The sequence below is a fragment of the Salinisphaera sp. T5B8 genome (assembly GCF_040361255.1).
GTDB lineage: Bacteria > Pseudomonadota > Gammaproteobacteria > Nevskiales > Salinisphaeraceae > Salinisphaera.
Genome location: NZ_APNG01000008.1, coordinates 1 through 174481, shown reverse-complemented (window position 1 = coordinate 174481; position 174481 = coordinate 1). Strand labels below are relative to the sequence as shown.

Annotated in this window: 157 protein-coding genes, 1 tRNA gene and 1 other RNA gene; 73 read left to right on the top strand and 86 right to left on the bottom strand. The window is 63.8% G+C overall.

Annotated features, from left to right (window positions below):
• Positions 1-34: 34 nt before the first annotated feature.
• From T5B8_RS09435 to T5B8_RS09375, 13 genes are all read right to left on the bottom strand, one after another.
• Positions 35-108, bottom strand: a tRNA-Gln gene (locus T5B8_RS09435).
• A 53-nt stretch (positions 109-161) separates the two neighbouring features.
• A complete protein-coding gene (gene rpsI, locus T5B8_RS09430) occupies positions 162-554 on the bottom strand; it encodes a 30S ribosomal protein S9 (RefSeq protein WP_293628550.1) in 393 nt (130 codons plus the stop codon).
• A 3-nt stretch (positions 555-557) separates the two neighbouring features.
• Positions 558-986, bottom strand: a complete 429-nt coding sequence (gene rplM / locus T5B8_RS09425; RefSeq protein ID WP_353178227.1) for a 50S ribosomal protein L13 — start codon at positions 984-986, stop codon at positions 558-560.
• A gap of 116 nt (positions 987-1102) precedes the next feature.
• Positions 1103-1690 carry a nitroreductase family protein gene (locus T5B8_RS09420; RefSeq protein ID WP_353178225.1) on the bottom strand — a complete coding sequence of 196 codons (588 nt, stop codon included), beginning with the start codon at positions 1688-1690 and terminating at the stop codon, positions 1103-1105.
• Between the two features lie 36 nt (positions 1691-1726).
• Positions 1727-2266, bottom strand: coding sequence for an LPS-assembly lipoprotein LptE (locus tag T5B8_RS09415; RefSeq protein ID WP_353178224.1), 540 nt, complete (start codon positions 2264-2266; stop codon positions 1727-1729).
• Between the two features lie 8 nt (positions 2267-2274).
• Positions 2275-4713, bottom strand: a complete 2439-nt coding sequence (gene leuS, locus T5B8_RS09410) for a leucine--tRNA ligase (protein WP_353178222.1) — start codon at positions 4711-4713, stop codon at positions 2275-2277.
• Positions 4714-4801: 88 nt separating this feature from the next.
• Positions 4802-6337, bottom strand: coding sequence for an apolipoprotein N-acyltransferase (lnt, locus tag T5B8_RS09405; RefSeq protein ID WP_353178220.1), 1536 nt, complete (start codon positions 6335-6337; stop codon positions 4802-4804).
• A gap of 3 nt (positions 6338-6340) precedes the next feature.
• Complete coding sequence (locus tag T5B8_RS09400; RefSeq protein ID WP_353178219.1) at positions 6341-7201, bottom strand: CorC family transporter; 861 nt, start codon at positions 7199-7201, stop codon at positions 6341-6343.
• Positions 7202-7275: 74 nt separating this feature from the next.
• A complete protein-coding gene (gene ybeY, locus T5B8_RS09395; protein WP_353158194.1) occupies positions 7276-7743 on the bottom strand; it encodes an rRNA maturation RNase YbeY in 468 nt (155 codons plus the stop codon).
• Positions 7744-7757: 14 nt separating this feature from the next.
• Complete coding sequence (locus tag T5B8_RS09390) at positions 7758-8741, bottom strand: PhoH family protein (protein ID WP_353178217.1); 984 nt, start codon at positions 8739-8741, stop codon at positions 7758-7760.
• 30 nt (positions 8742-8771) lie between these two features.
• Positions 8772-10154, bottom strand: a complete 1383-nt coding sequence (miaB, locus tag T5B8_RS09385) for a tRNA (N6-isopentenyl adenosine(37)-C2)-methylthiotransferase MiaB (protein ID WP_353178215.1) — start codon at positions 10152-10154, stop codon at positions 8772-8774.
• A 99-nt stretch (positions 10155-10253) separates the two neighbouring features.
• The gene (locus T5B8_RS09380) at positions 10254-11000 is read right to left on the bottom strand and encodes a helix-turn-helix domain-containing protein (protein ID WP_353178213.1); all 747 of its coding nucleotides are present in this window, start codon (positions 10998-11000) and stop codon (positions 10254-10256) included.
• A gap of 118 nt (positions 11001-11118) precedes the next feature.
• Positions 11119-11247, bottom strand: coding sequence for a hypothetical protein (locus T5B8_RS09375; RefSeq protein ID WP_353178211.1), 129 nt, complete (start codon positions 11245-11247; stop codon positions 11119-11121).
• Between T5B8_RS09375 and T5B8_RS09370 the strand changes: the two genes are divergently transcribed.
• The 8 genes from T5B8_RS09370 to T5B8_RS09335 all read left to right on the top strand — a co-directional run bounded on the left by T5B8_RS09370 (position 11246) and on the right by T5B8_RS09335 (position 20165).
• Positions 11246-11926 carry an OmpW/AlkL family protein gene (locus T5B8_RS09370; protein ID WP_353178210.1) on the top strand — a complete coding sequence of 227 codons (681 nt, stop codon included), beginning with the start codon at positions 11246-11248 and terminating at the stop codon, positions 11924-11926. The two genes, T5B8_RS09375 and T5B8_RS09370, sit on opposite strands and share 2 nt — an antisense overlap.
• A gap of 116 nt (positions 11927-12042) precedes the next feature.
• Positions 12043-13788 (top strand): thiol reductant ABC exporter subunit CydD, encoded by a 1746-nt coding sequence (gene cydD, locus T5B8_RS09365; RefSeq protein ID WP_353178209.1) that lies wholly within the window; start codon positions 12043-12045, stop codon positions 13786-13788.
• Positions 13785-15575 carry a thiol reductant ABC exporter subunit CydC gene (gene cydC / locus T5B8_RS09360; protein ID WP_353178208.1) on the top strand — a complete coding sequence of 597 codons (1791 nt, stop codon included), beginning with the start codon at positions 13785-13787 and terminating at the stop codon, positions 15573-15575. The genes cydD and cydC overlap by 4 nt, the downstream gene beginning before the upstream one ends.
• 149 nt (positions 15576-15724) lie before the next feature.
• Positions 15725-17314 carry a cytochrome ubiquinol oxidase subunit I gene (locus T5B8_RS09355; protein ID WP_353178206.1) on the top strand — a complete coding sequence of 530 codons (1590 nt, stop codon included), beginning with the start codon at positions 15725-15727 and terminating at the stop codon, positions 17312-17314.
• A 3-nt stretch (positions 17315-17317) separates the two neighbouring features.
• Positions 17318-18451, top strand: coding sequence for a cytochrome d ubiquinol oxidase subunit II (cydB, locus tag T5B8_RS09350; RefSeq protein WP_353178205.1), 1134 nt, complete (start codon positions 17318-17320; stop codon positions 18449-18451).
• Between the two features lie 12 nt (positions 18452-18463).
• Positions 18464-18649, top strand: a complete 186-nt coding sequence (locus T5B8_RS09345) for a hypothetical protein (protein WP_353178204.1) — start codon at positions 18464-18466, stop codon at positions 18647-18649.
• Between the two features lie 544 nt (positions 18650-19193).
• Entirely contained in the window at positions 19194-19676 is a 483-nt protein-coding gene (locus T5B8_RS09340; protein WP_353178202.1) for a universal stress protein, read from the top strand.
• Between the two features lie 45 nt (positions 19677-19721).
• Positions 19722-20165, top strand: coding sequence for a universal stress protein (locus T5B8_RS09335; RefSeq protein ID WP_353178201.1), 444 nt, complete (start codon positions 19722-19724; stop codon positions 20163-20165).
• A 137-nt stretch (positions 20166-20302) separates the two neighbouring features.
• Here T5B8_RS09335 and T5B8_RS09330 read toward each other — a convergent pair whose 3' ends face one another.
• From T5B8_RS09330 to T5B8_RS09310, 5 genes are all read right to left on the bottom strand, one after another.
• A complete protein-coding gene (locus tag T5B8_RS09330) occupies positions 20303-20896 on the bottom strand; it encodes a pyridoxine/pyridoxamine 5'-phosphate oxidase (protein WP_353178200.1) in 594 nt (197 codons plus the stop codon).
• Positions 20897-21049: 153 nt separating this feature from the next.
• A complete protein-coding gene (locus tag T5B8_RS09325) occupies positions 21050-21775 on the bottom strand; it encodes a Crp/Fnr family transcriptional regulator (protein ID WP_353178198.1) in 726 nt (241 codons plus the stop codon).
• A 325-nt stretch (positions 21776-22100) separates the two neighbouring features.
• On the bottom strand, positions 22101-22565 hold the full coding sequence (locus T5B8_RS09320; RefSeq protein ID WP_353178197.1) for a pyridoxamine 5'-phosphate oxidase family protein: 465 nt from the start codon (positions 22563-22565) through the stop codon (positions 22101-22103).
• Positions 22566-22713: 148 nt separating this feature from the next.
• Positions 22714-23259, bottom strand: coding sequence for a single-stranded DNA-binding protein (gene ssb, locus T5B8_RS09315; RefSeq protein ID WP_353178196.1), 546 nt, complete (start codon positions 23257-23259; stop codon positions 22714-22716).
• Between the two features lie 36 nt (positions 23260-23295).
• On the bottom strand, positions 23296-24660 hold the full coding sequence (locus T5B8_RS09310; RefSeq protein WP_353178195.1) for an MFS transporter: 1365 nt from the start codon (positions 24658-24660) through the stop codon (positions 23296-23298).
• Positions 24661-24948: 288 nt separating this feature from the next.
• Between T5B8_RS09310 and uvrA the strand changes: the two genes are divergently transcribed.
• A complete protein-coding gene (gene uvrA / locus T5B8_RS09305; protein ID WP_353178194.1) occupies positions 24949-27927 on the top strand; it encodes an excinuclease ABC subunit UvrA in 2979 nt (992 codons plus the stop codon).
• A 755-nt stretch (positions 27928-28682) separates the two neighbouring features.
• Here uvrA and pgeF read toward each other — a convergent pair.
• Positions 28683-29438: a peptidoglycan editing factor PgeF gene (pgeF, locus tag T5B8_RS09300; protein WP_353178192.1), complete on the bottom strand. Its 756-nt coding sequence runs from the start codon at positions 29436-29438 to the stop codon at positions 28683-28685.
• Complete coding sequence (rluD, locus tag T5B8_RS09295) at positions 29431-30408, bottom strand: 23S rRNA pseudouridine(1911/1915/1917) synthase RluD (protein ID WP_353178191.1); 978 nt, start codon at positions 30406-30408, stop codon at positions 29431-29433. The genes pgeF and rluD overlap by 8 nt, the downstream gene beginning before the upstream one ends.
• 116 nt (positions 30409-30524) lie before the next feature.
• Between rluD and T5B8_RS09290 the strand changes: the two genes are divergently transcribed.
• Positions 30525-31436 (top strand): outer membrane protein assembly factor BamD, encoded by a 912-nt coding sequence (locus T5B8_RS09290; protein WP_353178190.1) that lies wholly within the window; start codon positions 30525-30527, stop codon positions 31434-31436.
• A gap of 91 nt (positions 31437-31527) precedes the next feature.
• Here the strand turns inward: T5B8_RS09290 and T5B8_RS09285 are convergent, their stop codons facing one another.
• From T5B8_RS09285 to sucC, 3 genes are all read right to left on the bottom strand, one after another.
• Positions 31528-33153 (bottom strand): NAD+ synthase, encoded by a 1626-nt coding sequence (locus tag T5B8_RS09285; RefSeq protein WP_353178189.1) that lies wholly within the window; start codon positions 33151-33153, stop codon positions 31528-31530.
• 254 nt (positions 33154-33407) lie between these two features.
• Complete coding sequence (sucD, locus tag T5B8_RS09280) at positions 33408-34277, bottom strand: succinate--CoA ligase subunit alpha (protein ID WP_353178188.1); 870 nt, start codon at positions 34275-34277, stop codon at positions 33408-33410.
• Between the two features lie 54 nt (positions 34278-34331).
• On the bottom strand, positions 34332-35495 hold the full coding sequence (sucC, locus tag T5B8_RS09275; RefSeq protein ID WP_353178187.1) for an ADP-forming succinate--CoA ligase subunit beta: 1164 nt from the start codon (positions 35493-35495) through the stop codon (positions 34332-34334).
• Between the two features lie 172 nt (positions 35496-35667).
• Here sucC and T5B8_RS09270 point away from each other — a divergent pair, with 172 nt between their 5' ends.
• The 8 genes from T5B8_RS09270 (at position 35668) to T5B8_RS09235 (ending at position 43001) form a co-directional block, all read left to right on the top strand.
• On the top strand, positions 35668-35913 hold the full coding sequence (locus tag T5B8_RS09270; RefSeq protein ID WP_353178185.1) for a hypothetical protein: 246 nt from the start codon (positions 35668-35670) through the stop codon (positions 35911-35913).
• The gene (locus T5B8_RS09265) at positions 35913-37559 is read left to right on the top strand and encodes a sensor histidine kinase (RefSeq protein WP_353178184.1); all 1647 of its coding nucleotides are present in this window, start codon (positions 35913-35915) and stop codon (positions 37557-37559) included. The genes T5B8_RS09270 and T5B8_RS09265 overlap by 1 nt, the downstream gene beginning before the upstream one ends.
• Entirely contained in the window at positions 37546-38970 is a 1425-nt protein-coding gene (locus tag T5B8_RS09260) for a sigma-54-dependent transcriptional regulator (protein ID WP_353178182.1), read from the top strand. Before T5B8_RS09265 ends, T5B8_RS09260 begins: the two co-directional genes overlap by 14 nt.
• Before the next feature lie 75 nt (positions 38971-39045).
• Positions 39046-40272 (top strand): type II secretion system F family protein, encoded by a 1227-nt coding sequence (locus T5B8_RS09255; RefSeq protein ID WP_353178180.1) that lies wholly within the window; start codon positions 39046-39048, stop codon positions 40270-40272.
• Between the two features lie 70 nt (positions 40273-40342).
• Positions 40343-41224 (top strand): prepilin peptidase, encoded by an 882-nt coding sequence (locus T5B8_RS09250; protein ID WP_353178179.1) that lies wholly within the window; start codon positions 40343-40345, stop codon positions 41222-41224.
• A gap of 77 nt (positions 41225-41301) precedes the next feature.
• Positions 41302-41943, top strand: a complete 642-nt coding sequence (coaE, locus tag T5B8_RS09245; protein WP_353178178.1) for a dephospho-CoA kinase — start codon at positions 41302-41304, stop codon at positions 41941-41943.
• A gap of 84 nt (positions 41944-42027) precedes the next feature.
• Entirely contained in the window at positions 42028-42798 is a 771-nt protein-coding gene (gene zapD / locus T5B8_RS09240) for a cell division protein ZapD (RefSeq protein WP_353178176.1), read from the top strand.
• A complete protein-coding gene (locus T5B8_RS09235; protein ID WP_353178175.1) occupies positions 42798-43001 on the top strand; it encodes a DNA gyrase inhibitor YacG in 204 nt (67 codons plus the stop codon). Before zapD ends, T5B8_RS09235 begins: the two co-directional genes overlap by 1 nt.
• A gap of 29 nt (positions 43002-43030) precedes the next feature.
• Here the strand turns inward: T5B8_RS09235 and T5B8_RS09230 are convergent, their stop codons facing one another.
• The 3 genes from T5B8_RS09230 to secA are packed head-to-tail and all read right to left on the bottom strand — an operon-like array spanning position 43031 to position 48033.
• Positions 43031-44002, bottom strand: a complete 972-nt coding sequence (locus tag T5B8_RS09230; RefSeq protein ID WP_353178174.1) for a Nudix family hydrolase — start codon at positions 44000-44002, stop codon at positions 43031-43033.
• 5 nt (positions 44003-44007) lie between these two features.
• A complete protein-coding gene (argJ, locus tag T5B8_RS09225) occupies positions 44008-45222 on the bottom strand; it encodes a bifunctional glutamate N-acetyltransferase/amino-acid acetyltransferase ArgJ (RefSeq protein ID WP_353178172.1) in 1215 nt (404 codons plus the stop codon).
• A gap of 6 nt (positions 45223-45228) precedes the next feature.
• Positions 45229-48033 (bottom strand): preprotein translocase subunit SecA, encoded by a 2805-nt coding sequence (secA, locus tag T5B8_RS09220; protein ID WP_353178170.1) that lies wholly within the window; start codon positions 48031-48033, stop codon positions 45229-45231.
• 168 nt (positions 48034-48201) lie between these two features.
• On the opposite strand from secA, the gene T5B8_RS09215 reads away from it, so the two are divergent.
• Positions 48202-48663 (top strand): DUF721 domain-containing protein, encoded by a 462-nt coding sequence (locus T5B8_RS09215; protein WP_353178168.1) that lies wholly within the window; start codon positions 48202-48204, stop codon positions 48661-48663.
• Positions 48664-48682: 19 nt separating this feature from the next.
• Here the strand turns inward: T5B8_RS09215 and T5B8_RS09210 are convergent, their stop codons facing one another.
• Positions 48683-50407 (bottom strand): ABC transporter ATP-binding protein, encoded by a 1725-nt coding sequence (locus T5B8_RS09210; protein WP_353178166.1) that lies wholly within the window; start codon positions 50405-50407, stop codon positions 48683-48685.
• 124 nt (positions 50408-50531) lie between these two features.
• Between T5B8_RS09210 and T5B8_RS09205 the strand changes: the two genes are divergently transcribed.
• Positions 50532-51560, top strand: coding sequence for a glycosyltransferase family 2 protein (locus T5B8_RS09205; RefSeq protein ID WP_353178165.1), 1029 nt, complete (start codon positions 50532-50534; stop codon positions 51558-51560).
• Here T5B8_RS09205 and T5B8_RS09200 read toward each other — a convergent pair.
• The 12 genes from T5B8_RS09200 to T5B8_RS09145 all read right to left on the bottom strand — a co-directional run bounded on the left by T5B8_RS09200 (position 51557) and on the right by T5B8_RS09145 (position 65006).
• Positions 51557-52810, bottom strand: a complete 1254-nt coding sequence (locus T5B8_RS09200) for a glycosyltransferase (protein ID WP_353178163.1) — start codon at positions 52808-52810, stop codon at positions 51557-51559. The genes T5B8_RS09205 and T5B8_RS09200 overlap by 4 nt on opposite strands.
• 10 nt (positions 52811-52820) lie before the next feature.
• Positions 52821-53801: a sulfotransferase family protein gene (locus tag T5B8_RS09195; protein WP_353178161.1), complete on the bottom strand. Its 981-nt coding sequence runs from the start codon at positions 53799-53801 to the stop codon at positions 52821-52823.
• Positions 53794-54516, bottom strand: coding sequence for a 2OG-Fe(II) oxygenase (locus T5B8_RS09190; protein ID WP_353178159.1), 723 nt, complete (start codon positions 54514-54516; stop codon positions 53794-53796). Before T5B8_RS09190 ends, T5B8_RS09195 begins: the two co-directional genes overlap by 8 nt.
• A gap of 5 nt (positions 54517-54521) precedes the next feature.
• The gene (locus T5B8_RS09185) at positions 54522-55655 is read right to left on the bottom strand and encodes a mitochondrial fission ELM1 family protein (RefSeq protein WP_353178158.1); all 1134 of its coding nucleotides are present in this window, start codon (positions 55653-55655) and stop codon (positions 54522-54524) included.
• A gap of 1 nt (position 55656) precedes the next feature.
• Entirely contained in the window at positions 55657-58080 is a 2424-nt protein-coding gene (locus T5B8_RS09180; RefSeq protein ID WP_353178157.1) for an ELM1/GtrOC1 family putative glycosyltransferase, read from the bottom strand.
• A gap of 18 nt (positions 58081-58098) precedes the next feature.
• Positions 58099-59049, bottom strand: a complete 951-nt coding sequence (locus T5B8_RS09175; RefSeq protein WP_353178156.1) for a lysophospholipid acyltransferase family protein — start codon at positions 59047-59049, stop codon at positions 58099-58101.
• 77 nt (positions 59050-59126) lie between these two features.
• Entirely contained in the window at positions 59127-59900 is a 774-nt protein-coding gene (locus tag T5B8_RS09170) for an aspartyl/asparaginyl beta-hydroxylase domain-containing protein (RefSeq protein ID WP_353178154.1), read from the bottom strand.
• Between the two features lie 50 nt (positions 59901-59950).
• Positions 59951-60757 carry an SDR family NAD(P)-dependent oxidoreductase gene (locus tag T5B8_RS09165; protein ID WP_353178152.1) on the bottom strand — a complete coding sequence of 269 codons (807 nt, stop codon included), beginning with the start codon at positions 60755-60757 and terminating at the stop codon, positions 59951-59953.
• A 28-nt stretch (positions 60758-60785) separates the two neighbouring features.
• Positions 60786-61985, bottom strand: a complete 1200-nt coding sequence (gene spt / locus T5B8_RS09160; RefSeq protein ID WP_353178151.1) for a serine palmitoyltransferase — start codon at positions 61983-61985, stop codon at positions 60786-60788.
• Entirely contained in the window at positions 61982-62236 is a 255-nt protein-coding gene (locus T5B8_RS09155) for an acyl carrier protein (RefSeq protein WP_353178150.1), read from the bottom strand. The genes spt and T5B8_RS09155 overlap by 4 nt, the downstream gene beginning before the upstream one ends.
• Before the next feature lie 27 nt (positions 62237-62263).
• Entirely contained in the window at positions 62264-63223 is a 960-nt protein-coding gene (locus tag T5B8_RS09150) for an NAD-dependent epimerase/dehydratase family protein (protein WP_353178148.1), read from the bottom strand.
• A gap of 7 nt (positions 63224-63230) precedes the next feature.
• Complete coding sequence (locus T5B8_RS09145; protein WP_353178146.1) at positions 63231-65006, bottom strand: fatty acyl-AMP ligase; 1776 nt, start codon at positions 65004-65006, stop codon at positions 63231-63233.
• A gap of 524 nt (positions 65007-65530) precedes the next feature.
• Here T5B8_RS09145 and T5B8_RS09140 point away from each other — a divergent pair.
• From T5B8_RS09140 to T5B8_RS09105, 8 genes are all read left to right on the top strand, one after another.
• Positions 65531-66682: an N-acetyltransferase gene (locus tag T5B8_RS09140; RefSeq protein WP_353178144.1), complete on the top strand. Its 1152-nt coding sequence runs from the start codon at positions 65531-65533 to the stop codon at positions 66680-66682.
• Entirely contained in the window at positions 66679-67518 is an 840-nt protein-coding gene (locus T5B8_RS09135; RefSeq protein WP_353178142.1) for a nucleotidyltransferase family protein, read from the top strand. The genes T5B8_RS09140 and T5B8_RS09135 overlap by 4 nt, the downstream gene beginning before the upstream one ends.
• Before the next feature lie 60 nt (positions 67519-67578).
• On the top strand, positions 67579-68628 hold the full coding sequence (gene lptF, locus T5B8_RS09130) for an LPS export ABC transporter permease LptF (protein ID WP_353178140.1): 1050 nt from the start codon (positions 67579-67581) through the stop codon (positions 68626-68628).
• A complete protein-coding gene (gene lptG, locus T5B8_RS09125; protein WP_353178138.1) occupies positions 68628-69692 on the top strand; it encodes an LPS export ABC transporter permease LptG in 1065 nt (354 codons plus the stop codon). The genes lptF and lptG overlap by 1 nt, the downstream gene beginning before the upstream one ends.
• On the top strand, positions 69692-70828 hold the full coding sequence (locus T5B8_RS09120; RefSeq protein WP_353178137.1) for a diacylglycerol kinase family protein: 1137 nt from the start codon (positions 69692-69694) through the stop codon (positions 70826-70828). The genes lptG and T5B8_RS09120 overlap by 1 nt, the downstream gene beginning before the upstream one ends.
• 5 nt (positions 70829-70833) lie before the next feature.
• On the top strand, positions 70834-71766 hold the full coding sequence (locus T5B8_RS09115; RefSeq protein WP_353178136.1) for a hypothetical protein: 933 nt from the start codon (positions 70834-70836) through the stop codon (positions 71764-71766).
• 108 nt (positions 71767-71874) lie between these two features.
• Positions 71875-73158 carry a glycosyltransferase gene (locus T5B8_RS09110; RefSeq protein ID WP_353178134.1) on the top strand — a complete coding sequence of 428 codons (1284 nt, stop codon included), beginning with the start codon at positions 71875-71877 and terminating at the stop codon, positions 73156-73158.
• Positions 73155-74207, top strand: a complete 1053-nt coding sequence (locus T5B8_RS09105; protein ID WP_353178133.1) for a glycosyltransferase family 2 protein — start codon at positions 73155-73157, stop codon at positions 74205-74207. Before T5B8_RS09110 ends, T5B8_RS09105 begins: the two co-directional genes overlap by 4 nt.
• A 27-nt stretch (positions 74208-74234) precedes the next feature.
• On the opposite strand, the gene T5B8_RS09100 is transcribed toward T5B8_RS09105, so the two are convergent.
• Together T5B8_RS09100 and T5B8_RS09095 are read right to left on the bottom strand one after the other, a co-directional pair.
• The gene (locus T5B8_RS09100; protein ID WP_353178131.1) at positions 74235-75023 is read right to left on the bottom strand and encodes a polysaccharide deacetylase family protein; all 789 of its coding nucleotides are present in this window, start codon (positions 75021-75023) and stop codon (positions 74235-74237) included.
• A gap of 106 nt (positions 75024-75129) precedes the next feature.
• Entirely contained in the window at positions 75130-76008 is an 879-nt protein-coding gene (locus T5B8_RS09095) for a methyltransferase (protein ID WP_353178129.1), read from the bottom strand.
• 37 nt (positions 76009-76045) lie between these two features.
• Between T5B8_RS09095 and T5B8_RS09090 the strand changes: the two genes are divergently transcribed.
• Positions 76046-77152, top strand: coding sequence for a hypothetical protein (locus T5B8_RS09090; protein ID WP_353178128.1), 1107 nt, complete (start codon positions 76046-76048; stop codon positions 77150-77152).
• Positions 77153-77286: 134 nt separating this feature from the next.
• A complete protein-coding gene (locus T5B8_RS09085) occupies positions 77287-78540 on the top strand; it encodes a glycosyltransferase (RefSeq protein ID WP_353178126.1) in 1254 nt (417 codons plus the stop codon).
• 148 nt (positions 78541-78688) lie between these two features.
• Here T5B8_RS09085 and lpxC read toward each other — a convergent pair whose 3' ends face one another.
• From lpxC to rsmI, 18 genes are all read right to left on the bottom strand, one after another.
• Positions 78689-79606 (bottom strand): UDP-3-O-acyl-N-acetylglucosamine deacetylase, encoded by a 918-nt coding sequence (gene lpxC / locus T5B8_RS09080; protein WP_353178125.1) that lies wholly within the window; start codon positions 79604-79606, stop codon positions 78689-78691.
• A gap of 277 nt (positions 79607-79883) precedes the next feature.
• Complete coding sequence (gene ftsZ / locus T5B8_RS09075) at positions 79884-81029, bottom strand: cell division protein FtsZ (protein WP_353178123.1); 1146 nt, start codon at positions 81027-81029, stop codon at positions 79884-79886.
• Positions 81030-81130: 101 nt separating this feature from the next.
• Positions 81131-82366 (bottom strand): cell division protein FtsA, encoded by a 1236-nt coding sequence (gene ftsA, locus T5B8_RS09070; protein WP_006913126.1) that lies wholly within the window; start codon positions 82364-82366, stop codon positions 81131-81133.
• The gene (locus tag T5B8_RS09065) at positions 82350-83096 is read right to left on the bottom strand and encodes a cell division protein FtsQ/DivIB (protein ID WP_353178122.1); all 747 of its coding nucleotides are present in this window, start codon (positions 83094-83096) and stop codon (positions 82350-82352) included. Before T5B8_RS09065 ends, ftsA begins: the two co-directional genes overlap by 17 nt.
• Positions 83083-84048 carry a D-alanine--D-alanine ligase gene (locus T5B8_RS09060; RefSeq protein WP_353178120.1) on the bottom strand — a complete coding sequence of 322 codons (966 nt, stop codon included), beginning with the start codon at positions 84046-84048 and terminating at the stop codon, positions 83083-83085. Before T5B8_RS09060 ends, T5B8_RS09065 begins: the two co-directional genes overlap by 14 nt.
• Positions 84045-85499: a UDP-N-acetylmuramate--L-alanine ligase gene (murC, locus tag T5B8_RS09055; protein ID WP_353178118.1), complete on the bottom strand. Its 1455-nt coding sequence runs from the start codon at positions 85497-85499 to the stop codon at positions 84045-84047. Before murC ends, T5B8_RS09060 begins: the two co-directional genes overlap by 4 nt.
• Positions 85496-86599 carry an undecaprenyldiphospho-muramoylpentapeptide beta-N-acetylglucosaminyltransferase gene (murG, locus tag T5B8_RS09050; protein ID WP_353178117.1) on the bottom strand — a complete coding sequence of 368 codons (1104 nt, stop codon included), beginning with the start codon at positions 86597-86599 and terminating at the stop codon, positions 85496-85498. The genes murC and murG overlap by 4 nt, the downstream gene beginning before the upstream one ends.
• Positions 86596-87747 (bottom strand): putative lipid II flippase FtsW, encoded by a 1152-nt coding sequence (ftsW, locus tag T5B8_RS09045; protein ID WP_353178115.1) that lies wholly within the window; start codon positions 87745-87747, stop codon positions 86596-86598. Before ftsW ends, murG begins: the two co-directional genes overlap by 4 nt.
• Positions 87744-89084: a UDP-N-acetylmuramoyl-L-alanine--D-glutamate ligase gene (gene murD / locus T5B8_RS09040; protein ID WP_353178114.1), complete on the bottom strand. Its 1341-nt coding sequence runs from the start codon at positions 89082-89084 to the stop codon at positions 87744-87746. Before murD ends, ftsW begins: the two co-directional genes overlap by 4 nt.
• The gene (gene mraY, locus T5B8_RS09035; protein WP_353178112.1) at positions 89081-90163 is read right to left on the bottom strand and encodes a phospho-N-acetylmuramoyl-pentapeptide-transferase; all 1083 of its coding nucleotides are present in this window, start codon (positions 90161-90163) and stop codon (positions 89081-89083) included. The genes murD and mraY overlap by 4 nt, the downstream gene beginning before the upstream one ends.
• On the bottom strand, positions 90157-91539 hold the full coding sequence (locus T5B8_RS09030) for a UDP-N-acetylmuramoyl-tripeptide--D-alanyl-D-alanine ligase (RefSeq protein WP_353178111.1): 1383 nt from the start codon (positions 91537-91539) through the stop codon (positions 90157-90159). The genes mraY and T5B8_RS09030 overlap by 7 nt, the downstream gene beginning before the upstream one ends.
• Complete coding sequence (locus T5B8_RS09025) at positions 91536-93026, bottom strand: UDP-N-acetylmuramoyl-L-alanyl-D-glutamate--2,6-diaminopimelate ligase (RefSeq protein ID WP_353178109.1); 1491 nt, start codon at positions 93024-93026, stop codon at positions 91536-91538. Before T5B8_RS09025 ends, T5B8_RS09030 begins: the two co-directional genes overlap by 4 nt.
• On the bottom strand, positions 93023-94780 hold the full coding sequence (locus T5B8_RS09020; protein ID WP_353178107.1) for a peptidoglycan D,D-transpeptidase FtsI family protein: 1758 nt from the start codon (positions 94778-94780) through the stop codon (positions 93023-93025). Before T5B8_RS09020 ends, T5B8_RS09025 begins: the two co-directional genes overlap by 4 nt.
• Positions 94777-95046 carry a cell division protein FtsL gene (gene ftsL, locus T5B8_RS09015; RefSeq protein WP_353178106.1) on the bottom strand — a complete coding sequence of 90 codons (270 nt, stop codon included), beginning with the start codon at positions 95044-95046 and terminating at the stop codon, positions 94777-94779. Before ftsL ends, T5B8_RS09020 begins: the two co-directional genes overlap by 4 nt.
• A complete protein-coding gene (gene rsmH / locus T5B8_RS09010) occupies positions 95043-95993 on the bottom strand; it encodes a 16S rRNA (cytosine(1402)-N(4))-methyltransferase RsmH (RefSeq protein ID WP_353178104.1) in 951 nt (316 codons plus the stop codon). Before rsmH ends, ftsL begins: the two co-directional genes overlap by 4 nt.
• 52 nt (positions 95994-96045) lie before the next feature.
• On the bottom strand, positions 96046-96507 hold the full coding sequence (mraZ, locus tag T5B8_RS09005) for a division/cell wall cluster transcriptional repressor MraZ (RefSeq protein WP_353178103.1): 462 nt from the start codon (positions 96505-96507) through the stop codon (positions 96046-96048).
• Positions 96508-96890: 383 nt separating this feature from the next.
• An RNA gene (rnpB, locus tag T5B8_RS09000) (RNase P RNA component class A) lies at positions 96891-97242 on the bottom strand.
• Positions 97243-97281: 39 nt separating this feature from the next.
• The gene (gene rsmI, locus T5B8_RS08995) at positions 97282-98133 is read right to left on the bottom strand and encodes a 16S rRNA (cytidine(1402)-2'-O)-methyltransferase (RefSeq protein ID WP_353178101.1); all 852 of its coding nucleotides are present in this window, start codon (positions 98131-98133) and stop codon (positions 97282-97284) included.
• Positions 98134-98230: 97 nt separating this feature from the next.
• Between rsmI and T5B8_RS08990 the strand changes: the two genes are divergently transcribed.
• The 3 genes from T5B8_RS08990 to T5B8_RS08980 all read left to right on the top strand — a co-directional run bounded on the left by T5B8_RS08990 (position 98231) and on the right by T5B8_RS08980 (position 101176).
• Positions 98231-100141, top strand: a complete 1911-nt coding sequence (locus T5B8_RS08990; RefSeq protein WP_353178099.1) for a penicillin-binding protein activator — start codon at positions 98231-98233, stop codon at positions 100139-100141.
• 86 nt (positions 100142-100227) lie between these two features.
• Entirely contained in the window at positions 100228-100587 is a 360-nt protein-coding gene (locus T5B8_RS08985; RefSeq protein WP_353178098.1) for a YraN family protein, read from the top strand.
• Positions 100577-101176, top strand: a complete 600-nt coding sequence (locus T5B8_RS08980; protein ID WP_353178096.1) for a phosphoheptose isomerase — start codon at positions 100577-100579, stop codon at positions 101174-101176. The genes T5B8_RS08985 and T5B8_RS08980 overlap by 11 nt, the downstream gene beginning before the upstream one ends.
• A gap of 14 nt (positions 101177-101190) precedes the next feature.
• Here the strand turns inward: T5B8_RS08980 and T5B8_RS08975 are convergent, their stop codons facing one another.
• From T5B8_RS08975 to T5B8_RS08925, 11 genes are all read right to left on the bottom strand, one after another.
• Entirely contained in the window at positions 101191-101613 is a 423-nt protein-coding gene (locus T5B8_RS08975; protein ID WP_353178229.1) for a ClpXP protease specificity-enhancing factor, read from the bottom strand.
• Positions 101614-101747: 134 nt separating this feature from the next.
• A complete protein-coding gene (locus T5B8_RS08970) occupies positions 101748-102380 on the bottom strand; it encodes a glutathione S-transferase N-terminal domain-containing protein (protein WP_353178094.1) in 633 nt (210 codons plus the stop codon).
• Positions 102381-102404: 24 nt separating this feature from the next.
• Entirely contained in the window at positions 102405-103157 is a 753-nt protein-coding gene (locus T5B8_RS08965) for a cytochrome c1 (RefSeq protein WP_353178092.1), read from the bottom strand.
• Positions 103154-104368 carry a cytochrome b gene (locus T5B8_RS08960; protein ID WP_353178090.1) on the bottom strand — a complete coding sequence of 405 codons (1215 nt, stop codon included), beginning with the start codon at positions 104366-104368 and terminating at the stop codon, positions 103154-103156. Before T5B8_RS08960 ends, T5B8_RS08965 begins: the two co-directional genes overlap by 4 nt.
• Complete coding sequence (petA, locus tag T5B8_RS08955; RefSeq protein WP_353178088.1) at positions 104369-104968, bottom strand: ubiquinol-cytochrome c reductase iron-sulfur subunit; 600 nt, start codon at positions 104966-104968, stop codon at positions 104369-104371.
• A gap of 129 nt (positions 104969-105097) precedes the next feature.
• A complete protein-coding gene (gene hisD, locus T5B8_RS08950) occupies positions 105098-106399 on the bottom strand; it encodes a histidinol dehydrogenase (protein ID WP_353178228.1) in 1302 nt (433 codons plus the stop codon).
• The gene (gene hisG, locus T5B8_RS08945; protein ID WP_353178087.1) at positions 106399-107043 is read right to left on the bottom strand and encodes an ATP phosphoribosyltransferase; all 645 of its coding nucleotides are present in this window, start codon (positions 107041-107043) and stop codon (positions 106399-106401) included. The genes hisD and hisG overlap by 1 nt, the downstream gene beginning before the upstream one ends.
• Entirely contained in the window at positions 107040-108332 is a 1293-nt protein-coding gene (gene murA / locus T5B8_RS08940; protein ID WP_353178086.1) for a UDP-N-acetylglucosamine 1-carboxyvinyltransferase, read from the bottom strand. Before murA ends, hisG begins: the two co-directional genes overlap by 4 nt.
• 28 nt (positions 108333-108360) lie before the next feature.
• Positions 108361-108603: a BolA family protein gene (locus tag T5B8_RS08935; RefSeq protein WP_353178085.1), complete on the bottom strand. Its 243-nt coding sequence runs from the start codon at positions 108601-108603 to the stop codon at positions 108361-108363.
• A gap of 73 nt (positions 108604-108676) precedes the next feature.
• The gene (locus T5B8_RS08930; protein WP_353178083.1) at positions 108677-109432 is read right to left on the bottom strand and encodes an ABC transporter permease; all 756 of its coding nucleotides are present in this window, start codon (positions 109430-109432) and stop codon (positions 108677-108679) included.
• Positions 109429-110367 (bottom strand): ABC transporter ATP-binding protein, encoded by a 939-nt coding sequence (locus T5B8_RS08925; RefSeq protein ID WP_353178082.1) that lies wholly within the window; start codon positions 110365-110367, stop codon positions 109429-109431. Before T5B8_RS08925 ends, T5B8_RS08930 begins: the two co-directional genes overlap by 4 nt.
• Positions 110368-110516: 149 nt before the next feature.
• Here T5B8_RS08925 and T5B8_RS08920 point away from each other — a divergent pair, with 149 nt between their 5' ends.
• The 14 genes from T5B8_RS08920 (at position 110517) to mgtE (ending at position 122301) form a co-directional block, all read left to right on the top strand.
• Complete coding sequence (locus tag T5B8_RS08920) at positions 110517-111494, top strand: KpsF/GutQ family sugar-phosphate isomerase (protein ID WP_353178080.1); 978 nt, start codon at positions 110517-110519, stop codon at positions 111492-111494.
• Positions 111491-112000, top strand: a complete 510-nt coding sequence (locus T5B8_RS08915; RefSeq protein WP_353178078.1) for a KdsC family phosphatase — start codon at positions 111491-111493, stop codon at positions 111998-112000. Before T5B8_RS08920 ends, T5B8_RS08915 begins: the two co-directional genes overlap by 4 nt.
• Positions 112001-112012: 12 nt before the next feature.
• A complete protein-coding gene (lptC, locus tag T5B8_RS08910; RefSeq protein ID WP_353178077.1) occupies positions 112013-112567 on the top strand; it encodes an LPS export ABC transporter periplasmic protein LptC in 555 nt (184 codons plus the stop codon).
• Positions 112542-113069, top strand: coding sequence for a lipopolysaccharide transport periplasmic protein LptA (gene lptA / locus T5B8_RS08905; RefSeq protein WP_021031283.1), 528 nt, complete (start codon positions 112542-112544; stop codon positions 113067-113069). Before lptC ends, lptA begins: the two co-directional genes overlap by 26 nt.
• Positions 113066-113833, top strand: a complete 768-nt coding sequence (gene lptB, locus T5B8_RS08900; RefSeq protein WP_353178074.1) for an LPS export ABC transporter ATP-binding protein — start codon at positions 113066-113068, stop codon at positions 113831-113833. The genes lptA and lptB overlap by 4 nt, the downstream gene beginning before the upstream one ends.
• Entirely contained in the window at positions 113830-115284 is a 1455-nt protein-coding gene (locus T5B8_RS08895; protein WP_353178072.1) for an RNA polymerase factor sigma-54, read from the top strand. The genes lptB and T5B8_RS08895 overlap by 4 nt, the downstream gene beginning before the upstream one ends.
• Before the next feature lie 42 nt (positions 115285-115326).
• Positions 115327-115659 carry a ribosome hibernation-promoting factor, HPF/YfiA family gene (hpf, locus tag T5B8_RS08890; RefSeq protein ID WP_353178071.1) on the top strand — a complete coding sequence of 111 codons (333 nt, stop codon included), beginning with the start codon at positions 115327-115329 and terminating at the stop codon, positions 115657-115659.
• Positions 115660-115731: 72 nt separating this feature from the next.
• Complete coding sequence (locus T5B8_RS08885; RefSeq protein WP_353178070.1) at positions 115732-116196, top strand: PTS sugar transporter subunit IIA; 465 nt, start codon at positions 115732-115734, stop codon at positions 116194-116196.
• Positions 116197-116211: 15 nt separating this feature from the next.
• Complete coding sequence (gene hprK, locus T5B8_RS08880) at positions 116212-117210, top strand: HPr(Ser) kinase/phosphatase (protein WP_353178068.1); 999 nt, start codon at positions 116212-116214, stop codon at positions 117208-117210.
• A 112-nt stretch (positions 117211-117322) separates the two neighbouring features.
• Positions 117323-118183, top strand: coding sequence for an RNase adapter RapZ (gene rapZ, locus T5B8_RS08875; RefSeq protein ID WP_353178066.1), 861 nt, complete (start codon positions 117323-117325; stop codon positions 118181-118183).
• 24 nt (positions 118184-118207) lie between these two features.
• Entirely contained in the window at positions 118208-118606 is a 399-nt protein-coding gene (locus T5B8_RS08870; protein ID WP_353178064.1) for a PTS sugar transporter subunit IIA, read from the top strand.
• 43 nt (positions 118607-118649) lie between these two features.
• Entirely contained in the window at positions 118650-118919 is a 270-nt protein-coding gene (locus tag T5B8_RS08865) for an HPr family phosphocarrier protein (RefSeq protein ID WP_353178063.1), read from the top strand.
• Positions 118920-118956: 37 nt separating this feature from the next.
• Entirely contained in the window at positions 118957-120696 is a 1740-nt protein-coding gene (ptsP, locus tag T5B8_RS08860; RefSeq protein ID WP_353178061.1) for a phosphoenolpyruvate--protein phosphotransferase, read from the top strand.
• A gap of 240 nt (positions 120697-120936) precedes the next feature.
• Positions 120937-122301: a magnesium transporter gene (gene mgtE / locus T5B8_RS08855; protein ID WP_353178059.1), complete on the top strand. Its 1365-nt coding sequence runs from the start codon at positions 120937-120939 to the stop codon at positions 122299-122301.
• 397 nt (positions 122302-122698) lie between these two features.
• Here mgtE and pmbA read toward each other — a convergent pair whose 3' ends face one another.
• Positions 122699-124072, bottom strand: a complete 1374-nt coding sequence (pmbA, locus tag T5B8_RS08850; RefSeq protein WP_353178057.1) for a metalloprotease PmbA — start codon at positions 124070-124072, stop codon at positions 122699-122701.
• Between the two features lie 100 nt (positions 124073-124172).
• On the opposite strand from pmbA, the gene T5B8_RS08845 reads away from it, so the two are divergent.
• The 4 genes from T5B8_RS08845 to T5B8_RS08830 all read left to right on the top strand — a co-directional run bounded on the left by T5B8_RS08845 (position 124173) and on the right by T5B8_RS08830 (position 128247).
• Positions 124173-125669, top strand: a complete 1497-nt coding sequence (locus T5B8_RS08845; RefSeq protein ID WP_353178056.1) for a sensor histidine kinase — start codon at positions 124173-124175, stop codon at positions 125667-125669.
• Positions 125659-126324 (top strand): hypothetical protein, encoded by a 666-nt coding sequence (locus T5B8_RS08840; protein WP_353178055.1) that lies wholly within the window; start codon positions 125659-125661, stop codon positions 126322-126324. Before T5B8_RS08845 ends, T5B8_RS08840 begins: the two co-directional genes overlap by 11 nt.
• Positions 126325-127689, top strand: a complete 1365-nt coding sequence (locus T5B8_RS08835; RefSeq protein WP_353178053.1) for a sigma 54-interacting transcriptional regulator — start codon at positions 126325-126327, stop codon at positions 127687-127689. It begins immediately after the preceding gene.
• Between the two features lie 276 nt (positions 127690-127965).
• Positions 127966-128247, top strand: a complete 282-nt coding sequence (locus T5B8_RS08830) for an EF-hand domain-containing protein (RefSeq protein ID WP_353178052.1) — start codon at positions 127966-127968, stop codon at positions 128245-128247.
• Positions 128248-128663: 416 nt separating this feature from the next.
• Here the strand turns inward: T5B8_RS08830 and mpl are convergent, their stop codons facing one another.
• Together mpl and T5B8_RS08820 are read right to left on the bottom strand one after the other, a co-directional pair.
• Positions 128664-130016 (bottom strand): UDP-N-acetylmuramate:L-alanyl-gamma-D-glutamyl-meso-diaminopimelate ligase, encoded by a 1353-nt coding sequence (mpl, locus tag T5B8_RS08825; protein WP_353178050.1) that lies wholly within the window; start codon positions 130014-130016, stop codon positions 128664-128666.
• Positions 130017-130065: 49 nt separating this feature from the next.
• Complete coding sequence (locus T5B8_RS08820) at positions 130066-130596, bottom strand: hypothetical protein (RefSeq protein WP_353178049.1); 531 nt, start codon at positions 130594-130596, stop codon at positions 130066-130068.
• A 39-nt stretch (positions 130597-130635) separates the two neighbouring features.
• On the opposite strand from T5B8_RS08820, the gene rnd reads away from it, so the two are divergent.
• On the top strand, positions 130636-131775 hold the full coding sequence (gene rnd, locus T5B8_RS08815; protein ID WP_353178047.1) for a ribonuclease D: 1140 nt from the start codon (positions 130636-130638) through the stop codon (positions 131773-131775).
• A 37-nt stretch (positions 131776-131812) separates the two neighbouring features.
• Here the strand turns inward: rnd and T5B8_RS08810 are convergent, their stop codons facing one another.
• Positions 131813-132370, bottom strand: coding sequence for an adenylate kinase (locus T5B8_RS08810; protein WP_353178046.1), 558 nt, complete (start codon positions 132368-132370; stop codon positions 131813-131815).
• Between the two features lie 181 nt (positions 132371-132551).
• Between T5B8_RS08810 and T5B8_RS08805 the strand changes: the two genes are divergently transcribed.
• Complete coding sequence (locus tag T5B8_RS08805; protein ID WP_353178044.1) at positions 132552-133814, top strand: 6-phosphofructokinase; 1263 nt, start codon at positions 132552-132554, stop codon at positions 133812-133814.
• A gap of 75 nt (positions 133815-133889) precedes the next feature.
• Positions 133890-134423 (top strand): inorganic diphosphatase, encoded by a 534-nt coding sequence (ppa, locus tag T5B8_RS08800; RefSeq protein ID WP_353178042.1) that lies wholly within the window; start codon positions 133890-133892, stop codon positions 134421-134423.
• Between the two features lie 226 nt (positions 134424-134649).
• Here ppa and moaB read toward each other — a convergent pair whose 3' ends face one another.
• The gene (gene moaB / locus T5B8_RS08795; RefSeq protein WP_353178040.1) at positions 134650-135165 is read right to left on the bottom strand and encodes a molybdenum cofactor biosynthesis protein B; all 516 of its coding nucleotides are present in this window, start codon (positions 135163-135165) and stop codon (positions 134650-134652) included.
• A gap of 308 nt (positions 135166-135473) precedes the next feature.
• Here moaB and T5B8_RS08790 point away from each other — a divergent pair, with 308 nt between their 5' ends.
• Positions 135474-136346 carry an SDR family oxidoreductase gene (locus tag T5B8_RS08790; RefSeq protein WP_353178038.1) on the top strand — a complete coding sequence of 291 codons (873 nt, stop codon included), beginning with the start codon at positions 135474-135476 and terminating at the stop codon, positions 136344-136346.
• 16 nt (positions 136347-136362) lie between these two features.
• A complete protein-coding gene (locus tag T5B8_RS08785; protein WP_353178036.1) occupies positions 136363-137508 on the top strand; it encodes an acyl-CoA dehydrogenase family protein in 1146 nt (381 codons plus the stop codon).
• A gap of 6 nt (positions 137509-137514) precedes the next feature.
• On the opposite strand, the gene T5B8_RS08780 is transcribed toward T5B8_RS08785, so the two are convergent.
• On the bottom strand, positions 137515-138636 hold the full coding sequence (locus T5B8_RS08780; protein ID WP_353178034.1) for a CNNM domain-containing protein: 1122 nt from the start codon (positions 138634-138636) through the stop codon (positions 137515-137517).
• A 307-nt stretch (positions 138637-138943) separates the two neighbouring features.
• Here T5B8_RS08780 and T5B8_RS08775 point away from each other — a divergent pair, with 307 nt between their 5' ends.
• The 3 genes from T5B8_RS08775 (at position 138944) to sbcB (ending at position 143711) form a co-directional block, all read left to right on the top strand.
• Positions 138944-140254, top strand: coding sequence for a DEAD/DEAH box helicase (locus T5B8_RS08775; RefSeq protein ID WP_353178032.1), 1311 nt, complete (start codon positions 138944-138946; stop codon positions 140252-140254).
• A gap of 81 nt (positions 140255-140335) precedes the next feature.
• Complete coding sequence (locus tag T5B8_RS08770; protein WP_353178030.1) at positions 140336-142234, top strand: ATP-binding cassette domain-containing protein; 1899 nt, start codon at positions 140336-140338, stop codon at positions 142232-142234.
• Positions 142235-142271: 37 nt separating this feature from the next.
• Positions 142272-143711: an exodeoxyribonuclease I gene (sbcB, locus tag T5B8_RS08765; RefSeq protein ID WP_353178028.1), complete on the top strand. Its 1440-nt coding sequence runs from the start codon at positions 142272-142274 to the stop codon at positions 143709-143711.
• A gap of 31 nt (positions 143712-143742) precedes the next feature.
• On the opposite strand, the gene T5B8_RS08760 is transcribed toward sbcB, so the two are convergent.
• The 5 genes from T5B8_RS08760 to T5B8_RS08740 form a co-directional block, all read right to left on the bottom strand.
• Complete coding sequence (locus T5B8_RS08760; protein WP_353178026.1) at positions 143743-145539, bottom strand: putative bifunctional diguanylate cyclase/phosphodiesterase; 1797 nt, start codon at positions 145537-145539, stop codon at positions 143743-143745.
• A 172-nt stretch (positions 145540-145711) separates the two neighbouring features.
• Positions 145712-146467 carry an amino acid ABC transporter ATP-binding protein gene (locus T5B8_RS08755; RefSeq protein ID WP_353178024.1) on the bottom strand — a complete coding sequence of 252 codons (756 nt, stop codon included), beginning with the start codon at positions 146465-146467 and terminating at the stop codon, positions 145712-145714.
• A 1-nt stretch (position 146468) separates the two neighbouring features.
• Positions 146469-147290 carry an amino acid ABC transporter permease gene (locus T5B8_RS08750; RefSeq protein WP_353178022.1) on the bottom strand — a complete coding sequence of 274 codons (822 nt, stop codon included), beginning with the start codon at positions 147288-147290 and terminating at the stop codon, positions 146469-146471.
• Positions 147291-147299: 9 nt separating this feature from the next.
• Entirely contained in the window at positions 147300-148136 is an 837-nt protein-coding gene (locus T5B8_RS08745) for an ABC transporter substrate-binding protein (RefSeq protein ID WP_502950788.1), read from the bottom strand.
• A gap of 118 nt (positions 148137-148254) precedes the next feature.
• Positions 148255-149271, bottom strand: a complete 1017-nt coding sequence (locus T5B8_RS08740; RefSeq protein ID WP_353178018.1) for an AraC family transcriptional regulator — start codon at positions 149269-149271, stop codon at positions 148255-148257.
• 213 nt (positions 149272-149484) lie between these two features.
• On the opposite strand from T5B8_RS08740, the gene T5B8_RS08735 reads away from it, so the two are divergent.
• Entirely contained in the window at positions 149485-151449 is a 1965-nt protein-coding gene (locus T5B8_RS08735; RefSeq protein ID WP_353178016.1) for an alkyl/aryl-sulfatase, read from the top strand.
• Between the two features lie 26 nt (positions 151450-151475).
• Here the strand turns inward: T5B8_RS08735 and T5B8_RS08730 are convergent, their stop codons facing one another.
• Positions 151476-152591, bottom strand: a complete 1116-nt coding sequence (locus tag T5B8_RS08730; protein WP_353178014.1) for a DUF1615 domain-containing protein — start codon at positions 152589-152591, stop codon at positions 151476-151478.
• Positions 152592-152698: 107 nt separating this feature from the next.
• Between T5B8_RS08730 and T5B8_RS08725 the strand changes: the two genes are divergently transcribed.
• From T5B8_RS08725 to T5B8_RS08710, 4 genes are read left to right on the top strand one after another with little or no spacing between them, the layout of a single operon-like run.
• The gene (locus T5B8_RS08725; RefSeq protein ID WP_353178012.1) at positions 152699-153976 is read left to right on the top strand and encodes a metallophosphoesterase family protein; all 1278 of its coding nucleotides are present in this window, start codon (positions 152699-152701) and stop codon (positions 153974-153976) included.
• On the top strand, positions 153973-157476 hold the full coding sequence (locus T5B8_RS08720; RefSeq protein WP_353178010.1) for an ATP-binding protein: 3504 nt from the start codon (positions 153973-153975) through the stop codon (positions 157474-157476). Before T5B8_RS08725 ends, T5B8_RS08720 begins: the two co-directional genes overlap by 4 nt.
• The gene (locus tag T5B8_RS08715; protein ID WP_353178008.1) at positions 157466-158407 is read left to right on the top strand and encodes a S66 peptidase family protein; all 942 of its coding nucleotides are present in this window, start codon (positions 157466-157468) and stop codon (positions 158405-158407) included. Before T5B8_RS08720 ends, T5B8_RS08715 begins: the two co-directional genes overlap by 11 nt.
• Positions 158408-158462: 55 nt before the next feature.
• Complete coding sequence (locus tag T5B8_RS08710) at positions 158463-158813, top strand: TraR/DksA family transcriptional regulator (protein WP_353178006.1); 351 nt, start codon at positions 158463-158465, stop codon at positions 158811-158813.
• A 7-nt stretch (positions 158814-158820) separates the two neighbouring features.
• Here the strand turns inward: T5B8_RS08710 and T5B8_RS08705 are convergent, their stop codons facing one another.
• Complete coding sequence (locus tag T5B8_RS08705) at positions 158821-159813, bottom strand: LysR family transcriptional regulator (RefSeq protein WP_353178004.1); 993 nt, start codon at positions 159811-159813, stop codon at positions 158821-158823.
• Between the two features lie 194 nt (positions 159814-160007).
• Between T5B8_RS08705 and T5B8_RS08700 the strand changes: the two genes are divergently transcribed.
• The 7 genes from T5B8_RS08700 to T5B8_RS08670 all read left to right on the top strand — a co-directional run bounded on the left by T5B8_RS08700 (position 160008) and on the right by T5B8_RS08670 (position 167954).
• Positions 160008-161228 (top strand): Zn-dependent hydrolase, encoded by a 1221-nt coding sequence (locus T5B8_RS08700; RefSeq protein WP_353178002.1) that lies wholly within the window; start codon positions 160008-160010, stop codon positions 161226-161228.
• Positions 161229-161261: 33 nt separating this feature from the next.
• On the top strand, positions 161262-161408 hold the full coding sequence (locus T5B8_RS08695; RefSeq protein WP_353178000.1) for a hypothetical protein: 147 nt from the start codon (positions 161262-161264) through the stop codon (positions 161406-161408).
• A gap of 21 nt (positions 161409-161429) precedes the next feature.
• A complete protein-coding gene (locus T5B8_RS08690; RefSeq protein ID WP_353177999.1) occupies positions 161430-163028 on the top strand; it encodes a sodium:solute symporter family protein in 1599 nt (532 codons plus the stop codon).
• 458 nt (positions 163029-163486) lie between these two features.
• On the top strand, positions 163487-164365 hold the full coding sequence (locus T5B8_RS08685; RefSeq protein ID WP_353177997.1) for a hypothetical protein: 879 nt from the start codon (positions 163487-163489) through the stop codon (positions 164363-164365).
• 35 nt (positions 164366-164400) lie between these two features.
• Positions 164401-165840 (top strand): esterase-like activity of phytase family protein, encoded by a 1440-nt coding sequence (locus T5B8_RS08680; RefSeq protein WP_353177995.1) that lies wholly within the window; start codon positions 164401-164403, stop codon positions 165838-165840.
• Positions 165841-166200: 360 nt separating this feature from the next.
• The gene (locus T5B8_RS08675) at positions 166201-166860 is read left to right on the top strand and encodes a YceH family protein (RefSeq protein WP_353177993.1); all 660 of its coding nucleotides are present in this window, start codon (positions 166201-166203) and stop codon (positions 166858-166860) included.
• Positions 166861-167099: 239 nt separating this feature from the next.
• The gene (locus tag T5B8_RS08670; protein WP_353177992.1) at positions 167100-167954 is read left to right on the top strand and encodes a hypothetical protein; all 855 of its coding nucleotides are present in this window, start codon (positions 167100-167102) and stop codon (positions 167952-167954) included.
• Between the two features lie 125 nt (positions 167955-168079).
• Here the strand turns inward: T5B8_RS08670 and T5B8_RS08665 are convergent, their stop codons facing one another.
• The 3 genes from T5B8_RS08665 to T5B8_RS08655 all read right to left on the bottom strand — a co-directional run bounded on the left by T5B8_RS08665 (position 168080) and on the right by T5B8_RS08655 (position 172085).
• Complete coding sequence (locus tag T5B8_RS08665; protein ID WP_353177990.1) at positions 168080-168760, bottom strand: GntR family transcriptional regulator; 681 nt, start codon at positions 168758-168760, stop codon at positions 168080-168082.
• A gap of 86 nt (positions 168761-168846) precedes the next feature.
• Positions 168847-170163 carry a short-chain fatty acid transporter gene (locus T5B8_RS08660; protein ID WP_353177988.1) on the bottom strand — a complete coding sequence of 439 codons (1317 nt, stop codon included), beginning with the start codon at positions 170161-170163 and terminating at the stop codon, positions 168847-168849.
• A 95-nt stretch (positions 170164-170258) separates the two neighbouring features.
• The gene (locus T5B8_RS08655; protein WP_353177986.1) at positions 170259-172085 is read right to left on the bottom strand and encodes a CocE/NonD family hydrolase; all 1827 of its coding nucleotides are present in this window, start codon (positions 172083-172085) and stop codon (positions 170259-170261) included.
• A 376-nt stretch (positions 172086-172461) separates the two neighbouring features.
• On the opposite strand from T5B8_RS08655, the gene asd reads away from it, so the two are divergent.
• Positions 172462-173580: an aspartate-semialdehyde dehydrogenase gene (asd, locus tag T5B8_RS08650; protein WP_353177985.1), complete on the top strand. Its 1119-nt coding sequence runs from the start codon at positions 172462-172464 to the stop codon at positions 173578-173580.
• An 84-nt stretch (positions 173581-173664) separates the two neighbouring features.
• Complete coding sequence (locus T5B8_RS08645; RefSeq protein ID WP_353177983.1) at positions 173665-174459, top strand: hypothetical protein; 795 nt, start codon at positions 173665-173667, stop codon at positions 174457-174459.
• Positions 174460-174481 lie beyond the last annotated feature (22 nt).

Genomic DNA, 174481 nt, shown 5'->3' with positions numbered 1-174481 from the left:
AAAAAAAGCCCGCCAATAGGCGGGCTTTTGATGCTGGCTGGGGGAGAGGGATTCGAACCCCCGTTGACGGAGTCAGAGTCCGTAGTCCTACCACTAGACGATCCCCCAGCAAACTGGGCTGACCGCTCGCCGGGTAGGCGGCAAACGGTCGGCAATCGCCGCTAGCGCTTGGAGTACTGCGGCGATTTGCGAGCTTTGTGCAGGCCGATCTTCTTGCGCTCGACCTTGCGGGCGTCACGGGTCATGTAGCCCGCGGCGCGCAGCGGTGCACGCATCATTTCGTCATACTGTACCAGCGCCCGGGACAGGCCGTGGCGAATGGCGCCGGCCTGGCCGTTGGGGCCGCCACCGGCGACGGTCACGTTGATATCGAAACGATCGCTCGAATCGGTGGCTTCCAGCGCCTGACGCACGATCATGCGCGAAGTCGGACGGCCGAAGTATTCGTCCAGCGACTTCTTGTTAACCGTGATCTGGCCACTACCCGGCTTGATGAAAACGCGGGCGGTCGCGGTCTTGCGACGGCCGGTACCGTAGGCTTGTTCGGTTGCCATTGACTAAATCTCCAGCGTCTGCGGCTGCTGTGCGGTATGCGGATGCTCGGCGCCCGGATAGACGCGCAGCTTGCGGGCCATCTGACGGCCCAGCGGATTCTTCGGCAGCATGCCCTTGACGGCATGCTCGATCACGCGCTCGGGATGGGCGGCGAGCTGATCCTCGAGCGTGACGGACTTCATGTTGCCGACATAACCGGTGAACCGGTAATAGATCTTCTGCTGCGGCTTCTTGCCGGTCACCTTGATCTTGGAGGCGTTCACGACCACGATGTGATCGCCCACGTCCATATGCGGGGTGTATTCCGGCTTGTGCTTGCCGCGCAGGCGCGTGGCGACTTCCGAAGCCAGACGACCGAGCGTCTTGCCGTCGGCATCGACGACATACCAGTCACCGGGGACTTCGTCTTTCTTTGCAGAAAACGTCTTCATTGCACTGTATCCTGAACCAACGCGATTAGGCAGCCGGGGCGGCTGCGAAAGCGCGCAATTCTATCGGGGGTACGCGGGTTTTGCAACGCCCGTGGCGTGCCGATTTGCAACGCCGGTCAGGGCCGCTGTGTGAGTATCTCGTCGAGATCGCGGCGCTGACTGCGCGGGCGGCGTTTCGGATAGCCATACCATAGCAGACCCACGCAGTATTCGTGGGCGCTGTCGATCTCCAGGATCGGCGCCAGATCGGGGTGACGCGTGGCCTCGCCACTGATCCATTTGCTGCCCAGGCCCGCGCTATGCAGATACAGCGCGATATTCTGAATCGCGCAGGCACAGGCGGCATAGTCTTCGCGCGCGGTGACCGGGTCTTCATTAACAACACAGGTGATGGCCAGCCACCCGGGCACCGATTGCCAGCGCTCGCGCTTGGCCACCGCCACTTCGTCGCCCTTGCGCTCGGCGACCAGCCGTGTGTTGAGGTCGATGATGGCGTCGCGCGTTCTGGGCCCGAGCGTATAGAAACGCCATGGCTCGGTCAGATGATGATTGGGTGCCCAGCGCGCCAGTTCGACGGCCTCACGGATGATCGCCGGGTCCGGGATCTCGTCGGTGAATTGATCGACCGTGCGCCGCCCGCGGATGAAGGCAGCCGCGTCGGCGGGCGTGATCGGGCTGGGCTTGAGGATGCTGCGATCGGTCATGCGCGCGGTTTCGATTGCGACGGTTCGCGCGCCAGTCTAACGCGCGAGCTTTTCATTCGCGCTGGCGACGCGTAACAGAATCAGGTTGGCCAGTTCTTCGTGCATGCTGGTCAGCAGTTCGCTTTGTTCTTGTTCGGCGCCCAGACGTTCGGTGTTGTCGAAACTGTAGCTGCGGGTCACCGACAAGGTTTCGTTTTCCAGCTGGGTGGCGCCGTTGACCTCGTAATCGAAGGCGACTTCGGTGGTGAGTTCGTATTCGGCGACCTGACCATCGACGGGGCTGACCGAGACGATGCGCTGACGGTTGTCGATTTCGTCGATGGACAACCGCGCCGGCGCGCTGCTATCGCCCAGCACATGACGTTCACGCAGCCGTTGGCGCAGGGTTTCCACCAGCGGCGGATCACCGACCCGATAGTCGTCGCTGTAGCTGACGTACATGCGATCAATGCCATCGGGCAGCGGCGACGCCCCCATCAGATGAAAAGCACAGCCGGCGAGCATGGCGGTGAGCGCGATCAGCACGCCACCCAGGGCCACACGTCGGTCGAACAGGACAGCAGATATCGATTTCATGAGGCGATCTATACCACGAGATTAACGAGCTTGCCCGGCACGACGATGGTCTTCTTGATCGGCGCGCCGTCAATGAAGCGCACCACATTGGCCTCGGCCTGGGCAATCTCGGCCACGGCATCGCGATCGGCCGCAGCCGGCACGTCGATCTTGGCGCGCACCTTGCCGTTGACCTGGACCACCAGCGTGAGGGTATCGCGGGTGAGCGCGGACTCGTCGGCCTGCGGCCACGCGACATCCAGCAGCAGATCTTCGTGGCCCAGTGCGCGCCAGAGCGCATCGCAGACATGCGGGATGATCGGCGCAAGCATTTTCACCACCGCTTCCAGGGCTTCCTGGCGCACGGCCTGGTTCGACGGCTGGCCGCCATCGATCTTGCCCAGTGCGTTGCACAGTTCCATGACCGCGGCGATCGCGGTGTTGAACGTGGTGCGCCGGCCGATGTCGTCGCCCACCTTGCCAATGGTTTCGTGCAGCTTGCGGCGCAGCTCGCCGGCTTCGCCGTCCGCCTGCGTGGCCGGGGCGACGATGCCCGCCTCGACGTGTTCGGCAACCAGACGCCACAAGCGCTTGATGAAGCGATTGGCCCCTTCCACGCCCGCATCCGACCATTCCAGCGACTGGTCCGGCGGCGCGGCGAACATGGAGAACAGGCGCACCGTATCCGCGCCGTAGGTTTCGATGAGCGCCTGCGGATCGACCGTATTGCCCTTGGACTTGGACATCTTCGCCCCGTCCTTGAGCACCATGCCCTGGGTGAGCAGGCGCTTGAACGGCTCGCCGGCCTCGGTGAGGCCTTCGTCGCGCATCACCTTCTGGAAAAAGCGCGCATACAGCAGATGCAGAATGGCGTGCTCGATACCGCCGATGTATTGATCCACCGGCAGCCAGTAGTTGGCGCGATCGTCGAGCATCGACTCGGCATCCGGGCAGGCAAAACGCGCGAAATACCAGGACGATTCCATGAAGGTATCGAAGGTATCGGTTTCGCGGCGGGCCGGCTTGCCGCACTGCGGGCAATCCACGTTCACGAACTCGGGCATGTCCGGCAACGGCGAGCCCGTGCCCTCCGGGGTCACGTCTTCCGGCAACACCACCGGCAGGTCGGCTTCCGGCACCGGTACCGCGCCGCAATCATCGCAGTGGATGATCGGAATCGGCGCGCCCCAGTAGCGCTGACGGCTCAAACCCCAATCGCGCAGACGATATTGCGTCTTGCGGCGCGCGATACCGCGGCCTTCCAGGCGATCGGCGATATCGTTGAAGGCGGTGTCGAAATCCTTGCCGTCGTCGTCGCCGGAATTGATGAGCACGCCTTTTTCCACGCTCGCCTGCGAACTCACGTCGGGCGTATTGCCCTCGGCGGTGGCGATCACGGGGACGATGGGCAGATCGTAGGCGCTGGCGAACTCCCAGTCGCGCTGATCGTGGGCGGGTACGCTCATGACCGCGCCGGTGCCATAGCCCGTCAGGACGAAATTGGCGACAAAGATCGGCATGCGCTCGCCCGAGAGCGGATGACGCGCCTCGATGGGCAAGCGATAACCTTTCTTCTCGCGTGTTTCCAGGCTGGCTTCGGCAGTGCCGGCCTTGCGACATTCTTCACAGAAGGCGGCCAGTTCGGCGTCGTGCTCGGCAGCGGCCGCGACCAGCGGATGATCGGCGGCGACGGCCATATAGGTCGCGCCGTGCAGTGTATCCGGGCGTGTCGTATAAACCGTCAGCGGATCGTCGTAGCCCACGACTTCGAAATCGATTTCCAGACCGGTCGAACGCCCGATCCAGTTCGCCTGCATGGTCTTGACCGCCTCGGGCCAGCCCTCGAGCGCATCCAGATCGTCCAGCAGTTCGTCGGCATAGTCGGTGATGCGGGCAAACCACTGCGGGATGGCGCGTTGTTCGACGACCGCGCCCGAACGCCAGCCGCGCCCGTCCACCACCTGCTCGTTGGCGAGCACGGTCTGGTCGACCGGGTCCCAGTTGACGATCGATTCCTTGCGATAGACCAGCCCTTTTTCGAACAGCTTGGTGAACAGCCACTGCTCCCAGCGGTAGTAACTCGGATCGCAGGTGGCGATCTCGCGGGACCAGTCGTAGGCAAAACCCAGCTGTGCGAGTTGCTCGCGCATGGCGGCGATGTTCTCGCGGGTCCATTTCGCCGGCGGCACGCCGTTCTTGATCGCCGCGTTTTCGGCCGGCAGGCCGAAGGCATCCCAGCCCATCGGCTGGAGCACGTTCTTGCCGCACATGCGTTGATAACGCGAGATGACGTCGCCGATGGTGTAGTTGCGCACATGCCCCATATGCAGCTTGCCGCTGGGATACGGGAACATCGACAGGCAATAGAACTTCTCGCGGTCGTCGCGCTTGACTTCGAACGCGCGCGCGTCGCGCCAGCGGGCCTGGACATCGGCCTCGATTGCATCGAAACGGTAGGTGGAATCCATCGGCGGCTATCGATCGGGCAGTCGAAAACAGCCGGCAAGTGTACTGCCTCGCTGCGCGCTTCGCATCAGCCGCCGGCCGGGCGCTTGTTCAATCGCCTGTCTTGCGTGTCCGGCGCTGGCGACGTGCAAGCAGCCATGCCGCCAGCAACGACAGTGCGGTGACGGCAAAGCCCGCCCACCACAACGGCCGGTCGCCGATACGCATATAGGGCGTTTCGCCGCTACGCGGCTGGACCTGCGATTCGATCTGAGCGATCTGGAACTCGGGCGTGCGCTCGCGCAGGCGGCCGTCGTAGTCGATGATCGCGGAAATGCCGGTATTGGCTGCACGCAGCATGGGCCGCCCGGCTTCGAGCGCGCGCATGCGTGCGATTTCCAGATGCTGGGCCGCGGCGGTCGTGCCGGCAAACCAGGCGTCGTTGGTCACGTTTACCAGCATGCCGGCTTGCGGCAGCGCCTTGGCGATCTCGTAGCCGAAGGCATCCTCGAAACAGATCGACAGCCCCAGCTTCACGCCGTCGACTTCGATCAGGGCCTGATCATCGGCGCCGAAGCCGAAGTCGCTATAACGCATGTTGACGCCGTCGAGCAGCGTCTTGACGAATTCCGGGACCGGAAAGTATTCGCCAAACGGCACAAGATGGCGCTTGTAGTAACGCCCCTGCCCGGCGCCCAGCGCCAGCACGGCGTTGTAATACGGCGCGTCGCTGGCTTCATGGACCAGGATGCCGGCCAGCACGGTCTGATCGCGTTCACCCGCCAGCGTGGCGATATCGTCGAGATAGGCCTGCACCTGATTGGCCGGCGCGGGGATGGCCACTTCCGGCCAGACCACCAGGTCGGCGTCGGAGGCCTCGGTCATCGCCCGGTAACGTTCCAATGTGGTGCGAAAGACATCGCGATCCCACTTGACCGCCTGGGCGAAGTTGCCCTGAACGACATCCACGCTCACCGGCGCGCCGCTGGCCTGTGTCCATTCGGTGGTCGGCGGCGTGTACCACAGACCCAACGGCGCCAGACCGATGAGCACCACCGCCAGCGCCCGCGCGGGAATGGAGCCGGCGAACAACAGCACCACCGTGCCGGCGCTGGCCACCATCAGCGCGCCCAGGAAATACACACCGCCGATCGGGGCGAGCGCGGTCACCGGCGCATCGATGAGCGAGTACCCCAGCGACAGCCAGGGAAAGCCGGTCATCACCCAGCTGCGTACCAGCTCGGCGAGCAGCCAGGCACAAGGCACCACCAGCAGCGCCCAGAGCGTGCGCGGCAGCACGCGTGTCGCCCCGGCGAGTGCGCCCACCAGCGCCGGATACAGCGCCATGTAGACCGTGAGCAGGCACACCAGCGCGATCGCCATGGGCAGCGGCGCGCCGCCGTAGTAATAAGTGGACACAAAGGTCCAGTAGATGCCGGTGCCGAAATGGGCCAGCCCGAACACGAAACCGCGCCAGGCACCGCGACGCGCGCTCGCCGGCCACCACAGCGCAAGCAGGCCCACGAGTGCGAGCAGCGTGAGCCCGTAGTAGCCGAACGGGGCGAAACCCAGGGTTGCCAGCCCGCCGAACAGGGCGGGCAGCAGCACATCCAGGGCGGCGATACGCGCGATGCGTTTCGCAGCCATGCGCTACTCGGAGGCCTCCGGCAGGACCGTCATCTGAAACAGATGGATACGGCGCGAATCCGCGCGCTGCACATTGAACTGGAAGCGGTCGATGATGGTGGTTTCGCCGCGCTTGGGCATATGCCCGAATTCGTGCACGACCAGCCCGCCAATGGTGTCGAAATCCTCGTCCGAGAAGTCGGTCTCGAAATAGTCGTTGAATTCCTCGACCGGGGTAAGGCTGCGAATGAGAAAACGGTTGTGTTCCTGGCGCAGGATGTTCGCGCCTTCGGCCTGGTCGTATTCGTCGTCGATCTCGCCGACGATCTGTTCGAGCGCATCCTCGATGGTCACCAGCCCGGCCACGCCACCGTATTCGTCCACGACCACGGCCATGTGGTTGCGCGAGGCCTTGAACTCCTTGAGCAGCACGTTCACGCGCTTGGATTCGGGCACGTAAACCGCCGGGCGCAGCACCGCGCCCAGTTCGAACGCGTCGCTGTCCTGGCGATCCTCGGCGAGCTGGAGCATGTCCTTGGCCAGCAGAATACCGACGACCTCGTCGCGGGATTCGCCGATCACCGGAAAACGCGAATGGCCGGATTCGATGGCGATCGACAGGATATCGGCGGCGGCCGCATCGGACTCGACCACCACCATCTGCGAGCGCGGCACCATGATGTCGCGCACCTGCTGTTCGGACACCTTGAGCACGCCCTGCATCATCCACAGGGCATCGATATCGAGCAGTTCGTTTTCCTGTGCTTCGGTGAGCACTTCCACCAACTCGTCGCGATCGCGCGGTGGTCCGGCCAGGCTCATGCCGATCTGGCGCAGCCAGTTGCCGCTACTTCGACTCTGCTCGCTGTCGTCCTCGTCGCTCATCGTATGCGGCCGCAGCCGCGCCCTCCTCTCAAGCCCAGATGTCTGGCTCGGCCCTACGGCCTGCGGAATCGATTTCAGGCACTCACGGTGCGGTAAGGATCGTCGTGGCCGAGATCCGCCATCACCCTGCGCTCGAGCGCCTCCATGGTTTCGGCCTCATCGTCGCCGATATGGTCATAGCCGAGCAAGTGCAAAACGCCGTGCACGACCATATGACATAGATGCGCATCACGGCTTTTGTGCTGCTCGCCGGCCTCGCGCGCGATCACCGGCATGCAGATCGCCAGATCGCCGAGCACGGTCAGCCCCGGCAGTTCGGCGCCGGCCGGGAACGACAGCACATTGGTCGCATAGCGCTTGTCACGATAGTCGCCGTTGAGCTGGGCCGACTCGGCCTCGTCGATCAGACGTACGGCCAGTTCGTAGACGGGTTCGTCACTGCAACGCGCGCCTTCGAGGGCGGCGATTGCCGCGCGCTCGAGCATGTGCGGATCGGGCGCGTCGATGCCGGGCGCGCAGTCCAGCGCGAGTTCGATATTCATGCGGTTGCCGCCGACTAGCCGTGCTCGCCTGCTTCGCTTTCGCGATCGTAGGCCTGAACGATGCGCTGAACCAGCGGATGACGCACCACATCGCGCGCCGAGAACTTGGTCACGCTGATGCCTTCGATATCCTGCAGCAGCCGTACCGCATGGCGCAGGCCCGATTTCTTGGCCACCGGCAGATCCACCTGGGTCATGTCGCCCGTGACCACCGCAGTCGAGCCGAAGCCGATGCGGGTGAGAAACATCTTCATCTGCTCGACGGTGGTGTTCTGCGCCTCGTCGAGAATGATGAACGCCTCGTTGAGGGTACGCCCGCGCATATAGGCCAGCGGAGCGATTTCGATGACGTTACGCTCGATGAGCCGCCCCACCCGGTCGAAACCGAGCATTTCGTAGAGCGCGTCGTAGAGCGGGCGCAGATAGGGATCGATCTTCTGGGCCAGATCGCCCGGCAGAAAGCCGAGCCGCTCGCCCGCTTCCACGGCCGGTCGCACCAGCAGCAGGCGGCGCACGCGTTCGGATTCGAGCGCATCCACGGCTGCAGCCACCGCCAGATAGGTCTTGCCGGTACCCGCCGGGCCGATACCGAAGTTGAGATCGTTGTCCGCCAGATTGGCGAGATAACGGCGCTGGCTGGGCCCGCGCCCGCGCACCAGGCCGAGACGGGTCTTGATCACGACATCCCGCGGCTCGGCGCTGGCGCCGTTGCCGCCGCCGTGGAGTTCGCGCTCGGCCGTACGGGCCACGATATGCACGCGATCGGGGCCGATCTCGCCGGCTGCGGTCGCGCTGTAGAGCTCGTTGAGCGCGTCGATCGCCGCCGTGGCCGCGCCCTCGTCGCCCTCGACCTGAAATAGATGACCGCGGTTATGCACCTGCACGTCGAGCGTGCGCTCGATCAGGCGCAGATGCTGGTCCTGCGGGCCACACAGATAAGCCAGCCGTGTCGTATCCGGCGGGGTCAGTTCGAGGCTCTTGCGGATAGGTTCGTTCAAAATGATTCGTGTGGTTGGCGGCGGGGCCGATCAGCCGGCCGCGGCCGCGAGATCGGGCAGGGGTACATCGGCATCGCGCGTGACCACCCGCCCGCGCAGCGAATTGTCGAGTGCTTCGGTGATTTCGATCTCGACGAAGTGCCCGACCATGCGCGGGTGGCCGTCGAAGTTGACCCAGCGGTTGGAATCGGTACGCCCGGCCATCTGGCCGCCACCGCGTTTGGATTCGCGCTCGACCAGCACGCGCTGGGTGGTGCCGATCATGTTCTGCATGTATTCGCGGTTGAATTCGGCGATTCGTGCCTGCAACCGCGCCAGGCGTTGTTTCTTGACCTCGCGCGGCGTGTCGTCGGCCATATCGGCCGCCGGCGTGCCGGGACGCTTGCTGTAGACGAAGGAAAACGCGGCATCGAAGCGCATGTCCTCGACCAGCTGCATCGTCTGCTCGAACTCGGCCTCGCCCTCCCCTGGATGGCCGACGATGATATCGGTCGACAGGCTGATATCCGGACGCACGGCGCGCAGCTTGGCAATACGTTCGCGAAAATGATCGGCCGTATAGCCGCGTTTCATATCCGCGAGCACGCGGTCCGAGCCCGACTGCACCGGTAGATGCAGATAGTTGGCCAGCTTGGGCACCCGCGCATAGGCCTCGATCAGCGCATCCGAGAATTCCAGCGGATGGCTGGTGGTATAGCGAATCCGCTCGATGCCCTCGATCTCGGCCACGAACTCGACCAGCATGGCCAGATCGCAGATCGAGCCATCTTCCATCGGCCCGCGATAGCCGTTGACGTTCTGGCCCAGCAGCGTGATTTCCTTGACGCCCTGGTCGGCCAGCTCCGCGACTTCCAGAATCACATCGTCGAAGGGCCGCGAGATTTCCTCACCGCGTGTATAGGGCACCACGCAGAAGCTGCAGTATTTCGAGCAGCCTTCCATGATCGACACGAACGCCGTCGCGCCCTCGGCTTTTGCCGGCGGCATGTGATCGAACTTGTCGATTTCCGGAAAGGCGATATCGACGATGCCGGCGCCGTTATCCTGTACGGCATCCAGCATTTCCGGCAGCCGGTGCAACGTCTGCGGGCCGAAGACCATATCCACGAACGGTGCTCGCTCGCGAATCGCATGGCCTTCCTGGGAGGCCACACAGCCGCCCACGCCGATCACGATATCGGGGCGTTCGGCCTTGAGCTCACGCCAGCGCCCGAGCTGCGAAAACACCTTCTCGGCCGCTTTCTCGCGAATCGAGCAGGTGTTGAGCAGGATGATGTCGGCTTCTTCCGGCGTATTGACGCGCTCGGCATTGCGCTGCTTGCGCAGCACCTCGACCATCTTGGCCGAGTCGTATTCGTTCATCTGGCAGCCCCAGGTCTGAACGAAGACTTTGGGTTGGGTCGCGCTGTTCATGGCCCGTCCGGCCCGTCGTGGGGCGAATTCAAGCAAGCCATACAGTGTAAACGATCCGGCAAGGTGCTTGCCTGCGCGCAGGCGTCTGCCTGGCCGGTGTCACGACTGATCGGCCACCCAGGCGCCACGGCTGGAGCGTTCGCGCAGGGCATCGCGATCGAGAATATCCACTTTATTCTGCGACACCTTAATTACACCCGCGCGTTGCAGCCGCGTGAGTACGCGGCTGACGGTTTCCAGGCGCATCGACAGAAAATTGGCCAGATCCGCGCGTTTCATGTTCAACGGCACCGGCGTGGGCGGCATGCCACGCAATGCACGCCGACGGCTCAGACCCAGCAGCAGACTGCTGATACGGCCCTCGCTGTCCTTGCGGCCCAGGGTAAGCATCATACGCCCGTCTTCGGAAAGCACCTGGCTCATCAAGCGCACCAGACGCTGGCGCAGACTCGGCAATTCGTCGACGAGCACATCCAGCTGATCGACCGGGATCCGGCAGAAATGGCTCGTTTCCAGCGCCACCGCGCTGCAATGGTGCTGCTGATCGGCAAAGCCGTCGAAACCGAGAATATCGCCCGGGTAGTAGAAGCCCAGGATCTGTTCGAAGCCTTCTTCGTCGATGCGTACCGTCTTGGCCGAACCGTCGCGTACCGCATAAATATGGGTCAGGCCGTCACCCTGGGCAAACAACTCCGTTTCCGCGGGCACGGCTTCGCCGGAGTCCACCAGACGTTCGAGTTTTTGCAGATCGTGACTATCGAGATGATCTGGCAAACACAGGTAGCGTAACGAGCAATGGCTGCAGGTTTCGCTCAACTGCTGCATTTGCTGGGAGAGTGCCGGCATGGACAATTGCCCTGGGTTGGCGATACGAAATAAACACGTGTGTCAGCGCAAGCTTAGCCAAATAACAGACAACTTTCAGACTTCTTGCATGGCGGACAACCACATTGCGCATTAACCGTTAGCGCACAACCTTTTGCGCGACCGGCGAAGACGGTGTGGCCATATTGACCTGGATCAATACACCAATATGACAATCCAGCCAATCTTTGCTCCAGACACTTCCAAAATAGAACAGGAGCCCTGCCATGACGTCCCTTCCGCGCGCCGTAATCGCCCCCGCGGCCCTCGCACTGACCTCGGTCTTCGTCACGGGCGTCGCCCAGGCCGAAGCCGGCGATTGGATCGTGCGGGGCGGCGTGACCTACGTCGCACCCAACGATGATACCTCAAGCCGTAACGGCCAGCTCGCGCCCGCGCTGCAGGGTACCGATGTCAACGTGAGTTCCGAGCCGCAATTCGGGCTGACGATCGCCTACCTGATCAGCGACAATCTGGCGGTCGAACTGCTGGGCGCCTCGCCGTTCAAGCATGACCTCACCCTGAGCGGCGGCGCACTCGACGGCACCCCGCTGGGCGATATCAAGCACCTGCCGCCGACGGTCAGCCTGCAGTACCGCTTCAACAACGAATCGGCGTTCACCCCCTATGTGGGTCTGGGCCTGAACTATACGTTCTTCTTCTCGGAAGACGTATCGGATGAAGCCCAGGCGATCGGCGTCGAGAAGATCGAGCTCGACGACTCCTTCGGACCGGCTGCCCAGGTTGGCGTGGACTACGCGCTCACCGACAACTGGCTGATCAATGCCGATGTGCGCTATCTGCAGATCGACACCACGGCCAAGGTGAGCACCGCCACCGGCACCACCCATGTGGATGTGGATATCGATCCCTGGGTGTACACGCTGGCGCTGGGCTACCAGTTCTAGTGTCGACACGGTAACGGGCGCCCGGCCACGGGCGCCCGATTGCCGGGGCCATAGCTTCGCTACCTGCCCCGGCTTATGTCGAACATCCACCCGCCACTCTGCCCGCTTCATACCCCATGCCCGACCGGCCAACGCCCACGGCCTGGCTCAAGCGTGAAAGCGATGCGGTACGTCGCCCGGTGACCCGTGCGATCGCCATCGAAAGCGCTGGAGGTGGCCTGCTCATCGGCCAGGCGATCGTACTCGCACATATCGCCAACGCCGTCATCTTCGGCCAGGCGGCGCTCAGCGCCCTAGCCGGCTGGCTTGGCGGCTTATTCGCGCTCATCGCAGCGCGGGCCGTACTGGCCTATCTTGCCGAACGCGCGCGTTTTGATGCCGCGACCACGATCAAGACCGATATACGCAAACGCCTGCTGCTCGCAATCGAACAGCTCGGGGTGACCTGGCAACGCCGCAACGCCAGTGGCGATGTGGTGGAAACACTCACCGACGGCGTGGAAAAACTCGAAGCCTATTACGGGCGCTATCTGTCGCAGACCGCGCTCGCCGTGCTGCTGCCGCTGGCCATTCTGGCGGTCATCGCCCCCATCGACTGGCTGTCGGCGCTGATCCTGCTGATCTGCGGGCCGTTGATCCCGGTGTTCATGATCTTCATCGGCAAGGGCGCGGAAAAACTCAACCAGCACCAATGGCGCCGGCTCGGGTTGCTGTCCGCGCACTTTCTGGATGCGCTGCAGGGCCTGACCACGCTGCGTATCTTCAATCTGGGCGCACGCGAGGCCCGGCTGATCGAGCGTCTGTCCGACGATTATCGCCAGAGCACGATGGCCGTGCTGCGTGTGGCCTTTCTGTCCTCGCTGGTGCTGGAGTTTTTGGCGACGGTGAGTATCGCGCTGGTGGCCGTGCTCATCGGTTTTCGCCTGATGTGGGGCGAAATCGGCTTCGAAGCCGGATTCCTGGTACTGCTGCTCGCCCCGGAGTTCTATCTGCCGTTGCGCAATATGGGCAGCGTCTATCACGCACGCATGGAAGCCATTGGCGCAGCCGAGCGCATGGTCGAGATGCTCGCCACACCGGCGCCGGACTGGCCGGGTACCCGCCGTGATATCGCCCGCGACAGGCCGCCGCGGGTGACATTAAGCGGCCTTGGCTATCGCTACCCCGACAGCGACACGCCCGCGCTGGCGGATATCGATCTGGATATCGCCCCCGGCGAAACCGTGGCCGTCGTCGGCGCGACCGGGGCGGGCAAGAGCACCCTCGCGCTGGCCCTGCTGGGGCTGATCAAGGCCGAGCACGGCGATCTGCGTATCGACGGCGTATCGCTCGACGACATCGCCATCGAGGCCTGGCGCGAACGCCTGGCCTGGGTGCCGCAACGCCCACGACTGTTCAACGCCAGTGTGCGCGCCAACCTGCAACTCGGCGCGGCCGATGTCGATGATGCCCACCTCTGGGACGCCCTCGAACGCGCCCAGGCCCGTGATTTCGTGGCGGCCCTGCCCCAGGGACTGGATACCCCGATTGGCGAACGCGGTATGCGACTGTCCGGCGGCCAGGCGCAGCGCCTGGCCATCGCCCGGGCTTTCGTACGCGATGCGCGCTTTGTGGTGGTCGACGAAATCAGTGCGCATCTGGATGCCGACAACGAACAGCGACTGGTCGCAGCGCTGAAAACGCTGGCGCACGAGCGCAGCATGCTGTTGATTGCACATCGGCTGGCCAGCGTCGCCCATGCCGACCGGATCGTGGTGATGGACGCCGGGCGTATTGTCGAACAGGGCACGCACGACGCGCTGTTGGCCGCGCAGGGTCTGTATGCCCGCCTGGTCGCGCATGACGAGGCGATGGCGGCATGAAAGCGCTGCTCGACGATTTTCGCTGGTGGGCTTGGCAGGCACGCCCCTATGCGGGCCGCTTCGCCTTGGGTATCGCGATATCGATCGCGACCGTGGGCGCCAATATGGCGCTGCTGGCCGTAGCCGGCTGGTTTATCGCGAGCATGGCCGCGGCCGGGCTGGCGGGCGCGAGCATGAATTATTTCACCCCGGCGGCGGTGATCCGCGGGCTGGCGATCGTACGCACTGGCGGGCGTTATCTCGAACGCCTAGTGACCCACGATGCCACCCTGCGCCTGCTTACAGGCCTGCGGCTGTGGTTCTATCGCCAGATCGAGCCACTATCCACGCTCGATCTGCACAACGGCGATCTGCTGGCGCGCCTGCGCTCGGATATCGATACGCTCGACCATATCTATCTGCGCCTGGTGGTGCCCGTGGTCGTGGGCGTCGTCTGCCTGAGCGCGGCGGTGGTGGTATTTGCCTGGTACAGCCCCGCGCTGGCGCTGGTCAATCTCACGCTGCTGCTCACGGCCGGCGCGATCGTGCCAACACTGGTGTATCGCCTGGGCCGGGCACCGGGCCAGGCCGCCGTTGAAACCGGCGCGCGCCTCAAGGCCGCGGCCGTGGACTGGGTCGAGGGTCTGGGCGAGCTCACCGTATTCGGCGCGGTCGAAACACGCCGGGCGGCAATCGCTGAGCTGTCCGACGAGTGGATCACCCAGCAACGTCGGTTGTCGAAACTCAGCGGCCTATCCAATGCCGGCGTACTGCTGCTGACCAATCTCGCCCTGGTGGGCAGCGCCGTGGTACTGATCCCGCTGATCCGCACGAACGCACTGCACGGCGTGGACTTCGCGCCGCTGTTGTTGCTGGTAATCGGCTGTTTCGAGGCGGTCGCACTCATGCCTGGCGCATGGCAGGCACTGGGCCAGGCGCGTGCAGCCACGGCCCGCCTGCGTGCCTTCGAACACCGCGCGCCGGTGATTAACGAGCCGGCACGTCCCGCCCCGGCCCCCACGCGCGATACGATCCGGCTGGTCGATGTCGGCGTACGTTATACGCCCGACGGCCCCTGGGCGCTGCAGCAGGTTACGTTATCGATCGCGCCGGGCGAGCATATCGCGATCGTCGGGCCCAGCGGCGCAGGCAAATCCACGCTGGTGAACCTGTTGCTGCGGCTGACCCCCAAAAGCCGAGGCGAAATCTGTTGGGACGCACGCGCGCTATCGGCCTATCGGGCCGCGGATCTGCGCGCGCGGATCGCGCTCGTACCGCAGCAGGTGTATCTGTTTCATACCAGCGTGCGCGAGAACCTGCTCGTCGGCCGCCCCGAGGCCAGTGCCGACGACATGATCGCGGCTGCGCGTACCGCTGGCGTCCACGACGAGATCGTCGCCCTGCCCGAAGGCTACGACACGCTCGTGGGCGAGGAAGGCCAGCGTCTATCCGGCGGCCAGGTAAGGCGTATCGGCATCGCCCGCGCGCTGTTGCGCGATGCGCCCATCATGATCCTCGACGAACCATTCGAAGGCCTGGATCGGGCCACCTCGGCCCGCCTGTGGGCACGTCTGCAACGCCAGCTGGCCGATCGCACGCTGATTCTGATTTCGCACGACCTGGCGCGGGTACGCACGTTCGAGCGCATTCTCGTATTCGAAAACGGCCGCCTGGTGGCCGACGGCGACCACGCCCGACTCAGTCAGGCGTGCGAGAGCTATCGCCGGCTGCATAGTGCCTATTTCAAGCGCGAGCCGGCCGCCGTGCCTGCCCACGGCCCGACCCCGGCACAACGTCGGCGCGCCTGATCACCTGCGGCCCATGCGCGGTCTGCATACCTGCGCACACCGTTTGACATAAATCAACGGCCGGACGCCGCACTTGGTCTAGCGTGATTTTGTGTCGTTGTGAGGTGTGGCGCCGCGTTTGGCACAGGCGCCAGACAGCGAGGCCGATCATGCAGGAACTCGAAACCGTCATCGCGTTGTCCCGAACCCAGTTTGCGGCAACCGCGCTTTATCATTACTTGTTCGTACCGCTCACGCTGGGGCTGTCGGTACTGCTGGCGACGATGGAAACCATCTACGTCATCAGCGGCCGCGAGATCTACCGACGCATGACCCAGTTCTGGGCCAAGCTGTTCGCGATCAACTTCGCGCTCGGCGTGGCGACCGGGCTGACCATGGAGTTCGAATTCGGCACCAATTGGTCGACCTATTCGCACTTCGTGGGCGATATCTTCGGCGCGCCCCTGGCCATCGAAGGCCTGATGGCCTTCTTTCTCGAATCCACCTTCGTGGGGCTGATGCTGTTCGGCTGGGACAAGCTCTCGCGCGGCAAGCATCTGCTGGTGACCTATATGGTCGCCCTGGGCTCGAACCTCTCTGCCCTGTGGATTCTGGTCGCCAACGCCTACATGCAGCATCCGGTGGGCTCGGAGTTCAACCCCGAAACCATGCGCATGGAGCTGGACAGCTTCACTGCCCTGCTGTTCAGCAGCGATGCGCAGGCCAAGTTCGTGCATACCAGTATCGCCGGTTTTCTGACCGCTTCCATCTTCGTGATCGGCATCAGCGCCTACTACATGCTGCGCAATCGCCATCGCGCGATCGCGATCCGCTCGTTTCGCGTGGCTGCCCTGTTCGGCGTGTTTGCCAGCATCGGCGTGATCTGCCTGGGCGACGCGCTGGGCTTTGTCAGCGGCGAAGGCCAGCCCAACAAGCTGGTGGCCATGGAAGGCCTGTGGGAAACCGCCGAAGCCCCGGCCGGTTTCAACGTCGTCGCCTGGCCGGATCAGCAGGCCATGGAGAACCGCTTCGAGCTGCAGATCCCCTATGTGCTCACGCCGCTGGTCACGCATAGCTTCGATGGCAGCATCGCCGGCGCCGATGATCTGGTGCGTCAGGCCGAAGTGCGTATCCGCGACGGCATTCCGGCGCTGCGCGCGCTGGAAACGCTCAGCGACAACCCGAAAGACCCCGACGCGCTGCGCCAGTTTCGTACCCACGGTGACAACCTGGGCTACGCACTGCTGCTCAAGCGCTATGCGCCCGATGTTTCGCAGGCCACGCCCGAACAGATCAACCGCGCCGCGCGCGACACCATTCCGCCGGTCGCGCCCGTGTTCTGGTCGTTCCGGATCATGGTCGCCGCGGCATTCGGCATGCTCGCCTTCCTGATTCTGGCCACCATCTATTCGCTGCGCGGCCAGATTGCCGACAAGCGCTGGTTCCTGAAGATCGCGCCCTGGATGATCCCGGTGCCATTCATCGCCAACGAAGCCGGCTGGGTGGTCGCCGAACTCGGTCGCCAGCCCTGGACGGTCTATGGTCAGCTACCGACCTGGGTATCGGCATCCACCCATTCCGTGGGCTACATGATCTTTTCGCTGACCGGTTTCGTGGCGATCTACACCCTGTTCATCGTCGTCGAGATGTATCTGATGGTGAAGTTCATCAAGCAGGGCCCGGACGACTCCCCGACGCACCGGCCGTCGTCGCCCGCGCTCGCCACGCCCGGCCATACATCGCAGTGGAGCGAGGCCTGAGTCATGGAAACCTATATCGTTCTCAAACTGGTGTGGTGGGCGCTGCTCGGCGTGTTGCTGATTGGCCTGGCGGTCATGGTCGGCATGGACATGGGCGTGGGCGCAGGACTGCGCTATTTCGGCCGCACCGACAACGAACGTCGCGCCACGATCAACATGATCGCGCCGCACTGGGACGGCAACCAGGTGTGGTTCATCCTCGGCGGCGGCGCAGTGTTCGCCGCCTGGCCGACGATCTATGCCACCGCCTTTTCCGGGCTCTATGTGGTCATGCTGGTCTTGCTGTGGAGCATGATCGTGCGCCCGCTGGGCTTCGAGTATCGCAGCAAGCTGACCTCGCAGCGCTGGCGCAACGTCTGGGATACGACGCTATTCATTTCCGGAGCGGTGCCGATGATCGTGTTCGGCGCGGCCATGGGCAACATGCTGCGCGGCGTACCGTTCAATTTCGAGTGGAACATGGTGTCGCACTACACCGGTAGTTTCATCGCGCTGTTCAACCCCTTTGCCGTGCTCTGCGGGTTGATGTCGCTGGCGCTGGCGCTCTACCAGGGCAGCGCCATGGTCATGAATCGCGGTACGGGCGTCATACGCGATCGTGCGGCCAATCTGCTGACCATGACGGGCCTGGCCGCCCTGGCGCTGTTCACCATCTGTGGTATCTGGGTGGCTTTCATGCCGGGCTATGTGATTACCGCAGGCGCGGACCCGGGCGGAGCGGCCATACCGCTGCGCAAGAGCGTGGAAACCGCAGCCGGCGCCTGGCTGAACAACTTTTCGGCCTATCCCGTGCTGTGGCTGATTCCAGGACTGGTGTATGCGGGCGTGCTCGCCGGCATCGTATGCGCCCGCCGCGGCCTTTCGCATGTGGCCTGGTGGCTGGGCGCGCTCGCCTGGGCCGGCACGATCGGCACCGTGGGCACGGCGATGTTCCCGTTTCTCATGCCCTCGTCGAGCCAACCGGCCCACAGCCTGACCGTATGGGATGCCTCCTCGAGCGCGACCACGCTGGCGTGGATGGTGGTATTCACGGTGATATTCATACCGATCGTGGCGATCTACACCAGCTGGGCATTCTGGGTGATGCGCGGCAAGGTCACCCCGGAGACGATCGAACACGACGAGCACGCGTATTAGCGGAGCGAAACGATGAAAAACATTCTGCTTTTCGTATTCTGGTTCGCTGTCGGCCTGATCGCACTGTTTCTGGCCATCGTGCTCGGCGACTCCGGCGCCTGGTATCTCGCCTGGGTGTTGGGCACGGTCATGATGATCCTGATTGCCGCCGCCGGCACCGTGGTGCTCGAAGTCGACGACGAACCGCACGAGCACTGAGTTCACGCCACGCATGCGTCGCGGCCGGTGTCGAGTGCTCATCGACACCGGCCCGGGCCACATCGCCGCTCGCCCAATGGAACGCCGTTGGCGGTGCTCAAGCAGCGGGTTGCCCGCCAATGAACGCGAAGACACGCGAATAAGACGAACGCCAGATCGCGCGAAGGCTGGGCGATCCGCTGTTAACGCCGCACGCTCAACTGTTTGCGTAATCAATAGCGACCTTGCATTCGCGTTGATCGGCGTGCATTCGCGGACGGTTTTTCCTTATTTGAAGGTATCAACGGCAGATATCGCCATTTGTGTGGCCAAAGGCGTCGTGCTTATTCGCCACTGACGAACGCTTTCGACCGCCCCGCCAGCATGATCGTCCTTATTTTTCGAGCTGTTCGTTGCTCAGAATATGGCCTGTGAACAACACCTTGCGATCGCCGACACGGGCCTGTCGTGAATTGTGCGGGCATATACGCCAGTTGATTCAGATCAAGCCTGTCGACGAGCGCCCAAGCGATACTGCAATCACCGACAAAAAGAGGAGATTGTTATGTCTCAGACCCTTCTAGTACCGCTGGACCTGAATCAGGACGCTGTATTCGACAGCGTGTTCGAGAACGTCAATAAGGTGGCTGCCAATACCGGCGCGACCATCGTTCTGTTGAGCGTGATTCCGCAGATCGATGCCGGGGACTTTCCCTATGTCGGCACCGACTACGTCAGAAAACTCGGCGAAACGGCCCATGCCCAGCTCGAGCGTATCGGCCGGCAGTATCTCGGCAGTGACGACAATTGGCAGGTCGACGTTCGCGTGGGCCCGGTCGCGCGCACGATCGTACGGCGGGCCGATCACTTCGGGGCCGATCTGATCATCATGGCCTCGCACAACCCGAAATTCTGGGATGTGCTGCTCGGTAGTATCGCCAGCCAGGTGGTCAAGCATGCCCAGCATTCGGTGCTGGTCGTACGCCAGAAACGCGACGCCCACGCTGCCGACATCCACGACGAAAGCCGTGATGCCCTGGACGACTGATAAAACGTCGTCCTTTGGTCCAGGCTGGCTCAGGCGGATGCCGACATGAAAAAGTGCGTGCTTGTTCCGATCGATCTGTCGCATGAGGCCAATTTCGACCTGATCTTTTCGGCCACCACCACCCTCGCTCGTCGCCACGATGCGACCTTGCATGTGTTGACCGTGGTGCCCACCGAGATCTCGGTCTGGCCTTATGTGCCGCAGAGTTTCGCGGGCGAAGCCCAGAAACTGGCGGAGTCGCAGCTCAAGGAACTGGCCCGGCTGGAATACGCCGACGATATCCGCTGGACCAGCGAGGCCGTGATCGGCCCTATCGCCGCGACCATCGTTCAGCGCGCCGAGGATGTGCGCGCTGGGCTGATTGCGATCGCATCGCACGACCCGAGAATGCGCGATCTGCTACTCGGTGGCACGGCCGATCGCGTATTACGACGTACGCGCTGTAGCGTGCTCGTGCTGCGACACGGCGAAGGCTGGGAATGGTGCTGACGCGCCTGCGTCAGCGCCTCGCCCGATTGAGCGGCACAACAGCACTTTAGACCGAATAATATTTCGCAAACCAACGGATATACGGGCCGGATACACCGGCCCGTTCTTTTATCGAAAGCGCCTGCGCCGGGCGAGCCTCATGGCTCCTGAACGGTGGATTGCCAACCACCGTCGGGCGCGCGCTCGAACAGCCGGCGCGAATGCAGGCGATGCCAGCCGGCCGCCCAGAATTCCAGCCGTGTGGGCAACAGCCGGTAGGCGACCCAATGCTCCGGGCGCGGTACACGCTCGAAATCGTAGGTCTCGCGTTCGTGCTCGCGCCGCTCGCGAAAGGCCTCGGGATCGCCGAAGACCGCATGCTGCTCGGAGCTGCGCGCGGTCAGCTGGCTCTCGCGCGAACGCTGGGCCCACAAACGGTCGGCGGCGTGCGCGTCAAGCACTTCGACCACGCCTTCAATGGTGATCTGCTGTTGCAGGCCGTGCCAGAAAAAGCACAGCGCGACATAGGGGTGCCACTGCAGATGCTGGCCCTTGCCGGTATGCGCATTGACGAAAAACACCAGCGCATCTTCATCGATCTGGACATTGATCGTACGCACGCTGGGCTTGGCGAATGCGGGATCGACCGTTGCAAGCGTGGCCGTTTGCGGGTCCGGTTCGCCGCGCTCGCGTGCCGCGGCCAGCCAGTCGAACAGACCGCGGATCGGATCGGAAATATCAGGTGCATTCATACGCTGTCCCTCGTATGGCGCCGCGGCCGTCGTTGCCACGCCTTGGGTCGCTGCGCCTGGCTAGCACGGGCTGACCCGTGCCGGTGTGATCGAAGCGATCGTTTTATCCGAGACTAGCGCGTTCGCCAGCGCGAAAATTGATCCGGATCAAAATCAGGACGCCTGTGCCGATTTTGTGCGCAAGGCATGGCGCAGGAGCTTCGGGTTGGGCACCTCGATGGTACGCCCGCCACACAGCACGATCGTGCCGTTTTCGGCGAGCTGGCGCAGCGTGCGCGAAAAGGTCTCGGCCCGAATCGCCAGGCGTCCGGCGATCGCGCTCTTCGAGGTCGGCAGGCTCAGCCGTACCGGGCCGTCTGCAGGCTCGGGGATCAGTTCCAGCAGATAGTTCACCACGCGATAGCGGCTATCGCGCAGGGTCAGCGACTCCACCTCGTCGAGCAGGCGCTCGATACGCGCGGTGAGCTTGCACATCACCGACATGCAGGTCTGAAAGGAATACTGCAATTCGGCCAGATATTCGGTCCGGTTAATCGCCACGATGCGGCTTTTTTCCAGCGCCTGCGCACTCACCGGATAACGCGGGGTGGACATGAACAGCACGCCCTCGCCAAAACTCTCGCCACTGCCGACCAGACCCATGATCTTTTCGTCACCGTCGATCGACAGCCGATAAAGTTTGACCCGGCCGGCCAGCACAAGGAAAAAGGTGTCGGCAATATCACCGCGATGAAACAGCGTCTGGCCAGCGGCAAAGGGCTGGATCGTCATGCCGCGGACCAGGCGAGAGCGCTGGGCATCGCTCATGCCGTCGACAAAGTACTGATGCTTGAGTGCTTCGCGTATTTCTCGTGCGCTGGCACCGTCGTTAGCGGCCATCGTCGCCTCTTCGCACACCGCGCATCGCGCGGGCGCCAGCGCAGCGCGCGGTGATTAGATCGAAACTGCGTGCCCGGCCAATGAAACACGAGCGCCCGAAACGAAACTGGCTCATCGCGATACCGCGGCCCTCGGCATGACGCGCCGGCGCGCAACACGCGCGGCTAAACGCCGGAACCACAGGTGGTAGTGGCACGCTGCGCGCGCCTTGGCGAAAAAAGGATTCATACCCCGATGATCGCCTGCGCCGATCGGACAGGCCTTGATCTGGGTCAATGTGTTACGTGGGACAGCCGACGATATTTCGGCCTATGCCGTGCCGGCGTCAGCCCATCAAATCACTCGCGTCACGGTCGCGCCACATCTGCGACGAGGCGATCCAGCTGGAATCGGGTGGGATACGCCGCCCGGTGATCTGGTAGATCGACAAACGCAGAAGGTATTCGCGTGTGCCGCCGGGCAGCGGCTGTGGCAACGATGCACGAATCTCGCCCTCGGGCACGATATCCAACGCACCACGCACCATCACACTCCAGGCCGAACGCCGTTGCGTATCGTGGCCATCGACCTGAAAGGTCGCCGGCTCACGCGCAAGCGCCGCGTCATGCTTGGCGCCGGGTCCGCTGCAAATGAGAATGCGCTCGTCATCTACCAGATAGTTGACCGGCAGCACCTGCGGGCTGGGATCGCTGTTGAAGGCGAGACGGCCGATCGAATGGGTACGCAGCAGTTGTAGACAGCTACGGGCATCGAGCACGCTAAGGCGCCCGGATGGAAGATCCTGGGACATGGCGGTGTTCCATCGGTGGTTCTAGCGAACCACCAGTCTGGAACAGCGCCGACGCGCGGGCTTTGATCTGCATCATATCGCTGCCGAGCGCCGGGCTTGCCAGCGCGCGCCTGCAAAAGGCTGCGGCGCTGCTATGCGTCTCGTCCGCCTAGAACGGAATATCGTCGTCCAGATCGTCGTCGAAGCCGGGATCGCCGCCGGCCGGCTCACGCTGCGGCGGCTGATAGGACGACTGGCCACCTCGGCCGCCCCCCTGACCGCCGCCATAGCCACCACCACCGCCCTGCTGCTGGGGCGCGCGCTGCTGGCCGCCGCCACCACCGCCGAATGGCGCGCTGGAGCCGCCACTGCCGCCCTTGGTGTCGAGCATCTGCATCTCGTTACCAACGATCTCGGTGGTATAGACGTCCTGGCCTTCCTTGTTCTGCCACTTGCGGGTCTGAATCCGGCCCTCGACGTAAATCTTGGAGCCCTTGCGCAGATACTCGCCGGCCACTTCGGCCAGCCGCGCGAAGAACACCACGCGATGCCATTCGGTGCGTTCCTGCATCTCGCCGCTGGACTTGTCGCGCCAGGTATCGGAGGTGGCGAGATTGACGTTGGTCACCGCGGTGCCGCCGGCGGTATAGCGCGTTTCCGGGTCGGCGCCGAGATTGCCGATCAGAATCGCCTTGTTGATGCCTCTACTTGCCATTGCAACACTCCATCGAGTTGGGTCGGTAGCCGCGCACTAAGCCTGTGCGGGCTGCCGCGAAAATGCGTCGAGATCGACATCGTCTGCCTGTGCGCTGTCGACTTTTATATAGGCCACGCCTTCGTCGAGCGCAACCGCGGCTTCCACCACGCCGGGCTGGGCCAGCAGCTCGGCTTCAAGCGCGCGTGCCTGGGCGGCATCGTTGACCGCGACGCTGATCATGCGCGTGCGGGTAAAACGCGGCGCTTTCATGGTAACCGCCACCGCAAACCATAGCACCGCCACGATCGCAGAGAAGATGAATACCCCGGCCGGCCCTTCCAGCCCGTAGGCCCAGCCGCCGATCGTGCCGCCTACGAAAATACCGAAAAACTGCGAGCTGGAATACACGCCCATGGCGGTACCCTTGGCGTCTGCTGGCGCGGCCTTGGAAATCAGCGAGGGCAGACTGGCTTCCATGGTATTGAAGGCCGCAAAGAACAGCGTCAGCACCACGACCAGTTCGACCAGGCTGGTATGCCAGGCCAGCAACGCCACCTGGCTCAGACCCAGCGTCACCACGGCGCCGACGAACACGGCCTTCATCTGGCGCTTGGCCTCGGCGATGATGATCATCGGCACCATAATCATGACCGATACGGCCAGCACCGGCAGATAGACCATCCAGAGTTCGTTTTCGCCTACGCCCACCACATCGCGTAACAACACGGGCACGGCGATGAAGCTCGCCGTGAGCATGGCGTGCAGCGCGAAGATGCCGAAATCCAGACGCAGCAGCTGGCCGTCGGTGAGCACCCGCTTGAACATCGCCGGCACCGCCCCCGTATCGCGATGCGATTGCAGCACCCTTGGCTGCGGGGTAACACGATAGAGCACGCCGATGCCGGCCAGGGCCATGACGGCCGTAGTCCAGAAGATGCCGGATACGCCGATCACGGCATTAAGCAACGGTCCGAGCACCAGAGCGAGCGCGAACGACAGTCCGATGGTCATGCCGATGACCGCCATCGTCTTGGTGCGCTGTTCTTCCCGGGTCAGATCCGCGCCGAGGGCAAGAATCACGGAACCGACCGCGCCCGCACCCTGCAGGATTCGCCCGGCGATCACGCCATAAATACTGCCCGAAAGCGCGGCCACCACGCTGCCCAGGGCGAAGATGAGCAGACCGATACAGATCATGCGCTTGCGCCCGAAGCGATCGGAGAGCATGCCGAAGGGAATCTGCAACAGCGCCTGCGTCAGGCCGTAAGCCCCCAGCGCGAGGCCCACCGTGAACGGCGTCGAGCCGTCCAGATGCTTGGCATAGAAGGTGAACACGGGGTAAATCATGAACAGGCCGAGCATGCGCAGGGAGAAGATGCCTGCCAGGGAAAAGGCCGCCCGGGTTTCGAATCTGGTCATGAAGCAACTCTTGCCAGGGTTGGATGCAATACCGGCGGCCGTACGGCGGCATGCCTGCCGTGGGTGCGTCGCTTGCCGGTGCAGCCGGTGGTCAGGCGGCATCTTCGAGCCATGCGAGCACGCGATCAGGGGCACGAACGCTCGGCTGCCGAGCCGTCGATTGGCGCTGCCAATCAGGCGGCGCATTCTAGCATAGGGCCGGCCGCAGGCCGTGTGTAACGTGGTTTTGAGGCGTGCTTGCGGCGCTGCGTATACTGGTCGGCTATTCCTTCTCATCGCGCCCGCTTCATGGACAGTATCCGCATCCGCGGTGCCCGTACGCACAATCTCCAGAACGTCGATCTCGATCTGCCGCGCAACAAGCTGATCGTGATTACCGGCCTATCCGGTTCCGGCAAATCGTCGCTGGCCTTCGACACCGTCTATGCCGAAGGCCAGCGCCGCTATGTCGAGTCGCTATCGGCCTATGCACGTCAGTTTCTGTCGATGATGGAAAAGCCGGACCTCGATTCGATCGAGGGCCTGTCGCCGGCCATTTCCATCGAACAGAAATCGACCTCGCATAACCCGCGCTCCACGGTGGGTACGGTCACCGAGATCCATGACTATCTGCGCCTGCTGTTCGCGCGCGCGGGTACGCCCTATTGCCCGGATCACGACGAACCGCTGACCGCCCAGAGCGTGTCGCAGATGGTCGACCAGACGCTGGAAAAGGAGGCCGAATCGGCCTGGATGCTGCTCGCGCCGGTGATTCGTTCGCGTAAGGGCGAGCATCGCGACGTCTTCGAGCAGATGCGTGGTCAGGGCTTCGTGCGTATGCGGGTAGACGGCGAGATCGTCGAAATCGACGAAGTCCCGGAACTCAACCCCAAGGTGAAGCACGATATCGAAGTGGTCGTGGACCGCTTCAAGATCCGCGACGGCATTCAGCAGCGCCTGGCCGAATCCTTCGAGACCGCCCTGCGCCTATCCGAAGGCATTGCCTGGATTCTGCCCTGGCGCGGCGACGGCGAGCCGGAGGTGTTTTCCTCGCAGTTCGCCTGCCCGGTCTGTGGCTATTCCATTAACGACATGGAACCGCGGCTGTTTTCCTTCAACTCGCCGCATGGCGCCTGCAGCGCCTGCGACGGGCTCGGCTCGCTGGCGGTGTTCGATGTCGACCGCGTAATTACCGACGACTCGCTGAGCCTGGCCGGCGGCGCGGTTCGTGGCTGGGACCGGCGCAACCCCTATTTCTTCGGCCTGATTCAGTCGCTGGCCGAGAAATACGGCTTCGACGTGGACACGCCCTGGCACGATCTACCGGAGAAAGCCCGCAAGATCATCCTGCACGGCTCCGGCCGGGAGAAGATCGAGTTTCGCTATGTGAATGCCCGCGGGCGCACGCGCGTACGCAAGCATGCCTTCGAGGGCGTGCTCGACAACATGCAACGCCGCTATGCAGAAACCGACTCGATGGCAGTCCGCGAGGAACTGGCCAAGTATCTATCCGACAAGGCCTGCCCGACCTGTGGCGGTGCGCGCCTGAACCAGGCCGCACGGCATGTCCGCGTGGCCGATCGCACCCTGCCCGAAATCAATGCCGCCAGTATTGCCGGCGCCTACGAAATCGCCGAAGCGCTGGATATTCCCGGCCACCGCGCCGAGATCGCCGAGCCGATCCTCAAGGAAATCAAGGCACGGCTGAAGTTCCTGCTCGACGTCGGCCTGAATTATCTGACCCTGTCGCGCAGCGCGGAAACACTTTCCGGCGGCGAGGCCCAGCGTATTCGTCTGGCCAGCCAGATCGGCGCGGGGCTGGTGGGCGTGATGTATGTGCTCGACGAGCCCTCCATCGGCCTGCATCAGCGTGACAACCGGCGCCTGCTCAACACGCTCGAACGCCTGCGCGATCTGGGCAATACCGTGATCGTGGTCGAACACGACGAAGATGCGATCCGCGAAGCCGAATATGTGGTCGACATGGGCCCGGGCGCGGGCGATCACGGCGGCCATATCATCGCCGAAGGCAGCGCCGAACAGATCGCCAACCACGAAGACTCGCTGACCGGCCAGTATCTGTCCGGCCGGCTGACGATCCCGATTCCGGAAAACCGGATTGCCTTCGATAAAGAACGCGTGATCAAGATCAACGGCGCGCGCGGCAACAACCTCAAGAACGTCTCGGTCGAGCTGTCCATGGGCCAGCTGACCTGTATCACCGGCGTGTCCGGCTCGGGCAAGTCGACGCTGATCAACGAAACCCTGTTCCCGGCCGCTGCGCGCCAGGTCAACCGGGCGGTGGCTCGGGCCGCACCCATGACCTCGATCGAGGGCCTCGAACATCTCGACAAGGTCATTGATATCAGTCAGGCCCCGATCGGGCGTACGCCGCGTTCCAATCCGGCCACCTATACCGGCCTGTTCGGCACCATTCGCGAGCTGTTCGCGAATACGCCGGAAGCCCGGGCGCGCGGCTATCAGCCGGGGCGGTTCTCCTTCAACGTCAAGGGCGGGCGCTGCGAGGCCTGTCAGGGCGACGGCGTGATCAAGGTGGAAATGCATTTTCTGCCGGATATCTACGTAACCTGCGATACCTGCAAGGGCGCGCGCTACAACCGCGAAACCCTGCAGGTGCACTACAAGGGCAAGACCATTTCCGACGTGCTGGAAATGCGCGTCGAAGCCGCGCTCGAGTTCTTCGCCCCGGTGCCGAGCCTGAAACGCAAGCTGGAAACGCTCATGGACGTGGGCCTGAGCTACGTGAAGCTCGGCCAGAACGCGACCACCCTTTCCGGCGGCGAGGCCCAGCGCATCAAGCTCGCCCGCGAGCTGTCCAAGCGCGATACCGGGCGCACGCTCTATCTGCTGGACGAGCCCACCACGGGCCTGCACTTCCACGACATCAACCAGCTGCTGAAGGTGCTGTTACGCCTGCGCGATGCCGGCAACGCGGTGATCGTGATCGAGCACAACCTGGACGTGATCAAGTCTGCCGACTGGCTCGTCGATCTGGGCCCGGAGGGCGGCGAAGGCGGCGGCGAGATCATCGCCACTGGCACGCCCGAAGACGTGGCCGCCATCGAAGCCTCGCATACCGGACGTTTCCTCAAACCCATGCTGGGCGATAGCGCGCCCGGCACCGGGCACAACACCTCGGGCGACGAGCGCGATCTGGCGCTGCCGCCGAAGAAGGAAAAGAAGACGGCTGCCAAGAAGGCGTCCGGCTCGGGCGAGAAGAAGATCACCGCCAGCCGCAAGAAGCCGCGTTCGAAGACGAGTAGCTGAGGCGAATTAAGCCGGGTTTGAAGCGGTAGCGGCCGGGTTCTTGGGCATTAGTGGTTGCGTGCCGCCGGCCCTAGGTTGGCTTCGTTCTTTGAAGTTATCCGCAGATTACACCGATTACGCAGATTGGGCGGGCAGCGTCTGTGGCTTTACGAACTGCGGGGCGCCATCGGGTGGGTCGGCTCCGTTCCTTCGAAGGCAATCCGCAGATCTACACAGATCAGCGCAGATCGCGGTTTGGCGCTTGCGTTGGTAGGCGGTTCGGGCGCGTTCGCCGATGGTGGCTTCGTTCTTTGAAAGTATCCACAGATTTTGCGGATTACGCAGATTGGGCGGGCGGCGTCTTTGGATTTATGAGCTGCTGGGCGCCATCTGGTGGGTCGGCTTCGTTCTTTCGAAGACAGTCCGCAGATTCGCGCAGATCGACGCAGATGGCGGTTTGGCGCTTGCGTGGGTATGGGTTTCGGGCGCGTTTCGCCGATGGTGGCTTCGTTCTTTGAACGACATCCGCAGATTCAGGCAGATCAACGCAGGTGGGCGGGCAGCTTTTTGGGGCGTACTCGCTTGGGTGGCGCAGCCGGGTGACTTGGCTGCGTTCCTTCAAAGGCGATCCGCAGATCTACACAGATCGACGCAGATGGCGGTTTGGCGCTTGCGTTGGTAGGCGGTTTGGGCGCGTTCGCCGGTGTTGGCTTGGTTTGTTGAAGAAGAATAGGCCGCGTTGGATGGCTCCGTCGGCTTGAACCTGGCCAAAGCCGCTAGTTCGGCTCGCGGGCGTGCCAGATGAGCGAGGCCATGCGACCGGTGCCGGCGCCGTTGCGGCGATAGGAATAGAAACGGGCGGCGTCGTCGATCGTGCACAGGCCGCCGCCGTAGACGGCGTGCACCCCGGCACGCTGCAGCCGGGCGCGGGCCAGCGCATAGATATCGGCGAGATATTTGCCCGGCGTGTCGCGGGCAACGAACGCCGCTGCATCGCTCGGCGCGCGGTCGCAGAACGCTGCACGCACGTCCTCGCCCACTTCGAAGTTATGGGCGCCGATCGACGGGCCCAGCCAGGCCATGAGATCGGCCGGGGGCGCGGCCAGCGCATCGATCGTGGCTTCGAGCACGCCTTCTGCCAGCCCGCGCCAGCCGGCATGGGCTGCGCCCCAGCAGCTGCCCGCGATGTCGCAGAACAGCACCGGCAGGCAATCCGCGGTCATCACCGCGCAGACGGCATCGCGATGGCGGGCGATGCTGGCATCGGCCTCACCCGCGATATCGTGGCCGGCATCGACGACCCGCGTGCCGTGGACCTGGTAAAGCCAGGCAGGCTCATTCGGCAGATTGAGGGATTCGCGCGCCCGTTCGCGGTTGGTCGCCACCGCGGCCGGCTCATCGCCGGCCCGATCGCCGAGATTGAGGCTGTCGAACGGCGGCAGGCTCACGCCGCCGCTACGTAGCGTGGTGCCGGCCTTGATATGGGCCGGCGCCGGCCAGTCGGCAGCCAGGAAGCCGATCGGCTCAGCCATGATCATGCGCTCTGGCGTCGTCGGCCAGCGCGGCGAGCAGCTGTTCGAAATCGGCCGGTCGTGGCGCGCTCCAGCTCATGTATTCGCCGGTCACGGGATGATTGAGCCCGAGCCGGCGTGCATGCAGCGCCTGACGCCTGAAGCCGCGCAACGCGGCAGCGAATGCGTCGCTGGAATCGCGCGGCAGCGCCAGGCGGCGGCCATAGGTGGCATCGCCCAGCAGCGGAAAACGGATATGGGCCAGATGCACACGAATCTGATGGGTGCGCCCGGTTGCCAGCCGACAGCGCACATGGGTATGCGCGCGATAGCGGTCGATGATGCGGTAGTGCGTGATCGCCTCACGGCCGGTGTCGCGTACGGCCATACGCTTGCGATCGACCGGGTGGCGATCGATGGGCGCATCCACATGGCCGCCTGCGGTCATCACGCCAACCGTCACCGCCTCGTATTCGCGCTTGACCGTGCGTTCGGCCAGATCGGCGACCAGCTTCGCATGGGCGGCAAAGGTCTTGGCGACGACGAGGATGCCGGAGGTGTCCTTGTCCAGCCGATGCACGATGCCGGCCCGCGGCAGCGCGGCCATCGATTCGTCGTGATGAATCAAGGCGTTCTGCAGGGTGCCGTCCGGGTTGCCCGCCCCCGGGTGCATGACCAGCCCCGCGGGCTTGTCGAGCACGATGATGGCCTCGTCCTCGTGGATGATGTTCAAGCCGATCGGCTCGGCGACCACGCGCGCATCGTCCGGCTCGCTGGGCACGATCAGGGCGACATGCTCGCCGCCGGCGACCTTGGTCTTGGCCGGCGGGGTTTCGCCGTCAACGGTCAGCGCGCCGTCGGCCAGCCAGTTCTGCAGGCGCGAACGCGAATAGTCGGGCAGCATGGCCGCCAGCGCGCGATCCAGGCGCGCACCGGCGAACTCTTCGGGAATCGGCGCTTCAAAATCGGGGGTGCGGCCAGTTGCCGACATGGCGTTTTCTCTTGGTTTGCACAAACAAAGCGTGACATGGCGTATCGCGCGGCCGTATAGGTATACTCCGCGTTCGTTTTTGATCTGTCGACGTGCGGCGCACGTCCGGGACTGGCATGCGGAAATTCTTTCTCGCGCTTTGTATTTTGATGGTTGTTGCAATGGCCGGTTGCGGCGGCGACAAGGGCATCAACGAAACCGGCTACAGCGACGAACCGCTGGTCGACCGCGAGGGCAACAAGCTCGATTCGGCCGATGCCGAGCGCCTGTATGAATCCGCACGCGAATTTCTGGTCGACAACGACCCGGACCGCGCGCTCAGATTATACGCCGAAGTCCAGGCACGCTTTCCGTTTTCGCCCTATGCGGCCCAGTCGGAACTGGAATCGGTCGCGGCCCACTACAAGGCCCAGGAATACGATGCCGCCGTGTCGGCCGCGGATCGCTTCATCAAACAGCGCCCGCGTAATGCGCATATCGATTACATCTATTACCTGCGCGGGCTTTCGAACTACGATCGTAACGACCCGGGCCTGCTCGGCGGCGATCCGGACAAGCGCGATACCCGCTTTCTCGAACAGGCATTCACCGACTTCAACCTGCTGGTGGAAAACTACCCGCAGAGCGTCTATCGCAAGGACGCGCAGCTGCACATGATCGAAATCCGCAATCGACTGGCGGAATTCGAAATCAACGTGGCCGAGTACTATCTGCGCCGGCGCGCCTATGTTGCCGCAAGCCGTCGTGCCGATAGCGTAATCCAGCGCTATCACGGCTCGGACTCCGTGCCCCGTGCGCTGGAAATCATGGAAGAAAGTTACGCAAAGCTAGGCCTGTCCGACCTGGCTGAAGATGCGCGCGCGATTCTGCAAGCCTCCTACCCGAACTACGTGCTGCATCGCGACGAGTTCTATCGCCAGCGTGCCGGCGAGACGCCGCGCTACGCGCTACCCGCGATGGACTCGCCCGCCAGCGAAGGCGAAGTGATCGACAGCGACGCCGATAGCGACGCGACGCAGGCTCAGTAGCATCGTATGCGATCGGCGGCGTTCAAGCCGCCGCCGTGATACTTAGGGTACGCACGAGGCCCCTAAGCGTTTTAACGCAAAACCCGGCTGTCTATAGATCGCCATAGACGGCGGTAATAGGATAGCGCCGGTCACGACCGAAGGCTCGACGAGTAACCTTCGGCCCCGGCGCGGCCTGGCGGCGCTTGTATTCGTTGCGGCGGATCAGCCCGGCGACCTGACGCACATCCGCTTCGTCGAAGCCACGCGCACAAATTCCTTCGATGGATTCACCATCTTCGACATAGGCTTCGATGATCGGGTCCAGCATGTCGTATTCGGGCAGCGTATCGGTATCGGCCTGATCGGCACGCAGTTCCGCCGAGGGCGGGCGTGTGATCACGCGCTCGGGAATCGCGTCGCTGCGCGTGTTGCGAAATATCGCAAGCCGGTAGACCCAGGTCTTGTAGACATCCTTGAGCGGCGCAAAGCCACCACACATATCGCCATACAAGGTGGCATAGCCGACCGCCATTTCCGACTTGTTGCCGGTGGCCAGCACCACATGGCCGAACTTGTTGGACAGCGACATCAACAACGCACCGCGAATCCGCGATTGCAGGTTCTCTTCGGCGGTATCGGGCTCGCGGTCGCCGAACAGCGGTGCCAACGTATCCAGCAGCGCGGTAAAGCCTTTTTCGATGGGCAGTTCGTCGTAGTGCACGCCCATGCGCTCGGCCTGATCGGCGGCGTCGACATTGCTGATATCGGCGGTATAGCGCGAGGGCATGGAGACCGCCCAGACACGCTCGCCACCCAGCGCATCGGCCGCAATCGCCATGGCCAGGGCCGAGTCGATCCCACCCGAGGCGCCGATCAATGCACCGGGAAAACCGTTGCGGTCGACATAATCGCGGGTCGCACGCACCAGGGCATCGTAAATCAGGGCCTCGTCGGGTTCGTCGGCCACCACATCGCCGCGATCCGGGCTGTCGTGACCGCCGAGGGTATCCACACAGAACACGCCGGACTCGAATGCCGGGGCGCGCAACGTCAAGCGACCGCTGCGATCCACGGCACAGGAGCGCCCGTCGAAGACCAGTTCGTCCTGCCCGCCGACGCAGTTTACATAGCAGATCGCCAGATCATTGGCCTGGGCGCGTTCCGTGAGCAGGCCTTCGCGCTGTTTCTGTTTTTCGGCGTGAAACGGCGAAGCGTTGAGGTTGACCAATACCTCGGCGCCCGCGGCCTTGGCCTGGGCCGCCGGGCCCTGTTCCCAGATATCCTCGCAGATGGTCACCCCGACCCGATGCGTGCCGAGCTCGAAAACACAGGCGCTCTCGCCCGGCCGGTAGTGGCGGCGCTCGTCGAATACGCCGTAGTTGGGCAGGCACTGCTTACGATAGTGGGCAATGCGTTCGCCGTCGCGGATCACCGCGGCCGCGTTATAGATCACCTCGCCGGCATATTCGGGGTAGCCCACCACTGCGGTGATGCCGGTCAGACGCTCGGTAAGCATGGCCAGTGCGGATTCGATTGCATCCGGCAGACCACGCCGCAGCAGCAGATCGTCGGGCGGATAGCCCAGCAGCGACATTTCCGGAAACGCCACGATATCGGCGCCATCGCGATCGCGCGCGGTGGCCGCGGCATCGAGCATCTGGCGCGCATTGCCGTCGATATCGCCAACCCAGACATTGAGCTGGGCCAGCGCGATACGTAGCGAAGATTCGCCCATGACGTGTTCCATTCCCCGGCGTACCGCGGCATTCACAGCCGCGACACGATATGCATGACAGGCGCCAAGGATACGCCAGCTGTTACCGCTTGTGGCTGCTGGCAGCACGTGCAGGCGCGTACGCTATTCGCCGGCGCGCGCGACGGGCCGTATTCGTGACGCGTTTGTTTTCTCGAATTGCTTGCAGCGACGACAAAAAAAACCGGCGCCACAAGCGTGACGCCGGTTCGATGGTGCAAAGACCGCGGTCCGTTCTAACCGAGGATTTCTTCCATCTTGCTGCCGATTTCGGCGGTCGAACGCACGGTGGCCACACCGGCGGCTTCCAGCGCTTCGAACTTGTCGTCGGCCGTGCCCTTGCCGCCGGAGATGATGGCACCGGCATGGCCCATGCGCTTGCCGGGGGGCGCGGTCACGCCGGCGATATAGGCCACGACCGGCTTCTTCATGTTGTTCTTGATGAACTCGGCGGCCTCTTCCTCGGCGGTACCGCCGATTTCGCCGACCATCACGACGCCTTCGGTCTGGTCGTCGTTTTCGAACATTTCGAGCACGTCGATGAAGTCCAGGCCGTGGATCGGATCGCCGCCGATGCCCACGCAGGTGGACTGGCCGAGGCCGATGTTGGTGGTCTGGAAGACCGCTTCGTAGGTCAGCGTACCCGAGCGCGAGACGATGCCGATCTTGCCCTTCTTGTGGATATGCGCGGGCATGATGCCGATCTTGCATTCGCCGGGGGTGATCACACCGGGGCAGTTCGGGCCGATCAGCACGGAGTTGGACTCGTCCAGCACCGAGCGCACCTTGAGCATGTCCATGACCGGAATATGCTCGGTGATGCAGATGATGGTTTCGATGCCGGCAGCTTCGGCTTCGAGAATCGCGTCGGCCGCGAACGGCGCCGGCACGTAGATCATGGTGGCGTTGGCGCCGGTTTCGGCGACCGCGTCCGCACAGGTGTTGAACACCGGCAGATCGAGATGGGTTTCGCCGCCGCGGCCGGGCGTCACACCACCGACGATGTTGGTGCCGTAGGCGATGCACTGTTCGGAATGAAAGGTGCCCTGCGAGCCGGTGAAGCCCTGGACAATGAGTTTGGTGTCGTTATTGACGAGAATGCTCATGATTTGATCCTGGTCTAAAGCGTGTTCGTGGGAAGATCGATCGAAGGCCGGGTTTTAACCCTTGGCCTCGGCGACGACCTTCTTGGCCGCGTCGGTCAGATCCTGAGCGGCGATGAGATCGAAGTCGCTCTCTTCGAGCAGCTTGCGGCCCTCTTCGGCGTTAGTGCCTTCCAGGCGCACGACCACCGGCACGCTGATGCCGACATCCTTGGCCGCGGTGATGATGCCTTCGGCGATCAGATCGCAGCGCACGATACCGCCGAAGATGTTGACCAGAATCGCCTTGACGCCTTCACCGGCGGTGATCAGCTTGAATGCTTCGGTCACGCGCTCGGTGGTGGCGCCGCCGCCCACGTCCAGGAAGTTGGCCGGCTCGCCGCCGTGCAGCTTGACCAGATCCATGGTGCCCATGGCCAGGCCGGCACCGTTGACCATGCAGCCGATGTTGCCGTCGAGCTGGATGTAGTTCAGATCGTGCTCGGCGGCCTGGGCTTCGCGCTCGTTCTCCTGCGTGAGATCGCGCATATCCGCGAACTCCTTGTGCCGGAACAGCGCGTTGTCGTCGAAGTTGAGCTTGCCGTCGAGCGCCACCAGACCGCCCTGTTTGGTGGTGACCAGCGGGTTGATCTCGACCAGCGAGGCGTCGCACTCGACGAACATTTCATACAGGCCTTTCATGACCTTCACGAATTCGCCGACCTGCTTTTTGTCCAGGCCCAGAAAGAAGCCCAGCTGGCGGCCCTGGTAGGCCTGAAAGCCCGCGGCCGGGTGAATCGCGACCTGGGTGATCTTTTCGGGGGTGGATTCGGCGACTTCCTCGATATCCATGCCGCCTTCGGGCGAGGCGATGAAGGTCACGCGGCGCGTGGCACGATCGACGAGTACCGACAGATACAGCTCGGACTCGATATCGGCCGGCTTTTCGACATAGACCGAATTGATCGGCAGGCCGACATCGCCGGTCTGCTTGGTCTTGAGCTCGCCGCCGATCATGTCGCCTGCGGCCTGCTTGACCTCGTCCGTGCTGGAACAGATCTTCACGCCGCCGGCCTTGCCGCGGCCGCCAGCATGCACCTGGGCCTTGACCACCCATTTGTCGCCGCCGAGCGATTTCGCCGCCTCGACTGCCTCGTCGGCAGAACGCGCGACCTTGCCTTCGCCGGCAGGTACGCCATAGCGCGCAAAGATTTCCTTGGCCTGATATTCGTGAACGTTCATGGCATCGCCTTTTTGCAGAATCAATTCGTCGAGATGCCGCGCATTGTCGCTCTTGAGTGTGCATGCGACAACTTTGCATGCATGCGAGCCACCCCGACCTCGGCGACATCGGCACGCGTGCCGTATGATGAGACCTTCGTCACGCGCGGCTTTTTTCGATCGATTTCATGCCATGGCACGTCTGCTCGGACTCCTTCTACTCGTCGGTCTCGGCTGGCTGATCGTCAGACAGCTGCTCGGCGCGCGTCGACCGTCACGCGATACGTCGGCCACGCCGCGCTTTGAAAAAACGGTGCGCTGCAGCCGCTGCGGAGTGCATTTGCCCTTGGCCCTGTCCACCCGGGATGCCAACGGCGCGCCGATCTGTAACGACAGCGACTGCGACAAGCGCGCCTTTCGAAACGACCCCGACCACTGATGCGCACGCGCGCCCGGGGCGGTCTGATCCGCCACGCCGAGGACTGGCGGGCGATTACCTCGCTCAATATCTATCGCAGCCTGATCAGCTTCGGACTCGTGGGGTTACTGCTATTCGGTGCCGCCGAAGGCATGTTCGATGTCGCGCTGCCGGATACGTTTCGTATTACCTCGCTGCTGTATCTGGCCCAGTGCGCGCTCGGCTTGATGGCCGCGTTGTCGCGCAAGCCTGCCCTGCGCGTTCAGGTGGTCGTGGCCTGCGCGGTGGATATCGCCGCATTCACGGCGCTAACACTGGCCAGTACCGGCGTGTCGGGTGGCCTGGGCATGTTGCTGATCACGCCGATCGCCGCGGCCGGCATGCTGCTTCCGGCCCGGCTGGCAGCGCTGTTCGCGGCCTGTGCCGCAATCGGCATCATCGGTCAGGAAACCTGGCGCGCACTCGAACTGCCCGGTCAGGGCGCCGAATTCATCCAGGCGGGCATCCTCGGCGCGGTATTCTTCATCACCGCCGGCGTGGCCCACTGGCTGGCGCGGCGCGTACGCACCAGTGAGGCCCTGGCCGCGGAGCGCGCCAGTGAGGTGCGCGATCTGGCCACGCTCAATCGCCACATCATCCAGCAGATGGATATCGGCGCCGTGGTCGTGGATAGCCAGCGGCGTGTCCAGCTGATCAACGATGCTGCCATTCGCATGCTGGAACTCGAACACCGTTCGCATACCGACCGCGCGCTACGCCGGCTGTCGCTGGCACTGGATCGCGCGCTGTCGCAGTGGTCGGAACAGAACCCGGCGGCCAGCGAAATCATCCGCGCCGGTTCGCATGCGCTGCTGCCGACCTTCTCGACACTGGGTGACAACGACCAGGCCGGCACGCTGATCTTTCTGGAGGATGCGCTACGCCAGAGCGAGCAGGCCCAGCAACTCAAGCTGATTTCGATCGGGCGACTGTCTGCGAGCATCGCCCACGAAATCCGCAATCCGCTGGGCGCGATCAGCCATGCCGGGCAGCTGCTGGCCGAATCGGATGCCCTGGGCGCCGACGATCAACGCATGCTGGCCATCATCCATCGGCATACCCGGCGTATCGACGGCATCATCAACAGCGTGCTCGGGCTATCGCGACGTTCGCAGACCTCGCGGCGTACGCTTGCGCTGGCGAACTGGCTCGATGATGCGATCGACGACTACCTGACCTACAACGACGACTCGCCCGATTTCGATGTCGATACACTCGACCCCCAGCTGCAGGTCGAATTCGACCCCGATCATCTGCGTCAGGTGCTGTTCAACCTCTGGGACAATGCACAGTCGTACGCACGTCGCGACGGCGTGGTTCTGACCATTCATCTGAGCGGCCAGCGTAATCGCAGCAACCGCTTCTGCCTGGACATCCGTGATAATGGCCCGGGTATCGACACGGCGATTTTCAATCAGATCATGGAACCGTTCTTTACCACCACCCGCGAGGGCACCGGTCTGGGCCTGCATATCGCCGCCGAACTGTGCGAAGCCAACGGCGCCCAGCTTTTGCCGGTTGCACATTCCGCCGGGGCCTGCTTTCGTATTGTCTTTGCCCACGTGCGCGCGCCCGCTAGCCCGGCACGCTCTGCCTCCATGCCAGACAACCTTCATGACTTCGACTGATACCGCGCCCTATGCCCTGATCGTCGACGACGAAGCCGATATTCGCGAACTCGTCGAGATCACGCTGGCACGCATGTCGATCAACACGCTCGCGGTGGCCAACCTGAGCGATGCCAAACAAGCCTTCGACGAAGAACGCTTCGATCTGTGCCTGACCGACATGCGCCTGCCCGACGGCGATGGGCTGGAACTGGTGCGCTTTATCAGCGAACACGTCCCGCACTGCCCGGTTGCGGTGATTACCGCCTATGGCAGCGCTGACAGCGCGGTGGCCAGCCTCAAGGCCGGCGCCTTCGATTTCGTATCCAAACCAATCGATGTCGCTGGCCTGCGCGCGCTGGTGGCCCAGGCGCTCAAACTGGCGGGTCTGGACAACGACGCGCCGCCACATCCCTCGCTCGATGCCTCGCCGCGGCTGATCGGCAATACGCCGTCCATGCAACAGCTGCGCGAAACCATCGCCAAGCTCGCCCGCAGCCAGGCACCGGTCTATATCACCGGCGAATCCGGTACCGGCAAGGAGCTGGTCGCGCGCATGATCCATGCCGAAGGCCCGCGCATGGGCAGCGCGTTCGTGCCTGTCAATTGCGGGGCGATCCCCTCGGAACTGATGGAATCCGAGTTTTTCGGCTATGTGCGCGGCGCGTTCACCGGCGCCATGCGCGATACCCCCGGGCTGTTCGCCCGCGCCGATGGGGGCACGTTGTTTCTCGACGAGGTCGCCGATTTGCCGCTGACCATGCAGGTCAAGCTGCTGCGCGCAATTCAGGAGCGTGCGATCCGCCCGGTGGGCGCCAACGACGAAACCGCGGTCGATGTGCGCGTGATCTGTGCCACCCATCGCGATCTGGCCGCGGAAGTCGCGCGCGGGCGCTTTCGCGAGGATCTGTACTATCGCTTGAACGTCATCGAGGTGCATGTGCCACCGCTGCGCGAACGGCGCGCCGATATCGCGGCGCTGACCACACGCATTCTCGAGGCGCTGTCCCGCAAACTGCGCCTGCGCCATGCGCCCACACTCGCGCCCGACGCATTGCGCGCGCTCGAACAGTACGCCTTTCCGGGCAATATCCGCGAACTCGAAAATATTCTGGAACGCGCGGTGACCCTTAGCGAACACGCGGTCATCGAGCGTCAGTACCTGCGCCTGAACTCGCCGCTGCTGGAAAGCAGCGCGCGCGCGGAGGCCATGCCGGTAACCGCGCCTGCTGCGGCCGAAACCGCCACCGCGCAGGCGGTACCGGTGCTGGATACCAGTGTCGATCTGGAAACCCAGCTCGAGGCACTCGAGCGCGAGCGTATCCAGCAGGCCCTGGAAACGTGCCACTACAACAAGACCAAGGCGGCCAAGCATCTGGGCATCACCTTTCGCGCGCTGCGCTATCGATTGGCCAAGCTCGGGATGAATTAATCGCGAGCGCCGCCGATAACGCTCTATGCGGCGGGCAGGCCGCGTCGACCGACATTGGGCAGCACGAAAAACACCATGGCAAGCACGATGAGCGAGAACCAGACCTTCTTCTGGATCGGTACCGATCGCAGCGGCGCGCGTATCAAGGGTCAGACAGATGGCCCCAACGAAGCCATGGTCAAGGTCGCGCTGCGCAAGCAGGGCATCAACCCCATCCGGGCACGCAAGCAGACCACCATCTTCGGCCTGGGCGGCAAGCGCAAGAAAAAGATCAAGGCCGGCGATATCGCGATCTTCGCCCGCCAGATGGCGACCATGCTCTCTGCCGGCGTGCCGCTGGTGCAGTCGCTGGATATTATCGCCAAGGGCGCGGACAACCCGTCGCTGGGCGAACTGGTCGACGCGATTCGCGACGATATCGAAGACGGCCTGCCGCTGGCCCAGGCGCTGGCGCGCCACCCGAAATACTTCGACGATCTGTTCGTGAATCTGGTCGATGCGGGCGAGAAATCCGGCACCCTGGAATCGCTGCTCGACAAGATCGCGACCTACAAGGAAAAGACCGAGGCCATCAAGGCCAAGGTGCGCAAGGCCCTGTTCTACCCCAGCGCGGTGATCGTGGTCGCGATCGTCGTCATGGGTATTCTGCTGTACTTCGTGGTGCCGCAGTTCCAGTCGCTGTTCCAGGGCTTCGGCGCCGATCTGCCCGCATTCACGCTGCTGGTCATCAGCCTGTCCGAGGCGATCCAGGCCTGGTGGTGGTTGATCCTGGGCATTATCGCTGCCTCGTTCTATGGCTTTTTCCAGGCCCGATTACGATCGCGATCATTCAGGCGCATGAACGACCGCCTGGCGCTCAAGCTGCCCGTGATCGGCGATATCCTGTACAAAGCCGCCGTCGCCCGCTTCGCGCGTACCCTATCGACCATGTTCGCGGCCGGCGTACCGCTGGTCGAAGCGCTGGATTCGGTAGCCCGCGCCTCCGGCAATATCGTGTTCGAGGAAGCGATCCTGCAAATGCGCGATCAGGTCTCCTCCGGCGTGCAGTTGCAGCTGGCCATGACCAACACCGGCCTGTTTCCGAGCATGGCTTTGCAAATGGTCGCCATCGGCGAGGAGTCGGGTTCGCTCGACGCAATGTGTTCGCGTGTGGCCGATTTCTATGAGGCCGAGGTCGACAACCAGGTGGATGCGTTGTCATCGTTGCTCGAACCCATGATCATGGCGATCATCGGCGTACTGGTCGGCGGTCTGGTGATCGCCATGTACCTGCCCATCTTCAAGCTCGGCTCGGTCGTGTGATGGTCGTCGATAAAAGGCCCAACCACCCCATGCACCATCGCGCCGGCGACACGGACTCCGATTGACGTCGATGCAGACACTCTTCGCCCAGCAGCCGGTCTTTTGCTATATCGCCGTGGCGCTGTTCGGGCTCATCGTGGGCAGCTTTCTCAACGTCGTCATTCTGCGGCTGCCGCGCATGATGCAAGCCGAATGGCGTGCCAGTGCTGCGGAAATTCTCAATCAACCGGTCGCGGTCAGCGCGAGCAGCCGGGTCACGCTATCGCAGCCGCGTTCGACCTGCGGGCATTGCCAGGCGCCGATCAAGCCGTGGCACAACATCCCGGTCGTCAGTTTCCTGTTGCTACGCGGTCAGTGCGCAAACTGCGCCCATCCGATCTCGTTGCAATATCCGGCGGTCGAGATCACCAGCGCGGTGCTGGCGGTCATCGTGGTCGCGGTGTTCGGCATGACGCCATTCACGGGCTTCGCACTCATATTCACCTGGACACTGATCGCCTCAGCCATGATCGACTGGCAGACCCAGTTCCTGCCCGACGCGCTGCTGCTGCCCTTGCTCTGGCTGGGTCTGCTCATCAGCCTCGGTTACGAGCACAACTTCAGCCTGGTCGATCCGGGCACCGCCATCATCGGCGCCGCCAGCGGTTATCTCGTGCTATGGCTGGTCTTTCACCTGTTTCGTCTGGTGACCGGCAAGCACGGCATGGGCTATGGCGATTTCAAGCTACTGGCGGTGATCGGCGCCTGGCTGGGCTGGCAGGCCCTGCCCATTGTGCTGCTCATGTCGTCACTGGCCGGGGCCGTGGTCGGCGGCGCGCTCATGCTCACGGGCTTTCTGGAGCGTGGCAAGCCGATGCCGTTTGGCCCCTGGCTGGCGCTGGCCGGCTGGCTGACACTGGTTGCAGGCGATACAATCGGCGGCGCGTATTCATCGCTTGCCGGTTTGCGCTAGTGGCAGACACCCCTATTTGCTTTGGTGATCGCGCCGCTGGTGATGCATCGTGTTCCGGCTGCAAAGGACAATAGCAAATGCCGAGTAGTCTCGTCGTCGGCCTTACCGGCGGCATCGCCAGCGGTAAGTCGTTGGTTTCCAGTGCATTCGAACGTCTTGGCGTGACCGTGATCGACGCCGACGTGGTCGCCCGCGACGTGGTCGAACCCGGCCAGCCGGCCCTCGAAGAGATTGTCGAGCGCTTCGGCGCCGACATCGTCGACGACCAGGGCCGGCTGCGCCGCCGCGCACTGCGCGAGATCGTGTTCGCCGACGATGCACAGCGCAGCGAACTCGAGCGCATCACCCATCCACGCATTCGTGAAGAGCTCGCGCGCCGACGCGATGCGGCCCAGTCCGACTACTGTCTGCTCGTGGTGCCGCTGCTGGCCAAATCCAGCATGCGCGATCTGGTCGATCGCGTGCTCGTGGTCGACGCACCGGAAGTCGTGCAGATGGACCGGCTGATGTCGCGCGACGATATCAACGAGGATCTTGCCCGGCGCATGATCGCCGCCCAGGACAGCCGCGCCGAGCGCCTGGCGCTGGCCGACGACGTGCTCATCAATACCGGCCCACGCAAGGATATCGCCGATCTCGCCGCGGCCCTGCACGCCGGTTATCTGCGTCTTGCCCAGGGTGAGGTGGCCGATCTGCCGCCGCTGCATCTGCCCGGTTGAATATGGTCTTGGCATGCAGCGCACTTTGATTGCGCTGTGCACACGCATAGACTGATCGCCTGATTCATCCACCGAGGGTTGTCTGTGGCAGACCACGGCGCGTTCTGTTACGAGCAGCCGCTCAACGAACGCATACGCACTTTTCTGCGTCTGGAACATCTGATCGCGCGTCTGCGCCATCATGAAGTCGACGAAAGCCCCCTGGGCCGACGAGCCACGCTCGACGCACTGATCGATATCCTCAACGTGATGTCGCGTTACGACACCCGTGCCGAGGTGAGCAAGGAACTGGGCAGTCGCTATGCGGCATTCGAAAAACTCGCCGACCGCGATGATGTCGATGATCGTGCCCTGCGTCAGGTACTCGACGAACTCGATACGCTGGGCCGGGCGATGCAAACCATGCCGCCCCAGTTTGCCTCCTATCAGCTGCGCGACAACGAGTTGCTTAACAGCCTGAACAATCGCAGCGCGATTCCCGGCGGTGACTGCGGCTTCGATCTGCCGGCCTACCAGCACTGGCTGGCGCAAGGCAGCGCGGCCCAGAGCCGCGATCTGAAAGCCTGGACCGGCTATCTCCAGCCGTTCGAGCAATCCATCAATATGCTGCTGCGGTTGCTGCGCGACAGCACCGAACCGGGGCTGCATACCGCCAAGAAAGGGGTACTGGTCCACAATATGGACCCGAGCACGCAGCTCATCCGGGTATTGCTCGACGATGGTCGCGTGTTTCCCGAAATCAGCGCCGGGCGCCACCGCGCGACCATTCGCTTCGTCGAAATTCAGGACAAGAAGCTGCGCGTGCGCCAGTACCCGTCCAATGTCGAATTCCGTATGGCCTGTTGCCGTTTCTAATGACCCAGACGATCGAATGCCCGCAATGCGGCAAACCCGCCCGTATTAGCGGCGATAATCCCTACCGCCCGTTCTGCTCGCGTCGCTGCAAGCTCATCGACCTCGGCGACTGGCTCGACGAAAGCAACCGTATTCCCGACCCCAGCGGCTCGGCAGGCCCGATGCCGACCGACGGCTCGGACGACTCAGGCCTGCCCCACTGATCGATGACGCGCGCCCGACATGGGCGAAATCAGCCAACGTCCGGCCAGAAGGCACGTATGGCCGCCACGCCCTGCGCATTATGCTGGCGCGCGTTCTGCAGATCGGCTTCGCCCAGGCCCCCCAGGGCATACACGGGCAGCCCGTAATCGGCGCGGGCTGCGTGCCAGCCATCCCATCCCAGCGCTTTGGCGCCGGGATGCGTGGGTGTCGCAGCCACCGGCGAGAGCACGGCAAAATCGGCACCGCGTTCCACCGCCATGGCCAGATCCTTGCCGGTATGGGCCGAGACGGCCAGTCGCTGACCCGACGCCAGCGCGGGCCGGCCGGCCTCGATCAGGCGTGCCAGCGGCCAGTGCAGACCATCGGCCCCGACCGCCCGACAAAGCGACAGGGAACGATCGACAAGCACCGCAACACCCTGTGCATGGGCGGCCTCGATCACCTTTGCGGCCAAGGCCTGGTATGCGGCATCGTCCAGGCCCTGATCGCGCAGGCGCAGCAGCGGCATGTCCGGCCGGGCAATCAACGCCTCGAAACGCGCCCACCACTGCTGTGAATCGGCTGCGCTGAGCGCCGGGGTAATCGCATATCGTGCCGGCAGATCGAGCGCGCAGAGAATCACGTCGGTGGCCGGCAACAACCGGTAGTCGGCCAACGCGCCGCGTTCGGCCCAGGCCAGTTCCTGGCCTTCGAGGCCGCTCGGCTCGCCCTGCCACTGATCGATACGCCAGACATGCAGGCGTACCGGCCGCTCGCCCTTGTGATGGGTAAAACGAATCAGCGGCGCATCGAGCCGGCAGTCGTGTACGCCGATTTCCTCGGCCAGTTCGCGGGCCAGGCAGTCGGCCATGGGCTCGTCGCCTTCGCGCTTGCCGCCGGGGAATTCCCACAGGCCTTCGCCGGGTGTTCCGGCGCGGCGACGCGCGATCAACAACCGGCCGGTGTTGTCGACCAGTATCCCGACCGCAATATCCAGCGGCGCCTGCTCAGTCGCGCTCATCGTGTTCAACTACGGTATTCGGCGTTGATTCGCACGTATTCGTAGGACAGATCGGACGTCCAGATACGTGCATGGGCGTTGCCACGGCCCAGGTCGATGGCGATGGTGTATTCGCTTTTGGCCATTACCGCGGCCGCGTCGGCTTCTGCATAGTCGTCGCGCGGCTCGCCATCGGCGACGATCGCGACATCATCGAGCGCAATCGCTACTCGATCGATCCCGAAGTCGGCAACGGGCGCGCGACCCACTGCCGCCAGGATACGCCCCCAGTTGGGGTCGCCGGCAAAGCAGGCGGTCTTGACCAGCGGCGAATGGGCGACCGTGAATGCGACTTCGCGCGCCTCGTTCGCGTCGCGCGCGCCGGTGACATCCAATGTGATGAAGCGGGTCGCCCCCTCGCCGTCGCGCACAATGGCCTGCGCAAGCTCGCGGGCCAGATCGGTGAGCGCTTCCATGAAGGCAGGCCAGCCCGCGCTGTCGCGCGCAACCCGCGCCCCGGCGCCGGTGGCGCAGGCGATACAGGCATCGTTGGTGGAGGTGTCGCCATCGACGGAAATGGCATTGAAAGAAGCGGTCATCGCCTCACGCAGGGCGTGGTCGAGCGTGTCGCGATCGATCGCAGCGTCGGTGGCGATGAACGACAGCATGGTCGCCATATCCGGACGAATCATGCCCGAGCCCTTGGCGATGCCCGTGAGCGTTACCGTCGCGCCATCGCCGATATCGACATGGCGCGATGCGCCCTTGGCGACGGTATCGGTGGTCATGATGGCCTGGGCGGCATCCAGCCAGTGATCGGTATCCAAACGTCCGCCCAGCGCGTCGATGCATGCCTGCATACGCGCAAGCGGCAGATGCTGGCCGATCACGCCGGTGGAAAACGGCAATACCTGTTCGGGGTCGATCGACAGCGCGGCCGCGGTGCGCTCGCAGCAGGCGAGCGCATCGGCTTCACCGCGCCGGCCGGTACCGGCATTGGCGTTGCCACTGTTGACCAGCAGTGCACGAACGCGACCGATCGCCAGATGCCGCTGGGCCACGCGCACCGGCGCGGCCGCGAAGGCGTTTTGCGTGAATACGCCGGCAACCGTGGCGGTATCGGCGAGTTTGAGCACGGCCATATCGTTGCGACCGGGCTTTTTGATCGCCGCCTCGCCCACGGCCCATTCGGCGCCGGCCACCGGCGTCAAACGCCCCGGCGCACTCAGATTGACGGCCATATCGGTTCAGTCTCGTCCGTGACAGTGCTTGAATTTCTTGCCCGAACCACAGGGACAGGGTTCGTTGCGTCCGATCTTGCGTTCGTTACGCACGAAGGTTTCGGGACGCTGATCGCCATCACCCGGCTCGCGCGCGGGCGGGGCATCGGAGCCCGGCAGGTTGGCGCGCGCGGCCTGTTCGGCCGGATCCGGGGTTTCGCCGCCCGGCTGTTGCTGGGCGGCGGCTGCGGCGGCCACGGCCTGATCAGCCGCGCTGGACGCCTCCGCATGCTGGAAGTCGAGGTTTTCCATCTGCTTGCGGCGTTCTTCGCGCGCTTCTTCGGTGGCTTCCGCACGCACACGACCACGCGCGAGCACGGTCACCGTTTCGTGCTTGAGGCGCGTGAGCATGTCGTTGAACATCTCGAAGGCTTCGCGCTTGTACTCGTTCTTCGGGTCCTTCTGGGCATAACCGCGCAGGTGGATGCCCTTGCGCAGATAGTCCATCGAGGCCAGATGCTCGCGCCAGAGCGAATCGAGCACCTGCAACAGCACCGCTTTTTCGATCTGAGCCAGAACGTCGGCGCCGGCTTCTTCGCGCTTTTGCTCGTAGGCCTGTTTCAACTGACTGGCGATGCGTTCGCGCAGGCCTTCTTCGTCGAGCGTCTTTTCTTCGTCCAGCCACTGCTGGATGGGCAGCTCCTGGCCGAAGTCGCGCTGTATCGCCTCGACCAGCCCGTCGATATCCCACTGTTCTTCCAGGCTTTGCGGCGGAATATGCTGGCTGATGACGTCGTTGACGACCTCGTCCCAGATATTTTCGACGATGTCGCCGACGTCTTCGGCGTCCATGATCTCGTTGCGCTGCTCGTAGACGACCTGGCGCTGGTCGTTGGCGACGTTATCGTATTCGAGCAGCTGCTTGCGGATATCGAAATGGTGCGACTCGACCTTGCGCTGGGCGTTCTCGATCGCGCGGGTCACCCATTTGTGCTCGATCGCCTCACCGTGTTCGAGGCCGAGATTCTGCAGCATCGAACGCAGCCGCGGCGGCGTGAAGATACGCATCAGGCTATCTTCCAGCGACAGGTAGAAGCGCGAGGCGCCGGGGTCGCCCTGGCGCCCGGAACGACCGCGCAGCTGGTTGTCGACGCGCCGCGATTCATGCCGCTCGGAGCCGATCACGTATAGCCCGCCGGCCTCCAGCACCGCGTCGTGGGTCTTCTGCCATTCGTCCTTGATGCGCTGACGGCCAAGCTCGTCGCCCTCCTCCAGCGCTTCCAGAGCCTCGTCGATGTTGCCGCCGAGCACGATGTCGGTGCCGCGACCGGCCATGTTGGTGGCGATGGTCACCGCACCCGGCCGGCCGGCCTGGGCGATGATCTCGGCCTCGCGCTCGTGCTGCTTGGCGTTGAGCACCTCGTGGCGGATGCCGCGCTTGCGCAGCAGCCGCGACAGCAGCTCGGACGCCTCGATGGAAGCGGTGCCGATGAGCACCGGCTGGCCGGAATCGCTGGCGGCCTTGGCCTCGTCGGCGATGGCCTCGAACTTCTCGGCCGCGGTCATGTAGATCTGGTCGGGCAGATCCTTGCGCTGCAGCGGCCGGTTGGTGGGGATCACCACCACCTCCAGGCCGTAGATGGACTGGAATTCGTAGGCCTCGGTATCGGCCGTGCCGGTCATGCCGGCGAGCTTGTCGTAGAGGCGGAAGAAATTCTGGAAGGTGATCGACGCGAGCGTCTGGTTCTCCTTCTGGATCTTGACGCCTTCCTTGGCCTCGATCGCCTGGTGCAGACCGTCCGACCAGCGCCGGCCGGGCATGGTGCGGCCGGTGAACTCGTCGACGATCACGATCTGGCCGTCGGCAATGATGTAGTCGACATCGCGCTGGTAAAGCACATGCGCGCGAAGCGCAGCGTTCATATGATGCATGAGCGCGACATTGTTGGCGTCGTAGAGGCTTTCCTCTTCGTCGAGAAGCCCGGCTTCGCGCATCAGCCGCTCGACCTTCTGATGGCCGTCCTCGGTGAGAAAGACCTGCTTGTTCTTCTCTTCCGGCGAGTAGTCGCCCGGGCCTTCCTCTTCTTCCTGCTCCTCGAGATGCTTGACCAGTCGATCGACCCGCAACGAGGTGTCCGGGTCGTCGTCGGTGGGCCCGGAGATGATCAGCGGGGTACGCGCCTCGTCGATGAGGATCGAGTCGACCTCGTCGATGATCGCGTAGTGCAAGGGGCGCTGAACGCGATCGGCCGGCGAGAACGCCATGTTGTCGCGCAGGTAGTCGAAGCCGAACTCGTTGTTGGTGCCGTAGGTGATGTCGCAGGCGTACGCCGCGCGCTTGCCCTGCGGATCCTGGCCAGAGAAGATCACGCCGACCGTCAGGCCCAGAAAGCGATACAGGCGGCCCATCCATTCCGCGTCGCGGCTGGCCAGGTAATCGTTCACCGTAATGATATGTACGCCACGCTCGGGCAGGGCGTTGAGATAGGTGGTGAGGGTCGCGACCAGGGTCTTGCCCTCGCCGGTCTTCATCTCGGCGATCTTGCCCTGATGCAGAACCAGACCACCGACCAGCTGCACGTCGAAGTGGCGCATGCCGAGCACGCGCTTGCTCGCCTCGCGCACCACGGCGAAAGCCTCGGCGGTGAGATCGTCGAGCCTGGCGCCCTCTTCGAGCCGACGACGGAATTCCTCGGTCTTGGCTTGAAGCTGCTCGTCGCCGAGTGACTCGAACTCGGCCTCCAACGCGCTCACGTCGCTGGCGATGCGATGCAGGCGCTTGACGACCCGCTGGTTGCGGCTACCGAGAATCTTGGTCAGGAATTTGCTCATGGTCCCTCGTCGTCTGGCTCGTCGTCGTCGCCGTCGAGCCGTCGCGCGGCTCCAAAAGAAAAGCATGATACCGCAGGCCGGATATGGGTTTCAGGAACCTCTGCAGTGACGCCTGTCAGCCCGGCTGATACGCTCGGCGCTATTAGTCCGTCGGCCGAGACCCCGACCATGGGGACGACGCCCCGCTCAATCCAGTCCCTGCTGCATACAGCGACGCCGGATATTGCCGATCTGATCGGTCGAGCGCGTTTTCTCGAGCGTATGCGCGCGGCGATCCTGGAAATCCTGCCGGACGCCGCCGGCCCGCACCTGCGCGTTGCCGCCTACGACCACTACCGCCTGCGCCTGCATGTGACAAACGGCGGCTGGGCCACGCGGCTGCGTTACATGCAGCCGGCAATTATTCAGGCGCTGGCCCAGCGTATGCGTGTGCACGTGGATGACCTTCAGATCCGCGTACGTCCCGATAATCCCGATCGCCAGGCAGCGACGGCGCGACCGCGTCCGATCAGTGCCGCCAACCGTGCCCATATCACACAGATCGCTGCTTATGTGACCGATGCATCGCTGGCCGATGCCCTGGCCCGCCTGGCACGCAGCGGCACCGTGCAGGAGCAGGATCCGGCTTGAAATACGCTGCCGGCGGCAATCAGCCGACTTCGGTCGCCGCCTCGTCGGCGTGCAGGCGCCAGGCCTGGCCACCCTCGATACGATAGACCCGATCCGCGAGTTCCATGAGCGTGGGCCGGTGTGAGATAGAAAGAATGGTGTAGTCGCTGCCCAGCCCGCGCAGGGTTTCGCTGACTGCTTTCTCGGTTTCGGGGTCGAGCGCGCTGGTCGCCTCGTCGAGAATCAGCAGCCGCGGCCGGTGCGCGAGCGCGCGCGCAATGACGATGCGCTGTCGTTGGCCGCCGGAAAACCGGCTGCCGTGCTCGCCGACCACGGTATGCACGCCGTCTTCGAGGCTCGCAACGAAATCGAGCGCGCCGGCTTTTTCCAGCGCCCAGTGCGCGTCCTGTTCGCTGATATCGGCGTTGCCGATAATCACGTTGTTCAGGATCGTATCGTGCAACAGCACCGTATCCTGAGGCACATAGCCGATCATGCCGCGCCAACCGCGGATATCCAGTTCGTTGATCGAAATACCGTCGATGCGCACGTCGCCGCTGCTGGCCCGCAACAGCCCGATGATCAGGTCTACGGCGGTGGTTTTGCCCGCACCCGACGGGCCGATGAGGGCAGTGACCCGGCCGGCCGGTATTTCCAGGTCGAAACGATCGAGCACCGCCTGGCTGTTGTAGCGAAACGTCAGATTATCCAGCCGGATACCCGACTTGAGCGTGGGTTCGCGCGTGCCGAACGGCTGCTCACGCGCCTCACGCGCCTCATCTATGGCCGCTTGCATCGACCAGTAGAAGGCCTCGCTGGCGGCCAGTTTCTGGTATTCCTGCTGCAGTTTGCTCAATCGCGTAAGCGTACGCGCTAGAACCACGGTCAGCACCATGATCTCGGCCAGCGCCAATTGCCAGACCAGCAGCGATACCGCCACACCGGCGACCAGCACCAGCCCGATGAACAGCTCCTGCATCGCCTTGAGCACTTCGCGCGACAGAACCTGAGTTCGCAATGCGCGGTTGAGCTGGCGCGTCTGGCGCTCCAGCAGGCTGTCCATCTGGTTCTCGCGCGCCATCGACTTAAGCGGTTTAAGCGACGACAGCGAGTCGGTCAGCAGCGCCATCAAGGACTTGAACAATGCTTTCTGCTGGCCGCCAGCCTCGCGTGAAATCGACACCATGACCTTGAGCAGAGCGAAGATCACGGCGCCGATGGCCACTGCCATCACGGCGGCAAACCAGTTGATCAGCAATGCGATGACGAAGAAAACGATCGACTGGGACAGCAGCGCAGACAGATTGGCCATGCTCTGGAACGCCGCCGCGCTGTTGGTGGCCTCGGTGGAAATCGCATTGGCGAGGCTACCGGTGCGCTGACGCAGGAAATACTCCCAGCGCGAACCGGACAATGCCCGCAGTAACGCCAGCCGTATATCGGTGGCAATACTGGCCACCGTATAGCCGACTTGGCGATAGGCCAGCAGCGTGAGCGCGGCCTTGGCGACCAAGCCGAAGACCACAAGCCCGATCATGGTGGCGATATTCGGATCGATCGACAGGCCGTGCAGCGCCTGGGTGAGAAAGTCGGCGCTCTCGGCGTCGACCATGCCGCCTGCCGTACCCTGGCCGGTTGCCAGGCCGAGCATCGGAAGCAGCGTCGAGATGCTCAGCCCCTCGGCAACACTGGCCACGATCAGGCAGGCCCAGACGATCAGGCACTGGGCAGGGTACTGTTTGAAGAACGCTCGGATCAGTTGCACGGGCTCGGCCAGTCGATTAAAACTTGTATTATACAAGCGTTAGCAAAGCGCGCGACGGCGGTGACGCGGTGGCCCCGCTCGGCGCGTCGACCGGTATCCTAGCGTTTTTGTATTCACGCTGCCCATGCCCAAGATCACGGTTCTGATTCCGGTCTACAACCGCGCCCACTATATTGACGCCGCTATCGACAGCGTGCTCGCCCAGACCTGCGGCGACTACGAACTTCTGGTGGTCGACGACGGGTCGACCGACGACAGCGTGGCGCGCGTGCGCCGCTACGACGATCCACGCATCCGCGTGATCGCCAACGAGTGCAATCGCGGCATCGCCGCCGCCCGCAATCGCGGTATCGACGCGGCCCGCGGCGAGTACCTGGCGTTTCTGGACAGCGACGATTTCGCGCTGCCTCAGCGGCTGGATCGCCAGGCGCGGTTTCTGGATACCCATGCCGATCATGCCGGCGTGGGCGGATTCATCGAGTGGATCGACGCCGCCGGCAAGCCCACCGGCAAGATCAAGCGCAAGGCCGTCGATCCCGATCAAGTGGCTGCCGAACGTCTGTTCCGCGCCGGCCTGGAGAACTCCACCGCGATGACGCGCACCGCCGTACTGCGCGCATTCGATCACCGGGAAGATTTTGCGCTCGGCTCCGACTATGATCTATGGGCGCGGATCGCTGCCGAATACAGGCTCTCGACGCTGCCGGAAGTGTTGGTTTATCGTCGCGAGCACGACGACCGCGCCAGCCACGACCACGTCGACCAAAGCAAGGGCTGGCGCCTGCAGATCTTCGCCGCACAGCTCGACGCCCTGGGCATGGACTACGCGCCTGAAGATCTGGAACGTCATTATCTGCTGCGGCGCATGCACAAAACCGGTTTTACACCAGACGCCGCGTACGTGGACTGGAGCGAGCGTTGGCTGCTGGCACTGCAGACCGCCAATCGGCGCGCCGGTCTCTACCCCGAGCCGGATTTCACTGCCGTCCTGGCCGGCTTCTGGCTTAAAACCTGCTGGAACGCGGCATCAGCCAACGGCCAACGGCCGTGGCGCCGTTTCTGGCGCTCGCCGCTGCGCAGCGCGGTGCCGGGCGCGATTCGCCAGGCCATTCGGCCACAGCTTGCGACGATGCCCGTGTTGAATCGGCTCTAGAATCTATCGCCCTGTTTGCGTTTATTTGCGGACCGGGATTTATCGAGGCACAGCGTCCGATACTGCCGCAGGCTTTCATCCAGCGAGAAAGCCTCGGCGCGCGCCTTCTGGCGATCGCGGTCGGCCGGCGCCGCCAACGCGGCGCTAATAGCCGAGGCAAGGCCCGCTTCGTCTTCACAGGCCACCAGCGCGCCGTAGCGCCCGCCGTCCAATATCTCACGCGGCCCACTCGGGCAGTCGGTGGCGACCACGGTCGCGCCGCAGGCGAGCGCCTCGATCAGCACCGTCGGCAGACCTTCATAGTCCGACGACAACACGAACACCGCCGCCTGCGCCATGAATGCATAGGGATTATCGGCAAAGCCGGGCATGGCGACATCGCCGGCCACGCCCTGCTCACGGGCCAGCGCTTGAAGCGCGCGCCGGTCGCGGCCTTCGCCAAGAATCAGCAGGCGCGCCTGCGATGTCTGGCGCACTCGGGCAAACGCCCGAATCAGCCGGTCGAAGCGTTTTGCGCTCGTCAAGCGCCCGGCAGCCAGAATGACCGGCGGCTGGCCGGGCGTAAACCAGGCATGGTTGGGGGCGCTGGCCGCCTGCTCTGCGATCGCCGGCGACACAACCGGATTGTAGATCGTCCGGATCGCCGATCGCGACAGGCCGGTCACTGTGGCCAGATCGTCGGCCACGCCGTGCGAAACCGCGACGACGTGATCGGCCTGGCGATAGGCCGGGCCGAGCAGCGCCGGCAGATAGCGCCAGCGCCATTTGCGGTGTACGCGCTGGATGGTTTGCGACAGCGTATTGCGCTCGGTCACTACGATGCGCGTATCCACGCCAGCCCGGTTGCGCGCCCAGATCGCGACCAGATTCGGATACGACATCCCGGCAATGAGTGTCTGCGGCCGACGGGTCTTCAGATAGTCGGCCAGCGCGGCCACGTGACGCAGGTTGCGCGAAGACTTGATCGGCAACAGCACGGGACGCAATAGCGCGGCCAGCGGCACGCGGGCATTGCGGGCCACTGTCCAGCGGCTGTTCAGTACGCCGCTCGGCTGCAACCAATGCACCGTCACGCCGGCCGGCACGGCATTTTCATAATCGCCGCCGGCGCGGGTCAGCACCAGATCGACCGCATAGCCCTCGGCTACGAACGCGCCGGCCAGACGCAGAAAATTCTTCTCCACGCCGCCGCCGGCCAGCGCCGGCAGGAAGAACGCGATTGGTGCAGAATTTAGCGGCTGCGTCGCCAAGGCTGCACGCTCAGCGATTGCGCAAATCCCGCCAGATCTGACGCACGACCGGCACGGGACTGGTTGGATTCCATTGTGCGTGCGCGAGGCGTTTATTCATGTAGTCGAATTCGCCAAGGAGCGGACCGAGCGCGTTGACCGCGTCCTGGATTGGCTGCCATTCGGCCCAGAACCCGGGATCGTCAATTCTCATTTCGTCGGCCGCGACGCGGTCGAGTAGGCCATAACCTTCGGCGACCCAACGGTTCACAGCCGGGTCCGTTCTCAGGTCATCGCGGGAAAACCGGCTGCGCGGCATATCCGGTCGGACGAAATCCTTGGCGTAGGTGTCGATACCGGCCTGCACCGTCGCATCGAGCGGCAGCGACAGATCGCGTGCAATACGCTCCAGTTGGGCGCGCGGCTCGGCCATCAGACGGTCGAAATCGACGATCGACAGCGGCATACCACGCACGCGATGGAAATACGGCACGACGTTGACCAGCCACTCCATATCAGACCAGACCTGACGCCCGCGCTGCGGGTTCAGGCGTGCCCGTGAGCGCGCCACGGACAGCGGATTGCGCAGCGGCATGACGTAGCGCACGTCCAGATCGAGTGCGTCGAATACGCCGTCCCAAAACGGCAGCGTGCGCAGTGTGCGGCCATATTTGTAGCCCCAAAGCGGCGACTTACCGAAGCGCTCGCCGATGATGTGTATCGCGTCGCGCTGGACTTTTTTGACCGCCGGTTGCGTCCAGACGTCCTCGTCGAGCAGGCGCACGCTGTGGCCACGAATGCCCAGCGCGCGCTTGAGACGCTTGCTGATAACGAGAATGTCCTCGTCCTCGTAGAAGCCGGTCGGATTTTTGCCACCGGGCGCGCGCAGCTTGTCGCCGAGATCGATACCGAGCGCGCCCAGCCCGCGTGTCAGCGCACTGGTGCCGCTGCGCCCCGCCCCAAGTACGACAACCGCGGTGGATCGATTGTTACTTTCCGGCGCCTCAGACATCACGCGCACCCTCGCGCATGAGAATCGCCTTGGTTCGGCGCAGCGTTGCGCGCAGGCGGTCGTTGATCACTACGATAAAAACCTTGCGGTAGTGCCCTTCCGGGCAGGTGATTTCACGCACGCCGTGCCAGGAGCGCTCTTGGCGCTGGAACAGCAGGCTGTAATTGCCCATGCTCTCGCCCGCATAGGCACGGTCGAAATCCTCGAAATCGGGCGCGGACTTGCGCGAAAAACGGCCGCCATCGTCGAGAATCAAGGTGTCGCCACCCCAGCTGGGATCCCAATTGTCGGGGTTGCTGAAATAGAAGATATGCGAGCCAAGCTTGCGTGTGGCATCACAGTGCGGCGATACCGACGCCCCGGTCGGCGCGTAGTGCCAGTGCAGATTAAACTGGAAACGGCCGCGCCCGAACAGGCGTTTAATGAAAGCCCGGTAGCGTTTGCCCATGAGCTCGGCGGCGAATTCATGCCAGGCATCGTCGATATCCAGCCCCTCGCGGTATTCCAACGCATAGCGGTCGTGGGCCTTCTGGCCGTGCGAACGCTGGATACCGAACATCGGCGTCATCTGCTCGGTACTCGGCAGGGTCGCGGTCAGACGCTCGTAGCCGGCCTGGGTCAACAACCCCATCGGATTTAGCCAAGGGTAGGGGTGAGCCTGCTGAAAGGTTTTCGTGTCGATCGCTTCGAGCTTGTCAAAATCAAGATATTCCATGACGTTTAAGCACTATCCTTGAAATGGGCCGACGAATGGGTCGATCGATGATGGGATACCGACGGCGCAAGCGGAAACGAATTATCGCCCATGAGCGCTCGAATATGCGCGACCGTGCGGCCGAGATCGTCCGGCACCTTCGCGCCCCCCTGCCCGTCGATCAGGCCGAATTCGGCGAGCCGGGCATGAAAGGCGGCGAAATCACGCCGCGGCTTGATCGCGCCCGAATAGATAAGCGCGCGCTCCGCGCGCCGTATCACCGGTCGCTGGCGCAGCCGTCCCAGAGCGAACAACGGCTTACGCGGCGCCCACGTAAACAGTTCCACAGGACGTCCAGTGGCACAGGCTTCGGCCGGCAACGAAGCGCTGTCGGCGGTAACCAGAAAACGATCCGCCAGCGCCAGGAAACCGTCGTAGGGATTATCGCCGCCGCCGCGCTGCCAGGCATAGAAATACGCCGGCTCGCGCACGGTATCGCGCAGAACGCGGGTGGCTTGATCCGGCGTACGCGGGCTCGTCGTCACCAGCAGGCTACCGCCCATTTCGGCCGCCAGGGCGTTGGCGCGCTCAGCCAGTCGTCGCGCGGTATCGGCGTCGAGCCGATAGCTCGAACTATCGCCTCCCACGAGCACCGCGATCCACGGCCGCGGCCAATGTGCAAATTGCGGTCGCCAACGCTCGGCGGCGCGTGTGAGACGCGCGGCGTCGAGCGTATTCAACGGCAGCGTATTGCGCAGCACGTTGGGCGCATCCGGAACACGAAACTGCGGTAGCGTCACGATCAGATCGAAATGATGCAGCGGCGCCTGGGTGTGCAAAAGATGCACGAGCCGCGTGCGCCCGCCCGACTGGCGCTTAATCCAGCGTGCCAGCGGTGCCGCACGACGCGACGCGGCAATGACCAGATCCGGCCACGGCGGCCCGATAGCGTCCGAGCGCTGCCGGTCGAGCGTACGGTCGGTCGCGCCGAGCAGTGGGTTGGGCAGATGATTCCACCGGTTATAGCGCATCTGCTTGGCTTGATACGGCCAGCCCAGCGCGTCCGCGAGCCGGCACATCTGGGCGTTCCCGCCGGCGCCCTCGCCCAGCAGCACCCAGACCTTGGGCGCGACGCGGGTATCGGCTTTCGAATCAGCCACGTCAGACGCCGGTACCGGCAGCGCCGGCGCCGGGCGCCAGGCGCTGGCGGATATCAGCCGCCAAGCGTTTCAACTCGTCGTGTTCGCGCGGAGTCCAGATCTCGAGCCGGCCCTCGAAGCGGCGGGCGAGCCCCTCCTGCTCGAGTTGCGCATGCAATGCGGCCATATCGCGACGCGGCAGCAGAATCCGCTGTTCGACCAGGCGCGCGCTGAGATACTGCAATCCCTGTTGCGGCCGGCGCGAACCGCGGGCGTTGGTGCGGTCGGTCTGCGACTGGCGATACACCCAGTCGGCGACGCGCTGGCGCGGCGAGCGTTTGCGCTCGGCCAGCGGCACGATATAGACCGGCTTGCCGGTCGCCACCGCTTCCGCCAGCATCGATTCGCTCTCACCGGTAACGATCAGAATATCCGCGTGGGCGAGATAACCCAGATACGGGTTGTCGGCGTCGGCGCGCTGTTGCCAGGGCTCGATCCGCGTATTGGTGCCCGCACGTAAGGTCAGCGCCCGGGTCACATCGGCGCCGGTGCGTCGGCTGGTGATGACCGCGAGCGTGCCGCCTGTGGTCAACGCGGCTTGCTGAATACGATCCAGCATCGCCGCGGCGGTGGCCGTATCCAGCTCGTGCTGGGCGCTGGTGCCGCCGACCAGCCACGCGATACGCGGCGAAGCGGCGTTGTCACCGAACACATGCGGCCAGCGCCGGCCGGCCTCGGCGATCCGCTCGGCGCTAACCTTGCTGGGCGGCAGCGTCGTTTCCAGGTGCTGCGGATGGGGCGTGAGATCGAAATGACGGCAGGCAATGGCCAGATCCTCGCTTTCGCCCACCGGCCCGCCGCGCCGGCCCATCAGCACCAGGCGCGTGTTGCCCCGATTGCGAGCGCGTATCCAACGCGCGACCCGCCCCGGCAGCCAGCCGGAGGCGATGATCAAGTCTGGCCACGGCGGTCGGATACCGGCCGGCAGTTTGTCGGCGGCAATCGGCAGCTGCGCGCGCAGCGCTTTGACCAGCCAGCGCGCGGGCGCGTTATCGATCTCGCGGGTCTCGAACTCCCAACCGAGCGCATCCGCCAGACCCAGCGCCTGGCTGCGATGGCCGGTCTTGTAGTGCTGCAACACCCAGGTTTTAGGCGGCACATCGAGCAATGCGCCGCCGGACCAGCGCCAGTGGCGAGCGCCGGCCAAACGCCGCGAGCGGCGCACCACAAGCCGCCAGTGCTTACTCGGAAAACGCGCGCCGGCCGCACTCATCTGAGCGTGCCACCAGTACGGGTCTGCCGGACACAGACGCGGCCCGTCGTCGTCAAGTGTAACGCTCAATATCAGCGCACGTTTCGACCGATTAAACAACCGGTCCAGCAGCCAGGGCATATCCAGGTCGGGCAGGCATTCGAGGCCGTTCGCGGCGACCACATCGGCGCTATCGACAGTCAACTCGCGGCCGCGCTCGACAGCAGGCGTGACACAGTCGATGGTCGTGCGGTCTATTTTCGCCTGTGCGGCGAGTGCAACGATCGCCGCCGGATCGGCAAAGCCGCAGCAGACAAGCGATTGTGCGCTTGCGGCGTCGAGCAGCCGCAGTAGATCGTCGCCGGCGATCGGGTGGGCTTGCGTGCCGGCAGCGGCGCGGGCTGCGGCCACGAAGTCGGGCGTGGGATGGGCCGCGTCGAACAGCTGGAAGCCGGCCGCGTCGGCCTCGGCCTCGAGATTCAGCCACAGATCGCCGGCCACGTTGGCCCGATAGACAAAGTCGCGCGGCGTCGGCCGCCAGGGCTGGGTATGGATCGTGGTGTAGTGCACCAGATAAGATCTGGCCGGCGTGTATTCCTCGTCGCGCGCGTTCCAGTCGGCGTCCAGTTCGCCCCAGAGCCCGTCGACGGCGCGCATACGCGCTTCGAGTTCCCGGTTTTTGGTCGAACGCGCGCTCTGCCAGTTCCATAATTCGCTCATGCGCGCGCAGTCGATAAGCATGACCGAGGTATCGCGGTCGTTGATCGATAACACGCCGTGCGCGTTCATCGGCGTATCGAACAACAGCGCCGGATCCTCGAGATAGATCTGATCGGCGTCGTTGTAGATCGCACGGCCGGTACGCCCGGCGAGTTCGGGAATAGCAAACCGATAGTTGGTGAACCCGGTCAGCCAAAGCCGGCGTTCGAACCCGGCAAAGTCTTTCATCAAGTGGATCTCGTAGCGCCGCGCCGGATCGCGAACGCGCTCAATCGACCAGACAAAGGCGCGTTCGGCACGGAACTGCGCCGATTCCGTACCCAGATAGATACGCACCGGCGGCTTGTCGCTGGGTGTGACGCCCGCCTTGGGCGCCAGCGTGATCGGGATCGTCGTGACCTGCGCGGCACTCGGGCGGCGCGTATCGTCGCCGGCGAGGAACGAAGCCAGTATACGCTGCGATCGAAGCGCCATAGCTAGCCTTCCCCCAGTCTAATCATGGCCAAAACACTCGTCACGATAGGCGCTCAGTCGCTTGTAGACGTCTTTGGGCCAGCGCCGCTTGAGGCACAGCCACTGGCCCGGCGTGGCGCTGATCCAGCGCTCGAAGTGACCGGCGAGCTGGACAATCATGTCGCGGGCCTGTGCCGCACGGCTTGCATCGCTATCGCGCGGGCGGATCGGCGGATACACGGTGATCCGATAGCGCGCGCCGGGCAGCCGTTCGGCGCGCACCGGCACCATATCGCACTCGTAGCGCAATGCGAGCCGCGCCGGCGCGGTATTGGTCGGGGCATCTTCGCCGAAAAACGGCAGCATGTCGCCGGCATCCATGCGTGTGTCGGCCGTCAGACCGATTGACTGGCCTTTGTCCAGCGCCCGCATCAAGGCCTTGATCCCGCCGTCTCGCGAAACCAACGGACCGCCGAACGCGCGGCGCAGCGATGCGAACTTGCGATCCACATAAGGATTGTCTTCCGGGGCATAGATAACTGGAACGGTTACGCCATAATAAGGACCGACAAGCGGTGTGAGCTGCCAAGCGCTCAAATGCGCGGTCACGAACACGGTGCGTCTTTCGGGCGATGGCGTCACGGCGCCGGGCGCAAGGGTGAACTCGATGCGCTTGTCCCGATCGCGCCAGATTCGGGCCAGCGATACCAGCTCGGCGACGGCCACGCCAAGGTGACGAAAAGACGCGCGCATCAGCCGATCGAGCTCTGCCGAGCTGGCCTGCGGTGCAACTACCATGAAGTTCTTGCGCACTTTGGCTGCACGCGCCGAAAAAGGCCCGACAAACGCAAACAGGCCACCGGCAACACGCGCCGAGACGCGCAGCGGAAGGCAGCGCAGCGTGTTGATGAGGGTCGCGATGAACGCGTATTCGACCCACCATATGAGCCGTTTCGGCCAGTACCGCGGTAAAAAATAGGAACGCGCCATGCCGTCAGCGCGGTAACGCAAAGCCGCCGCTGGACGGCGCAGCAACGGATCGCTCGGTGGCGTCGTAGCGCATCACACTACCGGCCGCCAGCGGCGATCGTTTCCCTGTAGCGCTGTTCCCAGGCGCGCTGGTTGCGCATCGCATCCTTGAAATAGGCGGTGTGTCGCAGCACCGAGATCATCGCGCGCGACACCATGCGACCAGGCCATCCCATCGGCCGTTCGATATCGAACAGCAGCACGGCGCGTTCCTGGTCGGTTTCGTTCCAGACTTCGTGCGGATAGGTGTCGTCGAAGAAGAACATCTCGCCTTCTGCCCAGCGCAGCGGTACGTCGTCGACCTCGATCAGGCAGCGCTCGGCGCTTGTCGGCACGCGCAGGCCGAGATGGCAGCGCACCAGCCCCTTGGTGACACCGCGATGACGCGGGATATGCTTGCCGGGAGCGAGTATCGAGAAGAACGCGTTGGAGATGTTCGGAATCCCATCGAGAGCGGCCGCCGTGGTCGGACACATCTCGCAGCCGAAATCCATGCGCGTGCCGAAGCCATACAGCATGAAGGTCTTCCAGCGCGCATCGCTGGAAATACGCGCCTGATCAGGGCTGATGTCCTGAAAGCTCGGCAATGCGGCGCGGTGTTCTAGCAGAGTTTCCAGTTCGTCACGGATCTGTGGCCACTGCGCGCGCAGGTCTTCGGCCCAGGGGAACAGATCGTTTGCCAGTACCGGCGCGTCTGGAATGCGCGACTGTTTCGACAGAAACTCCATCAGCGTGCCGCGAAACAGCTTCTTGCCGAAGCGCTTGACCATCTTGCGGCGCCGTTCGCTGGCGCTTTTCGTATCGGTTGCCATGGGGCTCTCTTTGTGTGAGACGTCGATAAGACGCGATCACTAAACGATTATTATAAGCGTGTTCGCGGCGGTTGCGCAGCCGCGGGGCGCCTGCGCCCACGACCGGCCAGCAGCCTGGCGTCGAGGCCAAAGGGTAGCAGCCGCGTCAGGCCGATAGCGACCGCCAGCGACAGCGGAAATACAAGCTGGCGGCGGCGCGCGAGTATGGCTTTTTCCATACGCGCCGTGGCGTATTCCAGATCGACACGAAACGGCTTGGATCGACGCCTGCCGGTTTTTCCCCGGCCCGGTTTGGGCTCGTGTTTGCGCACGAAACCCGGCATCAGCAGTGTGACCGCAACACCGCGCCCACGCAGGTCGATACGCAGGCTGTCCATGAGATTGGCCAGGCCGCCCTTGGCAGCCGAATAAGCCGCGGCGCTCGGCAGACCACGCCGGCCGGCCAGACTGCCGGTCGCCACCAAGTGCCCGTCGCCACGCGCCAGCATGCCGGGCAATACCGCGGCCACGCTGTTGGCCACGCCAATCAGGTTGAGCTGGATCACGGCCTCGAACGCGGCGCTGTCAAAGCCATCGACAAAGGTCGGCTCGCCGCCGCCGGCGTTGGCGACCAGGCGCGTCACCGGCCCGAGCTCGGCCTCGGCGCTGGCGAGCGCGCGCGCCAGCGCATCGCGGTCGGTCACATCGCACGGCAATGCCAACGCCTGCCCGCCGGCCTGTTCGATCTCGATGACCAGACTATCCAGCAGTTCGCCGCGGCGCGCGACCAGGGCCATCGCCTCCCCGCGCGCTGCCAGGCGCCGGGCCAGGCTGCGCCCGATGCCAGTGGAGGCGCCGGTCAACAGCGTTACGCCCACGCCAAGCCACCGCGTTCAGGCCCGATCATCAGCCGACCGCGGCCGCTGTGGCCTCGCCGCCGAGTGCCGCGAAAACCGCAATCATGTGATCGATCTGTGCGTCGCTGTGTGCCGCGCTCAGGCTACAACGCACCAGGCACCAGCCGTTGGGCGTCGCGGGCGGCAGCATTAGGTTCACGTAGATGCCGTTGTCCAGCAATCCCTGCCAGAACGTCAGCGCCTGTTCAGGGGTATCGAACATGGCGGCGACCACCGGCCCCGGCGCGCTGCCCAGCCGCAGACCGGCCGCGGTCAAGCCGGCGTGCAGCCGGTGCGCGTTATGCCACAGCCGGTCGCGCAGTGCGGGCGTGGCGCGCAGTCTGGCCAGGGCCGCGCGCGTGGAGGCGATCACCGACGGCACCGGCGAGGCGGTGAAGATATAGGGCCGGCTGGCGTAGCGGACCATGTCCAGTTGGTCGTGTCGGCTGGCACAGAAGCCGCCGGCCGCGCCCAGGCTCTTGCTGAAGGTGCCGACCACGAAATCCACCCGGTCGAGCACGCCTTCCTGTTCGGCCACGCCGCTGCCGGTCGCACCGCAGACACCCAGCGAATGCGCTTCGTCGAGATAAACCAGCGCGCCGTGGGCGTGGGCCACGTCACAGATCGCGGCGACCGGCGCCTGATCGCCGAGCATGCTGTAAATACCCTCGATCACCACCAGCGTATCGACCGCGCGCTCGCCCAGCCGGCGCAGGCGCTTGTCCAGATCGGCCGGATCGCTGTGACGAAAGCGCAGCGTCTGCGCACCGCCGAGTTTGACACCGTCGTAGATGCTGGCATGGCAGTCGGCATCGAGCATGACCACATCGCGCGGGCCGGCCAGGGCCGCCAGCATGCCCAGATTCGCCTGATAGCCGGTCGAGAAAACGATCGCCTGCGATACGCCGTAGAAGTCGGCCAGTTCGGCCTCCAGCGCGAGATGGCCGGCATAGGAGCCGTTGGCCATGCGCGAGCCGGTAGTGCCGGTGCCTTGCCGATGCAGGGCATCGGCTCCGGCCTGGACACAATCGGGGTCAAACGTCAGACCCAGGTAATTGTTGCTGCCGGCCAGAATCGTGCGCTTGCCGCGAACCACCGCTTCGGTGGCCGAGATGATGTCGTCGATAGGTATACCGAGCGGATCCACCCCGGTGGCCGCAATCTGGCGGCGAACTTTCGCGACCGGCTCGAACTTGTCGAATATGCTCACGCCGTAACCTGTTGCAGCGCCTTGACCAGATCGTCGACGGTCTGCACTTCCGGCAGCATATTCAAGGGAATGGCTATATCGAGCCGGTCTTCCAGATCCATCACCATTTCCATGGTCCGCATCGAATCCAGGCCCAGATCGTCTACGAGCTGGCTGTCGGGTTCGATCACCTGCTGCGCGGACAATTGCTCGGCGAGCAGCGTATGCAGCTCGCGATAAATATGGTCGTAGGTCGGGTCGTCAGTCGGCATCGACTTGCCTCGTGGTTTCCATTGCGCTCAGCTCTCGCGCCGTGCTGCGGCGCCCCAGCCGCAGGTGCGTTGCAGACCGCTGTCCAGTCCGATGCGCGGCGCCCAGTCCAATACGCGCTGCAACGGGGTATTGTTGCAGACCCAGTCGGCGTGGCGCAGTTCGGCCAGCTTGCCGGGCGTAAGCATGGGCGCATAGCCCATCCATTGGCTCATACGTCGGTTAATGCGGGCGACCCCCGCAAGCGCGGTTGTCGGCAACCGCACACGCCGAATACGCCGTTGCAGCAGGCGCTCGGCGGTGGCGACCACCTGCTCCCAGCTATAGCCGCCGGGCTCGCCGTCGCTTATCTCATAGACCCCGCCGACGTGTTCGGATGCAGCCAGCCACGCCACGATGGCCGCTGCCAGATCGTCGACATAGAGTAGCGATACGCGCGCATCCAATGGGCCGGGCAGGGGCGCAATGCCGCGCGCGAAGGCATCGAACAACGGTTTGAGTTCACGATCGCCGGGGCCGTAGACGGCCGGCGGGCGCAGCACCAGCGTTGCAGCACTGGCGCTCGTTTTAGCCAGCACGGTCGTTTTAGCCAGCACGGTTTCCATGGCGCGTTTGCTACGGGCATAATCGGACAGCTCCGGCTCGCGCGCCGCCAGCGAAGACAGGGCAACCAGCGGCAGCGGCCGATCAGTCATCGCGGCAAGCAGATTTTTGGTACCGACAACGTTGGTGGCGGCAAAGTCCTCGTAAACGGCGCCACGCACTGTGCCGGCGCAGTGCACGACCGCATCTGCGTCGGCAACGAGCTCGACGAGCGCTTCCGGCTGCGTCAGCGACCCCAGGATTGTCTGAACACCGTCCTGTTCCAGCCGCCGGGCAGCATCACGACTGCGGGTCAATGCCCTGACCTGCCAGCCCATTTCTGCCAACGCCGCCACCAGCGTCGAGCCGATGAAGCCCGACGCACCGGTGACGGCGACGCACCGCACCGATTTGTCAGCCGGCCTGACGATCGCTGTCTCGAACGTCTTCACCGCTATCCGCAGAGCGCTGACGTGCCTGCGCCTTATCCTGCAGACGGGCGATGTAATCCAGACGCGCGCCAGCCCGGGACAGTTTGCCGGAGGACGTGCGCGGCAGGGTATGCGGCGCGACCGCCTCGACCAGGCACTCGACCCCGAATTCGCGCCGGATCAGACCTTCCAGGCGCTTGATCAGGGCGTTGCGGGCATCGGCTTCGCGGGCGCGGCACTGTACGACCACCACGGCGGCGTCGGTGCCGTGCGCGGACGGCGCGGCGAAGGCGAGCGCATCGCCGGGACGTAGTTCAGGCTGCTGTTCGGCCAGCCACTCCAGATCTTGCGGCCAGATGTTGCGGCCGTTGACGATGATCAGATCCTTGGCGCGACCGGTGATGACGATCCGTCGGCCGATCCGATAACCCAGATCGCCGGTATCCAGCCAGCCGTCGGCGGACAACGTATTGCGGGTTTGCTCGGGATCGCCGAAATAACCCGACATGACGCTCGGCCCGCGCACCCGCACGGCGCCGACGCGCCGGTCGCCCAGCGGCTGACCATCATCGGCGACAATCTCGAAATCGTATTCAGGCAATATCTCGCCGCAGTCGACGAAGGTGTTGGTGCGCCCGGCGTCCGCAGCGGCGGGCTCGGCGATCTGATCGGTGGCCAGTTTCTCGGCGTCGACCGTATCGACTTCCAGTCCCGCACCCAGCGTCGCGAAGCTGATGGCCAGGGAACACTCGGCCATGCCGTAACAGGCCAGAAACGCGCGCTTGTCGAATCCGGCGGGCGCCAGCGTTTCGGCGAAACGATTAAGCGACTCGGGCCGTATCGTTTCCGCGCCGGCGCCGGCAATGCGCCAACTACGCAGGTCGAAATCGGCCGCGCCGTTGCGAATTCGGCGCGCGCACAGTTCGTAGCCGAACGACGGACTGAAGGCGATGGTGCCGCGGTTGCGGCTGATCAGACGCAGCCACTGGCGCGGCCGCATGGCGAAATCACGCGTGGCCAGATAATCGACGGAGCGCTGCGAGGTCAGTGCAGCGAGCATGAACCCAACCAGCCCCATGTCGTGATACATCGGCAGCCATGACACCAGGCGGTCATCAGCACGCATCTGCACGCCGAGGCCAAGAATGCTGGTGAGGTTCTGCATGACCTGGGCCTGAGTGATCACGACGCCGCGCGGAAACCGCGTGCTGCCCGAGGTGTACTGCAGGTAGGCGGTGGCCGTAGGCGCCGGCCGTGCGGGTAGCACGGCGGCGGGCTCGAGTTCATCCAAGCGCTCGAAACTGCCGACATGGCGCAACGAAGAGCCGTCCGCGGCGCTCTCGAGGAACGACATGAAGTCCTCGGGCGCCAGCGCGGCCGTCGCATCGCAGCCGTCGAGCAGCCCACGCAGCAGGCGGATATAGGCGTCACGGCTGCCAAGGCCGACGGTGACCGGCAGCGGCACCGGCACGAGGCCGACATACTGACAGGCAAAAAAACAGTCCATGAAGCCGGGCACCGTATCCGCCACCAGAGCCACGCGATCGCCCGGCGCAAGCCCGAGGCCGATCAGGCGCGCGGCGACCGACAGAGCGCGTCCACGCAATTCGGCGTACGGCAGCGTAGCCGCAAGTTGTCCGCGCCCGTCGTAGAAATTGAAGCCGGTTTTCCCGTCGGCCGCGTAATCCAGCGCCGCGCACAGCGTCGGGAAATCGGCATGGCGCATCGATAGGCGATGCTGGGTCGGGGTTGGCTTCATTGTCGGTTTTCCTGCTTGATTACGTGCCCGCCTCTACCTGCCGTACGTTATGCGCATCATACGGCGGTATGGCGCCACCGGCAGAACGACCGCAACATCTCGTCTACGGCGCCGCCACTCGGGCGATACGAAGCGGCGCGGCAAGCGGCAAGCGGCAAGCAGCCGCAAGCCGCTCAGTTCAGATACACCAGCAGACGTGCCGTTCATCGTTCCGCATCGATATGACACTATCTTACAGGTATGAACGTTGTTTTCGTGTTAGCGCCGACGTGACGGTCGGCTGATGCAGGCCAGTACGGCGTCGATAAAGCAAGCGTCCGGCCTTTGGGTCGATGCGATGAAAAACGACTCGAGCGGTTTTCAGCGAACGTCTGATTAAGATGTTTTCTGGTTTAACAAACCTTTATTATAGCGCGCTCTATCCACACGTCACATTCAGCTCACACCGGGCAAGCTGCCCTGTTTCATCAGGCAACGCGGACGGTATTCGCCATCCGTAGCGACAACCAGGAGTTTACCGGGGCATGGCGATATCGACACAACCTGCCGAACAAATCCGTATCACGCCGGTCGCGGGCCGCCGCGCCACGACCCGATTCATCGATCTGCCGGCCGAGGTACTCGGCGATGATCCGGCATGGCGCACACCGCTACGCATCGAGCGTCGGATGCAGCTTTCCCCAAAACAGAATCCGGCCTTCGAGCATCTCGAATTCCGGGCATGGCTGGCCTGGCAGGGCGAACGCTGCGTTGGCCGTATCAGCGCCCAGATCGACCGCCTGCGCAAACCGATCCATGGCGACGACGTCGGCTATTTCGGGATGCTGGATGCGCCCGACGACGACAACGTGTTCGCGGCCCTGCTGACCACCGCCGAACAATGGCTGCGCGAGCGCGGCGTGAACACCGTCCACGGCCCGTTCAATCTAACCATCAACGAGGAATGCGGCCTGCTGGTCGATGGTTTCGAAACCCCGCCGGCGATGATGATGGGGCACGCTAAGCCTTACTACGCACGACAACTGGAGCGGCTGGGTTTTTCCAAGGCGATCGATCTCTATGCCTACTGGGTGGCGCTGGATTTTGAGCACCCGCGTGCCATGCGGCGTCTGCTCGAACGCTATGCGCAGCGAATTACCGTGCGACCGATCGACAACAAGACGTTCGTTGCCGAACTCGACGTTATCCGCGATCTGTTCAACGACGCCTGGGCCAACAACTGGGGTTTCGTTCCACTCACCCAGGAAGAATTCCGCGATATGGGCAAGACGCTGAAGCTTCTGCTGCCCAATGAACTGGTCCAGATTGCCGAGGTAGACGGCGAACCGGCCGCCTTCATCGTGGGCCTGCCCAATCTCAATGAAGCCGCGCGCGATCTGAACGGCCGCCTGTTGCCCGTCGGCCTGTTCAAGCTGCTGTGGCGCCTGAAAGTGGGATTTCCGAAAACCGCGCGCGTACCGCTAATGGGCGTACGTCAGCGCTATCAAGGCGGACCGCTCGGCGCGGCTCTGGCGTATTCGGTAATCGGTGCCATGCAAACCGCGCTGTACGCTCGCGGCGCGCGCGGCTGCGAACTGTCCTGGATTCTCGAGACCAACAAAGGCATGCGCGACATGATCGAATCCATCGGTGGCGATCGCTACAAGACCTACCGTATCTACGAAAAATCGCTGTGATCGAAAGCGCGGACGGCGGCGATCGGCCGGTACCGCACACCGCGGTCGTGCTCGCCGGCGATCGTGGCCCCAGCGATCCGGTCGCTGTCGCTACCGGCGCCCCCTGCAAAGCACTTGCCCCGGTCGGCGGACAGGCCTTGCTGGCGCGCGTGATCGAAATCCTGCGTGGGGTAGCGCGCATCGACGCGATCGTCGTGGTCGGCCCAGCCCGCACCATCGTCGATAGCGTGCCCACCCTGAAGGCGCTCCTGGCCGCAGCGGACGTGACTTGGGTTGCGCCGGCGGACTCACCGAGCGCCAGTGCCGCGCGCGGCCTGGACACGCTGGCACCCGGCAAGCCGGCGCTGTTGACCACCGCCGATCATGCCCTGCTCACGGCCGCAATGATCGAGCCACTGCTGGACACGAGTGGCTGCGATCTGTCGGTCGGACTGGTCGACTATGCGCGCGTGCGCCGCGCCTACCCGGCCAGCCGGCGCACCGCGATCCGCCTGGGCCGCGACGACGGCTACTGCGGTTGCAATTTGTTCGCGGTGCATACATCGGCGGCACGCAAACTGATCGCGGACTGGCAACGCGTCGAAAAACAGCGCAAGCATCCGGCACGGGTCGTGGCGAGCATGCTCGGCTGGACGGGCGTGCTGCGCTACGCGTTGCATCGGCTCGATCTGGAGGACGCCTTCGCCCGGCTTTCCCGGCGCGCGGGCATGCAGGTCTGTCCGGTGCCACTCAGCGAACCCGAGGCCGGAATTGATGTCGACTCCCTATCCGATCTGCAGCTCGTGGAATCGATCCTGACCGATCGCAAGCGCACACGCGACGCGAGCTTACCCTGATCTTCAACGCAGTCCCGCTATGGTCATGACCCGCTTGAATCGATCTGCCTTGCGGCATCGATGATTTCCGATCGCTACCTGCTGCGTGCGATATTCTGGCCGTGCCTGGCAATAACCACGGGGCTGGCGGCAATCTTCGCGAGCTACAGCGCCACGCGTTATCTGGCCGAGGCCGCCGAAAGCCAGCAGGCACTGGGCAGTCTTGCGCAGATGATCGGCCTGCGGGTGTTGGTGTCACTCGAGGTTTTGCTGCCGCTCGGGCTTTATCTCGGCATCATCTTCGGCCTCGGGCGGCTCTACGCCGACAACGAAATGACCGCCTGGCAGGCCGGCGGGCTTGGTTTCGGCCGCATGCTACGGCCGTTGCTGGCGTTCACGCTGGTCATCGCGGTGCTGGTCGGCGCGCTGTCGTCGTTCGGCCGACCCTGGGCCTATGCACAGCTCTATCGCCTGGAAGCGGCCGCCGTGCAACAGCTGGATCTCTCGCTAGTGACGCCGCGCCGTTTTTTCACCGGCGGCGATGTCGTGATATACGCCCGCGCCAAATCCGACGACGGCCAACGCCTCGACGGCGTATTCGCGCGTTTCAACGACGACGACCAACGCGTGATGATCCGGGCCGCGCATTTACGCCGGACGACTGACGAGACCGGTGCGCCGACGCTGCAATTCGCCGACGGTCATCTCTATCGACTGGGCGGCCTGGGTCAGAGCGACGGCGTGTTGTCGTTCAAGCACCTGCAATGGCATCTACAGCTACCGCGGCGCGTGGTCGGTTATAAGCGCAAGGCCGCGTCCAGTCAGCGGTTGCTGACGGCGACCGACCCGGACGATATCGCTGAGCGTCAGTGGCGTTTCTCACGGCCGCTTGCGACGGTCTTTCTGGCCCTGCTGGCGATCGTGTTTGCTCGCGCCGCGCCGCGCCGCAGTCGTGCGGCAAGCACCGTCGCCGCGGCCGTGAGCTTCGCGCTCTACTACGGCGTGGCCAGCATCGCACGCAGCTGGGTCGAACAAGGCATGGTGTCGATCGTGCCCGGGGTCTATTGGGTGGATGCGCTGGTCGGCCTGCTGGCCTGCGGTCTGCTGTTCACGCGCCGATCGAGCTATTGATGCGCATCTACGAGCGCTATATATATGCCGAGCTGCTGCGCGCCTGGGTTGTGGTCAACCTGGTGCTGCTGGGGCTGTTCGGCTTTTTCGAACTCGCGGGACAACTCGATGACGTGGGCAAAGGCCGCTATACCATTGCCAAAGCCCTCGGGTTCACGGTCGAACAGCTACCACAACATCTGGCCGAACTGACGCCGTTTGCAGCGCTGTTAACCGTGGTGATCGCGCTCGGCCTCATGGCCAGTCGCCATGAGCTGGTCATCCTGCGCGGCGTCGGCCTGTCGCCGGTCCGTATTGCGGGCTGCGTACTCAAAGCCGGCGTCGCGCTGCTGATACTCGTGCTGGCAGTGCAGTCGTTCGTCGCTCCGCCGCTGATGCAGCACGCCCAGCGCATGCGCACCGCTGCTGTCGCCGGCGACAGCGTGGCCGGCGATGCCAGCTACTGGCTGCGCACGCGCGACGGCGTGGTGCATATCGCACGTCTGGAAAACGGCCATCAGCCGGTGGACATCGAGATTCTCGAATTTGGTCCCGAACAAACGCTGACCCGCTATGTGCGCGCCGAAAAAGCCGATATCCAGCCGTCGGGGGTCTGGAAGCTGGGCGGCGTGACCGTCAAGCATCCCGCCGATCTGAACAACGCCGGCGCGCGACGCGCCGAACTGGATTGGACGCCGTCGCTCTATGATCGCCAGCTGGCCCTGCTCGATCGTGCGCCGGCCAGCCTGGCGCCGCTGTCGCTGTACCGCTATGTCGCGTATCTCGACGCCCACAATCAGGATGCCCAGCGCTACCGCGTCGCGCTCTGGCAGAAACTGGCGCTGCCACTGACGACCTTCGCCATGCTGCTGCTGGCCATGCCGCTCGTGTTGTTCAATCCGCGCGGCGCCAACCTGGGCCTGCGCGTGGCGCTGGCCACCGGCATCGGCTTGGGCGCATTTGCCCTGCTTCAGGCGATCGGAAATCTTGCCTTCGTGTTCGGACTGCCGGCACCGCTGTGCATGCTCACGCCCGGACTGGCGCTTTGCGGGATCGCGTTGCTCTGGCTTCGGCGCGTAGGGTAATGCATCAACCCCCGCGAAAACTCGCATGCGCTACCATCGGGCCATCGTTTCGACCCGCCACGGCAGACCATGATCAGACAGCGTCGCTGCAACGGCCGCAGGCAGTACACGATTGCGTGGGATCGCAACGGAATGTACCCGTGACGGGTGTACGACCGACCCCCGCCGTATCGGCAGACCAGCGACCGCTCAAGCTGGGTATTCTTTACAACGCGCACAGCGGCCGTCATAACAAGCGCTGGGCGCAGCCGGACCTCGGCGCCGACGTACCCGCGGTAGCGGCTAAGAGCGACGAAGAAATTCGTGCCGGCCTGGTCGTGCTGGCCGAACAGGACGTCCAGCTGCTGGCGGTGGCCGGCGGCGACGGCACGGTTCAGAGCGTGCTCTCCCACGTGATGCTGGGCGGGATTTTCGCGCGCCGACCGCTGCTCGCGCTGGTCCCCACCGGCAGCACCAATATGACCGCCAACGATGTCGGCAACGTATCGGTCAAACGCGACGGTTGGCAACGCTTACAAGCCTGGGCGCATAGGCCCACGGACATCGACCGGCGCGTCGTCGAGCGCGACGTTCTTAGAATCGATCCCGGCGGCGCTGCCCCGGCTTTCTGCGGCATGTTCTTCGGCGCCGGGGCAATCTACAACGCGGTCGAGCATACCCAGCGCCACCTGCACCACTACGGCCTGCGCGGCGACGTCGGCCCCGGTGTCGCATTCGGCCGCTTCGTCAAGGCCGTCGCGATCGGCGACCGGCGCTTGTTATCCCCGGTTGACGTCGCGCTCTGCGACGACATGAGCGAACCGTTCGACGAAGCCAGCATCCTGCTGCTCGCCAGCACGCTGAAGACGCTGGTTCTGGGCCTGCGTCCTTTCTGGGGCGAGGAAGACGCGCCGCTGGCCTGGACCGCAATCACCGAGGGCGCGCAGGGATTTTTGCGCCGTATACCGTCGGTCTGCCGCGGTCGGCGACGCCGCTGGATGACACCCAACCACGGCTATCGCAGCCACAATACGCGGCATCTGGAGCTGCGCTTCGACGGCGGCTATATCGTCGACGGCGAGTTCTTCACCGCGCGCGTCGCCGACGGACCCGTGGTGCTGAGTTCGGCCGGCAAGGCCGGGTTCGTCAATCTTTAGACACTATGCGCGAGAGACTGTCGGCCATCGCCGGGCCCTGCACCAGCGCCCAGACGACGCAACTCGAGCCACTAATCCAGGCCATTCGCGATCGCTTTGGCGCGTCCCTGCTCGCCGTCGTCTACTACGGGGCCTGTCTACGCGACGGCGACCCCTATGCCGGCCTGATCGATTTCTATGTCGTGCTGGACCGCTGCGGGCCACCCGGCCAAAGCCACGTCGGCGCGTTTTTCAATCGGGTTATTCCACCCAACGTCTACTACCTCGAACGCGCGGCGTCCGCCGGCATGCTGCGCTGTAAATATGCCGTGCTCGGCGTGACCCAACTCGAGGCGGGCGCAGCGCGCGGATTTCAGTCGTCCATCTGGGGCCGGTTCGCACAGCCGGTTGCGTTGGTGTATGCGCGCAGCGCAAACGACGGCCAAAGAGTTCGAGCCGCCTGCGGCGAGGCTGTCGTCACGCTGTTGCGTAAAGCCCTGCCGGCCATCGGCGAAACAGGCTCGGCAGCGCACACGTTCGCGGCCGCGCTCGCGTTGAGCTATGCCGGCGAACTACGCGTCGAACGCGCGGCGCGCAGCGCTGATTTCGTTGGCGCCAACGCAGACGAATACGCGCGCCGGCTGGGCCGCGCCGCCGCTCTGCTACCTTTTGCCGCAACCATCGACAACGACGGCACCGTGGTGTGTTCGGTGCCGGCTTGGCGGCGCAGAGTCGCGGCGATCAGCTGGCCGCTGCGGCGAATCGCGGGCAAACTACTATCAGTGCTGCGTCTCGCCAAAGCCTGCTTCACTTTTACCGACGCGGTCGACTATGCCGCGTTCAAGATCGAGAGACACACCGGCGTAGCGATCGACGTAACCGATCGTCTACGCCGCCATCCCCTCATATTCGGCTGGCTGGCACTGTGGCGGGTTTACAAACAGCGCATCCTGCGCTGACACAGTGGCATCATCGTTAACCCGGGATCGACCGAACAGACAGAGTTCGGCTTGCGACGCGGCGGTCCGCCAAACGGCGGACACGATCGAGATCAACACAGTATCCCGATGAATGAAACTACCGATAACACCCTAACGCCTTCTGTCCGAGTGGCCTTTGTACTGCCGGCAATGGCCAGCGGCGGCATGGAGCAGGTCACGCTGACGCTGCTAGAGGCGATGTCCATGCGTGGCTATGACGCCGATCTGGTGCTCGAGCGCAGGCAGGGCGGCTATCTGGATCGGGTGCCGGCCGGGGTGGACGTGATCGAGCTGACGCGCTCGAGCAAGTGGCGCGCTTATACACGACTGATCGGCGCCTGCCCGCGCGAAGGCATCGGCCAGTTGCTGCGCATGCTCTGGCCCGGCCGCCAATATCTACCGATACGGCGGCTGGCATCGCTGGTCGATTATCTGCGCGCGGCGCGCCCCGCGGTGCTGATTGCGGCCCACGGGCGCATGCCGCTGCTGGCGATCTGGGCGCGCGAGATCGCAGCTACCGATACGCGCGTAATTGTTGTGGAACACAGCACGCTATCGCGCTGGCTGGAGATATTTCGCGACCGGCCCGACATGCACCGCCGCTGGCAGTATCGGCGCGACCTGGCACAGCGACTATATCCACGCGCCGACGCCATCGCCGGCGTATCGAACGGCGTCGCCGACGACCTGGCACGCACTGCGCATATCGACCGCACGCGGATCACCACGCTCTACAACCCGATCGTCTCGCCGCGGCTGATCGCGTCGTCCGAGACGCCTGTCAATCACGAGTGGTTCGCCGCTGGCGAACCGCCGGTGATCCTCGCGGTCGGGCGTCTGGTGCGCGAAAAGAACTTCGCCGACCTGATTGAAGCCTTCGCGCTGCTGCGCGCGCGCCAGCAGGCGCGGCTGATGATTCTGGGCGAAGGCCCGGAACGCGCCGCACTTGAAGCCCGGATCGACGCCCTTGGCCTGGGCGCCGACATCGCGCTGCCGGGCTGGGCCGACAATCCCTATGCCTATATGCGCCGCAGCGCGATTTTCGTATTGTGTTCGTTGTTCGAAGGTCTGGGGCTCGTGCTGATCGAAGCCATGGCCTGTGGCTGTCCGGTCGTATCGACCGATTCGCCAAGCGGACCGCGCGAGATTCTGGAAGACGGTCGCTATGGGCCGCTGGTGGCAATGCATGATCCCGGGGCATTGGCTAAGGCCATGGCGGCGACGCTGGATACGCCGCCGGACCCGGTCGCCTTGCGTGCGCGCGCCGACGATTTCTCCGTCGAGCGCGGCGTGGCTGCCTATCAACAACTCATCGCACAGCTAACGGCCACGGCTGCATCTGTCGACCGGCCACCGGAAACCTCGGCATGAGCGCCGGCCGGTCGCCACGGGTCACTGTTTTCATCCCGGCGTACAACGCGCAATCCTATATCGCACAGGCCGCTGACAGCGTGCTCGCGCAGTCCTTCACGGATTTCGAACTGCTGCTGATTGATGATGCCTCGACCGACGACACGCCCGCGATCATGGACGCTTACCGGCGCGATCCGCGCGTGCGAGTAATCCACCACCTTGAAAACATGCAGCGGCCGCGTACCCGCAGCGAAGGCGTGGCACAAGCGCGTGGCGAGTACATCGCACTGCTCGATGCAGACGATCGCTTTATGCCCGATCGTTTGGCCAAACAGGTCGCATATCTGGATACACACCGCCAAATTGATGCGGTCGGCAGCTGGTGGCATCGGATCGATGCCCACGGCCGGACGCTGGCGCCGAAGAAGCGGCGGCGCTATCTTTCACCCGACGCGATCGAGGCCTGGCTGCTGTTTCGCTGCGTGATTCACAACCCGACCGTGATGGCACGCCGGGCGGTGCTGGCCGCGTATCCCTACGATCCTGCGTTTCCGATTGCGGAGGACTACGACGTCTGGGCGCGGATGCTCGGCCACCATCGTTTCGCCATCATGCCGGCGCCGCTGACCTGCTACCGTGAGCACGCTGCCCAGGCATCCACAGCACAGGCCAAGGCCAGCCTGTATTACCGCCAGCGGGTGCAGGCACGACAACTCGAGTCGCTTGGCATCGCATTCAACGATCAAGACCTGCGCTATCACAGCCTGCTGTATACCGGACGCGCGTTGTTTCGCGCGGAAACCGGACACGACATGGACCGCGACTATGTGCGCTGGGCCGGGCAATGGCTTGAGCGCCTGGTGGCCGCCAACGCGAAACAGCGTCGCTATCCGCGACCGGCGTTGTCCCGTCTCACCGCCCGGCTCTGGTGGTTTGCATGCCGCAAGGCGACCAAGCAGGGCGGCGCAGCGGTATGGCGCGATTTCGCTGCCTCGCCGTTGTCTCGCCGGCTGCCGCGGGCTTGGCTGTACGACTTGAGCGACGCCGCCCAACGGCGACAAGCATAGATGCGGTCGACGCACGCACAGGCGTTTTTAAGCCGCTCGCGCTTCGCGCCGCATATGTTTGTGCATCCGCCGCGTAGCCGTGGTCAAGTCGCAGCGTGGGAGATCCAACCGGCGATAAAACGGCACCTTGCTGCGCCAGTTGGGCTGTTCGGTGAGATACGCGCGCCGATACCCCGCCGCAGCCGTCGCCCGACGCACCCGATGGTCGGTATCGCCATACGGATAAGCCAGTGCCGTGACGCGAGCGTCGATCCATTCCTCGAGTTGAGCCCGGCCGTCGACGAGTTCCGTATCCAGTTCGGCATCGGTCGTATAGCGCAGGTCCGGATGGCTGACCGTGTGTGCGCCGATGGTAATCAACGGGTGCGCGGCCAGTTCCCGAAGCTGATCGAGCGTGAGGTAGGCTGCCGTCAATTCTTGGGCGGTCGTCCCGCAGGCGCGCATGAGTTCGCGCAGGTGCCCTGCGCGGGTCGCCAGATCCATGTGCTTTAACTTGGCACATAGGGCTGCGAATAGCGCTTCGGGTGAGCTATTGGCGATACACAGGCGCGCCAGAGTTGTCGCGGCGGCATCGCCTGTTATCGCCGCCTGCGCGGCCACGCGCTCCGCCGGCGGATGCGTTTTCGCGACGAAGCCGGTCGTGACGAAAACGGTCGCGGGCTTTGCGTGTTTTTCGAGGATCGGCAGCGCCGTGAATAGATTGTCGGCGTAGCCGTCGTCAAAAGTCAGGGCGCACTGCGGACCCATACGTGCGAGGAACGCATCAAGATTGGCCGGGGCCACAGAGGTCACGCGCTCAGCGCTGATTGGCGGCATCGACGCTGGGTCGACGATCGCGTGTCCATAATAGATCATCTGTTTCGCAGCGCTGTTTTTTGCCATTGAAATGCCGCCTTACGCGTCAACCGAACCCAGCCGCAATCTATTTTTGCCAGATACGGGTATGCAATACCGCCTTGAACCTATCGACACGACTATCCAGCATGTAGTCGTTGGAATGGTGGACCAGTTCGCAGCCGTGCTTTTGCATAACTTTATCGATGGGCGGGTAGAAGAAATTGGAGTTGGCCACGAGATATTTGTAGGAGCGGCCGGTCGACAGTTTTTCTAGGCGTTTCACCAATTTCAACAGCTTCTTTTCTCGGCTCTTCTTCTTCTGGTCACGAAACAGGTAGTTGACGCTGTTGAAAAAACAGGTACACAAACGCTCGCTGTCCAGCTTGGGCAGCCGCTCGCGCAGCAGATCATATTCGTTGGTGTCGACATCCATCGCATAATAATAATCAAACAGGCGCGCACCGAAACGTTTTTCCGCCGCATGGCGTGCCGTGTCGAAATCGATGCCGATCGATTTAATATGCGGATAACAAGCCTTAACCGCCTTCGTGAACGTGCCAACGCCTGAGCCGTAGTCGACGATCCAGTCGATCGCATTCCAGTCGATATACGGATCGCAGTAAACAAGGAAATCGACATAGGCGGCGTAATTGATCTCCGAGCCCAGGTCCCAGGGATCATCGACCAGCGTATACAGCAAGCGACATTCGTCGCGGCTGATATCGCGATTGTTATGGTACGCGTCTAAGATGTCGGCATTCGGTCTGACATTCATACAGGAACCTAGCTTAGCCGTGCCACACACGCCGATGGCCGGCCGCTTTATTCGAGCCCGCGACACACGCAGAAGGCAGGCCACGGTGGGTTTGTATTTTCGATAGCGAATTGTAAGCCTTCGCATCCAGCGTTGTGCGATATCTTGCCCACCGTTGCATGTCGATGGATCGCGCAGCGAGGCGCACACACGCTATCGGCGCGGTTCTCGCCAAGGAAATTAGGTCATGTTTTTCGTTCGTGACTCGTCGAAGACTTCGCTCGGTTCCGGCGGCTATCTGCGATCACTTCAGATAGCCGAGATTGTGGCGCAGGCGTCTCATTCACTGGTCGATTTCTCTCAATGCGCGCTGACTCCGACGACTCGATCGGGTCGTTTTGAACGCTGGCAGATCATGCGTCGACTCAGTGCTCGGGCCGATGTGGGCGACAGCGGCGATCGATCGCGCAACAAGAAAACCGCGATGGGATACAAACTCATCGGTGAGCTCATGGACTCGGTGGCGCGCGTCGATGCCTTCATATGGGAGCGTACGCAGCGCCACGGCGGCCTGGCCGCGGCGCGCGAGCGTGGGATTCCCACCGTCGCGGTCGGGCACAACCTGGAGTCGCTGGTGCCGACCGAAACGCTTTTGTATTCCGATGGCGGCTTACACGACCGGTTCGCCGCCGAATGCGGCCAACTTGCGCTAGCGGATCACCGGGTCGTGATCTCAAGCCGTGACCAGTGGCTTCTCGCATTGTTCGGAGTCGAATCAATCGTGCTGCCCTACCATCCGCCGCAGCACCGCCTGCACGCGCTGCGCCAGGTCCGGGCCCGCCGCCAGCAGCCGGGCCGCCACAAGCGCGTGCTGATCATGGGCAATGCGATGTATCCGCCCACGTACGAGGGCATGCGCCATCTGTTGCAGGTGCTGATCGGCGGGGGGCTGACCGGCGGCGCGACCAGCGTCGACGTCATGGGCTTTGGCGCCGAACGGCTGGCGGCCGACTGTACCGGCGACGGCATCGTCTTCCACGGTGCGGTAAGCGACGTCCACATGTTCAACCTGATGACGACGGCCACGGCCGCGATTGTTTATCAGAAGACCGGCACCGGTGCGCTTACGCGAATTCCCGATTTCCTCGCCGCCGGCCTGCCGGTACTGGCCAATCCATGCGCTGCACGCGCGCATGAACACCTCGAAGGTGTTCATCTTTTCCACGACGACGCTGACTTGGTGGGTGTGGTCGAGTCGCTTGATACCCAGGCGTTGCCGGCTGAGCCGGCATTTCCCGAACGAGCCGCGCAACGTTTCATCGCGTGCCTCGAACAAGGCGGTTGCAGGAATTAGTCGATTGTCGCCGCGGCCTGTTGTGATTTATCCGCGATACCATTCGGTCGCATGCCGGGCTAACAAATACCGGCGCATCGAAGCATGATGAATACTGCACCATAGCCATGGGTCATCGATTGGGCGCTGCGGAGTTGGACACTACGACAGGGATAGGACCGGATGACGGCGCCGACGCGCGCATGCATATCGCGGTCTATATACCGACGCTGGCCGGCGGCGGTGCGGAGCAGTCCATGCTAAGACTCGCCGAGACGCTCGCTGAACGCGGGCATCTGGTCGATTTACTTGTCAATCGGCGCGCGGGCGCGCATGCCGACCGTTTACCCAACGGCGTGCGACTAGTGGAACTTGCGCGCCACGGCAAGCTGCGTGGCCGTCTGGACGCGCTACGGGCGTATCCGGGCGACACGGCCGCGCTGCTGCGCCCGGTGCTGCTGGCGCGCACGCCGGTGATGACATTGCGCTATCTGCCGGGGCTCGCTTCGTATCTGTCGCGCGCGCAGCCCGCGGTACTCGTGTCGGCCCTGTTCTATGCCAACCTGCTCGCGATATGGGCGCGCCGGCTGGCACGCGTGGATACCCGCCTGATCGTGACCGAGCATAACAACTTGTCGCGCCGAATCGCGCAGGGGCGAACCCGCAGCGCCGAGCGTGCTCGCTGGCGTTATCTGCCGGAACTGCTGGGCCGCGTCTATCCGCGCGCCGACGCAATAGTGGCCGTATCCAACGGTGTTGCCGATGACTTGGCCGAGATCACGCAACTCGATCGGGCAGCAGTGCATACCATTCATAATCCGGTCGTGTTCCCGGAGCTCCCCGAGCGGGCTCGAGAACCCGACGACCATCCCTGGTTTACCGCCGGTGCGCCGCCGGTCGTATTGGCCGCGGGGCGTCTCGAAGCCCAGAAGAATTTTGCGCTGCTGCTCGACGCGGTCGCCGTAGTCCGACGGCAGCGCCCGTTGCGACTGATGATTCTGGGCGAAGGCAGTCAGCGCGATGCGCTCAGCGCACAGGCCGAGCGCCTGGGCATTGCCGCCGATATCGAACTACGCGGCTGGGTGGGCAATCCGTATGCCGCCATGAGCCGGGCTGCAGCGTTCGTTCTGTCGTCGAACTGGGAAGGCCTCGGCAATGTGCTGATCGAGGCCATGGCCTGCGGCTGTCCGGTCGTCGCAACCGACTGCCCGTCGGGGCCGCGCGAGATTCTAAACCACGGAGAACATGGCCGGCTGGTACCGATGAACGACGTAACTGCGCTAGCGGACGCGCTAAATGCAACGCTGGATGCGCCGGTACAAGCGGATCGATTACGCGACCGCGCGGAGGCGTTTTCGACCGCAAAGAGCGCAGACCGTTATCTCGCACTCATCGACCAAATTGCCTGACCGTTAAGACGGCGACGAAACGCCGCGGCCGGTCATCGCGAACCCTTTATCGACTCGGACTCATGCCTAGCTGGCACGGCTTAGCAAGCCGGTGACGCCTGCCATCGACAGCTATCGCGCCGGATTCGTCTCGCCGCTTAAAACTTATTCACGCCGCGATAACAGGGCGGGCGTTTATATATGAGATAGGCGACTCCTCGATGTCGTCGTAAGTAATCTCTTCCCAGGCTTTCTCGTCCGATAGCAAGGCGCGCAGCAATTTATTGTTGAGCGCGTGGCCGGACTTGTAGCCCGAATAGCTGCCGATCAGGCCATGACCGAGCAGATAGAGATCCCCTATGGCGTCGAGAATCTTGTGGCGCACGAATTCGTTGTCGTAGCGCAGCCCATCGGCGTTGAGCACACGGTAGTCGTCGAGCACGACCGCGTTGTCCATGCTGCCGCCGCGGGCGAGATTATTAGAACGCAAAAATTCGATATCGCGCATGAACCCGAAGGTGCGTGCACGGCTGACCTCTTTCACGAACGAGGTCGTGGAGAAATCGACTGTCGCTGACTGGGTATCGGAATCGAAAGCCGGATGATCGAAGTCGATACAGAAGCTGACCTTGAAACCGTCGAACGGATCGAAGCGGGCCCACTTATCGTCTTCCGTGACCTGTACCGAGCGCTTGATACGAATGAACTTCTTGGGTGCATCCAGCTCCTGAATGCCCGCCGACTGAATCAGGAATACAAACGGCCCGGCGCTGCCATCCATGATCGGCAGTTCATCCGAGGACAGTTCCACAATGGCGTTGTCGATGCCCAGTCCCGCCATGGCCGAAAGCAGATGCTCGACCGTCTGTACGCGAACGCCGTCGTTCACTAGCGTGGTCGCCAGCGTGGTATCGCCGACCTTGAAGGCGTCGCCGCGAAACTCCTTCATGGGAGAACAGTCGGTGCGACGAAACACGATGCCGCGATCCGCTTCTGCCGGACGAAGCGTCATGTAGACCTTCTGACCGGTGTGCAGGCCAACGCCGGTCGCCCGGATGGGATTCTTCAAGGTGCGTTGTCTAAGCATCGAGTTCTTGTCCTTGTGGCGGTTCAGTCATGCTCGGCGCGCCATGTCATAAAGCCGTCACCTAACGGTTCGATACTTTATTCACAGTGGCTTAATTTCGCCTTAACTCGCCGCGTCCTGATCCTGCTTGCGCCCGAAACTCGAAAACGCCCGGTCGCAAAGCCGCTTAGATTAACATAGGGATGCCGGTTGGCAGCGCACGGCTACCGCCAACCGGCACACGTTCGGCTGCCGCCGGCCCGAAGGCCGGCATGGCAGACGCCCTGCACCCATGCCTTTAGTCGGCCTGGTTACGCAGGAAAGCCGGCACGTCGAAGTAATCCATATCGACCGCGGCGTTCTCACGTGAAGACTGCTGCGGACGATTGCGGATCACGGTCGGACGATCCAGATCTTCGTAGCGCATCTGGCCACCCGCGTCGCGCTTGACCGCACGGATGGTTTCGCGCTCTTCGGCCTGCTGGCCAAGACCCGTGGCCACCACGGTCACGCAGATTTCGTCACCCATGCTCGGATCTTCGGCCATACCGACGATGACTTCGGCGTTGTCCGCGCCCATATCGGCGATGACTTCGTTGACGATCTGGAACTCGTGGATACCCAGATTCTCGTCGCCGGAGACGTTCACCAGCAGACCCTGGGCACCGTGCAGGCTCAGATCATCCAGCAGCGGCGAAGCCAGTGCGGCTTCCGCGGCTTCGCGGGCACGATCGTCGCCGACGGCCGTTGCGCGACCCATCATGGCCATGCCTTGTACCGACATCACACGACGCACGTCGGCAAAGTCGACGTTGATGACGCCCGGACGGGTGATCAGGTCAGAGATGCCCTGCACCGCGTTATGCAGCACGTTGTTGGCCGCCTGGAAGGCGTTCTTCAGCGTGGTGGCCTTGCCGAGTGCGGTCAGCAGCTTTTCGTTCGGGATCACGATCAGCGAGTCGACGTAACGACCCAGTTCCTCGATACCCTGCTTGGCAATCTCCATGCGACGACCGCGCTCGAACGGGAACGGCTTGGTCACAACAGCCAGGGTAAGAATACCCATTTCGCGGGCGATCTCGGCCACGACCGGTGCCGCGCCGGTACCGGTGCCGCCGCCCATGCCGGCGGTGATGAACAGCATGTCCGCGCCTTCGATGGATTCACGAATACGATCGCGATCCTCTTCGGCGGCCTGACGGCCGATGGCCGGGTCTGCACCAGCGCCCAGGCCGCGGGTGACGTTCATGCCGAGCTGTACGAGCACATCGGCATCGCACCGTTCCAGATGCTGGGCATCGGTGTTGGCACAGATGAAATCAACGCCTTCGATGCCGCCGTTGACCATCTGGTTGATGGTGTTACCGCCGCCACCGCCGACGCCGATGACCTTGATGATGGCCTTGTCGGTCTTTTGATCTGCAAATTCAAATACTTCTGGCATGATGCACCTCTATCTTGGTTGCCGTGCTTTTTCCTTGCGGAAAAACCTTTTGTATCGGGGCCGGCGACTGCCGGCTCATCCGACGTTGATCGAACGTGTCTTTAGAAATTCCCCTGGAACCAGGCCTTCATCCGCTCCCAGACCTGCGCAAACGAATTATCGTTATTGGAAACGTCGATTCCCGGCCGGGGCTGGGAACGATTACCGAACTCGAGCAGACCCACGCCAGTGGCATGGATCGGATTCTTGACCACATCGGAGAGCCCCTGCACGCGTTGCGGCGTGCCCAGACGGACCGACATATGAAAGACCTCTTCGGCCAGGTCGGTCAGCCCTTCCATCTTCGATGACCCGCCGGTAATCACCACGCCGCCGGCCAGCAGATCCTCGAAGCCGGAACGCACCAGCTCCTTGTGGATGAGCATGAACAGCTCTTCGTAGCGCGGCTTGATGACCTCGGCGAGCGTATAACGCGACAGCCGCCGCGGCGGGCGCTCGCCCACGCTGGGCACCTCGATCGCGTCGTCGTCCTCGATGAGCTCCGGCAAGGCACAGCCGTAACGGATCTTGATGCCTTCCGCATGCTGGGTCGGCGTACGCAGGGCCACGGCGATATCGTTGGTCACCTGGTCGCCGGCGATCGGAATCACCGCCGTATGGCGAATGGAGCCATTCACGAACACCGCGATATCCGATGTACCGCCGCCGATATCCACCAGGGCCACGCCCAGATCCTTTTCGTCGTCGGAGAGCACCGCATAGCTCGAGGCCAGCTGTTCCAGCGACAGCTTGGAGACTTCCAGGCCGCAGCGAGCCACGCATTTCTGGATATTCTGGGCCGAGGTCACGGCACCGGTGACGATATGGACCTTGGCTTCCAGGCGTACGCCGGACATGCCGACCGGCTCCTGAATGCCTTCGTTGTCGTCGACAGCAAATTCCTGCGGCAGCACGTGCAGAATCTTCTGATCGGCCGGGATCGCCACCGCACAGGCGGCATCGATGACGCGCTCGATATCCGATTCGGTGACTTCCTTGTTACGCACCGCCACGATGCCGTGCGAATTCAGCGAACGCACATGGGCACCGGAAATACCGCAATGCACGGACTGAATCCGGCAACCCGCCATCAGCTCGGCTTCCTCGACCGCGCGGCGAATGGAGTCGGTGGTCGATTCGATATTGACCACCATCCCCTTTTTCATGCCGCGCGAGGGCGCACTGCCCAGACCAATGATCTCGAGCTTGCCCTCGTTCACCTCGGCGACGATACAGGCGACCTTGGAGGTCCCGATATCGAGGCCGACGACGAGATTCTGGTCAGGCCGCTTGCTCATCACCTTTCTCCTGATTGCCGGTCGCGGCACGCGTGCCGCCGACTGCAAAACCGTCGCTATAGCGCAAATCGACATAGCCGGCCTCGGCCAGTCGGCTGCGCGCTTGTTCATCGCCCAGCGCATAGCGCACGAAGCGCTGTACACGGGCATCGATATCGTCACGCCCCAGACGCAGTTCCAGGGCATCGGCCAGCTGCGCGCTCCACGAGCCGCGCGCGTCGAGCGTGAGACTTGCCAGCTCGACATCATGCGCGGCCAGCGTCCTGGCCAGCTTGCGATATCGGTTGTAGACCTTCAGACCCGCGGTATCGGGCCCATCGAGTTGCACCAGCCCCGTCGGGCGCGTCTGTGCCGAGGGTGTGAAAACCTGACCGTCCTTGGCAAGCACGCCCTGCTCGCCCCACAGGGCAACCGGCTCATGCTCACTCACGCGCACGACCACGCCATCCGGCCAGTGTCGCGAAACCTTGACTTCGCGCAACCAGGCCAGATTACCGAGTTTCGCCTGCAGCCCTTCCAGATCCACCTCGAAGAACGAGGCATCCAGATACGGGGCAGCAATTTCGGCGATCCGATCGTCGCTGACATGCACGGCATCGCCGCTAATATACAGGTGTCGAGTGGCTTCGCCTTCGGGTTTTATCCCTTGCCAGGTACAGGCCGCCACCCCCAGCAGCAGCCCAGCGCCCAGCAGGGCGTCCCGCCAGCGCTTGGGTTCACGCCAGTTCATTGTCTTTCTCCTGATTGGGCGTCGTGAGCGTGGCTGCGAGAATGCGCCACACCAGTTCGTCGAAATCCATTCCCGCCGCGCGCGCGGCCATCGGCACGAGCGAATGCGAGGTCATGCCGGGAATGGCGTTGAGTTCCAGAAACCACGGCTGGCCGGCGGCATCGAGCATGAAATCCACACGGCCCCAGCCACGCGCGCCGGTAATTTCGAATGCGCGTAGCGCCAGGCGCTGCAGTTCTGCCTCGCGGCCCTGTTCGAGATCGCAGGGGCAGTGATAGAGCGTGTCGTTGGCGACGTATTTGGCTTCGTAGTCGTAAAAGCCACTCGAGGGCTCGATATTGATCAGCGGCAACGCCCGCCCGTCGAGAATCGAAGCCGTATATTCGGGTCCGTCCACGAACTGTTCAGCCATGACCTCGCGGTCGTACTTCGCCGCCGCCGCGCGGGCTGCGTCCAGATCCTCGATGCGCTCGACCTTGCTGATGCCGATGGTCGAGCCTTCATGCACGGGCTTGACGATCAGCGGCAGCCCGAGCGCTTCGACCACGGCCTTGGAATCCGTGCGCGCATCCAGCAGGCGATGGGCGGGCGTGGGAATACCCTGAGCGGCCCACAGTGCCTTGGTCCGCACCTTGTCCATGGACAACGCGCTGGCCAGCACACCGCTGCCGGTATAAGGCAGACCCTGGAGTTCCAGCGCGCCCTGAACCACGCCGTCTTCGCCGCCGCGCCCGTGGAGGGCCAGCCAGACGCGATCGAAGCCTTCCTCGGCCAGGCCCAGTACGCGGCGCTGGTCGACATCGATAATCGTGACATCGACACCACGCCGTTGCAGGGCCGCACCGACGGCCGCGCCCGAATCCAGCGATACCGCGCGCTCGGCCGACCAGCCGCCCATCAATACGGCGACACGGCCGAACGCGCTTGCATCGGTAATACGCGAATTGCTCATGTCGTTGTTTCCTTGAAAGTACGTGCCATCTGCTGGGCCACGGCGCCGATGTCGCCAGCACCGAGGGTGAGCAGGACATCGCCCTCGCGTACCACGCCGCCCAGCACGTCGCTGAGCTGATGCACGTCGTCGACGAATACCGGGTCGACCTTGCCGCGTGCACGCACGCCACGTGCCAGCGCGCGACCGTCGGCACCGGCGATCGGATGCTCGCCCGCGGCATAGACTTCGCAGAGCACGAGCACGTCCAGTTCCGCCAGCACCTGGCAGAAGTCGTCGAACAGATCGCGGGTCCGCGAGAAACGATGCGGCTGGAATACCACCACCAGCCGGCGATCGGCCCAGGCATTACGGGCCGCGCTGATAATGCTCACCAGTTCGCGCGGGTGATGGCCATAGTCGTCGACCAGCAGCACCCGCTGGCCGGCAAGCACGATCTCGCCATGCACTTCACAGCGCCGACCGATGCCCGCGAACTGCGACAGCGCCTGGCCAATCGCGGCCATGTCCACGCCCAGCTCATGAGCCACGGCCGCCGCTGCCAGCGCATTGAGCACGTTGTGCTTGCCGGGCAGATTGAGATGAACATCGTGACCCGGCTCACCGGCACGGCGCAGCGTAAACCGCGTACCCGTGCCGTCGAACGCCAGGTTTTCGGCCATGATGTCGGCGTCGTGGTCGATACCGTAGGTCACGATCGGCCGGCCGACATCGGCCAGAATCGAGCGCACCACCGGATCGTCGGCACACAGCACGGCCAGCCCGTAGAACGGCAGGTGGTGCAGGAATTCCACGAAGGTTTCGGTCAGGCGTGAGAACTCGCCGCCATAGGTTTCCAGGTGATCGGCATCGATATTGGTGACGATCGCCATCATCGGGGTCAGAAACAGAAAGCTGGCATCCGATTCGTCGGCCTCGGCGACCAGATACGGCCCCTCGCCCAGGCGCGCGTTGCTGTTCGCGCCCAGCACCTTGCCGCCGACGATGAAGGTCGGATCCAGCCCGCCGCCGGCCAGCAGCGCCGCGACCAGGCTGGTGGTGGTGGTCTTGCCGTGCGTGCCGGCCACGGCGATGCCATAGCGGAAACGCATCAGCTCGGCGAGCATTTCCGCGCGCCGCACCACCGGCACGAGCCGTTCATGCGCGGTGGCGACTTCCGGATTGTCCTCGGCCACCGCGGTGGATACGACCACCACGTCCGCGCTTTCGACATTCTCGGCCGCATGGCCGATGAATATCTTTGCGCCCTGCGCCGCCAGCGCCTGGGTGGTGACGCCGTCCTTGATATCGCTGCCGGTCACGGCGTAGCCGAGGTTGAGCAGCACGCTGGCAATACCGGCCATGCCGACGCCGCCGATGCCGACCATATGCACCGTGCGCACGCGCCGCATCGGCCGCTCGGCCAGCGGCTGGAAGTCGCCGTTGCTGCTACGTCCGTCGGGGGCAATCATGCGGCCTCCATGGTGTCGAAGCAGGCGGCGACGATATCGTCGGTGGAATGCGGCCAAGCCACGCGCCGCGCCGCTTCGGCGCGATCGCGCAGGGCGTTGCGATCGGCACACAGGCGCTCGATTTCCTCGGCAAGGCGCTCGACACTCAATTCGGACTGATCGACGAGCGTGGCCGCGCCGGCATCGACCAGATACTGGCCGTTGGCGCGCTGGTGATCGTCCACCGCGTAGGGATAGGGCACCAGCAATGCCGCCACGCCGGCCGCCGCCAGTTCGGCCACGGTCAGTGCGCCGCTGCGACAGATCACCACGTCGGCCCAGGCATAGGCTGCGGCCATGTCGTCGATGAACGCGCTCACGTCGGCCTCGACACCGGCCTGAGCATAGGCCGCCTCGGCCTGCTCGAGCGTACGTCCGGCCTGGTGGCGTACCTGCGGGCGTTTGTCGGCCTCGATACGCGCCAGTGCCGCCGGCACGCGCTCGTTGATCGCCAGTGCGCCGCCGCTGCCGCCGAGTACGAGCAGACGAATCGGGCCCTGGCGATCCGCAAACCGCTCATCGGGTGTCGGCAGATCGAGAATTTCTGCGCGTACCGGATTGCCCACGCTACGGGCCTTGTCGCCGGCAAATGTATTCGGAAACGCCTGCAAAACGGTGGTCGCCATGCGCGCCAGCAGGCGATTGGTCAGGCCGGCCGCGGCATTCTGTTCGTGGATGAGCAACGGCCGGCCGGTCAGGCGCGCAGCCAGACCACCGGGGCCTGCGGCAAAACCGCCCATGCCCACCACCAGCTGCGGGGCCACGCGTCGTACCACGCCCAGGGCCTGCAGGCAGGCACGGGCCAGACGCAGCGGCGCGGCCAACCACGACAGCATGCCCTTGCCGCGCAGACCGGCCACGTCGATCGTATGCAGGGTCAGGTCGTTAGCCGGCACCAGCCGTGCTTCGATGCCCGCGGCCGTGCCCAGCCAGCTCACCTGTACGCCGCGCGCAATCAGCGCCTTGGCCACGGCCAGCGCCGGGAACACATGGCCACCGGTACCGCCGGCCATGATCAGCACGTGTGGCGTGTTCAGCGTGTGGCTCGCGGACGCGCTCATCGGGCGCCTCCTTTTTCCGGGACACGGGTTTCCATGTCGACCCGGATCAGCAGCGCACAGAGCACGCACATCATGACAAGACTGGAACCGCCATAGCTCATCAGCGGCAGCGTCAGACCCTTGGTCGGCAGCAGCCCCATGTTCACGGCGATATTGAGAAACGCCTGCAACACCAGCCAGCTGGACATGCCGTAGGCGACGAAGCCGGCAAACAGCTGATCCGCCACGATCGCGCGGCGCGCAATGACGAAGCCGCGCCAGACCACGGTGGCGAACAGCCCGATAAGCACCACCGTGCCGATCAGGCCGAACTCCTCGGCATAGATGGCAAAGAGGAAATCGGTATGGGTTTCCGGCAGATACAGCAGCTTCTGAACCGAATTGCCCAGCCCCACGCCGGCGATCTCGCCGCGCCCGATCGCGATCAGCGACTGGGTGAGCTGAAAACCGCTGGCATAGGGATGCGCCCAGGGGTCGGAAAAGCTCAGCAGACGCGCGAGGCGGTACGGCGACGACAGCACCAGCCCCACCACCGCGGTGCCGGCCAGGCTGCCGAGCACGAGCAGATAGGTCAGGCGCGCGCCGGCCAGAAAGAGCACGATGGCGGCGACCGCGACCATCACGGCAGCAGCACCGAAGTCCGGCTCGATGAGCAACAGAAAACTCGCCAGCGCCATGAAGAACATGGGCCGGAACAACCCGCCCCAGCTGGTGGCGAGTTCGGTCTGGCGGCGGGCAGCATAGCCGGCCACGTACAGAATCAGGCAGAAGCGCGCCGGCTCGGAGGCCTGCATGGCCACCGGGCCAAGGTCGATCCAGCGCCGCGCCCCGTTGACCGCATGGCCGATACCGGGAATGAGCACGATCAACAACAACAGCAGGCCGATCCCCAGCAATGTGAAGGTATTGGCCTGCCACACACGCATCGGCACGTGCAGCACGATAAAGCCGGCCACCAGACCGATCAGCGCGAACACGGCCTGACGGTAGAAAAAGTACATCGGGTCGTCGGTCAGGCGATCGGCGACCGCGACCGAGGCCGAGCCGACCATGACCAGACCGATACCGCCGATCAGCGCGAGCGCGACCAGCAACGCGGTGTCCGGACGTACCCGCGGCAGTTGGATGGTCTGCAACGCGCGGATCATGCCGCCAACTCCTGTACGGCAGCGACGAAGCACTCGCCGCGGTGCATGTAATTGTCGAATTGATCGAAGCTGGCACAGCCCGGCGAGAACAGCACGGTGTCGCCGCGCTCGGCCTGATTCGCGGCCGCGCGTACGGCCTGTTGCAGCGTATCGACCCGCTCGACGGGGACATAGGCGTCGACCGCGGCCGCGATCGTGTCGCGATCCTGGCCATACACGATCACCACCCGGGCCTTGTCGCCGGCGAGTGGGCCGAGCTCAGCGAAGTCCGCGCCCTTGGCCTGGCCACCGGCGAGCAGCAGCACCGGCGTATCCATGCCGGCCAGCGAGGCCATCATGGCGCCGGGATTGGTGCCCTTGGAATCGTTGATCCAGCGCACGCCGTCGATTTCGGCAACGGTTTCGCAGCGATGCGGCAAGCCGGCAAAGCGCGTCAGGCCACGGCGAATCACCGCCTGGTCGATGCCGGCGGCCTCGGCCAATGCCCACACCGCGAGCGCGTTGAGCTGGTTATGACGCCCGGCCAGGCGTAGTTCGTCGCAGGCCAGCCACGGCTGATCGCCGCGTGCGAGATAGCGTGCATCGGCCGTATCGAGCAGGCGATAGTTCGCCTGCGCTGCCACGCCGAAGCGCAACACACGGGCCGAGCCGGTTTGCATGGCCGCCACGCGGGCATCGTCCGCATTGATCACGGCCACTTCGGCCGCGGCGAAAATACGCGCCTTGAGGTCGGCGTAGTGCTCGAGCGAGCCATGCCGGTCGATATGATCGGCGCTGATGTTGAGCACGGTTGCCGCGCGCGCGGCCAGCCGGTGCGTGAGCTCGAGTTGAAAACTCGACAGCTCCAGCACATAGAGTTCGATCTCGTCGGCGAGCAGATCCAGCGCCGGCGTACCGAAATTGCCGCCGATGGCGTAATTCAGACCCGCGGCCTGCGCGATCTCGCCCATCCAGGCGGTGACCGTGGATTTTCCGTTGGAACCGGTAATCGCGACCACCGGTGCATCGACGACCTGGGCGAACCATTCGATATCGCCCACCACGTCCAGACCGCGCTCGCGCGCGGCGACGATCAGCGGCTCGCGCAGATCCACACCCGGCGACACCACGATATGGGTCATGCCTTCGAGCAGCATGGGATCGAGTTCGCCCACGATCAGGCTCGCCTTGGGGCAATGTTCGAATAGCGCCGGCGCGCCCGGTGGCTCGTCGCGGCTGTCCACCACCCGCACGCGCGCGCCACAGGCGCTGGCAAAGCGTGCGGCCGATACGCCCGACACACCGCAGCCAACCACCAGCACGGCGGCGTTGGCGAGTTGTTCGCGCAGGCCACTCATCGGATTTTCAACGTGGACAAACCAATCAGGACCAGCACCAGCGTGACGATCCAGAATCGCACGATGATCTTGGGCTCGGGCCAGCCCTTGAGTTCGAAATGATGGTGCAGCGGCGCCATGCGAAACATGCGCTTGCCGGTGAGTTTGAAGGTCGCCACCTGCAGAATCACCGACACGGTTTCGGCGACGAAAATGCCGCCCATGACCACCAACACCAGCTCCTGGCGCACGGCCACGGCCACCACGCCCAGTGCGGCGCCCAGCGCGAGCGCGCCAACATCGCCCATGAACACCTGGGCCGGATAGGCGTTGAACCACAGAAAGCCCAGCCCCGCACCGCCGATCGCGGTACAGAAGATCGACAGCTCACCCACGCCCTCGATATAGGCAAAGCCCAGATAGTCGGCAAACTGCACGTTGCCGGCCACATAGGCGAAGATCGCCAGCGCCGAGGCCACCAGTACGCAGGGCATGATCGCCAGCCCGTCGAGGCCATCGGTGAGGTTGACCGCGTTGCTCGAGCCCACGATCACCAGATAGCTCCACAGGATATAACCCGCGCCCAGCGGCACCGACACATGCTTGAGCATGGGAATGAGCACGCTGGTTTCGGCCGCACTGGTCGCGCCCAGATACAGCCACAGTCCGGCGGCAAGGCCAACCAGACTCTGGGCGCCATATTTCGCTTTTGCCGACAGACCCTTGCTGTTGCCGAACTTGAGCTTGCGGTAGTCGTCGACGAAACCGATCGCACCGAACGCGGCGGTCACCAGCATCACCAGCCACACCCAGCGGTTGCCCAGATCGCCCCACAGCAGGGTCGCCACCAGCACGGCGGCGATGATCAGGGTGCCGCCCATGGTGGGCGTGCCGGCCTTGACCAGATGGCTTTGCGGGCCGTCGTCGCGCACGTGCTGACCGATCTGATGAAAGGTCAGCTTGCGAATCATGATCGGGCCGAACACGAACGAAAACACCATCGCCGTGAGCACGCCCAGAATCGCGCGCAGCGTAATGAACTGGAAAACACGAAAACCGCTGTGCAGCGGTTCGAGCCATTCGGCAAGGAACGTCAGCATGACACCCCCGCCCTGGCATTGTCTTCGACAGCCAGCGCATCGACCACACGATCCATGCGTGCGCTGCGCGAGCCCTTGATCAGCAAGGTCGTATCGCGCTGGCGTACCGACAACGCGGTTTCCAGCGCCGCGATCAGCTCGCCGTGGTTGGCAAACCACTGCGCGCCCGGACCAAAGGCTTCGGCCGTCAGCCGGCTGAGTTCGCCGGTCACCCAGAGCCGTTCGATGCCCGATTCGCGCGCTGCCCGGCCGGCATCGCGATGCGCCTGTTCGGCCTGCTCGCCCAGTTCGGCCATATCACCGAGCGCGGCCCAGCGCGTACCGCGCTGCTGGGCCAGCCAGCCCAGCGCGGCTGCCAGCGAATTGGGGTTGGCGTTGTAGCTGTCGTCGATCAGACGCGCGCCGTGGCGCCCGGCAATGATCGTCATTCGCCCGCCCACGCCGACCATCGCCGCCAGCGAGCGCGCGATCAGATCGGCGTCGAGATCGATCGCGCTGGCCACGGCCGCGGCCGCCAGCGCATTGCTGATGTTATGCGCCCCAGCCAGCGGCAGCACGACATCGGCCGCGCCGGTGGGCGTATGCAGGGTAAAACGGCTGCTGTCGGCTTCGAGTTCGATATCGCTGGCGAATACGTCGGCCTCCGCACGGGCATGGCGCGCAAATACGACCCGCGCGCGATCACCGGCGAGTTCGTGCCAGAGCGGTGCGAAATCGTCATCGCCGTTGATCACGGCAATACCGTCGGCCGCCAGGCTCGAGAACATTTCGCCCTTGGCCCGGGCCACGCCCTCGCGGCTGCCAAAGCCTTCGATATGGGCCAGGCCGGCATTGTTCACCAGCCCGACGTGCGGGCGGGCAAGCTCGGACAGCATGGCGATATCGCCTGCGTGCGAGGCGCCCATTTCGATGACGGCACGGTTGATGCTGTCGTTGAGCCGCATGAGCGTAATCGGCACGCCCAGCTGATTGTTCAGATTGCCTTCGGTGGCGAGCACCGACCCGGCCTCACCCAGAATCGCGGCCAGCATCTGCTTGACCGTCGTCTTGCCGTTGCTGCCGGTCACGCCAATCACCGTGCCGCTAAAGGCCTGACGCGCAGCTGCGCCGGCCTGCTGCAACGCCTTCTCGACATCGGCGACCTGCAACTGCGGCAACGGCGAATCGACCTCGCGGGCAACCACCGCGCCGGCGGCGCCGAGGCTTGCCGCCCGGGCAACGAAATCGTGCCCGTCGACGCGCGTGCCCGGGAGGGCGAAGAACAGCGCATTACGCTCGAGCCGGCGCGTATCGATACTCGCGCCGACGTACTCGGCGTCGTGACCGTGCAGGGTCGCGCCCAGTGTCTGTGCTAGTTCGGACAGGCGGCCGTTCATAGCGCCTCCAGCACGGTGCGCGCGACCACGCGGTCGTCGAACGGACGTCGTGTATCGCCGGTCTGCTGAGTGGTTTCATGGCCCTTGCCGGCAATGAGCACGACATCGCCAGGCTCTGCAGCCTGGATCGCTGCGGCAATCGCGGCCGCGCGGTCGTGCTCGATGGTGACCGGCGCATCGGCATGCATGCCGGCACGGATGGCGTTCGCGATCACAGCCGGGGCTTCGCTGCGCGGGTTGTCGTCGGTAATCCAGATGCGATCAGCCGCTTCGGCCGCCGCGCCCATGAGCGGGCGCTTGCCGGTGTCGCGATCGCCGCCACAGCCGAATACGCACAACACGCGGGCCTGCGCATGCGCGCGCACCGCGGCAATCGCCTGGGTCAGCGCGCCCGGCGTATGGGCAAAATCGACCACCACCATCGGCTGGTCATCGCGCCAATCCACGCGCTGCATGCGCCCGGGCACCGTCGTCAGGCGTGCAAGTACCGCCGTGGCACGCGCGAACGCCACGCCACGAGCCAGCAGCACGGCCAGTACCGCGGCCAGGTTCATGGCATTGAAACGCCCGACCAGCATGCTTTCGACATGTGCCCGACCCCAGCTGGTATCCAGTGTCAGCGCGAGACCGTCGATACGGGTTTCGACCGACGCGATACGCACATAGCGCTCGGCCAGAGCGGCCATATCGCCATGCCCATAGACGACCGGCATGACGGCGTCGGCCAGCGTGGCCAGCCATTGCCGGCCATAGGCGTCGTCCCCGTTGAGTACCGCGACATCGAGGCCGTCGAAGGCGAACAGCCGCTGCTTGGCAGCCGCATAGGATTCGACATCGCCGTGATAATCCAGATGATCGCGCCCGAGCTGGGTGAGCACGGCCACGTCGAAGTCCACGCCATCCACGCGATACTGATCCAGCGCATGCGAGGACACTTCGAAGGCCACCGCGTTGGCATCGGCCGCGGCCAGACGCGCCAGCCAGTCCTGGACGCCGACCGGATCGGGCGTGGTGTGGGTCGCTTCGGTCAAGTCGTTGGCAAAACCGAGGCCGAGGGTGCCGATATAGCCACAACGCTCGCCCAGCGCCTCGATGGCCTGCGACAACAGCCAGGCACAGGAGGTCTTGCCATCGGTGCCGGTAATACCGGCCACGAACAACTGCTGCGACGGCTCGCCATAAAAGCGCCCGGCAATACGGCTGGCCTGCCGCGCCAGCCCGTCGACACGGACATTGGCGATATCCAGCGCCGGCGCACGCCCGCGATCCCAAACGACGGCCGCAGCACCCGCCGCGATCGCGTCATCGACATAATCCAGCCCGTGACTGCGCGTGCCCTGATAGGCCAGAAACACGCCATCGCGCGCGACCTGGCGGCTATCGATCGCCACGCTGTCGATATCCACGTCCGGCACGTCGTTGGCCAGTCCGGCAAGCAGACTGGCCAAGGGCTGACGCGGCGGCTGTACAGGCGCAAGCGTACTCATGTGCCTGCCCCCTTGCCGCGGCGATCGGCCGAGGCCGTCAACACGCTGGGATTGTCCGGCGGCACGCGCAACAAACGCAGCGCATCGCGCATGACCGCAGAAAACACGGGCGCGGCGACCGCCCCGCCGTAGTAGGCATCCTTCTTGGGCTCGTCGAGCATGACCAGCGTCACCAGCGCGGGTTTTTCGGCCGGCGCCATGCCCACGAACAGCGCCTGATGGCGATCGGCGTTATAGCCCCCGCTGCCGGCCTTGCGGGCGGTGCCGGTCTTGCCGGCCACCCGGTAACCGGGGATCGCGGCCCGCGTCGCGGTGCCGGCCGGCGTGATCACACCTTCCAGCAGGTGGCGCATGGTGCGCGCCGTTTCGGGCTTGAGTACACGCTTGGGCGGCGCATGCATATCCGCGCCGTCGCCTTCGATCAGGCGCAGGCTGCGCAGCATGCCGTCATCGGCAATCGCGCCGTAGGCACGGATGAGCTGGAACGCGGTCACGGCCAGGCCATAGCCATAAGAAGCAGTCGCCGTCTCGACGTTATTCCACTCGTAGAAGTCCTTGAGCACGCCAAAGCGCTCGCCCGGGAAACCGCTGCCGGTGATATCACCGAAGCCGAAATCGTTATAGGCACGCCACACGCCTTCGGCGCCCATTTTCAGGCCGACATGGGCGGCGCCGACGTTGCTGGATTTCTGCAGGATCTTGGCGAAGTCGACATCGCCGTAGTTGCGGAAATCCTTGACCGTCAACCGGCCGACCATGAACCAGCCCTTGGTATGGATCACGTCATCGGTATCGAACAGGCCGCTATCCAGCGCCTTGGCCAGCAGCAGCGGCTTGACCGTGGAACCCGGCTCCATGACATCGGTCGCCGCGCGGGCGCGTACACCGGAGGGGTCGATGGAATCGCGATCATTCGGGTTGAAACTCGGATACGAGGCCACCGCGCGCAATTCGCCCGTGGTCGGATCGAGCATGACCACCATGCCGCCCTTGGCATTGTTCTTGATGACCGCGGCCTTGATATGGCGATACGCCAGATACTGCATGCGCGAGTCGATGGTCAGACGCAGTTCGCGGCCGGCCTGCGGCGGCTGGAACTCGGCCAGATCCTCCACCACGCGGCCGACGCGATCCTTGACCACGCGGCGGCTGCCCGGCTCGCCGTGCAGATACTCGTCGCGATTGAGTTCGAGGCCTTCCTGGCCACGACCATCGATATTGGTCATGCCCACGATCTGGGCCGCCGCTTCGCCGGCCGGGTAATAGCGTTTGTATTCGCGCTGCAGGAACACGCCCGGCGCATCGACCGCCATCACGGCCCGCGCATCCGTGGGCGCGAGCTGGCGGCGCAGATACAGAAACTGCCGGCTCTTGTAGCTTTCCAGACGGCTACGCAGCTCGGACACCGGCATGTTCAGTTCACGCGCGAGCGGAGCGATCTTGTCCGGCGCTTCTAGCACCGCACCGGGCACCGCCCAGACCGATTCGGTGGGCGCGGACAGCGCCAACGGTTCGCCGTTGCGATCCTTGATCTCGCCACGCCCGGCCGGCACCGACACGGTGCGCAGATGGCGCTTGTCGCCTTCCTTGGTCAGAAATGCCTGGTCGAGCACCTGCAAATCGAACGCACGGCCGGCCAGCACCACGGCAAAAACGGCGAACAACGATAGTACGAACCAGCCACGCCAGCGCGGCGGCGCGGGCGGCGTATTGCGTTTCGCGCGCTGACCGCGCGGCTGATCATGCCGGCTCATCGCTTGGACTCCAGCACGACATACTGGCGCGGCTGCACCATGCCCAGATCACGACGGGCAACCTGGGCGACGCGGTCGGGATTGGCCCAGGCGCTTTCCTCGAGCTGCAGCTGTGCCCATTCGGTGGACAGCTTGTCGCGCTCGACACGTTCGACCTGGAGCTCGTGGGCCATTTCGCGGGTCTTGTGCTTGGCCTGGACGACCGCGACCGCGCTTACCAGAATGGCCAGCGACAAGGCGCCAATCGTGAGTGCCTGCCGGCTCATGACGACACCTTCGGGGCGTGGGTGCGCTCGGCGATACGCAGAATGGCGCTTCGGGCGCGGGCATTCGTCGCCAGCTCCTGCGCATCGGCACGTACGGGCTTGCCGATTTCGTGCAGCGCCGGTTCATGCGCCGGCGCCATGGGTACGGGCGGCGGCGCGGGACGCGCCTGGGCGCGAATGAATCGCTTGACGCGCCGATCCTCGAGCGAATGAAAACTGATCACGGCTAGACGCCCACCCGGCGCGAGCACATCGAAGGCGGCATCGAGGCCGCGCTCGAGCGCGCCGAGTTCGTCGTTGACATGCATACGAAAGGCCTGAAACGTGCGCGTGGCCGGATGCACCCGTTTGCCGGCCGCCACACGCGCCGGAATGGCACTGGCCACGATTGCCGCCAGACGGGCCGTATCAGCAATCGGTGCGTGCGCGCGAGCATCCAGAATCGCAGCCGCGATGCGTCCCGCCATCGGCTCTTCGCCATAGCGCTTGATCACGGATGCGATCTCGCCGTGGCTGGCGGTATGCAGCCAGTCGGAGAGCGGCCGACCGGCGTCGGGGTTCATGCGCATATCGAGCGGTCCCGCATGCCGGAACGAAAAACCACGCTCGGCGACATCGAACTGGGGTGAGGACACACCCAGATCGAAGAGCACACCGTCGATATGGCCGGCCAGCCCCAGCGCCTGTACACGTTCGCCCAGTTCCGCGAAGGAGGCACGTACGAAGGTAAAGCGCGGGTCGCGCTCGGCGAGCGCCCGGGCATGGCGCTCGGCGTCCGGGTCCTGGTCGAAGGCAATCAGCCGGCCGGCCTCGCCCAGCTGGGCGAGCACAGCACCACTATGGCCGCCGCGCCCGAAGGTGGCATCCACATACACGCCATCCGCGCGCAGGCCGAGGCCCGCCAATGCGGCGTCGAGCAGTACCGGTTGATGTTCGGCCTGCGACATGTGGGCAGCGATCCTCATGGCTTTTATGAACGGCGATGTTTGATGAAGGGGGTCACAGGCTCAGGTCCATCAGCACATCAGGCAGCTCGCCACTGGCGGCGTCCTGTGCCAACTGGGCAGCGATATCGGCCGAACGCGCCTGATAGGTGGCTTCGTCCCACAGCTCGAAGAGATTGCCCATGCCCGAAAGCACGGCCTTGGATTCCAATTGCGCATAGGCGCGCAGATTCGACGGCAGCAACAGGCGGCCCTGCTTGTCCATGTCGACATCGCGCGCGTTGCCAATCAGAAAACGCTGGATATTTCTCACCTTCGGATCGAGCCCGCCTTTCGCCAGCAGCTTGTTCTCAAATGTCTGAAATTCGGACAACGGGTAGATCAGCAGGCAGCCATCCCAATGCTGGGTCACGACAAGCCGGCCCGCGCAGTCGTCGACCAACGACTGGCGATACGACGCCGGGATCGCAATACGACCCTTGGCATCGATAGTGACCGGATGCGACCCCTTGAACACGCTGCGGCCTCATTATCGCCGTTGAACCACTTTGCCCCACTTCCTACCCCTCGGCGCCACTATAGGCAGCGCCGCTTTCGGGTGTCAAGCAAACAGCGGATGGCAAAAAAACCCAGCAAAACAGTGCTTTCTGACGCCTTCCCAGCCCGATTTGGGACGAAAATCGCGGTTCTTATTTTGTTTTGTTTTTTAGGGTTTTAGCGGTTCTAGCTCGACGATTTTATGAGCCGACAGGGCCCGCCGGCCCTTGTAATGCCATAAAAATTGACGAACGGGGGATAGGTGGCGTGCGCAAACCGGCGCGCGATTTGCGCAGGTGGGGCGTGAGCCCATGCTTGGCGCAAACCGTCGACTGGCAGACATCGTCGGATATCAGAAAAGAGGTTCGGAGCCGGCCGATAAGCCGGGTTCTGTCGTACGCAATCATTCATCTGGGACATGCGTCGCCACATGCCTCTTGCGACCTACCCGAGGACTGTGCGGGCCGCACGTCGTCCTCCTATTTGGTCTTGCTCCGGATGGGGTTTACCGTGCCGCGAACCGTTACCGGACGCGCGGTGCGCTCTTACCGCACCGTTTCACCCTTACCTGGCTCGCGAACGAGCCATCGGCGGTCTGCTTTCTGTTGCACTTTCCGTAGGCTCACGCCTCCCAGGCGTTACCTGGCATCCTGCCCTGTGGAGCCCGGACTTTCCTCCGTGCCCATGTGGGCACCGCGATTGCGTGGCCGGCTCCGAGGGCGAATTCTAGCACCCGTGGCTACGCTGCGGTGCATCAATCGGCAGCCGTAAGCGCCAGTGCCCGGGCATAAATGTCGTTGGTGGCCGCGCCGGTCAGGCGCGCGGCCGCCTTGGCCGCCTGCTTGGTGCCGGTGAGTGCCAACAATTCGCCGAGCAGATCGTCGAGTGCGATCTCGGCGCCATCCCGCCGTTGGAGAGGTCCGCCTTCGATCACCAGCACGAATTCACCGCGCCGGCGATTGTCGTCCTCGGCCAGCCACTGCCCCAGCGCCTCGGCATCGAGCACGACGCTTTGCTCGTGCAGCTTGCTCAGTTCACGGCACAGACCGATACGGCGCGTGGCACCGAATACCGCGGCGATATCGAGTACACAGCGCTCGATACGATGGCTGGACTCGTAGCATATGAGCGTCCGGGTTTCGTCGGCGAGCTCGCCGAGCCGTGCCTGGCGTGCCGTGGCCTTGGCCGGCAGGAAGCCTTCGAACACGAAACGATCGCTGGGCAGCCCGGCCACCGACAGTGCGGCGATCGCGGCACAGGCGCCGGGCACGGCCAGCACCGGATAACCGGCCGCGCGTACCGCACCCACCAGCGTATAGCCGGGGTCGCTGATCAGCGGCGTGCCAGCATCGCTGATCAGCGCGACCGACTCGCCTGCGGCCAGGCTTTCGAGAATACGCTCGACGCGCGCGTGTTCATTGTGTTCGTGCAGCGACACCATCGGCGTATCAATACCCAGATGGCGGGTCAGACGCGCGCTATGGCGCGTATCCTCGGCAGCGATCAAGGCCACATCGGCCAGCGTACGGCGGGCGCGATCACTGAAATCGCCCAGGTTGCCGATCGGTGTGGCCACGATCCAGAGCGCGGCAGGCATCGATTGCATGGTCGTTTCACGACGTAGAGGGATGGCGCTGATATTATGCCGGTCATACTCGCGCGCCTGGGGGGATCTGGCGCGCACACCCGGGAGTTCCAACATTATGACGATCTATAAAAAGCCATCGCTGGGCGTACTGGCCCTGTTGCTGTTTGCCCTGACGATGGCCGGTTGCGCACAGCAACTGCGCGATGCCCAGAGCCGCGACAGCGCCGCGCCGGCGACCAGCCCCGAACAGGCGATCGCGCAGGGCGACTATGCTCGTGCGGCCCAGCTGTATGCCCAGGCCTCGGCCAGCGAATCCAACCCGGATCGCTCGCGCCAGTTGCGCTTCGAAGCCGGCCTGGCGGCCGCCCAGGCGGGCGATGCGCAGATGGCCAAGCAGATCCTGTCGAGCTTTCCGCCGTCCACACTCAACGACCTCGAACGCGCCCGCTACGAACTGGCCCGGCGCGAAGTCAATCTGGTGGGTACGCCGCCCGCGTCCGCGCTCGAACAGTTGCCGCCCCCGAGTAGCGGCACCCCGCCGGCGGTCGCCGAACGGGTCTGGGAAAAACGCGCCCAGCTCTACTTCCAACAGAACGACCTGATCGCCGGTATCAACGCGCTGGTGCAACGTGGCGTGTGGCTGGTCGACGACCGCATGCTGCGCGGTAACGACGACGCGATCTACAGCAAGTCGCTGGATGCCATCGCCGCCGGCCAGGGGCCGCAAAGCCCGGCCGCGCAAAACGCCGACAAGACCACCGTCGGCTGGCTGGCGCTGGCCGAGATCGGCCAGCGGCGCTGGAACAGCCGCAACGAACGTGACCGCGCGCTGGCAGCCTGGGAGGAACGCTTCCCGCAGCATCCGGCCACCCGCGCCGTACTACGCGAGCGCTTCGATTACCGGCCGCGCACGTCGCCGGTCGAGCGTAACCGCCCCGGCCAGCGTTTCGGCCAGGCTCCGCGCCCGCAAAGCGACACCGTCGCCCTGGCCCTGCCCCTGACCGGTCAGTTCGCCAATGCTGCCGAGGCCATTCGCGACGGTTTCCTGTTCGCCTACGAACACGACAGCAGCGCGCCGTCACGTCCGATCATCTACGACACCAACACGATGAGCGCCGACGAGCTGTTGCGTCGTGCACAAAGTGATCGCGTAGGAATCCTCGTGGGCCCGCTGGACAAGCCGAAGGTCGCCGAAATGGCACGGCTGAACAGCCCCATCCCGACCATTGGCCTGAACTACAGCGACACGCCCAACACCCGTGCCGGCTTCTACCAGTTCGCGCTCGCGCCCGAAGACGAGGCCCGCGAGGTCGCGCGCCAAACAGCCGACAAGGGCCGCCGCCGTGCGCTGGCACTGGTGCCCAGCGGCGACTGGGGCCGTCGTGTATTCACCGCGTTTCGTGAAGCATTCGAAAGCCGTGGCGGCCAGATCGTCGATCAGGCCACCTATGAGCCCAGCGAGCCTGACCACCGCGACCCCATCCAGCGCCTGCTGCAGAGTTCTCGCAGCGGCGGCGGCGCCGATTTCATCTTCGTGGCCGGCCAGCCGGACCAGGCGCGCCTGATCCGCAGCCAGCTGCGCTTCTACCGCGCCCGCAGGCTGCCCATGGTCACCACCTCGCATGCCTATACCGGCACCCCCGATCCCGGCAACGATATCGATCTCAATGGGGTGGAATTCGTCGATATGCCCTGGGTCGTCGGCGAAGGCGATTTTCTGGACACGCGTCGCGGCGAAGCCGAACAGGCGTACGGCGCCACCGCCAAGCACTACAAGCGGCTGTTCGCGATGGGCATGGATGCCTGGAAGCTAACCGATCGCATCGCGGAACAGGGCCTGCAGCCAAACGATCTGTTCGAGGGCATGAGCGGCGTGCTCAAGGTCAATCCCGACGGCACGATCCGACGCTATCTCGCCTGGGCGGTATTCCGCGACGGCGAACCGCAGCTCATGGCCATGCCGTCCATCAACGATGCACGTAACGACCAGGCGACCTCCAACAGCCAGGATCCGTGGGCGCGCTAGCGCAATCGACCGGGTCGGCTGCGCGCGCATCGTCGCAGCGCGCCGTCGGCCTGTGGCCGAACCCGCCGCGAGGCTAGCCAAGCACTGTGCCTGGCAACACCCTGGACACCGGCCACGAGGCCGAGGACCGTGTCGACCGGGCCGCGCGCAAGCGCGGCTGGAAGCGTATCGCACGCAACTACAACGTACGCGGCGGCGAACTCGATCTGGTCTACGACGCCAAGGGCATGCTGGTGATCGTGGAAGTGCGCTATCGCGCACGTAGCGATTATGGCGGCGCCGCGGGCAGCGTCACCCGCAGCAAGCAACAGCGTATCGTGCGTGCCGCCCGCCATTTTCTGGTGCAATATCCGCGCTATGCGCAGGCCACCATCCGTTTCGATGTGGTCGGCGTGAATGCGAACAATGAACTCGACTGGATAGAGAACGCTTTCTATGCCGAATAATACCGACACGCGCGTTCAGCTGATCACGCAACTGTTTGCCGACAATGCGCAGGCCAACATGGCCACGCTCGCCGCCACGGACCAGCAGATCGTCAGCGCCGCCGATATGCTGATCGACTGCCTGAACGACGGGCACAAGGTGCTGTCCTGTGGCAACGGCGGTTCGGCCGGCGACGCCCAGCATTTCTCCTCGGAACTGATCAACCGGTTCGAACGCGAACGCCGTGCCCTGCCGGCCATCGCCCTGACCACGGAAAGCTCCACGCTGACCGCAATCGCCAACGACTACGCCTATAACCGGCTGTTTTCGCGCCAGGTGGAAGCGCTTGGCCAGCCCGGCGACATACTGCTGGCGATCAGCACCAGCGGCAATTCCGCCAACGTATGTGAAGCGATCGATACCGCCCATGCCCAGGGCCTGAACGTGCTTGCACTCACCGGTCGCGACGGCGGACGCATGGCGGCAATGCTGGACGAAGACGACTGCGAATTACGCGCCGCCGCCGACAGCACGGCACGCATACAGGAAATGCACCTGTTGTTCATTCACTGTCTGTGCCGGCTGATCGAGGACGATCTACTCGGCTGAGCCCCGCGGGGTGGCTACTTCACCACCTTGAGATGCGGGTGCTTGTTCTTGCTTTCGCCCGCGTCGTCATCCGAGCCGGTATCGCGACCGCCACCCGGGCCGCCATCCGGCGGCGTGGGCGTGCTCTCGACATCGCCGAAGAGCATGCCTTCGCCGTTTTCACGCGCGTATAACGCCAGCACCGCACCCGGCGGCACACTGACGTTATAACTCTGGCCGGAAAACCGAGCCGAGAAGCTGATCAACTCATTCTCCAGTGACAGACCGCGCACCGCGCCGGGGCTGATATTGACCGTAATCTTGCCCTCCTCGGTCACGAACTGGCGCGGCACATCGACACCATCGGCATCGGCGGCAACCAGCAGATGCGGGGTCAGATCGTTATCGAGCACCCAATCGTAGAGCGCTCGAATCAGATACGGCCGTCGGGACGTCAGTTCGGCCATCAACACAACCTCAACTCAATTTCTAAACGAATAGCCTGATTCGAAGGTGGGGCAGATCGGGCGTCTACGCAAGTGGCGTATTCGCATACGCCGGCTCGGTCGACCCGGCTCGCCAATTTCCGCGGTCAGCGAGCGGCCGGAAGTGTGCCCATTTCCGCCTCGAGCGCGGACAGGCTTTGCGCAAAGGCAGGCCTTGCGAACAGGCGCTCGGCATAACGCGTCAGCGTCTTGGCATGACGTTGCGGCACACGCACGCCGTAGTAGTCCAGGCGCCATAGAATGGGCGCCAGGGTACAGTCGACCAGGGAATACTCCTCGCCGACATATTCGCGCGGCGAGAAATCGGCTGCCAGCGTCGTGAGCAACTCGGTCATGCGCTCGCGTGCCTTGCGCGCTACTGCCGGCGTGCTGTCCAGATCGGCACAAAGTTCGTACAGATCGGACTCCATACGAAAGATGGCAAGCCGATATTGCGCCCGCAGAACCGGGTCGACCGGCATCAGCGGCGGATGCGGATAGCGCTCGTCGATATACTCGAGAATGATACGCGGGTCGTAGACCACCAGCTCGCGGTCGACCAGCGTCGGCACCGTGTTATACGGATTGAGCTCGAGCAGATCCTCGCTCTCTTCATCCTCGCGCAGCTCGACCACGTTGTAGCTGTCGACGCCCTTTTCGGCCATCACCAGCCGCACCCGATGGCTGTGGACACAGCCCGGGCGCGAGTACAGCGTGATCGTGGCGCTACGAGCGGCCATGCTCAGCAGCGCCCACGCGACGTATCAATGCACATCGCGCCAGAACTCACGCTTGAGCATATAGGCCAGTGCCGTGAACAGCAGCAGGAACACGATCACCTTGAAGCCGAGCGAGTAACGCACCAGCTTGGCCGGCTCACCAACATAGACCAGAAAGTTGGTCAGATCGCCCACCGCGGCCTTGTATTCGGCCGGGTCGAGCTGGCCTTCCTGGACCAGTTCGAATTCGGGCGCACCGTGGCCTTCGCCGTGCGATTCGCCTTCGCCGCCTTCAGCCGACTCGTCGTGCTTGAGTGCCTGATACCCCTGCAAGGGGGCCAGCACCGCCGGCATGGCCGTATTGCTCATCACCACGTTATTCACGCCGGTCGGACGCGAGTCGTCGAGGTAGAAGCTCAGCAGAAAGCTGTAGATCCAGTCGGCGCCACGCTCACGGGCGGTCAACGACAGATCCGGCGGCGCCTTGCCGAACCATTCGGCCGCGCTTTCGGCATCCATGGTGCCCTGGATGGTGTCGTGGATCTTGCCCCGGGTCATCATGAGGTTGTTTTCCATGACGTCCTCGGGGATATCCAGATCGTCGGCAATACGCTGGTAGCGCATGTATTGCAGCGAATGACAGCCCGAGCAGTAGTTCATGAACATCTTGGCGCCACGCTGCAGCGAAGCCTGGTTGCCCAGATTGGTTTCATGATGGAAAGGCACGGATTCGCCGCCTGCCGCCAATGCGGCCAGCGGCATCATCAGAAACAGCGCAATGAAAAACCGACGCATCATCCCGTCACCCTTTCCGGAACCGGCTTGGTCCTGTCGATGATGCTGTAGAGCGGCATCAGCAGGAAGAACGCGAAATAGACAATCGTGGCGATCCGCGCGATCAACGTCAGCGTCGGGTTCGGCGCCTGGGTGCCGATATAGCCCAGCACGATGAACGACACCACGAATGCAGCCAGCATCGCCTTGAAGATCAGACCCTTGTAGCGGATCGATTTCACCTTGCTGCGATCCAGCCACGGCAGCACGAACATGATCAACACCGCGCCGAACATGGTGATCACGCCACCGAGCTTATCGGGCACGGCACGCAACATCGCGTAGAACGGAGTGAAGTACCACACCGGCGCAATATGTTCCGGCGTAACCGACGGATTGGCTTCGGTGAAGTTCGGCGGCTCGAGGAAGAACCCGCCGAATTCCGGCGCGAAGAAGATTACGCCCGAGAACAGGATCAGGAACACGCCCACACCGAACAGATCCTTCACCGTGTAGTACGGGTGGAAGGGAATGCCATCCACCGGATGGCCGTCGGCGTTCTTGTTGGCCTTGATCTCGATACCGTCGGGGTTGTTCGAACCCACATGATGCAGCGCCATGATATGCGCGATCACGAGGCCAACCAGCACGAACGGCAGCGCCACGACGTGCAGGGCAAAGAAGCGGTTGAGCGTGGCGTCGCCGATCACGAAGTCGCCGCGAATCCAGGTCGTGAGCTGTTCGCCCACCACCGGAATCGCCGAGAACAGCGAGATGATCACCTGCGCGCCCCAATAGGACATGTTGCCCCACGGCAGCACGTAACCCATGAAGGCTTCGGCCATGAGCGCCAGAAAGATCAGGCAGCCGAAAATCCACAGCAGTTCACGCGGCTTGCGGTACGAGCCGTACAGCAGGGCACGGAACATGTGCAGATAGACGACGATAAAGAAGAACGATGCACCCGTGGAATGCATGTAGCGGATCAGCCAGCCCCACTCCACATCGCGCATGATGTAGGCAACCGAGCCGAAGGCAGCGGCAGCGGACGGCTTGTAGAACATCGCCAGCCAGATGCCGGTGATCAGCTGGTTGGCCAGCACCAGCATGGCCAGCGAGCCGAAGTAGTACCAGACGTTGAAGTTCTTCGGAGCGTAGTACTGGCCGATGTGTTCGTTCCACAGCTGGGTCGCCGGGAACCGGGCATCGACCCAGTTCATGAACTTGCTTGCCATTTACGCAGCCTCCTCGCCGCCCTGGTTCGGATCCTCGCCTACCACTATAAGGCTGTCGCTCTCATAGCGATGCGGCGGCACGACCATATTGAGTGGCGCCGGTTGGGCCGCATATACACGGCCCGAGATATCGTACTTCGAGCCATGACAGGGGCAGAAGAAGCCACTGTAGTCGAGCTGACCGCCGCTGGCCTCGGGCCGATATTTCGGCGAGCACCCCAGATGCGTACAGATGCCGACCATCACCAGAACCGCCGGCTTGATCGAGCGGTGCGGGTTGCGGCAGTACTCGGGCTGCTGGTCCATCTTGGATTCCGGGTCTGCCAGTTCCGGCGCGACTTCATCCAGGGTTTCCAGCATGTCGGGCGTGCGACGCACCACCCAGACCGGCTTGCCTCGCCAGGTCACGCTGACCATGGCGCCCTCTTCCAATGCAGCGATGTTGACCTCCACCGGAGCGCCAGCCGCCTTGGCGCGCGCACTCGGCAGCCAGGACTTGACAAACGGTGTGGCCACAAAGGCCGCGCCCACGCCACCGACGGCTGCGGTGGCGGTGGTCAAAAATCGGCGTTTGCCGACGTCGACCCCCTCTTTGCTCATGCGTAAAACCTCTTCGAGCAGGGCAGAAATGCCGGTTCGATTTTTCTGATGGGTGCGTGATCCGCAGCGTAGCAGGACGCCGCAAGGAGTCTGAAAAGTATAGCACAGCGCGACGTAATCACAGCTGACTCAGTCCTGTGGATTGCCGGCACGTACCCGCGCCGAGGCGGCGTGGGCATACAGACCTTCACCGAGTGCCAGCTCTTCAGCGACCGGAGCCAAGGCGGCCGCGCCTGCCGGACTGGCCTGGATGATCGACAGCCGCTTCTGGAAATCGTAAACGCCAAGCGCCGACGAAAAACGCGCCGTGCGCCCGGTGGGCAATACGTGATTGGGCCCAGCGCAGTAGTCGCCAAACGCCTCGGGCGTGCGATGGCCCATGAAGATCGCGCCCGCGTGCTGGATGCCGTCCAGCAACGCATCCGGATCGGCGACAGCCAACTCCAGATGTTCCGGGGCAATACGATTGGACAGCGCAAGCGCCTCGGCCATATCGGCGACCGCGATCAATGCGCCGTGATTGGCCAGCGATGCACGAATGATGTCGCAACGCGGCTGGTCTTCGAGCAGACGTTCGACCGCGGCTTCGACCGCAGTCAGAAACGAGGCATCCGGGCTGATCAGCAACGCGCGCGAATCCTCGCCATGTTCGGCCTGGGCGAATAGATCGAGTGCGGCCCAGTCCGGGTCACCGCTGCCATCGGCGAGAATCAGCACCTCGGACGGCCCGGCGACGGACTCGATCCCCACCCGGCCGAATACCTGACGCTTGGCTTCCGCCACATAGGCATTGCCCGGGCCCACGATCTTGTCGACCCCGGGCACGCTTTCGGTGCCATAGGCCAGCGCAGCAACCGCCTGGGCGCCGCCGATGGTAAAGAAGCGATCGACGCCGGCGAGCGCGGCCGCGGCCAGCACCCAGTCGTTGACCTCGCCGCCCGGTGCGGGCGAGACCATCACGATTTCCGACACGCCGGCCACCTGCGCCGGCAAGGCGTTCATCAACACACTCGACGGATAGGCTGCCTTGCCGCCCGGCGCATAGATGCCGGCACGTTCGATTGCACGCACGACCTGGCCCAGCCGATTGCCGTATTCGTCCTCGTACGCCTGGGCCGTAATCTTCTGCGACTCGGCATAGCGCCGAATACGATCGGCCGCGCTTTCCAGCGCAGCACGCGGCTTGGCCGGCATCGCCTCGAGGGCGGCGGCCAGACGCGCGGGCGCAATTTCCAGCGCGCCCATGTCGCTGGCCGGATGGCGATCGAGTTCGCGGGTGTATTCGACGACTGCCGCATCGCCGCGTGCGCGCACATCGCCAATGATGGCGGCCACGCGACTATCGATTTCGGCCTGGGCCGGCGTATCGCTATCGATCAACGCTTCGAATTGCGATTCGAAGTCGGCCGAAGCACTGTCCAGACGCCGCATCACGCCGGACCTCCGGCCTTCGGATCGAACAGTTCGATCAGTTCACCGATCTCGGCATGCTTCATCTTCTGGGCCGCCTTGTTGACGACCAGCCGCGCGCTGATGTCCTCGATCACCTCGAACGGCTCCAGGCCGTTGGCGCGCAGCGTGTTACCCGTATCCACCAGGTCCACGATCACATCCGCCAGTCCTACCAGCGGTGCCAGCTCCATCGAGCCGTAGAGCTTGATGATCTCGACCTGCCGGCCGAGCCGCGAGAAATAAGCCCGCGTGGTTTCGACGTATTTGGTGGCCACTCGCAGCGGGCGATGGCCGGCTGCATCCATTGCGCCCGGCAGGCCAGCGGTCATGAGTTTGCAGCGCGCGATACCCAGATCCAGCGGCTCGTAGAGATCGGCGCCCCCGTGTTCGATGAGCACGTCCTTGCCGGAAATGCCGATATCGGCCGCGCCGTAGGCCACGAAGGTCGGCACGTCCGAGGCGCGAATCACGAGCAGCCGCAGGCCGGGCCGGTTGGTCTCGAACACCAGCTTGCGCGATTTGTCCGGATCGACCTCCGGCTCGATACCCGCAGCGGCCAGCAGCGGCAGCGTGGCTTCGAGAATGCGCCCCTTGGAAAGCGCGAGCGTGATCTGGCGGCTCATGCGCTCACCTCACGCGCGGTCACCGGCGCGCGATCGGGCAGACGCTGAATATGCCCGCCCAGCTGCGCCATCTTTTCCTCGATACATTCATAGCCGCGATCGATGTGATAGATCCGCCGCACGTCGGTCGAACCATCGGCGACCAAGCCGGCAATCACCAGCGAAGCCGAGGCGCGCAGATCGGTCGCCATCACCGGCGCGCCGGTCAGGCGCTGGATACCGGTCACGATCACGGTATTGCCTTCCTGGCGAATCTTCGCACCCATGCGCTGCAGCTCGGATACGTGCATGAAACGATTTTCGAACACCGTTTCCGTGACCGTACCCACCCCGTCCGCGAGCGCGTTGAGCACACAGAACTGCGCCTGCATATCGGTGGGAAACCCGGGATACGGCGCCGTGCGCAGATTGACCGACCGTGCCTGCTTGCCACGCATGTCGACTTCGATCCAGTCGTTGCCGGTGGCGATATGCGCGCCCGCCTCGGCAAGCTTGTCGGTGATCGCATCGACCAGACTCGGATCGGTATGGGTGACCTTGACCCGACCCCGGCTGGCCGCACCGGCCACCAGAAAGGTGCCGGTTTCGATTCGATCGGGCAGCACGCGATGACGCGCGCCGTGGAGCTTCTTCTTGCCGCGGATGGTAATCGTGGACGTGCCGGCGCCTTCGATCTCCGCGCCCATGGCGATCAGACAGCGGGCCAGATCCACCACTTCCGGCTCACGGGCGGCATTTTCGAGAATCGTGACGCCGTCAGCCAGCGTGGCCGCCATCATCAGGTTTTCGGTACCGGTGACGGTGACCGTATCCATGGCGATACGTGCCCCCTTGAGCCGGCTGCAGCGCGCTTTCACATAGCCGGCCTCGACCCTTATTTCCGCGCCCATGGCCTCTAGGCCGCGCAGATGAATATCCACCGGGCGGGCGCCGATCGCACAGCCGCCGGGCAACGACACTTCGGCCTCGCCGTGGCGTGCCAGCAACGGGCCCAGCACCAGAATCGAGGCGCGCATGGTCTTGACCAGATCATAAGGCGCGACACAGCGGGTGATCGTGGAGGCATCGGCCTCGACCACCATGTAGTCACCAATGGTCACCGACACGCCCATATGCGCGAGCAGTACGTTGGTGGTGGTCACATCTTCCAGATGCGGCACGTTTTCCACCAGCAACGGCTCGTCGATGAGCAATGCCGCGGTCATGATCGGCAGGGTGGCGTTTTTAGCCCCCGAGGCACGCACGCTGCCGTTCAACGGCGGCCCGCCCTCGATGCGCAGTAGATCCATCGCGCGTAATCCTAAAAAGTCGGTGTTATCAGGACGCGGCGGCGAATTCGTCGGGCGTCCAGGTCTTCATGGTCAGGGCATGGATTTCGTTGCCCATGAGTTCGCCAAGCGCGGCGTACACCATCATCTGGCGCTTGACCGGCGGCTTGCCTTCGAAACTTTCGCTCACGATCCGGCCGGCGAAATGCACGCCGTCGTCGCTCACGATCTTCACATCGGCGTCGGGCAAGGCGGATACGATAAGTTCGCGTACGGCTTCCGGGCTATACATGATTCGGGTTCGTTGGAAAAAACGCAGCGCGAAATGCTAGCACGAGCGACCCGCTGGCGGCCGCTTTTCCACGCTAGCCGCGGATCTTGTAACCCTTGGCCAGCATGGTCACACAGATCGACGACACGAATACGAAAAACGCTGCCGCGACCACCACGCTGCGCAACGGATCGCTGTCACCGACCCCGAAAAAGCCCTGCCGGAATCCATCGATCATGTAGAAGAACGGATTGAAGTGCGAGGCCTTCTGCCAGAACTCGGGCAGCGAATGAATCGAGTAGAACACGCCGGACAGAAACGACAGCGGCATGATGAAGAAATTCTGAAACGCGGCCAGATGGTCGAACTTGTTCGCGAGAATACCGGCGATCAGACCCATCACGGCCAGCGTACCCCCGCCGAACACCAGCATGGTGGCCACCAGCAACGGATTCGATACCGGCACGCTCACGAACAGCTGGGTGACCAGATACAACACCACCGCCACCAGTGTCGCGCGCACCAGCGAGGCGCCGATATAGGCCAGATAGATCTCGAAGGCCGACAGCGGCGTCATCAGCAAAAACACCAGATTGCCGTTGATCTTGGACTGGGTCAGGCTCGACGAGGTGTTGGCGAAGGAGTTCTGGATGATGCTCATCATCATCAGCCCCGGCACCAGAAACGCCGACGCCGGCACGCCCTGGATTTCCTGGCCCTGAAGCACCTGGCCGAACACCACCATGTAGAGCAGTGCCGTGACCACCGGCGCGCCCACGGTCTGCAGAATAACACTGTAGAAGCGGCGGACTTCCTTGGAAAAAAGCGTGAAACAGCCCTGCCAGTTCATGCGGCGTCCTCGTCGTGGTCGTGCGAGTGGTCGGTCAGCTCGACGAAGATGTTCTCCAGCGACGGCTCACGGGTGCGTACATCCTGTATGCGATAGCCCGCATCGCGGATCGCTTCCATGACATCGGCAATGAAATCCTTGCCCTGCTCGAGTTTGAGTTCGAGCGTATCGTCGTGGCGATCCTCGATGAGCCGCTCGACACTGGCCGGCAGCGCGCCGCCCTGACCGGACAGCTGGAGCGACAAAAATCGATACGGATGCCGGTCGAGCAAGGCGCGCTTGTCCTCGAGCACCGACAACCGGCCCTGGTCGAGAATCGCGATGCGGTCGCACAGCTCCTCGGCCTCTTCCAGATAGTGCGTGGTCAACACGATGGTATGACCGGCATCGTTGAGCTCGCGGGTGAAATGCCAGAGCGTGCGCCGCAGTTCCACATCCACGCCCGCGGTGGGCTCGTCGAGAATCACCACGCCCGGCTTATGCACCAGCGCCTGGGCGATGAGCACCCGCCGCTTCATGCCGCCGGAGAGCGCGCGCATGGATACCTCGGCCTTGTTGGTCAGGTCCAGGCGCTCGAGCAGCTCATCGATCCAGGGCCAGTAATCCTTGCCGCAGCCAAAATAACCGGCCTGGATACGCAACATCTCGCGCACCGGAAAGAACGGGTCGTAGACCAGCTCCTGCGGCACCACGCCCAGCGCGCGCCGAGACTGGCGGAAATCGCGCCGCACATCGTGGCCAAGTACGGCCACATTGCCGGACGTCGCATGGGTCAATCCGGCGATGATGCTGATCAGGGTGGACTTGCCGGCGCCGTTGGGGCCCAGCAGGCCGAAATATTCGCCCGGACGGATATCGAAAGACACACCCTTGAGCGCATGCGTGCTCGGGTAGCGCTTTTCGACATTCTGTATGGAGATAGCGGGTTCGGTCATCGCAGCCGCGCAAGTCGAGCAAAAGGGCGCGCATTATACGGGGCGCATGCAAACCTGCATACGCCAACGACCGCAACCCGAACCGCCGCGCTGCGAAAGCCTGAACGAACAATATCTTGGCGATTCGCAGCTACGCTAGAATAGTGGCCATGAACACACAGGACATTCTCCACTCGGCGCGCCGCGTGATCGATATCGAGGCCGCGGCCGCAGCCGCACTGGCTTCGCGTATCGATGCCTCGTTTGCCGCCGCCGCCGAAACGCTGCTGGGTTGCCGTGGCCGTGTGGTGGTGACCGGCATGGGCAAATCGGGCCATATCGGCGGCAAGATCGCGGCCACCCTGGCCTCCACCGGCACGCCCGCATTCTTTGTACATCCGGGCGAGGCCAGCCACGGCGATCTGGGCATGATCACCGCCGAGGACGTCGTGATCGCCCTGTCCTATTCCGGCGAGACGGGCGAGATTCTGACCATTCTGCCGCTGATCAAGCGTCTCGACCTACCGCTGATCGCCATGACGGGCAATGCCCAGTCCACATTGGCGCGCCGGGCCGATGTCCATCTGGACGTGGCGGTGGAAATCGAAGCGTGCCCGCTCGAACTTGCGCCCACCTCGTCGACCACCGCGACGCTGGTCATGGGCGATGCGCTGGCCATCGCCCTGCTTGAAGCACGCCACTTCACCGCCGAGGATTTCGCCCGCTCGCACCCCGGCGGCGCGCTCGGGCGACGCTTGCTGCTGACGGTGGCCGATATCATGCATACCGGCGAACAGCTGCCGCTCGTGCCCGAAAGCGCGCTGCTGCGCGAAGCGCTGCTGGAAATGAGCGCCAAGGGGCTGGGCATGACCGGCGTGGTCAATGACCACGGCAAACTGGCCGGCGTATTTACCGATGGCGATCTGCGTCGCACACTGGATCAGGACATCGACATCAAACATGCCGGCATTGCCGAACACATGACCCGTTCGCCCAAGACCGTGACCGCCGACATGCTCGCCGCCGAGGCGGTACGCATGCTGCAGACGCACCGGATCGGCGGCGGTGCATTACTGGTGGTAGATGCCGATAATCGCCCCCAGGGGGCGCTCAACATGCAGGACTTCCTGCGAGCCGGAGTGATATGAAACCCGAGGCCAGCGAAATACAACAGCGTGCTGCCGACATTCGTGTCGCGGTATTCGATGTCGACGGTGTGATGACCGACGGCAAGCTCTATCTCTACGACCACGGCGAAGAGATCAAGAGCATGCACGTACGTGACGGCCTGGGCATCCAGCGCCTGCAGGCCGCCGGCGTGGCCGTGGCCGCGATCAGTGGCCGCCCATCGCCGGCGGTCGCCGCGCGCCTGCATGCCCTGGGCGTGGACTACATCTATCTCGACAGCCACGACAAGCAGCTGGATTTCGAAGCCTTGCTGGCCGAACTCGAACTCACGCCGGATCAGGCCGCGGTCATGGGCGACGACCTGCCCGACCTGGGCCTCATGCGCCAGGCCCGCCTGGCCATGGCGGTGGCCAACGCGGTCGATGAAGTCATCGAAACCGCCCACTGGGTGAGTCGTTTCGAGGGCGGCCAGGGCGCGGTTCGCGAAGCCTGCGAACTGATCATCGCCGCCCATAACGCCCACTAGCCATACGCGCCCATGCTACGCATCGTCGCCATCCTGCTCGCCGTCTCAGCCGTTTTGCTGGGGCTGCGCGTGGTCGGGCTCGACCGCGCCAGTACCGACACCGATAAGCCGCGCTTGTCCACGCCGGACAACAGCGACTACTACATGAGCGATGCCGTGGTGCGTCAGATGGATGAGCAGGGAAAGCTTGCCTATCGCATGACCGTGGGCCAGAGCCTGCACTTCCCGGACGACTCGGCTCGGCTCACGGATATTGACGTACACTACCTTGCAGGCACGAAAACGTATTGGGACGTCACCGCGAAACATGGGCGCATACCGCCCGGCGAACGCGATATCTATCTCTATGACGGGGTAACCGGCCGCCATCCCAAGGTCGACGGCGACGAGGTCAAGATCGTCACCGACAACGCCTGGGTGCGCCCCGATCGTGATCGTATCGACACCCAGGCGCATGTAACCGCCACCCAGCCCGGCCAGCGGGTCGAAGGCGACGGCATGGTGGTCAACCTGAAAACGGACAAGTTGAGACTGCTCGAAAATGTACAAGTCACCTACACGCCATAGCCGTATCGCTCGCGCCCTGGCCGTGCTCGCACTTGTGCTGGCGCCGGCCGCGGCGTTCGCGCAGCAGCCGCTGCCGATTCATATCGAATCCAACAACGCGGATCTGTCCCAGCAGCGCGGCACCAGCACCTACACCGGCAATGTCGTGCTCACCCGGGGCGGGCTCACGCTGACCGGCAACAAGCTCGTGATCACACGCATTAACGATCGCGGCAATATCAAGGCCGTTCTCGACGGCAGCCCGGCCAAGTTCGACAAGCAGCCGGACCGCGAAGGCGATGACGTGGTCACCGGCCACGCCAGCCAGATCGAGTACGCCAACAACGATTCCACCATCGTATTGCGCGGCAATGCGGTCGTGCGGCGCGGCGGCGACGAGATCAACGGCCAGGTGATTCGCCACAATCTGGATACCGAGCGCACCCAGGCCGAACGCGGCAGTTCCAACAACGAACGCGTACGCATCACCATTCAGCCCGAGTCCGGGAAAGACCAGCCGTGAGCCGAACCGCAGCCCAAAGCCCCGCCCCGGCGGCGAACGGCCAGCGGCTGGTCGCCGAAAACCTGAGCAAGCGCTACAAGGGGCGCGCGGTGGTCGAAAACGTCAGCCTGTCGCTGGCGCCCGGCGAGGTCGTCGGTCTGCTCGGGCCCAACGGCGCGGGCAAAACGACCTCTTTCTATATGATCGTGGGGCTGATTACGCCCGATTCCGGCCAGATCATGCTGGGCGAAGGCAATCTCATCGGTCTGCCCATGCATGCGCGGGCCAAGCTGGGTATCGGCTATCTGCCGCAGGAGGCCTCGGTCTTTCGCAAGCTCTCGGTGGCCGACAATATCCGCGCGATTCTGCAACTGCGCCGGGGCCTGAAAAAAGCCGATATCGATCGCGAACTCGCGGCCCTGCTCGATGAACTCTCGATCGGCCATATCGCCGACTCCAAGGGCATCAATCTGTCCGGCGGCGAGCGCCGGCGGGTGGAAATCGCGCGGGCACTGGCTGCGCAGCCGCAGTACATGCTTCTCGACGAGCCATTCGCCGGTATCGACCCGATTTCCATCGGCGATATCCGCAGCATCATCACGCATCTGAAAAACCGCGGCATCGGCGTGTTGATCACCGATCACAACGTGCGTGAAACGCTTTCGATCTGCGAGCGCGCCTATATCCTGAGTGACGGCGCGGTGATCGCCGACGGCCCCGGCGAGGCGATTCTGGCCGATCGCAAGGTGCGCGAGGTCTATCTGGGTGAGGATTTCCGACTATGAAACAGTCGCTGAACCTCAATCTGTCGCAAAGCCTGACGATGACGCCTGCGCTGCAGCAGGCGATCCGCATGCTGCAGCTGTCCACGCTCGATCTCAAGACCGAGATCCAGGAAGCGCTGGAAACCAATGTCATGCTCGAGGCCGACGACGGCCACGACGAAATCGACGCCCGCGAGGCCACACGCGCGGAAGCCGCTGAAACCCAGCGCAGCGCCAGCGACACCAGCGCCGATATCCCCGAAAACCTGCCTGTGGACGCCGACTGGAACGATATCTATTCCGGTAGCGCAGCACCCGCGCCGGCGCCCACCAGCGACGACGAAGACTACTGGGACTATCGCCAGGCCAACCTCACCAGCACGCCCGATCTGCACGCCCATCTGACCTGGCAGGCGGACATGCATCGCTTTAGCGACGTACAGCGTGCGATTGCCGATCATCTGATCGATGCCATCAACGAACGCGGCCTGCTCGACGACTGGCAGGAACTCGCACCGCGGCTGGCCCGGGATTTCGAAACCGACGAAGCCGCGATCGAAGCTGTGCTGACCGAGATTCACCGCTTCGACCCGCCCGGCGTGGCTGCGCGCAACCTCGCCGAATGCCTGAGCATTCAACTGCATCAGATGCCCGACGACACGCCCGCGCGCGATATCGCGCTGCGCATCGTGGATAACGAACCACTGGAATGCCTGGCATCGCGCGACCGCGGCGCGCTGGCGCGCCGGCTGGGCATCGAAACCGAGGATCTGGACCGCGCGATCGCGCTGATCCAGACCCTGCAGCCACAGCCCGGCGAAGCGTTTAGCGACCACGAATCAAATTACGTGGTCCCGGAGGTATTCGTCACCCGCCAGTCGTCACGCTGGCAGGTATCGTTGAATGCCGAGATCGCGCCGCGTCTGCGCATCAACAGCCAGTACCTGGCCCTGATCAAGCGCGCCGACAAGAGCGCCGACCAGACCACGCTCAAGTCGCATTTGCAGGAGGCCCGCTTCTTTCTCAACAGCCTGAAAAGCCGTAACGACACCCTGCTTCAGGTCGCACAAACGATTGTTGAAGCACAACGCGCTTTTCTGGAATATGGTGAAGAGGCGATGAAACCCCTGGTGCTGCGCGATGTGGCCGAACAACTCGATATCCACGAATCCACGGTTTCACGCGCGACCGCCAATAAATACATGCAGACCCCGCGCGGCATTTTCGAACTCAAGTATTTCTTTTCCAGCCACGTATCCACCACCGACGGCGGTAGCGCCTCGGCCACGGCGATCCAGGCCATGATCAAGCGCATGGTCGCCGAAGAACGTCCCGGCAAACCGCTGTCCGACAGCAAGCTCGCCGAACTGTTGCTGGAAAACGGAATCCAGGTCGCCCGCCGTACGGTGGCCAAATATCGTGAGGCCCTGTCGATCGCGCCGTCGCACGAACGACGCCGGCAGGCCAGCTGAACTGCTTCACATGTGCTTTCCCAAGCCGACAAGGAGTACCTGATGAACCTGAACATCTCCGGGCATCACATCGACATGACCGAAGCGCTGCATAACTATGTTGCGTCCAAGATGGAACGCATCGAGCGGCATTTCGATGACGTAATCGATGCCGAAGTCGTACTCGAGGTCGAAAAGGTCCGACACAAGGCCGAAGTGACCATGCAGGTTCGCGGTGCCACGCTGCATGCCGAATGTACCCAGGACGACATGTACGCCGCCATCGACGGCATGGTCGACAAGCTTGATCGGCAAACGCTCAAGCACAAGGAAAAGGAAAAGAATCATCACAACCGGCAGGCCCGCCACGCGAATCTGGACCTGAACGCCGGTTAGACCGCGTCCGGCCATTGGCGCTGTGCCAATGGCCGGATCGCCGTACGCATTTTGTATCGTTAAAGGAAGTTTATGAACATCGCCGATATCGTCGCGCCCGAGCGCGTACGCCTTGCCGACGACGTGCAAAGCAAAAAGCGCGCGCTCGAGCAGTTGGCCGAGATCCTGACCCAGGGCACCCCGTACCTGACCGCCAGTGAAATCTTCAACGGCCTGATCTCCCGCGAAAAACTCGGCAGCACCGGTATTGGTGACGGGGTCGCGATTCCGCATGCCCGCATGAAGGGCATCGACGATTGCATCGGCGCCTTCATGCGTCTGCCCCAGCCGGTGAATTTCGAGTCCAACGACGAACAGCCAGTGGATCTGGTCTTCGGCCTGCTGGTGCCGGAAAAATCCACCGAGGAACACCTCAAGCTGCTGCGCCGCCTGGCCGAACTGTTTTCCGAAAACCAGACGCTGGCCGATCTGCGTGATGCCGGCGACGACGACACCCTTTACAAGACGCTGATCGCTCGCGATACCAGCGAGGCCTGATCGGGGCCGCAACCGGTGGCACGACCCGGCGACGATCTGTTCGATGACGAATCGCTCGCGACTCGACGGGTCGCGGTCGAAACCGTTTTCGCGCGTCTGAAGTCGTCCCTCGGTTTGCACTGGCCTGGCGAAATTGGCGGCCAGGCCACGCTCGGCGCCACCCGTATCGATGGCCGACGTATTCCCATGGTCGGCTATCTCAATTTCATCCATCCGCCCCAGGTGCAGGTCATCGGCGAGCCCGAGACCGCCTATCTCGACAGCATCGACAACGCACAGCTGACCCATGTGCTCGAACGGGTGACCTCGGGCGCGACCAAGCTCGTGGTGGTCGCCGATGGCCGCTCGCTGATCGCGCCGCTGCGCGAAGCGTTCGAGCATGCCGGGATCGCGGTATTTGAAACCGCGGCCAGCGGCCATCGTGCAGCCTACCGCCTGCGCCATTTTCTGGGCGAAGCACTGGCACGCCAGATCACCGTACACGGCGTGTTCCTCGAGGTGCTTTCGATCGGGCTTTTGCTCACCGGCGATCCGGGTGTGGGCAAGAGCGAACTCGCCCTGGAGCTGATCAACCGCGGCCATCGACTGGTCGCCGACGATGCGCCCGAATTCGCGCTGCTCGGCCCGGACGATCTCAACGGCGGCTGCCCACCGGTATTGCAGGATTTTCTGGAAGTACGCGGGCTGGGTATTCTCAATATCCGCGCCATGTTCGGCGAGGCCGCGATCAAGCGCCGCAAACAGCTCGGCCTGATTATCCGGCTGGTGCGCCCCGAGTCGGGCACGCTGGATGCGCCCGACCGGCTGACCGGTACACGCACACAGCGGCGCATACTCGATGTCGATATTCCGGAAATCACTCTGCCGGTCGCCGTGGGCCATAATCTGGCGGTGCTGGTCGAAGCCGCCTGTCGCGATCATCTGCTGCGTATGCAGGGTCATTACAGCGACGAACAGTTCGCCACCCGTCAGAGTCAGGCCATGGCCGCCAGTGCGGCTGCGTACGAATCATGAAGCACATACGCGCATCGGCACGCAGGCATAGCCGGTATTCGCACCGCGCTTGCAGCTTGGTCACAATAACGCGCAAGCACGCGCCATGCGCATTCAATTCTGAAGGTGAATCATGCGACTGATCGTCGTCAGCGGTCTGGCCGGTTCGGGCAAATCGGTCGCGCTGCACATGCTCGAAGACCTGGGCTATTACTGTATCGACAACCTGCCGCTCGGCCTGCTCAGCGAGGTATCGGCCGATACCCTCAATCGCCAGGGGCTGGAGGATTTCGATCGCCTGGCCCTGGGCATTGATGCACGTTCGCGGCGCGACGAGATCGCCCGCTTCCAGGAGCGTATCCGTTCGCTGCGCGATGCCGGTATCGCTATCGAGGTGATCTATCTGCACGCGGATACCGATACGATCCTGCGGCGCTACTCGGAAACCCGGCGCAAGCATCCGCTGACCGACGATCACACGTCGTTGATCGATGCCGTACAGACCGACCGCGAACTGCTCGCGCCGATCGCCGAAAGTGCGGATGTATCGATCGATACCAGCCACACCAATATCCATCAGCTGCGCGATATCATTCGCAATCGCGTTGAAGGCGGGGCCAGCGGCGAGCTATCGATTCTGCTGCAGTCGTTCGGCTTCAAGTACGGCCTGCCCCAGGCGGTGGATTTCGTGTTCGACGTACGCTGTCTGCCGAACCCGCACTGGGTGCCCGAACTGCGCGAGCTGACCGGCCAGGACGCGCCGGTGGCCGAACATCTGGAAGCCCAGCCACAAACGCGCGCGATGCTCGACGATATTCACGGCTTCATCAGCCGCTGGCTGCCCGAATTCGCGCGCGAAAACCGGGCCTATGTCACGATTGCAGTCGGCTGCACGGGCGGCAAGCATCGTTCGGTCTATATCATCGAACAGCTGGCGCGCCGCCTGCGCGAAACCTATGCCCAGACGCTGGTAAGACACAATGAACTGCACTAGCCCCCTCGTAGCGGAGATGGCCTCGTGATTGGCGTATTGCTGATTACCCATGGCCGTCTCGGCGCCCACTTCGTGGATACGGTCACCGGCATGATCGGCGACCTGTCGCGCCCCACCGAAGTACTCGAAGTGCATCGCCACGACGATCCGGACGAACGCAGCGAAGCCGCGCATGCCGCACTGGCGCGCCTGGACGAAGGCGACGGCGTGTTGATCATCACCGACGCGTTCGGCTCCACGCCCAGCAATATCGCCACGCGTGCGGCCGGTGAATACGGCGCGCGCGTGGTCGCCGGCATCAACCTGTCAATGCTGGTACGCGTTTACAATTACCCGCAACTCGCGCTCGACGATCTGGCCGCTTCCGCGATCGAGGCCGGCCGGGCCGGCGTCATGGCCTGCCCGGTACCGTCCGAGCTCTGATTAGCTTTTTTCGTTTTCCTTTATCGACACGACGACCCTCGTTATGCCCACCCGTGAACTCGCCATCGTCAACAAGCTCGGTCTGCATGCGCGGGCTGCCAGCAAGTTTGTCACCGTCGCGTCCCAGTACGACGCCGATATCCGGGTAGCCAAGGATGGGCGCGAAGTATCGGGCAAGTCGATCATGGGCGTGATGATGCTCGCTGCCGCCCGCGGCTCGCGTATCGAGGTCACCGCCGAGGGCGACGACGCCGAGGCCGCGCTCGACGCCCTCGACGAACTGGTGCGCGATCGCTTCGGCGAAGGCCAGTAGCCGTGCGCGCGCTGCACTCAGACAACCCGACACGACTATGAGCCTGTGGCTGGCCGCCATCGGCGTATCGCGTGGCGTGGCCATCGGCGCCGTGCATCGCGTGCATGGCACCGATCTGGATATTCCCGAATATTCGATCTCGCCCGACCATGTCGAAGCCGAGATCGCGCGTTTTCAGAGCGCGCTCGAGGACGCACGCGACCAGCTCGCCGACATCCGCGAACAGATTCCGGCGAATGCGCCCTCCGAAATCGGCGCCTTCATCGAAACCCATCTGCTGATGATGCAGGACAGCGCCCTGACCGACACGGTCTGCTCGCTCATTCGCGAGCACCGCTGTAACGCCGAGGCCGCGCTCAAGATGCAGGCCGAACACCTGACCGCGGTGTTCGACCAAATGGACGACAGCTACCTGCGTACGCGTCGCGACGATGTCGCCCACGTGACCGCGCGCATCCAGCGTATTCTGCTCAAGCAGGAACGCACCATCGAAACGCGCGAGGCCGACGACGCGCCGCCGCCGGTCATCGTGGCCGACGAGCTCACGCCCGCCGACATCATCCTGCTGCACCAGCAGGGCGTGGCGGCCTTCGTGACCGAGCACGGCGGGCCGTTGTCGCATTCGGCGATTCTTGCCCGCAGTCTGCGTATTCCCGCCATCGTGGGCATGCACAACGCCCGACGCCTGCTGGTCGACGACGAAATCGTGGTGGTCGACGGCGAGGCCGGCCATGTACTCGCCGGCCCGGACGAGGCCGCGCTCGAGTTCTATCGCCATCGGCAAAAACGCGATGCGCGCTATCGGCGTATGCTCGGCATGCTGCGCGACGAGCCGGCGATCTCCACCGACGGCGTGCGCGTGCGCATGCTCGCCAACGTGGAACTGCCCGACGACAGCGCCGATGCCGCCGAAGTGGGCGCGGAAGGCGTGGGCCTGTATCGCACCGAATTCCTGTACATGAACCGCGACGAAACGCCCGGCGAAGAAGAACAGCTGGCCGCCTTTCGACGCGTGCTGCGCTCGGTGGATGGCCCGGTCACCATTCGTACGCTGGATCTGGGCGCGGACAAGACCATCGGCCGCAATGTCGGCAAGACCTCGAGCAATCCGGCGCTCGGCCTGCGTGCGATCCGCCTGTGTCTGAAGGAAACCGACCTGTTTCGTACCCAGCTGCGCGCACTGCTGCGGGCCTCGGCCGAGGGCGATCTACGCATCATGCTGCCGATGGTGTCCAATATTCAGGAGATGCGCCAGACGCGCCACCTGATCGACGAGCTCAAGAACGAGCTACGCCGTGATGGCCTGGATTTCGATGCCCAGCTGCAGGTGGGCGCGATGATCGAAGTGCCGGCCGCGGCCCTGGCCGCGCCGCTGCTGGCCCAGTATTGCGACTTCTTTTCGCTGGGCACGAACGATCTCATCCAGTACACCCTGGCCATGGATCGTATCGACGACGAAATCAACTACCTCTACGATCCGCTGCACCCGGCAGTGCTGCAGCTCATTCGTATGACCATCGAAGCCGGCGACGCCGCCGGTATCAGCGTATCCATGTGCGGTGAAATGGCTTCCGACAAGCGCTATACCGCCTTGTTGCTCGGCCTGGGCCTGACCGAGTTTTCCATGCATCCGGCCAGCGTGCTCGAGGTCAAGCGCACGATCATGAATGCCGATGTCGACGCCTTGAAAAACCGGACACGCGAAATCCTCTCCCTGACCGATTCGCAGGCCTATCGCGAGGCCCTGGAAGCGCTTAGCCAGCAACTGGCCGGCTGATACGCCCGAATCGAATCGCCACAGCCGGGACGACACGGTTCGCGTCGCCCGCGGCTGATACGTCGCGTCGCTGCAACACGGCTGCACTATCCTGATCGGTTGCAGGTCTGACCCATGGCCTGCGGTCTGCACTGTCGCGATTGCGTCGGCGATCGCTGTCAGGGCATAAAAAGCGCAGGAAAATCCGTATTTTTCTGCTATTTTCTAACAAGCCACTCACTGTTTCGGATATGCGCTGCGATGAGCGACGCCAAGACCACTGAAGACCAGATGGAATCCCGGCTCGCGCATATCAACGAGGCGCTGGAATCCGGGCGCATGCGTCGGCTCAAACCGATGCTGCACTCGCTCTCGCCGGCCGAAATCGGCTTGCTGCTGGAATCCATCCCGCGCACCAAGCGTGAGCTGGTCTGGCGTCTGGTGCCCGAAGACGATCACGGCGAAACGCTGCTGCACGTCAACGACGAGGTGCGTGCCGAGCTCATCGATGCCCTCGACGACGAGGTTCTGCTCGCGGCCACCGAAGGCATGCCGATCGACGACCTCGCCGACCTGATCGAGGATCTACCCGAACAGGTCACCCGTGAAGTCCTGCACACGATGGACCTGGACAACCGCGAACGTCTGGAAGCGGTGCTGTCCTATCCGTCGGACTCGGCCGGCGGCCTGATGAACAACGACACCATCACGGTACGCCCGGACGTGTCGCTGGATGTCGTGCGCCGCTATCTGCAACAGCGCGGCACCCTGCCCGACGATACCGAATCGCTGTTCGTGATCTCGCGCTATGGCCGTTATCTGGGCATGCTCACGCTCGCCAAACTGCTCACGCTCGACCCGGAGCGCGACGTCTCCGAGGTCATGAACACCGATATCGAAGCCTTGCCGGTGGACATGTCGGCCGCCCAGGTCGCCAAGCGCTTTCAGGATCTCGACCTGATCTCGGCACCGGTGATCGACGAAAACGAAAAACTGGTCGGCCGGATCACCATCGACGACGTGGTCGACGTGATCCGCGACGAAGCCGAGCACTCGATCATGAGCATGGCCGGCCTCGACGAAGAAGAAGACGTATTCGCACCGATCGCGCGTAGTGCGCGCCGACGGGCCACCTGGCTGGGCGCGAATCTGCTCACCGCCTTTCTCGCCGCGCAGGTCGTGGGCCTGTTCGAAGCCACGCTATCGCAAGTGGTCGCCCTGGCCGTGCTCATGCCGATCGTGGCCAGCATGGGCGGAATCGGCGGCTCACAGACACTCACCCTGATGATTCGCGGCCTGTCGCTCGGTCAGATCGGTTTCGGCAACGCGCGCACCCTGCTGATGAAGGAACTCGCCGTGGCCGTGATCAACGGCGTGCTGTGGGGGGCGGTTGTCGGCGTCATCGCCCAGGTCTGGTTCGGCAACCCCACGCTCGGCGTGATCATCGCGGTGGCACTGATCATCAACCAGATTGGCGCTGCCATCGCCGGCGTCGCCATTCCGCTGGCCATGAAGAAAATGGGCATCGACCCGGCCCTGGCGGGCTCTGTCGTGCTCACGACCATTACCGACGTCATCGGCTTCGGCGCCTTTCTCGGCCTCGGCACGCTGTTTCTGTTGCGCTAACCGGGCCCGCCTCGTAGCTCGAATGAGCGCGTCGTGAGTTAAACGTGTGCAGCGTAATCTCGTAATGAGCGCAGCGCCTGCTGAAGATCCGACCTTAGTGATTCAAGCCGCCAACCGGCGATTGCGTATTGGCGTGTGTTCTTCGGCCAAAAGAAAACGTCCGCAAATGCACGCCAAGCGCGTAAATGATGGGTGACCATTCGAGCACCCCGAACGACGTGCAGGTTGGCTTAGCGAAGCGTAATCCACAAAACGACGTTGCCTCGGCAAGCGATTCGCCCTGAATGCTCGGCGACGCTTGCCCGCCGGCTCGCGATCCGCAGCCCGCGCCAACCCACGTGACTGCCTTATTTGCGCGTCTTCGCGCTAATGTGCGGAGTATTTGCGCAAGACAGAATCACTGCCCGGCAATGGTCATAGACCCAATCAGCACCGACGGCGTACGCAAGGCCGCGCCGAGATCCACATCGCTGCCGAGTGCTGCGATATCGCGATACATATCCGCCAGATTGCCGGCGATGGTGGCGTTTTCGACCGGATAGGCGATCTCGCCATTCTCGACCCAGAAGCCGGCCGCGCCACGCGAATAATCGCCATTGACGAGATTCACGCCCTGGCCCATGAGTTCGGTGACCACGAGTCCACGCCCCATGCCGGCCACGAGCGCGTCGAAATCTTCGCTGCCCGGGGCGACGTCCAGATTGAACACACCGCCTGCGTTGCCGGTACTCGTGAGCCCCAGTCGGCGGGCCGTGTAGGCGGACAGTACATAGCCGCGCAGTACGCCATCTTCGACCAGAGTGCGCTCGGTGGTGGCCACGCCATCGCCATCGAAAGCGGCACTGGCGAGCCCGCGCGGGCGGTGCGGGTGCTGGCTGAGGGTGAGTGTCGGCACCGCAATCGATTGATCGATCTTGTCCTTGAGAAAACTGGCGTTGCGATAAAGCGCGCCGCCGCTGATCGCGCCGATCAGATGCCCCCACAGCCCGCGCGCAACCCGTGGCGTGAACAGCACCGACGCGGTCGTGGTCGGCGGTGTTTTTGCGTGCAGGCGCGATACCGCGCGCTCGGCGGCAAGCCGACCGACCGCCGTCAGGGTTTGTAGATCCTCGGCACGGCGGGCCTGGGAAAAGGCGACTTCGCGTTGCATGCCACGCTCGGATTTAGCCAGCGGCTGGACACTCAAGGCATGCCGGCTCGCGCGTTCACCCGCCACGAACCCATGGCTGTTGCCGTATACGCTGATGCCATCCTGGCTGGCCACGGTTGCGCCTTCGGTCTGGGCGATACGCGGGTCGTAATCGAGCGCGGCCGCCTCGAGCTCGAGCGCCATATCCAGTGCCCGCCCGGCATCCAGCGACCACGGGTGATAGAGCGACAGCTCGGGGCGCGTGCGGGCCATGAGTTCGGCATCGGCAAGCCCGGCATAGTCATCCGGCTCGGTAAAACGCGCGATGGTGAGCGCCTGATCGAGCGCGGCGCGCAGCCCATCGCTGCTCAGATCGGTGGTCGAGGCACTGCCACTGCGCTGGCCGCGATAGACGGTCAGGCTCGCGGCCCGATCGCCTTCGTGTTCGACGGATTCGCGCTCGCGCGCCCGTGCGGTCACCGACAGTGCACGCGAGGCCGACAGCGAGACTTCAGCCTGATCGGCGCCACCGTGTGCCGCCTGCTCAAGCAGTTCGCGCGTACGCGTTTCCAGCCAGGTCAAAGACGGCAGGCCGTTGTCGGTGCGCTCGGCGGGGCGAGCATCGGCAGAGGTCGCGACCATGCAAAAGGCCTCTCAAGAAGAACACGGGGCAAGCCGCCAACCCTAGCGCCGCAAAGCCCGAATACGCAACGTCGGCGCCAGTCAGGCTATGCTGTACGGCATGTCGCGCCCTGCTGCTGCCGCTATCGAACATTCGCGCAAGGCCCACGGCCGTCGCCGGCTGGTCTTTCGCCCACGCTCGATCACCGGACTGTTGCTGACCAGTTTCGGGCTGGTCGCGTTGCCGTTGATCGTGGCCATCGTCTTCGGTGTGCTTTATGTCGATCGCTTGACCGATCAGAGCGAGCGCCTGGTGCTCCAGGGCGTGGAGGTGACCCGCTACAGCAAACGCCTGAGCACACTGCTGGTGGGCATGGAGCGGAGCGCGCGCCAATACGGTGTGTTGCAAAGCGACGAATTGATCACGCGTTTCGAGCGCCAGAGCCGCGACTTCGATGCCATGCTCGATGCGCTCGGCGCCCTCGAGCTCGATACCCTGTCGGGCTGGAACCTCGACACCCTGCGCGCCCAGGCACGCGAACTGGCCGAACGCCTGCGCACGCGCCCGGCCCAGGTTCAGAGCCTGATCGAGGAAATCAGCGCCATGCAGCGCGAAACCGATCTGATCACCCAGCAAGGCAATCTGTTCATCGATCGCGAGCTGGCCCGTTTGCAGGCGACCGCGGCCGATGCCCGCTTTTTCCTGCTGCTGTGCGTATTCGCGCTGATTCCCGGCGCACTTGCGCTCACCGCTTTCTTCGTGGTGGTGATCGCACGCCCGCTACGTCAGATCTCCGGCGCGGTCACCCGCCTTGGCGATGGCGATTTCTCACAGCAGATCAAGGTGTTCGCACCCACGGCCGAACTCGATGCGCTGGGCGCGCGCCTGGACTGGATGCGCCGCCGTCTCGCCACCCTGGAAAACGAAAAACAGCAGTTCATCCGGCATATGTCGCATGAACTCAAAACGCCGCTCGCCAGTATTCGCGAAGGCGCCGAACTGTTGCGCGATGGCACCGTCGGAAAGCTCAACGACGCGCAGGCCGACGTGGCCGAAATCCTGCAGCAGAACAGCCTTGAACTGGCCAAGCTCATCGATAACCTGCTGGACTTTGCCGCCTGGCAGCAACAACACGCTAAACTTGAGTACGAGCGCTTCGATCTGAACGCGCTTTTCGAGGCGATCGTAGCCCGCCAGCGGCTCACGATCGAGGGCAAGGAACTATCCGTGGTCACGCCGGGCGAAACCATGGACGTCACGGCCGACCGGGACCGTATGCAGCTTATTGTCGACAATCTACTCGCCAACGCGGTGAAATTCGCGCCGCCGGGCTCGACCGTGACCCTGGCCGCCGAGCGTATGGTTTCAGCCACCACGATCTCGGTCAGTGATCAGGGCCCGGGCGTGCCCGCGCACGAGCGCGACGCAATCTTCGATGCCTTTTATCAGGGCACGGACAGCGAGTCACATGCCAAGGGCGCACTCCGGGGCACCGGTATCGGCTTGTCGGTGGTACGTGAATGCGTGCATGCGCATGGCGGGCGTATCGATGTGACCGACGCCCCGGGCGGCGGTGCACGGTTTCATGTCGAAATCCCGGATCGCCATGCGGTGTGATATGCGTGTGGTATGGGTCGCGCTCGCCGTTGCCGGCGCATCGCTACTGGCGGGTGGCTGCAGCACCGATCGGCGGCCGCCGGATCTGGGCGAACGCGTCGAGACATCGCCGGCAATGCCATTGGCGGCCGAGCGAGACCCGGTACTCGATTTGCTCGACTATGCCGCACAGCTGCGCCAGGCCACGCCCGAAGCCCGCGCCGAGGCGGTGGCCGTCGCGCGAGCGCAGGTCGCCAGCCGACCCGATGCCCAGAGCTATGCGCATTTGGCCCTTGCATTCGGCACGGCCGGCCAGCGTCGTTACACCCCGGACGAAGCCGCGCGCTATGCCCAGCGCGCACTCACCGCCGACGATGCCCAGTGGAGCCCGGCGGCCTGTCAGTACCTGCAGGATCTTGCGCGCCTGTATGCCGAAGGCGCGCGCAACGGCGCTGTCAGCAGCACCGACACCGTGGCCGAACCGGCGCCGGCCATCGCCGAACCGGTGATACCCGAGTCCGCGACCCGGAGCGCGCGCGCCCAGCCGCCTGCCGGACAGCCGAACGCCCGCGAGCGTGCCCATATCCGTGAACTCGAACGCGAGCTCGACGAGGCACGCCGCAAATTGCGCGAACTGGCCGATATAGAAAACCGGCTCGGCGACCCGGGCACGTAAATGGCACGCGGCGGCAAGATACTGCTGGTCGATGACGACCCCAGCCTGCGGCGCCTGCTCGCCCTGCGTCTGGAAGGCGCGGGCCACACGGTCGAGACCGCCGATAGCGGTCGGGCCGCCCTTCGCCTGCTCGAAAATTACGGCGCGGACTGTGTAATCACCGATCTGCGTATGGATGGCATGGACGGCATGGCGCTGCTCGACCGGCTCAGCCATGCCCACCCCACGCTGCCGGTCATTCTGCTGACCGCCCACGGCACGATTCCCGAGGCGGTCGCGGCCACGCAGGGCGGCGCACTCGATTTTCTGTCCAAACCGGTCGACAAGGACGTACTCCTGGCCCGTGTCGACCAGGCGCTTGAACAGACCGGTGTGGCCAGCGAAGACTGGCAGCAGGTCTGGCGCGCACGCATCGTCACCCGCTCGCCGTTGATGCATCGCCTGCTCGATGAAGCCAAGCTGGTCGCCGCCAGCGACACCAGCGTGCTCATCACCGGCGAATCCGGCACCGGCAAGGAAGTCCTCGCCCGCGCGCTGCACGATGCCAGCCCCCGCGCGAAGGCGCCGTTCGTGGCGATCAACTGCGGGGCCATGCCCGAGCAATTGCTCGAATCGGAACTGTTTGGCCACGAAAAAGGCGCATTCACCGATGCCAAGCAGGCCCAGCAGGGGCTGTTTCGCAGCGCCGAGGGCGGTACGGTCTTCCTCGACGAGATCGGCGACATGCCGATCACGCTGCAGGTCAAACTGCTGCGCGTGCTGCAGGAGCGTGAAGTCCGACCGGTGGGCGCTTCGCGTTCACTACCGGTCAACGTGCGCGTGGTGTCGGCCACCCACCGCGACCTCGATCATGCCATCGAACAACACAGTTTCCGCGAAGATCTCTACTATCGCCTGGCCGTGGTCACCCTTGCCCTGCCGCCGCTGCGTGAGCGACCGGAAGACGTCGCGCCGCTGGCCCGCCATTTTCTGGAAGCGATCGCGGCGCGCAGTGGCCGGCGCACCCGCGTGTACTCGCCGGATGCGATGGAATTGCTCTGCCGCCATCACTGGCCCGGCAATATCCGCCAGCTCTCCAACGTGGTCGAACAGAATGTCGCCCTCACCCGCGGCCACGTGATTTCCGCACAGGCGGTGGAAAAGGCCCTGGCCGGCCATAGCGGTCGCGCCGATGCAGCTGCCTCCTGGCAGCCGCTCGCCGAGGCCCGCGATGCCTTCGTACGCGATTATCTGGTTCAGCTGCTACGCATCACCGAGGGCAATGTCGCCCGCAGCGCACGCCTGGCCAAGCGCAATCGCACCGAGTTCTACAAGCTGCTCAACCGGCACGAGATCGACCCCAACGATTACAAGCGCTCGCGCTGATCGTTGCCGTTAGGCGACATCGAAAACCAGCCGATCGCGGCTAACTGTTGCCAATCTGCGACATTTAAAACCAAGCAAATTCCGCAAGTTATCAGTATTCGTTGCATGCTGTCGCCATACGGCAACAGTCTTTGTGCCGGTATGCCCCGCCCACGGCGACAACAGGCCTCTCGGCACGGAAAATACTACTTAAATTATTGTATCGTAAGTATTTTTTATAGTTGGCACGGCGGTTGCTCTAGGCTTAGTCAGGAACGCATTGAAGTTTAGTGATTCATGAAGAAACGCTACGCAGTCATTGCCGGTATCGCTATCGCCATTCCGTTGTCGACGGCTTTGTCCACAACCCGCGCGAATGCGGCAGAAACAGCCTCGGCGGCCTGGGCGACCATGGATGCCGATGCCGACGGTTCGCTTTCGCCGGAAGAAGTGGCCGCGACTCCGTGGGAGGCGAAGTTCGATGCCATGGATGAAAACGGCGACGGTGAAGTCGACAAGGACGAGTTCCAGCAATACATGAAGGATATGCAGTCTTCGCAGGACGGCGAAGACGCTTAATTCAGGTAAGGAGTTCAAGCAACACGAATTTCGGCAGCATGGCTGCCACACAGTTTTCGCCTGGTCGGGCTGGCGTCTCCCCGGTCCCCCCCCTCGTGCCTCGGCGTGGTTCGGCTCGGCTCAGGCGAAATTAAATCCATACGCACAACCACGGTGTGCGTATGACAGGTTTTCGCCTGGTCGGGCCGGCGTCTCCCCGGTCCCCCCTCGTGCCTCGGCGTAGTACGGCCCGGCCAACGCGAAATTTTCAACGGCGTATCGCAAAAGGCGATCGCCACCGTTTTCGCCAGGGTCGGGTCGGCGTCTCCCGGTCCCCCCTCGTGCCTCGACGTGGTACGGCCCGGCCTCGGCGAAATTTTCTCGCTAGATAAAAAAACCGCTTCATGAAGCGGTTTTTTTATGTCTGCTATTGCGGCTCAGGTCTGCGCCAATGCGCTGAGCAACCTGCCGTGGATACCGCCGAAACCGCCATTGCTCATCACCACGACACAATCGCCCGGCATCGCCGTCGCGGCCACTGCGGCGACCAGCGCGTCCAGATCGCCACAACGCGTCACCCGATCGCCCAGCGGCGCGAACACGGTGGCGGCGTCCCAGTCCAGATCGGCCTCGTAGACGAACACATGGTCGGCATCGGCAAAGCTGGCCGCCAAGGTATCGGCATGAACCCCACGGCGCATCGTATTCGAACGGGGCTCGAACACCGCCAGCACCCGGCCCTGCGCGCCAGCACGCAGGCCTGCCAGCGTGGTCCGGATGGCGGTCGGATGATGGGCGAAGTCGTCGAACAGCTTGATACCGCGCGGCGTACCGCGGAGTTCCATACGACGCTTGACGCCCCTGAAACAGGCCAGCGCGGCGATGGCCTGTTCCGGTACCACACCCACATGACGGGCAGCCGCGATCGCGGCCAGCGCGTTGGCGGCGTTGTGCGCGCCGGTCATGTGCCAATTGAGTTCGCCGACCGCCTCGCCCTGGTAACGAATCGCCAGATGGCTGGCATCGGCGCTGAGCGCCTGACTCTGCCAATCGCCCGTGGGCCCGGCAAAACCCACCGTCGGCGTCCAGCAGCCGCGTGCGAGCACGTCGTCGAGCGCGACATCGGCCGCGTTATGCACGATCTGGCCCGTGCCCGGTACCGTACGCACGAGGTGATGGAACTGGCGCTTGATGGCTTCGAGGTTGTCGAAGATATCGGCGTGATCGAACTCGAGGTTGTTGAGCACGAGCGTACGCGGACGGTAGTGCACGAACTTCGAGCGCTTGTCGAAGAAGGCGGTATCGTATTCGTCGGCCTCGACCACGAAGAAATCGCTTTCGCCCATCGCCGCCGACTGGCCCAGATCCGCCGCGATACCACCGATCAGATACCCCGGCGCCATACCGGCATATTCGAGGATATGCGCGAGCATGCTCGCCGTGGTGGTCTTGCCGTGGGTGCCGGCCACGGCCAGCACCCAGCGCGAGCGCAGCACGTTCTCGGCCAGCCACTGTGGCCCGGAAATATAGTCGAGCCCGGCATCGAGCGTATATTCGACCGCCGGGTTACCCCGGCTCATGGCATTGCCCACGATCACCTGATCGGGCGCCGGCTTGAGATGGTCCGGCTCGTAGCCTTCCATGACATCGATACCGGCCTCGGCCAGCTGGGTGCTCATGGGCGGATACAGGCCGGCATCGGAACCGGTCACCGTATGCCCGGCCGCACGCGCGAGCAGCGCCACACCGGCCATGAACGTGCCACCGATGCCGAGAATATGGACATGCATGTGAAAACCCTTGTACGGCAAGCCTGCGCTGATCGCGCTTGAGCGCGCGTCAACCGAGTACGGAAAACACCAGCAACAGCAAGATTTCGAAAGTGATGGTCGCGCCCACGCCCAGCCAGAGCCCGCCATCGAGCGCGTGCCGATAGACATGGCTGTAGATCGCCAGGCCCCAGAAGCCCATGGCGACATAGGACAGGGTCACGAACGTCGGCGGCATGGGTACGGCCTGCGCGTCGCTGGCCTCGCCGAGCGCGTGCAGATAAGGCGCCATCGCGTGGGTGGGCGCGAGCATGATCAACGTCAGCGTCGCCCCTGATGCGAACAGGGCCGTCGCGGTCTGGTTGAAGCGGTTGGGCAACTGTCGGATACGCAGCACCGTACGCACATACAAGGCGAGCAGGACCGTGGCCAGCCCGGCCTGGAGCGCAGCCGCGGGTGCAGGCATGAGCAGGCCGACTTGCAGAAACAGCAAGATACAATAGGCCGCAGCACAACCGATGAGCGTGTTCGCATCCCCCGGCATATCCTGGGGGCCACGCCGCAGCAGCATTAGTTCGATTACCCGCCGCGCAAAAACCATGGACACCGCATCCTTATGAAGCTTGTCAGAGCACACGGCATGATACCGAAGCCGCCCCAGTCCGTCGTCACGATCACCGACGACGCAGCGCTGGCCGAGTTCGCAGCACGCATGCGCGAGCGCGACTGGATCGCCGTGGACACCGAATTCCTGCGCGAAAGCACCTACTACCCCAAGCTGTGTCTGGTACAGATTGCCGATGCCGACGAAATCGGCCTGATCGACGTAATCGCGCTCGACGACCTCGAACCATTGGCCGAACTGCTGGCCGACACGCGCGTGCTCAAGGTGTTCCATTCGGCCGAACAGGATCTGGAAGTGCTGTACCAGCGTTTCGGCACCATGCCGGCGCCGCTGTTCGATACACAGGTGGCCGCCCCGCTGGTCGGCCTCGACGACCAGATGGGCTATGCGCGCCTGATCGACGCCCTGCTGGATATCGACCTGCCCAAGGCGCATACGCGCACCGACTGGAGCAAACGCCCGCTGCCGCCCGGCGCGCTCGATTACGCTGCCGACGATGTGCGCTATCTCGCCGTGGCCTATCACGTGATCGGCAACCGGCTGCTCGAACAGGAACGCGAGGCCTGGCTGGCCGAGGATTTCGAGCGCATGGTCGACGCCCGGCGTTTCGACGTGGATACCGCGGCCGCCTGGCGCCGTATCAAGAGCTGGCATCGGCTCAAGCCGGCCCAACAGCAGGCGCTGGGCGCGATCGCCGACTGGCGCGAACGCGAGGCCATGGCCTGCGACCGGCCACGGCGCTGGATTCTGGCCGACGATGCGGTCATCGAACTGGCCAAACGGCGACCGCCGGATCGCGACGCCATGAAACAGATTCGCGCCCTGCCCGCCAAAACCGTCGACCGTCACGGCACAGCGCTACTGGATTGCCTACAGCGCGCGGCCGAGCGCCCGGCCGAGCCGCTCGCCGCGCCGCCAACGCCACCCAGCGACGAAGAAAAACGACGCATCAAGATCGGTATGGACGTCCTGGCCGAACGGGCACAAAGCCACGCTATCGCCGCGTCGGCGCTGGCCAGTCGCAAGGAAATCGCGGCCATGGTCGCCGGCGCACGCGATCTGCGGCTGCTGTCGGGCTGGCGCGCGGGCGTGGCCGGCGAGGCCGTGCTCGCAGCCATAAAAAACGCCGAAGCCGCAGCCGGCTCCGGCGCCTGAAAACGCGAATCGACGCCCGCTGTGCGGGCGGATTTATCTAACCGGCGGGCAACGCCGCCTTGATACGGGCATAGATGTCGTCGATCTCGCCCACGCCGGCCACGGCGGTAAGCAGGCCCTTGTCTTCGTAGAACTTGACCAGCGGCTGGGTCTGCTCCTGATACACCTTGAGACGATTGCGAATCGTCTCTTCGTTGTCGTCGGCACGGCCGCGGGCCATCAGGCGCTGCACGATTTCTTCGTTGTCGACCTTGATATGCACCACGCCCTGAAGCGGACGATTCATTTCGTCGAGCAGCTCATCCAGCGCCTTGGCCTGATCGAGGCTGCGCGGAAAGCCGTCGAGAATGAAACCGTTTTCGGTATCGTCCTCGGCCAGACGTTCGCGAATCATGCCCACGACGATATCGTCGGAGACCAGCTCACCGGCATCCATCGCCGATTTGGCTTTCTTGCCGAGTTCGGTTTCGTTGGCTACCGCGCTGCGCAGCAGATCGCCGGTGGAAATCTGCGGTACGCCGAATTCGGCGACCAGCTTTTCACTCTGCGTTCCCTTGCCCGAACCCGGGGCACCCAGCAGCACGATTTTCAGCATGATTTCTCCGCGAACGGCTTGGCGTTGTCATAACCAGAAGGTAGAGCGTTTTGCGCACACAACCCGAGCGTGCGCACGAACGAACGGTCGACGTTAATGATTCGCCTGGGGCAAGTCAATTTTCGGCGGCGCCAACTCTCAAGTATGCTTTGCGGCGCATCTGATCAGCCAGGATGAACCCATGACCCGAAAGAATGCCTTCTATGCGCAAAGCGGTGGGGTGACCGCCGTCATCAACGCCTCGGCCGCCGGCGTAATCGAAGCCGCGCGCGAACACAGCGACAAGATCGGCACCGTGTATGCCGGGCGCGACGGTATCGTCGGTGCGCTCACCGAAGATCTCATCGACACCTCGGCCGAATCCGCCGGCGCGATCGCTGCACTCAAGCACACGCCGGCCGGCGCTTTCGGGTCGGCGCGCTACAAGCTCAAGGGCCTCGACGACAATCGCGCCCAGTACGAGCGCCTGATCGAGGTCTTCAAGGCCCACGATATCGGCTATTTCTTCTACAACGGCGGCGGCGATTCGGCCGATACCTGTCTCAAGATCAGCCAACTGTCGGAAAAGATGGGCTACCCCATCCAGGCGATCCATGTGCCCAAGACCATGGACAACGACCTGCCGCATACCGACTGCTCGCCCGGCTTCGGCAGCGTGGCCAAGTACACCGCCGTGTCCATTCGCGAGGCCGGTTTCGATCTGGCTAGCATGTGCAAGACCTCCACAAAGGTGTTCATTCTGGAGGTCATGGGTCGGCATGCCGGCTGGACCGCGGCCGCGGGTGGGCTGGCCAGCGAGGCCGAAGGCCAGGACCCGCACATCCTGCTGTTCCCGGAAATCGCCTTCGACGAAGAGAAATTCCTGGCCAAGGTCGACGACACGGTCAAGCGCCACGGCTATTGCACCATCGTGGCCTCCGAGGGCGTACGCAATGCCGACGGCGAGTTCCTCTCCGATGCCGGCAGCACCGATGCCTTCGGCCACAAGCAGCTTGGCGGCATGGCGCCGACCCTGGCCGAACTGATCAAGAACAAGCTCGGCTACAAGTATCACTACGCGATCGCCGACTATCTCATGCGCGCGGCACGCCATATCGCCTCCCAGACCGACGTGGAACAGGCTTATGCCGTGGGCCGTGCGGCAGTCGAATATGCCGTGGCCGGCAAGTCGGGGATCATGGTCTCGATCGTGCGCGAATCCGACGAGCCCTATCGCTGGACCATCGGCGAGGCGCCGCTGGATGAAGTCGCCAATGTCGAAAAGATGATGCCGCGCGAATTCATCAGCGAGGACGGCTTTCATATCACCGAAGCCGCCCGGCGCTATCTCAAGCCGTTGATCGCAGGCGAATCCTACCCGCCCTATGCCGATGGGCTGCCGCAGTACGCACGCCTGAAGAACGTCGCGGTGGAAAAGAAGCTCAGCGAGAGGTTCGAGATCTGAAACCACTCAGCGTCAAGTCATCGGTTACAATCGGTCGCCACAAATTCGATTATTCACCTTCGAAAGGGGTCTGCAATGGGCTTTGAAGCCATTACACCGGGCAAGAAAGCACCGGACGAAGTCAACGTCGTCATCGAGATCGTGGAAGGCTCGAGCTCGGTGAAGTACGAAGTCGACAAGGACACCAACTGTCTCATGGTCGACCGCTTCATGAACGTCGCCATGCACTACCCGGCCAACTACGGTTTCGTGCCGCAGACGCTGTACGACGACGGCGACCCGGTGGACGTGCTCGTGCTCACCCCCGAGCCGATCGTACCCGGCTGCGTGATCAAGGCGCGTCCGGTGGCCGTACTCGGCACCGAGGACGAATCCGGCCTGGATGCCAAGATCCTGTGCGTGCCCACCGACAAGATCGCCACCGACTACTACAAGGACATCAAGGATCTGTCCGACGTCGACGAGCGCCTGAAGAACAAGATCCAGCACTTCTTCGAGCATTACAAGGATCACGAAGAAGGCAAGTGGGTGAAGATCACCGGCTGGGAAGGCGCCGAAAAAGCCAAGGCCGAAATCAACAAGTCGATCGAGGCCTACAACAAGGGCTGATCGACCTGCGGCCGCTGTCAGTCCCGATGCCTGAAGGGATCGACAGGCTGCACAGACCGAAAAAGCCCCGACCGGTTCGCCGGCGGGGCTTTTTCGTATGCGCGGTTTGCGCGCTACGCGGCGGCGCACACAAGCTTCGCCTTATTTGCGCGCCTTCGCGTTCATTTGCGGACAACCTGCCCATCGAACGCGGCCAACCGAGCTCCATACATAACAAGGGGCCCGGCTAGCGCTCGGTCAGGCGTGGCAGCAGCTCCTGCAGATTGCAGGGCCGGGTACGGGCATCGATTTGATCCGCGATGAGCTTGTCCCAGCCGTCGGCACAGGCGCCGGACGAACCGGGCAGGCAGAACACGAACGTCGCCTTGGACACCCCTGCGATCGCACGCGACTGCAAAGTCGAGGTACCGATGCTCTCGTAGGAGAGCATGCGAAACATCTCGCCGAAACCGTCGATACGTCGGTCGAACAGTACCTCGACCGCCTGCGGCGTGACATCGCGCCCGGTCAGACCGGTGCCACCGGTGGTAATCACCACATCCGGCTTTTCGTCGGCGATCCAGCGCGCGACGCGCGCGCGAATTTCATGGATATCGTCGCTACAGATGGCTTTTTCATGCAGCTGATGGCCCGCGGCTTGTAGCCGGTCGACGAGCAGGCGGCCGGACTTGTCGCTGGCCTCGGTGCGGGTATCCGATACCGTCAGAACGGCAATGTGCAGGGCAATGAATCGATCACGCATGGCATGGGATGGGGCGGCGGGCCTGAATGCCGCTCAAGATGCCATAAACCAGACCGCTCGCGTTGGCCACGCGGCCGCATATTTATTACGCCGGGATAAATACAGATGCGTGTTCGGGTTGAAAGCGGGCATGTAAAACCATGCTCACCGCGGCCAGCGCCTGCGAAGCCGGATTAATAAAACGGTGCGTGTATGCGGGATTACTGAAATGATGCCGTCACGCGATGGCACAATCCAAGACTTGGCGCCAGTCGGGATAAAAGAGCAATACAAAGCCGGCATTCAAGCCGGTGCGCGCAGGAGAACACATGGCTTATTCGTCTGTCTTTCGGTCCGATCTGTTCGCGAATCGGCACATCATCATCACCGGCGGCGGCAGCGGCATCGGCCGCTGCACGGCCCACGAACTCGCGGCGCTCGGCGCGCGGGTCGCCCTGGTCGGGCGTACCGAATCCAAGCTACACAGCGTGGCCGTAGAGATCGCCGATGCGGGCGGCGCGCCCGCCAGCACCCATGTCTGCGATATTCGCGACGAAGAAAGCGTTGCCGCCACCATTACCGCCATCCTGGCCGAACACGGGCGCATCGACGGCCTGGTGAACAACGCCGGCGGGCAGTTTCATGCCCCGCTCAAGCATATCTCGCAAAAAGGCTTCGACACCGTGGTGCGCAACAACCTCACCGGCGGTTTTCTCATGGCCCGGGAGTGCTTCACGCAGTGGATGGAAGATCACGGCGGCGCCATCGTCAACATCATCGCCGATATGTGGTCGTCCATGCCGGGCATGGGCCATTCGGGGGCCGCGCGCGCCGGCATGCTCAGCCTGACCGAAACCGCAGCAGTGGAATGGCAGTATGCGGGCGTGCGCGTGAATGCCGTGGCGCCGGGCTGGATCGCCTCGTCCGGCATGGATACCTACCCCGACGAAATCAAACCCATGCTGCGTGCGCTGCCGCAGTTCGTACCGCTCAAGCGCTGGGGCACGGAATCGGAAGTCTCGGCAGCGATCGTGTTTCTGTTGTCGGAGGCGGCTGGCTTCATCACCGGCAGCTGCCTGCGCGTGGATGGCGGCGCGCCGAATGCACGCAGCCACTGGCCCATGCCCGATCATGACAAGGCCGGCGCCTACAACGGCTTTCATCTGGCCCAAACGCCGCGCCTGTTGCGCGATGGCGACTGAACAAGGCGCCGCCGCTATGCACAGCACCCATCCGGGCTATACCGAAGCCCACGCACTTTATCGCGACACCCTGCGCCGCTGGGTCGCCGACGAGATTACGCCCTTCGTGGATGACTGGGACGAAGCCGGCGGCTTTCCCCGAGAACTCTATAATCGCGCGGCCGAAATCGGCCTGCTCGGGCTGGGTTTTCCGCCCGAATACGGTGGCATCGAGGCAGACCGATTCTTCGTGATCATCGGCGCACAGGAACTCGCCCGGGCGGGCGCCGGCGGCCTGTCGGCCAGCCTGCTCAGCCATACCATCGGCGCCCCGCCGATCGTCAACGGGGCGAACGAGGCGCTCAAACGCGCGGTGCTGCCCGACATCCTGATGGGCCGCAAGATCAGCGCGCTGGCGATCACCGAGCCCGGCGGCGGTTCCGATGTGGCAAACCTCAGGACCACGGCCGTACGCGACGGCGACGACTATATCCTCAACGGCTCGAAGACGTTCATCACTTCCGGCATGCGCGCGGATTACGTCACCGTGGCAGTGCGTACCGGTGGGCCGGGCCGGGCGGGCATATCGCTCATTCTCGTGCCCACCGACACGCCGGGCTTTTCGCGCACACCGCTGGATCGCAAGATGGGCTGGTGGTGTTCCGATACCGCGACCCTCTATTTCGACGACTGCCGCGTGCCGGCGACCCACCTGCTCGGCACCGAGAACGACGGCTTTCGTCTGATCATGGCCAACTTCAACAGCGAACGGCTATGGCTGGCCGCTGGCTGTAACGGTTTTGCCCAGGTCTGTTTCGATCAAGCGAGCGCCTACGCGCGCGAACGGCAAACCTTCGGTACTGCGCTGATCAACCATCAGGTAATCCGCCACAAGCTCGCCGACATGGCCCAGCGTATTCGTGCGACCCAGGCCTATCTGGAACAGATCGCCTGGCAGATCGACCACGGTGAGAACCCGATCGCCGATGTGTGTCTGCTCAAGAACCAGGCCACCCAGACCATGGAGTTCTGTGCGCGTGAAGGCGTACAGATATTCGGCGGCGCCGGCTATCTGCGCGGCGCCAAGGTCGAGCGCATCTACCGCGAAGTACGGGTCAACGCGATCGGCGGCGGGGCCGAAGAAATCATGCGGGATCTCGCCGTGCGCCAGATGGGTCTGTAAACCCCGTCAGACCGGCGAGCCGGCCGAGGATTCGTGACGGGCCGCAGCACGCCGACGTGCAGCGGCTTCATCCTCGTCGAGGTCCTCCTCGATCAGGCCCAGCTTACGGGCACGGCGTTTCCATTGTTCGCGGGCCATGACGCGCATGTCCTCGACCGCATCGCCCTCGTCCATGATTTCCAGACCCAGCATGGTTTCGACGATGTCTTCCATGGTCGCCACGCCCACGATGCCGCCATATTCGTCGACCACGACGGATAATTGCTGCTGGCGCTCGAGCAGGTTACGGAAAAGCCCGTACAGCGACAGCGATTCCGGCACCACCAGCACATCGCGCTGGATGGCCGACAGCGGCGTGGTATGACGATCGCGCGCGATCTCGCTGAGTACATCGGATAACAGCACGAAGCCGGTGATTTCGTGGCCGTCTTCGGAGAACACGGGCAAACGCGAGATACGCCGCGTGCCCAGCGTTTCGAATACCTCGGTCACGGTCTGATCTTGCGTAAACGCCATCATCACCACGCGCGGCGTGAGCACGTCCTTTACGCGCAACGATTGAAAATGCAACAGATTGCGCAGGATGCGCGATTCCTCGATATCGAACACGCCATCGGCCTCGCCCTGATCGGCCATGGCCTGAAATTCGTCGCGCGAAAAGGTCGGGCCCGTATGTTTGGGCGTGAGCAGCTTGGTGATCACCATCGACAGGGCCACCAGCGGATATAGCGCAATCGTCATCCATTGCAGCAGCAGCGCGGCGGTGGGCGCGAGCTGTTTCCAGTAACTCGCGCCCAGCGTTTTCGGAATGATTTCCGAAATCACGAGAATCAACAGCGTGAGCACCACCGAGGTCGCGGTCAGATAGCCGTTGCCGAACACCGCCTGAGATTGCGCGCCGACACCGGCCGCGCCAATGGTATGGGCGATGGTATTCAGGCTCAGCAGCGCCGACAGCGGCCGGTCGATATCGGCCTTGAGCGACTCGAGGCGCGCACCCACGCGCCCACCCTCTTTCTGCATGAGGGCGATATAAGAGGGCGTGATCGATAGCAGAATCGCTTCCAGCACCGAGCACAGAAACGACACCCCAAGCGCGAGAAACAGATAAACAAAAAGTAACGCCATGGCACCCGTAATCGCGCACGCCTGCTGGCGCTTGCGTTAATCCTTTGCAAAAAGCCTTTCGAACCTGCGACACGCGATCATGCGGTTCGTTCGATCGCGCGTCTATCGTTCAACCCTGTCTGCGCGTATACTGGAAAATTCGGCCCGGCGCCCGCGCATGCTTGCGCACTGCGCCACAGGCTGGTTCTTGCCAGCCGGCCGCCGCAGCGACTGTATTTTCTCGCGGCGCTGCGATCCACGCCATCATGCCATGCGGCAGCGGATGTCTCGTGTTCATGATGTGCCGCAGCCCAACGGAAAACCTTCTATGTCCTTTGACCAACTCGGCCTGGCGCCGTCGCTTCTCGAAGCGGTCGCCGCTGCCGGTTATAGCCAACCCACGCCCATCCAGGCCAAGGCCATTCCGGCCGTACTCGCCGGCCAGGACGTGCTTGCCGCCGCCCAGACCGGCACCGGCAAGACCGCGGCCTTCACCCTGCCGCTGCTGCACAAACTCGGCGACAGTCAGGAAAAGAAACCGCGCGTTCTGGTGCTCGCCCCCACGCGTGAACTGGCCGCCCAGGTCAACGAATCGGTGCGTACCTACGGCCAGTCCGGCGCGATCCGCAGTACGGTGATCTTCGGCGGTGTCGGCTATCAGCCCCAGATCGGCCAGTTCAAGAAAGGCGTCGATATCGTTGTCGCTACCCCCGGCCGCCTGCTGGATCTGCTGCAGGAAGGCCATGCCGACCTGTCGAACATCCAGACCCTGGTGCTCGACGAAGCCGATCGCATGCTCGACATGGGCTTTATCCACGATATCAAGCGCGTGCTCAAGTACGTGCCGGAAAAACGCCAGACGCTGCTGTTCTCGGCGACTTTCTCCAAGGATATTCGCAAGCTGGCCTCGAGCCTGTTGCACAAGCCGGTCGAAATCGACGTCGCGCCGCGTAATGCCACTGCCGATCGTATCGACCAGAAGGTCGTGATGGTGGAAAAACCGCGCAAGCGTGCCGTGCTCAGCCACCTGATCAAGGAAAACAACTGGCATCAGGTGCTGGTGTTCGCCCGTACCAAGCACGGCGCCAATCGTCTGTGCAAGCAGCTCGACAGCGACGGCCTGCCGGCGGCTGCCCTGCATGGCAACAAGAGCCAGAACGCCCGGACCAAGGCGCTCGACGGTTTCAAGAACGGCGATATCCAGGTGCTGGTCGCCACCGATATCGCCGCCCGCGGTATCGATATCGAATCGCTACCCCATGTCGTGAATTTCGAACTGCCCAACGTCTCCGAGGACTATGTCCATCGGATCGGGCGTACCGGCCGTGCCGGTGAAGCCGGTGAAGCCGTATCGCTGGTCGGCCCGGATGAGCGCAAGCTGCTCAAGGACATCGAAAAGCTTATCGGCAAGCAGATCGAACGCATGACCGTGGAAGGCGTGGACCTGCGCGCCGGCGAAAACGACGAAGCCGACGACCGGCCGGCACGGCGTCCGAACAACAACGGCGGCAACCGCCCGCCCAAACGCGGTGGCGGCGGCAACAATGCACCCGGCCGCAATCAGCAGCGCCGGCGCAGCCGGGGCGGCAATCGGGGCGGCAACCGTTCCGGTGGGGGCGGTGGTCGCAGCCAGTCCTGAAGCTGCACTCGTTCGTGCCTGTCGAAACGGCCCGCCTCGCGCGGGCCGTTTTGTTTTCGTCCCTGATTTACAATAGCGCCCATGATCGCTTTCAAAGACCTCACCCTGCGCCGCGGATCGCGCAAGCTGCTGGAAAACGTCAACGTACGCTTCCAGCCCGGCCAGCGCATCGGCATCGTCGGCCAGAACGGCACCGGCAAGTCCAGCCTGTTCGCCATGATGCTCGGCGAACTGTCGCCGGATTCCGGCGAGGCCGAGATTCCCGCGCATCTGGATATCGCCACGGTGCGCCAGCACACCCCGGCCGGGGACCAATCCGCGCTGGATTTCGTGCTTGATGGCGACACCGAACTCCGTGCGGTCGAGGCCAAGCTCGCCAAGGCCGAGGCCGAAGCCGATGGCCACGCCATGGCCGAACTGCATGGCCGCATGGCCGAGATCGACGGCTACTCGGCCACCGCCCGGGCGGCCAAGCTGCTGCACGGCCTGGGTTTCGCGCCCGACACCCATCGCGCGCCGCTGGATTCCTTCTCCGGCGGCTGGCGTATGCGCCTGAACCTGGCCGCCGCGCTCATGCGCCGCTGCGATCTGCTGCTGCTCGACGAGCCGACCAACCATCTGGATATGGATGCGGTGTTCTGGCTCCAGGAATACCTGGCCAGCCATCCGGCCACGCTGATCATCATTTCGCATGACCGCGATTTTCTGGATGCGCTGATCAGCCATACGCTGCATCTGGAAGGCGGTCGCGCCACGCTCTATACCGGCAATTATTCCGAGTTCGAGACCATGCGCGCCGAGGCCAAGCTGCAACAGCAGGCCGCCTACGAGAATCAGCAGAAGAAACTCGCGCAGCTACAGGGTTTTGTCGATCGCTTTAGGGCCCAGGCCACCAAGGCACGACAGGCGCAGAGCAAGCTCAAGCAGATGGAGCGCATGGAAAAGGTCGAGGCGGCCCATTGGGATACGCCGTTTTCCTTCAGTTTTCGCCAACCCGAACGCCTGCCCGATACCCTGCTGCGACTCGATAACGCCGATGCCGGCTATGACGGCGTGACCCTGGTCGGCGGCATCAAGATGCAGATCGTACCGGGTGACCGGCTGGCAATTCTCGGCCGCAACGGCGCCGGCAAGTCCACCGTCATGAAGCTGCTCGCCGGTGAGATGGCCCCGATCAGCGGCGACGTACAGCACGACAAGTACACGCGCGTGGGTTATTTCGCCCAGCACCAGCTCGAAGTGCTCGACGACAACGCCAGTGCGGCCACCCACCTGCAACGCCAGGCCCCCCGTGCCTCCGAACAGGAAATCCGCGACTTTCTCGGCGGCTTCGACTTCCACGGCGACAAGGCGCTGGAGCCCATCGCTCCCTTCTCCGGCGGCGAAAAGGCCCGCCTTGCGCTCGCCCTGGTGGTGTACGACAAGCCCAATCTGCTGTTACTCGACGAGCCGACCAACCATCTCGATCTGGACATGCGCCACGCGCTGGAAACCGCGCTGGCCGGCTATACCGGTGCGGTCATCATGATCGCCCATGATCGCCATCTCATCGATGCCACCTGCGACCAGCTCTGGCGGGTCGACGACGGCACGCTCATGCCCTTCGACGGCGATCTGGACGATTACGCCAAGTGGTTGACCCGCCAGAACGCGGCCCGCGAAGGCAGCGACAAGCCGAAAAAACCGACCACCGCCGGCGGCAGCGGCGCGGATGCCCGCCGCGATGCGGCCGCCCAACGCGAACGCGAGAAACCCTTGCGCCGCGCGCTCAAGCAGGCCGAGGCCGATATGGCCAAGTTCGAGGAAAAGATCGCCGCCATCGAAAAGGAAATGGCCAAGCCCAGCGTCTACGGCAACAAGACCGAGATCGCACGCCTGTCGCAGGAACAGGGCAAGCTGCGCAAACAGCTCGACAAGGCCGAAGCCAGCTGGATGGAAAACGCCGAAGCGCTCGAACAACAGGCCCAGGCCGCCTCATAACGCGTTTCGCGTTGACACCCGCAAGCACGAGTCGCCCATGAGCACGCCGACCTATTTCTGGCACGACTACGAAACCTTCGGCGCCGACCCACGGCGCGACAAGCCGGCCCAGTTCGCCGGCATCCGGACCGACATGGATTTCAATATCGTCGGCGAACCGGCGGTGCTCTACTGCCAGCCGCCGGTGGACATGCTCGGCCATCCCGAAGCCACGCTGATCACCGGCATCACGCCGCAGATCGCACTCGAACGCGGCGTGCCCGAGCCGGAATTCATCGAAACCATCGTCGCGGAAATGGCGGTGCCGAGCACGTGCAGCGTGGGCTACAACAGTCTGGCCTTCGATGACGAAGTCACCCGCCACACCCTCTGGCGCAACTTCTTCGACCCCTACGCCCGCGAATGGCAGAACGGCTGTTCGCGCTGGGACATCATCAACATGGTGCGCCTGGCCTATGCCCTGCGCCCGGACGGCATCGAATGGCCCAAGCGCGAAGACGGCACACCCAGCTTCAAGCTCGAACATCTGGCAAAGGCCAACAACCTGGCCCAGGAACGCGCCCATGACGCGCTTTCGGATGTGCATGCCACCATTGGTCTGGCCAAGCTCATCCGCGACAAGCAGCCGAAGCTGTTCGATTACGTCGAAAAAAGTCGCGACAAGCACAGTGCCCGCAAAATGCTCGACATGGGCACCCGCAAGCCGGCGCTGCATGTCTCTTCCAAGTTCCCGGCCGCGAACGGCTGTCTGTCGCCGGTCATGCCGATCGCCGCGCACCCGAGCAATAAAAACTGTGTGATCGTCTACGATCTGCGCGTCGACCCCACGCCATTGCTGGAACTGCCGCCGGACGAGATATTCGAGCGCATCTTCACGCCCACCGCCGACCTGCCCGAAGACACGCCGCGGGTGGCGCTCAAGGGCGTGCACCTGAACAAATGCCCGGTGCTCGCCCCCTTCGAGATGATGCGCGAATCCGAAGCCGCGCGACTGAATCTGGATATCAACCAGTGCCGACGCCACTGGAAGGCCATTCACGATCAGCTTTCCGAGGTGGAAGCCAAGGCAACGGCAGTATTCGATGCCCATGCCTTCGAGCCCGACGGCGATGCCGAAGCCGCGCTCTACGACGGCTTCGTATCGGACGCCGACCGCAAGCTGGCGGATCAGGTCCGTCGCACCTCGGCCGCCGAACTGGCCGATGGCGCGATCGTGTTCGCCGACAACCGGCTCAACGAACTGCTGTTTCGCTATCGTGCCCGCTATTTTCCGGAAACGCTGGTCGACGCGGAACGCGACGACTGGAACAACTGGCTATCGAAACGCCTGGAATTCGCCCCGGACGGCGGCCTGACCCTGGACGATTACGACGAGCTCATCGCCCAACTGATGGAACGTGTTCAGGGCGAACCGGCGCAGCTGCAGTTGTTGCTCGACCTCAAGGCCTGGAGCGCGAAGCTACGCCAGCGGCTCTAGGCCCCGCCCGGGGCCCTGCCCGGTATCCAGTCTAGTCCGACCCGTACAGTTGTTCGGTAATGGCCTGTGCCGGCTGCGGGCGTCCCAACAGAAAGCCCTGGATATGACCGGCGCCGAGTTGCTTGAGCACCGCGTATTGCGCTTCGGTTTCCACGCCTTCGGCGATCACGGCCAGATCGAGCGTCCGCGCGATCTGCAGGATGCCGGACGTCAGCTCATGGCTGGTCGTGTCCTGGGTAATCAGCTGGGTAAAGCTGCGATCGATCTTGAGAATATCTAGTGGCAACTGCTGGAGATAGCGCAGCGACGAATAGCCGGTACCGAAATCGTCGATTGCAAAGCGAAAGCCCTGTACGCGCATTTCGAGCATTGTTTCTGCCGCTGTTCCGACGTCGGTGATCACGCTCTGCTCGGTAATCTCGAGCACCAGATGCGAGGCTGGCACCCCATGCTGCGCGATCAGACCCGCGACCATATCCGCGAAGTCTTCGCAGTAGAGTTCCTCGCCGGCAATATTGACCGCCACATACGGCACGACCTCATGCGCTTCGCGCCATTCGGCGAGCTGGCGGCAGGCACTGTTGAGCGTACATACCGTCAATAGCCGACGTAGTTCGGGATCGGCCTCGGCGATCGGGATGAACTCATCCGGGCTGACCTGGCCGTGTTCCCCGTCAGTCCAGCGCGCGAGTGCTTCCACGCCGATGATACGGCCGCTGCCGCACTCCACGATCGGCTGATAGACCTGATCCAGTGCATCCGCGCGTAGCGCTTCGGCCAACCGGTAGTGGCGCTCGTGGCTGCGGGCCACGGCGCGCTGGACGTCGCTGGAGTAGCGACGCACGCCGTCCGGGCTATGCTGCGCTTCGGCCGCGGCCATGCGCGCGTGTGCAATCAACGTCTCGACATCGTGCGCATCGTCCGGTGCACGACTGATACCGGCCTTGATATCGACCGTCAGACGCACCCCGTTGTATTCGATCGGCGCCGCGAGGCTGCGCATCAACGTGTTCACGCGCTCCAGCGTATCGTCCGCCGCATCCGCGGCCGCGGTCATGACAACACCGATACGCTTGGAACCGAGCATGCCGATACGATCGTCCCCGTACACATCGTGCGACAGCCGCTGCGCGATCGTCGAAATCACATGATCGCAGCCGGCCCGCCCGACCAGAGAATGCAGGATTTCGAAATTGCTCAGGTGCAAATGCACCATCGTCATGGTCCGCCCGCCGCTCTCGATCTGATTCCAGCTATTGGCGATCAACTCTTCGAACAGCGCGCGCCCGGGCAATGCCGTGACCGCGTCGTACATCGCCCGGTGTTGCAAGCCCAGCGACCAGTGATCGAACTGACGATGCAGGTTGATCTCGCTCTCGACGATACGAGCGAACATCATCAGCCGCCATTTTTCGACGTCCGACAGCTCCCGGGGACGCGAATCGATCACGCACAGCGTGCCCAGCGGCTGACCCGTGGGCCCGCGCAGCACCGCCCCGGCATAAAAACGGATATAGGGCTCGCCCAGCACCAACGCATTGTCGTGAAACCGCCGGTCCGCCGTTGCATCCGGCACATAGAGCAGATCCAGCGGCAGCGCGTGGGCACAGAACGATTCTTCGATCGGCGTTTCGCGCCGGTCGAAACCCACCAGGGACTTGAACCACTGGCGATCGCGCTCGACCAGGGTGATCAGTGCCGTGGGTACATTGAAAACGCTCGCCACCAGGCGCGTGTACTGATCGAAGCGATCCTCGAACGGTGTATCGAGCAAATCGAGCCCCCGCAACTCATGCAGGCGTTCGCTTTCTTCGACTCGTTGCGACATGAGACCCGTTTTCATTCAGGCGACCGGGGCGTGTTGTACTTGTAATGCGCATACTGCGCCGTCTTGAATGATATCTATCGACAATAGTCGATACGACTTGAACCCGGCCCAGCAGCCGGGTGCACATCATCAATCATAGTAAACGCAGGCGTGCGGGCAACGGATGCATGTCTCAGCGCGATCCCGGATCGAGCACCCGTTTGAGAAAATCACGTGTCCGTGGTTCCTGCGGATCGGTGAGCAGCGTGGCGGGGCTCCCCTGCTCGACAATACCACCGGCATCCATGAACACCACGCGGTCGGCCACTTCACGCGCGAAGCCGATTTCGTGCGTGACCACGATCATGGTCATGCCTTCATCGGCGAGCCGGCGCATTACGCTCAATACTTCGCCGACCAGTTCCGGATCGAGCGCCGAGGTGGGTTCGTCGAAGAGCATCAACGCCGGGTCCATGGACAGCGCGCGTGCGATGGCCACCCGCTGCTGCTGCCCACCGGACAGATGGGCCGGGTAGGCCGCGATCTTGTCGTCCAGACCCACCCGCTCGAGATTGGCGCGGGCGATGCGCTCGGCCTCGTCGCGTTGTTTGTCGAGTACCGTGGTCAGGGCGAGCATGCAGTTGTCGAGCACGCTGCGATGGGCGAAGAGATTGAACTGCTGAAAGACCATTCCGATATGTCGCCGCGCGGCATCGATATCGCAATCCGGGTCGGTGAGTTCCTCGCCGTTGACACGGACCGTGCCCGACTGCGGCGTTTCCAGCAGGTTCACGCAGCGCAGCAAGGTGGACTTGCCCGAGCCGGACGGGCCGATCACGCATACGACTTCGCCGCGTGCGACGCTGAAATCGATATCGCGCAGCACGTGGTTGCTACCGAAATACTTGTTCAGCGCCCGCAGTTCGACCAGTGCATCGCCAGCGATCATGTCAGCGCTGCCTGGAGGCGGCGGCTTCCATGCGCCGCACGATAATCGACAATGGCAGGGTAATGATCAGATAACCCAGGCCGGCCACCACCAGCGGCGTGATATTGACGTTGCTGTTGGCCGCGGCCCGTCCGAACTTGGTGAGATCGAAATTCGCCGCCGACAGGCCGACGATGAACACCAGCGAGGAATCCTTGATCAGCATGATCAGCTCGTTGGTCAAAGGCGGGATCATGATACGAAACGCCTGCGGCAGCGTGATCTTCCACATGGTCTGGCCCGCCGACATCCCCAGCGAGCGCGCCGCCTCGATCTGGCCGCGGGGCACGGCCTGGATCCCGGCACGGATGGTTTCGGCCATATAGGCACTGCCCACGATCCCCAGTGCCGCCCACACCGTGCCATAGGGCGGCAACGGCATGGCCAGACCGGGAAAGGCCAGTGGCAACAGCGAAAACGCCATGAACACCACCAGCGCCGGCAGTCCGCGAAAGAACTCGATATAGACCGTGGCCAGCCAGCGATAGGGCCCGACATCGGACAAACGCATCATGGCCAGCAAGGTGCCGGCCACCAGGCCCAGAACGAACCCGCCCGCGGTATAGACGAGCGTATTCCACAACGCCAGCCATAGGCCGTGGGCGACGGTATCGCGAATCAGCCCCGGGTCGAAGAAGGTTCGTCCGATCTGGGCCCAGTCGGCCAGCAGCGCCGCGGCGACGACCGCCAGTATCAGCAGCGCGTACTGAACCGCACGAATTCGCCGTGCACGGATGCGTGGGCTGGTTTTTCGCGGCCTGGCCTGCGCCGGGCGGGATACCATGAATGCCGACTACTGCTGGTTGATCGTGCCCGGTACCTGACCGAACCACTTCTTGAAAATCTCGTCGTAGCGGCCGTCTTCCTTGGCCTTGGCGATCACGGCGTTCAGCCGCTCGATGAGCTTCTTGGCGTTCTCGTCGTCCTTTTTCGCCAGAAAACCATAGCGTTCGCCGGTATCGAATTCGGCCGCAATCTCGGTTTCCGGATTATCGGCGGCGTACTGATACAGCGGGCCGTTGTCGTTGATCGCAGCGTCCACCTTGCCCGCGCTCACCGCGGTGGTTTCCAGGGCAAGATCGTCGAACACCACAGTCGTGTAGCCGTATTCCTCGGCATGCTTGTCGGCATAGATCGCGCCGGTGGTATCGGTCTGGGTACCCAGCCGCTTGCCGTCGAGATCTTCAAGGCCTTGGTAACCGCTGTCCTTTTTTACCAGCAACGCCTGGGTGGCGTTGAAATAAGGCGCGGAAAACAGCACCACTTCCTGACGCTTGGGCGTGATGGTGGCGCCCCCCATAGCCAGATCACACTTGCCGGCCGCCAGCACCGCGCCAGAGGTGATCTGGTTCCAGTCCACACTCACAACCTTCGTATCCACGCCCAGATCCTGAGCCAGCAGATCCACCAGATCGACATCGAAGCCCACCACCTCGCCGCTGTCGTCGGTGAACTGGAACGGTTTGTAGGGAATATGGGTACACACGGTCAGCGCATCGGCGTTGACCAGATGAATGCCATCGACGGTAGCGCCTTCGTCCTGGCTACAGCCGGAGATCGCCGCGGCCAGCAGCCCGACGACAAAAAACAAACCGAATCGGCCCGAGCGGCCCGTTGAAGCTGTCACGATTTAAATCTCCCTGAGTATCGTGCATTTGCCTTGCAATGAGTCTGCCACATGTCGTGACGCTCCCGGCAATACGACTTTTGCAAGGCGACAGCCGCCGCCGCGGCGATACACACGCGGCTCAGTCACGTGTTTCATCCGCCTGCAGGCGCTGGCGATAAGTACGCGGCGTAGTATCGAACCAGCGCCGACAGGCGCGATTGAGCGCACTTTGCTCGGTATAGCCCAGAAGTGCCGCGACCTGGCCCAGCGGCAGGTCGGCCTCGGCCAGATATCGCGTGGCCATATCGGCCCGGGCGCTATCCAGCACCGCCGAAAAGCAGGTGCCCTCGTCGACGAGCCGGCGCTGCAGGGTACGCCGATTGAGATTGAGATATTCGGCTGCGATATCGATCGATGCCCCACCGGTGGGCAAAAGCCGGCGACAGATCTCGCGTACGCGCAATGACACCTGTTGCGCACGCGGGCCGGCCGCCTGCTCCATGAACGCGATCGCCATCGAGCGGATATGCGGATTGGAACGCTGCAGCGAAGCGGCCATGGTGGCCTTGTCGACATCCAGGCCACATTCGGCCTGCTCGAACAAGAGCGCGCCGGGACCAAAAACCCGGCGATAGGCAGCCACCGGCGCAAGCTGGCTGTCGGCAAACAACACGCGCCGCGGCGGTGCGACATCGCCGCCCAGTTCCAGTGCCCGCTTGAGAAACACCAGCGCGCGCTCGTTGGCCTGGCGGGTATAGGGCACGTTCTCGAGCAATATCTCGAAACGAAGACACACCAACGCGCCTTCGCGCCGGATGGTCATGCGCTGGCCGGGGTTGAATACGTGCAGGTATTTCGCGGCCTGTTCGATCGCCTCGGCCACGGTCGCGGCATGCCGTATGGCCACGGCCAGCGGCCCCAGAATCTCGATGCCCTGCACACTGGCCAGGCGCATGCCGAAATCCGGACAGTTCAACCGCTGTGCGCACAATTCCAGCAAGGCAATCAGCGTGCGATACGGCAGGAATGCGTCCACGCGGGTTTCGATATCCGCCGGCAGGCCACAGTCGCACAGTAATGCCTGGGCATTGCCACCCAGTTCGCCGACGAAGCGACAAAATCCATCGAGTGCACTGTTTCGAACCAGACTGGGCATTCCATGCACCGATTTGTGCTGTCACCCAAAGTTAAAAAAACGGCACACAAAGTCAATACACCGCCCGGCAAGAAGACGACCATGAAGCGGTATCGCATGCCACATACGCCCGGGCCGGTTATTGCACAACGCAGGCGAGATCACGCGCGTGCCGGCGGCGCATCCACGTATTCAAGAACATAGCCGCGATGCCATATCAACGAGGGGATACACATGAAAAGACACATCCATAGCACGACGCTGCTTGCCGCCATCGTCGCCCTGGGTCTGCAAACGCCGGCGGCGCGCGCACAAGAACATGGCGAAACGCCCCAGGCCAGCGCCGCCACCCGCACGGCCAATACGCACGTCGCCGAACGTTTACCGCTTGCCGATCGCGGCGATTTCGATGCCGCCGAGCGCGGCCTGATCGCCCGTGATCCGGCGCTGGTTATCAAAGACAGCGACGGCCAGCCCATTTGGGACATGACGGCTTACGATTTCATCGAAGGCGACGCCCCGGCCACGGTCAATCCCAGCCTGTGGCGCCAGGCCAAGCTCAACGACCTGCACGGCCTGTACAAGGTCACCGACCGCGTCTATCAGCTACGCGGCTACGACCTGTCGAACATGTCGCTGATCGAGGGCGACAGCGGCTGGATCGTGGTGGACCCGTTGACCACCGCCGAAACCGCCGCCGCGGCATGGCAGATGGCCAAGGCGCATATCATCGGCGACAAGCCGATCGTGGCAGTCATCTTCACGCACAGCCATATCGACCATTTCGGCGGCATCGAGGGCGTGCTCAGCCCCGAGCAGGCCCGGCGCGACAACGTCCGTATCATCGCGCCCAAGGGCTTCATGCAGGAGTCCACCAGCGAAAACCTGCTCGCCGGCCCGGCCATGGGACGGCGCGCGACCTATATGTTCGGCGGCGCCCTGGCCCGCGATGCACGCGGCCATGTGGATTCGGGGCTCGGCAAGGCCCTGTCCAAGGGGCATTTCAGTATTCTCGCGCCCACCGACACCATCGACCATACCGGCCAGACGCTGACCGTCGACGGGGTCGACTTCGATTTCCAGTACACGCCCGAATCCGAAGCACCCGCTGAACTGACCTTCTACCTACCCCAGTTCAAGGCCTTCTGCGGCGCCGAAATCGTCAGCCATACGCTGCACAACGTCTATACCCTGCGCGGTGCAAAGGTGCGCGACGCACTCAAATGGAGCGACTATATCGACGAAGCACTGCAACGCTACGGCCAACGTGCCGAAGTCGTGTTCAACAGCCATCACTGGCCGGTCTGGGGTCACGACGAGATCGTCGATTATCTCAAGGTGCAACGCGACACCTATAAATACATCCACGACCAGACCCTGCGTCTGGCCAATGCCGGCTACACCCCGCGCGAGATCGCCGAGCAACTCACCCTGCCCGAATCGCTGGCGAAACCCTTTCACAACCGCGGCTACTACGGCACCGTCAGCCACGATGCCAAGGCCGTATATCAATGGTATTTCGGCTGGTTCGACGGCAACCCGGCCCATCTGAATCCGTTGCCGCCGACCCAATCGGCACGCAAATATGTCGAATTCATGGGCGGCGCCGATGCCATCGTCGCCAAGGCCCGGCAATCCTTCAATGCCGGCGACTATCGCTGGACAGCCGAAGTGCTCAACCACGTGGTGTTCGCCGAGCCGAACAACGACGCCGCCCGGCAACTGCTGGCAAACACCTACGACCAGCTCGGCTACCAGGCCGAATCCGGCCCGTGGCGCGATATCTATCTCACCGGCGCCAAGGAATTGCGTGACGGGGCGATGGGCACCTCGCTGGATATGTCGCGCGGCATCGGCCTGCTGCGCCAGGTGCCGATCGAGCGCTTCTTCGATGCCATGGCGGCGCGCCTGAACGGCCCCGAAGCCGCGAAGGGCGACCTCACCATCAACTTCGACTTCGCCGACCTGGGGCAAAACCACGTGCTCGCCATCGAAAACGGCGTGCTCCACCACTGGCAACGGCTGATCGCCGACAACGCGGATGCCACCGTGCATCTGACCCATCCGGCGCTGCTGGCGTTGATCGGCGGCAAACTGTCCCCGAAGCAACTCAAGGTCGACGGCGACCGCGCCAGTCTCGGCCGCTTCTTCTCGCTGCTGCAGGTGCCCGATCGCGACTTCGCCATCGTCACGCCCTGACCGTCATCGCAGCGCGCCGGGTCGCCCTATCGCGGCGCCCCGGCGCGGTCCATGCACGCCTGCCAGCGTGAATACACACGCTCGGCGAACCAGGCGGTGGTGAGCTTGCGAGTGATCTTGGGGCTTTCGAGGGTGATACCGGGCAGAATCACCCGTTCGACCCGCTGGCCGGCATCCGCGTCGGCCAGCGCATAGACCCGCTTGTAAAGGCGTGTGCGCTCGAAATCCGGCCCGCGTCCTTCGGTGAGATCGCGACGGATCGCGCCTTCGCTCATATCGAGGCGTTCGCGCAGGGATTTGGTCGCCCGCTCGGTCTGGCTGATGGAAAACGCACGATAGGCAATCAGATCGCCATCGAGGGCGAGGTCGGTGCCCGTGAGCTGGCTCACCGCACGCTGGAACGCAGCGTTGCGGCTGGCATACCAGCCGGCGTTGTAGTCGGCAAAGCGGTATAGCGGACTCGGGTAGTCCACGCGGTAGCCGAGCAGGTGGCCGATGCCGAAATACAGCCCGCCACGGCGGCTGAACACTTCTTCGCGCACCGATTGCGCATCGGCGTACGGATAGTCGTCGGCATGTTCTTCGGCGAAATCAATCGCCACCTGCATCGGCCCGCCGGTATGCACCGGATTGAATCCGCCGAAGAGCGTGCTGCCCAACGGCACGCGATCGATGAACTCCTCGAACAGATCGTTCAAGTCGTTTTCGGTGCGCACCGTATCGAGGCGTTCGTCGTACGTCTGGCCGGCGGCGGATTCGAGGTCCAGCGCCTTGTCGAGCAGAAAACCCGGTATGTGGGCGCTCGCCGCCCGTCGCTCGATCTCGGCGCGGGCGATACGTGACAGCCCTGGAACGACCGGCGCGACGCGGTAGGACGATTCCTGGGCGATCACCGCCAGCGTCGCACACAGATTGGAGGTCGACGCCTCGATATCCTGTGCGGCGAAAGCGGTTTCGATATCGGCTGCCCAGCCGGCGCGATCGTCCACGCTCGCGGGCATGCGCGACACCAGCTCGGCGCGCACCTCGGCGGCCGGCCGGCGGGGCACTTCGGTAGGGCGCAGCGCGGCACAGCCGGCCAGCCACAACAGGTTCAGGGCAACGACTGCGCGCAGCGCGCGGGTAGCAACGACACTCGACATGAGCGCGACTCTGCCCGAGCGCCGCGTTTTATGCGAACACGGGCGTTGGGCCTGCCCCGCGTGCGGGATAAGATGCACCCACCTGTTTCGTCATCACGCTTTCGTCCTTGCGCTCGTTTCGCTTCATCCATGCCGCCGATATCCATCTCGACAGCCCCATGCGCGGGCTTTCGGAGGATGTGCCCGGGGTCGCCGAGCGGCTGCGCCTGGCCACCCGGGAAGCACTGACCGCGCTCATCGACGCGGCCATCGAACGCGCGGTGGATTTCGTGATCATCGCCGGCGACGTCTACGACGGCGACTGGCGCGATTATCAGACCGGCGTGTTCTTCGTGCGCCAGATGCACCGCCTGGCCAGCGCATCGATCCCGGTGTATCTGATCCACGGCAACCACGACGCCCAGAACCAGATGACACGCAGCCTGTCGCTGCCCGCCAACGTGTACGTGTTCTCGCACGAAGACGCTGAAACCACCGTGCTCGAACATCTCGACGTGGCCATTCACGGCACAAGCTATGCTGAGCGCGCGGTCACTGACAATCTGGTGCCCGGTTACCCCGCGCCGGTTGCCGAGCACTTCAATATCGGCGTGCTGCATACGGGCCTGGGCGGGCGTGGCGGTCACGCCAACTATGCGCCCTGCTCACTCGACGAACTCACTGCCAAGGGCTATGACTACTGGGCGCTGGGCCATGTCCACGCCGCCGAGGTGCTGGCCGAACATCCGCACGTGGTGTTCTCGGGCAATCTCCAGGGCCGGTCCATTCGCGAAACCGGCGCCAAGAGCGCCTATGAAGTCGTGGTGGAAGACGGTCGCGTGGCCGAGCTGCACGCCATTCATTGCGATGTCGCCCGCTGGGCCGAAAGCGAGGTGGACATAGCCGCCGCCGACGACTTCAACGACGTGATTGCGGCCATGCGCCGGGCGATCGAAAACGGCGCGAACGCCGTCGCGGGGCGTCTTCTGGCGGTACGCCTGCGCCTGACCGGCACCACTGCCCTGCACGATCAGCTCGCGGCCGCGCCCGAGCGCCTGCTGGCCGAAGCCCGAGCCGCGGCCGCCGGGCTGGGCGCCGCCCAGGTCTATGTCGAAAAGATCAAACTGGCGACCACGCCCCAGCTCGATGCCGCCACCCGGCGCGAACGCCAGGATGCGCTGGGCGAAATGCAGCGTCTGCTCGACGAAGCCGTCGACGACCCCGATATTCGGGCGATGATCGAAAAGGATATTCGCCGCCTGGCCGAACGCCTGCCCTACGAGATACGCGAACACGCCGACGACGTACTGCTGCGTGCGGCCATCGACGGCGATACGGCCACGCTGATCGACGGTGCCGGCGATTATCTGCTCTCGCGCCTGGCCGCCAACGAGAGCGCGCCGTGAGGTTCGCGCAACTCGATCTTCTCGCCTACGGTCATTTCACCGACCGCCGGCTGGCCTTCGCACGCGGCGCGACCGACCTGCAACTCGTGTTCGGCGCCAACGAGGCGGGCAAATCCACCGCCCGCAGCGCGATCGGCGATTTCCTGTTCGGTTTTCCGACCCAGACCGAACTCAACTTCGTGCATGCCTACAACGCCCTGCGTATCGGTGCACGTATCGAGGCCGGCGAAGCCGAGATCGAGGCGATCCGCAAGAAGGGCCGCAAGAACACGCTGCTCGATGCAGAGGGCGGGCCCGCTAACACGCTGGAAACCGAGCTGGACCGCCAGCTCGCGGGCGCGGACCGGGCGTTTTTCACCCGCATGTTCAGCCTCGACCACGAAGGCCTGCGTGCCGGCGGCGAAACCCTCGCCGCGGCCGATGCCAACGCCGATACCGCCCTGCTTTCGGCCGGCTCGGGGCTGGCGGACGTGCTCGCCGAACGCGAAGCCCTGGTGGCCGAGGCGGACGGGCTGTGGGCGCCCAACGCCTCCCAGAACCGTCGTTACTATCAGGCCGAAGCCTGGCTCAAGACGGCCGACGCCGATATTCGCGAACACGAAGTCACGGTCGGCGACTGGCAGCGCTGCCGCGAGGCCTTCGACGCCGCCGAAGCACACTACGAACAGCTCGCCGAACGCCGCCGCGTACTCGACCACCAACGTCTCGAGCTCGAACGTATTCGCCGCATCGCCCGCCCGGCCCGCCGCTATCGCGAGATCGAAGCCGAACTCGCCGAGCTTAAAGAAACGCCCGATCTGGACGTCGATGCCCGGCCGGCCTTCGAGCGCGCCTGCCAGACGCTTGAATCCAGCCGTATCGCGATTGCCTCCATCCAGGATCAGATCGCAGCCATCGACGCAGAAATCGAAACGCTGGTCGACGAACCCGCCCTGCGCGAGGCCGGTGACACGATCGAGCGCCTGGCCGAGCAGCGCGGCCAGATCGCCACCGACCGCGAGCGCATTGCGGAAATCGAACGCGAGCGCGCCCGGCTGGCCCAGGCGCTGGACCGCGATCGCGCCGAGCTGGGCTGGCAGGACGAGCAAACGCCGTGGCCGAGCGCCACCGCCCTCGCCCAGGCCCGGCGTATCGCCACCGACGAAGCCACGCTTCGCCAGAGCGTCGCGCATGCGGCGAACAACCTCAAAAACGCCCGCGAAGCCGACGCACGGCTGGCCGACGAGCTGCAATCGCTGGGTGATAGCCGCGATACCGCCGCGCTCGAGGCCTGGCTGGCCGCCACCACCCGCGAAGGCGATCTCGAAGCCGAGCTGCGCAGCGCCCAGGCGAACGTCGACCGGCTGGATCGCGATATCGAGCGTCGCCTGGCCACCCTGAAACCGGCCGTGACCGACAGCGACACGCTGGCCGGCTTGGCGGTGCCCGCCCGCGAGCGCGTCGATGAATTCGATACCGGGATCGCCGACGCCAGCGAGGCGCACAAGCGTCATCAGCAACGCCTCGACGAACTGAGCGACGAGGTCGAACGTGCCCGCGATGCCCTGGCCCGCCGCCGCGCCGACGAGGCACTGCCGAGTATCGAGGCGCTGCAATCGAGCCGTTCGCATCGCGATGCCTGCTGGCAGCTCGTACGCCGGCGCTATGTCGAAAAGCGCGAACCGGACCTGTTCGACCAGCCCGAAACGCCGGCACTCGACAAGGCCAGCGAAAAGAACCCGGTGGCTGCCTTCGAGCGCAGCACGCAGGCGGCCGACGAACTGGCCGATGCCCGTTTCGACCGGGCCGAAGCCATTGCCCAGGACGCCGAACGCCAGCGCCATGTGGCCGAACGCGAACAGGCGCTCGAACAGGCCACGGCGCGTCGCGACGACGCCAGGGCCCGTCTCGACGGGCTGCGAACCGAGTGGAAAGCCCTGTGGCTGGCGGCCGATATCGAGCCCGCCAGCCCGGCCGCCATGCGAGACTGGCTCGACCGCCGCGACGGCCTGCTCACGGCACGCGCCGACCGTATCGAAGCCGCCGCCGCCCGCGACGATCTGGCCGCGCGTATCGAAGCACAACGTACACAGCTCGTCGAGCTGCTCGGTCATGGCGACAAATCGACCCAAACCGCCCTGGCGGTGTTGATCGAACAGGCCCGCCAGACAGTCGAACGCGAAAAACGCCGCAGCGACGAACGCCGGCGTATCGAACGCGAACGCGGCGACTACGCCCGCCGTATCGATACGTTGCGTGACGAACACAGGACGGCCGAAGCCGCGCTGGACGACTGGCAGCAACGCTGGCACGCGGCTCTTGTCGAACTCGGGCTGGACACGCATCTTGACGCCGAGGCCGGCCGGGCCGCGCTCGAGGTGCTCGACGGCGCGCGTGAGCATGCCCGTACCAGCCGCGATCTGGCCGCCGAACAGGCCGATCTCGTCGAACGCCGCCAGCGTTTCGAACAGCGGCTGGCGCAGGTGCTCGAAGCCACGGGCCGAACCGCGAACGAAAACGAGACCGCCGAGCAAAGCGTGCAACGACTCAACGCTGCGCTACGCGACGCCCAGAGCCGCCACGACCGGCTACAGACCCGCCAAAGTGATCGCCAGCGCCAGGGCGAACAGATCGCCGAGCACGAGGCCACCCAAACCGACGCCCAGCATCGTATCGACGTCCTCTGTCGGCAGGCGGGTGTCGCCGATGCCCAGGCGCTCGAAAGCGTGATCACGCGTGCCGAACGCCGCCGGGCGCTGGCAGACGAACAGGCTGCCACCGCCGACACCCTGGCCGAACAGGGCGATGGCCAGACGGTGGACAATCTCATCGCCGCGGTCGAGGCCAGCGATCTCGATTCGCTGCGCGAACAGATCGATGCCCTGGCCGATCAGCTCAAGGACGTGGACGACGAACTGGGCCCGGCCCGCGACGCCCGCAACGAAGCCCGCGCCGATTTCGAGGCCATCGGCGGCGACGATCGCGCCGTGACCGCCGCGGCCGAACGCCAGACCGCCCTCGCCGACATGCAGGATGCCGCCGAGCGCTATCTGCGGGTGGGCACCGCGGCTCTGCTGCTCAAATGGGCGGGCCAGCGCTATGCCATGGACAAGCAGCGCCCGCTCATCGAACGCGGCTCCGCGCTCATGAACCAGCTCACCGGCGGCGCCTTCGAACGCCTGGCCGGCGACTTCGACGAGCACGACGAGCTGCAGATCGTGGGCGTACGCGCCGACGGTTCGCGCGTGCGCCCGGCCGGCATGAGCGAAGGCACCCGCGACCAGCTCTATCTGGCCCTGCGTATCGCCGCGATCGAGGACTACCTGCGGCGGGCCGCGCCCCTGCCGGTGGTCGCCGACGATCTGTTCATCAACTTCGACGACGAGCGCGCCCTGGCCGGGCTCGACGTGCTGGCCGGCCTGGCCGAAAAGACCCAGGTCCTGTTCTTCACCCACCATCAGCATCTGCGCGACATGGCTGCAGAAAAGCTGGGCGATCGCGTACAAACCCATGAGCTGTGAACCCACGCTTGAACCCTCGGCCGCGCTCGTCGAAGCGCTGCGACCGCTTGCCGGTATGCGCATCGCGCTGGTCGCGCCGGCCGGCGGCGTCAAGGATGAACGCATCGATACCGCGCTCGCCGTACTTGCGGCAGCGGGCGTCGAGGCCCGGCTGGGCAGCCACGCCCGGGACCATCACCGCTATCTCGCCGGCACCGCCGCCGATCGCCTGGCCGACCTGCAGGCCGCCTTCGAATGGCCGAAAGTCGATGCCGTGTGGTGCCTGCGCGGCGGCTATGGCAGCGCGCAGTTCGTGCAGGCGATCGACTGGGATCGCATTCCGCGCGACGTGCCGCTTGTCGGCTATTCGGATATGAGCCTGTTGCTGGCCGCATTCGCCCGCCACGAGCGCGCCGCGATTCATGCCTCGGTGGCCACCGAACTGGCCCTGCCCGGCGAAACCCCGGCCGAGCAACAGGCCCGGGCGGCCTCGATGGCGTCGCTGGCGGCCTGCCTGAAAAATCAGCCCAGCGAATGGCCGCTGGCCTATCACGGCGGCCCGGCCGAACCGCTTGCCGGGCGCGTGGTCGGCGGCAATCTCACCACCCTGGCCAGCGTGGCCGGCACGCCGGCCGCGTTGACGCTGGAAGACGATGCCATCCTGGTGCTCGAAGATGTCGGCGAAGCCGAATTCCGGCTCGAACGCTGTTTGCAACAGCTGCTCGACTCAGTCGATACGCACCGCGTGAAAGCCCTCGTTCTCGGGCGCTTCGAGCGCTGTGCACTGGCCTGCGGCATGGATTCGCTGATCGAGATATTCGCCGAACACACCCAGGCTCGCGGCATCGCCCTTTATTACGACGCGCCGGTCGGGCATGGCTTTGTGAATCACGCCTGGCGCTACGGGGCCCGCGCCACGATCGCGCAAAACCGGCTCTTCGTCGACACGTAATCCCGCCGTCGGCCAGGCGCTTTGCAGCGGCCTGCCATTGGGCCAAGCTGGCGTCATGAACGACACCGAGCTATCCCGCGAACGTCTTGCCGAGCGTCTCGACGAACTCGAAGCCGAGGCCCGCGCCTATCTCGACGACAGCGCAAATGCCGACGCGGCGGTCGAACTGGACCAGACCCGCCAGGGCCGGTTATCGCGCATGGATGCGATGCAGGCCCAGGCGATGAGTCGCGCAGCCCGCAACCGGGCGAACCAGACACTGCAACGCGTGGCCGCGACCCGCAAGCGGCTCGACAGCCCCGACTTCGGCTATTGCCTGGACTGCGACGAACCGATCGGCAACGCACGTCTGGCCCACGATCCGACCACGCTGCGCTGCCTGGACTGTGCGGCCGCTCGGGAATAGACGCGGTCTACGGGCGATCGAACGCCGCGAGCAGTTCGTCGCGAAACACCGTCTCGGCTGCGCGCAACGGCCGCTGGCTGTTCCAGAGCAGATGGATATCGACATCCGCCAGCCCTTCTTCCGGCGGTAGTTTGCGCAACATGCCGTTTTCGGTTTCACGTCGAAACGCACCTTCGGGCAAAAAGCCGATGCCATAGCCGCACATGATGAGCCGGCAGACTTCTTCGAGATTCGACGACGAGGCCGCCAGGCGCCCCCGAAAGCCGTGGTGTTCGCGAAACAGCGTCAACGGCGAGAGCGTGTCGCCGAGATAATCGCCGGTGAAGGTCACCAGGTCCTCGTGCAGCAACCGGGCGATATCCACATCGGCGCGGTCGTAGAGCGGATGCGGCGGCCCGCAGAACAGCGCATACCGCTGGGGCACGATCAGGCGGCGCTCGATCGGCGGCGTATCGACCCGGCACAGCCCGATGCCGAACGACGCCGTATTCTGGCGCATCGCCAGCAACAGATCGTGGCCCCGCAGGACCTCGATTTCCAACTCCACACGCGGATAACGACGATGAAAATCAGCCAGAAATTCGTTGTAACGGCGCGAATGCATCCGGCTGACGGTGAGCAGCTTGACCCGGCCGACCACCTGATCGAGGGAATCGCCGGCCGGCATTTCCAGGCTGGAGACGTCGGCGAATACGCCGCGTGCGATCCGATGCACCTCCTCGCCCGCCGCGGTCAGCGCGATCTGCGGCCCGCGCCGCTGCACCAGCGTATAGCCAAGCTGTGATTGCAGGCGTTTGAGCGCCTGGCTGACCGCCGGCTGGGTCACGAACAGGCGCTCGGCCGCCCGGCTGAGATTGAGTTCGTCGGCGACCACGACGAACGTGCGGATGAGGTTCCAGTCCAGCCGGGCGGCCAGGGCGCGTTTGCCGTGCTCGCAGCTCGCCGACGTCGGCTGATCGGGGGCGTCATGCATATCGGTATTCACTTTATTATTAGCCATACTAATAATTCGAATAATATCGCGTGCTTTGACTCATGGCGCGTGTGTACCGCTAGATGAAAAAGACATAGCGAGCGCGCCGGGCATGGCCGCGCCCTATGCCGTGCAATCGATTCGATCGCCATGACGGCACGCCACGGCGTTTGCGAACGCGTGGCCCGCGCCGCGGCGCCGCTTTTATCCGGGAAGACTTCATGCTCGAAACCAACGGCAAGCGACTGTGGCAAAGCCTGATGGCGATGGCCGAAATCGGCGCCACCGCCAACGGCGGCAGCAGCCGGCTGGCACTCAGCGAGGAAGATGCAGCCGGTCGTGCCCTGTTCGTGCAATGGGCCGAAGCCGAAGATCTCACCGTTACCCGCGATGCGATCGGCAATCTGTTCGCCCGCCGCGCCGGCCGTGAAGACAAACCGCCGGTCGTGCTCGGCAGCCATCTGGACACCCAGCCCAAGGGCGGGCGTTTCGATGGCGTGCTGGGCGTGCTGGCCGCACTCGAAGCCGTACGCACGCTCAACGAAAACGATATCGACACTGTCGCGCCGATCGAGATCGCCAACTGGACCAACGAGGAAGGCGCGCGCTTCACGCCAGCGATGCTGGGTTCGTCCGTATTCACTGGCGCGATGGCGCTCGATACCGGCCTGGCCCGGGCGGATGCGAACGGACGAACGGTGGCCGAGAGTCTCGAAGCGACCGGCGAGGCCGGCGACGCGGCCCTCGCCCGGCCGATCGACGCCTATTTCGAAGCCCATATCGAACAGGGCCCGGTACTCGAAGATAACGAAAAGACCATCGGCGTGGTTACCGGCGGCCAGGCGATTCGCTGGCTGGATATTCATTTTGGCGGCAAGGCCGGCCATGCCGGTACCACGCCGATGGCGCTGCGCCGCGACGCCCTGTTTGCTGCCAGCGCTGCGATCACGGCGGTCGAGGACTACGTTGCCGGTGTCGACGGCCTGCTGGCCACGATCGGCGAGATCGATATTCCCCACGCCTCGCGCAATACGATCGCCGCCGATGTGCATTTCACCCTCGATCTGCGCCACCCCGACGACGCCGTGGTCGATGCGGCGATCGAGGCGATCGGCGAACGCTTCGATCGTATCGGCACGGCCCGCGGCGTGGATCACGCGCTGTCGCTACACTGGCGCAGTCCGGCCCTGCCCTTCGATGAAGCCTGTGTGGGCCATGTGCGCGAGGCCGCGAAGGCCCTGAAACTATCCTGGCAGGACATGATCAGCGGCGCTGGCCACGATGCCTTCCATCTGGCCAGACACTGCCCCACGGCCATGGTATTCATTCCCTGTGCCGACGGGCTGAGCCATCACGAAGCCGAATCAATCGAACCCGAGCACGCCAAACAGGCCGCCGATGTACTGCTCAACGCCGCGCTGGCCCGTGCCGGGCGCGTCTGAGGCCCGAGCGGTCTAACCCAACGAGGAAAACCCATGGATTTCAAACCCTACGTTCTAATGCTGTTCGGCAATGCGCTGCTGACCACCGTGATCTGTTGCGTGGTGGTGGCCGCGATTCTGCTGCGCGAATACCGCCCGACCATCGCGCGCCTCAAGCGCGAACACGGCGACAAGCGCTAAGCGCATCTCGGGGGAGCGACCATGAACATCACACTCACCATATTCGTCGCCGTGCTGGCGGCCTACGTCATCGTGGCCGCCGGGCTGACCCGTTTCATCAAGAATCGGGACGACTTCTATGTCATGGGCGAACAGGGCTCGACGCTGCTGCTCACCGGCACGCTGGCGGCGACCTTTCTGAGCGCGGTCACGCTCATGGGCATCGCCGGGATTTCCTATAGCGAAGGCCCGCTGGTCATCGGTGCGCTGGGCTCGTTCGGCGCGTGGCTGGGCACGCTGATCGCGGTGGTCTGGATCGGGCGCAAGATGAAGGCCATGGAATGCCGCACGATGATGGATTTCTTCGATCGGCGCTTCAACAACAAATGGGTGAGCGTGGTCGCGCTCATTCTCATGGTCGTCGGCCTGCTCGGCTACGGCATCATCCAGCTCATCGGCGCGGGGCTGGTACTCGCCGAAATCATCGACGTGCCGTTCCCGGTGATCATCATCGCCTTTACCTTCGCGCTGATGATCTTCTGCAGCCTGTCGGGCATGTATGGCGTGGTCTATACCGACACCATGATGTTCTTCACCATGCTGGCGATCGCGTTCGTGATCTCGCCGATGCTCATCGATCAGGCCGGCATGGACAGTATTCGCGATCTGGGTGAGCGGCTGCCCGGCTACTGGACGCTGGCCGGGGCCGACCATCGCGACCTGAGCTGGTCGATCTCGCAGTTCCTGGTCTGGATTCTGTTCTTTGCCTGTACGCCAGCGCTGGTGTCGCGTGTATTCCCGGCCAAGAACGATTTCGTGATTCTCAAGGTCGCGATCATCGGCGTGTTCTTCGCCCCGGCGATGCAGCTGATGGTGTATCTCGCGGCATCCGCCATGCAGGTCATCCAGCCCGGCATCGAGCCGGCCGACCGTGCCATGATCGTGGGCTTCATGGATCACACCAACCCGGTACTGGCTGGCGTGGGCCTGGCGGGTCTGATGGCCTCGATCATGTCGACGGCGTCTACGCTGTTCGTGCTCACCGGGTTCGCCCTGGCGCGCGATCTCTACGAAAAGCTGTTCGAAAAGAAGCTGAACGAGAAAAACAGCGTGCTCGCCGGGCGTATTTCGCAGGTAATCGTCTCCGTTATCGTCTGCGTGATCGCCATCGCCCGGCCCGCCGGCATCTACTGGATTTCCATCTATGCCGGCTCGATCTTCGCGGTGGCCTGGCTGCCGACGATTGTTGCGGCGATGAAATGGCACCGGGCGAGTGCGCCAGCGGTGCTGGCCTGCATGCTGGTGGGGTCGATCAGCTTCATCGTGCTGGGCGAGCTGGAACGCCACGAGCTGATCAGCTATCCGGCCGGCATCGACAACCTGATGATGGCCTTCGCCCTGGGCACGATCACGCTCATCGTGCTGTGCCTGACCTTCAAACCCAGCGCCTACGAACTCGAGCGCTTCGAGGAAATGAAAGGCCAGCGCATGGCCGAGATCACCATCGGCCGCTTTCTGGCCGAGGATGCCAGCGGCGCATCGCTGATCCGCGAATACCGCCGGGTCTGGATCGCGCTGATCGCCATGCTCGTCATCGCCGGCGGGCTGTGGGGCTACTTCTTCGTTCAACTCGGCCTCTGAACCACCCCACCCAGCCTGGGTTGCCCCCACCGCCACGATATCCGGGCAGCTATTTCAGGCGCACTAAAAAACGGTAGCGACAGTAAGGGCTAAGCCCCAACGACACCGCCTCTGCTCGGCGCACAGTGGCGCCGCTGTCGCTGTGCTGCGCAGCGGCAGCGGCGCTGTGTGAGCCGCTGTCGCGCTCTTGGATGCGTAGCGGCCCTACGCATACGCCGTTGCTCGAGGCTGTCCCGCTGATCGGATCGAATGCCGGGGAGCGCGCCGCCTTCCAATAAGCGGCCACGAGCATCGTTTCAACCCACCGGCTTCGCGTCCGTTTGGCAAGACCCTGCTTTTTGCGCATCGCGAAACCGTGTCGTCTTTCACGCCCCGGTCATGAACGCGTCATTTTCGCTGCCTAGACTCCCGTCGCAGTCTGTACGGCAGGATGGGCGGGGCCTGAGGGGGCGACAACAATGAAAGTGTTTTTCGCCGCTGCATTGGGGATGCTCGGCGTGCTGACCGCGATTCCGGTGCAGGCCAATCCGGATGTGATTTCGCGCGAATACAAACTGATGCTCGATGCCAGCCGGTTCCAGTACCAGAACGAACAGCGTGATGTACTGGACCTCATGCAGACGGCCAGACCGGCCATCGAAGAGGCCATCGACCGGGACGTGATCGGCACTGCCACCCTGGACCACGACCGGCAGGTGCGTTTTTTCGACACCGCCGACTCCTGCGCACTCGATCAACTCGGCTACAGCTTTCGCGAGCGGATAGAGGACGGCGATTCCGAAGTCACACTGAAATTTCGCAGCCCGGATCGGTACATCGCGGATTTCGAGGATCTTTCTTCCAGCACCCACGGTGCGCAAAGCAAACTGGAAGCGGATGTCGGCGCCACGGGCGATATACCTTTCAAAGTGGTGTACAGCCACTCAACCAAAGCGCCCAACACCCGCAAGCTCAATCGCATGGACGATATCCATGCGCACTTCCCCGGGTTCGAGGATGACTACGGCCTGGATGATGACCTCGCCCTGTCCGTGGTCGGTGCGCTGACCGTCACCGAGCGCGTGTACCGCAATGTGGACATCGACCTGGGCCAGCACGATGCCGAGATCAGCATCACGCTCTGGTATGCGGGCGCGCCCTCCGGCGACCAGGCACCGGCAGTGGCCGAGATTTCCTTCAAGTACGAAGACCCGTCCGCGGACTACACCCGCAAGGTCGTCAATCGGGCTCGCCAGGCTTTTGACGCGCTGCGTGGCCTGAGCGACTGGGTCAAGCCCGATGGCCAGACCAAGACCCGGTTTGTCTACCAGTACGACAGAACCTTCTGTCAGCCCTGAACCTCCGCCCGAGAAAAACACCAAGGACCGTGCCCGTGTTCAAGAAAACCCTGACCGCCTCGATGATCTTCGCCGCTCTACTTTCCGGCTGTGATAGCGACTCATCCGATAACGAGCGCCGTACGGACGCGTCGACGACTTCGCCCGCCGACGACGTTCCGGCACAAGGCGTGGACCTGCCCTACACGGTGCTGCGCTCCGATCTGATCGATGCCAATACCCAACAGCCCTTCGAGGTGCGCAACGGGGGCTTCGGTTCGGCCATGACCGGCGACCCGGCCGACAGCCGCCGTTTCTATGCGCTCACCGACCGTGGCCCCAATGCCAGCTTTACCGGCAGTCAGGGCAAGGGCAAGAAGTTCCCGACCCCGAATTACACGCCTCGCATTGGTCACTTCGAAGTGACCGCCGAGGGCAAGGTGGTGCTGCTCGATACCGTTCTGCTCAAGCGCCCGGATGGCACGCTGATCACCGGCCTGCCCAACAGCAGTGCCCTCGGCGGCACCGGCGAAACGCCCTACAACGCCGATGGCTCTCCGATCCTGGAAGATCCGACCCAGCCCTACGACGCCGAGAGCAACCCGCTGCGCCTGGACGATTACGGACTCGATGGCGAAGGCCTGGTAGCGCTGAGTGACGGCACCTTCTGGGTGTCCGACGAATACGGCCCGCACATCGTCCACTTCGATGCCGATGGCAAGGAAATCGGCCGTATCAACCCGTTCGCCGATGACGACCGTGACGATTACACCCTGCCGGCGGAGTTCGCCAATCGTCGTGCCAACCGTGGCATGGAAGGGCTGGCGATTACCCCGGACGAAAAGACCCTGGTAGGCATCATGCAGTCCACCATGTACAACCCGGACAAGGGCGTGCGTGACCTGGATCTCACCCGCATCGTGACCATCAACCTCGACGATGGCAGCATCGGCCAGTACCTGTACAAGCAGGAGAAAAACCAGAATTCAAACTCCGAGCTGGCGGCGCTGAGCGCGACCCAGTTCCTGGTGATCGAGCGCGACGGCAGCTTCCTGTATGGCGGCCCGAAAGGTGCGGACGCGGCCAACCCGGCCGCCCAGAAAACGGTGTACCGCATTGATCTGAGCACCGGCACCAATCTGGAAACCCTGGCCACAGGCGGTGACCTGAGTCAGGACGCCGAGCTGGGCCTGACCATCGGCGGCAAGACCCTGGAGGAAGTGGTGCAGGCAAACGGCTGGGCCGGCCTGGCCGCCTACAACATCGTCCCGGTGGACAAGCAGCTGGTGGTGGATATGGTCGCCCAGGTGAGCTACCCCCACGACAAGATGGAAGGGCTCTGGGTGATCGACAGCAACTCGCTCGGCGTGCTCAACGACGATGACTTCGCCACCTGGTCCACGTCCAGCGGAGCGCTGGAGCAGAAGATGCTCGACAGCAACACTATTGACGGTAACCACCTCTATGTCGTGCCGGCGGACCTCTCTGTCGACTGAGTCGGTCGGGCCGGCCTGTCGCACACCGCGGCAGGCCGGCAGTCTACCCTCACACGCCATAAGACTGATCATCCGGAATTGCGATGATCCGGCGTTCTGCAACAAGCGTTGAATCGCCACGTCGTCGATAGTCGTTGGCAGCCGCCCCTCCCCGCATGTGCAAGGGCAAGAACGAGCGAGCTGCTCAAACACATTGCGCATGGCGACGATCGCGCCTGCGTCTTGCTTGCGATCCGGGCTGCATCGCCCGGTCATGGGCGAGGAACTTTTTATGCCTATCGCCGCCGGTGGATCGAGCAACGCGCGTTAGACTCTTGGCAGCGCCTGCGCGCTTTCGATTTCCCCCGTTGCGAGAGATTCATGCTGCCTCAACTCACCGCCACCGAAGCCCGCATCATCGGCTGCCTGATGGAAAAGGCCGTCACCACGCCGGACCAGTATCCGCTCACGCTCAACGCGCTGACCAATGCAGCCAACCAGAAGTCCTCGCGCGATCCGGTCATGGCACTCAAGCCGGCCGAGGTTCAGCGCGCGGCCCGCGCGCTACGCGATCGCAGCCTCGTCCATATAGAAGAGAACTTCAAAAACGGCGTCGAAAAATACAAGCAGCGTCTGTGCAATACCACCTACAACGACCTGCAGCTGTCCCAGGGCCAGTACGCCGTGCTTACCCTCCTTCTGCTGCGCGGGCCGCAGACACCCGGCGAGCTGCGCGCACGCAGCGGCCGGCTGCACATCTTCGACGACAACGCCGCCGTGACGGCCGCGGTCAACGAACTGCTCGGCGACGACGACCATGCGCTGTTCGTTCAGCTACCCCGTACGCCTGGTCGCAAGGAAGCTGAGTTCATGCATCAGCTCTGCGGGCCGGTGGATATCGCAGCCCATGCCCAGAAGACGGCCGCGGCCCGCGGCGATGGGACCTCGGCGCCGAGCCGTATCGCCGAACTGGAAGCGCGGGTACACGAACTCGAAGCCGAAAATGCGCGTTTACGAGCGCAGCTTGGGGAAACCGGCTGAGCCGAGACTGGCTGACGCGTCGACCCGGCTACGGACCCAGTTGATGGACGCGGCCGGTGCGGCGCCAACCCGGTCTGTGACGACAAGCCAGCGCGTATGATCGACGTATCGGCCCGTCTGGACTTTTCTTTGTCGAAACAGTAATTAACGCGCAATGTATTGATCTGGCCAGCTAGCCTGGACGCCGGCCGCGACGTACAACAGGCTCTCGGTTTCGATCCAACCGAACAGGAGCCTTGATGCGTCATATTCGTGCGATACAAACGGCCGTGGCCGTGTTGCTGGTTTTGAGCTGGCTCGTTGGCCATAGTCAGCCGGGGCCGGATTCATCTGCGCCGAACAGGGCGACGAACGCCGACGGCCCACCGATTATGCCTCTGAGCGAAGACCTGCTGTCGCGTCTGGAAGCGGTCGAGGCCGACGTCGAAGCCAGCGACGAGATCGACGCACTCGGCGACGATGATACCCAGCCCCAGGCGAACAACATGGCGGATTCGATCGAGCAGGCCGGCGATCGGCTCGACGCCGATCCGCGCAAACGGGCACTGCTCGCGCGCCATGACTTCGACGGGCGCAGCTATGTACGCGCGTATATGTCGCTGGTGCTCGCGCAAGTGAACGCGTTCGTCACCCAGGGCAATGGGCAGGCACCGGGCATGCCGCCGCTGGTCCAGCGCAACGTCGACTTCTACAACAAGCACAAGTCACGTATCGACGACTTGCTCACGAGCACGGGCACGCAATCGCCGCAGATGAGCGAAAAATCCGCCGAGGGCATGAAACGACTCTCCAAGATGGGTCCGGGTCGCATGCAGGACTGCCTGACCACCGCCGCCGGGCTGCTGCCCGTGGTTGCCCTCGGGGTGCCGGGCAGCGTGGAAGTCGACAACGAGCAGCTTCGGGAAATCGCCGACAGCATCTCCGAGGCCGCCCGCGAAGTCCATGCCGACACGCCGCGCGAGCAGATGAACACCATGGCCGACGTGCTGCGCCACCACCCCGGCCACGCCCCGCTGGAATCCCCCCGCTTCGAGGCAGCACTCAACGAGCTCAAGGCCTGGACCGACGCGCATTGCGAGGAACTCCAGAACTAGGCCCGCGTTAGCGCACAACGGCGGTTAAGTCGCGGCGACGTCTGGGTGCGGCTACCTGGGACAAACGCCGCATCAAGGACGCAGCCCGACCTGGCATCGCACGCCAGGTCGGGCCGCGATGGATACTAAGTCAGCGACGTCTCAAGCAAGTCCGGCAGATTGAGTACCGCGTCCAGCGTGGCCTGTTCGCTGGCTTCGAGATGTTCGCGCATCGTGCGGGCCGCATGTTCGGCCTGACCGGCTTCCAGCTGCGTCACGATGCGGGCATGGTCTTCGCTCCAGTGCCGACCCGACTGGCCGTGAAACATGCTCACATAGGCGATACGCAGGTGATCGTCGGACAGCTCCTGCATCAGACGCGTCAGCCGCTGATTGCCGGCCGCCTCGGCGATCAGGCAATGAAAGCGGTGATTGGCCTCGGAAAACGCAACCATTTCGGCGGCGTCGCTGCGGTCATAGCTGGCCGCGCTGCATTCGTGCAGCTGGGCCAGCGTTTGCGCATCCAGCCGCCCGGCGACCAACCGGCACAGCTCCGGCTCGATCAAACGACGCACCTGGTAGCTGTCGCGAATACTCTTGATGGTGATCGGCGCGACCGTATAGCCGCGCCGCCCCTGATTGATGGTCAGCCCCTGCTGGGTCAGTCGTGCCAGCGCGTGCCGGATCGCGGCCTTACCCAGCGGGTAATGCTCGGCCAGCCAGGCTTCGCTGATGGTCGCGCCGGGCTTCAAGGTGCAGGAGACGATATCGCCTCTAAGCGTCGCGAATGCCTGTGCATTGAGGCTGTGCTTCTGGGGTTGTCGCATGCACGCGTGTCCGTCGAGCCATGATCGCGCCGCCGGGCGGCGACAGGCGCCACTTTAACATTGCAGTGGCACCCGCCCGCGCCGGGTCACATGGCCGACAATAGTACGAACACGGACATAATGGTCACCCCGCAGATCAACGTCCACATCACGCAATAGCCCATGATGTCGCGTGCCGACAGACCGGCCACGCCAAGTAGCGGCAGCGCCCAGAACGGCTGCATCTGATTGGTCCAGGCATCGCCCCAGGTGAAAGCCATGATGGTCTGCGGAATATCGGCGCCGATGGCTTTGGCGGCTTCGAGCATGATCGGGCCCTGTATGGCCCACTGACCGCCACCGGACGGAATCATGATGTTGATCAGGCCGGCAGAAATGAAGGTGAGAATCGGAAAGGTGTGGACGTTGGCGATCTCGACGAACCACATGGCCAGACTGTCGGCGAGCCCCGATGTCTTGACCATGCCGGCAATACCGGCATACAGCGGAAACTGCATGATGATGCCGCGGCACGACAGCACGCCTTCCTTGATCGCCATGCCGAAACTCGCCGGGCTCGGCTGCAGCAACAGCCCGATGGTCAGGAAGATGAGGATGACCAGATTCAGGCTCAGGGTGAAACCCAGCTCGTGAAAGTTGATCACCAGATAGCCCAGCGGCAGCAGTGCCAGCAGGATATTGGGCAGGCGGTAATGTTCGAGCTTCTCGGCCCAGGGCATATCGCGGGTATCGACCGCTTCCACCTCGTTATCGAGCGCCTCGCCCTGGAACTGCTTGATTTCGTCGACATCAGGCCGCACCCGCGTATAGACGACATAAAGCAGGACCAGCAGCATCAGCGACAGCAGGATATTCCACCAGGAATAAAGTGTTTCGGTGATCGGCACGACACCGACCACGTCCTGCATGAAATTGCCCTCCGAGGCCATCAGCAACGGAATCGATGCCGTGGTACCGCGAATGATCTCGCCCGAATAGGCGGCGGCCACCGCGAGTGGAAAATGCAGGCCCTTGACCCGGCGTCCCATTTCGCGGGCCAGAAAGGCGCCGACGATCATGCCGAAGCCCCAGTTGATATAGAACGTCACCATCGAGACCACCGCGATCAGGCCGGCGGCCTGGGCGGGATTGTTGGGGACCTCGGCCAGACGGTCGATCATGCGCCCGACCGACGGACTCTTGGCGATCACGAAGCCGGTGAGCAGGATCAGGCTCATCTGCATCGCGAATTTATACAGATTGGAGAAACCGTCGCCCCAACCGTTGAGCATGACGTAGGCGCTCTGGCCCTCGACGGTCAGGCCGAGCACGAATACCACCAGCGTCAGGCCGATCGCGAGCAACATCGCGTTGGGCAGACAGGTCTGGACGAACCGCAAACAAAGCCGTGTCAACAATTGCATGAAAAGCCCCCGTTTTGAGGTCTGGTTATTACAAATCCGACATCCGGGGCATCGACGCTGGCCCTCACCTGGTACGCGCCCCGGGCCACGCGACGTCAATCGCGCGGCATTACCGGCAGTTCGATATGAGAAGCCCGACCGGCATGACGCGCCACATCAATCGTCGGCACGATCCCGTCCGGAATACGTGAAAAATGGTCGCTGTCGGCCAGCGCGATCGCCACACGCAGGCGGTGGCCGGGCTTGAACAGCCACGAAATCGGCAACAGATCGAAAGCGATTTCGCTGTACTCGCCGGGGGTGAGATAACGCGCATCACGCGCATCGAAACTATGGCTCGGACCGATCTGCGGAATGTTCGCCGGGCCGGGTGAGATACGCCGATGCAGCGCCCGGAATACGCCTTCGGTGACGTGGTGTGCACGGCCTTCGGTATCGATATCCTCGATATAGACGAACAGCGCGCAATCCTCCGTGTCGCTTGCCACGAACAGGCGCACGACCGGGTGGCCGGTCAGTTCCATGGCGCTATCGAAGCGCGCGCTCGTGTAGCAGAGCATGCGTGCATCGCGCCCGTCCCAGTCGCCGTAATAATCGGTCACATCCTGGGCATAGAGGCGGTTGTAGCGGGACTGGTTGCCGCTGGCGCACCGGTAGTCGCCGACATAGCGATCGGCCTCGGCGCCCGCCGTCGGCGCGGCCTCGCCCAGGCGATGATCGGCCTGCAAGTACAAGGTACGGGCCTCGACCTGGGCCGGCGGCCAGGTTTCAGCGGTTTTCCACTGCTCCTCGCCCACGGTGTAGTAGTGCACGGGCGCCTCGTCGGCCAGCCCTGTCTCCAGGCCCATCAGATGTTCGTCGAAAAAACGCAGCGTTTCCGCCAGCGCCTTGGATTGCGGCGCCGGGTCGTGCGCGAACGGGCTGATGCCGGTGCGCGCACCATGATCCCAGGCGCCGAGCATGAGGCGCTTGTGCGGATTCTGCTGCCAGTTGAAACGCAGTGCGGCGCCGCGCGAGTAGTGGCCATCGAACCAGCCGGAAATCGTATAGACCGCGGTCTGCGCGTCGGCGGCACGGTTGGCATAGTGATAAGGGCTGATGATCGCCGACGTGAAATCGGGAACCGTATGTAACGCGCGATCACGAAACGGCAGCTGGTGGACGAAATCGGCCATATCGAAATTGGCGACATGGTCTTCGAGCGCGGCGTTGAGCTGTGTTTCGTCGACATCGTCGTCGACCGGTGCCGGCCCGTCGAAATGATCGCCCCGGAAATAGGGGAACTTGGCGCGATCCTCGGCGGCGTCGTCGTCCAGCGCCTCCATGAGGTTGCCGTATTCCTTGACCAGCCGCCGGCACATGACCCCGCCCGGATACAGCTGGTTGGACCAGGTATCCCAGACCGCCGAATGCGGCACGATCGCCTTGACCGCCGGATGCGCCCACGAAGCGGTGAAATCGGCCGCCGCCCCCAGGTAGGAAATACCCGTCACCCCGATCGAACCGCTGCACCAGGGCTGCTGGCTGATCCATTCCACGATCTCGAGATAGTCGCCCCGCTCGTTGGGCGAACGCAGCCCGGTACGCGCGCCGAACGATGCCCCGCTGCCGCGCACGTCGACCGCCACCAGCGCATAGCCGCGCGCCAGTAGCAACGACCGGAACACCGCGATATTCGGGCAGGCCTCGGTATCCGCCGGCGCGCCGGGTTTGAGTTTCATACGCCGGTAGTAAGGCGTGAAGAAAGCCACGACGGGAAAGCGATCGTGGGCTGCAGGGCGAGCGCCGGGCAGATGGACGTCCAGCGCCAGCCGAATGCCGTCCCGCATGGACAGATAGCGGGACGAAAGCCGGGCCCCCTCGAACGCAGGCGTTCGCTGCGCCAGCCAATTCTCGGGACGAAACATCGGATCAATCGCCACCGTGCGCACTCCTGTTACGGCATATCGGGATCGGTCGGAGGTTGAACGTATTTTTTTGACATGTCAAAAATTATCTATTGATATTTTTAATGCAGCGTAGTTCATCTCCGGTGCGCGCCGCGATATTCCCTTTTAATTCAATAGGCCGGGTCGACCGGCGACGCGCCGAGCCCGCCGGGACGGACGGCGATCAGCCACGGGCACCGATCCGTAACGGCGACCTGAACGCCGCTGAACGCCGAAAACCGGCGAGCCGGCATCCACACCGCACACGCGACGCTTGGCCGCGGATGGGCGGAACCGAGCGGCGATTCACGTTAGACTGATGTCCAAGCACGAACGTGTATCAATCACGCTTAGAAAAGGTTGCTAAAGCATGCTTAAAGTAGGGTTCGTTGGTTGGCGCGGCATGGTGGGCTCGGTGCTCATGCAGCGCATGCTCGATGAAAACGATTACGACGGCATCGAGCCGGTGTTCTTTTCCACGTCGCAGGCCGGCCAGCCCGGCCCGGACATCGGCAAGGATGTGCCGGCATTGCAGGACGCCAAGGACGTCGATGCGCTCAAGGCCATGGACGTGATCATGACCTGCCAGGGCGGCGACTACACCGGCGAGATGTACCAGCCGCTGCGCGACGCCGGTTGGGACGGCTACTGGATCGATGCTGCCAGCAAGCTGCGCATGGCCGAGGATTCGACCATCGTGCTCGACCCGGTCAACCGTGATGTGATCGAAAAGAACCTCGATCGCGGCACCAAGACGTTCTGCGGCGGCAACTGCACGGTCAGCCTCATGCTCATGGGCCTGGGTGGCCTGTTCGAAGCCGATCTCATCGAATGGATGAGTGCGATGACCTATCAGGCCGCCTCCGGCTCCGGCGCCCAGCATATGCGCGAGCTGCTCGTACAGATGGGCCAGCTGCGCGATGTCGTGGCCGACCAGCTGGATACGCCCTCCTCGGCGATTCTGGATATCGACCGCGACGTGACCGCCAAGATGCGCGACCCGAACTTCCCGGTGGAACAGTTCGGCTTCCCGCTGGCCGGCTCGGCCCTGCCGTGGATCGATACCCTCATCGAGGAAACCGGCCAGTCCAAGGAAGAATGGAAGGCGGGCGCCGAATCCAACAAGATCCTCGGCCGCGACGGCAACCCGATTCCCATGGACGGGCTGTGTGTCCGCATCGGCTCGATGCGCTGTCATAGCCAGGCGTTCACCATCAAGCTCAAGAAGAACGTCTCCATCGAGGAAATCGAACAGCGCATCGCCGAGCACAACGAATGGGTGAAGGTCGTACCCAACGAAAAGCAGGCCACGCTGGAAAACCTCACTGCCACTGCCGTGTCGGGCACGCTTACCATCCCGGTGGGCCGCCTGCGCAAGCTGGCCATGGGCGACGAGTATCTGGCCGCCTATACCGTGGGCGATCAGCTGCTCTGGGGTGCCGCCGAGCCGATTCGCCGCATGCTCAATATCGTGCGCGAGCGTCACTGATCGCTGACACGACCGGGCTTCGGCCCCGCTCGTAACGCAAGAAAGCCGGCCGCTTGGCCGGCTTTTTTATGCCTGACGTCTGCATTGCGTCACGACTACGACGTTGACTCCGCGTTCTCGCCCAGCAGCGCGCAGCGGCCGAGATCGACCAGCTCGTCGTCGGCGGCGTTGTTCATCGTGTGGGGGCGTGCATTGCGCCAGAAGCAATCGAGATTGCGATGTTTCTACGCCGCCGCCTTTATCGCTGTTTTGCATATCAATATCGCAAATCAATATTTTTTAGGAATATACAACCTGCTCTATATTCCCTTAAAGCTTTTCGGGCGCCTCGCGATGACTATTCAGGCATTGCGGCCCGTGCACGAAACAGTAGGCCATCAATTCAGCCTGATCCAGGCGTCGGCCGGATGGAGAACGACGACCATGTGCGTATTGATCCACAAACCCGCCGGCGTCGCCGTCCCGGAGCCGATCATCCAATCGGCTGCCCGGCACAACGCCGACGGCTGGGGCGTGATGGGCCATACCGGGAGCGGCGAAACCGTGCTCGAACGCCATGTGGATGTCGACGCCACGCGCACCATCGACTTTCTGCGCTCGCATACCGATTCCGAGCTGGCTATTCACCTGCGCCGCCGGACCCATGGCGACGTCAACGCCTGCAACGCCCACCCGTTCGAGATCGAACCCGGCCTGTACCTCATGCACAACGGCAGCTTTACCCTGCCGATCCGCGATCCGGCCTACTCGGATACCTGGCATCTCGTCCACGACATCCTGCGCCCGCTCGCACGGCGTCATCGCGACCTGATCACCGATCCCACGTTCTTACAGCTGATCTCGGTCGTGGCGGGAGCTACGCTCATTTCTGGTGTATGAGCGATTGAAGGAGGCGGCACCC

Coding starts and splice junctions, on each gene's coding strand:
- rpsI (WP_293628550.1), bottom strand. CDS start 554: ATGGCAACCGAACAAGCCTACGGTACCGGCCGTCGCAAGACCGCGACC.
- rplM (WP_353178227.1), bottom strand. CDS start 986: ATGAAGACGTTTTCTGCAAAGAAAGACGAAGTCCCCGGTGACTGGTAT.
- T5B8_RS09420 (WP_353178225.1), bottom strand. CDS start 1,690: ATGACCGATCGCAGCATCCTCAAGCCCAGCCCGATCACGCCCGCCGAC.
- T5B8_RS09415 (WP_353178224.1), bottom strand. CDS start 2,266: ATGAAATCGATATCTGCTGTCCTGTTCGACCGACGTGTGGCCCTGGGT.
- leuS (WP_353178222.1), bottom strand. CDS start 4,713: ATGGATTCCACCTACCGTTTCGATGCAATCGAGGCCGATGTCCAGGCC.
- lnt (WP_353178220.1), bottom strand. CDS start 6,337: ATGGCTGCGAAACGCATCGCGCGTATCGCCGCCCTGGATGTGCTGCTG.
- T5B8_RS09400 (WP_353178219.1), bottom strand. CDS start 7,201: ATGAGCGACGAGGACGACAGCGAGCAGAGTCGAAGTAGCGGCAACTGG.
- ybeY (WP_353158194.1), bottom strand. CDS start 7,743: ATGAATATCGAACTCGCGCTGGACTGCGCGCCCGGCATCGACGCGCCC.
- miaB (WP_353178215.1), bottom strand. CDS start 10,154: ATGAACAGCGCGACCCAACCCAAAGTCTTCGTTCAGACCTGGGGCTGC.
- T5B8_RS09380 (WP_353178213.1), bottom strand. CDS start 11,000: ATGCCGGCACTCTCCCAGCAAATGCAGCAGTTGAGCGAAACCTGCAGC.
- T5B8_RS09370 (WP_353178210.1), top strand. CDS start 11,246: ATGACGTCCCTTCCGCGCGCCGTAATCGCCCCCGCGGCCCTCGCACTG.
- T5B8_RS09375 (WP_353178211.1), bottom strand. CDS start 11,247: ATGGCAGGGCTCCTGTTCTATTTTGGAAGTGTCTGGAGCAAAGATTGG.
- cydD (WP_353178209.1), top strand. CDS start 12,043: ATGCCCGACCGGCCAACGCCCACGGCCTGGCTCAAGCGTGAAAGCGAT.
- cydC (WP_353178208.1), top strand. CDS start 13,785: ATGAAAGCGCTGCTCGACGATTTTCGCTGGTGGGCTTGGCAGGCACGC.
- T5B8_RS09355 (WP_353178206.1), top strand. CDS start 15,725: ATGCAGGAACTCGAAACCGTCATCGCGTTGTCCCGAACCCAGTTTGCG.
- cydB (WP_353178205.1), top strand. CDS start 17,318: ATGGAAACCTATATCGTTCTCAAACTGGTGTGGTGGGCGCTGCTCGGC.
- T5B8_RS09345 (WP_353178204.1), top strand. CDS start 18,464: ATGAAAAACATTCTGCTTTTCGTATTCTGGTTCGCTGTCGGCCTGATC.
- T5B8_RS09340 (WP_353178202.1), top strand. CDS start 19,194: ATGTCTCAGACCCTTCTAGTACCGCTGGACCTGAATCAGGACGCTGTA.
- T5B8_RS09335 (WP_353178201.1), top strand. CDS start 19,722: ATGAAAAAGTGCGTGCTTGTTCCGATCGATCTGTCGCATGAGGCCAAT.
- T5B8_RS09330 (WP_353178200.1), bottom strand. CDS start 20,896: ATGAATGCACCTGATATTTCCGATCCGATCCGCGGTCTGTTCGACTGG.
- T5B8_RS09325 (WP_353178198.1), bottom strand. CDS start 21,775: ATGGCCGCTAACGACGGTGCCAGCGCACGAGAAATACGCGAAGCACTC.
- T5B8_RS09320 (WP_353178197.1), bottom strand. CDS start 22,565: ATGTCCCAGGATCTTCCATCCGGGCGCCTTAGCGTGCTCGATGCCCGT.
- ssb (WP_353178196.1), bottom strand. CDS start 23,259: ATGGCAAGTAGAGGCATCAACAAGGCGATTCTGATCGGCAATCTCGGC.
- T5B8_RS09310 (WP_353178195.1), bottom strand. CDS start 24,660: ATGACCAGATTCGAAACCCGGGCGGCCTTTTCCCTGGCAGGCATCTTC.
- uvrA (WP_353178194.1), top strand. CDS start 24,949: ATGGACAGTATCCGCATCCGCGGTGCCCGTACGCACAATCTCCAGAAC.
- pgeF (WP_353178192.1), bottom strand. CDS start 29,438: ATGGCTGAGCCGATCGGCTTCCTGGCTGCCGACTGGCCGGCGCCGGCC.
- rluD (WP_353178191.1), bottom strand. CDS start 30,408: ATGTCGGCAACTGGCCGCACCCCCGATTTTGAAGCGCCGATTCCCGAA.
- T5B8_RS09290 (WP_353178190.1), top strand. CDS start 30,525: ATGCGGAAATTCTTTCTCGCGCTTTGTATTTTGATGGTTGTTGCAATG.
- T5B8_RS09285 (WP_353178189.1), bottom strand. CDS start 33,153: ATGGGCGAATCTTCGCTACGTATCGCGCTGGCCCAGCTCAATGTCTGG.
- sucD (WP_353178188.1), bottom strand. CDS start 34,277: ATGAGCATTCTCGTCAATAACGACACCAAACTCATTGTCCAGGGCTTC.
- sucC (WP_353178187.1), bottom strand. CDS start 35,495: ATGAACGTTCACGAATATCAGGCCAAGGAAATCTTTGCGCGCTATGGC.
- T5B8_RS09270 (WP_353178185.1), top strand. CDS start 35,668: ATGGCACGTCTGCTCGGACTCCTTCTACTCGTCGGTCTCGGCTGGCTG.
- T5B8_RS09265 (WP_353178184.1), top strand. CDS start 35,913: ATGCGCACGCGCGCCCGGGGCGGTCTGATCCGCCACGCCGAGGACTGG.
- T5B8_RS09260 (WP_353178182.1), top strand. CDS start 37,546: ATGACTTCGACTGATACCGCGCCCTATGCCCTGATCGTCGACGACGAA.
- T5B8_RS09255 (WP_353178180.1), top strand. CDS start 39,046: ATGGCAAGCACGATGAGCGAGAACCAGACCTTCTTCTGGATCGGTACC.
- T5B8_RS09250 (WP_353178179.1), top strand. CDS start 40,343: ATGCAGACACTCTTCGCCCAGCAGCCGGTCTTTTGCTATATCGCCGTG.
- coaE (WP_353178178.1), top strand. CDS start 41,302: ATGCCGAGTAGTCTCGTCGTCGGCCTTACCGGCGGCATCGCCAGCGGT.
- T5B8_RS09235 (WP_353178175.1), top strand. CDS start 42,798: ATGACCCAGACGATCGAATGCCCGCAATGCGGCAAACCCGCCCGTATT.
- T5B8_RS09230 (WP_353178174.1), bottom strand. CDS start 44,002: ATGAGCGCGACTGAGCAGGCGCCGCTGGATATTGCGGTCGGGATACTG.
- argJ (WP_353178172.1), bottom strand. CDS start 45,222: ATGGCCGTCAATCTGAGTGCGCCGGGGCGTTTGACGCCGGTGGCCGGC.
- secA (WP_353178170.1), bottom strand. CDS start 48,033: ATGAGCAAATTCCTGACCAAGATTCTCGGTAGCCGCAACCAGCGGGTC.
- T5B8_RS09215 (WP_353178168.1), top strand. CDS start 48,202: ATGGGGACGACGCCCCGCTCAATCCAGTCCCTGCTGCATACAGCGACG.
- T5B8_RS09205 (WP_353178165.1), top strand. CDS start 50,532: ATGCCCAAGATCACGGTTCTGATTCCGGTCTACAACCGCGCCCACTAT.
- T5B8_RS09195 (WP_353178161.1), bottom strand. CDS start 53,801: ATGTCTGAGGCGCCGGAAAGTAACAATCGATCCACCGCGGTTGTCGTA.
- T5B8_RS09190 (WP_353178159.1), bottom strand. CDS start 54,516: ATGGAATATCTTGATTTTGACAAGCTCGAAGCGATCGACACGAAAACC.
- T5B8_RS09180 (WP_353178157.1), bottom strand. CDS start 58,080: ATGGCGCTTCGATCGCAGCGTATACTGGCTTCGTTCCTCGCCGGCGAC.
- T5B8_RS09175 (WP_353178156.1), bottom strand. CDS start 59,049: ATGGCGCGTTCCTATTTTTTACCGCGGTACTGGCCGAAACGGCTCATA.
- T5B8_RS09170 (WP_353178154.1), bottom strand. CDS start 59,900: ATGGCAACCGATACGAAAAGCGCCAGCGAACGGCGCCGCAAGATGGTC.
- T5B8_RS09155 (WP_353178150.1), bottom strand. CDS start 62,236: ATGCCGACTGACGACCCGACCTACGACCATATTTATCGCGAGCTGCAT.
- T5B8_RS09145 (WP_353178146.1), bottom strand. CDS start 65,006: ATGAAGCCAACCCCGACCCAGCATCGCCTATCGATGCGCCATGCCGAT.
- T5B8_RS09140 (WP_353178144.1), top strand. CDS start 65,531: ATGGCGATATCGACACAACCTGCCGAACAAATCCGTATCACGCCGGTC.
- lptF (WP_353178140.1), top strand. CDS start 67,579: ATGATTTCCGATCGCTACCTGCTGCGTGCGATATTCTGGCCGTGCCTG.
- lptG (WP_353178138.1), top strand. CDS start 68,628: ATGCGCATCTACGAGCGCTATATATATGCCGAGCTGCTGCGCGCCTGG.
- T5B8_RS09120 (WP_353178137.1), top strand. CDS start 69,692: ATGCATCAACCCCCGCGAAAACTCGCATGCGCTACCATCGGGCCATCG.
- T5B8_RS09115 (WP_353178136.1), top strand. CDS start 70,834: ATGCGCGAGAGACTGTCGGCCATCGCCGGGCCCTGCACCAGCGCCCAG.
- T5B8_RS09110 (WP_353178134.1), top strand. CDS start 71,875: ATGAATGAAACTACCGATAACACCCTAACGCCTTCTGTCCGAGTGGCC.
- T5B8_RS09105 (WP_353178133.1), top strand. CDS start 73,155: ATGAGCGCCGGCCGGTCGCCACGGGTCACTGTTTTCATCCCGGCGTAC.
- T5B8_RS09100 (WP_353178131.1), bottom strand. CDS start 75,023: ATGCCGCCAATCAGCGCTGAGCGCGTGACCTCTGTGGCCCCGGCCAAT.
- T5B8_RS09090 (WP_353178128.1), top strand. CDS start 76,046: ATGTTTTTCGTTCGTGACTCGTCGAAGACTTCGCTCGGTTCCGGCGGC.
- lpxC (WP_353178125.1), bottom strand. CDS start 79,606: ATGCTTAGACAACGCACCTTGAAGAATCCCATCCGGGCGACCGGCGTT.
- ftsZ (WP_353178123.1), bottom strand. CDS start 81,029: ATGCCAGAAGTATTTGAATTTGCAGATCAAAAGACCGACAAGGCCATC.
- ftsA (WP_006913126.1), bottom strand. CDS start 82,366: ATGAGCAAGCGGCCTGACCAGAATCTCGTCGTCGGCCTCGATATCGGG.
- T5B8_RS09065 (WP_353178122.1), bottom strand. CDS start 83,096: ATGAACTGGCGTGAACCCAAGCGCTGGCGGGACGCCCTGCTGGGCGCT.
- T5B8_RS09060 (WP_353178120.1), bottom strand. CDS start 84,048: ATGAGCAATTCGCGTATTACCGATGCAAGCGCGTTCGGCCGTGTCGCC.
- murC (WP_353178118.1), bottom strand. CDS start 85,499: ATGATTGCCCCCGACGGACGTAGCAGCAACGGCGACTTCCAGCCGCTG.
- murG (WP_353178117.1), bottom strand. CDS start 86,599: ATGAGCGCGTCCGCGAGCCACACGCTGAACACGCCACACGTGCTGATC.
- ftsW (WP_353178115.1), bottom strand. CDS start 87,747: ATGATCCGCGCGTTGCAGACCATCCAACTGCCGCGGGTACGTCCGGAC.
- murD (WP_353178114.1), bottom strand. CDS start 89,084: ATGAGTGGCCTGCGCGAACAACTCGCCAACGCCGCCGTGCTGGTGGTT.
- mraY (WP_353178112.1), bottom strand. CDS start 90,163: ATGCTGACGTTCCTTGCCGAATGGCTCGAACCGCTGCACAGCGGTTTT.
- T5B8_RS09030 (WP_353178111.1), bottom strand. CDS start 91,539: ATGAACGGCCGCCTGTCCGAACTAGCACAGACACTGGGCGCGACCCTG.
- T5B8_RS09025 (WP_353178109.1), bottom strand. CDS start 93,026: ATGAGTACGCTTGCGCCTGTACAGCCGCCGCGTCAGCCCTTGGCCAGT.
- T5B8_RS09020 (WP_353178107.1), bottom strand. CDS start 94,780: ATGAGCCGGCATGATCAGCCGCGCGGTCAGCGCGCGAAACGCAATACG.
- ftsL (WP_353178106.1), bottom strand. CDS start 95,046: ATGAGCCGGCAGGCACTCACGATTGGCGCCTTGTCGCTGGCCATTCTG.
- rsmH (WP_353178104.1), bottom strand. CDS start 95,993: ATGTCGCAGGCCGAACATCAACCGGTACTGCTCGACGCCGCATTGGCG.
- rsmI (WP_353178101.1), bottom strand. CDS start 98,133: ATGCAATCGATGCCTGCCGCGCTCTGGATCGTGGCCACACCGATCGGC.
- T5B8_RS08990 (WP_353178099.1), top strand. CDS start 98,231: ATGACGATCTATAAAAAGCCATCGCTGGGCGTACTGGCCCTGTTGCTG.
- T5B8_RS08980 (WP_353178096.1), top strand. CDS start 100,577: ATGCCGAATAATACCGACACGCGCGTTCAGCTGATCACGCAACTGTTT.
- T5B8_RS08970 (WP_353178094.1), bottom strand. CDS start 102,380: ATGGCCGCTCGTAGCGCCACGATCACGCTGTACTCGCGCCCGGGCTGT.
- T5B8_RS08965 (WP_353178092.1), bottom strand. CDS start 103,157: ATGATGCGTCGGTTTTTCATTGCGCTGTTTCTGATGATGCCGCTGGCC.
- T5B8_RS08960 (WP_353178090.1), bottom strand. CDS start 104,368: ATGGCAAGCAAGTTCATGAACTGGGTCGATGCCCGGTTCCCGGCGACC.
- petA (WP_353178088.1), bottom strand. CDS start 104,968: ATGAGCAAAGAGGGGGTCGACGTCGGCAAACGCCGATTTTTGACCACC.
- hisD (WP_353178228.1), bottom strand. CDS start 106,399: ATGCGGCGTCTGGACAGTGCTTCGGCCGACTTCGAATCGCAATTCGAA.
- hisG (WP_353178087.1), bottom strand. CDS start 107,043: ATGAGCCGCCAGATCACGCTCGCGCTTTCCAAGGGGCGCATTCTCGAA.
- murA (WP_353178086.1), bottom strand. CDS start 108,332: ATGGATCTACTGCGCATCGAGGGCGGGCCGCCGTTGAACGGCAGCGTG.
- T5B8_RS08935 (WP_353178085.1), bottom strand. CDS start 108,603: ATGTATAGCCCGGAAGCCGTACGCGAACTTATCGTATCCGCCTTGCCC.
- T5B8_RS08930 (WP_353178083.1), bottom strand. CDS start 109,432: ATGAACTGGCAGGGCTGTTTCACGCTTTTTTCCAAGGAAGTCCGCCGC.
- T5B8_RS08925 (WP_353178082.1), bottom strand. CDS start 110,367: ATGACCGAACCCGCTATCTCCATACAGAATGTCGAAAAGCGCTACCCG.
- T5B8_RS08920 (WP_353178080.1), top strand. CDS start 110,517: ATGAACACACAGGACATTCTCCACTCGGCGCGCCGCGTGATCGATATC.
- T5B8_RS08915 (WP_353178078.1), top strand. CDS start 111,491: ATGAAACCCGAGGCCAGCGAAATACAACAGCGTGCTGCCGACATTCGT.
- lptC (WP_353178077.1), top strand. CDS start 112,013: ATGCTACGCATCGTCGCCATCCTGCTCGCCGTCTCAGCCGTTTTGCTG.
- lptA (WP_021031283.1), top strand. CDS start 112,542: ATGTACAAGTCACCTACACGCCATAGCCGTATCGCTCGCGCCCTGGCC.
- T5B8_RS08895 (WP_353178072.1), top strand. CDS start 113,830: ATGAAACAGTCGCTGAACCTCAATCTGTCGCAAAGCCTGACGATGACG.
- hpf (WP_353178071.1), top strand. CDS start 115,327: ATGAACCTGAACATCTCCGGGCATCACATCGACATGACCGAAGCGCTG.
- T5B8_RS08885 (WP_353178070.1), top strand. CDS start 115,732: ATGAACATCGCCGATATCGTCGCGCCCGAGCGCGTACGCCTTGCCGAC.
- rapZ (WP_353178066.1), top strand. CDS start 117,323: ATGCGACTGATCGTCGTCAGCGGTCTGGCCGGTTCGGGCAAATCGGTC.
- T5B8_RS08865 (WP_353178063.1), top strand. CDS start 118,650: ATGCCCACCCGTGAACTCGCCATCGTCAACAAGCTCGGTCTGCATGCG.
- ptsP (WP_353178061.1), top strand. CDS start 118,957: ATGAGCCTGTGGCTGGCCGCCATCGGCGTATCGCGTGGCGTGGCCATC.
- mgtE (WP_353178059.1), top strand. CDS start 120,937: ATGAGCGACGCCAAGACCACTGAAGACCAGATGGAATCCCGGCTCGCG.
- pmbA (WP_353178057.1), bottom strand. CDS start 124,072: ATGGTCGCGACCTCTGCCGATGCTCGCCCCGCCGAGCGCACCGACAAC.
- T5B8_RS08845 (WP_353178056.1), top strand. CDS start 124,173: ATGTCGCGCCCTGCTGCTGCCGCTATCGAACATTCGCGCAAGGCCCAC.
- T5B8_RS08840 (WP_353178055.1), top strand. CDS start 125,659: ATGCGGTGTGATATGCGTGTGGTATGGGTCGCGCTCGCCGTTGCCGGC.
- T5B8_RS08835 (WP_353178053.1), top strand. CDS start 126,325: ATGGCACGCGGCGGCAAGATACTGCTGGTCGATGACGACCCCAGCCTG.
- T5B8_RS08830 (WP_353178052.1), top strand. CDS start 127,966: ATGAAGAAACGCTACGCAGTCATTGCCGGTATCGCTATCGCCATTCCG.
- mpl (WP_353178050.1), bottom strand. CDS start 130,016: ATGCATGTCCATATTCTCGGCATCGGTGGCACGTTCATGGCCGGTGTG.
- T5B8_RS08820 (WP_353178049.1), bottom strand. CDS start 130,596: ATGGTTTTTGCGCGGCGGGTAATCGAACTAATGCTGCTGCGGCGTGGC.
- rnd (WP_353178047.1), top strand. CDS start 130,636: ATGATACCGAAGCCGCCCCAGTCCGTCGTCACGATCACCGACGACGCA.
- T5B8_RS08810 (WP_353178046.1), bottom strand. CDS start 132,370: ATGCTGAAAATCGTGCTGCTGGGTGCCCCGGGTTCGGGCAAGGGAACG.
- T5B8_RS08805 (WP_353178044.1), top strand. CDS start 132,552: ATGACCCGAAAGAATGCCTTCTATGCGCAAAGCGGTGGGGTGACCGCC.
- ppa (WP_353178042.1), top strand. CDS start 133,890: ATGGGCTTTGAAGCCATTACACCGGGCAAGAAAGCACCGGACGAAGTC.
- moaB (WP_353178040.1), bottom strand. CDS start 135,165: ATGCGTGATCGATTCATTGCCCTGCACATTGCCGTTCTGACGGTATCG.
- T5B8_RS08790 (WP_353178038.1), top strand. CDS start 135,474: ATGGCTTATTCGTCTGTCTTTCGGTCCGATCTGTTCGCGAATCGGCAC.
- T5B8_RS08785 (WP_353178036.1), top strand. CDS start 136,363: ATGCACAGCACCCATCCGGGCTATACCGAAGCCCACGCACTTTATCGC.
- T5B8_RS08780 (WP_353178034.1), bottom strand. CDS start 138,636: ATGGCGTTACTTTTTGTTTATCTGTTTCTCGCGCTTGGGGTGTCGTTT.
- T5B8_RS08775 (WP_353178032.1), top strand. CDS start 138,944: ATGTCCTTTGACCAACTCGGCCTGGCGCCGTCGCTTCTCGAAGCGGTC.
- T5B8_RS08770 (WP_353178030.1), top strand. CDS start 140,336: ATGATCGCTTTCAAAGACCTCACCCTGCGCCGCGGATCGCGCAAGCTG.
- sbcB (WP_353178028.1), top strand. CDS start 142,272: ATGAGCACGCCGACCTATTTCTGGCACGACTACGAAACCTTCGGCGCC.
- T5B8_RS08760 (WP_353178026.1), bottom strand. CDS start 145,539: ATGTCGCAACGAGTCGAAGAAAGCGAACGCCTGCATGAGTTGCGGGGG.
- T5B8_RS08755 (WP_353178024.1), bottom strand. CDS start 146,467: ATGATCGCTGGCGATGCACTGGTCGAACTGCGGGCGCTGAACAAGTAT.
- T5B8_RS08750 (WP_353178022.1), bottom strand. CDS start 147,290: ATGGTATCCCGCCCGGCGCAGGCCAGGCCGCGAAAAACCAGCCCACGC.
- T5B8_RS08740 (WP_353178018.1), bottom strand. CDS start 149,271: ATGCCCAGTCTGGTTCGAAACAGTGCACTCGATGGATTTTGTCGCTTC.
- T5B8_RS08735 (WP_353178016.1), top strand. CDS start 149,485: ATGAAAAGACACATCCATAGCACGACGCTGCTTGCCGCCATCGTCGCC.
- T5B8_RS08730 (WP_353178014.1), bottom strand. CDS start 152,591: ATGTCGAGTGTCGTTGCTACCCGCGCGCTGCGCGCAGTCGTTGCCCTG.
- T5B8_RS08715 (WP_353178008.1), top strand. CDS start 157,466: ATGAGCTGTGAACCCACGCTTGAACCCTCGGCCGCGCTCGTCGAAGCG.
- T5B8_RS08710 (WP_353178006.1), top strand. CDS start 158,463: ATGAACGACACCGAGCTATCCCGCGAACGTCTTGCCGAGCGTCTCGAC.
- T5B8_RS08705 (WP_353178004.1), bottom strand. CDS start 159,813: ATGGCTAATAATAAAGTGAATACCGATATGCATGACGCCCCCGATCAG.
- T5B8_RS08700 (WP_353178002.1), top strand. CDS start 160,008: ATGCTCGAAACCAACGGCAAGCGACTGTGGCAAAGCCTGATGGCGATG.
- T5B8_RS08695 (WP_353178000.1), top strand. CDS start 161,262: ATGGATTTCAAACCCTACGTTCTAATGCTGTTCGGCAATGCGCTGCTG.
- T5B8_RS08690 (WP_353177999.1), top strand. CDS start 161,430: ATGAACATCACACTCACCATATTCGTCGCCGTGCTGGCGGCCTACGTC.
- T5B8_RS08685 (WP_353177997.1), top strand. CDS start 163,487: ATGAAAGTGTTTTTCGCCGCTGCATTGGGGATGCTCGGCGTGCTGACC.
- T5B8_RS08675 (WP_353177993.1), top strand. CDS start 166,201: ATGCTGCCTCAACTCACCGCCACCGAAGCCCGCATCATCGGCTGCCTG.
- T5B8_RS08670 (WP_353177992.1), top strand. CDS start 167,100: ATGCGTCATATTCGTGCGATACAAACGGCCGTGGCCGTGTTGCTGGTT.
- T5B8_RS08665 (WP_353177990.1), bottom strand. CDS start 168,760: ATGCGACAACCCCAGAAGCACAGCCTCAATGCACAGGCATTCGCGACG.
- T5B8_RS08660 (WP_353177988.1), bottom strand. CDS start 170,163: ATGCAATTGTTGACACGGCTTTGTTTGCGGTTCGTCCAGACCTGTCTG.
- asd (WP_353177985.1), top strand. CDS start 172,462: ATGCTTAAAGTAGGGTTCGTTGGTTGGCGCGGCATGGTGGGCTCGGTG.